Here is a 188,120-nt window from a genome sequence, read left to right as displayed (position 1 = left end):
AGAGTTTGCACAAGCGCCGAAAATGCATCGACTGAAACACCGTCTTCGCGAGCAAGCTCGCTCCCACAAGGTCATCAGTGCCGCAGGGCATTCGCATGGATCGAGACACAGCCGACCTGTGTGAGTAATCCACATAGCTCGAAAAAACCCCGGCCCTGTGTGAGTAATCCACATGGCTCGAAAACATCCCGGCCCTGTGTGAGTGTTTCACATCGCCCGAAAACACCCCGTACCTGTGGGAGCGAGCTTGCTCGCGAAAGAGTTTGCACAAACGCCGAAAATGCATCGACTGAAACACCGACTTCGCGAGCAAGCTCGCTCCCACAAGGTCATAAGTGCCGCATGGCATTCGCATGGCTCGAAACACAGCCGACCTGTGATTATCGTGCCGATGCTCCGCGTCGGCATGCCTTTCGTGACGCTCTGCGTCACAAATCTTCAGCTTGGCGAGACGGTAGGCCTAACCAACTCTGGCGAAACGGCCTACGCTCACTTTAAAGTGTTCGGACACTGGCATCGCTTGCAGTCCCACAGTCATGAAGCAGTTGCCGGAAGGGGCTTTCGATGGGTAGAAAACTCGATGCGTGCCTGAGCGCGATCAATGAGGTGGTGCTGGGCAAGGAGGCGCAGGTACGGTTGGCGATGACGTGTCTGGTCGGCGGCGGGCATTTGCTGATCGAGGACTTGCCGGGGATGGGCAAGACCACGCTCAGTCATGCGCTGGCGAAAATTCTCGGTCTGAGTTATCAGCGCATTCAGTTCACTTCTGACCTGCTGCCAGGTGACATCCTGGGGACTTCGGTATTTGATCGGGACAGTGGGCAGTTCACCTTTCATCCGGGGCCGATTTTCGCCGAGCTGGTGCTCGCCGACGAGATCAACCGCGCCACGCCCAAGAGCCAGAGCGCGTTGCTGGAAGCCATGGAAGAAGGGCAGGTGTCGATCGAGGGCGCGACGCGTTTGTTACCCGATCCATTCTTTGTGATCGCGACCCAGAACCCGTTCAGTTCCGGCGGTACTTTTGCCTTGCCCGAGTCGCAACTGGACAGGTTCATGATGCGCATTTCCATGGGCTACCCAGCCAGAGCCGCAGAGAAAGCCCTGCTGCTGGGCGAGTCGCGCCGCGAGCTGTTGCCGCGTCTGCAACCGATTCTGGATCACGCCTTGCTTGGTCAGCTCCAGGCTCAGGCGCGGCAGGTGCGCGCCAGTGATGCCTTGGTTGATTATGTCTTGCGACTGGTCGAGGCGACGCGCAGTCAGCCGCAGTTCGCTTACGGACTTTCACCCAGGGCGAGCCTGGCGGTTCTGGCCGCTGCACGGGCCTGGGCGATGTTGCTGGGGCGTGATTACGTGATTCCCGAGGATGTGCAGGCGGTGCTGCCGTCGGTGATCGGCCACCGCTTGCGTGAACGCAGCGATCCGACCGGGCATGGCGGCGGTGCGCTGGTGCAATGGCTGTTGCGCGAGGTGCCCGTGCTTTGATCGAACCGCTCAAACCGCTCTGGCAACGCTGGCTGTCGAGGCGAATTCCTCCAGCGTCACGCATTACTCTCGACCACCGACGCATTTTCATCATGCCGACACGCACCGGCATGATTTACGCGTTAGTGCTGGTGCTCATGCTGCTGGTGGCGATCAATTACCAGAACAGCCTGGCCTACGGGTTGACCTTTCTGTTGCTGTCGATAGGCGTGCTGGCCATCCTGCACACCTACCGCAACGTCAGCGGTCTGGTTCTGAGTGCGGGCGTTGCGCGTTCGGTATTTGTCGGCGAGCCGGTGCAATTGCGCCTGCGCCTGGAAAGTGCCGGTCAGGCTCACCATGCATTGGGGTTGGGCTGGAGCGCGACAGCGTTGCAGTCAGGCGACGTGCTGCCTCGCGGCTTGACCGACCTGGAGCTGACACTGCCCGCCGAAAAGCGCGGTTGGCTGCGTGCGCCAAGGCTGCGCATCGAGAGTGTGTTTCCGCTGGGCATCTTTCGCGCCTGGAGCTGGCTCGATCTGGAGCAGAGCGCCTTGATCTATCCTCGACCTTTGTCCGGGACCATGCCGCTGCTCAAGGGCGTGCAGCCGCATGCCGAGGACGATGGCCATGCCACCCAGGGGGCCGGTGTAGATGATTATCAAGGCCTGCGCAGCTACCAGCCGGGTGACAATCGCAGTCGTCTGCACTGGAAAGCGTATTCCCGGGGGCAGGGGCTGCTGATCAAGGATTTCACCGACCTCAGCGGCCATGACCTGTGCCTGGACTTCATGGCGCTGGGCGGGGATATCGAAGAGCGCCTGTCGCGCCTGTGTTACTGGGTGCTGGAGCTGTCGCAACGGCAGCAGCCGTTTGCCCTGCGGTTACCGGGCTTTTTGTCGGCAGTGGACAGCGGTGATGCACACCGCGAAGTCTGCCTGCGCGCCCTTGCGCTGTACGGCCATCGATCATGAACGACAAGGTCAAGGCCGTTCCCGCCGCGCCCATTCCGCGTGTCAGCCTGACCTGGCTGCTGGTGGCGCAGGCACTGGTGGTGCTGCCGTTCGCGCTGCATGTCCCGGTGTCGATCATGATCCTCTGGCTGGGCTGCACGGTGTGGCGCGTTCAAGCGTTCCGCATGCGCGTGCGCTTGCCTGGCACCTGGGTCAAGTCCGGGCTGCTGGTGGGCACCGCAGGTGGTGTTTATCTGGCGCGCGGCAGCCTGGTCGGGCTGGATGCCGGGGCTGCGTTACTGGTGGCGGCATTCGTTCTGAAAATGCTGGAAATGAACAATCGCCGTGACGCGCGCGTGCTGATTTTTCTCGGTTTCTTCTGCGTGGCGGTTGGCTATCTGTTCGAAGACAACCTGCTGTGGGCGCTCTTCAGTCTGCTGCCGGTCAGCGCGCTGCTGGCTGCGTTGATCGGCCTGCAACACTCGGACCTGGCCGGCAGGTCGGCCGACACGCTCAAGCTGGCATTCAAGCTGATGGCGCAGGCGCTGCCGTTGATGCTCCTGCTGTTTCTGTTCTTTCCGCGTCTGGACCCGCTCTGGTCGCTGCCGCAGCCGAGCAACAAAGGCGTCACCGGCCTGTCGGACAACATGGCACCCGGCGACATGGCGGAACTGAGCAAATCACCTGCGCTGGTGTTCCGCGCCAGTTTCGAAGGGCCGATCCCGGCGCGCAGCCAGCTGTACTGGCGTGGTCTGACCCTTGAGCAGTTCGATGGACGTCGCTGGTCGCAGTCGGCCCGCGCCCAGACCGTACAGATAGCGCAGTGGCAGAAACGCGGTGAGCCGCTGGCCTACAGCGTTGTCATGGAAGCCAGCGGCCGGCCCTGGCTGCCGAGCCTCGACGTGGCAGAAACCACGTTGCCGGACGCGCGGCAGATGAGCGACTTCCGCTTGCAGCGCAGACGCCCCGTCGAGCAGTCGCTGCTGTACGCCGTCAACTCATGGCCGCAAAGCGTCCGGGATCCGCTGTCCAGCGAGCAGATCCAGCGTCAGGACCTGCAATTGCCTGCCAAGGGCAATGATCAGGCGCGGCAATGGGCCGATGACCTGCGTCGCCGCTACACCACGCCAGACGCCATGGTCGCGGCGATGCTCGGCTACTTCAGCGATCAGCCATTTCACTACACCCTCAAGCCGGTGCCACTGGGCAATGACAGCATCGATGAGTTCCTGTTTGCCAGTCGTCAGGGGTTTTGCGCCCACTATGCCGGTGCCATGACCTTTGTCCTGCGCGCGGCGGGCATTCCGGCGCGGGTGGTGGCCGGGTATCAGGGCGGTGAGCTGAACCCCGACGGGCAGTACCTGACTGTTCGTCAGTTCGACGCGCATGCCTGGGTGGAATACTGGCAGCCGGGCGTTGGCTGGCGCAGCGTCGACCCGACTGCAGCCGTGGCGCCGCAACGTATCGAGCAAGGCCTGGAGCAGGCGCTGGCGGCGGACGAAGCGTTTCTGCAGGACTCGCCCTATTCAGCGTTGCGCTATCGTAACGTGGCTTGGGTCAACGCCCTGCGCCTCAGTTGGGATAACCTCAATTACGGCTGGCAGCGTTGGGTGCTGGGCTATCAGGGACAACAGCAGTTACAAATTCTCGGTCGCTGGTTTTCAGGCTTCCAGGCGCCGGTTTTTGTCTTGGGAAGCCTGTTTTCACTGGGCCTGGTGGCATTATGGCTGTTCAAACCCTGGCAACGCGAAAGCGACTCGCAACTGCGCGTGTTCAACGCATTTGAACGCTTGCTCGCCCGCCATGGTCTGCGTCGTATGCCGGGTGAAGGCGCTGACGCATTCCGCCGCAGGGCGGTGCTCTACTTTCCGCAGCATGCCGAGGCCATTGAAGGTTTCATCCGCGAATTTCAAGCGCAGCGCTACGCTGGGCGGCTGGCTTCGGCAAGCCGCTTGAGGCAGGCACTGAGCACGTTGCGCCGTGGTTTGCCATGGAGGTTGTCAGCCGTCAGGGACAGGCACTCATGAATCAGTTTGTCGAAGGGGAATTGCATGTCTTCAATGGTGGATCATCTGGTCGCCGAAGTGCTGGCGCTGGATGTCAAATTGCTCGCGTGTCAGGCACGTCTTGCCGTTTCGACTGACAGCGAAGCGCTGCACGATTTACGTACCACGGTGCGCCGTCTGCGCAGCGTACTTCGGCCCCTGAGGGAAAACCCGAGTGCGGCAGAGCTGGAAGACGCGGCCAAGGCGGTCGGCCAACTGACCACGCCGCTGCGTGATATGCAGGTGCTCGCCGGGTTTCTTGAAGAGCAGGGTTTGAACGAGGCCGCATTCACACGCAACCGCTACCTGGAAAGCGCCTGCCCAAAGGTCGCCGGCTCGCCCGAGTTGACCGGTCTGCTCAAGCTGATTGACCGGTTCCCGGAAATGCTGCGCCTGCAACAGCGCCAGGGCATGTTGCGTGGGCTGCGCAAGACCATTGAAAAACGCATGGACAAGCAATGGCACAAGTTGCGTGTGGCCATCGCCGAGCCGGGGCACGATCGGCATGACCTGCGTTTGCTGATCAAGCGCGTGCGTTACGCTGCCGAAGCCTATCCGCAACTCAGCCATCAGCCGAAAAACATGCGGGCCCGGCTCAAATCCGCACAAGGCGAACTGGGCGACTGGCATGATCATCTGCAATGGCTGGCGCAGGCTGCGGAACAACCTGATCTGGCTCCCTGCGTGCCGGGCTGGCAAATCGGCATAGTAGGTGCCGAACGCAAGGCCGAAGCGTCGCTCAAACGCTTGGCCAAGGCTTGTTTCTGATCCAGTGATTTGTCATGAGGCAGGTCATTCAGGCCGCAAAAATGGCCATTATGCGGCCTGTCGTTAACTAAGAGGATGGTTATCATCCATCCACTTGTGTGTTGACGTGTGGAGTGAGCATGACCTTTTCTGAACTGATCGATGCGCTGAGTCGTGATCCGCACTCTGTCACGATCCCTGCCGAATGGTCGCAGGGGCGTGCCTGCTTTGGCGGGCTGATGGCTGCGCTGACCTACGAAGCGATGCGTGCACAGGTGCCGGAAGGGCGGCCGGTTCGTTCGCTGGCGATTACCTTTGTCGGGCCGGCCGCGCCCGGTGTACCGATTGCTTTCGAGGTCGACGTCCTGCGCCATGGCAAGGCAGTCAGTCAGGTGATGGGACGCGCCATGCAGAACGGTCAGGTCATGACCCTCATACAAGGCAGCTTCGGTGCCCCTCGGGAATCAATGATCACCTTTGCTGCAGAGGCCGCGCCGCTCCTCAAACCGGTCGATCAATGCCGGGAGTTGCCGTTCGCCAGCGGTGTAATGCCTGATTACCTGCGTTTCATGGACATCCGCTGGGCGTTGGGCGGCATGCCGTTCAGCAATACCCCGTCGCCTGCGATAGGCGGCTACGTGCGCTTTCGCGGTGAGCCGCACGCCACGCCCATGAGCGAAGCGCACATTCTGGCGCTGGTGGACACCTGGCCGCCTGCCATATTGCCGCATCTGGACAAGCCGGCCCCCGGCAGTTCATTGACCTGGACCATTGAGTTCGTCCAGCCGCAGCCATCGCTCGATACCCTGCAGTGGTGCAGCTATCGCGCAGTCATCGAGCATGCCCGCGATGGCTACGGTCATACCGCCGCGGCATTGTGGAGCCCCGACGGCGAGCTGATCGCAATCAGTCGCCAGACGGTCACCGTGTTTGGCTGACCGGCAACCGGATCAAGGTTTGCGAGCGGCCCGGGCGGCGTCCTGGCGCTGAAAACCCAGCGCCGCCACCAGGCCGATCACGCCGATGGCAACCGATGAAAGGCTTTCGGAAAACAGACCGTTGAGGATCAGCAGGGCCGCCAGAATGAACAGCGGTACGGCGATCAGGTACAGGGCCAGACTGGTCGAGTGCTCCTGATTGTCGTTGCTGTCACGCCATTGATTCAACTGCAGATCGGAAAGTGGCTTGTTCATGATGCGGTCCTCTTCAGGTAACGCGTAAAGCGTCGTTCAATGCCTGAAGGATAGGCCCGCGCGCCGATGGCTGACGAGTCAAGCCTGTCTATCGTGGCGATAGCCTGTTACAGCTTGAGCTGGCCAATGGCGGCATTCAGTTCGCCTGCCAGCGTGGCCAGTTCGTCACTGGTGCTGGCCGAGTCAACCGTCTGGATCACCGTGCGTTCGGTGACATCGCGGATACTCACCACCGCACGGTTCATCTCCTCGGCGACCTGACTTTGTTGCTGAGCCGCGACGGCGATCTGCGTGTTGCTTTCGCGCATCTGCGCCACGGCACCGGCAATCGCCGCCAGTGCATCGCCGGCTTCCCGCGCCTGCTGCACGCATTCGTCGGCCTTGTACGAGCTCTCCTGCATGAAATCCACGGCATCGCGGGTGCCGTTTTGCAGGGTCGAGACCATCGTGGTGATTTCATCGGTGGAGGTCTGCACCCGCTTCGCCAGATTGCGGACCTCATCGGCGACCACGGCAAAACCCCGACCCATTTCCCCGGCGCGCGCGGCCTCGATGGCTGCGTTGAGGGCGAGCAGGTTGGTCTGCTCGGCAATGCTGTGGATCACGTTGACCACGCCGTTGATCTTCTGGCTGTCTTCGGCCATGCGCTGGATCATTTCCGCCGTTTGCTGCACGCCGCTGGAAAGCCCGGCGATGGACACCTGCACACGGTCGACCACTACTTTGCCGCTGCCCGCCAGTGCGTCAGCCGTCTGCGACTGATCGCGGGTGGCTGTAGCGTGCTGGGCAATGTGGTGGACCGTGGCAGTCATTTCGTTGATGGCCGTGGCCACCTGATCGGTTTCGCTTTGCTGACCGAGCATGCCCTGGCGCACCTCCTTCATGCCCGCCGCCAGATGCGCGGCGCCCTTATCGAGACGGCCAGCGGTTTGCGAAGCGGTGTTGACCACTCGCTGATAACCGGCCTGCATAGCATTGAAGGCCTTGGCCATCTGCCCGACTTCATCTTCGTTGCGGTTGGGAACACGGGCCGCCAGGTCGCCGCTTTTTTCGACGTGCAGCATCACATCCTTGAGCGCGTTGAGCTGGCTGAGCAGAAAGCGGATCAGCAGTTGCGAGGCACAGAGCATCAATAACATCAGCACGAACACCGCAATCGCGTAGTGCGTGAAGCGATCCAGCAGGATTTGCATGAAGGTCGGGGTGAACGCCAGTAGCGCAATCCGTTGCTCGGCGCCTCGGGTGATGATCTGCGCACCGCTCAGCCATTGATCGCCAGCGGGCTTGTCCAGCGTCACCCAGTCGCGCGCGTCAGCCAGTTCCGGCAGCGCAAGGCCATCGACAACCGGTGTCTGACCCTGGCGGTACGTCAGCAATGTATCGCTGGAGGGCAGGGCTGCGTCGACGGGCCAGGCGGCCAGCAGGCGCGCCTGCGCTTGTGCTGCCTGACGCGACGCATCCGTGCGCGCCTGTTGTTCAGTTTGCATGGCGTACAGCACCAGCAACAGGGTGGTGACAAAAGCGACCGCGTTGACGGCCCAGAACTTATATTTCAGTGACAGGTTGCCAAGCCATGAGCCCATGAGTGGTCTTCTTCGGTGATCGGTTGAGATAGCAGCAAGATGCCATCACTGTGCCTCAGCCAACGAAGAGACTCTTGATGCGGGTCAAGAAAGCTGCAGATTTTCATCCTCCGGGTTTGTTTTCAGCACTGGCAAGGCAAAAAACTGCCGTGCGCAATCTGTGCTGTGGCGTGCGAGGTCTTCCTGCGTTTCGCCCCGGTGCAAGGCTACTTCGCGCAAGACTTCCGGCAGGTAAGCCGGCTCGTTGCGACCGTTTTTCGGCTTGGGACGCAGGCTGCGTGGCAGCAGGTAGGGCGCATCGCTTTCCAGCATCAATCGGCCGCGAGGGATGTTGCTCACCAGCGCGTGCAGGTGGGTGCCGCGTCGTTCGTCGCAGATCCAGCCGGTGATGCCGATATGCAGATCAAGGTCCAGGTAACTGAACAGCGCGGCGCGCTCGCCTGTAAAGCAGTGAACGACTGCCGCGGGCAGGCGGTCGCGGTAGTCGCGCAGAATTTCCAGCAGCCGCTGGTTGGCATCGCGCTCGTGGAGGAACACCGGTAATTGCAGTTCCACGGCCATGGCCAGGTGCGCCTCCAGGACCTTTTCCTGTTGGGGGCGAGGCGAGAAATCGCGATTGTAATCCAGGCCGCATTCACCTATGGCGCGAACGCGATTTTCCCTGAGCAGGGCATGCAACTGTTTTTCGGTGTCGCCGGTCCAATCGCTGGCTGAATGCGGGTGGATTCCCGCCGTGCAGAACAGGCGTTGCGCGCTTTCATCCAGCTCGTGACACAGCTGCAGGGCGTGTTCGCTGCCCTCGACACTGGTGCCGGTCACCACCAGTTGTTCGACGCCTGCGGCATAGGCACGGTCGAGTACCGCCTGTCGCTGCGAGGCGAAGCTTGCGTTGGTCAGATTGACGCCGATGTCGATGAGTTGCATGGTGCTACCTCCAGCTGAAGGCTGCCGAGCATACCAGAGCTCTGGCCACAACAAGAAAACGCTGGGTATTCAAGCGATTGAACCTGAGGGTTCAACGATTTCCTTCGCTGTTCGACGCTGCTGCGTGACCTCAAGATTTCCTTTTTCCTGTTTCTTTCCGGCATTGCCCTGGGGAAGTGAATGATCCGATCCGCGCTTGTGTCTTTGATGTGCCTGTTACCGCTGCTGCCCTTGCAGGTTTCTGCTCGTCAGACCGGTCCCGAGGTCGTGCAGCACACTGTGCAGGTGCGCGATTTGCCGGCGATTCGCAGCAGCAAGGTGCTACGCGTACTGGTCAATCAGAGCCGTAACAGCTCCGGCGACGTCAAGGGTCAGGAAATCGGCGTCGAATACCATCGCCTGCAAGCCTTCGAGCAGTACCTCAACAGCCATTCCCGTACCGGGCAGAAGATCACGATCAAGGTTATCCCCAAGGCCAAGAACCAGCTGCTGACGGCTTTGCAGCGCGGAGAAGGCGACATGATCGCGCCCGGCGAGCTGCTCGATGTCAGCGACGCCAAGGGCATTCAGGCCAGCGCACCGATCGTGCACGACGTGCCTCTGGTGCTGGTTGGCGTTCGTGGTCAGCGCAGTGTGCGCCGTGTGGATCAATTGTCCGGAAAGACCCTGAGCCTGCCCACCGGCAGTGCTGCCGACGAAGCCTTGCATCAGGTCAATCGGCAACTGGAACTGCGCAAGCTGCCCCTGGCAAAAATCGAATGGGTCGACCCCAGTCTGGCTGTCGAGGATGTGCTGGAAATGGTCCAGGCCGGGATTTACCCGATGACGCTGGTCGAGCAGCCGATTGCCGAGCGCTGGGCGAAGATCATGCCCAAACTGCGCATCGAACGCGGCCTGACCTTGCAGACCCACGGGGATATCAGCTGGTTCGTTCGTGACAACGCCACCCAGCTGCGGGCCAGTGTCGACGATTTCCTCAAAGACTATAAGCCGTCGGCCCAGCAGGATCAGGTGTTCGCCAACGCGTACAAGAACACCTACAAGGTCAACAACCCGTTGGTGCGCAACAACCTGCAGCGTCTGGAACAACTGCGTCCGATGCTGCAGCGCCATGCCGATGCGCAGGGCATGGACTGGCTTGACCTGGCTGCCCTCGCGTTCAAGGAATCCAAACTCGACCCGTCTGCCAAGGGCAGTGGCGGCGCGACAGGCTTGTTGCAGATCACGCCTTCGGCAGCGAAAAGCGTTGGCGTGCCGAGCATCCAGAGCGCTGACGACAACATCCGAGCCGGTTCGCGCTACATGGCGCTGATCCAGCGCAAGTATTTCTCCAGTAAACGGGTCAACGAACGCGAGCGCATGGCATTCGTGATGGCCGCCTATAACCTGGGACCTGAGCGCGTGCAGGGCATGCGCGAGGAAGCGCGGCGTCGCGGGCTGAACCCGAACCAGTGGTTCTTCCAGACCGAGCGCGTGGCGATGGAGCAGGGCGGTGCCAATGTCGTGGCGTTCGTGAACAGCGTGAACAAGTACTACCTGGCCTTTGACCGCGAGCGCGACTCGCTGGAAAAGAGCGGTCCCAAACCAGCGGTAAAACGCTAAAGATCGATTTATTCGATTTCTATACGCCGTTATTTGCGGTTTTTACATGAGTGAATTTGATTATCATGGCGCCACTCGCTGTTAATCACCCATCACTTACGGAAAGTCCTCCATGAACACATTGATCAAGTCGGTCCTCACCACTCGTGCCGGTTACGGCCTGACTGTCCTGCGCGTCATCGTCGGTATCGCGTTCATCGCGCACGGCAGCCAGAAACTGTTCGGCGCCTTCGGTGGTTATGGCCTGGAAGGCACTGCGCAGTACATGGAAAGCCTGGGCCTGACGCCGGGTTACCTGATGGCGCTGATGTCGGGCAGTGCCGAATTCTTTGGCGGCCTGGGCCTGCTGCTGGGGCTGCTGGCTCGTCCCGCTGCGGTCGTGGTGATCCTGCTTTTGCTGGTGGCGATCTTCACCGTGCACATCCACAACGGCTTCTTCATGGCCAACAACGGCTACGAGTACGCGCTGGCACTGCTCGGCGGGGCCGTAGCGGTACTCATCGAAGGTGCAGGCAAGTTTTCGCTGGACCGTATCATCGCCCGATAACCGGCTACGCTTGCTGTGCAAGGCCCGCTCTTGTGGCGGGCCTTGTGCGTTTGCGGGCTCCTGCCATGAATGGCAATTGACAATGAATGGGACGTTTCTCTAGGATGCGTGCTCAAGCGCCGATTTAACAACTACTTGCGGGGCGCCTGGCAAGGCTGAAGTCTTGTCGAAATACCGCTAAAACGTTGGTTCGGTGTTGCCTCTCACCGCTGCCCAGCGGATCTTGCGAGGCAGAGAAACCACCATGAACAACCTGCGCCCCCTCATTCGTCTTTCCCCGATCAGCACGGTCTTGTCCCGCAAGAACCCGAAAATTCTCCTCAGCGGTTCCCATCAGCCCACGTTGTTGCGCTATCTCGACGGCTGGCCGCGTCGGCGTGGCGGCTCCTGTGCGTTTCTGATTCAGTTCGCCGAGACCCATCAGTCGCTGAGTCATTTTGCCGACGATCAATTCGACCTCGCCGTGGTGCAATCGCCGCAGGCAGATGATGTCGGGCAGGTGATTCATGACCTGACCCGCATCGCCCGGCAGGGTCTGATTACGCTGGGTTGAATCGCCAGATTCAGCCAATGGGCATAGAAGGCATATTGCTGGCCCCCGACGCGTGAACGGACAGGCAAAATCGCCGCCTTATCAAAGGATTAGGTGGTTTTCGCATGCGTTTGGTCTATTGTGCTCTGGCGTGCCTGATGCTTTCCGGGCTGGCTTTTTCCGTTCAGGCCAGAAACGCCACGGAAAACGAGCGTTATCTGTGTCGTTGGGGCTCGGCCATTGCGGGCGGTGCGCAGGCCTCCAAGTTGTCAGGCGTTACTCGCTATGGCGCGCGGCAGAAGCTGCAGGCGCGCAAGTTTGCCAAACAATGGATGCGGCCCATGGCATTGCGTATCACGGAACAGACCTACGACAGCGAGTCGCGGCTCAAGCCTGATGCGGTGACCAAGGTCTATTACGACGGCTGCATCCAGCATGAGGTGGCGCGACGTTGAGTCTTTGTCGCCTGTCGAACTGATTTTTGCCGGGCCGGAGAAACTTCTTGAGTACAAAGATCATCACCCGTGACGGGCATCAAGCCCTGAAGAAAGAACTCGACTACCTGTGGCGAGAGCACCGGCCTGACATTACGCAAAAAGTCGCCTGGGCGGCATCGCTCGGGGATCGCAGCGAGAACGCCGATTACCAGTACAACAAGAAGCTGCTGCGCGAGATCGACCGACGCGTGCGTTACCTGCGCAAGCGCCTCGAAGACATGCGTGTCGTGCAGTATTCCCCGGAGCAGGAAGGACGGGTGTTCTTCGGTGCCTGGGTCGAGATCGAAAACGAAGCGGGCGATATCAAGAAATTCCGCATTGTCGGTTATGACGAAATCTATGGGCGCAACGACTACATCTCCATCGACTCGCCCATGGCCCGCGCCTTGCTGAAGAAGGAAGTGGGCGACGAGGTGCTGGTCAATACGCCCGAAGGCGAGAAGCTGTGGTTCGTGAACTCGATTGATTACGAGAAGTGAAGCCGGACGCAGAGCGTCCGGCATTGCATTCTCACGCGGAGCGCTGATCGCTATACACAACTAGCTCGCTCCCACGAGATTTGTGAGTAGCCTCAACCCTCGCGCAGCACGGTCAGCGGGCTGACGTTCAGTGCGCGGCGGGTGCCGAATACACCCGCACTACCGACCAGCAAGGCACCGATCACCGGCAGCAACAGTAGCCACGGATGCGGTTGCCATTCCAGCGAAAAGGCGTAGCGGTACAGCACGAAGCTCACCAGCTCACAGCCCAACGCCGCCAGTACGCCACTGGCAGCTCCCAGCAAACCGAATTCGATGCGTCGCGACTTGATCAGCAGCGCTCGCTCTGCGCCCAGCGCACGCAGCAGTGCGCCTTGCCGGATGCGCTCGTCCAGCGTGGCCTGCAATCCGGAAAACAGCACGGCGATACCTGCAGCCAGCACGAACAGCAGGACGAACTGCACGGCCAGGGTCACCTGATCGAGGATGCTGCGTACCTGCGCCAGCAGAGCCTCTACACCCAGAATGCTGATGGAAGGGTAGGCGCGCGACAGCTCGACGATCTGCTTGTCCTGGCCGGGTGGCAGGTAAAAGCTGGTCAGGTAAGTGGTCGGCAAGTCGGCGAGGGTGCCGGGCTGGAAAATCATGAAGAAGTTGGGCTGGAAGGTATCCCAGTTCACGTTCCTGAGGCTGGTAACCACGGCTTCGCGGGTCAGTCCGCCGACGATGAAGCTCAAGCGATCGCCCAGTTTGATTTTCAGGCTGTCGGCCAGTTTAGCCTCGATCGAGACACCGGGCGTTGCGTCGCTTTGCCCGGAGTCAGGCAGCGCCTTCCACCAACTGCCGGCAGTCAGGGTATTGCCCTCGGGCAGCTCGGCGGCCCAGGTCAGGCTCAGGTCGCGACGCGTGGCATTTTCACCGCGCGAATCCTTGGTCACGAAGTTACTGACCGGTTCACCGTTGATGCTGGTCAGGCGTCCTGGCACCACCGGGTAAAGGGGCGCCGCGTGAGTGGACAGCTTGCTCAGGGTCTGGGCGAAGTTTTCTTTATCGGCCGGCAGTACATTGAGCACGAAATAGTTCGGTGCATCCTTGGGCAGCTGATTTTGCCAAGTGTCGAGCAGCTCACCGCGCAGCAGCGCGATCAAGCCCATCGACAGCAAAATCAGGCCGAAAGCCAGTGATTGTCCGGCAGCGGCCAGCGGGTAACGCAGCAGTTGCCCCAAACCCAGTCGCCAGGGCAGCGAGGCGCCGGACAGCAGACGGCGCAGGCTGTTGAGCGCCAGTAACAGCAGACTGCCGAGCAGCAGCGCGGCGACGATGCCGCCGCCCAGCAGGGCGAAGGTCAGCACCAGATCCAGGCTCAGACGCCACATGATCAGGCCCAGCGCGAGCAACGCTGCGCCATACACGAACCAGGAGCTGGCGGGGATTGGCAGCATGTCGCGGCGCAGGACGCGCAGCGGCGGCACGCGACCCAGTGCAGCCAGCGGCGGCAGGGCGAAACCGGCCAGGGCTACCAGCCCGGTGCCCATGCCGGCCAGCGCAGGCAGCACGCCGCCGGGCGGAACGGTTGCCGGAAGCAGATTTTGCAGCAGCGCGAACAGCCCGAGCTGTGCCAGCCAGCCCAGCAAGGCACCACTCAGGCTGGCCAGCAAGCCGATGATCGCCAGTTGCAGACTGAACAGGGTCATCGCCTCACCGCGCGACAGTCCCAGGCAGCGCAGCAGGGCGCTGGCATCGAAGCGCCGTGCAGCGAATCGGGATGCCGACAGCGCCACGGCAACGCCCGCCAGCAACACGGCGACCAGACTGGCCATATTCAAATAACGTTCGGCCTTGCCCAGTGCGCCGCCAATCTGCTGGCTGCCATCGCGGGCGTCCTTGATTTCCTGATGCGGCTCAAGACCCGGCTCGATGGCTTTGCGATAGGCCGCCAGTGCTTGCGGCGGGCCGCTCCACATCTCCCGATAGGTGACCCGGCTGCCCGGCTGTACCACACCGGTGGCAGCGAGGTCCTGCAGGTTGATCATCACGCGCGGGGTCAGGCTGTAGAAGTTGCCTGCCCGGTCTGGCTCGTAAGTCAGTATGCGGGTCAGTTTCAAGGTTTTGGAGCCGACGTCTAGGTCGTCTCCCACCTTCAGGTCGACCGCAGGAAGCAAGCGTGCCTCGACCCAGGCTTCACCCGGTTGCGGACCGCTGCCAGCCTGTTCTGGCTGGTACAGGTCTGCGGCGCTTTTCAGTTCGCCGCGCAATGGGTAAGCGTCGTCCACCGCCTTGATGCTCGACAGCTGGATACCTGCGTCGGTCGCGATCACGCTGGAAAACACCACGATCTGCGCATGCTTGAGTTGCAGGCGTTTGCCTTCTTCGACCTGCTCGGCACGCGCCGGGCTCGAGCCTTCGAGGATCAGATCGGCACCCAGAAACTCGGTCGCCCGCAGCAGCATCGCGCCGTTCAGACGGGCGCCAAAATAACCGATGGCGGTGCTCGCCGCCACGGCGACCAGAAGGGCAAAAAACAATACCCGCAATTCTCCGGCGCGGGCATCGCGCATCAGTTGGCGGACAGCGAGGCTCAGCAGGCGGGCAAAAGGCAAACGTGCCATCAAGGCTCCAGCGGGGCGACCAGTCGGCCCCCTTCAAGACGGATCAGGCGACGGCAGCGATGCGCCAGACGCTCATCGTGAGTGACCAGCACCAGCGTGGTGTTGCGCTCCTTGTTCAGTTCGAAGAGCAGGTCGCTGATACGTTCGCCGGTGTGACTGTCGAGGTTGCCGGTGGGTTCGTCGGCGAACAGCACGTCGGGGTCGGCTGCGAAGGCGCGGGCAATGGCGACCCGTTGCTGTTCGCCACCGGACAGCTGACGCGGCGTGTGGGTCAGGCGCTGGCCAAGGCCCACCCGTTCCAGCAGGTCGCGGGCTTTTTCACGGGCGTCTTTGCGGCCTTCGAGCTCCATCGGCAGCATGACGTTTTCCAGCGCGTTCAGGCTGTCGAGCAACTGGAACGACTGAAACACAAACCCGACGTGCTCGGCCCGCACTCTGGCGCGCTGGTCTTCATCCAGCTCGCTGAGATTGCGTCCCGAAAGGATGACCGAACCTGCGCTCGGCAGGTCCAGCCCGGCCAGTAAGCCGAGCAGGGTGGATTTGCCCGAACCGGAGGCACCGACGATGGCCAGCGTATCGCCCTTGTTTAGTTCCAGGGAGAGTTCGTGCAGGATGGTCAGGTCACCTTCGGTGCTGGGGACTACTTTGCTGAGGCTTTGGGCACTGAGAATACTTTCACTCATGGAGAATCCGATGCGTGCGTTGTTTTTAAGTGCTGGCCTGGGGTTACTGCTGCTGTCACAGGGCGCGTTGGCGGGCACGGTGTTGATCGTTGGGGATAGTATCAGTGCGGCTTTCGGGCTGGATACCCGCGTGGGGTGGGTCAGTCTGCTGGAACAGCGTCTGAGCAAGGAGGGATTCGACGACAAGGTAGTCAATGCTTCTATCAGTGGCGACACCAGCGCAGGCGGCCAGGCGCGTTTGCCTGCGCTGCTTGCAGAGCATAAGCCGGAACTGGTTATTCTGGAGTTGGGCGGCAACGATGGCCTGCGCGGCCAGCAGCCTGCTCAATTGCAACAAAACCTTTCATCGATGATCGACCGTTCGCAGGCGGCAGGTGCCAAAGTGCTGTTATTGGGCATGCGCATCCCGCCCAACTACGGGCCACGCTACACCAAGGCCTTTGAAGAGGTTTACAGCAATCTGGCCAAGGAGAAAAAGGTCCCCTTCGTGCCATTCTTTCTCGAAGGTGTAGGCGGGGTGCCCGAACTGATGCAGGCCGATGGCCTGCATCCGGCGGCCGGCGCTCAGGGCAAGTTGCTGGAAAATGTCTGGCCGAGCCTGAAACCGCTGCTTTGAGGCTTTCCCGGGCGGGGGCTTTCGGCTAATGTGGCGCCCCCGATCTGGAGCCCCCCATGCCGCGTCCCGCCTGGTCCCTGTATGCCTATCAAATGCTTGAACCCGATGAGCAGCTGGATCTGTTCGCCTGTCAGGAAGTGCGCGTCCATCTGATCGCTCGCCAATTGGAGCTGGGCGGCTCGATCGACCGTACATTGTGTGGCACGTTGTTGCCGGCCCAGCCGCAAATGCGCGCCGTCGAACTGCAGGCCATGCGTGATGAGCGTCTGTGTCCCTTGTGCAAGGCCATCATGGATGCGCAACGCAGGGGGATGAATCCTATCTGGCCTGAACTCTAGCTGTCATGACTGCCTGAACGCCGGCCGCAGATATCCCCGATCCGGCAAGGGCCGGTGTACACTTCAGTTGCTGTTTCACTTTCTATAGTCGTTACCCGAAGGATCTTCCCGGATGTTGTCGCGCATTCCAGCCGTTACCCGCTGTCTGTCGCTTGCTGCTCTGTGCGCGGCGAGCTCTGTCCATGCACTGGAGTTTCCGTTGCCGCCGCCCGGCGAAGACATCGTGGGGCAGGTGCAGGTCATCAAGGCCAAATACGAAGACACCTTCGCCGATCTGGGCACCCAATATGATCTGGGCTACCTGGAAATGATCGCTGCCAACCCTGGCGTCGATCCCTGGTTGCCGGGTGCAGGCAAGGACATCGTGCTGCCGACCCGTTTCATTCTGCCGCCGGGTCCGCGCGAAGGGATTGTCATCAACCTTGCCGAATACCGCATGTATTACTACCCCAAGGGGCAGAATGTCGTGCACACCTATCCGCTGGGTGTCGGTCGTGAAGGCTGGGGATCGCCGATTGGCGTGACCAAGGTGACGGCCAAGACGCCGAACCCGACCTGGACGCCGCCGGCCTCGATCAAGGCCGAGCATGCGGCCGATGGCGATCCGCTGCCAGACGTGGTGCCGGCTGGTCCGGACAACCCGCTGGGGCCGTTCAAATTCGGCCTGGGGCTTTCCGGCTACCTGATCCACGGCTCGAACAAGAAGTTCGGCATCGGCATGCGCACCAGTCACGGCTGTTTCCGCATGTACAACAATAACGTGCTGGAACTGGCCGACATGGCTCCGGTCGGCACGACCGTGCGCATCATCAGCGAGCCCTACAAGTTCGGCATCAGTGGCGGCAAGGTTTACCTGGAAGCGCACACGCCGGTTGATGACCTGGGCAACCCGTCGGTGGTCGACAAGCACACTGCGGTGATCAATGCGCTGCTCAAGCGTGACGACCTGGCCAACAACCTGCGCATGAACTGGGACGTGGTACGTGATGTGGTTGCGGCCGAAGACGGCATGCCGGTGGAGATCGCAGAACCGGGCAAAGCGCCTGCGAGTGCTGAAGAGCCGGTGATTTTTCAGTAAATCGTCGCCAGCAATCGCTCTCGTTCCAATGCGGAGCTTTGGCAAAAATTAGTTATCTTCCTGATACAGCAGAACAGTCATTCAGGCTTGCGCAGGCAATCACCCAGCCAGAAAACAGGCAAAAAAAAGCCGACCCGTTACCGGGTCGGCTTTCAATAATCCCGGGGGATTATTACTTGCGGCTGGCTTTGTCCAACATGCGCAGAGCGCGCTCGTTGGCTTCGTCAGCAGTTTGCTGAGCTTTTTGAGCAGCAGCCATAGCTTCGTCAGCCTTGCGGTAGGCTTCGTCGGCACGTGCTTGCGAACGAGCTGCTGCGTCTTCGGTAGCTGTCAGACGAGCTTCGGTTTCTTTGGATACGCTGCTGCAACCGGTAGCCAGAACTGCGGCCAGAGCCAGAGCAGAGAATTTCAGAACGTTGTTCATCGTGTTCACCTTCAAGGAATTTTTTTTCAAATTAGTCATCTCTCGAAAATGAGAAAACGACCGGCGTACATAGTACCCATTGTTTGTAGTAAGTAAACGGACCCGGCGCAAGAAGCTGCTAAAATTCCTCGCTTTGAAAGCGCTCCGCGTTACTTCTCAAGCATTCTGTACAAAAACTATCCACTTTAACGGGACCCATGCCGTGCTGAAGCGTTACCGACAGTTCGCATCAGCCCTTGCCTGATCGACTGCTGGTCGGCACGTGAGCATTTCCAAGTGTTTTTACATCGACCGAGCTTGAGCATAGTCGCTAATGGCGCCTACTATCTCAATGTGATGTCCGTCGAGATCGGCAGTGCTCTACCGGTGTCGAAAACAGACACTGGGTGGCGTAGATGTTCCTTCGCCTGAAAAAGACCGGTAAGGTAGGGGTCAAATTCCAAGACCCGCGAGGAGTAGCGATGAGCGAGGCGTTGTCCATCCACCATGACGAAGTCGGCCACCATTTCGAAATCATTATCGACGGCCACCGTGCCTATCTGACCTATATGGATCTCGGCAAGCAGACCCTGGACTTCTATCGGACCTTCGTACCGGACGCCTTGCGGGGTCGCGGAATTGCTGCGGCGCTGACCAAGGAGGCGCTCGATTATGCCGACAGCATGGGCTATTCCGTCATACCGTCCTGCTCTTATGTCGAGCGTTACATGGAGCTGCATGATCTGCAGTCGCAGGCGGCCAAGCTCTGACGACCTGTAGCGACCGACAGTCAGCATAAGAAAACGCCGAGCATTTGCTCGGCGTTTTCGTTATTGCAGTGCAGTCGGTCAGGCAATTACTTGCGCTTGCGAGCTGGCAGCACATCCTTGAGTTTCGCGTGCATGCTGCGCAAGGTCTTTTCAGTGCTTTCCCAATCGATGCAGGCATCGGTAATCGACACGCCGTACTGCAATTCCGACAGGTCCTTGGGAATCGCCTGGCAGCCCCAGTTCAAATGGCTCTCGACCATCAGGCCGATGATCGATTCGTTGCCTTCCAGGATCTGGTTGGCGACGTTTTCCATCACCAGCGGTTGCAGCGCCGGGTCCTTGTTGGAGTTGGCATGGCTGCAGTCGACCATGATGTTCGGGCGAATGCCGGACTTGTTAAGCGCCTGCTCGCAGAGCGCAACGCTGACCGAGTCATAGTTGGGCTTGCCGTTGCCGCCGCGCAGCACCACATGACCGTAGGCATTGCCTTTGGTGGTCACGATCGACACGCCGCCTTCCTGGTTGATACCCAGGAAACGATGCGGGCTCGACACCGATTGCAAGGCGTTGATGGCAACCGTCAGGCCGCCGTCGGTGCCGTTCTTGAAACCGACTGCCGAGGACAGGCCCGACGCCATCTCGCGGTGAGTCTGGGATTCTGTGGTGCGCGCGCCGATGGCCGACCAGCTGATCAGGTCCTGCAGATACTGCGGGGAGATAGGGTCCAAGGCTTCGGTGGCGGTGGGCAGCCCCATTTCGGCCAGATCCAGCAGCAGCTGGCGACCGATGTGCAGGCCATCCTGGATCTTGAACGAGTCATCCAGGTACGGGTCGTTGATCAGGCCTTTCCAGCCTACCGTGGTGCGTGGCTTCTCGAAATAGACGCGCATCACCAGATACAGCGTGTCAGACACTTCCGCGGCCAGCGCCTTGAGACGCTCGGCGTACTCCTTGGCTGCCTTCAGGTCGTGGATCGAGCACGGGCCGATCACGATGAACAGGCGGTGATCATGGCCATCGAGAATGTTGCGAATCACTTCGCGGCCCTGGCTGACGGTCTGCAGGGCAGCATCGGTCAGGGGGATGTCGCGCTTGAGCTGATCCGGAGTGATCAGAGTCTCGTTGGAGGCAACGTTGAGGTCGTCAATCGGTAAATCAGCCATCGTGTTACTCATCAGGTCGCGGGTACTGGCCGCCAACGGTCCCCCGTGCGGCGGTGCCCAGCAGGTTTGAGCGCAGCGGGGAGCCGAACCTTAGCGCGTTATCGCGTCGTTCGACAATAAGTAAACGAGGTATCGGCCAGGTCTTTGGCCGAGATGCGCTGCCTTATTGCAAGACAATCCGCTGCGACGGATAGTGTACGGCCGCAAATACCGAGACAGTCAAGGGAGAGGTCATGAGTGTTGATTCCCGTCGTCCGCGCGTCGGCATCATAGGTACGGGTGCCATCGGGGGCTTTTACGGATTGATGCTGGCGCGTGCCGGATACGATGTGCATTTTCTGCTGCGCAGCGAGTTTGACACGGTGGCGCGCGAAGGTTTGCAGGTCAAAAGCGCCGTGCATGGCGAGCTGTCCCTCAAGCCTGTTCAGGCGTATCGCTCGGCGGCTGAAATGCCACCTTGTGACTGGCTGCTGGTCGGCACCAAGAGCACCGGCAATGCCGCGCTCGGTCCGATCATTCGCCAGGCGGCTGCGCCAAACGCCAGCGTGCTGCTGTTGCAGAACGGTCTGGCTGTCGAAGACCAGCTGCGTAATGTCCTGCCCGACAGCCTGCACATACTCGGCGGGCTGTGCTTCGTCTGCGTCAACCGGCTTGCGCCCGGCGTCGTCGCCCATGAAGCCTTCGGCGCGGTCAGTATCGGCTATCACAGCGGCCCGGCGGACGATGAGGCGAGCCGCATGGCGGTTGTCGAAGCCTGCGCGGCCCTGTTCAGGACAGCCGGCATCGACGCGCCGGTCATGGCCAATCTGCAACAGGCCCGCTGGCAGAAACTGGTCTGGAATGTGCCCTACAACGGGCTGTCTGCCTTGTTGCAGACCAGTACTGGCCGATTGATGGCCGACCCTGACAGCCAGGCCTTGATCCGTGCGCTGATGGACGAGGTCGTGCAGGGCGCCGAGGCCTGTGGCCATGCCTTGCCGCCGGGGTTTGCGCAGCATCTGTTTACAGTGACCGAAAGCATGCCGGATTACAGGCCCAGCATGTACCACGACCTGGCCGAAAGACGCCCGCTGGAGCTGGACGCCATTTATGCCCGACCCCTGGCAGCAGCGCTTGCCGCCGGGTTTGACATGCCTCGCGTGCGGGCGCTTTATCAGGCACTGGCGTTCATCGATCGGGGCAACCACCCGGCAAGCAAAGGAGTGATTCATGACAGAAGCTGAAGACCACAAGCTGGTACTGGCGATTTCATCGCGTGCGCTGTTCGATCTGCGCGACAGTCATGAGGTGTACATGGCCGATGGGGTCGAGGCCTACCGCAAGTATCAGATCGAGCATGAGGATGAAATCCTCGCGCAGGGCGATGCGTTCCCGCTGGTCGAAAAACTGCTGAGCCTCAATGCCAGCCTGCAAAAGGCGCGCGTCGAAGTGGTACTGGTGTCGCGCAACAGTGCCGATACCGGGCTGCGGGTCTTCAACTCGATTCAGCATTATGGCCTCGACATCAGCCGCGCCGCCTTTGCCGGTGGGCGCAGTCCCTACCCTTATCTCGCAGCGTTTGGCTGCCACCTGTTTCTCTCCACGCATGCCGAGGATGTACGCAGCGCCCTGGACGCCGGGTTCGCCGCCGCGACGATCCTTTCGGGTGGCGCACGGCGTGCAGCCAGCGCCGAGCTGCGGATTGCCTTCGATGGCGACGCCGTGTTGTTTTCCGACGAATCAGAGCGGGTGTACCAGAGCGGCGGGCTGGCGGCCTTTCAGGCCAGCGAACGTGAGTGGGCTCGCGAGCCGTTGCGCGGCGGGCCTTTCAAGCCGTTTCTTGCCGCACTCAATCAATTGCAGCGCGAGTTTCCCGACGCAAGCTGCCCGATTCGCACCGCGCTGGTCACGGCTCGCTCGGCACCTGCCCATGAGCGCGTGATCCGCACCTTGCGCGAATGGGACATTCGTCTGGACGAGTCGCTGTTTCTCGGTGGATTGCAAAAGTCGGCCTTTCTTGAAGCGTTCGCCGCCGATGTGTTTTTCGACGATCAGCCCGGCCACTGCGAGAAGGCGCGTGATGTGGTGGCGACGGGTCACGTTCCGCACGGCATAAGCAACGAAATAGTGCCACTTGCCGACGGGGGCTGAGAAGTCCGCCGTCGCAGCCGATGATGCGCTGCTACGCTGAGTCAATCTCCGCCATTCCGGTTGTACGGGAGGTTGTATGGTCCGTTCGATGCTGTATGCCGCAGACCTCGGTCTGTACGCGCCTTATGTAACGCAGCACGCGCTGGCGCTGGCTCGAACGTTCAACGCCGAGCTGTACGTCATCCATGTCGTCGAGCCTCTGGGCCTGTTCGCCGAGTCGGTGCTGCAGAGTTACCTGGGCGAGGAAGCGCTGAAAGAGCTTCGCGGCAAAGGTGTGAATGCGTTTCTGAGTGGAATAGAGCAACGAATGCTCGACGGGTTTCGTGAAGAATTGGGGGAAGGGCACTCGGACCTGTCCCTGATTCGTACGGTGCGCGTCGTTCAGGGCGAGCCAGCCAGCGTGATTCTCGAGCAGGCGCACAGGCTGAATGTGGATTTGCTGGTGGTCGGCAGTCACAGCCGCAGGATGGAAGAGGGCACCTCGGTAGGCCGCACGGCTGCCAGGGTCCTGCAGTTTTCCGATGTGCCGGTCTACATGGTTCCGATGATGTTGAAAAAGGGGCGGGGGTAGAGGAAAGGTCCAATTGGTGGTTTTAATGAAATCGAGCGTGCGATCACCTTACAAAGGTGATAAAAAGTTCTAGAATTATTCGTCTCACCATTAATCCAGTTATATACCGTCGCCGATACCCATAGGGTTTATCTGCTTTGAGGGATACATATGAAGCTCCAACAACTGCGCTACATTTGGGAAGTGGCGCACCACGACCTCAACGTTTCCGCGACGGCCCAGAGCCTTTACACCTCCCAGCCCGGCATCAGCAAGCAGATCCGTCTGCTTGAAGACGAACTGGGCGTCGAGGTTTTCGCCCGCAGTGGCAAGCACCTGACGCGTGTGACGCCGGCAGGCGAGCGCATCATCACGACAGCGGGCGAGATCCTGCGCAAGGTCGAGAGCATCAAGCAGATTGCCCAGGAGTTCTCCAACGAGAAGAAGGGCACGCTGTCGATCGCCACCACTCACACCCAGGCGCGCTATGCCTTGCCGCCGGTGATCAGCAACTTCATCAAGCAATACCCGGATGTCGCGCTGCACATGCACCAGGGCTCACCGATGCAGATCGCCGAAATGGCCGCTGACGGGACGGTTGACTTCGCCATCGCCACCGAGGCGCTCGAGCAGTTCAGCGATCTGGTGATGATGCCGTGCTATCGCTGGAACCGTTGCATTGTCGTGCCGCAGGGTCACCCGTTGACCAAGGCGCCGAAGCTGACGCTGGAACTGCTGGCTGAATACCCGATCGTGACTTACGTCTTCGGCTTCACCGGTCGTTCCAAGCTGGACGAAGCGTTCAGCCATCGCGGGCTGGTGCCCAAGGTCGTGTTCACGGCGGCGGATGCCGACGTGATCAAGACCTACGTCAGGCTGAACCTGGGGGTGGGTATCGTGGCAAGAATGGCGATAGACGAGGCAGTGGACAGCGACCTGGTGGTGCTCGATGCCAGTGATCTGTTCGAGTCCAGCGTGACAAAAATCGCTTTCCGTCGCGGCACCTTCCTGCGTGGCTTCATGTGCGATTTCATCGAGAAATTCGCGCCGCACCTGACCCGCGAAGTCATGGCCAAGGCGATTCAGTGCCATAACAAGCAGGAAATGGAAGAGCTGTTTGCCAATGTCGAATTGCCGGTGCATTAGAGGCAGTTTTGAGCTACAAGCTGCAAGCTGCAAGTAAAAGCGCGCAGGCTGTAGCTTGTAGCTTGTAGCTTGTAGCTTGTAGCTTGTAGCTTGTAGCTTGTAGCTTGTAGCTTGTAGCTTGTAGCTTGTAGCTTGTAGCTCGCGACGTCAGTCGCGCACTATCAGATTGCCCGCATGCAGCCCGCATTCCTTCTGCGTGGCTTCTTCCCACCACCAGCGACCCTCGCGCTCGTGCTGGTTCGGCAATACCGGGCGGGTGCAGGGTTCGCAGCCGATGCTGATGAAGCCGCGCTCGTGCAGGCTGTTGTAGGGCAGCTCCAGCATGCGGATGTAGCCCCAGATTTCCTCGCTGCTCATTTGTGCCAACGGGTTGAATTTGTACAGCGTGCGCTCGGCTGTCGAAAAAGCGCTGTCGATTTCCACCGCAGCAACGGCGCTGCGGGTGCCGGGGCTCTGATCACGGCGCTGGCCGGTTGCCCAGGCGCTGACGCCAGACAGTTTGCGACGCAGCGGCTCGATCTTGCGGATGCCGCAGCATTCGCCATGGCCGTCCCGGTAAAAGCTGAACAGGCCCTTTTCCTTGACGAAAGGTTCAAGCTTGCTGTGATCGGGCGAAACGATCTCGATCTCGATCTTGTAGTGCTCGCGGACCTGTTCGATGAAGCGATAGGTTTCCGCATGCAGGCGCCCTGTATCGAGGCTGAAGACCTTGACCTTCTTGTTCAGCTTCCAGGCCATGTCGACCAGAACCACGTCCTCGGCACCGCTGAAAGAGATCCACAGTTCGTCGCCGAAGTGCTCGAAGGCCAGTTTCAGAATGTCTTGTGCAGACTTGTTCGCATAGGTCGTCGCCAGTTCAGCGACGTCGAAAGGTTGGCTCATCAGGCGGCTTCCTAAAATGCAAGAGTGGCGCTTAAGCGCTCGTGATGGCGGCAATGGTAACAAAATCCGCTGTTCAGTGGCCGCTGCCAGCGGCTAGAGTGCCACTTCCGTCGAGAGCGAATAGTCTGAGGAGTGAGCTGTGGAAATTGCCTGTCTGGACCTTGAGGGTGTTCTGGTCCCGGAAATCTGGATCGCCTTTGCCGAGAAAACCGGCATCGAATCGCTGCGTGCCACCACGCGGGACATTCCCGATTACGACGTGCTGATGAAGCAGCGCCTGCGCATCCTCGATGAACATGGTCTGAAACTGGCGGATATTCAGGAAGTGATCGGCACCCTCGAGCCACTGGAGGGCGCCGTGGAGTTCGTCAACTGGCTGCGCGAGCGGTTTCAGGTGGTGATTCTCTCGGACACGTTCTACGAGTTTTCTCAGCCGTTGATGCGGCAACTGGGTTTTCCGACCCTGCTGTGTCATCGCCTGATCACTGACGAGACCGACCGGGTGGTCAGTTACCAGTTGCGCCAGAAAGACCCCAAGCGTCAGTCGGTGCTGGCCTTCAAGAGCCTGTATTACCGGATCATCGCTGCCGGTGATTCGTACAACGACACGACCATGCTGGGCGAGGCCGACGCCGGTATCCTGTTCCACGCTCCTGACAACGTGATCCGCGAATTCCCGCAGTTTCCGGCGGTGCACACGTTCGATGACCTGAAAAAGGAATTCATCAAGGCCTCGAATCGGGATTTGATGCTTTGAGGGCGAAGCCTCGGTTGCGCGCGACTGGAGACAGGTGACGCAGAGCGTCACGAAATGATCTGGCTATCGTGCCGACGCTCTGCGTCGGTATGCCGTTCTGGACGCTCTGCGTCCTCTTTGCGACGCAGAGCGGTTCAGAGTGCTTCAAGCGTCTCCAGCAGCACACGAACCTTGGTGAAGGTTTCCTGATACTCGGCGTCGCAGTCGGAGTCGGCGACGATGCCGCCACCGCCCCAGCAGGAAATCTGTCCGTCCTTGACCAACAGGCTGCGGATGGCGATCGAGCTGTCCATTTCGCCGCGCACGTCCAGGTGCATCAACGAACCGCAATACAGGCTGCGGCGGGTCGGCTCCAGTTCGTCGATGATCTGCATGGCGCGGATCTTCGGTGCGCCGGTGATCGAGCCGCCCGGAAAACTGCCCGCGATCAGGTCCAGTGCATCGTTGCCAGCGGCCAGCTCCCCGGTCACGCTGCTCACCAGATGGTGCACGTTGGGGTAGCTTTCCAGGCTGAACAGCTCGGGGACTTTCACCGAGCCGATGCGGCAACTGCGGCCCAGGTCGTTGCGCAGTAAATCGACGATCATCAGGTTCTCTGCGCGGTCCTTCTCGCTGGCCAGCAGTTCGGCGGCGAAGGCAGCATCCTGCGCCGGGTCCGCGCTGCGTGGCCGCGTGCCTTTGATCGGGCGGGTTTCGACCTGCCGAGCGCTGACCCGCACGAAGCGCTCGGGAGAAAGACTCAGAATCGCATCGGCCCCCGGCAGGCTGAGGTAGCCGGCGAACGGCGTCGGGCAAGCTGCTCGCAGCGCACGATAGGCGGCCCATGGGTCACCGACGCACTGCGCCTGAAAGCGTTGTGCGAAGTTGACCTGATAGCAGTCACCGGCCTGAATGTAGGCCTGAACTCGTTGGAAAGCCTGGCGATAATTATCCGCGCTGATGCTGGCCTGAAACGGTTGGCTGAGGCGGAACTCCGTGTGCGGCTCAGGGATATCGACAGAGAACAGCTCAATCAGCCGTTTGCGCTCGCTTGCGACAAGGGACGGGTGAAAAATCAGCTGGCTGGTCTGCTCCTGATGATCACTGATCAGCGCCCAGGCGTAGAGCCCCAGACGGGCCTCGGGCAGTTGCAGGTCGTCAATGGCCTGATCCGGCAACGGCTCCAGACATCGACCAAATTCATAACTCAGATAACCTATCAGGCCGCCAGCGAAGGGCAGCTCGCATCCGTCAGGCAGCTGCGCTGCGCCGAGCGCCTTGAGACTGTCGCGCAAGCGCTGGAGGTAGGCGGCGCCGTCTTCATCATCGGCAACGCTCAGTTCCTGCAGCGGCCATGCACTGAGCAGGTCATGTCGGCCCCGCACGGCTGTCGGCCTGCCGCTGTCGAGCAGCACCGCACCCGGCGCTTCGCGGATTCGCGCAAAGAACGCGATCGGGTCGGCGCTGTAGGGCAGGGGGTGTATCGAACAGATCGGCATCGTCGAATATCGGTCTTGGAAACGCGGCTGGCGATTGTAGCCTTGCCGATGCGGCAGTCCTAGCGGTATGTCGGTTCAGACGCCGGGCACATGACCGAACAGGTCCTGAACAAAGTTGACTCGCTCCTGCGCCGATTCCTGACGTCCTTCGAGAGCCAGTTGCTCCAGACGCGCCTCGACGGCCTGAGTGCGATGGGTCAGGCCGCTGTCGTTGGCGATCTGAATGTTCAGGCCAGGACGGGCGTTGAGCTCCAGAATCAGCGGGCCTTTGTCCTGGTCCAGCACCATGTCGACGCCGATATAGCCCAGGCCGCACAACTCGTAGCACTCGGCGGCAAGCTTCATGAAGCCGTCCCAGTTGGGCAATTGCACGCCATCCACCGAGTGGGTGGTGTCCGGGTGCTTGCTGATGATGTTGTTCAGCCAGGTGCCTTGCAGGGTGACGCCGGTGGCCAGGTCCACACCCACGCCAATGGCGCCCTGGTGAAGGTTGGCCTTGCCGCCTGATTGGCGGGTAGGCAAGCGCAGCATGGCCATCACCGGATAACCCATCAGCACGATGATGCGGATGTCCGGTACACCTTCGTAGCTGATGCTTTTGAAGATCGGGTCCGGCACGACCCGGTATTCGATCAGCGCGCGGTCGCGGTGACCGCCCAGGGAATAAAGGCCAGTGAGAATGCTGGACACCTGATGCTCGATTTCCGAGTGGCTGATGATACGTCCCGAGACGGTGCGAAAGCGCTCCTCGAAACGGTCGGCGATCACCAGAATGCCATCGCCGCCTGCGCCCTGTGCGGGTTTGATCACGAAGTCGCTGTGCCCACCGATGATCTCGTCGAGCCTGTCGATTTCCTTTTCCGTGGAAATCACGCCGTACATCTCCGGCACATGTATGCCTGCGGCGATGGCCCGCTCCTTGGTGATGATCTTGTCATCGACGATCGGATAGAGGCTGCGCTTGTTGTACTTGAGCACGTAGTCGGCGTTACGTCGATTGATGCCCATGATGCCGCGGGCTTCGAGCGCCTTCCAGGTTTTCCACCAGCCGATCACTTGGCCTTTTCCTCTTTCAGGAATGCCTTGAAACGCACCAGTTCGGTCAGCCGGTAGCCACGGTATCTGCCCATCGCCAGCATGAAGCCGACCAGCACCAGCAGCACTGCCGGGAAGGTGAAGACAAAATAGGTCAGTTCCGGCACGCTCATGATCAGATGCGCCAGCGACGCGGCGAACAGCGTACCGATGGCAACCTTCATGGCATGGCTGCCGCCACGCTCTTCCCAGGTGATCGACAGGCGTTCGATAGTCATGGTCAGAATCACCATCGGGAACAGCGCAACCGACAGGCCGCGTTCCAGCCCGAGCTTGTGGCTGAACAGGCTGATGGCGGCGATCAGCACCACGACGAAGGTCAGTACCACCGACAGGCGCGGCAGCATTTGCAGTTTCAGGTGCTCCAGATACGAGCGCAGTGACAGGCCCAGCGCGGTGATCACGGTAAACAGGGCGATGCCGAAGCCCAGCTGCGTCTCCCGGAACGCCAGTGCAATCAGCACGGGGGTGAAGGTGCCCAGTGTCTGCAGGCCGATCAGGTTGCGCAGAATCAGGATGACCAGCACGCCAATCGGGATCATGACCATGATCATGAAGGTCTGCTGGGTCTGCAACGGCAAGCCGTACAGCGAATAGGCCAGGAAGTCCGAGTCGGTGCTGGCGTCGGTCAGTTTGGCGAGACGCATCGCGTTCATTTCACTGTTGTTGAGGCTGAACGTGACTTGCACCTTCTTGCCGCCTTCGACGCTGACCAGGCCTTCCTCGCCGGTCCACCAGAGCAGCCGATCGTCCGGCAGGCCGGCTTCGCCGGTGTCGGGATTAAAGTACAGCCATTCCTTGCCGTTGAAGCTGCGCAGCCAGAGTTCCGGTGTCTGCTGCTCGGCATCCAGGCGAATGGTGTGGGCTTTTTCCAGCGGTACGTGGGCGATCGACAGCAGCAGCTCGGTGACCCGAGCCTTGTTGGACGCCGAGTTATCACCGGCCAGCAGCAGTTTGACGTTATCGTCATTCAGGTTGTTGACGCGCTTGATGGCCTCGGTGATGAAGGTCTCAACGTCCGCCGAATGCTGGCGAATGGGCGCCAGCAGCGCTTCGGCAGCGATCTTTTCCGGGCCTTCGACGGTCATACTGTCGCGAAAGATAGGCCCTTTGACCTTGGGCTTTTCACCGCTGTAACGCTTGGTCAACACCAGTCGGTAGTAGAGGGTCTGGTTGCCGGTGGCGCGACGGGCCGACCAGGTGACCTTGCGGTTGCCGTCAGCGCGGTTGACGCTGACGCCGTAATTATTCGAGATGAAGCTTTCATTGAGGCTGATGTAGTCGTGGGCCAGCGGCGGCACGAACATTTGCACCTTCACCGAATCCTTGGGATTGGCGACGAACTCGACTTTGGCGTCGATATTCCACAGGTCATCGGTTTCGTCTTCGCTGACGGGTATGCCCAGCGCCAGAATCTGATAGGCCGTGATCGCGATGCCGAGGGTCACAAGGGCAGTGATCAGGATCTTCAGATGGAGTGTAAGAGAGCGCATGGATTTACTCTGCGTTTTGAGCGACGGAAGCGCAGCCGGGCTTCCCTGCCGCATATTTAAGACTTGGATCGACCAGCGCATCAAAGCGTTTCAAGGCTTCGGAGCCGATCAAAAGCGGGTATTGGAAAGCACTTCGGTCAGTCAAGTTCACTTCTATAGTGCGTAAAGATTCACCCATGCAGATATCGAGGCTGATTACCGGACGTGACGAATACCGATTGTCGTCATCCGGGTCGAGGTCGTCGGCACGCCGCTTGATCTTGCTGACCCGCGCCAGGGGGCGTTCGATGGGGTGTACATGCTTGCTGTCGCTGGCCAGATAGAAGCGCACCCAGCTTTCGCCATCGCGCTTGAAATGTTTGATGTCGCGGGCGCTCAGCGAGGCGGTCTTGGCGCCCGTGTCGAGCTTGGCGGCGATCTCGATATCGATTTCGCTCAGCCTGGCGTATTCGTTGAGGCCATAGACTGTCTTGTTGGCGGCCAGGGTCAGGCCGGGTAAAAACAGAAGGCTGAGCAGTGTGGGGAGGGTAGTCAGTCTCATAAATCCTGGCGCGATGAGCGAACAACTTCAGGGTCAGGGCGCAAATGGAATTGACCTGATGATGATAGGGCAGGCGGTTCGCAGTCGCTGGCTCCGCTGCGGAGCGCGCTGTACGGACGCGACGCATTCTAGCATGAAGCCCTGCAGCTGCCAGTGATCAACCTGTGTGGCTGTTCAGGTTGCTGTGTCGAGCAGCGCTTGCTCGTTTTGGCTGATTGTCGACAATGCAGGGTTTGGCTTTGACGGATTGAGCAAATATGGCTAGATTTGAGCGCATATAGCCATGGGGTGTCGACAATGCTGAAGGTGGTCGAAGAAGCAATGACGGTTGCCGACGACTCGGAAACCCTCTCCGAGAACGTTTTTCGACGCATTCAATCGGCCATCGTGAAAGGCGAGATTGCCCCCGGCAGCAAGATTTCCGAGCCGGAACTGGCTCGCACCTATGGCATCAGTCGCGGGCCGCTGCGCGAAGCGATTCACCGGCTCGAAGGGCAGCGCCTGGTGGTTCGTGTGCCGCATGTGGGCGCCCGGGTGGTGTCGCTCAGTCATGCCGAACTGATCGAACTCTATGAAATCCGCGAGTCACTGGAGGGTATGGCCTGTCGTCTGGCCGCCGAACGCATGACCCAGGCCGAAATCGACGAGTTGCGCGGCGTTCTGGATACCCACGAACGCGACGCCGCGTTTCAGGCTGGGATCGGCTATTACCAGCAAGAGGGTGATTTCGACTTTCATTACCGCATCATTCAGGGCAGCGGCAATCGCACCCTCAGCCAGATGCTCTGCGGCGAGCTCTACCAATTGGTGCGCATGTACCGCATTCAGTATTCCACCACGCCCAACCGGCCTCGTCAGGCCTTTGCCGAACACCACCGCATTCTCGACGCCATCGCCGACCGCGACGGTGAGCTGGCCGAATTGTTGATGCGCCGCCATATCGGCGCGTCCAGACGCAACATCGAGCGCCATTATCAGGCCGCTTCCCAGACGACTTCCGACCGAGGTAAACAATGAGTCATAACAACAGCACTCCCGGCCAGCGTTTCCGCGATGCAGTCGCCAGCGAACAGCCGCTGCAAGTGGTCGGCGCGATCAATGCCAACCACGCACTGCTCGCCAAGCGTGCCGGGTTCAAGGCCATTTATCTGTCGGGTGGCGGAGTCGCTGCAGGATCACTGGGCATTCCGGACCTGGGGATCACCGGTCTTGAGGACGTGCTGATCGATGTGCGGCGCATCACCGACGTCTGCGATCTGCCGTTGCTGGTGGACGTCGACACCGGTTTCGGTTCTTCGGCTTTCAACGTAGCGCGGACCGTGCGCTCGATGATCAAGGCCGGGGCGGCGGCGATTCACATCGAGGATCAGGTGGGCGCCAAGCGTTGCGGGCACCGTCCCAACAAGGAAATCGTTTCTCAGCAGGAAATGGTCGACCGGATCAAGGCTGCCGTGGATGCCCGGACTGACGACAGCTTCGTGATCATGGCGCGTACCGATGCGCTGGCGGTTGAAGGGCTGGAGTCGGCGCTGGAACGTGCCGCTGCCTGTATTGAAGCCGGCGCCGACATGGTGTTTCCCGAGGCCATCACCGAACTGGCGATGTACAAGCAATTCGCCAACCGCGCAGGCGTGCCGATCCTCGCCAACATCACCGAGTTCGGCGCCACGCCGTTGTTTACGGTCGATGAGCTGCGCGAGGCGGATGTCTCGCTGGTGCTGTATCCGCTTTCCGCATTCCGTGCGATGAACAAGGCTGCGGAAAATGTCTACGGCGCAATCCGCCGTGACGGCAGCCAGAAAAACGTGATCGACAGCATGCAGACGCGCATGGAGCTGTATGACGCGATCGATTACCACACATTCGAGCAGAAGCTGGATGCGCTGTTTGCGCAGAAGAAGGGGTGATGCCTGTGAAATACCGGGCTTCTGGCCGCAGGCCGTAGGAGCGAACCGGGCGACGCTTCGCTTGTTCGCGAAAGGGCCGGTATATTCTCCGAAGATGTACCGTCTGAACCACAGTCTTCGCGCCCCATCACACAAAAACAAAATTGGAGAACACCATGGCTGAAGCAAAAGTATTGAGTGGTGCCGGGCTGCGCGGGCAGGTGGCCGGGCAGACGGCTTTGTCTACAGTGGGCATGGCCGGTGCCGGGCTGACCTATCGCGGCTATGACGTGCGCGATCTGGCTGCCGAGGCGCGTTTTGAAGAAGTGGCCTACCTGCTGCTGTACGGCGAACTGCCCAATCAGGCCGAATTGTCTGCCTATATGGACAAGCTCAGGCGCCTGCGCGATCTGCCGCAGGCCCTGAAAGAAGTGCTGGAGCGCATACCCGCCGACACGCATCCGATGGATGTGATGCGCACCGGTGCCTCCATGCTCGGCACCCTGGAGCCGGAGCGCAGCTTCGATCAGCAGCGCGACTCGACCGACCGTCTGCTCGCAGCGTTCCCGGCGATCATGTGCTACTGGTATCGCTTCAGTCACGACGGCAAGCGTATCGACTGCACCTCTGCGGAAGACTCCATCGGCGGGCATTTTCTGCACCTGCTGCTGGACAGGGCGCCCAGCGAACTGCACCGCAAGGTCATGGACGTCTCGCTGATTCTGTACGCCGAACACGAATTCAATGCCTCGACCTTCACTGCGCGCGTCTGCGCGTCGACCCTGTCGGACCTGTATTCCTGCGTCACGGCAGCCATCGGCACCTTGCGCGGCCCGCTGCATGGCGGTGCCAACGAGGCTGCAATGGAAATGATTCAGCGCTTCGCCTCGGCTGAAGAGGCCACCAAAGGCACGCTGGGCATGCTGGAGCGCAAGGAAAAGATCATGGGCTTTGGCCATGCGATCTACAAGGAGTCCGACCCGCGCAACGAGGTGATCAAGGGCTGGTCGAAGAAGCTCGCCGAGGAAGTGGGCGATACGGTGCTGTTCCCGGTCTCCGAGGCCATCGACAAGGTCATGTGGGAGCAGAAGAAACTGTTCCCCAACGCCGACTTCTACCATGCGTCGGCGTATCACTTCATGGGTATCCCGACCAAGCTGTTTACGCCGATCTTCGTCTGCTCACGCCTGACCGGCTGGGCCGCTCACGTTTTCGAGCAGCGCGCCAACAACCGCATCATTCGCCCGAGCGCCGAGTACATCGGCGTCGAACAGCGCGCGTTCGTACCCCTGGAACAGCGCTAGGCTCTGTACGAAAAGTCGGCGAGCGAAGGTCAGGCGAGGCAAAAACAGGCGAGGAAGCGGAGTCTACGTGTTGTAAATGAGCATTCCGAGCCTGTTTTTAACGAAGCATCACCGAGCGCAGCCACTTTTCGTACAGAGCCTAAAAGGGGGCAGGGGAGCCGCAGACGAGCTCCCCACCCGTATTCCGAACACTCCGTGATCGAGTCCCGCAATGAACAGTGAATTTCGCAAACCGCTCCCTGGCACCCGACTGGATTATTTCGACGCTCGGGCGGCCGTCGAGGCGCTCAAGCCCGGTGCCTATGCCACGCTGCCCTACACCTCGCGGGTGCTGGCCGAGAACCTGGTGCGCCGTTGTGATCCGGCGACCTTGAATGCCTCGTTGACCCAGCTCATCGAGCGCAAGCGTGATCTGGATTTTCCCTGGTTCCCGGCACGCGTGGTCTGCCACGACATTCTGGGTCAGACCGCGCTGGTCGACCTTGCCGGGCTGCGCGACGCGATCGCTTCGCAGGGCGGCGATCCTGCGCTGGTCAACCCGGTGGTTCCGGTGCAACTGATCGTCGATCACTCGCTGGCAGTGGAGTCCGACGGTAATGACCCGCAGGCGTTCGCCAAGAACCGCGCCATTGAAGACCGTCGCAACGAAGATCGTTTTCATTTCATTGACTGGACCAAGCAGGCGTTCAAGAACGTCGAAGTGATCCCGCCGGGCAACGGCATCATGCACCAGATCAATCTGGAGAAAATGTCGCCGGTGGTGCAGGTGCTCGATGGCGTGGCCTTCCCCGACACACTGGTGGGCACGGACAGCCACACGCCGCACGTCGACGCCCTGGGCGTGATTGCCATCGGCGTCGGCGGGCTCGAGGCCGAGAACGTCATGCTCGGGCGCGCCTCGTGGATGCGTCTGCCGGACATCATCGGCGTCGAACTGACCGGGCGCCATCAGCCAGGCATCACCGCCACCGACCTGGTGCTCGCGCTGACCGAATACCTGCGTCAGCAGAAAGTGGTCGGTGCCTACCTGGAGTTTTACGGCGCAGGCGCGTCGAGTCTGACCCTGGGCGACCGGGCAACAATCTCCAACATGGCACCTGAATACGGCGCGACGGCGGCGATGTTTTCGATTGATTCGCAAACCATCGACTACCTGCGTTTGACAGGTCGCGAGGACGAGCAGGTCAAGCTGGTCGAGCTGTATGCCCGGCACACCGGTCTTTGGTCGGACAGCCTGAGCGAGGTGCAGTACGAGCGGGTGCTGAGTTTCGATCTGTCCAGTGTGGTGCGCAACATGGCTGGACCCTCCAATCCTCATGCGCGGGTCGCCACCGCCGATCTGGCGGCCAGAGGGATTGCCGGGCAATGGGACGAGGTGCCGGGGCGGATGCCCGACGGCGCGGTGATCATCGCTGCGATCACCAGTTGCACCAACACCAGCAACCCGCGCAACGTCATTGCCGCCGGTCTGCTGGCACGCAACGCCAACCGCCTGGGGCTGCTGCGCAAACCCTGGGTCAAGTCATCGCTGGCCCCCGGCTCGAAAACCGTAGCGCTGTACCTGGATGCCGCCGGGCTGACGTCCGAGCTGGAGCAACTGGGTTTCGGCGTCGTGGCCTTTGCCTGCACCACCTGCAACGGCATGTCCGGCGCGCTCGATCCGCTGATCCAGCAGGAAATCATCGACCGCGACCTTTACGCCACGGCGGTTTTGTCCGGTAACCGTAATTTCGACGGGCGTATTCACCCCTATGCCAAGCAGGCCTTTCTGGCCTCGCCGCCCCTGGTGGTGGCGTACGCCATTGCCGGGACCATCCGTTTCGATATTGAAAACGACGTGCTGGGCGTCGCCGAGGGCCGGGAAATCCGTCTAAAGGACATCTGGCCGAGCGATGAAGAGATCGATGCCGTCGTGCAGGCGTCGGTCAAGCCGGAGCAGTTCCGCCAGGTCTATATCCCGATGTTTGCCATCGAAGAGCACAGCGGGCCGAAGGTCGAGCCGCTTTACGACTGGCGTCCGATGAGCACCTACATCCGTCGCCCACCCTACTGGGAAGGCGCGCTGGCCGGAGAGCGCACGCTCAAGGGCATGCGGGCGCTGGCCGTACTGCCGGACAACATCACCACCGATCACCTGTCGCCGTCCAACGCGATCATGCTCGACAGTGCGGCGGGCGAGTACCTGGCGAAAATGGGCCTGCCGGAGGAAGACTTCAACTCCTACGCGACCCATCGGGGCGACCACCTGACCGCCCAGCGCGCGACCTTTGCCAACCCGCAACTGGTCAACGAGATGGCAGTGGTCGACGGCAAGGTCAAAAAAGGCTCGCTGACCCGTATCGAACCCGAAGGTGTGGTCACACGCATGTGGGAAGCCATCGAAACCTACATGGCGCGCAAGCAGCCGTTGATCATTATTGCCGGTGCCGACTATGGGCAGGGCTCGTCCCGTGACTGGGCGGCCAAAGGCGTCAGGCTGGCGGGCGTCGAGGCGATTGCTGCAGAAGGGTTCGAGCGTATTCACCGCACCAATCTGGTGGGCATGGGTGTGCTGCCGATGGAGTTCAAGCCCGGCACCAGCCGTCTGACCCTGGGCATCGACGGCAGTGAAACCTTCGATGTGATCGGCCAGCGCACACCCCGTGCGACGTTGACGCTGGTGATTCAGCGCCGTAACGGCGAGCGCGTCGAGGTGCCGGTGACCTGTCGTCTGGACACCGCCGAAGAGCTCTCTATTTATGAGGCGGGCGGCGTATTACAGCGTTTTGCTCAGGACTTTCTGGAGGCTACTGCATCGTAGCTACGCTGGAGCGTGAGGAACGCCAAGCGTGCGCAAGAGCACTATCGTGCCCATGCTCCGCGTGGGCATGCAGTTCTGGACGCTCTGCGTCCGATTTTGAGCGCGCAGCGCGCTCTTTGAACAGGACAACGAATTCATGGCTCATTCACCCCAGATCCGCATCCCCGCCACCTACATGCGCGGTGGCACCAGCAAGGGTGTGTTTTTCAGGCTGACTGATCTGCCCGAAGCTGCACAGGTTCCGAGCGCGGCGCGGGATGCGCTGCTGTTGCGGGTCATCGGCAGTCCTGACCCCTATGAAAAGCAGATCGACGGCATGGGCGGGGCGACGTCGAGTACCAGCAAGAGCGTGATTGTTTCGCGCAGCAGCATGCCCGACCACGATGTCGATTACCTGTTCGGCCAAGTGTCCATCGACAAGCCGTTTGTCGACTGGAGCGGCAATTGCGGCAACCTGTCAGCGGCCGTGGGGCCGTTCGCGATTACCAGTGGCCTGGTCGACCAGGGCCGTGTTCCGCAGGACGGCGTCGCGGTGGTGCGTATCTGGCAGGCCAACATCGGCAAGACCATCATCGCCCATGTGCCGATCAGCAACGGCGCGGTGCAGGAGACCGGTGATTTCGAGCTGGATGGCGTGACCTTCCCGGCAGCGGAAGTGCCACTGGAGTTTCTTGATCCGGCGGCGGACGAAGAGGGCGCGGGCGGCTCGATGTTCCCCACCGGCAATCTGGTGGACGAGCTGGAGGTGCCCGGCATCGGCATTCTGAAGGCGACCATGATCAATGCCGGCATCCCGACGATTTTCGTCAACGCTGCCGACATCGGCTATACCGGCACTGAGCTGCAGGGCGATATCAACAGTGATCCGCAGGCGCTGGCCCGTCTGGAAGCCATTCGCGCCTACGGTGCTGTACGCATGGGCCTGATCGGCAACATCGATGAAGCTGTCGCACGCCAGCACACGCCCAAGGTTGCATTTGTCGCTGCGCCCGCCGATTACGTGGCGTCGAGTGGCAAGCCTGTCGCTGCGCAGGATATCGAGCTGCTGGTCCGCGCCGTGTCGATGGGCAAGCTGCACCACGCGATGATGGGCACGGCTGCGGTGGCCATCGGCACAGCGGCGGCCATTCCAGGCACGCTGGTGAATCTGGCCGCTGGCGGTCAGGCGCGCAGTGTCGTCAACTTTGGCCATCCCTCCGGCACATTGCGGGTCGGCGCCAAGGCCGTTCAGGAGGGCGGTGACTGGAAAGTCACCAAGGCCCTGATGAGCCGCAGCGCCCGCGTGCTGATGGAAGGCTGGGTGCGGGTGCCGCAGCCAGGCGCCTGAAGTCGTCAGCTTGCAAAAGGGGGCTCGCAGCGTCTACTTGAAACGTCGCTCCACGCCTTTTTCGACCAACACCTTGGCGGAGATTTCTTCCACCGAAAAATGCGTGGAATTGATGTGCGCGATGTTCTCGCGGCGGAACAGGCTTTCCACCTCTCGCACCTCGAATTCGCACTGCGCGTAGCTGGAGTAGCGGCTGTTGGGCTTGCGCTCATGGCGGATCGCGGTGAGACGGTCCGGGTCGATGGTCAGGCCAAACAGTTTTTCGCGATGCTGTTTGAGCGCTGCAGGCAGTTGCAGCCTCTCCATGTCATCTTCGGTCAGCGGATAGTTGGCGGCCCGGATACCGAACTGCATGGCCATGTACAGACAGGTCGGGGTTTTTCCGCAGCGCGAGACGCCGACGAGGATGATATCGGCCTTATCGTAATAATGCGTCCGTGCGCCGTCATCGTTGTCCAGCGCAAAGTTGACCGCCTCGATGCGCTCCATGTAATTGGAGTTATGCCCGATGGAATGCGATTTACCCACGGAGTAGGACGAGTGTGAACTAAGCTCCTGCTCCAGCGGGGCGAGGAAGGTCGAAAAGATATCGATCATGAAGCCATTGGACGTCGCCAGAATCTCGCGAATGTCCTGATTGACGATGGTGTCGAAGATGATCGGCCGCACATCGTCCTTGTCGGCGGCATTATTGATTTGTTGTACCATCGCCCGCGCCTTCTCGACGCTGTCGATATAGGGCCTGGTGAACTTGTTGAACGTAATGTTTTCAAATTGTGCCAACAGGCTCTGGCCCAGGGTTTCGGCGGTGATACCCGTGCCGTCCGAGATGAAGAAAGCGGATCGTTTCATTTTTGCCCCAGGCCTTAAGCAGTTGACGAATTCTGGCTATCATAGGCGTGCTGGCCTGCCATGAGAGCCCGCAGGTGCAGCTTTTTTGCACGCATGGTTTTGAACACTCGGTTTTGAACGCCCGATCTGTACGTCCGGGCAGACACGCCTGAAGCCACACCGCATGTGGCGCAGGTGAATGAGCTTTTCCCAACAACAAACACAGTTAGTGGAGAGATCACCTTGGTAGAGTACGTAGTTTCCCTCGATAAGCTCGGCGTCCATGATGTAGAGCACGTGGGGGGCAAAAACTCGTCCCTCGGCGAGATGATCAGCAACCTCGCAGGTGCTGGTGTTTCGGTGCCCGGCGGCTTTGCGACTACCGCCCAGGCTTACCGTGACTTTCTCGAGCTCAGCGGCCTCAACGAGCAGATCCATGCGGCGCTGGACGCCCTTGACGTCGATGATGTCAACGCGTTGGCCCGCACCGGTGCGCAGATTCGTCAGTGGATCATGGAGGCCGAGTTCCCCGAGCAACTCAACGCCCAGATCCGTACTGCGTTTGCCGAGCTCTCTGCGGGTAATCCGAACCTGGCCGTGGCCGTGCGTTCCTCCGCAACGGCCGAAGACTTGCCGGATGCCTCGTTCGCCGGCCAGCAGGAGACCTTCCTGAACATCCGCGGCGTCGAGAACGTGATCCGTGCCGCCAAGGAAGTCTTCGCTTCACTGTTCAACGACCGTGCGATTTCCTACCGCGTACACCAGGGCTTCGACCACAAGCTGGTCGCGCTGTCTGCGGGCGTGCAGCGCATGGTGCGTTCCGAAACCGGTACGGCCGGTGTGATGTTCACCCTCGACACCGAGTCCGGCTTCCGCGACGTGGTGTTCATCACCGGCGCTTACGGCCTGGGCGAGACGGTCGTGCAGGGCGCCGTCAACCCGGACGAATTCTACGTGCACAAGGACACGCTGGCGGCTGGCCGCCCGGCGATCCTGCGTCGCAACCTGGGCAGCAAGGCGATCAAGATGATTTACGGCGAAGAAGCCAAGGCCGGTCGTTCGGTCAAGGTGATCGACGTCGAGCCTGCCGATCGCGCGCGTTTCTGCCTGAGCGATGCCGAAGTGTCCGAGCTGGCCAAACAGGCGATGATCATCGAGAAGCACTACAAGTGCCCGATGGACATCGAGTGGGCCAAGGACGGTGACGACGGCAAGCTGTACATCGTTCAGGCTCGCCCCGAAACGGTGAAGAGCCGTGCTTCGGCCAACGTCATGGAACGCTATCTGCTCAAGGAGACCGGCAAGGTGCTGGTCGAAGGCCGTGCCATCGGTCAGCGCATCGGCGCGGGCAAGGTGCGCATCATCAAGGACGTGTCCGAGATGGACAAGGTCCAGCCCGGCGACGTGCTGGTGTCGGACATGACCGACCCGGACTGGGAGCCGGTCATGAAGCGCGCCAGCGCAATCGTCACCAACCGTGGCGGTCGTACCTGCCACGCGGCGATCATCGCCCGTGAGCTGGGCATCCCGGCAGTGGTCGGCTGCGGCAACGCCACGCACACCCTTCAGGATGGCCAGGGTGTTACGGTCTCCTGCGCCGAGGGCGACACCGGTTATATCTTCGAAGGCGAGCTGGGCTTCGACATCAAGACCAATTCGGTCGACGCGATGCCTGATCTGCCGTTCAAGATCATGATGAACGTCGGCAACCCGGACCGTGCCTTCGATTTCGCCCAGTTGCCCAATGCCGGTGTCGGTCTGGCGCGTCTGGAGTTCATCATCAATCGCATGATTGGCGTGCACCCCAAGGCGCTGCTCAACTATTCGGTGCTGCCACCGGAAATCAAGGAAAGCGTCGACAAGCGCATCGCCGGTTACGACGATCCGGTCGGTTTCTATGTCGAAAAGCTGGTCGAGGGCATCAGTACTCTGGCTGCCGCGTTCACGCCGAAGAAGGTCATCGTGCGCCTCTCGGACTTCAAGTCCAACGAGTACGCCAACCTGATCGGCGGCAAGCTCTACGAGCCTGAAGAAGAAAACCCGATGCTGGGCTTCCGCGGTGCGTCGCGCTATATCAGCGAGAACTTCCGTGACTGCTTCGAGCTGGAGTGCCGTGCGCTCAAGCGCGTGCGCGAAGAGATGGGCCTGACCAACGTCGAGATCATGGTGCCGTTCGTCCGCACCCTGGGCGAGGCGAGCCAGGTGATCGATCTGCTGGCCGCCAATGGCCTGAAGCGTGGCGAAAACGGCCTGCGCATCATCATGATGTGCGAACTGCCGTCCAACGCGATTCTGGCGGAAGAGTTTCTGGAGTACTTCGACGGCTTCTCCATCGGCTCCAACGACCTGACCCAGCTGACGCTCGGTCTCGACCGTGACTCCGGCGTGATCGCCCACCTGTTCGATGAGCGTAACCCGGCGGTCAAAAAGCTGCTGTCCAATGCTATTCAGGCGTGCAACAAGGCTGGCAAGTACATCGGCATCTGCGGGCAGGGGCCTTCCGATCACCCGGATCTGGCGCGCTGGCTGATGGATCAGGGCATCGAGAGTGTGTCGCTGAACCCCGATTCGGTACTGGAGACCTGGTTCTTCCTCGCCGAGGCTCAGGCGCCTGTCTGACAGGCGGCGGCTTACCTGAGGCACGTCCCTTACAAGACCGGGCGGCCGTGTGACGCGAACGCGGCCTGAGCCGTCATGTGGTTCAGGTGTTTGAATGAGGCGGTTTCTTCGGAAGCCGCCTTTTTTATGGCGCACCGCGAGACCCCGGAACGCGTGGTTTCATCCCGTCTGTCAAACCAGATAAAGAGTGATATGCAGAGCAGCAGCCAGCTTTTTCCCGTGGCCTTGATCAGCGCCGAGCGTCGTGGCGATCTGGTCGAGGACGTCTACCGTCTCAAACCTGCCAACAGCCCCGACGCCAGTGTCGAACTGGCGGTAACCCGGCTGGGGCGCGTCGATCAGCCGGATGTGCGTGGCACTCCGGTCATACTGCTGCATGGCAGTTTTTCCAACCGGCGGTTCTGGTATTCGCCCAAGGGCATAGGTCTGGGCGCGTATCTGGCGCGGGCCGGCTATGACGTGTGGATTCCTGAAATGCGCGGCCATGGCTTGTCGGCTCGCAACCTGAGTTATCGCAGCAATTGCGTGGCGGACTACGCGCGTTTCGATTTGCCAGCCATTGCCGCGTTCGTCGTCGAGCAAAGTGGCCAGATACCGCACTGGATCGGCCACTCGCTGGGCGGCACGAGCCTGGCGGCAGCCTTGGGCGGTCAGTATCTTGGGGCTGATACTGCGGCGTCCGTGGCGCTGTTCGCCAGCCAGGTCAGCCGCACCTACTGGCCGCTGAAAGTCCCGCCACTGCAGTGGTCTGCGAAGTTGCTGTTGAGGTCCTTCGAGCATATCTCCGGACCGCGTTTCAAGCGCGGGCCGGAAGACGAGCCGATCGGTCTGGTTCTGGAAAGCATGCGCTGGCACGGGCTGTTCGGACGTTTCGGTGAGCGTGACAACAACTGGTGGGCAGGGTTGAGCGCGGTTCAGGTGCCGGTTCTGGCTGTCGCTGCGGCCGGCGACCATCAGGACCCGGTGTGGGCATGCCGTGAACTGTTCGAGCAGATCGGCAGCGAACACAGGCAATTCCTCTGCCTGGGCCGCGAACACGGCTTCAGCGAGGATTTCGACCATGTGCAGATGCTGGTCAGCAAGGCCGCGCAGCAGCAGGTCTGGCCGCGCGTGATCGAGTGGCTGGGTGAGCGTTCCGTTCCTGAACAGGTTGCAGAGTTTCAGGTCGCGGTAGGCAGTTAGCCGGTAAAGTCGCTATGGTTAGGCTCATCCGGTCGTGTCTGTTTCAGTAAACCGTCTGTATCAATCGCGACCCCATAGCCGATGACAGGAGTTGACCCATGCACTACCTCACCCCCGATCTGTGTGACGCCTATCCGGACCTGATTCAGGTCGTGGAGCCGATGTTCAGCAATTTTGGCGGCCGCGATTCATTTGGTGGCCAGATCGTCACGCTGAAATGTTTCGAGGACAACTCCAAGGTCAGGGAGCAGGTCGAGCTCGACGGCAAGGGCAAGGTACTGGTCGTCGACGGCGGTGGCTCACTGCGTTGTGCGCTGCTGGGTGACATGCTGGCTGACAAGGCTGCAAAGAACGGCTGGGAAGGCATGTTGATCTACGGCTGCGTCCGCGATGTGGATGTCATCGCCCAGACCGACCTGGGTGTCCAGGCGCTCGCCAGCCATCCGAAGAAAACCGAGAAGCGCGGCATAGGCGAACTGAATGTGCCGGTGACCTTTGGCGGCGTGACGTTCCGCCCCGGTGAGTACCTGTACGCCGATAACAACGGCGTCGTCATTTCCCCATCACCTCTGACCATGCCGGAATAAGCGAAGTATCCATGTTCGATGAAGCAAACGCGCAGTGGGGGCTGGTTCATGCCCTCGTTTTGGACGGTAAGGGTGGGGCGCGTTTCATCGCTCGAACCGAGTTGCAGGACCTTGCATTGCAGCCAGAAGAAAGCCTCTGGCTGCATTGGGATCGTAGCCACCCGCAGACGCATGCCTGGCTGCGCACCGGTAGCGGTCTGAGCGAGTTTGCCTGCGACCTGTTGCTGGAAGAGAACACCCGGCCGCGTTTGCTGCCGTTGCCGGAGCAGGAGCTGCTGCTGTTTCTGCGCGGTGTGAATCTGAATCCCGGTGCGGAACCCGAAGACATGGTCTCGGTGCGTATCTTCGCTGCCGCGCAGCGGGTGATCTCGCTGCGCCTGCGTCCGTTGCGCGCCACCGAGGAACTGATTGAGCTGCTGGGGCAAGGCAAAGGCCCGAAGAGCGCCTCGGAGCTGATTCTGCACCTCGCGCAGCACCTCACTGACAAGGTTCAGGACCTGGTGGGTGAACTGACCGAGTCGGTCGATGAAGAGGAAGAAAAGAACGACGCCGACGAACGGTACAATCCCGAACATGGCAAGCTGCTGCACATCCGTCGACGCGCTGCCGGCCTGCGCCGGTTCCTTGGGCCGCAGCGAGATATTTATGGTCAGCTTTCACGCATCAAGCTGTCCTGGTTTGCCCATGACGACGCTGATTACTGGAATGAGCTGAACAACAGCCTGACCCGTTATCTGGAAGAGCTCGAGCTGACCCGCGAGCGGGTGGGGCTGCTGCTGGAGTCCGAGGACCGGCGCCTGCGCGAGCACATGAACCGCACCATGTACCGCTTCGGGATCATTACCTGTATCTTTCTGCCGATGAGTTTTCTCACCGGTCTGCTGGGTATCAACGTTGGCGGCATTCCGGGTTCGGCCAGTTCGTACGGCTTTCTGGTGGCCTGTCTGCTGATCGTCGCACTGGGCGCAGGGCAGTGGTGGTTGTTCCGCCGTTTGCGTTGGGTATAGGGCGGGCCTGTGATGGTTATTTGGCGAGCCTGTGTGACTTGTTGTTTTCGCGTCGCGTCTTTGAATGACATTACGTGAGGTGCCTGATGCACGATCCGTTTGAAGAATCTTTACGCGACATGCTCAATTCTTCATCCTCCAGCCGGGATGATGACGCATGTCTGGGACGCGTCCTGAAGACCGCCAATCGCCAGGTCGGCGCCGGTGTGTTGTTCGGGTTGCTGGGCCGCTGGTCGCAGGCGCTGATGATCGCCGTGAACAACGGCTCGGCCCACGTCTCTCCCGTTTCTCGTCGCACCTCGAGTGGTGCGCGTTCTATCGATAAGGCTGATTGAGCATGGAACTGAATCTCTGGACCCAGAGCCTTCTTGCTGCAATGACTGCATTGTGGACCAAAGTCGCAAACTTCATCCCCAACCTGTTCGGCGCCCTGGTTGTGGTGTTGCTCGGTTTTGTCGTCGCCAAGCTGCTCGACGCACTGCTTTCCAAATTACTGGCCAAACTGGGCCTTGATCGTCTGGTCGGCGGTACCGGCCTGACCAAGATCATCGGCCGCGCTGGCGTCAAGGTGCCGGTCTCCACGCTGATCGGCAAGGTCGTCTACTGGTTCGTTCTGCTTATCTTTCTCGTATCGGCCGCTGAATCTTTGGGCCTGCAGCGGGTCTCAGCGACGCTGGACATGCTGGCGCTGTATTTGCCCAAGGTATTTGGTGCCGCGCTGGTGCTGCTGGTCGGTGTGCTACTGGCGCAACTGGTCAATGGCCTGGTACGCGGTGCTGCCGAAGGCGTAGGGATCGACTACTCTGCAGGCTTGGGGCGAATTGCCCAGGGGCTGGTCATTATCATCAGTATTTCGGTCGCGATCAGCCAGCTCGAGGTCAAGACCGACCTGCTGAACCACGTTATTGTGATTGCGCTGATTACCGTTGGTCTGACAGTGGCGCTTGCCCTGGGCCTCGGCAGTCGCGAAATTGCCGGTCAAATCATTGCCGGAATTTACGTCCGCGAGCTGTTTCAGGTCGGGCAACAGGTACAGATAGGCGATACGGAAGGGCAGATTGAGGAAATCGGTACGCTCAAGACAACACTACTGACAGACGAGGGGGAGCTGGTGTCGTTTTCCAACCGCATCCTGCTCGAGCAGAGAGTAAGCAGCCGTTAAGCGGTTAACCTGCTAATGTATGCCGCCAGGTTGCCGATACAGGCCATGGCGGACATTGACCTGACTGTCGGCAAGATTTGTTTTGAATAAACCTCAACCGTTTTCGACGCGCTACGATCCACGCGAGCTCTCAGATGAGGAGCTGGTTGCGCGCGCCCACGTTGAGCTGTTCAATGTGACGCGGGCCTACGAAGAATTGATGCGCCGTTACCAGAGGACACTTTTTAACGTCTGTGCACGTTATCTGGGGAACGATCGCGACGCTGACGATGTCTGTCAGGAGGTGATGCTTAAAGTGTTGTATGGGTTGAAAAATTTTGAAGGTAAATCTAAATTTAAAACCTGGCTGTACAGCATCACCTACAATGAATGCATCACGCAGTACAGGAAGGAACGGCGTAAGCGTCGCTTGATGGACGCGCTGAGTCTGGATCCACTTGAGGAAGCGTCGGAAGAAAAGGCGCCCAAACCTGAAGAACGGGGCGGACTTGATCGCTGGCTTGTGTATGTGAACCCGATCGATCGGGAGATTCTGGTCCTGCGTTTTGTTGCAGAACTTGAATTCCAGGAGATCGCTGACATCATGCACATGGGCTTGAGCGCAACGAAAATGCGTTACAAGCGGGCTTTAGATAAATTACGAGAGAAATTTGCGGGAATCGCCGAAACTTAATACGGTGCAAATATCTCTAACAAACTGGCAAGGTCTGGTAGACTTGCCGCTGAGTTGTCCCCCTGTGTGGGACTGCTTAATAATCATCAGATGGGGATTTAACGGATGAAACTGAAAAACACCTTGGGCTTGGCCATTGGTACTATTGTTGCCGCAACTTCGTTCGGCGCTCTGGCTCAAGGCCAAGGCGCGGTCGAAATCGAAGGCTTCGCCAAGAAAGAGTACTACGACAGCGATCGTAACTTCAAAAACGACGGCAACCTGTTCGGCGGCTCCGTTGGCTACTTCCTGACTGACGATGTTGAGCTGCGTCTGGGCTACGACGAAGTCCACAACGTCCGTAGCGACAGCGGCAAGAACATCAAGGGCGCAGACACTGCTCTGGACGCTCTGTACCACTTCAACAACCCAGGCGACATGCTGCGTCCATACGTATCTGCCGGTTTCTCTGACCAGAGCATCGGTCAAGACGCTCGCCGTGGCCGTGACGGTTCCACCTTCGCCAACATCGGCGGCGGCGCCAAGCTGTACTTCACTGACAACTTCTATGCCCGTGCAGGCGTTGAAGCTCAGTACAACATCGACCAAGGCAACACCGAGTGGGCGCCTAGCGTCGGTATCGGTGTAAACTTCGGCGGCGGCAGCAAGAAAGTTGAAGCAGCTCCAGCTCCAGTAGCTGAAGTGTGCTCCGACAGCGACAACGACGGCGTGTGCGACAACGTCGACAAGTGCCCGGACACCCCAGCCAACGTTACCGTTGATGCTGATGGCTGCCCAGCAGTTGCCGAAGTGGTTCGTGTTGAGCTGGACGTGAAGTTCGATTTCGACAAATCCGTAGTCAAGCCTAACAGCTACGGCGACATCAAGAACCTCGCTGACTTCATGCAGCAGTACCCACAGACCACCACCACTGTTGAAGGTCACACTGACTCCGTCGGTCCTGACGCTTACAACCAGAAACTGTCCGAGCGTCGTGCAAACGCCGTTAAACAGGTTCTGGTTAACCAGTACGGTGTTGGCGCTAGCCGCGTAAACTCGGTTGGTTACGGCGAATCCCGTCCAGTTGCTGACAACGCAACTGAAGCTGGCCGCGCAGTTAACCGTCGCGTAGAAGCAGAAGTAGAAGCTCAAGCTAAGTAATTAGCCGCTTGTACTGAAAAGCCCGGCTTAGGCCGGGCTTTTCTTTGCCTGCGATTTGGCATTGCGTCTGTGCAGGCGGCCTTGAGGTCAGCCGGCATTCAGCTGCGCGTGGTCTGTCAGGGTTTGATTGAGCAGCTCATTGCTGTACGCGGCAACCGCGCCGATCACCAGAATGGCGGGGCTCTTCAGCTGGAAAGCGACTGCGTCCTGTTGCATGGCACTCAGGGTGCTGCGGCATTCACGCTGCCACGGCAGCGAAGCGTTCTCGATCATCGCCACCGGCATCTTGCCACCCATCCCGCCTGCCAGAAGACTCTCGCGAATTTCCGCCAGTTTCGCCACTCCCATGTAAACCACCAGGGTGGTTCCGCCTTGCGCGAGTGCCTGCCAGTTGAGGGTGCTGTCGTCCTGAGTGTGGGCGGTGACCAGCGTCACGCCACGGCTTATACCGCGCAGGGTCAGCGAAATGCCGCACTGTGTTGCCCCCGCAAGACCTGCCGTAATGCCGTTGACCAGCTCCACGGCGACACCGTGCTCCTGCAGCCATTGAGCCTCTTCACCGCCACGTCCGAAGATGCACGGATCGCCGCCTTTGAGGCGAACGACACATTTGCCCTGACGTACATAGCGCAGCATCAGGCGATGGATAAACGCTTGTGGCGTCGAACGACAACCGCCGCGCTTGCCGACCGCGATGACTCGCGCTCCCGGACAATGTTCCAGCACTGCGGGGTTGACCAGATCGTCGATCAGCACCACGTCGGCTTCATGCAAGGCACGTACTGCCTTGAGGGTCAGCAATTCCGGGTCGCCTGGGCCCGCGCCCACCAGCCATACTTTTGCGCTCATGCCGCATTCCTCATTCTGTAACCGCCACGGTATGGATCAGTCTTCTTATTTCCGGCACGCAGGAGCCGCACTGGGTGCCGCAGCCCAACTGTGTCTTGAGTTCATTCAGGTTCAGGCCACGCTCGATAGCGCTCATTACTGCGTTCTGGCTGACATTCATGCAGTTGCACAAGGTCTTGTCGCGAGTCTGTGTCGAGTCTTTGCCCGGTTCGCTGCTCAACGGTGCCAACAGCCAGCGCCGCAATGAAGCATTGACGCGTTCTTCCAGCCACAACGTCTGCAGCCAATGCCGGGCAAGTGTTTCGCCGGCCAGGCGAATCGCGGTAATACGATCATCGTCAATCCGTACCCGCTTACCGATCGAGCGCTTTGGGTCGTCATACGCCATGACCGGTCCTTCATCCAGGCCCAGTACACGATCAATCTGCTGCAGCAGCCCGGAATCCGGTGCTTCTGCGCTGGCGGCACGTATCACCAGCGCCGGCCGCTCGCGTCCGGCAAGGCTCATGCTCAGGTAAGTGAAGGTGTCGCACAAGGGGCGCAGCTTTTCCATTCGTTGCTGCACGTTGCCCTCGACCAGCGCAAAGAACTGCCAGGGCAGGTGGGCTTTTTCGATCCTCACGCCGGCGTGCTTGAGTTCCGGTTGCTTCGAGATCGGGTCGAAGGCTGGCTGGGTGAGAACGTTGACACCGCCCTTGAGGAACCTGTCGCCCCAATGCATCGGCACAAAGGCCTGGCCGACTGCAACGCTGTCCTCACTGCTGACCGGCAACAGCAGCTCGCCGCGCCGACTGATCAGTTTGACCAGGTCGCCGGGTTGCAGGTCATGGCTGAGCATGTCCTGCGGATTGAGGCTCAGCACTGCTTCGCTGGCATGCCCGAACAAGCGCGCAGCGGTGCCGGTGCGGCTCATGCCGTGCCACTGATCGCGCAGCCTGCCGGTGTTGAGTGTCAGCGGGTAGTTGGCATCGCGCAACTCCCTGGCGGCAATGTAAGGCTCGGACAGGAACTGCGCCCGGCCTGAATCGGTGGGGAAGATGCCATCGTTGTACAGGCGCGGCGTGCCGCTGCTGGCGCCACGCGGGAAGGGCCATTGTTGCGGGCCATGCTGGTCGATGAGCTCGCGGTCGATTCCGGACATGTCCAGATCGCGCCCGACCGTCAGGTCCTTGAACTCATCGAACAAGGCTTTGGGTGTCGCGAAATCGAACAGCGCGGGTGCGTCGGGTTGCAGGCGTTTTTGCAGGCGCTGGGCGAAATCTACCGTGATTGCCCAGTCCGAGCGCGCTTCGCCGGGCGCCTGGATGGCTTTGCGCACGTTGGAGATGCGCCGTTCGGAGTTGGTCACCGTGCCTTCTTTCTCGCCCCAGCTGGCAGCAGGCAGCAACAGATCGGCATAACGCGCAGTTTCGGTGGTCTTGAAGGCTTCCTGGAGTACCACGAACGGGCAGGTTTCCAGCGCTTGCCTGATGCGGTTCTGGTCGGGCAGTGATTGTGCCGGGTTGGTGCAGGCAATCCACAGGGCCTTGATCGTTCCGTTCTGCAATTGCTCGAACAGTTCGATGGCTGAAAGGCCGGGATTGGCAGGCAGGCTGTCGACGCCCCAGTAGTCTGCAACCTCCTGACGATGCTGAGGATTTGCCGCGTCGCGATGGCCAGGCAACAGGTTGGACAGGCTGCCGGTTTCACGTCCGCCCATGGCGTTGGGCTGGCCGGTGAGCGAGAAGGGGCCTGCGCCGGGTTTGCCAATCTGCCCGGTCGCCAGGTGCAGGTTGATCAGCGCGCTGTTTTTCGCGCTGCCGGCCGTGGACTGATTCAGCCCCATGCACCACAGCGACAGAAAAGCCGGCGCTTCGCCCACCCAGCGGGCGCAGATGTGCAGCTGTTCCAGAGTAATGCCGCAGAGGGAGGTCACGTGCTCAGGCGGGTAATCACGGGCCAGCGTGGCCAGTTCCTCATAGCCCTGCGTGTGCGCGGCAATGAACGCCGGGTCGATCAGCCGTTCGTTCATCAGTATATGAAGGATGCCGTGAAACAGCGCGACGTCCGTGCCGGGCTGAATCGCCAGGTGCAGGTCGGCCAGTTCGCAGGTGTCGGTGCGCCGTGGGTCGATGACGATAAGTTTCATCTGCGGACGACGGCTTTTTGCCTCTTCCAGACGACGAAACAGAATCGGGTGCGCGTACGCCATGTTGCTGCCGACGATCATCACGCAGTCGCTCAGTTCGATATCTTCGTAGCTGCAGGGCGGTGCATCGGCACCCAGGCTGCGCTTGTAGCCAGCTACGGCCGAGGACATGCACAGCCGTGAGTTGCTGTCGATATTGTTGGTGCCAATCAGCGCGCGCGCCAGCTTGTTGAACGCGTAGTAGTCTTCGGTCAACAACTGGCCGGAAATGTAGAAGGCGACGCTGTCGGGGCCGTGTTCGCGAATGGTCTCGGCGAACATGTTGGCCGCATGCTCCAGCGCGGTATCCCAATCGGTGACGCTGCGCGCCAGGCTTTTGCTCAGGCGCAGTTCCGGGTACAGCGCGCGCGCCTCGATGTCGCCGGTCAGGTGCAGGCTCGAGCCCTTGCTGCATAGTTTGCCGAAGTTGGCCGGGTGCTTCGGGTCGCCGCTGACACCGAGAATATGCTCGCCGTCATGTTCGATCAGCACGCCGCAGCCCACGCCGCAATAGCAGCAGGTAGACGCCGTGACTCGAGGGGTGTGGAGGGCAAGACTGTTCATGCGCAGGCAGCCTCTGGAGCAACGGGTTTGCCGAACATCAGGTGGTCGCGTATGGCGTCGATACCCTGGCCATCACGGATCTGCTGCAGGTACCAGTTGCCGTCGGCCGTGTCGCCGTACAGGCAGGCGCCGACCAGTATATCGTTCTTTATTACCAGCTTCTTGTAGATGCCGCCGATGGGGTCGGAAAGGGTGATGCTTTCAGTGCCTTCACCACCCAGAAAATCCCCGGCGGAAAACAGGTCGATGCCGGTGACTTTCAGCTTGGTCGAGGTGACCGAGCCCGGATAACGGGCAAAGCCCAGTTGCGCAAGGTGATTGGCGCAGACCCGCGCCTGCTCGAACAGCGGCGCCACCAGCCCATAGGCGATGCCACGGTGGCTGACACATTCGCCAATCGCGTAGATGCGCGGGTCGTAGGTCTGCAAGGTGTCATTGACCAGGATGCCGCGGTTACAGGGCAGGCCGGCTTGCTCGGCCAATTCGGTATTGGGCCGTATGCCGGCGGCCATGACCACCAGATCGGCGTCGATCCTGTCGCCGTTGTTGAATTGCACTGCGGTTACACGGCCCTGATCATCGCCGAGCAGAGCGTTGGTCTGTTCGTCGAGGCGAAAGCTCAGGCCGCGCCTTTCCAGCGCCGCTTGCAACATCCGCCCGCTGGTCTTGTCCAGCTGGCGCTCCAGCAGCGTCCGGCCGTTATGCACTACCGTGACGTGCATGCCGCGCAGACTCAGGCCGTTGGCCGCTTCCAGGCCGAGCAGTCCGCCGCCGATGACGACTGCGCGTTTGCGCGTGACGGCGGCGTTGATCATCTGCCGCGTGTGGCCGATGTCGCGATAACCGATGACGCCGTTCAGCGTGTTGCCGGGGATCGGCAGTATGAACGGTCGCGAACCGGTGGCAATCAGCAGCCGATCGTAATGGGCCTGGGTGCCGTCATCGGCGATCACCAGACGTTTGATGCGGTCGATCTTCACCACGCGACGGTTGAGCAACAACTGGATACCGTTGCGTTCGTACCAGTCGAGGTCGTTGAGCACGATGTCTTCGAAATTCTGTTCGCCGGCCAGTACCGGCGACAGCAGGATGCGATTGTAATTGGGGTGTGGCTCGGCGCCGAAGACCGTGATGTGGTAAAGGTCTTCGCTCAGTTTCAGCAACTCTTCGAGTGTGCGCACGCCGGCCATGCCGTTGCCGATCATCACCAGTTTGAGTTTGGTCATCTTGCCTCCGAGTCACTGCAGCGCGTGCTCGACACATTTCGCGCAAACAAAAAAAGGCGTCCCGTCAGTGGCCTGACGAGGACGCCTTTGTCCGGTCCCGTTCTCTCGGGAGACGCAGCCTTCAGCGTTGAGGGCGGCGTGTTATGAATTATCTGCAAGAGACTATGCAGCGCTTGTGCCAACTCGGATTTGCCAGCCTGCGCGGGGTGTAGTCGATAACGCTGGCCCTTTCTGCACTGCGTTGAGGCGCGTTGCACAGAAGCGGGGCGCAAGGGCTCAGTGACGACTCATCAACCAGATCACCAGCACCAGATTGAACAGCAGGGAGAGCAACGCCAGTGTTCGCCAGACTTTCAGTGGCTCGCGTTCCAGCAGCGGACGCGTTTTTGCCGCCAGTGGGCGGTGCTCGGCCTGCTCCAGTTCCAGCAGCCACTGTTCGGCGGTTTCGTAACGCTGGCTCGGGTCGGCGTGCAGTGCCTTGTCCAGACTGTGGCTCAGCCACTGCGGCAGATCCGGCCGATAACGGCTGGCAGGTATCGGTGTGCCGAAGCGACGGTGCTGAAAGGCTTCGATCTCGCCGTAAGGGTATTGCCCTGTCAGCAGGTAATACAAGGTGACGCCTGCCGCGTAGAGGTCCTGCTGCGGATGCGGTTCGGCACCGTTGAAGGCCTCCGGTGCTATATAGCTTGGTGTGCCGGGCAGGTCTTCGGTGTTGGCCGCCGAAAGGCCCGGGCAAAACGCCAGGCCAAAATCCAGCAGGCGCAACTCGCCGTCGTCGGCCAGCAGCAGGTTTTCCGGTTTGATATCGCGATGGATGATATTGCGTCGATGCAGCAGGCCCGTGGCCCGCAGCAGCCGAGTGGCCAGGTCCTGCCACTGGGCCAGCGGCAACGGCCCTTTGCCAGTGAAAAGCTCGGCCAGAGTGTACCCGCGATACTCGCGCATCACGTAATACAGATGCTGCCGGTCTGGCAGCGGGTGTATCTCGGGAAAGAAGCGCCCGGCGACCCGACGCAGAAACCACTCTTCCAGCAGCAGCCCCTGACCGGCGCCGGTTTCGTCATGGCGACTGGCCGGCAGGGTTTTCAGCAGCCAGGGTTGCTCATGGATATCGGTGACGCGATAAACGATGGACTGGCGTGATTGCGCCACGATGCTGCCGACTTTCCAGCCCTCGAATGCCTGATCGGCCTTGAGCGCGGGTGGCAGCGGCCATTGTTGCAGTTGCAGCAGCGCATCCCCCAGATCGTCCTCGCCGAGCGTGTCGACCTGGATCAGCAGGGCGCTGGCATTGTCCTGACTGCCGGCCAGGTGTGCCGCGCTGACCAGGGTTTTCACCGCGGCGTCGAGGTCGTGCTGTTCGCCCAGAATCGAGCGAATGCTCGCATCGCCCAGCGTCGCCCAGACCCCGTCGCTGACCAGCAGCAGGCGCTCGCCCTCACACAGCTCGCCGTCCAGGTAATCCATGACCACGTATTGGTCCAGACCCAGCGCACGCTTGAGCACATGCTGCATGTCGGCCTGTTCCCAGACGTGATCTTCACTGATGCGTTTGAGCGTCCCGGACTGCCAGCGATAAGCCCGGCAGTCGCCGACATGGGCGAGAGTGAAACGCCGTCCGCGCAGCACCAGCGCGCTGAGGGTGGTCAACAGGCCGTTGGCCAGCAGCCAGCGATTCTGCGCCAGCAGCAGGCGATCAAGGGACTGCGCCACGCCCCAGGTTTCCGGTGTGGCGTAATAGTCGAGGGCCAGCGCCTGCAGGGTCGACTGCGCGGCCAGTGCGCCGTCGGCACACTGGCTGACGCCGTCGGCAAGGGCGAACAGATAGCCCTTGCTGGCCGCCAGCGCCGGGACTGGCGTGACCAGGCGCACGGCGTCCTGATTCTCCGCTCGCGGTCCGCTGGCGCTGAATTGCGCGAACTGCAGTCGCAGGGTCATCGGCGCTTCAGACCCGAGCCGCCGTGACTGCGGCCGAACCCCAGGTGGTTCTCCAGCGACGCTTGACGTTCAGCAGGCCGAACCAGGCCAGTACCGCCAGGCCGGCGAACAGCCACAGGCCCAACTGGTAGTCGCCGGTGTTCTGTTTGATGGTGCCCAGGCCTGCCGCCAGCAGGAAGCCACCGATGCCACCCGCCATGCCGATCAAGCCGGTCATGACGCCGATTTCCTTGCGGAAGCGCTGCGGTACCAACTGAAATACCGCGCCGTTGCCAGCACCCAGACCCAGCATGGCAGCCACGAACAGCGCCAGCGCTGCCCACGAACTCGGCAGGTTGAAGCCCACGGCGGCAATGCCGATGGCGGCAACCGCATACATGACGGTCAGCGTGCGAATCCCGCCGAAACGGTCGGCCAGCGCACCACCCAACGGACGCATCAGGCTGCCACCGAACACACAGGCAGCGGTGTAGTAACCGGCAGTGATCGGGCTCAAGCCATATTGGTCGTTGAAATAGCCGGGCAGGGCGCTGGCCAGGCCAATGAAGCCACCGAACGTCACACTGTAGAAAAACATGAACCACCAACTGTCACGGTCACCCAGCGCCTTGAGGTAGTCCGCCATGGATTTGGGTTTGCTGCGTTGCGGGGCGTTGCGGGCCATCAGGGTGAAGGCGATCAGGGTCAGAACCAGCGGGATCAGCGCCAGGCCGAAGACGTTGCCCCAGCCGAAACTGGCGGCCAGCACCGGCGCGATCAGCGCGGCCAGTACAGTGCCGGAGTTGCCCGCACCGGCGATGCCCATGGCCTTGCCCTGGTGCTGCGCCGGATACCATTGCGACGCCAGGGGCAGCGCGACGGCGAACGAAGCACCGGCCATGCCGAGGAACACGCCCAGTACCAGCACCTGGCCGTAGGTGTGAATGCCCAATTGCCAGGCACCCAGCAGCGCGCCGATGACGATCACCTGGCCGATGATTCCGGCGGTTTTGGGCGACAGCTGGTCGGCCAGCAGGCCCATGAAAAAGCGCAGCACCGCGCCCGCCAGAATCGGCGTGGCGACCATCAGGCCACGTTGCTGAGTGGTCAGGTGCAGGTCAGTGGCAATCTGTACCGCCAGTGGGCCCAGCAGGTACCAGACCATGAAACTCAGGTCGAAATAGAGAAAGGCCGCGAACAGGGTCGGTTTGTGGCCTGCCTTCCAGAAGCTTGTATCCATGTGCACACCTCATCATCTGCTAGTTAGTCAGTCGGGCCATGACCGCGACACGGGGTATTCAGACGCTGTGGTGGAGTGTTCCGAATGACGGCGACTCCACCGGCCCCTTCGCCGGGGCCAAAACGCAAAAAACGTCGCCTCTCTGTCCACGGGGGCGGAAAGAGATGAGCGACGTCTTTGTCGTAAAAGGTGATAGCCGCCGTTGGCTACCGGTGCGATTGCTTTAGCAATAGACGGGCCAAGGGCCGTGCAGGCGCGTCAGCCATAGGTTGCAGGCAGATTGTATGGCTTTCAGGGTCAGCGAGCAGATGATGTATGACCTCGAACCGGGCGTGGGTCGGCAGGTACGCTGCAAAAAAGGGCGTGGCGGCGAAAAGCCAGATAACGGCTTGCACAGTCCGTATCAGTCAACAGAAACAGGCAGTTAACAGGATTCAAGAATATTTTATTAAAGTTCAAACTATTTAGTATTATTTAATGTGCCATCAGTTTTGCGTGTAAGTACTGTCATTGTGATGCTGTTTCGATACGCAGCTATGATGACCTTAATGTATATAAGTTAGTGCGCGGCTCGCACAGGTGTACGATAACAATGCTGCAAATATTTAATTTACTTTGCGTGGTATGTCTGAGAGCATCGCTTCTGTCGCAACGTGTGACGCTTATTCAGCAGAAAGTGATTTCACTTTTCAATCCGGTAATCTGTAGTTGCAGTTTGCCAGCCAATTTCGATAAATGCTTACTTTGAAAGAAGTAATCGGCTACTCGCTCTTTTATCGGCTTCCGGTCGTCCTCGACACCTGAATGCCCGACACACTCTGCACTTCGGCATTGCACCCATGCCTGCCGTGTGCCTTCCTATCCGCGCTGCTTGTACAGGCGCCTGCAAAGGACATCATCATCATGAGTAATATCAATTACGCACCTACCATCTGGTCCCGTGCCGATGCGTTGAAGGTCAATGAAAATGACCCGACCACCACGCAACCGTTGGTAAAAGCGGACTTCCCGGTCATGAGTGATAAGGTCTTCATCTGGGACACCATGCCGTTGCGCGAGCTTGACGGCACGGTGGTCTCGGTCAACGGCTGGTCGGTCATTGTCACGCTGACAGCTGATCGCCACCCCGACGACCCGCAGTATCTCGGCGCCAACGGCCGCTACGACATCAAGCGCGACTGGGAAGATCGTCACGGGCGGGCGCGCATGTGCTACTGGTATTCGCGGACCGGCAAGAACTGGATCTTCGGTGGCCGGGTCATGGCCGAAGGCGTGTCGCCTACCACCCGTGAGTGGGCGGGCACACCGGTACTGTTGAATGACAAGGGTGATATCGATCTTTACTACACCTGCGTGACACCGGGGGCGACGATTGCCAAAGTACGCGGCCGTATTGTGACATCCGATCAGGGCGTGGAGTTGAAAGACTTTACCCAGGTCAAAAAACTGTTCGAGGCCGACGGCACTTATTATCAAACCGAAGCGCAGAACTCGACATGGAACTTCCGCGACCCGAGTCCGTTTATTGATCCCAATGATGGCAAGTTGTATATGGTCTTTGAAGGTAATGTCGCCGGCGAGCGCGGTACGCATTCAGTGGGTGCTGCGGAACTTGGCCCGGTGCCACCCGGCCATGAAGAAGTTGGGGGTGCGCGTTTTCAAGTGGGCTGTATCGGGCTGGCGGTTGCTAAGGATCTCAGCGGTGAAGAGTGGGAAATATTACCGCCACTGGTCACTGCGGTGGGTGTCAATGATCAGACCGAACGTCCGCATTATGTCTTTCAGGACGGCAAGTATTATTTGTTCACCATTAGTCACAAGTTTACGTATGCCGACGGTGTGACCGGGCCGGATGGCGTTTACGGTTTTGTGGGCGAGCATTTGTTCGGGCCTTACCGGCCGATGAACGCATCCGGACTGGTGCTGGGCAATCCGCCTGCACAGCCTTTCCAGACGTACTCCCACTGCGTGATGCCGAACGGCCTGGTGACTTCGTTCATTGACAGCGTGCCCACCACCGGCGATGACTACCGTATTGGCGGCACCGAGGCGCCGACGGTCAGAATCCTGTTGAAGGGCGACCGCTCGTTCGTGCAGGAAGAGTATGACTACGGCTACGTACCGGCGATGAAGGATGTGCAGCTGAGCTGACAGGCTGTGCTCCTGTAACCCGTGAAGAACGCCTATGCGGGCAGGCGTTCTTCATGGCTTCAGCCCAGCAGTTCGCTCATCGCGATAATCTGCTCGGCCACCTGAATCAGCTTCTGCTGGCGACTCATTGCCTGACGTCGCATCAGCGTATAAGCCTCTTCTTCGTTGCAATCCTTCATCTTCATCAGCAGCCCCTTGGCCAGTTCGATGCGCTTGCGCTCGGCCAGTTGCTGGTCGCGGGCATGCAATTGCGCGCGCAGCGCCTGATCGCTTTCAAAGCGGGCCATTGCTACATCCAGAATCGGTTGCAACCGTTGCGCCTGGATACCCTCGACGATATAAGCGCTGACCCCGGACTTGATCGCCTGGCGCATCACGCCTGGATCGTGCTCGTCGGTGAACATCACGATGGGACGTGGCTGGTCGCGGCTGACCAGCACCACTTGCTCCATCACGTCGCGACCTGGCGATTCAGTGTCGATGAGGATGACGTCCGGGCGCACGGCTTCAACGCGTGCGGGCAGGTCGATGATCAGGCCGGATTCGTCGATCACTTCGAAACCGGCTTCTATCAAGGCTGACCTGAGGCGACCGACCTTTTTGGCGGTGTCATTGATAAGCAGGATACGCAGCATGGTTACGTTCTCCTTCAACGACTGGCCACAGCGGGCGCGTCGTCGGCCAGCGAGTGGAGCTTGAAGCTACGCGCGTAGCCCGCCGGATCGCTGCCGTCCCAGACCCTGCCGTCGATCAGCTGGCTGCTGCGCAAGGTTGCGGCGGGTACGTCGACGCCCAGCGCACTGGCGGCCTGACGGTACAGGTCGAGTTGCTGCACGCGGCTGGCCACCGCCAGGTAATCCGGGTCTTCGCGCAACAGGCCCCAGCGTCGGAACTGGGTCATGAACCACATGCCGTCAGACAGCCAGGGGTAGTTGACCTGTCCCTGGGCATGGAAGCTGACCGCGTGAGGGTCTTGCCAGTGATTGCCGAGACCGTCGCTGTACTGGCCGAGCAAACGCGGTTCGATGCAGTCCACTGAGGTGTCCAGGTAATCGGCACCGCTGAGCAGTTGTGCGGTGCTGCGCCGGTTATGATCGTTTTCCTCGATGAAGCGGCTGGCTTCCAGCACGGCCATGATCAGCGCTCTGGCGGTGTTGGGGTTCTGCTCGACAAACTCACGGGTACAGCCCAGCACCTTGCCCGGGTGATCCGGCCAGATCGACTGGCTGGTCGCCATGGTGAAGCCCAGTTGCTGCTGTACGGCGCTGGCGCCCCAGGGTTCGCCGACGCAGAAACCGTCGATGCGCCCGGCCTGCAGGTGTTGCGCCATTTGCGTGGGCGGCACTACGACACTGGTCACATCATCGAGCGGATGAATGCCCTGGCTGGCCAGCCAGTAGTAGAGCCACATGGCATGGTTGCCGGTGGGGAAGGTCTGCGCGAAGGTCAGCTTTGAGCCGCTTTGGTGCGCGCGTTTGTCCAGTGCTTCAGGAGTGATCACGCCGGCCTGCTGTAATTCGCGGGAAAGGTTGATGCACTGGCCGTTCTGGTTGAGCCCCATGAGGATGGCCATGTCGGTCGCCGGGCCACCGCTGATGCCCAGTTCCACCGCATAGATCAGGCCGTACAGGCTGTGTGCCGCCTGCAGCTGTCCGCTGACCAGTCTGTCGCGCAGCCCGGCCCAGGAGGTCTGACGCTCGAGGTTCAGGCTCAGGCCGTAAGGCTGGGCGAAACCCTGCGTGGCCGCGACCACCAGCGGGGCACAGTCGGTCAATGCCATGAAGCCCACGTCCAGGCTGTTCATTTCCGGCGCGTCGCTACCGGCCACCCAGTCCAGCGCATTACCGGTTCGTTCGTTCATCGCGCGTGCTTCATCAAAGGTCCGTCCAGAAAAAAGGCGTCGTCCGACCCGATGCCGAGCCGTTCTTCGTTATATACAAGTCTGTTTTTGATTCTGGCCGGAGGCGGTAGGAGCGAACTTGTTCGCGAAAGGGCCGGTACAATCGCTGAAAATCTATCGTCTGAAACACGGTCTTCGCGAACAAGTTCGCTCCTACGCCCTTCTGGCAGAAGCGTGAAAAACCCTGTAATTCGGGCTTTCCAGGGCTGTATATAACGCTGAGTGCCAGTGCAAGGGGCTGAAGCGACGCCGTTGTCCATGCACCGCTCCGCCGTTGGAGTGAGTGCCGATAGCGGTTTCAAGCAAGGCATATGCCATCGCCGGGGGAGGGCGAGCAACAAGTTTGTCGCGCGCCTCGCCTGACAGGCCCGCACACGTCTATAATCGCCACCCTGAATTCAGCTGCTCACGAGCCCATCCCGCCATGTATAACCTGGCCCGCCAGTTACTGTTCAAACTTTCCCCGGAAACCTCTCATGACCTGTCGCTGGACCTGATCGGTGCAGGCGGACGGCTGGGCCTCAATGGCCTGCTGAGCAAGTCCCCGGCGAAGTTGCCGGTCAGTGTGATGGGCCTTGAGTTTCCCAACCCCGTGGGGCTGGCAGCCGGCCTGGACAAGAATGGTGCGGCCATCGATGGCTTCGCGCAACTGGGCTTCGGTTTCGTCGAGATCGGCACAGTGACGCCACGTCCGCAGCCGGGCAATCCCAAGCCGCGTATTTTCCGCCTGCCCAACGCCGAGGCGATCATCAACCGCATGGGCTTCAACAATCTGGGCGTCGACAACCTGGTGTCCCGTGTCGAAGCAGCAAAGTATCGCGGTGTTCTGGGCATCAATATCGGCAAGAACTTCGACACGCCGGTCGAGCGCGCGGTCGACGATTACCTGATCTGTCTGGACAAGGTCTATGCCCATGCCAGCTACGTCACGGTCAACGTCAGTTCGCCCAATACGCCGGGGCTGCGCAGCCTGCAGTTCGGCGACTCGCTCAAGCAACTGCTTCAGGCCCTGAGCCTGCGCCAGCAGGAACTGACGCAACGGCATGGCAGGCGTGTGCCACTGGCGATCAAGATTGCCCCGGACATGACCGACGAAGAAACCGTGCTGGTGGCCGCAGCCCTGATCGAGTCCGGTATGGACGCAGTCATTGCCACCAACACCACGCTGAGCCGCCAAGGCGTCGAAGGCCTTCCGCATGCAGATCAGGCGGGCGGTTTGTCGGGCGCGCCGGTTCGGGAAAAAAGCACGCACATCGTCAAGGTTCTGGCCGGTGAGCTCGCGGGTCGTCTGCCGATCATCGCCGCCGGGGGGATCACCGAAGGCCGGCATGCCGCCGAGAAGATCGCTGCGGGTGCCAGTCTGGTGCAGATCTATTCGGGGTTCATCTACAAGGGCCCTGCGCTGATTCGCGAGTCGGTGGATGCCATTGCGGCAATGCCTCGCGCCGCACGCTGAACCCGGGGTAAAAAAAGGGGCTCTGCAAGAGAGCCCCTGGGCGTTGGCCCGCCGCCCGGGTCGGGCGTGCATGGTGCAGGTGTGAATCAGTCAGTCATGTATGGCCCGACAGAGGCCTGAAAGTCTTTGATGTGAATCGCCTCATCCGACCGCGTGAAGTTCGTTGAGTCTGTGGATGCCCGCAGTGCCGGTCATACCGTCCCAGTTGTCGCCGCGTCCTTCGCGCCAGCCATTGATCCATGCCTGGCGTACTGACGGTAGAGTAAAAGGGCAAAGCTCACGGGATTTACCATGAACGCCGTATTGATAACCGCGTAAAAATGCTCTTTCCAACGGATCACGCTTAAGTCTTCTCATAGGGTAATGCCCTCGTCTGTTGACTGTAATATCCCTGAGACCCCGTGTTGAGGTCGGGCAGAATCTTCTGCCGTTGGGGCCCGCTGCCGGCGTCGCGGGCCTTGATGCCATCACCATTGCGGCGATGACCTGAGACGATTTCTAACCAAAGCGCAGGGCGGTGTGAATGATCGTTTTGTCATAAGCACGTCATATTCAGGTCTGTCGAGCAATAAGCGCTGACCTGCTTCAACCACGATTTTTTCTGCAGCCCCGTGAACATGGGGGTTTGCGAGCCCATTGAGATCGCTTATCAGGCTCATATACTGGCTCAATGCCTTGGCTGCTTAAGCGACGAAGGGTCACAGCAAGGCTGCAAAAATGTGACTTTTCAAAAAAAGACTTTTGACTGCGCGCCTTCATTGCCGATATCGCCTTGCCTGATATCTGTTCTAATACGCGCCAAAACTGCCGCAATGACATGACAGGATCATGCGGTGGACCGGCACACATCACGTGCCACGCAGGCGTTCTCCATGAAAGACGCCTGTTCAAATCTGGCAGGGCAATGCGTTGCCCGCCGCAGACGGCTCAGGCCCTGGAATACACATGTCGGATCGCTACGAACTTTTCCTCACTTGCCCCAAGGGCCTTGAAGGCCTGCTTGCCGAGGAAGCCACTGCGCTGGGTCTGCAAGAGACCCGCGAGCACACTTCAGCCATTCGCGGCTCGGCCGACATGGAGACCGCTTACCGGCTGTGTCTCTGGTCGCGCCTGGCCAACCGCGTGTTGCTGGTGCTCAAGCGCTTCCCGATGAAGGATGCCGAAGACCTTTACCACGGCGTACTGGATGTCGAGTGGCAGGACCATCTCGAATCCGACGGCACCATTGCCGTGGAATTCAGTGGCCATGGTTCGGGCATCGACAACACCCATTTCGGTGCACTGAAGGTCAAGGATGCGATCGTCGACAAGCTGCGCACCCCGGATGGCGAGCGCCCTTCGGTCGACAAGATCAACCCCGATCTGCGCGTGCACCTGCGTCTGGATCGCGGTGAGGCCATTCTGTCCCTCGACCTGTCCGGGCACAGCCTGCACCAGCGCGGTTACCGTCTGCAGCAGGGCGCGGCACCGCTAAAGGAAAACCTCGCCGCCGCCATCCTGATCCGCGCCGGCTGGCCGCGCATCGCTGCCGAGGGCGGCGCGCTGGCTGACCCGATGTGCGGTGTCGGTACGTTCCTGGTCGAGGCCGGCATGATCGCCACCGACATCGCCCCGAACATCAAGCGTGAACGCTGGGGCTTCTCGGCCTGGCTGGGCCACGTCCCGGCGCTGTGGCGCAAGCTGCACGACGAGGCGCTGGCCCGCGCCGAAGCCGGTTTGGCCAAAACACCTTCGTGGATTCGCGGTTACGAAGCCGATCCGCGGCTGATCCAGCCGGGACGCAACAACATCGAACGTGCCGGCCTGAGTGACTGGATCAAGGTCTATCAGGGCGAAGTCGCGACCTTCGAACCGCGTCCCGACCAGAACCAGAAAGGCCTGGTGATCTGCAACCCTCCTTATGGCGAGCGTCTGGGAGATGAAGCCAGCCTGCTGTATCTCTACCAGAACCTCGGTGAGCGCCTGCGTCAGGCCTGCCTCAACTGGGAGGCTGCGGTGTTCACCGGCGCGCCGGACCTGGGCAAGCGCATGGGCATTCGCAGTCACAAACAGTATTCGTTCTGGAACGGCGCCTTGCCGTGCAAACTGCTACTGATCAAGGTCACGCCTGACCAGTTCGTGACCGGCGAGCGACGCACCCCCGAGCAGCGTCAGATCGAACGCGAAAACCCTGTCGAGGTTGAAGTCGTTGAGCGCAAACTCAACAAGAACGGCAACCCGATCAAGCCGGAACCTGTGGTGGTCGAGCAGGCGCGCCTGAGCGAAGGCGGACAGATGTTTGCCAATCGCCTGCAAAAGAACCTCAAGCTGATGGGCAAGTGGGTGCGTCGCGAAGGGATCGATTGCTACCGCGTGTATGACGCCGACATGCCTGAATACTCGCTGGCGATCGATCTGTATCACGACTGGGTGCATGTTCAGGAATACGCAGCACCCAAGTCCATCGATCCGGAAAAGGCCTCAGCGCGACTGTTCGATGCGCTGGCGGCCATTCCGCAAGCACTGAACATCGACAAGAACCGCGTGGTGATCAAGCGTCGCGAGCGTCAGAGCGGCACCAAGCAGTACGAGCGTCAAAGTGCCCAGGGTCAGTTTCTGGAAGTCAGCGAAGGCGGCGTCAAGTTGCTGGTCAATCTGACCGACTACCTGGACACCGGGCTGTTTCTCGACCACCGCCCGATGCGCATGCGTATCCAGCGCGAGGCGGCCGGCAAGCGTTTCCTGAACCTGTTTGCCTACACGGCGACGGCCAGTGTGCATGCTGCCAAGGGCGGTGCGCGCAGCACCACCAGCGTCGACCTGTCGCGGACCTATCTGGACTGGGCGCGTCGCAACCTGTCGTTGAACGGTTTCTCCGACAAGAATCGTCTGGAGCAGGGCGACGTGATGGCCTGGCTGCAGGCCAACCGCGACGAGTACGACCTGATCTTCATCGACCCGCCGACGTTCTCCAACTCCAAGCGCATGGAAGGCATTTTTGATGTCCAGCGTGATCAGGTCGAGCTGATCGATCTGGCCATGGCTCGTCTGGCACCGGGTGGCGTGTTGTACTTCTCCAACAACTTCCGCAAGTTTGTGCTCGATGAAAACCTGAGTCAGCGTTATGCGGTCGAAGATATTACCGCGCACACCATCGATCAGGACTTCGCCCGTAACGGCAAGATCCACCGCGCCTGGAAAATCATGGCGCGTAGCTGATCCGGTGCGCGATGAACGGATCGGTAACGGTCCGTTCATCGCACCTCGCGATATCTACTGCACTCGTTTGTATGTCCTTGCGGACAGACAACGGATTATCCCGAAACAGTCATAAGCCTATGAAAATTACTGGCGAATAGCTATAACAGAAGTTATAGCCAGCCTGACGCTTCCGTATGTTGGCGTCTTGAGTTTGTGTGTATGACAGTCAAGCGGTTCAAGCTCAGAATTCTGAGTTTCATCAATGGTCAGCTTTCAGCGTGGCTTATCGCAGTCCTGGCATTGCTGGTCGGCGCGGCACTTACGATCATGCTGGCGCTGGCCGACAACGAGTTGTATCAGCGCCAGTTGCGTCAGCGTTTCGACATGGTTGCCGCGGAGCGCTTCAGTCGCCTGCAGGAACGTCTGGACAGGCAGGTTACCCGGCTCGACACCCTGGCTCGTTTCTTTATCTACTCCCATCAGGTTGAACTGTCCGAATTCGACGGGTTTGTCGCGCCGTTGCTGATCGGCACCCAGGCGTATGCCTGGAACCCGAGGGTGCTGCAAGCCGAACGGGCAGCTTTTGAAAGGCAGTCGCGTGAGGAAGGCTCGCCTGGATATGCCATACGCGAGATGGATGAAAACGGCGCCTTGAAAATCGCTGCGGCACGAAATGAGTATTTCCCGGTTCGATACATCCAGACGCTCAGCAACATTCCGACGCCAGCGGGGTTCGATATCGCCTCGGAGCCGGTGCGCCGTGCCGCGCTGGAACGTGCGCGGTTGCTTAAACGAACCGTCGCAACGCCTCGTATTCACCTGTTGTCCCTGGAGCCTTCCGACACGTATGGCATTTTGCTGGTCGCGCCGGTGTTCTCGATTGGCCAACCGGTTGCACAATTGCGGGGCTACGTCACCGCAGTGATCAGCCTGACGCAATTGATGAACATCGGCACGGCAGAGCAGGACAACCTTGCCGTGACCATGCTCGATCTCAGTTCGCCGGAAACGCCCGAGCAGGTCTACCAGTCGCCGCTCCCTGCGATACGCAGTCCGCTGTACGCCAGCAGCCTGCTGAGCCTGGGCGACAGGGATTATCTGGTCGAGGTTCGCCCCACGCAGATTTTCAGCCTGAACAACCAGATCATGATGCCTGGCCGGGTGCTGTGGCTTGGAGGGCTTTTGAGCCTGATGCTCAGTGCCTTGCTCTACAGCCTGATCAGCCAGCGTCAGCGTGCCCTGCAACGGGTTGCGCAGCGCACCCGCGAGCTGCGCCAGCGCGAGCAGCAATTGAGGGCCGCGCACGGGCAGTTGCGCAGTGTGCTCGATGCGGCGACCGAAGTGGCGATCATCGCGACCGATCTGGACGGGCTGATCAAGACGTTCAACGTCGGTGCACAGAAGATGCTCGGCTATGCGCAGGAGGATGTGCTGGGCAGGTTCCGGCTCATGGACTTTTACCAGTCAGCCGATCTGGAGGCCCGCGCGAGCCGCTTGAGCAAAAGCCGCGGGCAACCGATCAGCGCCTCGCAACTGATGTTTCTCGATGCCGTGCAGGACGGTAACCACCCTTCGCAGGAGTGGACCCTGCAGCGCAGCGATGGCAGCACGCTGGTGGTGAACATGCTGGTCACTGCGGTGCGTGACGATCAGGGGCTGTGGACCGGGTACCTGGCGGTGTGCATCGACGTCACTGAGCATAAACGCGTCAACCAGGCGCTTGCCGAGAAGGGGCAGTTGCTGAAAAAGCTCGGCTCGCAAGTGCCAGGCGGCATTTACCAGTACCACCTGGCCGTCGATGGCAGCGCACGTTTCAGGTACGCCAGCGCCGGCATGTGCGAACTATTCGAGGTGGGCGAAGAGCAACTGCTGAGCGATTCCGAAACTATCCTGCGACGCATACAGGCGGTGGACCTGATGCGGGTCAGAAGCTCCATCCTGATCAGTGCCGAACACCTGACACCGTGGAGCGAAGAGTACCGCGTCGAGCTGCCACGCAAGGGGCTGCGCTGGTTACGTTCGGCGTCGACGCCTGAGCGCCTGGCCGATGGCAGCGTGCTGTGGCATGGCTTTGTGTCCGATATCACCGACCTCAAGCGCGTCGAGCAGGAGCTGCGTGCGCTGTCGGTTACCGACGTGCTGACCGGTGCCTACAATCGGCGCTACTTTCAGGACCGGATGCAGGCTGAGTTGAAAAGAATCGACCGGCACGGCGGTAACCTGTCGATCATCATGCTCGATATCGACCACTTCAAGCGGATCAATGACCGCTTCGGGCATGCCGCAGGCGATCAGGTGCTCAAGGCTATCTCGGAAAAGATCAGCCAGAGGCTGCGCAGCGACGATGTGTTCTGCCGTCTGGGTGGTGAAGAGTTCATGGTGATCTGCCCCGGAACGCGCGGTGCCCAGGCCTATCAACTGGCACTGAGCCTGCGCGAAGAGCTGCGCAAGCAGGTTATCGAAGGCGTCGATCAGGTGGTCACAGGCAGCTTCGGGATCGCCAGCTGGCGCGAGGGTGAGGGGATCGACGCGATGTTGCTGCGCGCCGACTCCGGAGTCTACGCCGCCAAACAGGCCGGTCGCGATCGGGTCGAGCCCGAGCAGGACTGATGCAGACAGACCCGCTGCGCAAGCGGGCCTGCCGATTGTCGGTATCGATTGGTTATTGCTGGATCGAGACCGTGGTGTTGGTCAACTTGGGCTGCCGGTACAGATCGACCAGTACCTCGTCGAGTATCGACGATGCACCGAACGGACGCGGGTCGTTGAGGATCGCCACGACGGCCCAGGTGTTGCCGTTGCTGTCGCGGCTGAAGCCGGCAATCGCACGCACAGTATTCAGGGTGCCGGTCTTGATGTGTGCCTCGCCGAGCAGCGGGGTGCGCTTGAGTCGCTTGCGCATGGTGCCGTCGAGGCCGGCCAGCGGCATGGAGCTCATGAACTCGGCAGCATAGGGACTGCGCCAGGCCGCTTGCAGGATCACCGCCATTTCACGCGCGCTGACACGCTCGGCCCGCGACAGCCCGGAGCCGTTCTCCATGACCAGATGCGGCGCGGTGATGCCTTTCTTCGCCAGCCACTGACGGATGACACGCTGTGCGGCCTTGCCGTCGTCACCGTCGGCTTCGTTGCGGAACTCTTCGCCCAGGCTCAGGAACAGTTGCTGGGCCATGGTGTTGTTGCTGAACTTGTTGATGTCACGAATGACTTCCACCAGATCCGGGGAAAAGGCCTTGGCCAGCAGCTTGGCATTGCCGGGCAGCACGCCAACGCGGTCCTTGCCCTGAATGGTGCCGCCCAGTTCCTGCCAGATGGCCCGCACTGCGCCAGCCGCATAGGTGGGGTGGTCCAGCAGTGACAGGTAGGTCTGTGAGTTGCAGCCATTGCCCAGTTGGCCGGTGACCGTCACGTTGACGCTGCCATCGGCCTGGGTGACCGGGTTGTAGCGCACATCCCCGGTGCATTGCTTCGAGGCGCTTGCCTTGACCTGATTATCAATGCGGATGCTGGCAATCGGCGGCTCGACCGAGACCAGAATCCTGCCGTCGTCATTGCGGGTCACGAAGCGCAGCGCCTTGAGGTTGACCATCAGCGCGTCGGGTTTGACCAGAAACGGCTTGTTGTCGTCATTGCCGTCATCGTTGAACACCGGCAATTGCGGTTGCACGAAATGACTGCGGTCCAGTACCAGGTCGCCGGTCACCTGCTGCACGCCATTGGCGCGCAGGTCACGCATCAGCAGCCAGAGCTTTTCCATATTCAGCTTGGGATCGCCGCCGCCCTTGAGGTACAGGTTGCCGCGCAGCACGCCATTGCTCAGGGTGCCATCGGTGAAGAATTCGGTTTTCCACTGGTGGGTCGGGCCGAGCATTTCCAGGGCCGCGTAGGTGGTGATCAGCTTCATGGTGGAAGCCGGATTGACCGAAACGTCGGCGTTGAACACGGTGGGCGTGCCGGGGCCATTGAGCGGCAACATCACCAGCGACAGTGCGTCATCGCCGAGTTTGCTGGCTTTCATGGCCTGTTGAACCTTGGGGGGCAGCGTGGTGTTGATGACGGCGGCGTAGGAGGGCAGAGCCAGGGGCAAAAGGAGTGACGCGAGCAACAATGGACGTAGCGACTTGATCATTGACTAAAACCCTACTGCAAAGAGGGAAACGAAAAAGAGGGCATGGATGAATTCCCTCGGTAACTATTGCAAATGTCGATTCGATTTCGATAACTATAGTAGTGAATGCGCGGCGGGCTTTTTTTGTAACACACAATGCCACGCATGAAACGAGCCGCATTATGCCCCAAGCGGGGCAGGCTTGTGACCGGGGGGCAAGCCGGTAAATGCTATTTTTTATTGATTCGGCGTTCATGGCCGTCGCAACGCCGGATATCCACCACACGCCGCAATTGTCGGGCTTTTAAATCGCCAAGCTGGTAAAGTGCCGCCCGATATTTATTGATGAGGATTGTCCCATGGCCACTAACCGCTCCCGCCGTCTGCGCAAAAAACTGTGTGTGGACGAGTTCCAGGAATTGGGTTTTGAACTGAACCTGGACTTCAAGCAAGAGCTGGACGACAAGGCAATCGATGCTTTCCTTGACGCTTTCCTGAAAGAAGCAATGGAAGCCAACGGTCTTGGCTATGTGGGCGGCGACGACTTCGGTCTGGTTTGCCTGAGCAAGCGTGGCTCGGTCAGCGAAGAGCAGCGTGCTGCTGTCGAAGCCTGGCTCAAGGGCCGTAGCGAACTGACAGAAGTCACTGTCAGCCCGCTGATCGACGTCTGGTACCCGGAAAAGGAAATCAATCCGGCCGCCTGATGTAACGGGAAGCAGGCCAGCGCCTGCTTCCCTTGCTTGTTCCCCGCACGTCTCCCGCCTACTCCCCCCTTCGTTGTATCGTCTCTGCACTCGCTCAGTCAGGCTTTGCCTGTTGCAGCATCAGTGCGTCCTCAAGCTCGATCATGGCCAGTTCGACTGCCTGCTGGCAGGTGTAGAACTGTTCATCGGGTGTGTCCGGTTCGCAGGCCAGTTCGAGCGCATCACAGGCATCGACCACCCGTGAAGCCGTGATGATCCGTGCCGCGCCCTTGATCCTGTGCGCCAGGTCACGGGTTTTCTGACGATTGTTTTCCGGTATCAGTCTGGCCAGCAACAACCGGTCTTCGTGGTTACTGTGCAGCAGTTGCGCGAGCAGACGCTCAACCATTTCAGGACGGTCACCGGTCAGGTTGCTGATGCTCTCGAGGCTGAAGGGCAGGGCCCGGCTGGGCGCCAGCGGGGCAATGGCTGCCAGTCGTTCGCTGAGCATCGAGAGGCTGATGGGTTTGAACAGGCAGTCGTCCATGCCCGCCGTCCGGCAGCGCTCGATCTCGTCAGGCTGCGCGTTGGCCGTGAAGCCCCAGACAGGGCAGCGTTGGCGTTCGCAGGCGCGCTCCTGTTCGCGGATCGCAGCGGTCATGTCGTAGCCGTTCATGATCGGCATGTTGCAATCGGCGACGACCAGATCGAAGGCATCTGTTTTCCAGCGATCAAGCCCTTGCGCGCCGTTTTCGGCCATTTCGCAGTGATGGCCGAGAAAACCGAGCTGCTGGTAAAGCAGCAGTCGATTGGCAGGATGATCGTCGACGATCAGGATCCTGAGGGTCTGATGAACGACGGCTGCCGGTTGCGCAACGACGGGCTGACCGGTCAGCGGTTCAAGTGTGGTCAGCACCAGATTCATGCTGATCCGGGTGCCGTGCCCCGGCGTGCTGTCGAGCGAAAGGTTGCCGCCCATCATCATGCACAGGTTGCGGCAGATCACCAGCCCTAGCCCGGCGCCGGTACGCGCCATTTGTCCGGTGTTGTCGGCCTGGGCGAACGGTTCGAACAGGCGTTGCTGGTCTTCGACACTGATGCCGATGCCGCTGTCCTGAACGGTGATGTGCAGATGCAGCAGTTGCGGGTCCGGACTTTCGGCTGCCTGCAGTACGACCTTGATCCGCCCCATCGGGGTGAACTTGATGGCGTTGCTGACCAGGTTGGACAGGATCTGTTTGAAGCGCAACGGGTCGATCAGCACGTCGGCGTTGATCCTGCTGTCCAGTTCCAGCACCAGTTCGAGGTCCTTCTGCCGCGCCAGACCGTCGAAGACCCTGAGCACCGACTCCACCAGCCGGCGCAGATTCGCCCGCTCGGGGTTGAGTGACAGCCGCCCGGATTCGATGCGGGCGATGTCGAGGATATCGCCGATCAGGTCGAGCAAGTCGTTGGCCGAGCTGTAGGCAACTTCGATGGCGGACCGATCCAGTTCGCCGTGATCGGCACGTTTGAGCGCCAGTTCCAGCATGCCGATCACCGCATTCATGGGCGTGCGGATTTCATGGCTCATGGTGGCAAGGAAGGTGCTCTTGGCCCGGCTGGCGGCGTCGGCCTGTTCCTTGGCAGCCTGCAGGTCTTCGATGAGCTGGCGACGCTCGCTGATGTCGATCCAGCCACCGATGATGCCCTGTACTTCGCCCAGAGAGTCACGAAACGGCAGGATCCAGTGGTAGATGGTCAACTGTCGATCGCCAATGCGCAGAGGGCGGTCGAGGATCAATGCGGTATTGCTGGCCATGACCCGCTGATAGTCGGCAGCGTATTCCCGGGCTTCGAAGGCGTTGCCCAGCACCCCTTCGGTGGCGCTCTTGCCGATGATGTCTTCCCGTTGCGCGGAGAACACCCTGAGGTAGCTGTCATTGCACATGCGCAACATACCTTCGCGATCCCGTACGTAGATGGGATGCGGCGTACCCTCGACCAGGGCGCGCATGAATTCGAACTGATCGCCCAGCGCCCGCTCCGCAGCCTCACGCTGACGTATCTGCCGGCGCATCCAGGCATTCCAGGCCAGCAGGCCCAGCAGCAACAGGCCTGCACCCACCACAATCTGATAGATCAGCCGTTCATAGTCATGCCAGTTGGCGCGTGAGGGTGTGTAGACGCGCCAGCGGTTGTTGATCGCTGCCATGTCCTGCGGAGCGATGCTTGCCAGGGCCTTGTCGAGAATCGAGCTCAGCTCGATGGCATTGCGTGAGGTCGCCATGGAAATCAGCGCCGGGTCCTCGCCGACGGTAGCGGTCATCTGCAAACGCTCCTCGAAGATCCCGGAAGACAGGAAATAGTCTGCGCTGAGCAGCGAGATGACCGCACCTTCCGCCCGGCCCAGTGACAACATGTCCAGCGCCTGGAACGGGTTGTCGATTTCCAGCGGCACGACCCTGGGGTATTTGCGGCCTAGCCAGTCGAGCACCGGGCTGCCCTGAGTGATCGCCAGACGCTTGCCGTCCATTTGCTCCAGATAGCTGGGGGCACCCTGGTCCTTGCGGGTGACCAGCACGAACGAATTGTCGATGTAGGGGCGGGTGAAGCTGAATCGGTCCTCACGCGCATCACTGGACACCAGCGCGCCGATCATGTCTGCCTGACCTTCGCCGACCTGATTGAGCATGTCGGTCAGGCTGGGCGAGCGTTTGACGTCGAACCTGAGCCCGGTCCGCAGGCGCACCAGTTCGAGCAAGTCTGCGGTGATGCCGCGAAAGTTACCCTTGGCATCGAAGAATGTCAGCGGTGCATACGCTTCGTTGACGACCACGCGCACGGTCGGGTGCTGAGCGATCCAGCGCTCCTCGCGTTGCGTCAGTTGCAGCTTCTGGTCGGTGAGCATCAGGTCGCTGCCCGTGCTCCAGCGTCTGGAAATATTGATCCGTTCATCGACGGGGATGGCTTTCAGCGTCTGATTGATGATGCCCAGCAGTTGCGTGTTTTCGTTGCTGACCGCGAAGCTGAAACCGTTGGGCTCGTGCTTGCCGAAATTCGACATCTGCACGTTGTTCAGATAACCCTTGTTGATGATGTACTGGGTGGAAATCGTATCGCCCAGGAACACGTCCGCCTGATTGAAGGCGACTGCGTTGATGGCGTTCTGAAAAGAGGGATAGGTCTTCAGCGTTGCGCCGGGATAGGACGCTTCGACCTCGGCAGGCGGCAGGTAGTGATAGACCATGCTCAGCCGCATGCCTTTCAGGCCATCGTTCAGGGGGCGGGTGTCTCCGACCCGGGTGACCAGGACGGGCTGGTCCACCGAGTAGGGCTGTGAAAGCCTGATGTTGCGATCGACGGCTTCAAAACCGTTGGCGGTGCCCAGCAGGTCGATCTGGCCTGCGGCAAGGGCCTTGATCGCCGCATCACGGGTTTCGAAACGCTGAACCCTGACGGGCAGGTCCAGCGCATCCGAAATGATCCCTGCGTAGTCGGCAGTGATGCCTTCGTAATCGTTACCTGAAATCGTGATATCGAAGGGCGGGTAATCGGGGCTCGAGGTGCCGAGAATCAGTTCGCGTTGACCGCGCACCCACTGCCACTGGTGACTGTCCAGCTTCACGTCCATGTGCGCCGGGCTCGAGCGACCGAGCAGGGTATAGTGATCGGCCGCATGAAGACCGGCTTCAGCACCCCAGCCTATGCACAGGCTTGTGGCCAGTATTAATAATTGTCTGAAGCGCTTGGGCATCCGTTTTCTCACACTAGCGCGTTGCGTTTTGCCATCTCGATAAGTTCTACCAAGGTTCTGGTTTTCAGTTTTTGCATAAGCCGCGTTTTGTAAGTGCTGACGGTTTTGTTACTGAGAAACATGCCCTTGGCTATTTCCTTGTTGGAACGGCCCTGGGCAAATAACTGCAATACCATCAGTTCGCGGTCATTGACCAACTTGAACAGCTCCAGCTCGTTGGTCTGACCCTCTTCACGAACTGCGCACGTCAACGCCTGACTGGGAAAGTAATTGTAGCCGGATAATACCGCTTTCACCGAACTGAGCAGTTCGCTAAGGTCTTCCTGCTTGCACACATAACCCGAGGCACCCGATTGCATGCAGCGAATGGCAAACAGGTTGGGGGTCTGCGACGTCAGCACCAGAATCTTGGAGGGCAGCCCCATCGTATTGAAGCGCGCCAGCACCTCGAGGCCGTCAAGCTTGGGAATGCTGATGTCGAGGATGATCAGGTCAGGCATGCATTCACGCACCATCTGCATGGCGTCGACACCGTTATCGGTTTCGCCGACCACCTCATAATTTTCGTTCTCCAGAAGCATTCTGACCGCCATCCGGATGACCGGATGATCGTCGATGATAAAAACTGAGTTCATATTCCATTCCATAACAAGCAGTGAAGAAAGCGCGCACCTTAGCTCAGATGTTCGGGCAGGCACATAAAGAGACTTGCTCGGCAGGCATATATAGGAAAAGTCCTACAAAAATTAGCGTATCGGAGTACGTAAAAGCCTACGTAGAACATAACTGTGTTTAAACGTTAACGCTTATTTCAATGTGTGTTTGGCAAATGATGCGTCGGGTGTTTATTACTTTCTGGAATCATCATTCATGTTGACTGATGATTTCCTACGCATCTGAACGTCGAATTTAATCGTTCCAGTTTGCCGGTGTCTGGCATGTATCTGTTTTTGCCCGGTATATCTCAAGCCGGATAAAGCCGGCTGGCCGACGTCAGTCAACGAGGTGCCCCAGCAGGCGACTGAGGTCGGGCCCGTGCAGGGGCTTGCTCAGGCAGCCGAGCAGGGGCAGATCGCGCTGCAGGGCGAGTTGCTGCAGGTTTTCAAGCTGTGTGTCCGGCAAGCCGCTGAGCAGAATGGCCTGGCGCAGCCAGCCGTGTCGGGCTGCCTCGTCGATCAGGTCGAGGCCTGACATGTCCGGCAGGCACTGATCGCACAGCACAAGCCCGTAGGGTTCGGCACTGCGTTGCATGGCGGCCATGGCCTCGGCAGCCGTCAGCACGGGCGTCAGCAGGAAGTAGCCATGGTTGTTGAGCAGCACCTCAGTGGCAATCAGTTGAAACGGGTGATCTTCCACCAGAAGGATGCGCAGGCTATGTGTGGACATGAGCGTTCCGGAAAAGCCCTGGCGAGGCGTTCAGGCATCGGCAGGCGGCGTGCGGACCCGTGAGTATCGCAGGCGGATGGATAACGTGCCGGATGGCAGTTGAAGTGGCTGGAATTATTGAGGGATGCAAGAAAAGCTGCGATAGGACTCGTCTGACATGCATGTAGGGCCTGTCTGAGTTTTGCGAGGCAATCAGTCTGACCAGCCTTTTGCCTGCATCCGTTCAGGCAGCGGGCGGGTCGATGGAGGCTATATCTGTCCGGAGCGGCCGGTCATTTCCCGGGCCATTTCGCTGGCGTAGCTGTCGGTCATGCCCGCGATGAAATCGATCATGCGCAGGAACGAGGCATGCAGCGGTGCCTTGGGATCGGGCGCACTGTTACCCAGCAAGTCGAGGATGCGTCGATGCTTGAACGACGGCGTCCTGCCGCCAAACTGTTCGACGGCCGCGCCGCAGAATGCGTTGAGGAGGATCTCCAGCGTGGTGTAGGCACCGATTTCATGCAGTGTCTTGCGCTTGTCCTGAAAGATTTTCTTGCGCGCCATGTCCTTGGCGTTGAGCACGCAGCGTTTGGCCGGGCCGTGCATGTGCTCGACCAGATCGCCAGGCAGGGTGCCGGCCAGCAAGGCGTCCTGCTGCTCGACGAAGGCTCTGGCGGCTGCGTTGGTCAAGTGTTCGATGGCCTTGCCACGCAGGATTGCCAGTTTGCGCCGTCGTGAGTCGCCCGGACCCAGTTGCCGGTAGGTTTCCGGAAGATCATCGCCGACCAGCCCGAGCAAAAGCGATTCCACTTCCGCGTAATTGAGCAGGTCCATCTCCAGGCCGTCTTCCAGATCGATCAGGGCGTAACAGATGTCGTCGGCGGCTTCCATCAGATACACCAGCGGATGACGCGCCCAACGCTGGTCTTCAAGCTGCGGCAAACCCAGCTTGCCGGCGATCTGCTCAAGGATCGGCAGTTCGCTCTGATAGCAGCCGAACTTGTGCTTTTTGTAGCCCAGCGAGTCCGCGTGGCGGGCGGTCCACGGGTATTTGAGGTAAGTGCCCAGTGTGGCGTAGGTCAGGCGGGTGCCGCCGTCGAACTGGTGGTATTCCAGCTGCGTCAGCACCCTGAATCCCTGGGCATTGCCTTCGAAATTGAGAAAGTCATTGCGCTCGGTCTCGCTCATCGCGTCGAGCCAGCCACGCCCGGCCGCCTGATTGAACCAGTTGCGAATTGCATCTTCGCCCGAGTGACCGAACGGCGGATTGCCGATGTCGTGTGCCAGACAGGCCGATTGCACGACCATGCCCAGATCGCTGGGGTCGCACCATTCAGGCAGGGCAGAGCGCAGCGTTTCGCCGACGCGCATCCCCAGCGAACGGCCGACACAACTGACTTCCAGCGAATGGGTCAGGCGCGTATGGATATGGTCGTTGCTGGACACCGGATGCACCTGGGTCTTGCGTCCCAGGCGACGGAAGGCCCCGGAAAAGATGATCCGGTCATGGTCCTTGTGAAACGGACTGCGCCCCAGTTCCTCGGGGCTGTGCAGGGTCTTGCCCAGTCGTTCGCGGTTAAGCAGCGTTTGCCAATCCAATGCGTTCACTCCGTCAGTAATTGGGGCGTAGCTTCCCGGTTCGACACGCCTGCCGCAAGGGCCGCATCGATGAAAACAGGCCCCATGGAAAAACAAATGCCTGCTCCGGAAAACCTGAGCAGGCATTTGTATTAAGGCCAGTACCGTCAGGCCAGGATCATGCTAGACGCGTGGCGCAATCAGACTTTGCGATTGCGATTCTGCAGGGCGCGCGCTTGCATGGCGACCTTGACCACCGGCGTCAGCGTGATGCCCAGCTTCAACAGGCGTCCCAGCAGGCTGGTACGTCCGGTCTTGGCACGTTTGCCGCTCAGGAAGCCCAGCAGGGCAACCGAGCCCACACCCCAGAGCGGCGCGTGGCGAAAGCCCAGCGCGCTTTTCCAGTCATGGCGGATACCGCGAAAGCGTTGCAACGGCTGCATCAGTTGTGTCGATTCGTGGCGAATTTCCTGGCGGTGCATTTCCATGCGCAGGCGAATCAATGCCTTGCGCAGTTCTCGACGAGTATTGCTCTGGTGCGACTTGGGTTCACTCATGGCATCAATCGCTCACGGTCATTGGCCAGTTCTTCGAGGGTCGCATGGAAGGGCGAAGACTCGTCGAAGATCGCTGCCTTGAGGCGCAATCCACAAAAGATCGCGGCCAGCAGGTAAAACGTACACAGGCCGACGATGCCCGCCAGGCGATAACTGTCCCACAGAACGATCAGCAGCAAGGCCGAGAGCCCGGTGAGCAGCAGCAGGCCGAAAACCAGTGCCAGACCGGCGAACAGCAGCAGGCTGACGGTTCGCGCTTTCTGTTCCTGCAATTCAATGCCGAACAGCTCGACGTGAGTGTGCAACAGGCCAAGGAAGGCAGCGCCCAGGCGCCGCGGTGAAGAGCCCGGAGTTCCCTCGGGCGGTGCTGATTCCGTTCCCAGAGTCATGATGTTAGCGCCTTGTAGCCAGCAGACCGATCAGAAAGCCGACACCTGCGGCGATACCGACGGACTGCCAGGGGTTGTTCTGAACGTAATCTTCGGTGGCGACCACTGCCGCTTCACCGCGCTCGCGCAACGAATCTTCGGTGGTCTTCAGGGTTTCCTTGGCACGCAGCAGGCTTTCGCGGATCTGGGCGCGCAATTCATCGGCCTGATCACCCGCGAGAGAGGCGGTATGCGCCAGCAATTTCTCAGTGTCGGCAACCAGTACCTGGAAGTCGGCTCTCAGGATTTCCTGAGCATTCTGTGCAGTTTCGCGGGCCATGATGTTCTCCGTTTGGTGGGCGTATGAATGTTTCGAGTACAGGTGATTCCTGAAGGTTCACTTCGATTGGCGTATCGTGTTCGATCAGGCTTTACACTGCCGCTGCACCTTACTCCAAAAGTATCTGCCAGGAAAAACCGCAACCACTGGAAGATTGGGGTTCCGTATTTCTGGCCATTGGCTATGCTCCACACGCGTGACCACGGGATGGCCTGGCGCGCGCGACATCCGTTGAATGGAGAGTGGCATGGAGCGGCTGTATTCCCTGCAGGGGCTCAGGGGCGTAGCGGTCCTTGGCGTTGTGTTGTTTCACATGATGTCGGTAGAGAGCAAGTTTTCCGGTGGCGATATCCTTCTGCCGCCCTGGCTCGATTTTTTTCAGTTAGGCGTCGATTTGTTCTTCGTCATCAGCGGATTCGTCATGGTGATTGTCAGCCGTGGCCGTTTTCAGAGCGCAATCGAAGCCCAGCGCTTTCTGTTCAATCGGGTATCGCGGATCTATCCCACCTACTGGTTGTACTTTTTCATCACCCTGGCGGTTTATCTGGTGCAGCCGGGCATGGTCAACAGCGGGCATGGCTCGTCCAATCTGATCATGTCGTTTCTGCTGTTGCCCAACGACAAGGTGCTGCTGGTGATGGTGGCCTGGTCGCTGCTGTTCGAACTGTGGTTCTACGTGGTGTTCTCCGGTTTCCTGCTGTTTCGCGAGCGCAGTCTGCCGTTTCTACTTGGCGGCTGGTGTCTGATCATCGTGGCGTTCAACACGCTGGCAAACTGGCAGGACTATTCCCCGGCAGTGAAGATCATCCTGCATCCCTATGCCCTCGAGTTCATGCTGGGCGCCGCGCTGGCCTTGTTCTTTTACGGTCGCCACAGTGCCCGCGTGCCGACTGCTGCGGTCTGGTTACTGCTCGGTGTCGCGCTGTTGGCGGCGGTGCCCCTGATCGGCTATTACCGGCTGTATGAGAGTCAGGGGCTGCTGCGCATGCTCATGGTCGGCGGCACGTTCGGCATGCTGGTGGTGACGCTGGCCTTGCTTGAACGGCGTCGACACCTGCGGGTGCCCGGGTTTCTGGTTGCCGTGGGCGATATGTCCTACACGGTCTACCTGTCTCATCTGCTGGTGCTGGGGGTGATCGGCAGGGTCTGGAGCCTGGTGGGAGCCTGGCCCGAAAGCTACCTGGACAACCTGTTTTTCGCGCTGCTGATGATGGCTGCGGCGGTGTGCTATGGCTGGGTCGGTTATCGTTGTTTCGAGAAACCGGTACTGGATCGCGCCAATGCGTTCAGCAAGGCGCATTTCCGGGTGTCGACGTGATCCCGGTGCGCGCCTAGAATAATTTCCGCTTGCCGAGGATTCGCCGAGGATCGACTCATGCCCCCCGAATGTCAGCTGTTCAGCACCCTGGGATGCCCGCTGTGCGAGGTTGCCGAAGCGGTTTTACTGCCGTTCGCCATCGAACACGGCCTGCTGGTTGAGCTGGTCGACATCTGCGAGGATGAGCAACTGCTTGAACGCTACGAGTTGCGCGTTCCTGTGTTGCGTCGGGTCGACACCGGTGACGAGCTGGACTGGCCATTTGACGCGCCTCAAGTGGCGTCGTTTCTGAGTCGCTGAGCTGCCTTGTCGTTGAGCTGCATTCCCTTTCATTTACCGGACACGACGCGCAGTGAATATCGATACACGCATCAAATTTCGCCATCTGGTCTGCTTTCTCGAAGTGGCCCGGCAGGGCAGTCTGGCGCGTGCTTCCGACGTTCTGGCGATCAGTCAGCCGGCGCTGTCGAAAAGTCTCAAAGAGCTGGAAACCCTGCTCGACACTACGTTATTCGTGCGCAGCAAGAGCGGCGCGGCACTCACCGAAGCGGGCGTGGCGTTCATGCGCTTTGCCGGGCCCAGCGTGCAGGCCCTGCGCGAGGGCGTCAGCAGCCTGCGCTCGGGCGAGCACGACACGGTCACTGCACGACTGGGCGTACTGTCGACGGCCGAAAGCCTGTTGGTGCCCGAGGTGGTTCATCGCCTGCACCAGCGGCACCCGGCGCTGATCGTCAGCGTGATGACCGGGCCCAGTGCCTATCTGCTGTCGCAATTGAGGGTAGGGGAGCTGGATCTGGTGGTCGGGCGCATGACGGACAGTCCGCAGATTCAGGGCCTGACGTTCGAGCACCTGTACAACGAGTCGATGACGCTGGTGGTGCGCAGCGATCACCCGTTGCTGGCCGCGCCGCTCAAGCCCGAAAGTCTGGAGCAGTTCCCGCTGGTGTTGCCGCTGGCAGGCACGACCATCCGCAAGTTTGCCGACAGCCTGTTCGTGCAGTGCGGTATCCGCATGCCGCGTCAACGCCTTGAAACCCTCTCGCTCACCCTCAGCCGCCGCTATGTGCAGTGCAGCGATGCGGTGTGGATCGCGCCACTGGATGCCGTGTCGCTGGAGTTGAAAGGCGGCACGCTGGTCGAGCTGGACATGGGTATTCGTGAGCCGGGCGGTTCGGTCGGTTTGTGCAGCAACCCGGCCTTGCCACTCACGCGCGCAGCGCAGTGGTGCGTGGACGAGCTGCGGAGTCTTGGAGAGGCCTATCGCAACGTCTAGCATCCATAACCAAATGGTTATGGATCATGGGGTTTATTTCAGTTCTCTATAAGCATGGATCGCGCGACACTTCGCCGCAGCCTGTAGCGCATGTGATCGACGCCTGCGCGCCCCATAAGAAAAACGAGGAGAACGCCATGTCTGCCGCGGACAACAGCCGCTTCGTCATTCGTGACCGAAACTGGCATCCAAAAGCTCTCACCCCTGATTACAAGACCTCGATCCTGCGCTCGCCGCGCCAGGCGCTGGTCAGTATCCCGCAGTCCATTTCCGAAACCACCGGCCCGGATTTCTCGCATTTGAAATTCGGCCAGCACGATAACGACCTGCTGCTCAATTTCAACAACGGTGGGCTGCCCATCGGCGAGCGTATCCTGCTGGCCGGGCGGGTCTGCGATCAGTACGGAAAGCCGATCCCGCACACACTGGTGGAGATCTGGCAGGCCAACGCCGGCGGGCGTTATCGCCACAAGCGCGATGCTTATCTGGCGCCCATCGATCCCAATTTCGGCGGCGTCGGACGTGCACTGACCGACAGCGAAGGCAATTACAGCTTCCGTACCGTCAAGCCAGGGCCTTACCCATGGCGCAACGGTCCCAACGACTGGCGCCCGGCGCACATTCATGTGTCGATCAGCGGCCCGTCGATTGCCACACGGCTGATCACCCAGTTGTATTTCGAAGGCGATCCGCTGATTCCGATCTGCCCGATCGTCAAGGCCATCGCCAACCCGGACGCCGTGCAGAGCCTGATTGCCAGGCTCGACCTGGGCCTGGGCAATCCGATGGATTGCCTGGCGTACCGCTTTGATATCGTGTTGCGCGGCCAGCGCAAGACTCACTTCGAAAACTGCTGAGGAGGCCCGACATGCCCGTTCAATTGCTGCAGGAAACCCCTTCGCAGACCGCTGGCCCGTACGTCCACATCGGTCTTGCACCACAGGTGGCCGGCAATCCGACCCGCGAACTGGAAATCTGGAGCGAGATGGCCAGGCCCGAGGCGCCCGGCGAGCACATCGTATTGCTGGGCAACGTCTTCGACGGCAACGGTCACCTGATCCGCGATGCCTATCTAGAGTTCTGGCAGGCGGATCATCAGGGTGCGTATCACAGCGAATTCGACCCGGACAGGCCGTTCAACGGCTTTGGTCGCACGGCTACCACGGACGATGGCCAATGGATCCTCAAGACCATCAAGCCAGGCTCGGCGCGCAATGCGGCGGGCGTGCCGATGGCGGCGCACATCAATGTTTCGCTGTTTGCGCGGGGCATCAATATTCATCTGCAGACGCGGTTGTATTTCGACGACGAAGCCCAGGCGAACGCGCAGGACCCGGTGCTCAATCTGATCGAGCAGCCCCCGCGCCGCGAAACCCTGGTGGCACGTCGTTGCACGCACGAGGGGCAGACGGCCTATCGTTTTGATATCCGCGTACAGGGTGAGGGCGAGACAGTGTTTTTCGATTTCTGAATCGCTTGTCGATTCAGCAATCAATGTGCGTGCGTTTCAAGGCGCCTGCATCGGCAGGCGACCCTATAAAAATAAAAGGACATCTCCATGACGCTTTCCGCCGGCAGCCCCGCGCCGAGTACGCTCGACGTTCAGGCCTTCATCAATGCGCAACCGCTGTCCAGGTATCAGTGGCGAGTGGTTGCGCTGTGTTTTCTGATCGTGTTTCTCGACGGCCTCGATACTGCCGCGATGGGCTTCATTGCTCCCGCGCTCAGTCAGGATTGGGGGATCGATCGGGCCAGTCTGGGGCCGGTGATGAGTGCCGCGCTGATCGGCATGGTGTTCGGCGCGCTGGGTTCCGGCCCGCTGGCTGACCGCTTCGGGCGCAAGGTGGTGCTGGTGGTCGCGGTGTTGCTGTTCGGTCTTTTCAGCCTGGCCTCAGCCTACAGCAGCAACATTGATCAATTGCTGTTACTGCGCCTGTTGACCGGGCTGGGGCTTGGCGCGGCGATGCCCAACGCCACCACCTTGCTGTCGGAATACACCCCCGAGCGGCTCAAGTCGTTGTTGGTGACGAGCATGTTCTGCGGTTTCAATCTGGGCATGGCGTGCGGCGGTTTTGTATCAGCCAAACTGATCCCCAGCATGGGCTGGCATAGCCTGCTGATGCTGGGCGGCATTCTGCCCCTCCTGCTGGGGTTGGTGCTGATGGTCTGGCTGCCGGAGTCGGCGCGGTTTCTGGTGGTACGCAATCGCGGTGCAGAGAGGATCCGCAAGGTGCTGGCACCGATTGCGCCAAAGGCGCTGGTCGGCATTACTGATTTCAGCGTTCCCGAGCAGAAAACCGTCAGCAGCCGTAATGTGCTGAAAGTGATTTTCTCCGGCAACTACAGTGCCGGCACGCTGTTGCTGTGGCTGACGTATTTCATGGGTCTGGTCATCGTCTACCTGCTGACCAGCTGGCTGCCGACGCTGATGCGCGACAGCGGCGCGAGCATGGAGCAGTCGGCCTTCATCGGCGCGCTGTTTCAGTTCGGCGGGGTGTTGAGTGCTGTGGGCGTGGGCTGGGCGATGGATCGTTACAACCCGCACAAGGTCATTGGTTGTGCCTACGCGCTGGCGGGGGTATTCGCCTGGCTGGTCGGGCAGAGTCTGGGTAACGTCGCGCTGTTGGCGACACTGGTGCTGTTGGCCGGTATGTGCATCAACGGCGCGCAGTCGGCAATGCCGTCGCTGGCGGCGCGTTTTTACCCCACTCAGGGGCGTGCCACGGGCGTGTCGTGGATGCTCGGGATCGGCCGCTTCGGCGCCATTCTTGGCGCCTGGGCCGGTGCCACGCTGCTGGGCCTGGGCTGGACGTTCGAGCAGGTGCTGACCGCGCTGGTAGTCCCGGCAGCGCTGGCCGCGATAGCGGTGCTGATCAAGGGCTGGGTCAGTCATTCGGACGCTACCTGAAACCTTTCAAACTGGAGTGGTGATGTGAACAGAGCGAGCAATCAACTTTTCGATGCCTACTTCATGCAACCCGAAATGCGCGAGATCTTTTCCGATGAAGGCCGGGTGCAGGGCATGCTCGATTTCGAGGCTGCGCTGGCCCGGGCACAGGCACGCATCGGCCTGATCCCGCCCGAGGTGGTCGCCGACATCGAGCTGAGCTGCGACGCACGGCTGTTCGATTTCGACGCGCTGGCAATTGCCATCGGCAGTGCCGGCAATTCGGCGATTCCGCTGGTCAAGGCGCTGGGCAAACAGATTGCCGCACGCAGCGCTGAAGCCGAGCGCTACGTGCACATGGGCGCGACCAGTCAGGATGTGATGGACAGCGGGCTGGTCCTGCAACTGCGTCGAGCCATCGTGCTGCTTGAGCGTGACCTCACCCGACTGGCCGATGCGATGGCTGAGCAGGCACAGCGTCATGCCGGCACGCCGCTGGCCGGACGCACCTGGCTGCAGCAGGCCACGCCGGTCACGTTGGGGATGAAAATCGCTGGCTGGCTGGGCGCAGTCACTCGCCATCGGCAGCGCTTGAACGAGATCAAACCGCGTCTGCTGTGCCTGCAGTTCGGTGGTGCTTCCGGCAGCCTCGCGGCGCTGGGCGATCAGGCCTTTTCGGTGGCCGAAGCGCTGGCCGGTGAATTGCAGCTGGCGTTGCCCGAGCAGCCCTGGCACACCCAGCGCGACCGACTGGTGGAGTTTGCCGGTCTGTTGGGCCTGATCGCCGGCAGTCTCGGCAAGCTGGGGCGCGATGTGAGCCTGCTGATGCAGACCGAAGTGGGCGAGGTTTTCGAGCCTTCGGCACCGGGCAAGGGCGGATCTTCGACCATGCCGCACAAGCGCAACCCGGTCGGCGCTGCGGTCATGATCAGCACCGCGACTCGCGCACCGGGGCTGGTGGCCACGATGCTGGCGGCCATGCCGCAGGAGCACGAACGCAGTCTGGGCCTGTGGCATGCCGAGTGGGAGACCTTGCCGGAACTGTGCTGTCTGGTCTCCGGTTCGCTGCAGCAGGCGTTGCAGGTGATACCCGGTCTGCAGGTCGATGCCGAGCGCATGGCGATCAATCTGCAATCCACCAAAGGCCTGGTTCTCGCCGAGGCAGTGAGCATTGCGCTGGCTCAGCGCATCGGGCGCGATGCTGCCCACCATCTTGTAGAGCAGTGCTGCCGGCGTGCGGTGGAGCAGGGCGCGCATTTGCGTCGGGTGCTCGGCGAAACCCCGAAGGTCAGCGAGCAGTTTTCTTCTGACGAGCTGGATCGTCTGCTCGATCCGGCTCATTACCTTGGCCAGGCTCGCCATTGGGTCGAGCGCGCCGTGGCCGAACACACAAGGATTTCCCGATGACCGAAGATGAACGTTACGAAGCCGGCATGCAGGTGCGCCGCGCGGTGCTGGGCGATGCGCATGTCGATAACAGCCTGAGCAAACTGACGCCGTTCAATGAAGAGTTCCAGGAGATGATCACTCGTCACGCCTGGGGTGATATCTGGACGCGTCCGGGGTTGCCGCGCCATACCCGCAGCCTGATCACCATCGCGATGCTGATCGGCATGAATCGCGAAGGCGAATTGCGCCTGCACCTCAAGGCCGCGAAAAACAATGGCGTGACCCGTGAGGAAATCAAGGAAGTGCTGATGCAGAGCGCGATCTACTGCGGCATTCCGGCGGCCAATGCGACGTTCCACTTGGCTGAAGCGGTGTGGGATGAAATGGGTGTGGAGTCATTGCAGGACAATTGAGAGTGGTGATCGAGAACGCCGCCGCAGCGCCCTCGGCCACGGCGGCGTCCTGTTTGGATCAGAGCAGCGACAGCGGGTAGCTGACGATCAGGCGGTTTTCGTCGAACTGGTTGGTGTTGTAGTCGCGGCGCATGGTGGAGTTGCGCCATTTGACTGACAGGCTTTTGAACGCGCCGCTCTGGAACACATAGGCCAGCTCTGTTTCCCGTGCCCACTCTTCGCCGTCGGTGATGGTGCCGGTGTGTACGTTTTCGCCGCTGATGTAGCGGTTCATCAGGGTCAGGCCGGGTACGCCCAGGGCTGCGAAGTCATAGTCGTGGCGCAACTGCCAGGACTTCTCCCTGGCGTTGTCGAAGCTGGAGTTGTAACTGTCGTTGGCCAAGGTCCCGCCACTGGTACCGTTGACGCGCATCCAGGCGCTGTCGCCGCTGACTTTCTGCAGGCCCACATAAAAGGTGTTGCCACCGTGCCGTGCCGAAAGCAGCGCTGACCAGGTCTTGTTGTCCAGATCGCCGGCCAGCGACTGGCCGTCGTCCTTGCCCTGGAAGTAGCCAAGGTTGGCCCCCAGCGTCCAGCTGCCCAGCGGCTGGCTGTGCAGCAGGTTGAAATATTGCTGGTGGTAGATGTCTTCAAGCTCGGCGTACCACACGCCGACCTGGGTGCGCTTGTCGTTGAACACGTACTCGCCGCCGCCAAAGTTGAAACGGTCGGAAGTGAACGCGGTGCGGCCATTCAACGACATGTCTTCCATGCTCGCGTCGTTGCGCGGGCTGTTGCCACGGAACTGACCACCGTAGAGGGTCAGGCCGTCGATCTCCTTGGAGGTGATCTGCCCGCCCTGAAAGGTTTGTGGCAGCGAGCGGCCGTCATCCGAGCGCAGGATCGGCAGCACCGGCATCCACTCGCCGACCTTCAATTCGGTCTTCGAGAAGCGCGCCTTGCCGGCCACGGCCAGTCGCCCGAAGTCGTCGGCCGGGCGCCCATCGCTATGGATGGGCAGCAATTGCGTACCGCCGGTACCCTTGCCGCCGTCGAGCTTGAGCGAGTAGAGGCCCAGCGCGTCGACACCAAAGCCGACGGTGCCTTGGGTGAAGCCGGAGCGGGCGTCGAGGATGAAGTTTTGCGTCCACTCCTCGGCGTAGTTCTGCGCGTTGGCCGGGTCGACGAAGTTGCGGTTGATGTAGAAGTTGCGTAGGTTCAGATTGACCTTGGCGTCTTCGACGAATCCGGCACTCTGGCCGCTGATGGGCGTCAGGCTTGCAGCGACGGCCGCTGACAGACCGCAAAGGAGTTTGCAGGGGGAATTCACGCGCATGGAACAGACCTTTTTTGTAGTTATTGAGTCGTGTAGCTGGCTGTGATAGTGAAATGCCGGAACGCGCCACGCAATTGTGGAACAGTTGTTTCGGGCGATTATCGAACGTTAATGAACCGGTTCGAACATTTTCTGCGAGAAGCCGCAAACGTGTGTGCGATGCTCACGGTTTTGTAGACATGGGTAGCAGGCGCGGGCGCTTTCGGCCACGGCGTCGGGCTGCTGAAACTTGAACAAGGAAGCGCAATGAGCACTGCCAGCACGCCGTTGTCCGGCGTCAATCAACCTCTCAAAGGTATTGGCTTCATTCTTCTGGCGACCTTTCTGTTTGCCAGTCACGACACCCTGTCCAAATACCTGTCCGGCTTCTATCCGATCATTCTGGTGGTGTGGGCGCGTTATGTGGTGCACACACTGCTGATGGCCTGCATCTTCATGCCGTCATCGGGCTTGCGGGTGTTGCGCACCAAGCGTCCCGGCCTGCAGGTCTTGCGTGCGCTGGCGTTGCTGGGTACCAGTCTGCTGTTTACCAGCAGCCTGATGTTCATCCCGCAGGCAGAAGCGACGGCGGTCAACTTTCTTGCGCCGTTGCTGGTTACCGCGTTATCGGTGCCACTGCTGCACGAGCGTGTGACGCGTGGGCAGTGGATTGCGGTGGTGGTGGGGTTTGTCGGGGTGATGATCATCATTCATCCGGGCGGCGAGCTGTTTACCCCGGCGATTCTGTTGCCGCTGTCGTCGGCCTTGTGTTTTGCGCTGTATCAACTCCTGACGCGGTTGGTCAGTCCGTTCGACAGCCCGACCACCAGCAATTTTTTCGCGGGGCTGTTCAATACCCTGTTGATGAGTGCGTTGGTGCCGTTCTTCTGGGAAGTGCCTGCGCTCAAGCACTTGCCGTTTCTGCTGGCGCTCGGTGCTTGCGGGATGTCTGCGCATTTGCTGCTGACCCAGGCCTTCCGCTTCGCCGCCCCGGCCATGCTTGCGCCGTTCAGTTATTGCCAGATCGTGTTCGCCGGACTGCTGGGCTACCTGGTCTTCGACCACACCCCGTCCCCGACCGCGCAGGCCGGCATCGCCATCATCTGCCTCAGTGGTCTGGCGGCGGCGTGGCAACAGCGACGTAAGGGTGGGTAACTACCGGGGCTGAAGATCCGATTGACGCCTATGCCGATGTTCAGTTGGCATGTTTTTCCTGACGCCCTGCGTCGCAGCACAATGTCATGCTGCGTCTGCAGGAGGCCGCCATACGTGCTTTTCGATCACGGTGGCACTGACGACGCAGAGTGCGACGTTAGTGACGGCTGAGTCCTGGCGCTGATCCGGGGGTAGCCTGGCAGGACGCCAGGCTAGCCGCACCGCGCCATGGATGGCCCGTTGCGGCGACCCCCGGATCAGTGACAGGGCGAAGGAACCCGACGGAGTCGGGCCGGAAACAGGAGCGGGGACTTTGCTCACTTTGGTCCCTCAAAGTGAGTCGCCGAGGGGCGAAAAGGTGACCTGAGCCGAACGCCAATCCACCTGACAAAGAAAACCCGCTGTGTGACGCAGAGCGTCACGAACTGCATCCCCACGCGGAGCGTGGGGACGATAGCCATTCTGGGTTTTCGGGCTGCGTCAGACGATTACTCGCTGAGCGTCGGAACCTTGCGAGGGGCCATGAAGTACATCCAGATCAGGGCAATGAAATACATCGCCGGGATCATGGTGAACAACACGTTGTAGTTGTTATTGGTGGCGGTCAGCACCGCACCCACGATCTGCGTCATGAACATACCGCCGATGGCCGCACACATGCCGCCGAAGCCGAACACGGTACTCATCATGTGCTTGGGGGTGTAGTCCATCACCAGGCTCCAGATATTCGCCGTCCAGGCCTGATGCGCACCCACGGCAAGCGAAATGGCCAGTACCGCCACCCACAACCCACTGGCATTGGCCGCGAACACCACGCTGCAGATCGTGATGGCAAAGATCAGCATCGACAACAGCCGCGCAGTCGTCGCACGCATGCCACGACCAATCAGCCAGGACGACAGAATGCCGCCACCGACACTGCCGAAGTCCGCCGTCAGCCAGATCAGAATCAGCGGGATACCCATCTGCGTCACGCTGATCCCCAGGTTGTATTGCTGATTGAGGAACGGCGGCAGCCAGTACAGGTAGAACCAGAACACCGGAGCAGTAATCGCATACGCCAGCGCGAACGCCCATGTGCCACGCATCTTCAGAATGCCGGTGAACGGCACCTTGACCGGCGCCGGTTCGACTTCCTGATTGATGTAATCCAGCTCGGTCTTGCTGACGGTCGGATGCTCTTCGGGGTTGTAGTACTTCAGGCGCCAGGTGATGGCCCAGAGCAGCCCCAGCGAACCCATCGCCACGAAGGCGGCTTGCCAGCCCCAGACCGTGAGGATCACCGGCAGCAAGGCCGGGGTCAGCATGGCACCGACGTTGGTGCCGGCGTTGAAGATACCGGTGGCCACCGCGCGCTCACCGGCAGGGAACCACAGGCGTGTGGTCTTCACGCAGGCCGGGTAGTTGGCGGCTTCGGTCAGGCCCAGAATGAAGCGGCAGACCATGAAACCGACAGCGGAAGTGGCAAGGCCGTGCGCGCCAGTCGCCAGGCTCCACAGCAGCACCGCAAGGAAGAACGCGCGCTTCACGCCGACCTTGTCGATGAAGCGGCCCTGCAGCACGAAGCCGACCGCATAACCGACCTGAAACCAGAAGTTGATGTTGGCGTAGTCCATCGCCGTCCAGCTCATTTCCTTGGCGAGGATAGGCTGCATGACGCCGAGCGCGGCCCGGTCGATGTAGTTCAGCGTAGTGGCGAAGAACACCAGGGCGAGCATGCCCCAGCGAGTCTTGCCCACGGCGAGTGCGCCGCGGATCTTTTCGCCCATCCCGGCACGGGCGGCCTGGGCGACAGGGTTGGTCTGGGTGTTAAGCATGATGTTCTAACCATCCGTTCCAGGACTGTGCTGCTGGCAACAGTCGGACTGAGAAGTCCACTCGATGCAGGCGTTGTGCAGGTAAAGTGAAGTCGTAGAACCGTGATTCGACTGGCCTGTAGACTCAGGCTGTCCTCGAAACGATCCGTCGGGCCGACAATTTACAGGTTGGGCCGCGTAAGTGTGTTGGAATGTTTCAGGCGACGTGTACCCAGGCCGGGCTTTTGGCCGGGCGGGTTCGTCGAACAGGACGTCTGGTAAGACGGATGGGCGAGCGGGCGAGCAAAGCGAGAAGGGTGCACATGAGCAATGTTCCTGTTTTTTGAATTGTTATGGGTTGCTGCTGATGAAGCGAAGATCAAAAATGTCGGACTGCGGGTCTATCCTGCAATGTGATGCTGATGTTGAGCATTGCGAGATACAGCGTCAATTGAGTAAAACGGCTTTTGTTCGATAATCGAACGTAAAACTAACCGGTTCGTACACTTTATGTTGCTGTAGTATTTTCACAGGCAAATACTTTACTCGCACCTCTGAATAAGGCCGGGAAAGGCCAGGAATGCGGTGCTGTCCAGTCGCGACCCAAGCAGGTCGCGTTCATCCAGGAGCTGAAAAGCATGCAGCGTTCAATTGCTACCGTATCCTTGAGCGGTACTCTGCCCGAAAAGCTCGAAGCCATCGCCGCAGCCGGCTTTGACGGCGTCGAGATTTTCGAAAACGACTTGTTGTATTACGACGGTAGCCCACGCAACATCAGGCAAATGTGTGCCGACCTGGGCATCGCCATCACCCTGTTTCAGCCGTTCCGCGATTTCGAAGGCTGCCGCCGTGATCGTTTGCAGCGCAATATCGACCGTGCCGAACGCAAATTCGATCTGATGCAGGAGCTGGGCACCGATCTGGTGCTGGTCTGCAGCAATGCGTCTGCCGATTCGGTGGGCGACGAAAACATTCTGCTCGATGACCTGGGCTTGCTCGCCGAGCGCGCGGGTGCCCGTAACCTGCGCGTCGGTTATGAAGCGCTGGCTTGGGGCAAGCACGTGAACACCTGGCAACAGGTCTGGAACCTGGTGCGTCAGGTTGACCACCCGGCGCTTGGCGTGTTGCTCGACAGTTTCCATACCCTGTCGCTGAAAGGCGATCCGAGCGCTATCGCGCAGATCCCGGGCGACAAGATCTTCTTCGTGCAGATGGCCGACGCACCGCTTCTGGCGATGGATGTACTGGAGTGGAGCCGCCATTTCCGCTGCTTCCCGGGTCAGGGTGAATTCGATCTGGCCGGCTTCCTCGCGCCGATCCTGCGCAGTGGCTACACCGGTCCGTTGTCGCTGGAGGTGTTCAACGATGGCTTCCGTGCAGCGCCGACACGCGCCAATGCCGCGGACGGCCTGCGCTCGCTGCTCTATCTGGAAGAGAAAACCCGCCAGCTGATGGCGCGTGACGAGCCGGCCGCGGCTCCTGAAATTCTCTTCAACCCACCCGCGGCCAGCACCTACAATGGCGTCGAGTTCCTTGAGTTTGCCGTTGACGAGAGCCACGGCGCTCGCCTGTCGGGCTGGCTGCAACGGTTGGGCTTTGCCAAGCTGGGTCAGCACCGTTCCAAGGCTGTCAGTCTGCTGGGGCAGGGCGATATCAGGATTGTGCTCAATGCCGAACCCTATTCCTTCGCTCACAGTTTTTTCGAGGCGCACGGCCCGTCGCTGTGCGCCACTGCCTTGCGCGTCGACGACGGCCATCAGTCGCTGGAACGTGCGCGTGCCTTCAAGGGCCAGCCCTATCGTGGCCTGGTCGGCCCCAACGAACGGGAGATTCCGTCGGTCCGCGCGCCTGACGGCAGCCTGATCTATCTGGTGGATAACGCCGCGCCGGGGGAATCGATTTACGACAGCGATTTTGTCGTCGATCCGCAAGCCGTCGCCAAGGGCGGGTTGCAGCGTATCGACCACATGGCCATGGCGCTGCCGGCCGACAGCCTGGACAGTTGGGTGTTGTTCTACAAAAGCATTCTGGATTTCGAGGCTGACGACGAAGTGGTCTTGCCCGACCCCTACGGTCTGGTCAAGAGCCGTGCGCTGCGTAGCCGTTGCAGCACCGTGCGCTTGCCGCTGAATATTTCCGAGAATCGCAATACGGCCATCTCCCATGCGCTGTCGAGCTATCGCGGCTCGGGCGTGCACCACATTGCATTTTCCTGCGAAGACATCTTCGCCGAAGTGAGCCGCGCCAAGGAAGCGGGCGTGCCGTTGCTGGACATCCCGCTCAATTACTACGATGACCTGGCGGCACGCTTCGATTTCGACGAGGAGTTTCTCAGCGAACTGGCGTATTACAACGTGCTCTATGACCGCGATGCGCAGGGTGGCGAGTTGTTCCACGTCTACACCGATGCGTTCGACGGGCGCTTCTTTTTCGAAATCCTGCAGCGCAAGAACGGCTACGTAGGGTATGGCGCTGCCAACGTCCCGGTGCGTCTGGCGGCGATGGCCAAGGCGCGCAATGTGGCAGCACGTCAGGCGCGTCTGTAAGGCGAATCCGATTGCAGGGCTGCTGCGAGGGTTCGACGCCCTCGCGGCTTCCCTCGGTTGCCGGTCGGCTTCATACTCCGCGCATTACTCGTGGTCATGAGCCAACAATGAAAACAACTGACGACTCCGTTGCCGTTGCGTCGAAAGGGCGCAAGAACAATCCGGAAAAGACCCGCGAAGACATTCTGCAGGCTGCCGTTGCCGAGTTTGTCGCCCATGGCCTGTCGGGTGCGCGTGTCGATGCCATTGCCGAACGCACCAAAACCTCGAAACGGATGATCTATTACTACTTCGGCAGCAAGGAGCAGCTGTACGTCGAAGTGCTGGAAAAACTCTACGGCGCGATTCGCAACACCGAGAGCCAGCTCAATCTGTCCGAACTCGAGCCGGTGGAAGCGATTCATCGCGTGGTCGAGTTCACCTTCGACCACCACGACAGCAATGTCGATTTCGTGCGCATCGTGTGCATCGAAAACATCCATAACGGCGAGAACGTCAAACAGTCCGAATCGATTCAGGCCAAGAGCCAGAACATCATCAGGGCGCTCGACGGCATTCTGCGTCGTGGCGAAGCCAGCGGCCTGTTTCGTGACGGTGTTCACCCGGTGGACCTGCACCTGATGATCAGCTCGTTCTGCTTCTACCGGATCTCCAATCGCCATACCTTCAGCGAAATCTTTCAGATCGAGCTGTGGAGCGAGGAGGTCAAACAGCGTCACAAGGCAATGATCTGCGACGCTGTGTTGCGTTATCTCAAGCGCTGATGTTTACAACGTGTGGAAGTGCGCCATCATCCGCTCTGCATCGGCGGACTGGCCACTGAACAGTTCAAAGGCCTTGACCGCCTGAAACACCGCCATGGTGCTGCCATCCAGTGTTCGGCAGCCCAGTGCGCGGGCATGCTTGAGCAATTCGGTTTCCAGCGGAAAGTAAATGATTTCCGCCACCCACAGTTCAGGCCGCAGCAACTCGACCGGCAACGGCGTGCCTGGCAGTTTGGTCATGCCGACCGGCGTGGTATTGACCAGTCCGTCGGCTTCGGCCATCGCCGCAGGCAGGTCGATGCCCACCTGAGCGCGCCCTGCACCGAAGTGCTGGTTGAGGTTGTCCACCAGCCCCTGGGCGCGTTGCGGCTCGACCTCGAACACGCTGAGGCGCTCGACGCCTGCGCTCAGCAGCGCATGAGCCACGGCAGCGCCCGCGCCACCTGCACCCATCTGCACCACCTGTTGGCGTGGGGCCTTGTCCAGGCCGCGCTGAAAACCTTCGGCAAAGCCCAGGCAGTCGGTGTTATGGCCGATGCGCTTGCCGTCCTTGAACACCACCGTATTCACCGCGCCGATACCGCGTGCTTCATCGGACAGCTCATCGAGTAACGGGATGATCGCCTGCTTGCACGGGAAGGTGATATTCAGGCCGGTGAAGCCGCACTGTCGGGCGCCTTCCAGAAGCTGGGGCAGGGCTTGGATGTCCACTTGCAGGGCGTCGATGTCGATCAGCCGATACAGATAGCGCATGCCTTGCGCATCACCTTCATGCTCGTGCATGGCGGGCGTGCGCGAGGCCTGGATGCCCGAGCCGATCAGGCCGGCGAGGATGGAGGGTTTTTCAGCATGAGTCATAAAATACGTCTCTTGTTTTTGTGTCACTGCCCGGTTGGCGGCAGGTGTTAAACGGAATGTACCAGATGGTTAATAGTGCCGCAGGCAGGAGTCGATTACCACGCAGCGATGTTGTGCGGTGATCGCACTAATCAGTGATAATCCACGGCCAGCCGCTTCAGGCTTACACGAGTTCGAGTCCCCGCATGTCCGAGTCCGTTTTCAGCGCCGCACAGCAGCAAGCCAGTACGTTGTATCTGCCTCCGGGCTCGTGGGCCACGGTGCTCGATTGCCTGTGCGCGAAATTTCCGGCCATCAGCCGCGACCAGTGGCTGGATCGGTTTGCTCGCGGCCGGGTGCTGGACGAAAACGGCAAGGCCATCGCGCCTGATCTGGCGTACCGGGAGGGGCTGCGGTTTCACTACTTTCGTGAGGTTGCCAACGAAAGGCCGATCCCCGTGGTTGAGACGATCCTCTACGCCGACGAGCATCTGGTGGTGGCTGACAAGCCGCACTTTCTCCCGGTGACGCCTGCAGGCGAGTACGTCGAGCAAACCTTGCTGCGCCGCCTGATCCATCGTCTGGACAATCCTGATCTGGTGCCGCTGCACCGCATCGACCGGCACACCGCGGGGCTGGTGCTGTTTTCCGCCAACCGGCAGACGCGCTCGGCTTATCAGGCATTGTTCCCTACCCGGCGCATCGACAAGTTTTATCAGGCCATTGCGCCAGCGCTGCCGGAGCTGACGTTTCCGCGTCTGCACGAGAGTCGTCTGGTCGAGGGTGAACCGTTCTTTCGCATGCAGGAAGGCGCCGGCCCAAGTAACACCCGCACGCAGATCGAGGTGCTCGAGCGGCAGGATAAATTGTGGCGTTACGGGCTTTATCCGGTGACCGGCAAAAAGCATCAGTTGCGTGTACACATGGCTGCACTGGGCGCTGCCATCTGCAACGATCCGTTCTACCCGGACGTAGTGAAAGACCCGGTGGACGACTATCAAAATCCGTTGAAGCTGCTGGCCAGCAGCTTGCGCTTCGTCGATCCGCTCAATGGCGAGCAGCGCCACTTCGAGAGCCTGTTAGCGCTCGACTGGTAGTACAGGGACAGTGAAATGACAGACAAAAAAAACCCGCACTCGGCGGGTTTTTTCAAATCAGTAACGCGACGCCCGGATCACAGATCCTTGACGGTACGTACCTGATCCTTGTTGATGCGGGTCTGCTTGCCGTCGAGTTGCTTGAACTCGTAGAAGCCAGAGTCTTCATCGTACTTCGGCGTGTCGACAGCCTGGATTTCACGACCATCGTTCAAGGTGATCACAGTGGGCGATGCGCAGCCGGCGAGGGAGGCAATGCTCAGTGCAAGCAGGAAGGCAGCGGGAAGGGTCCGTTGTTTCATTACTGTGTCTCCAGATGGATTCTTGATTTACTGAACTCTCAGACGGATACACCGTCAGCAAGTTCCGTATACACCCGCAGCAACTTCAATGACCAGTCACTTGTTGCGGTTTTCACTGATCCCGGTCAACAGACAGGGAGTGTTCAGGTTGGCCAGGCGTGGATCGCCGGCTTCCAGTTGCAGAGCGACTGGTTGCAGCGGTTCCAGAGCCCGTCTCGGGCTGCGTTCGCCGGCCTGCCATGCGGCTTCCAGCGTTGCGGCGTGAGCGACAGGGATCATACCTAAAAGCGGCTGCCAGTGCTGACCTTCACGCACCATTATCGGTCGCTCCGGGTATTCAACGGCTTTTTCACGCAGTGCGTGCAGCAACGCTGCATCGACCAAAGGTGCGTCGCAGGGCAGGATCAGCAACCATCGATGCCGCGCCAGGGGCAGTGCGGCGCGAATCCCGGCCAGAGGACCGTTGAAATCGCTATCGTCGTCCTGCACCAGTCGATCGGCGTAACGCGCATAGCGATCGATATTGCGATTGCAGGAAATGATCAGGTCGTCGGTCAGCGGTCGGGTCAGTCGATGCAGATGTTCGATCAGCGGAGTGCCCTGCCATTCGATCAGGCCCTTGTCACGCCCGCCCATGCGCTGTCCCCGGCCTCCGGCCAGCAGCAGAATAGAGCAGGGCGGCAGTGTGGCAGGAACATTCATCGAACACTCGTCGGGCAGTCAAAAGGAGGGCTGTGATATAACACCCGCCTGTTTTCTTAACAACTGGATTAGGCCATGAAAGCCAAGGCTGACACACCTTTCGTACCCCTTAATATCGCCGTACTGACCGTCAGCGACACCCGTACTCGTGAAACCGATACCTCGGGTCAGATGTTCGTCGATCGCCTGATCGACGCAGGCCACGGCCTGATCGAGCGCGTGCTGCTCAAGGATGACCTGTACAAGATCCGCGCTCAGGTAGCGACCTGGATTGCCGACGATCAGGTGCAGGTCGTGCTGATCACCGGTGGCACCGGTTTTACCGGCCGCGACAGTACACCTGAAGCCGTGGCGTGCCTGCTGGACAAGCAGGTCGATGGTTTCGGTGAGCTGTTCCGGCAGATATCGGTGCCGGACATCGGCACCTCGACCATTCAGTCCCGCGCCTTGGCCGGCCTGTCCAATGGCACGCTGGTGTGCTGCCTGCCCGGGTCCACCAATGCGGTGCGCACGGCATGGGATGGCATTCTTGCCCAGCAACTGGATTCGCGCTTCCGGCCTTGCAACTTTGTACCTCACCTCAAGCAGGCCGAGCCCTGTGCGACCCGTGGTTGAGTGCTCATGAGCAACCAGCCGAAAACCTTGCTGCCTGTTGAAGACGCCATTGCGCGTCTGTTGAAGATGGCTGAGGCCACGCCGATCACCGAGCGTCAACGCGTCTCGCTGGCCGATGCCGAAGGCCGGGTGCTGGCGGTGGATCTGGTCTCCACGCTGGATCTGCCGCCCTGGCCGAACAGCGCCATGGACGGTTATGCCTTGCGCGTGGTGGACTGGCAAGGCGAGCCGTTGACCGTCAGTCAGCGTATCTTCGCCGGTCAGGCCCCCGAGCCTCTGGCCCCTGGCACCTGTGCGCGTATTTTCACTGGCGCGCCGATGCCGGAAGGCGCTGACTGCGTCGAGATGCAGGAAAACGCCGAGGTGCTGGCGGATCAGCGTGTGCGCTTCAACGAACCACTGGGTGTTGGGCAGAATATTCGTCCGCAAGGCCAGGAAACCCGCGTTGGCGATACCGTGCTGGCCGCCGGCACGCGGCTGGGTCCGATCGAACTCGGTCTGGCGGCCTCGCTGGGCCTCGCCGAGCTGGAGGTGATTCGTCGCGTACGGGTCGCGGTGCTGTCCACGGGCGACGAGTTGATTGAGCCCGGTCAGCCGTTGGGGCCGGGGCAGATCTACAACAGCAACCGGGTGTTGCTGTGCAGCTGGCTGAAGCGGCTCGAATGCGAGGTCGTGGATGCAGGCATCCTGCCGGACGATCTGGAAAAGACTCGCGCTGCACTGGCGAACCTGCAGGGCGTCGATCTGATTCTCTCCACGGGCGGAGTGTCCGTGGGCGAAGCGGATTTCCTCGGCCACGCATTGCGTGAAGAGGGCGAGCTGACACTCTGGAAGCTGGCCATCAAGCCTGGCAAACCGCTGACCTTCGGGCATTTTCGGGGTGTGCCGGTGATCGGTCTGCCGGGTAATCCGGCCTCTACGCTGGTCACTTTTGCCTTGCTGGCCAGGGCTTACCTGCTGCGTCGCCAGGGCGTGATCGACGTCGCACCTTTGCAGTTCCCGGTGCCCGCCGGGTTTGTCTGGACGCGTCCTGGTAATCGTCGCGAGTACCTGCGCGGCCGTCTGGAGCAGGGCCGGGCCGTGGCGTATCGCAATCAGAGTTCCGGCGTACTGCGCAGCGCTGCGTGGGCCGATGGTCTGATTGAGGTGCGCGAAGGCTCGACCGTTGCCGAAGGTGACTGGGTCAACTTCATCCCGCTGAGTGAAGTGCTCGGCTGAGTGCATTCGAATGGTGGGGCGGGTACGCATGAGCTACGCTCAACAACGCTGACACAGTGGGCAACCGGACTTCGCCCTGGAGTATTGTTATGGCGCCATTGAGAGTGGCTTGTGTGATCCCGACCTACAACGGACGCAAGGATCTGGTACGTCTGCTGGATTCACTGGCTGCGCAGACTGCCAGCTTCGATACGCTGATCGTGGACTCCAGTTCCTCGGATGGCACGCTGGAGCTGGCGCAAGCCCGATGTGCCAATGTGCTGCGCATCGACAGCAAGGATTTCAACCACGGCGGCACCCGGCAGATGATGGTCGATCTGCATCCCGACTATGACGTGTATGTCTTCATGACCCAGGATGCGTATGTTGAAGACATCAATGCCATCGCCAACCTTCTGCTGCCCTTCGCCGACCCGAAGGTCGGTGCGGTATGCGGGCGGCAGTTGCCGCACAAGGACGCCAACCTGCTGGCCCAGCATGCACGGCTGTTCAATTACCCGCCGACCTCGCAGATCAAGACCCTCGCCGATGCCGGCAAGCTGGGCATCAAGACGCCATTCATGTCCAACTCGTTTGCGGCCTATCGAGGCGAAGCGTTGCGAGCCATTGGCGGTTTCCCGCGGCATGTGATCCTTTCGGAAGACATGTACGTCACCGCGAAAATGCTTATCGATGGCTGGAAAGCGGCGTACGAAGGCTCGGCTGTATGCCGTCATTCGCACAATTACAGCTTGCGCGAAGAGTTTCGCCGTTACTTTGATATCGGCGTGTTCCAGGCCCGCGAAGCGTGGATCTACGAAACCTTTGGTGGCATTGGCGGCGAGGGCATGCGTTACGTCAAGTCCGAGCTGAAATTCCTCGGTCCCCGGCGAATCCTCTGGTGGCCTGTATCGTTCGTGCGTAATGCGCTGAAGCTGCTGGCCTACAAGCTGAGCCGGCAGGAAAAGCGCCTGCCGCGCGGCGTGAAGAAGAAGCTCGGCATGTACGCGCGCTACTGGGACAGCCCTTACGCCTGAGTCACGCCGCTGACCAGGCCTGCGGCGCATGAGTAGGTCAGCTTTTCGCGGCTTCTTCGTCCAGACGGTCTGCCTCGAACAGCTGCGCCAGGTCGGCCCTGGCTTCGCGGGCGGTCTGCAGGACTTTGGCGTCGTCGTCATACACCTCATGCTGAGCGGCCAGCACCTGTTCGTCGTGCCGCTTGAAGCGACTGATGCGCGCATCGGCCTGGGTTTCGCTGAGGCCCAGGCCCATGAGGGTCTGGCGACTCATTTCCAGGCTTGAGTAGAACGTTTCGCGAACCGCGTGAGCGCCCAGGTCCATCAACCGATGAACATGCTGGCGGTTACGTGCGCGGGCAATGATCTTCATGTGCGGATACAGCTTGCGGATCAGCTCGGCAGTCTTGATGTTGGTGTCGGGATCATCGGTTGCGATGACAAAGAATTCAGCCTCATCGACTTTGGCGGCACGCAGTATTTCCGGGCGCAGCGGGTCGCCATAGAAGACCGGGACATTGCCGAAGCTGCGGGAGAACTCGATGGACGCGACGGCGGTGTCCAGGGCGATGAAAGGAATCTTCTGCGCGCGCAGGATACGCGCGACGATCTGCCCCATACGGCCCATGCCGGCAATCACCACCCGTGGTTTGTCGGTCTGGATATCGCGGTACTCTTCCGGCACCTCGACAGGTTTGACCTTGGGTTTGATCCAGCGCGCCAGAGCAATGAACAGCAACGGCGTGATCGCCATCGACAAGGTGATGGTCAACACCAGCATGTCGTACAGCCCGGCCTCGAACAGCCCCTGAGCGCTGCCGATCTTGAACACCACAAAGGCAAATTCGCCGCCTGCGGCCAGTACCAGGCCCAACTGCAACGCGCTGCGGTTGTTGAGTTCGCCAAGGGTGCGACCGATCAGGAACAGCATCGGCAGCTTGATCGCGATCAGCAACAGCGTCAGGCCCAGCACGATCAGCGGCGAGCTGAGCAACAGGCCGACGTTGGCGCCCATGCCGACGCTGATGAAGAACAGCCCCAGCAATAATCCCTTGAACGGTTCGATCTGTGCTTCCAGTTCGTGACGGTACTCGGAGTCGGCCAGCAGCAGACCAGCGAGAAACGCGCCCAGCGCCATGGACACCCCGACCAGTTCCATCAGCCACGCCGTGCCTATCACCACCAGCAATGCCGTGGCGGTCGAGACTTCCTGGATTTTGGTCTTGGCGACGATACGGAACACCGGGCGCAGCAAATAGCGTCCGCCAATCACCACAATGGCAATGCTGCCCAGCACGCGCAGGCCGTGGTTGATGCTTTCGCCGGTGTCCATCGCGTGGTCAGCCCCGGCCAGAAACGGCACCATGGCAATCAGCGGGATCGCCGCAATGTCCTGAAACAGCAGAATCGCGAACGCCATCCTGCCGTGCGGGCTGTTCAGCTGCTTGCGTTCCGCCAGGCTCTGCAGGCCGAAGGCCGTGGACGACAGGGCAAGGCCCAGGCCCAGAATGACCGCCGTGTTCAGCGGCTGGCCGAAGGCAGCGAAGGCGACCCCGCCGATGATCAGGCCGGTCAAGAGCACCTGCGCCATGCCGACGCCAAACACGGATTTGCGCATGACCCATAAACGCTTTGGCGAAAGCTCGAGGCCAATGATGAACAGCAGCAGTACCACGCCAAGTTCGGAAATATGGCTGACGCTCTCGGTATCGCCGATCAGGCCCAGTACCGAAGGGCCGATGATCACGCCGGCGAACAAATAACCGATCACCGCGCCCAGCTTCAGCCGCTTGGCCAGCGGCACCGTCAGCACGGCGGCGAGCAGAAAAACCACTGCGACCTGCAGCAGGCTGCCTTCATGGGGCATGTAAAACTCCTTGGTAATAATTGAACACACTGTTGAAGCAGGGGCGGTATTAAAGCATGGGAGTTTTACACGGCAACGCGCATCGCGGCATGACGATAATCAACGTCGTTGATAGAACGTGCAGGAAAGGGTGCGCAGGAGAGTGAGAGGGAGGGTGACGATGCCATCCGTTGCGCATCGGCGTAAGATATGCCCGTAAACAGGCAGCGTCAGTTGCCGGCTCATGAGCATTCAGGAAACCGTTATGACCAACAAGCAGCGTTTGATTTACTCGATTCTGATCGCCCTCGGCGTTCTGGCGATCATGCTGGGCTTGTCGCATCTGCAAAACAGCGGTGCCATCACCGAAAAGACCTTTCAGTACATCGCCATCAGCGTGGCGGTGCTGGTGGTGATCCTCAACGGCATCATGCGTCGCAAGGTCAAGCGCTAAGCGCTGGTGACCGGTGCGACGAGGAGGCGGGGTTTACCGGGCGCTGTCCTTGCCGACTTCCCCCAGCCATTCCCGGGCGCGGGGATGCAGGCTGTAGGTCTTGTCGTCGTTGAGGTCGATCACGCCCTCGTCGCACAGTCGCTTGAGGACCTCGCGCACGCTCAGAAACGATAGCGGCACATCGAGCCTGAGCAACTGGCTGTGTACGCCGCGCACTCCCAGAGGGTGGCCTTCTTCGCTCGAGACCAGTAGCGCGTCGAGCACCTTGAGTCTGACCAGGCTGGTGCGCAGGCCAAAGCTTTTCAGAAGCATCCGGATGTGCTCGTTTCCGGGCCGCTCGGTCTCCAGAGCGGGCGACCGTGCCTGCGCAGCCACTGCGGTTTGCCGCAGCAGGGTGCGAGTCGTGATTCCTTGGCGATTGAACATCCGCAAACTCCTTTTCAGGCTTTTTAAACACTCTCAATTACTAAGACGAACGAGCTCGGCAAAACCTCAGTGATCGACGGAAAAAAATACGCGACCCAGTCTGTACAGGCTCGCTGCAGCATGGTGCGCTTGAGGTTAGATGAAGAATCGTCGGGAGTGAGAGGGGATTGTTCCGACGATGGGCGCAGCCGAATGGGCTACGCATCTGCAAGACCGCGAGTGCGATCAGCCTTTCGGTGTGTCGGCGGTGCGGCGGTTGAGTACCGGGTTGCCGTTCTGATTCTGCGTCACATACACCGGCAACACCTTGGGCAGAGAGCCTAGCAGGCTCGACAGATCGTGGGTGTTGTAACTTCCGCCCAGGCGCATGGCACCGGTGGCGCTGTCCGCCAGCAGAATGGGTGTTTGCAGGTAGCGATTGATCAGCGGCAGTGCCTGGCTGAGCGGCAGATCATTGAAGATCAGTTTGCCATTGCGCCACGCCAGGCTGGTATCGCGTGCTTCGGTCTGGCTGATCAGTGGAGCGTCGTCGCCCGCCTTGTAACTGGCCTGCATGCCGGAGGCGAGGGGGTGGCTCGAAGAAGGATGCGCACGATCAGCGTTGATCTGAACCGAACCCTCGACCAGCGTCACGCGTACCTGATCCTGATACATCCATACATTGAAGCGCGTGCCGGTGACCCTGATGCTGCCTGCGCCGGCATCGACCACAAAGGGGTGCGTGCTGTCGTGGCTGACCTCAAAGAACGCCTCGCCCTTTTTCAGCGTGACGCTGCGTCGATCCCGATAATTGGCATAGGTCAGCTCGGTACCCAGGTTCAGCTCGGCACGGCTGCCGTCCTCGAGCATGACCAGACGTGTGGCGGTATCGGCGTTGTAAGTCTCGTAGGCGTCAGGCAGCCAGCCTTGATGCCAGCCGACGTACCCGGCAATCGGCAGCGCCATGGCAACCACCGCTGCGGCTGCGGCCAGTTTCGCCCAGCGGCCACCGCGACGAGGTCGAACCTGATCAGGTCGGGCAGCCTGGGCTTGGCGCACAGGTGCCGGATTGAGCGGTTCGATTCGTCCGGTGATATCCCAGACCTCGAGCATGGCGTTGTATTCGACCGCATGCTGGGGGTGGGCCTTCAGCCATTGCTCGAATGCTTTTCGTTCGGCGGCGGTACAGTCTTCTGCATGCAGGCGCATGCACCAATGCGCAGCGGCATCGGTGATCGTGTCGTGTTCTGCATTGCTGAAAAGAGGGTCGCTCATCGGCGCTCCGGCCTATACCTTTGGCGCATTCTACCCTTTGATTTCAGGCAGAGAGAACATTTGCAGGCCGTTGCCCATCAAGGCGCTGCGTATTTTCTGGTGAATGCAAGCTGCTCTCATTGAAAACTCCCCGTCGCAGTCTGCCCGCTGCGATCAGGTTATTACCCTTGGGAGTGTCTTTGCACAACCCGCAGCGCTACTCTCGGGGCCTGCCTTCGCCTTGTAATTCTCGCTAGCGTTCTCGATCTACCGCCATGAACAGGAGTTTCAGATGCGCGCCAATTCTGCCGATCAGTCGACCCGGACCGTTTCCTTTGAGCAACTGACAGATCTGTTGCGCCGAATCTTCCTCGCCCATGGCACCAGCGCAGAGGTTGCCGAGGTGCTTGCCGAGAACTGCGCCAGCGCCCAGCGTGACGGCTCGCATAGCCATGGCATCTTTCGCATCCCCGGCTATCTGTCATCGCTGGCCAGCGGCTGGGTGAATGGCAAGGCTGTGCCGGTGGTCGAGGATGTCGGCGCTGCGTTTGTCCGGGTCGATGCCGGAGGCGGTTTTGCCCAGCCCGCACTGGCGGCGGCCAGAGCCCTGTTGATCGACAAGGCGCGCAGTGCCGGCATTGCGGTTCTGGCCATTCGCAACTCTCATCACTTCGCTGCGTTATGGCCGGATGTCGAGCCTTTCGCCGAACAGGGGCTGGTGGCCCTGAGCATGGTCAACAGCATGACCTGCGTTGTGCCACATGGTGCGCGTCAGCCCCTGTTTGGCACCAACCCGATTGCTTTCGCCGCGCCCCGTGCAGGCGGCGAACCCATTGTTTTCGACCTGGCGACCAGCGCCATCGCCCACGGTGATGTACAGATCGCCGCACGTGAAGGTCGACTGCTGCCGGCAGGCATGGGCGTCGATCGCGACGGCCAGCCCACTGAAGACCCGCGCGCCATTCTCGAGGGCGGCGCGTTATTGCCGTTCGGCGGGCACAAGGGCTCAGCACTGTCGATGATGGTCGAGCTGCTGGCCGCAGGGCTGACAGGGGGCAATTTCTCATTCGAATTCGACTGGTCTAAGCATCCCGGGGCACAGACACCCTGGACCGGTCAGTTGCTGATCGTCATCGATCCTGACAAGGGCAGTGGTCAGTCGTTTGCACAGCGCAGCGAGGAGCTTGTGCGGCAACTGCATGGAGCAGGGCAGGAGCGTCTGCCGGGGGATCGGCGTTATAGCGAGCGCGCGCAATCGATGGTGCACGGTATCAGCATCGTCGAGGCTGATCTGGAGCGTCTGCAGGCCTTGGCGGGTCATTGACCATTTACAAAATCACTGACCATTCGTCGCAACTGGTCTTGTATCAGCGCGCGGTTCAAAATACTGTATGCATGAACAGTAAAGAACGAATGAGGTCTGTCATGTCCCTTAAGTCAGCGCAAAGCCCGATTGCTCAACAACACCGTACGCTCTCTTCAGTCAACGAAATGCAGCGCGAGGATTTTCTCCGGCTGGCGGCCGGACTGCGCCAGTTCAATGCCTACGAGCCGGAGGTGTCGATCGTCATCGCGGCCGCCCGCGCGGGCGGCGAATACCGCCAGGCCAGCGCGATGGAATAACGTGGCTGATTGCAGCCACGGCGCGTCTCGGGTTGATTGTGAGTATACGTAACGTATATGCTTCATATATTCAACTTGAGGTGAATCATGGGCCTGGTAAAAATTTCCGAAAACATGCACGCCAATCTGCGCTCTGCCAGCGTTGCGCTCAGCCGCTCCATCAATGCGCAGGCCGAGCACTGGATGCGTGTCGGTATGCTCGCTGAACTGCACCCGGCGCTGGATTACAGCGAGATCTGCCAGATGCTGATCCGTCTCGAAAATGCCGGTGAGACCGTGCTGACCGCTTCGAACTTCAACGTCTCGGAGCCTTCAGCTTCCAGCCTGTCCAAGGCGGCCTCATGAGCAGCGCTATCGGCATCAAGACCGAACAGGATCTCGTGCAGTTGCGCATAGCCGGCAGACTGGCCGCCGATGTGCTTGCGATGATCACGCCTTACGTCAAGGCTGGTGTCAGCACCGAAGCGCTCGACGACATCTGCAATGAATACATCGTCAAAGAGCTGAAAGTGATTCCCGCGAACGTCGGCTATCACGGTTTTACCAAGACCACCTGCATCTCTCCGAATGCCGTGGTGTGTCATGGCATACCTTCTGCCACCGATATCCTCAAGGAAGGCGACATCGTCAACATTGATGTCGCGGTCATCAAGGATGGCTGGTACGGCGATACCAGCCGGATGTACCTGGTGGGTGAGGTCAGCCCTCTGGCCAGGCGTCTGGTCGAGACGACTTATGAGGCAACCCGCGCCGGTATCCATGCCGTGCGCCCTGGGGCAACCCTGGGTGATATCGGTTATGCCATCCAGAGCGTCGCTCATCGCGAAGGCTTCAGCGTGGTGCGCGAATATTGCGGACACGGCATCGGGCGCAAATACCATGAAGAGCCGCAGGTTCTGCACTACGGTGCGCAGGGCAAAGGCCTCAGGCTGAAACCCGGCATGGTGTTCACCATCGAGCCGATGATCAACGCAGGCAGGGCGGGCACCCGGACATTGCCGGATGGCTGGACGGTTCTGACCAGCGACCTCTCACTGTCTGCGCAGTGGGAGCATATGGTTGCCGTCACCTCGACCGGTTTCGAGCTGCTCACGCCGTGGCCTGATGGCACAGGCAACTACCCCGCCATCTGATCCAGGAGGGTCTGGCGATACATACGAACAATGGCCTTCTCGAAGGCCATTATTTTGTTGAAGAGGACGATGCTTCAGGCTTGTAGCGAAGACCTTCTCCAATGCACCTGCGTCACGCCAAAGCGCTTGGCCTGCAAGGTTGCGACGCTCATCGGGCCTGCGGATATATTACCGCTGACGGTCCCTACACCTGCATGCAGAGTCGCACAATGCAATGCGTCGCTCTGGCACAGTTGCTTTGCATGATGCAGAAAGCAGTAAGGTTGGCCATTGAACTGATAGTGAATTTCAAATTCCGTTTGATGATTCATCTTCCCTGCCTGCGAATGTGATGATCAGCCTGGCTGTTTTTGGCGTATGCGTGATAAGCAGCTTCCCGGTTACGCCCATGATTCTTGAGAGTAGACCGAGAATCTTAGCGTTCATGGCTTGAGTTAACAGTTGTCCGATGAGTGGTTTTGGATTCACTCAAGTGCATCAGTCAATGGCCGAGCAATCCATCCGTTTGAGGGCTCGGCCTTTGATCAAGCTTGGTTATTTACAAGACTTCAGGTCTACCGGGCCTACAAAATCATTACCACGTCCCATGACACAAGCGACCTGCTGGTTACGCTGGCGCTCCCATGCCTGGGGCGGATAGGTTTTGTCCCAGGCCTGATAGAGCTGTTGGTCCTGGCGCGAGAGACGCAAGTTGTACTGTTTGCTCATGTAGAAGTAGGTGCGCGCGATCATGCCGCGTATCGAGGGGCGAGGCATGACCTTTTTGGCTTTGAAATCCACCTGGGTCAGGCATGAACCGTACTGGCCCTTTTGCTCGGGTATCCAGCCAAAACTGAAGTTGCTGCGGTCACCGTTGACCTCGCCGATACTGGGCACCAGATTGTGCAGGTCTGCTTCGGCGCGTTTGTAGACAGCGTCAGTTCTTGTGCAGTTTTTGCGCCCGCCGTTCTGCCAGCATTGGCGCAGGTGGCCAATCTGCCAGGCAGGCACGATGTGTTCCCATTCAATACGACTGGCGCGTTTGGCGCTCTTGCGCGGCACATAGCCGCAGCCAGCGAGGTCGACCCGATTACCCGTGTATTTACAGCCGCAGTAAAACTCGGTCGACTGCGGCGCATACAGGCCCCAGGCAACTTTCTTGGCTTCGCTGAAGGTGCGCGGGGCTTGTGCCTGGGCGGCGAATGAGGCGGTGATGAGCAGGGTAGTGCAAAGCAGTGAGGAAAATCGAAACGTCATGCCGTCAGTCTTCCTTCGGCAACGTCCAGAAGATTTGCACGCCACCGTCGTCGCGCCAGGCGAGAGTGACATTATCGTTCTCGGCTATTTCTTCAAGCAGTTGCGCCCAGTCGTCTTCTGCCTCGTCCGGCTGACGAAAGAGCAGGGCAGCCCTGGATTTCTGCGCGGTGGGCGAGTTGATGATCTTCTGTACCCGCATGCCCATGCGCTCGTAAGGGCCGGGAGTGGAGGGGGTCGCTGCGCTTTGTTTTGCCACGGAAAAAGGTCCCTGAATATTGCTGTACGGGCATACAGTATTTGAGTGTCGGATCTTTCGCAACATCTATGTAAGATAAAGCGCTCGAAGTGGCACACTATTGCCTTGAAAAAAACCTGACGTTTCCGGAGTCACGCATGAATATCAAGTCACTGGCATTTCCGTTACTGGCCTCGGCAGTTGTGCTGCTGGCAGGCTGTTCCACGCCCTCGGTCGTCACGCTGCAAAACGGCACTCAGTATGTGACCAAAGACATGCCCAAGACCAAGACGCGCGACGGTTTCTACGAGTTCGAGGATATCTCCGGCAAGACAATCCGGATCAAGGCCGATGATGTGGCGACGGTCAAACCTGAAGAGTGAAACCCGACTGATCGTAACGCTCGTTCCCTGCGCTGGCGGGGACGGGCAGCTCGGGAAGATTTAATTTCCGGTGGATTGACAAAGGCTGCAGCTTTTTCCATAGTTCGCTCCTCGCAAACGTTTGCGCGGCGATGCCCGGCATCGATTCTGCGCCGTTCGCCCGAACAATAATCACAAGATCGGAGATGAACCCATGAAGCTGCCATTCGCTGGACGCCTTCTCGCTGTCGCCATGTTTGCTGCCGTCACGGCAGTCATGCCCCTCTCTACCGTCTATGCCCAGACGCCAGAAAAACCCAAGGTCGCACTGGTCATGAAGTCGTTGGCCAACGAGTTCTTCCTGACCATGGAAGACGGTGCCAAGGCCTACCAGAAAGAACACGCCACCGAATTCGACCTGATCTCCAACGGGATCAAGGACGAGTCCGACACGTCGGCGCAAATCCGCATCGTCGAACAGATGATCGCCTCCAACGTGAATGCGCTGGTGATCGCGCCCGCCGACTCCAAGGCGCTGGTACCGGTGCTCAAGAAAGCCACGGATGCCGGAATCAAGGTCGTCAACATCGACAACCAGCTCGATGTCGACGTGCTCAAAAGCAAGAACCTGCAAATCCCCTTCGTAGGGCCTGACAACCGCAAGGGGGCCAAGCTGGTGGGCGACTATCTGGCCAAGAAACTGACCGCTGGCGACGAGGTGGGCATTATCGAAGGTGTGTCGACCACCAATAACGCTCAGCAACGCACCGCCGGTTTCAAGGACGCCATGGACGAAGCGAAAATGAAAGTGGTGTCCACGCAGTCCGGTAACTGGGAAATCGACAAGGGCAACGCTGTGGCCTCGGCGATGCTCAACGAATACCCGAACCTGAAAGCCTTGCTGGCCGGCAATGACAGCATGGCACTGGGCGCCGTCTCTGCAGTGCGTGCGGCAGGCAAGGCTGGCAAGGTCATGGTCGTGGGCTACGACAACATCAATGCGATCAAGCCGATGCTCAAGGATGGCCGGGTTCTGGCCACGGCCGATCAGTACGCAGCCAAGCAGGCGGTCTTCGGCATCGAAGCTGCCCTCAAGCTGGTCAAAGGCGAGAAGGTCGATACCAACAACAAGGGCGTGATCGAAACGCCAGTTGAGCTCGTCACACAACCTTGATCCACGCCGTGTAAAGGTGCCCGTCCGCAGAGGACGGGCGCTGGGAGAAATGTATGTCAGCGTCTGCTCAGACAGCTGTTCTTTCGGTCAGTGGCATCGGCAAAACCTACGCACAGCCCGTACTCGGTGACGTCGACCTGACGTTGATGCGTGGCGAAGTGCTGGCCCTGACCGGGGAAAACGGTGCCGGTAAAAGCACCTTGTCGAAAATCATCGGCGGGCTGGTAACGCCTACCACCGGAAACATGGAATTCCAGGGCCAGCCTTATCAGCCGGCAAGTCGTACCCAGGCCGAAAAACTCGGCATTCGCATGGTCATGCAGGAACTCAACCTGCTGCCGACCCTGACCGTGGCCGAAAATCTGTTTCTTCACGACCTGCCACGCAGGGCCGGTTGGATCGACCGCAAGCGCTTGCGCGAAAACGCGACCGAGGCCATGGCTCAAGTGGGGCTGGACGCCATTGATCCCGACACGCTGGTCGGCGAATTGGGGATCGGCCACCAACAGATGGTCGAGATCGCCCGCAACCTGATCGGCGACTGTCACGTACTGATTCTCGACGAACCCACTGCCATGCTCACCTCGCGCGAAGTGGAAATGCTCTTCGAGCAGATCACCCGACTGCAGGCACGTGGCGTCTCGATCATCTACATATCCCATCGGCTTGAAGAGCTTGCCAGGGTGTCCCAGCGCATCGCCGTGCTGCGCGACGGCAAGCTGGTGTGTGTCGAGCCGATTGCCCGATACAACAGTGAGCAACTGGTGACCCTGATGGTCGGCCGTGAGCTCGGCGAGCATATCGACATGGGCGCCCGGCAGATTGGCGAGGTGGCGCTGTCGGTCAAAGGGCTAAGTCGCGCCGGCAAGGTTCAGGATGTGTCCTTCGACGTGCGTCGAGGTGAAATCTTCGGTATTTCCGGGCTGATCGGTGCCGGGCGTACCGAGTTGTTGCGCCTGATCTACGGTGCAGACGTCGCCGACAGTGGTCACATTGAAGTCGGAAGGCCGCTGCAGAAGGTCAGCATTCGCTCGCCATCCGACGCAGTGGAGCAGGGTATCGCGCTGATCACGGAAGACCGGAAGAGCGAAGGCCTGCTGATGTCGCAATCGATCAGCGCCAACATTGCGCTGGGCAACATGCATTCGATCTCCAGCGCGGGCTTGGTCAACAGCGACGATGAGCTGAAACTGGCGCAGCGCCAGGTGGCGGCCATGCGCATTCGCAGTTCCAGTCCGGGCCAATTGGTCTCCGAGCTGTCGGGTGGCAATCAGCAGAAAGTGGTGATCGGTCGCTGGCTGGAGCGTGACTGCACGGTGATGCTGTTCGACGAGCCGACACGGGGCATCGACATCGGTGCCAAGTTCGATATCTACGCGCTGCTGGCCGAACTGACCCGTCAGGGCAGGGCGCTGGTGGTGGTTTCCAGTGATCTGCGCGAGCTGATGCTGATCTGTGATCGTATCGGCGTGCTGTCTGCCGGTCGCCTGATCGACACGTTCGAGCGCGACAGCTGGACCCAGGACCAATTGCTGGCCGCTGCCTTCGCCGGTTATCAGAAACGTGACGCGCTGCTCAATGATGCGGCGCCCAGGAACGACTCATGAAAAATACTCCTTCTCCGACGCTGACCGCGCCGGTCCGTCGCGGCGGCAACTACCTTGGCCTCGGTACCTACATCGGGCTGGCCGGCGCGTTGCTGGTGATGATCGTGCTGTTCTCGCTGCTCAGCGATCACTTCCTGTCCTACCAGACCTTCAGCATGCTGGCTAACCAGATCCCGGACCTGATGGTGCTGTCGGTCGGCATGACGCTGATCCTCATCATCGGCGGCATCGACCTGTCGGTCGGCTCGGTGCTGGCCCTGGCGGCTTCGGCGGTCAGTGTGGCAATCCTCGGCTGGGGCTGGAGCGTGTTTCCGGCGGCGTTGCTGGGCATTGCCTGTGCGACGCTGGCGGGTACGATCACCGGTTCGATTACGGTCGCCTGGCGCATCCCTTCGTTCATCGTGTCTCTGGGCGTGCTGGAAATGGCCCGTGGCGCGGCCTATCAGATGACCAATTCGCGTACCGCCTACATCGGTGATTCGTTCGCCTGGCTGTCCGATCCGATTGCCTTTGGCATTGCGCCGTCCTTCATCATCGCGTTGCTGATCATCTTCGTCGCTCAGGCGGTACTGACCCGCACCGTTTTCGGTCGCTACCTGATCGGCATCGGCACCAACGAAGAGGCCGTGCGTCTGGCGGGTATCAATCCCAAACCTTACAAGATTCTGGTGTTTTCGCTGATGGGGCTGCTGGCCGGTGTTGCGGCACTGTTCCAGATATCCAGGCTGGAAGCGGCCGACCCTAATGCCGGTGCCGGGCTTGAACTGCAGGTCATTGCGGCCGTGGTGATTGGCGGCACCAGCCTGATGGGCGGACGCGGTTCGATCATCAGCACCTTTTTCGGTGTGCTGATCATTTCCGTGCTGGCAGCAGGCCTGGCGCAGATCGGTGCGACCGAGCCGACCAAGCGGATCATCACCGGTGCGGTGATCGTGATCGCTGTGGTGCTGGACACCTATCGCAGCCATCGGGCTCGGCGCCAGGGCTGATATGGCAACCATCAAGGATGTCGCGGCCCTGGCGGGGATCTCGTACACCACGGTTTCCCACGTGTTGAACAAGACCCGGCCGGTGAGCGAGCCGGTCAGGCTCAAGGTTGAAGCCGCCATTGCACAGCTCGATTATGTGCCCAGTGCAGTGGCGCGTTCGCTGAAGGCCAAGACCACCTCGACCATTGGCTTGTTGATTCCCAACGGCATGAACCCGTATTTTGCAGAGCTGGCGCGGGGCATCGAGGATTACTGCGAGCGCAATGGTTTTTGCGTGATCCTCTGCAACTCCGATGACAATCCGGAGAAACAGCGTGGCTATCTGCGCGTGCTGCTGGAAAAGCGCGTGGACGGTCTGATTGTTTCTTCAGTGGGTAGCGACGCCGGTATTGCAGGTGGTCTTGCCGAGGTCCGTACGCCGCTGGTGATCGTTGACCGGGAACTGGACGGTATCGATGCCGACATGATCCGCATCGACCATGAGCAGGGCGCTTATCTGGCGACTCGGCACTTGCTGGACCTGGGGCATCGCGCCATTGCCTGTATCGGCGGGCCAGTTCACAGCACAGTGGCCGAGATGCGTCTGGCGGGTTATCGGCGCGCCCTGCAGCAGGCGTCCGTTCAGGTCCGGGCCGACTGGGCGCTGCACAGTGAGTTCACCAGTTCTGCCGGTCATGAGGCCGCGTGCCAGCTGCTGGCAGAACGCCTGCCGACGGCGATTTTTGCCGGCAACGACGTGATTGCCATCGGCGTGCTGCGCGCCGCCGCCGAGCGCTTGATTCGCGTGCCTCAGGACCTGTCGGTGATTGGTTTCGATGATATCCAGATGAGTCGCTACGTTTATCCGGCGCTCACCACCGTGGGGCAGTCGATCATGCAACTGGGCGAAACCGCTGCAGAAATGCTGCTGAGCAGAATCGCCACACCCCATGGGCTTCCTGCCGAAAAAAGACTCGTGACGCCCAGCGTCGTGGTGCGCGAGTCCACGGCAGCGCCAAACATTTTGTCCAACGAATGACGCGCACGTACAGCAACGGATTAATGAGCCATGCAAGCAAAAATAGTGATAGTGGGCAGTCTGAACATGGATCTGGTCATCCGCGCCCAGCGTTTGCCGCGTCCCGGCGAGACCTTGAGTGGGGAAACATTCGACACCGTGCCGGGCGGCAAGGGCGCGAATCAGGCGGTCGCTGCGGCACGTCTGGGCGCCAGCGTGGCGATGATCGGTTGTGTCGGGGCCGATGCCTACGGCGAGCAACTTCGCGCAGCGCTACTGGCCGAGCAGATTGATTGCCAGGCGGTGACCGTCGTTGAGGGCGTGTCCACCGGTATCGCCTCGATCGTGGTCGACGCCAACAGTCAGAACGCCATTGTCATCGTGGCCGGTGGCAATGGTCGGCTCAGTCCAGCATTGATCGAGCGCTTCGACACGCTGCTGGCGGATTCACAAATCGTCATCTGCCAGCTCGAAGTGCCGACCGAGACCGTTTTCCATACCTTGGCCCGCGCCCGTGAGTTGGGCAAGATCGTCATTCTCAATCCTGCGCCGGCCAGCGAGCCCTTGCCGGCAAACTGGTATGCCCTGATCGACTACCTGATACCCAACGAAAGCGAAGCGCAGACCCTGACCGGTGTGAACGTTGACTCACCGGCGGCCGCTGAAAACGCGGCTTCTGCGATGCTGACGGCCGGCGCGCGCAATGTGATCATTACCCTCGGCGAGCGCGGAACCCTGTTCGCCAATGCGTCTGGGATGGAGCATATTCCAGCGCGTCGTGTGCAGGCCGTGGACACCACCGCTGCAGGTGATACCTTTGTCGGCGGTTTTGCGGCGGCGCTGTCCGCAGGCCATGACCAATTGCAGGCAATTCGTTTCGGTCAGGCTGCGGCGGCCATCTCCGTCACCCGAGCGGGTGCCCAGCCGTCCATCCCGACGTTTGAGGAAGTACAGGAATTCAATTCGCTATGAAAAAGACCCCGCTACTCAATATTGCCCTGTCCCGCGTGATTGCATCGCTGGGTCACGGTGACATCCTGATGATCGTCGACGCCGGCATGCCAGTACCGGCAGGCGTCGAACTGATCGACCTCGCGCTGACCCGCGGTGTGCCGGATTTCATCAGTGTGCTGGATGTCGTGCTGAGTGAAATGCAGGTTGAAAGCCATGTGCTGGCCAGCGAAATGGCCGAGGTCAAGCCACCTGCGCTGCAGGTGATCGAAAGCCTGAATCTCGACGACCAGTTGGGGCAACAACGCTGGATAAGCCATGAAGACCTCAAGGTCTTGAGTCGCAAAGCCAAGGCAATCATCCGTACCGGAGAATGTCAGCCGTACAGTAATGTGGCGCTGGTGTCCGGAGTCGTCTTCTAGGCTATGTGCAAAAAGTGGCTGCGCTCGGTGATACTGCGTTAAAAACAGGCTCGTGCGCGAGTCCGATCAGAATGCTCATTTACAACACGTAGAGTCGAGCGCGACCCCGGCCGGTCCTCGCCTGTTTTTGCCTTGCCTGACCTTCGCTCGCCGACTTTTCGCAAAAAGCCTAGTTATTCAAGAAAGGGAGTTTCATATGACATTGATACAGTTTTCCAGACAGTTCATTCGTGGAGCGTTGCTCTTGTCCATTCTCGGTACTGCTGCTGTACAGGCGGCTGAAAAGCGCGATCTGATCATCGATACCGATCCAGGTGCGGACGACGTCGTTGCGTTGTTGCTGGCGTTGGCGTCACCTGAAGAGCTCAACGTGATGGCTATCACCACGGTGGCCGGCAATGTGCGGCTCGACAAGACCTCGCGCAACGCCAGGCTGGCGCGGGAGTGGGCCGGGCGCGAAGAGGTGCCTGTGTATGCCGGTGCGCCCAAGCCGCTGGTGCGTACACCGATCTATGCCGAGAACGTTCACGGTCAGGAAGGTTTGCCGGGTGTGCCCGTGCATGAACCCGCCAAGGGGCTGGCCGAAGGCAATGCCGTCGATTACCTCATTCGCACCCTGAGCAAGGCCAAGCCGCACAGCATCACCATCGCCATGCTCGGCCCGCAGACCAACCTGGCGCTGGCGCTGGTGCAGGCTCCGGAAATCACCCAGGGCATCAAGGAAGTGGTGGTCATGGGCGGCGCGCATTTCAACGGCGGTAATATCACTCCGGTTGCCGAATTCAATCTGTTCGCCGACCCGCACGCCGCGCAGATCGTTCTGGCCAGTGGTGTGAAGCTGACGTACGTGCCGCTGGATGTGACCCACAAGATTCTCACCAGCGAACAGCGCCTCAAGCAGATCGCCGCATTGGGCAACAATGCTGGCAAGCTGGTGGACGGCATTCTCAATGAATACGTCAAGCTGGACATGGAGCATTACGGTTTGCCCGGCGGACCGGTACACGATGCCAGCGTGATTGCCTGGCTGCTCAAGCCCGAGTTGTTTTCCGGAAGGCAGATCAACGTGGCGGTAGACACTCGTGAAGGGATCGGTTTCGGTCAGACAGTGGCCGACTGGTACGGCACACTCAAGCAGCCGCAGAACGTATTCTGGGTCGAGAACGGCGACGCTCAGGGGTTCTTCGATCTGCTGACCGAGCGTCTGGCGCGTCTCAAGTAATCCCGCATCCTGAAGCCGCGTGTCAGGCGGGCAGTCCCGCTGCGGCATAGCGGCTCAGCACCTGGCTGATGAAGGCACGGGCACCCTCGGTGCCCAGTTCCTTGATCAGCAGGTCGACTGCGATGATCATCAGTTCTTCCGGGTTCCCCGGGCTGTGCGAGCAGTGGCCCTGAGGCCATCTGGCCTTGATGTCCGCGTCTAGGGTTATGGCTGTCATGTCTGTCTGATCTCCAGTGAAGGGTCACGCACACGTTGCTCGCTTCCCGGCGCTTGTGTCTCTGGCAGTAAACCATCCCGCGCGTATTTTGACACTTCTACTTACATATGATCCTGATAGCCCGGTTCAATGAACTCCGGCGATAAACGTTTTGTGACGATTTCCTCGCGCGTCCTGTGTCATGCCAAGGCAGACTCCCGTTCCAGACAGATCAACAGGTTACGCAATGCATCTCGGTCGGATCGTGCAACCAACGCGTCCAGGCGCGGTCGGACAGGTCTGGAAATGTTCATTGGCAGAGGAGGGTGTATGCCCCGGAAATTCGCAACATTGGGTTTTATGGTCGTGGCTTCATTGATGGCAGGCTGCAGCAGTACGGCTTCTGATAGCAGTGCCAGTGCTGAAGCGCCCGTCAAGGCCGACGCGCCAGCCAGCAACGCGATACCTGGCCGCTGTGATGCAGGACTTGCCCAGTTCGCCATTGGCAAGCAGGCGTCCATAGACCTCCTTTCTCAAGTCCGCGCCCGTTCCGGCTCGCAGGATGCGCGCATTCTCGGTCCTGACGACATGGTCACGCTGGAATACCGATCCGAGCGGGTAAACGTCAATACCGATGCTTCGGGTAAGGTCACCCGGATCAATTGCGGCTGAGTCGGTACTTTCTTTTACGCATAAAAAAACCCCGTCAGTGACGGGGTTTTTTTGTGTCAGGTGAATCAGGCCACCTGAACTTCTTCTGCCTGCATGCCTTTCTGGCCTTTAGCAGCAACAAAAGTAACGGTCTGGCCTTCTTTCAGGCTTTTGAAACCGTCGCTCTGGATTGCTTTGAAGTGTACGAACAGGTCGTCACCGCCACCTTGTGGAGTGATAAAGCCGAAGCCTTTTTCATCGTTGAACCATTTTACGGTGCCGGTTTGGCGATTAGACATGGTGTATCTCCAGAAACATAATTTTCAGTAACGTGCTGCTCAGGCCAACTGGGCACACCGGGCTATCATAGTCGAAATGGGCAAAAAAACAGCTATTAAGGTGGGCGCTTTGCGTAAAGGTCCCGTATATGCAGTTCACCATACTCTGCAAACCGCCCTCCGAGGTGCCAGACCCAGTACAGAACAGGCTTTACCAATGGCGCTTAAAGCCATGATTTCAATGGCTTTCAGAAGAGCCGGGGCCAACTGCTATCAGTGCTTGGCACGTGCGTTTTACCCCGGCTGAAAAAAATGATTATTTTGTCGCTGTGCAGTTCTCTGCGACCAGTTTTTGCAGTTTTGCCGTCAATGCAGCGGGAGGTGCTGCCTTGGTGTCCTTGAGCGAGGCTATTTCCTTGTCGGTGAAATGACTGTCCACCTGTTTTGCACCGCATTCGCAGTGAGTCGCGGCGGTCTTGTCATTCAGCCCCTGTTTCTTGGCCGCAGCCACGCATTCCTGAGTGAAGGTAGTGCGTGTCGCTCCGTCCATCGCGGCGTGAGCACCCAGCGGGATGAGGGCGGCGCTGCAGACGAGAAGGCTGGTCAGGCGTGAAAACTTCATGGTGTTCTCCTTAATTGCTGGAAAAAACGTTCGGGGTCTCGATGGTTTCTGACGCCCATGAAGCCTGCCAGTTCAGGCGGCATGCTAATTCCATTTCATTTGCGTGGATGTGCATCCCGGTCGGCCTGGCTGTGGTAGGATGCGCGTCCTGTTATTTTCAAGCGCCCCATGGCCAGTGGCTTTTGGTGCTGCGCAGGCAGGTTTTTTCGTACATTCCAGTCATCTGGTTCGGTTCAAGGTTGGCCCCAAGGCTCCTGCCACTGTGAGGCAGGCATACCACCGGATCACGTACTGGCTCATCCCAACCCACGTGACCTTTGGTAGGGGTCACCACTAGGAGAGGAGGCGCCATGCCAACTATTACTCTTCCCGACGGCAGTCAACGTTCATTCGATCATGCGGTTTCCGTAGCCGATGTCGCGCTCTCAATCGGTGCCGGTCTGGCCAAGGCCACCGTCGCCGGCAAGGTCGACGGCAAGCTCGTCGACGCCTGCGACCTGATCGAAAACGATGCCAGCCTGCAGATCATCACCCCCAAGGATCAGGAAGGACTGGAAATCATCCGTCACTCTTGCGCTCACCTGGTAGGGCACGCGGTCAAGCAGTTGTATCCGACTGCAAAAATGGTCATCGGCCCGGTGATCGACGACGGTTTCTATTACGATATCGCCTACGAGCGCCCGTTCACGCCTGACGATATGGCGGCGATCGAGCAGCGCATGCAGCAGTTGATCGAAAAAGATTACGACGTCATCAAGAAAGTCACCCCGCGCGCTGAAGTGATCGAGGTGTTCACCGCCCGTCACGAAGATTACAAGCTGCGCCTGGTCGAAGAGATGCCGAACGAGCAGGCCATGGGCCTGTATTACCACGAAGAATACGTCGACATGTGCCGCGGTCCGCACGTGCCGAACACGCGTTTCCTGAAGTCATTCAAGCTGACCAAGCTGTCTGGCGCCTACTGGCGTGGCGATGCCAAAAACGAGCAGCTGCAGCGTGTCTACGGCACCGCCTGGGCTGACAAGAAGCAGCTGGCTGCCTACGTTCTGCGCATCGAAGAAGCCGAAAAACGTGACCATCGCAAGATCGGCAAGCGTCTTGGCCTGTTCCATACCCAGGAAGAAGCGCCGGGCATGGTCTTCTGGCACCCGCAGGGCTGGACCCTGTACCAGGTGCTCGAGCAGTACATGCGCAAAGTGCAGCGTGAAAACGGCTACCTCGAGATCAAGACTCCGCAAGTAGTTGATCGCTCGCTCTGGGAAAAATCCGGGCACTGGGCCAACTACGCCGACAACATGTTCACCACCGAGTCCGAAAGCCGCGACTACGCGATCAAGCCGATGAACTGCCCTTGCCACGTGCAGGTGTTCAATCAGGGCCTGAAGAGCTACCGCGAGCTGCCGATGCGTCTGGCCGAGTTCGGTGCCTGTCACCGTAACGAGCCGTCGGGCGCCTTGCACGGCATCATGCGTGTGCGCGGCTTCACCCAGGACGATGCGCACATCTTCTGTACCGAAGACCAGATGCAGGCCGAGTCCGCCGCGTTCATCAAGCTGACGCTGGATGTCTACGCCGATTTCGGTTTCAAGGATATCGAACTCAAATTGTCCACTCGCCCTGAAAAGCGTGTAGGCTCCGACGAGCTTTGGGATCGCGCCGAATCGGCGCTGGCTTCCGCACTCGACAGCGCAGGTCTGCCTTATGACCTGCAGCCGGGCGAAGGCGCGTTCTACGGTCCGAAAATCGAGTTCTCCCTCAAGGATTGTCTCGGTCGGGTATGGCAGTGCGGCACCTTGCAGCTGGACTTCAATCTGCCGATCCGCCTGAGTGCCGAGTACGTGTCGGAAGACAACAGTCGCAAGAATCCGGTCATGTTGCACCGCGCGATTCTTGGATCCTTCGAGCGTTTCATCGGCATTCTGATCGAGCATTACGAAGGCGCATTCCCGGCCTGGCTGGCGCCTACCCAGGCAGTGATCATGAATATCACTGACAAACAGGCCGATTTTGCCCTCGAAGTGGAAAAAACTCTGGCCGAAAGCGGGTTTCGTGCCAAGTCCGACTTGAGAAATGAAAAGATCGGCTTTAAAATCCGTGAGCATACTTTGCTCAAGGTTCCTTATCTCCTCGTGATTGGAGATCGGGAGGTTGAAATGCAAACTGTCGCTGTGCGTACACGTGAAGGCGCTGACCTTGGCTCGATGCCGGTCGCCCAATTCGCTGAATTCCTCGCACAAGCGGTTTCCCGGCGTGGTCGCCAAGATACGGAGTAATTATTATTAAGCGTGAAATGAGACAAGATAAACGAGCTGCACCCAAGGCCCCGATCAATGAAAATATCTCGGCCCGCGAGGTTCGTTTAATTGGCGCTGACGGCGAGCAGATTGGCATCGTCTCGATTGATGAAGCGCTTCGTATTGCCGAAGAGGCGAAGCTGGATCTGGTAGAGATTTCTGCCGACGCAGTCCCTCCGGTCTGCCGTGTGATGGATTACGGCAAATCGATCTTCGAGAAGAAGAAGCAGGTTGCTGCAGCGAAGAAGAACCAGAAGCAGATCCAGGTTAAAGAAATCAAGTTTCGTCCAGGGACGGAGGAAGGGGATTACCAGGTAAAACTACGCAACCTGGTACGTTTCCTGAGTGACGGGGACAGGGCCAAGGTATCGTTGAGATTCCGCGGTCGTGAGATGGCCCACCAGGAGCTGGGTATGGAGCTGTTGAAGCGGGTTGAAGGTGACCTGCTCGAATACGGTTCCGTCGAACAGCATCCTAAGATGGAAGGACGCCAGCTGATCATGGTCATCGCCCCGAAAAAGAAGAAATAACCACCAGGGCACGGCAGGCCTTGCGGTTATATTTATCAACTGAATGCGGAGTATCCGAACATGCCAAAGATGAAGACTAAAAGTGGTGCAGCTAAGCGGTTTTTGAAAACCGCCAACGGCATCAAGCACAAGCACGCTTTCAAGAGCCACATCCTGACCAAAATGTCGACAAAGCGTAAGCGTCAATTGCGCGGTAGCAGCTTGCTGCATCCGTCTGACGTGGCAAAAGTCGAGCGCATGCTGCGCCTTCGTTAATTTTGATCAAGATATAGAGGAAGTAACTCATGGCTCGTGTAAAGCGTGGCGTCATTGCCCGTAAGCGTCACAAAAAAATTCTGAAACTTGCAAAAGGCTACTACGGCGCGCGTTCACGCGTATTCCGTGTTGCCAAGCAAGCGGTAATCAAGGCAGGCCAATACGCCTACCGTGACCGTCGTCAGAAAAAACGTCAGTTCCGCGCTCTGTGGATCGCTCGTATCAACGCTGGTGCTCGTGTTAACGGTCTGTCCTACAGCCGTTTCATTGCCGGCCTGAAAAAAGCGTCCATCGAGATCGACCGTAAGGTTCTGGCTGATCTGGCAGTGAACGAAAAAGCGGCGTTTGCTGCGATTGTCGAGAAAGCTAAAGCCACCTTGGCCTAAGTCCCCGACAATCACTTGCCCCGGTTCTCCGGGGTCGGTGTTAAACGTCATAAATAGGGGAAGAGCCTTCAGCTCTTCCCCTATTTTGTATCTGGAGTCTGTACATGGAAAACCTGGACGCGCTGGTCTCTCAAGCTCTTGAGGCTGTGCAAAGCGCCGAAGATATCAATGCCCTGGAGCAAATCCGGGTTCACTACCTCGGCAAGAAAGGCGAGTTGACTCAGGTGATGAAGACCCTGGGGAACCTGCCAGCTGAAGAGCGTCCGCAAGTCGGTGCGCTGATCAACGTTGCCAAGGAACGTGTCACAGAGGTTCTCAATGCACGCAAGGCATCGTTTGAGCAGGCAGAACTGACTGCCAGGCTCGCGGCCGAATGCATCGATGTGACCCTGCCGGGCCGCGGTCAGACCTCAGGTGGTCTGCACCCGATTACCCGTACTCTGGAACGTATCGAACAGTTCTTCACGCACATCGGCTACGGCATCGCCGAAGGCCCTGAAGTGGAAGACGATTACCATAACTTCGAGGCGCTCAACATCCCAGGCCACCACCCGGCCCGGTCGATGCACGACACCTTCTATTTCAACGCGAACATGCTGCTGCGCACCCACACCTCGCCGGTACAGGTACGCACCATGGAATCGCAGCAGCCGCCGATCCGCATCGTCTGCCCAGGCCGTGTGTACCGTAGCGACTCGGATATCACCCACTCGCCGATGTTCCACCAGATCGAAGGTCTGCTGGTCGATCGCGACATCAATTTTGCCGATCTGAAAGGCACCATCGAAGAGTTCCTGCGTGTGTTCTTCGAGAAAGAGCTGGCCGTGCGCTTCCGTCCTTCGTATTTCCCGTTCACCGAGCCCTCGGCGGAAGTGGATATGGAATGCGTCATGTGCAGTGGCAAGGGCTGCCGCGTCTGCAAGCAGACCGGCTGGCTTGAAGTCATGGGTTGCGGCATGGTCCACCCGAACGTGCTGCGCATGTCCGGCATCGATCCTGAAGAGTTTCAGGGCTTTGCGTTCGGCATGGGCGTAGAGCGTCTGGCCATGCTGCGTTACGGCGTCAATGATTTGCGCCTGTTCTTCGACAACGATTTGCGGTTCCTCGCGCAATTTCGCTAAGTCGTACGAACCTTTCAGGAGAGCAGGATGAAATTCAGTGAACAATGGCTGCGCGGCTGGGTAAGCCCGCAGGTTTCCCGCGACGAGCTGGTTGCTCGTCTGTCGATGGCCGGTCTTGAGGTTGACAGCGTGACGCTGGCCGCCGGCGTTTTCAGCGGCGTGGTGGTGGGTGAGGTGCTGAGCACCGAGCAACACCCCGATGCCGACAAGCTGCGCGTGTGTCAGGTCAGCAATGGCAGCGAGACCTTTCAGGTTGTCTGTGGTGCGCCAAATGTGCGTCCGGGCCTGAAAATTCCATTCGCCATGATCGGCGCCGAGCTTCCCGGCGATTTCAAGATCAAGAAAGCCAAGCTGCGCGGCGTCGAGTCCAACGGCATGTTGTGTTCGGCTGCCGAGTTGCAGGCCGGCGAGGGCAATGATGGCCTGATGGAACTGGCTGCTGATGCGCCGGTTGGCCAGGACATTCGTGTCTATCTGAGCCTGGACGATGCCAGCATCGAGGTCGACCTGACCCCGAACCGTGGCGACTGCCTGTCGGTGGCCGGTCTGGCGCGTGAAGTCGGTGCGCTGTACGCCGCTGAAGTCACCCGTCCGCAGGTCGCTGCTGTCAGCGCTGTGCACGATGAAGTGCGTCCGGTGGAAGTATTGGCTCCGGCTGCATGCCCGCGCTACCTGGGCCGTGTGATCCGCAATGTCGACCTGTCGCGTCCGACCCCGCTGTGGATGGTCGAGCGTCTGCGTCGTTCCGACGTGCGCAGCATCGATGCCGCTGTCGACATCACCAACTACGTGATGCTGGAGCTGGGTCAGCCTCTGCATGCGTTTGATCTGGCCGAAATCAACGGCGGGATTCGTGTGCGCATGGCCGAGGAGGGCGAGAAGCTCGTTTTGCTCGATGGTCAGGAAGTCAGCCTGCGTGCCGACACGCTGGTCATTGCCGATCACCAGCGCGCGCTGGCAATCGCCGGTGTCATGGGTGGCGAGCACAGCGGTGTGACTGCCGGTACCCGCGATATTTTCCTGGAAAGCGCGTTCTTCGACACCATTTCGGTGGCCGGCAAGGCGCGTTCCTATGGTTTGCATACCGACGCTTCGCACCGCTACGAGCGTGGTGTGGACTGGCAACTGGCCCGAGAAGCCATGGAGCGGGCCACTGGCCTGCTGCTGGAAATCACTGGTGGCGAAGCCGGCCCCGTGATCGAAGTGGTCAGCGAGCAGCATTTGCCGTCGATCGCCCCGGTTACGCTGCGCGCCAGCCGCGTCGAGCAGATGCTCGGTCTGGTGATCGAGAACGCCGAAATCGAACGCCTGCTGAAAGGTCTCGGTCTGGCTGTGACTGCCGAAGCTGAAGGGCAATGGCGTGTCGAAGTGCCAAGTCATCGTTTCGACATCAGCCTTGAAGTCGACCTGATCGAAGAGCTGGCGCGTCTTTACGGCTACAACCGTCTGCCGGTTCGCTACCCGCAAGCCCGTCTGGCTCCCCAGGCCAAGGCTGAAGCCAAGGGCGATCTGCCTGAGCTGCGCCGCCTGCTGGTTGCCCGCGGTTATCAGGAGGCGATCACCTACAGCTTCATCGACCCGAAATGGTTCGAGCTTTTCTCGCCGGGCGCCAAGCCGTTGCTGCTGGCCAACCCGATCTCCAATGACATGGCGGCCATGCGCGCCTCGTTGTGGCCGGGTCTGGTCAAAGCCCTGCAGCACAACCTCAACCGCCAGCAGGATCGCGTACGCATGTTCGAAAGCGGCCTGCGCTTCGTCGGTCAGCTCGACGGCTTGAAGCAAGAGCCGATGCTCGCTGGCGTGGTCTGCGGCAGCCGCTTGCCGGAAGGCTGGGCGCAAGGTCGCGACGTGGTCGATTTCTTCGACGTCAAGGCTGATGTCGAAGCGGTTCTGGGCTTTGCCGGTGCGTTGGGCGAGTTCATCTTCGCGCCGGGTCAGCATCCTGCCTTGCACCCAGGCCAGACGGCTCGCATCGAGCGTGATGGCCGTGAAGTCGGTTTCCTGGGCGCCATTCATCCGGAACTGTCGAAAACCCTCGGCCTGGATCGCCCGGTGTTTGTTTTCGAGCTGGTTCTGGCGGAAGTGGCGACCGGCCGTCTGCCGAAATTCCACGAGCTGTCGCGCTTCCCTGAAGTGCGCCGCGACCTGGCGCTGCTGGCCGATCAGGATGTTTCGGCCAGTGCGGTTCTGGACGTTATTCGTGAAAATGCAGGCGAGTGGCTCACAGACCTCAGGTTATTTGATGTTTACCAGGGTAAAGGCATTGATCCGCATAGAAAAAGCCTTGCAGTCGGCTTGACCTGGCAGCATCCATCACGCACTCTTAATGACGATGAGGTAAACGCAACGACACTTGCTATCCTCACCTCGCTTGAGGAGAGGTTAAACGCCACGTTAAGGAAGTAGCGTATGGGGGCTCTGACGAAAGCTGAGATGGCCGAACGTCTGTACGAAGAGCTGGGCCTGAATAAACGGGAAGCCAAGGAACTGGTCGAACTGTTTTTTGAAGAAATCAGGCACGCTCTGGAAGATAACGAGCAGGTGAAGTTGTCAGGTTTCGGCAACTTCGACCTTCGAGACAAGCGCCAGCGGCCTGGGAGAAATCCCAAGACCGGTGAAGAGATTCCGATTACGGCGCGCCGTGTGGTCACCTTTCGTCCAGGGCAGAAGCTGAAGGCCCGAGTTGAGGCATATGCTGGAACCAAGTCATAACGACGAGCTGCCGCCGATCCCCGGCAAACGCTACTTCACCATTGGTGAGGTCAGCGAGCTCTGCGCGGTAAAACCGCACGTTCTGCGTTATTGGGAGCAGGAGTTTCCTCAACTCAACCCCGTGAAACGACGCGGAAACCGTCGGTATTATCAGCGCCAGGACGTGCTGATGATCCGCCAGATCCGCGGCCTGCTGTACGATCAGGGCTTCACCATCGGTGGCGCCCGACTTCGTCTCACCAGCGGTGAACCGAAGGATGACACCCAGCAGTACAAGCAGATGATCCGCGAGATGATTGCGGAGCTGGAAGACGTACTCGTCATGCTCAAGGCGTAATTGAGCAGTCAGGATACTTCCAAAATTCAAATGCTTAGGGTATATTCCTCAACGTTTTCGCAGGTTGCAAAACAGATACACGCCTAGTCGGGGCGTAGCGCAGTCCGGTAGCGCACTAGCATGGGGTGCTAGGGGTCGAGTGTTCGAATCACTCCGTCCCGACCATATAATTCAATGACTTAGCCCAATCTGAGAAGATTGGGCTTTTTCATGTTCGTGAGTTTTGAGTGACTCGTTGGTTTTTCATGCCTGCCTCCTTTTCAAAAATGTCAGACCCGGCCCACGCGAGTCAATTGCTGACACCATGTTTGCAGCATCCATCAGATATCCAGTATCCGAGCTTGGTCCCGTTCGAAAACCATTTCATGGAACGATTAAGCGGTGCTGTCAGGCCCAGTCAATCACATTCCCCTGCTGATCTGACGCTCCCACTTTTCACGCATTGGCATGACGTCACTCCGCCGCTGAGACTCAGTTTGAGAAGGGTATTGGAGCTTCGCGATTCGGTTCAGCTACTATCGCGCAGATCGATTTATGTATGGATGCACTGATGCTCAATGATTCCGATACCTTGGGAAGTGCTTTCAAGCGTGCCTTTTACCGGGTCGACGGTATAACCATGTATGCGTGTTGGGCGATATGGGTGGGGGTGCTGATTTGGGACCTGCTTGGTTCGGAAGGCTCGGGGATCCACACGGTTGTCCTGATTCTGATAGGCCTTTTAAATCCTTTCCTGTTTCTGCTGCTTGGCCTTTGGCGTTTACCCGGTCTGCTGACGGCGTTGATTGTCATCGGCATCAATATCAAGTTTTTATTCGCTTGGCTTTGAACCTTACGACCTATGTAAAACGCGGTATTGAGGGCTGAAACCTTCTCGCGCTGCTTGCTTGCACATAAAAGGCCTGTCGCTTTTTATAACAGGCACAGCCCCGTGCCAGCGTCGTCATCCAGCCACTCGGAATAGCCAATAGCTGTTACCTAAAAGCCGTGGCGACGTTCCCCTGCACCAACGCTTTGCGCGTGTGCCTGCGACGCGAGCTCCGACTAAGGTGCCCACCACCCCTAAAAAAACAATTTGACATATGTTATTTGTGATCACATATTTGCTCTATAAGAAAGCCAATATGAGTCACTCCCCATGACAGACCGTCCCATCCTCCTGCCGCCCATGCGCCAGGTTTCTCGCGATACCCTCCAGGACCAGGTCTACCGGCAGATCCGTGAAGCACTTATGAGCGGGCGCTTTCAGCCGGGTCAGAAGCTGACGATTCGTGGTCTTGCCGAGGCGCTAGGCTCCAGTCCGATGCCGGTGCGCGAGGACTTGAATCGTCTTAGCGCCGAGAACGCCTTCGAAGTCACCGAAACCGCCCGGCTGCGCGTGCCCATGATGACTCCGGAGCGGCTGCGCGAGATTCGCGATGCGCGGGTTGCGCTGGAAGGTCTGTTGGCCGAGAAAGCGGTGGTTCTGATCAACGACGCCGATCTTGCCGACATCAGCCAGCTCTGCGGGCAGATGCAGAAGGCTGCCGACAGCGTTGATGTAGCCCTTTATCTGTGGACCAACTTTGCCTTTCATCGACGCATTTATGCGGTGGCCAAGGCTGAGCTGATCGTTGCAGCAGTGGAGAATTTCTGGCTGCACATCGGCCCGTGTTTCGCGCTGGTTGCGCCTGACCGGGCGCATCTTCAGCGTTCGATGGAGGCGCACAACCGTATCGTCGAGGCGTTGGCGGCGCGTGATGGGGCGGCGGCTCGTGCAGCTGTCACCGACGACATCATGCAGGCTGCCGACTCTCTGACGCGCCTGATCGCAAAGAGCGACCGCTCCAGGTCGCGTGTCTCGGGAGTGAAAAAAGCATGAGTGTTCTCAATCGGCTGGTTCCCTATGCAGGGCTGCGTGTCCTGATTTCCGGCGGTGCAGCCGGGATCGGTGAGGTATTGGCGGCGGCCTATCTGGAAGCGGGGGCAAAGGTACACGTTTGCGATGTCAGCGCGGCGGCCATCGCGGCATTCCTCGATCGCCATCCAGGCAGCGTCGCCACCCTCGCAGACGTCGCTGATCCGGCGCAGATCGAGGCGGTGTTCAGGGTGCAGCGCGCACGCTTCGATGGTCTCGATGTGCTGATCAACAACGCCGGGATCGCCGGGCCGACGGCGGGCATCGATGCAATCAGCGAAGAAGAGTGGCAGCGCACCATCGACATCAATCTCACCGGGCAGTACCGCTTCGCTCATCACGCGGTGCCGTTGCTCAAGGCCTCGCCCAACGCTCACCTGATCCATATCGCCTCGGTCGCCGGTCGCCTGGGCTATGCCTGGCGCACTCCGTATGCCGCGACCAAATGGGCGATTGTCGGGCTGATGAAGTCGCTGGCTTCCGAGTTGGGTGAAAGTGATATCCGCGTCAATGCCTTGCTGCCGGGTATCGTCGAAGGTCCGCGCATGGACGGAGTGATTCGGGCCCGTGCGCAACAGATGAACGTGCCGGAGGAGGCGATGCGCGAGGAGTATCTGAAAAAGATCTCGCTCAAGCGCATGGTCACGGCCGAGGACGTTGCGGCGATGGCACTCTTTTTATGCTCGCCCGCCGCCCGCAACGTCACGGGGCAGGCCATCAGTGTGGATGGCAACGTCGAATACCTTTAAGGATTCGGCCCGATAGCAACGATGACCGGACGTCGTCCGCGTCATGTTCCACATCAGACTTCTCGCCAACAACAAGAATGGAGAATGCTCATGCCCAAAAAACGTCCGGTCATCATTACCTGCGCCGTCACGGGTGCAATTCACACGCCGTCGATGTCGCCTCATTTGCCGATCACGCCGCAGGAAATCGCCGATGCAGCCATCGGTGCCGCCGAGGCCGGGGCCTCGATCGTTCATTTGCACGCCCGCGACCCACATGACGGAAGGCCCAGTCAGGATGTCGATCTGTTTCGGCAATTCCTGCCGCAGATCAAGGCCAAGAGCGACGTGGTGATCAATATCACCACCGGTGGCGCGCCGACCATGGGCGTGGAAGAGCGCTTGCAACCGGTCGCGCAGCTCAAGCCGGAACTCGCCTCGTTGAACATGGGGTCAATGAACTTCGGGCTTTACGAAATGCTGGATCGCTACAGTGAATTCAAGCACGACTGGGAGCGTCCCTATCTGGCCGACAGCGACGACCGGATCTTCCGCAACACCTTCCGCGACATCGCGCACATCCTCAATACCTGTGCCGAGAACCGCACGCGCTTTGAAATTGAATGCTACGACATCGGTCATCTGTATACCGCAGCACACTTCCTGCAGCGTGGGTTGCTCAAGGCGCCGATCTTCATCCAGTCTGTATTCGGTTTGCGCGGCGGTATCGGCGGGCATCCTGAAGACCTGGCGCACATGCGCCGTACGGCTGACCGCCTGTTTGGCGATGCCTATCAGTGGTCGATCCTGGGGGCCGGTCGCAATCAGATTCCGCTGGGCACCATGGGCCTGTCGATGGGCAGTCATGTGCGGGTCGGTCTGGAGGATTCGCTGTGGGACGGACCGGGCAAGCTGGCGGCGTCCAATGCCGATCAGGTCAAGCGTATTCGCACGGTGATCGAAGCGCTGGGCGGGCAGGTGGCAACGCCTGACCAAGCCCGTGAAATGCTCGATCTGAAGGGGCAGGACAAGGTTAATTTCTAGTCGCCGCAAAATGTGTCATCTCAATAACAACAAGACAGAGGTGAAAAATGCGTATCGAAATCGTTGTCGACGTAAAGACCACGCTGGGCGAAGGCCCGGTCTGGGATGTCGAGCAACAGCGCCTGTACTGGATCGACAGCTTCGACGGCCGCGTCCTGCGCTGCACGGACGACGGGCGTGAACTGCGCGCCTGGGATGTCGGTCAGAAAATCGGTTCCATGGCCCTGCGCAAGCATGGCGACGCGGCGCTTGTCGCGTTGCAGACCGGTATCTACAACCTTGACCTGCCGAGCGGCGATCTCGAGCTGATCGTCGACCCTGAGCCCGGTTTGCCGAACAATCGCCTCAATGATGGCAAGGTCGATCGGCAGGGCCGGTTCATCGTGGGCTCGATGGACACGCAGGAGGATCAGGCCAGCGCGAAGCTGTATCGCCTCGATGCGGACCTGAGCCTGCACACCCTGGATGAAGGCATCATCGTGTCCAACGGCCCTTGCTGGAGTCCGGGCGGGGAAACCTTTTATTTCGCCGACACCTGGTCGGGGGAAATCTGGGCCTACGATTACGACAATGCCAGCGGCGCAGTCGCCAACAGGCGTACGTTTGCCAAGGTCGACACCTCAGGCGGAGGCGCGGCGGATGGCTGCACCGTGGACGCCGAAGGCTGTCTGTGGCAAGCGCTGGTGTATGCCGGAAAGCTGGTGCGTTACACCCCTGACGGGCAGGTGGATCGCATCATCGACATGCCGGTGAAAAAAGTGACCAGTCTGACCTTCGGCGGCTCGAATCTGGACACACTGTTTGTCACCTCCATGGCCAAGCCGCCGTTGCCGCGCTTTCCGGAAGATGGCCAGCAGCGCGGTGCCCTGTTCGCCATCACCGGGCTGAGTGTGAAAGGCATCGCCGAGCGGCGCTTTGCCAGTTAACCCGCCGACAGACCGAACCTGAACGTTAAGGACGACTGGACCCTTTCTCGCTGGGGCGTGTGCAGCACGCCTGGAGATTTCCCATGCCAAATAACAAGAACGCATCGCTGGGCAAGATTCATCGTTTTTCGTGGGTGTCATTGCTGGTCTGCTGGATGATCTGGATTTTGAACGCTTACGATCGCGAGATCGTCTTGCGCCTGGGTCCGACGATTTCCAAGCATTTCGACCTGTCTGCGGACCAGTGGGGGACGGTGGCGACGGTGGTCATGCTGGCGCTGGCCGTTCTCGATATTCCCGGCTCCATCTGGAGCGATCGCTACGGCGGAGGGTGGAAGCGGGCGCGCTTTCAGGTGCCGTTGGTACTGGGTTACACCGCGCTGTCGTTTCTGTCGGGATTCAAGGCATTGAGTGGCAGCCTCGCCAGTTTCATCGCTTTGCGGGTCGGGGTGAATCTGGGCGCTGGCTGGGGCGAGCCTGTCGGTGTCAGTAATACTGCCGAGTGGTGGCCAGTAGAACGTCGCGGTTTTGCCTTGGGCGCGCACCATACCGGTTACCCCATCGGCGCGATGCTCAGCGGCATCGTCGCCAGTTTCGTGATCAGCACCTACGGTGAGGAAAACTGGCGTTATGTGTTCTTCTTCGCCTTCGTGGTAGCACTGCCATTGATGATCTTCTGGGCACGCTACTCGACGGCCGAGCGCATCACCCAGCTGTACGTGGACATCGCTGCCAAAGGCATGACCCCACCGGACAGCACGCCGTCAACCAATGTAAAAGGCCAGGTCTGGAAGTCGGTGAAGGCGACGCTGAGTAACCGCAATATCGCCCTGACTGCCGGTAACACCCTGCTCACGCAAGTGGTGTACATGGGCGTCAACATTGTCCTGCCAGCCTATCTGTACAACATCCTTAACCTGTCGCTGGCCGAGTCGGCGGGAATGAGCGTGGTGTTCACCCTGACCGGTATCCTCGGGCAACTGATCTGGCCTTCGCTGTCGGACATCATCGGCCGGCGCATCACCTTGATCATTTGTGGCATATGGATGGCGGTCAGTGTCGGGGCCTTTTACTTCGCCAACACCATCCTGATCGTCATCGTCGTGCAGTTGCTTTTCGGCCTGGTGGCCAATGCCGTCTGGCCCATCTACTACGCAGTCGCTTCCGACTCGGCACAGCCTTCGGCGACCTCCACAGCCAACGGGATCATCACCACGGCGATGTTCATCGGCGGCGGTATTGCCCCGGTGCTGATGGGAACGCTGATTTCCATGGGCGGCGGCTGGACCAGCCTCAGCGGTTATACCGTGTGCTTTTTCGTCATGGCCGGTTGCGCGTTGGGCGGGGCGTTTTTGCAACTGTTTTCTCACCGCCCGGAGCTGCTGACGGTGCAGCGTAGCGTGTGAGGGGGGGGCGAGGGAGGGCGCCCAGGTTCTGAACTTCCTGAACGGGAAGTAACGATGTAATGACGCTTGGTATCTGGACTGATGCGTCAGCCTGCGGGGACCGGAAAGACAGCGCAAGCGCTTCAATTCTGTCCCCGTATCAACCAGAAAATGTCCCTCTCAAGAGTGGCAGAAAGCGCTTTTCGGGTGGTTAAGCCGATTCAACAAGAAAGAATAAAGTATTACTTTTTCCCTAAATCACTTGTTTTTCAGCGACATCTAACCTGTCTCAATCAGGCAATATCTTACTAGCGCGGTTAAAAATTTTGACGTCAGAAATCCTCAGGCGTCAATTTTCTATGCTGTGCGGGAGGATGAAATGCCAAGTGTAATAAAAATTTTTTATCCTTAAATATCATAAGCTTAATGTCAATTAGAGCCTTTATTCAGGTTCGGAAGACTTGCAGCCTCTAAAGTTACCGAGCTGGCGGGCGACATGAGTAGTATCTCAATGACATCAATCATAAAAGTTGGTTCATCCCATTTTTTACGAGTGATAGCGCCCATCATGCAAGCCATGGAACGGCTATGTTCAGGATCGACATCATGTTCAGCAAACTCAGTATCTCGCAAAAGCTTTACTTCAGCTTTGCCGCGATCATCGTATTTATCGCCGTTCTGGTCGCGAGTGCTTACAGGGGCTTTGAGCAGGTCGAAGAGGCCACCAACAGCAATGTGCATACCTATCAGGTGCTGAGTGAAGCGCAACTTGCTCTTGAACAGCTGATCAATATCGAAACCGGGATGCGCGGCTTTGTCATCGCCTCTAAGGATGCCTTCCTTGAGCCATTGGTGGCGGGGCAGAAGCGCTTCACCGAAGAGCTCGATTCGCTCAAGCGTCTGACAGCTGACAATGCGGAACAGCAGCGCCGCCTGGCTGCTCTGGGTGACACCCAGAAGCGCTGGCTTGACGAAGATGTCAATCCGATCATCGCCCTGCGCCGCGATCTGACTGCACGCAATATGCCTGATGATGAACTGGATGCACGCATCACCTCGGGTGCCGACAAGGCCAAGATGGACAGCATGCGCGCTTTACTTGCCGAGATCAGCGGTGCCGAGCAGAAGTTGCTGGTTCAGCGTAGCCAGGACATGACGGACGCCAAGCATTTGGCGATCCTGATCCTGATGTGCGGCGGCCTGGCCGCGGCTGTTCTCGCGATGATCCTTGCCGCTGTATTGGGGCGCAGTACCACGGCGCGTTTGCAGCTGGCCATTGATGCCGCAACGGCAATTGCCAATGGCAAGCTGGACACTGTGATCGATACCAGCAGCCACGACGAACTGCCGAAAGCCTTTGATCGTATGCAGAATCGCCTGCGCGAGATGATTCAACAGATCAGCCAGGCCGCCAATCAACTGGTCGTCGCCGTGCAACAGATTTCCGGTGCCTCCGAGCAACTGTCCGGTGCGATCCAGGAACAGTCGACGTCCGCCTCGGCGATGGCGGCTACTATCGAAGAACTGACCGTCAGCATCCATCACGTTTCCGAAAACGCCGATGAGGCGCATGAACTCGCCAGTCGCTCTGGGCAACAGTCGAAGGATGGTGCGCAGGTCATCGAAAACACCTTGTCCAGCATGAATGGCATCGCCCGGACCGTGCAGCTTTCCTCTACTCAGGTCGCAGGCCTGGGTCAGCACTCCGAGCACATTTCATCGATCGTCAGCGTGATTCAGGGCATTGCCGACCAGACCAACCTGCTGGCCCTCAACGCTGCCATCGAGGCTGCTCGTGCCGGTGAACAGGGGCGTGGCTTCGCAGTGGTTGCAGACGAAGTACGCCTGTTGGCGCAGAACACCGGCAAGTCCACCAAGGAAATCGCCGGGATGATCGAGAAAATTCAGGCGGGCGTGCGGGAAACCGTCGAGAGCATGCGCAGCGGCGTTCAGGAAGTGAACGAAGGCGTGGAAATGGCGGGCACTGCCGGTCAGGCGATCATCGAGATTCGCGACAGTTCGGGCAAGGTTCTGCAGGTGGTCGACCAGATATCCTTCGCGCTGCGTGAGCAAACCGCAGCCAGCCAGGATGTCGCACGTAACGTCGAGCGCTCCGCGCAAATGGCTGAACAGAACAACATGTCGGTTCAGGAACTGCTCAAGACCAGCGGCGGCCTGAAGACCCTCGCCATCAGCCTGCAGACGGAAGTGGGCAAGTTTCGGCTTTAAGGTCTGAAAGCGCATCAGCAGCAGGGTCACCCTGCTGAAAAAACCGGTATTAGTCGAAGCGCTAATGCCGGTTTTTTTTGCATATTAAAAAAATGCGCCTAACCTTTGGTGCCTCGATGATGATCCCGAGCAGCGCATCGAAATTCATGCAATGAAATGGCAGCGCAGGCTGTCTCAGGACTGATGCCTTTTTATGTCAATGCTGAGCCAGAATACTGTCCAGCAGACCCGGGAAACGGCTCTCAAGCACCTGTTTGCGTAGCGAGTTCATGTGCGTGGTGCCCACGTTGCGCGTCTGTACAAGCCCCGCGTCGCGTAGCACGCGGAAGTGATGGGACATGCTGGATTTGGGGCGTCCGCCGTCCAGTTCGCCGCAGGTGGCCTCTGCAACGCCGGCCAGGCAGCGCACGATTCCCATGCGAACGGGATCACTCAAGGCATAGAGTAAGCGTTCGAGGGTGAGGTCTTCAGGATCGGGGTGTTGGAAGGTTCGCATGCCGGGGATGATATCAAGGCTTTCGTTTATTGCCATAGTTCGATTACCATCGAACAACTGAAACCAAAAGTCATCTGGCCTACGGGAGCTTTCCAATGTCTGCATTGTTCGAACCCTTCAAACTGAAAGACGTTACGCTGCGCAATCGAATCGCCATTCCTCCGATGTGCCAGTATTCGGCAACCGAAGGTGTTATCAACGACTGGCACCAGGTGCATCTGGCCAGCATGGCACGCGGTGGCGCGGGTCTGTTGGTGGTTGAAGCTACCGCCGTTGCGCCGGAAGGGCGTATTACCCCAGGTTGCACCGGTATCTGGAACGACGAGCAGGCGCAGGTATTCGTGCCTGTCGTCAAAGCCATCAAGGCCGCAGGGTGCGTACCGGGTATTCAGATTGCCCATGCCGGTCGCAAGGCCAGCGCCAATCGCCCATGGGAAGGTGATGACCATATCGCAGCGTCCGATTCGCGCGGCTGGGACACCATCGCCCCGTCCGCCATCGCGTTCGGTGCCAATCTGCCGAAAGTCCCGCGCGCCATGACCCTGGAAGACATCGCTCGTGTTCGCCAGAACTTCGTCGATGCTGCCCGTCGCGCCCGCGATGCCGGCTTTGAATGGATCGAGCTGCATTTTGCCCACGGTTATCTGGGGCAGAGCTTCTTCTCCGAGCATTCCAACCAGCGCACCGATGAGTACGGCGGCAGCTTCGATAACCGTAGCCGTTTCCTGCTGGAAACCCTGGCTGCAGTGCGTGAAGTCTGGCCTGAGAACCTTCCGCTCACCGCACGTTTTGGCGTGATCGAATACGACGGTCGCGACGAGCAGACTCTGGCAGAGTCGATCGAACTGGCGCGCCGCTTCAAGGCTGGCGGGCTGGATCTGTTGAGCGTCAGCGTCGGTTTCAGCACCCCGGACGCCAACATTCCGTGGGGGCCTGCGTTCATGGGGCCGGTTGCCGAGCGTGTGCGCCGTGAAGCGGATATTCCCGTGACCAGCGCCTGGGGTTTTGGCGAGCCGAAGCTGGCTGAAGAGGCGGTCAAGTCAGGCCAGCTCGATCTGGTCTCGATTGGTCGTGCACATCTGGCCGACCCTCATTGGGCCTACTTCGCAGCGAAAGAACTGGGCGTTGAAAAATCGGCCTGGACCTTGCCTGCGCCTTACGCTCACTGGCTTGAACGTTATCGCTGAGTACGCATGATCTGAAAGGATGCATTCGCTGGTGGCACCTACAGCGTCTGCACCTTATCTTCTGCTGAAGTGGTGGTAGGCGTTTGCCAACCACCACCCAACGCTTTGAAGACGGCGACCGCCGCCTGCGCGGATTCGACTTGTGCCTGCGCCTTGGCGTCAGCGACCTGCAGCATTTTCTCGTCGGCGCGCAGAACCTCGATCAAACTGGCAGCACCTTTGCTGTAGCTTGCGAATGAGGATTGCCGGGCTGACGCAAGTGCAGTTTCTCCTTTTCCCAGCATTGCAGCTTGAGTTTCGCGGCTGGCCAACGAAGAAAAAGCATTTTCAACGTCCTCAGTGGCGCGCAAAACTGACTGTCGATAAGCCGCCAGAGCTTCTGCCTCTTGTCCCTTGGCTTGACTGATCCGGGCGTTCACCCGGCCGAAATCAAAAAGCCTCCAGCGAAGCCCCAAAATACCTGCTGACTGACTGGCACCGCCGGTAAACAGATTGCCGCTCGACACGGCTGTGGCGCTGCCCAGCAATGCGCTGAGTGAGAGTTTGGGGTAATACTCGCTGATCGCCACGCCGATACGCGCGTTTGAAGCTGCTAGGCGCCGCTCGGCCACGATCAGATCAGGTCTGCGACGCAGGAGATCGGCTGGCGTTCCTGTCGATGTGAGCGCGGGTGCGTGTGGGATTCGACCTGTTTCCGCCAGAGAGCCCCGATGAGTGCCAGGCGCTACGCCCAGCATCACGTCAAGCGCGTTCATTGCAGCGTCGAGACCTGTTTGCAGAATCGGCACTGTTGCCTGCACCTGTAAAAGCTCGGCTTCGATCTGACGAACTTCATAGTCAGGGGACAGACCACGCTCATGAAGGAGCTGGACTTTTTCCAGCAGGTCTTGCCGGGTTTTAACCTGTCGGTTCGTGATCGCCAGCCTGGCTTGCAGACCACGGATGGTGATGTAGGTATCGGCGGTCCGGGCTGCCACAGCGAGCCTCGCAGCCGCAACACTTGCCTGCGAAGCCTGGTATTCAGCCAGTGCAGCCTGTCGGCTGCGTCTCAAACCGCCAAAAACATCCAGCTCCCAGCTTGCGGTCAGATTGGCTTCATAGGCATTGCCATAACGATCGTAGCCAGGTGCCGAGTTCAGCACCTGGCCGAGTGGCGTCTCTACCGATTGATGAGCCCGCGCCGTCTGTGCATCGATGTTGCCCGACGGGAGCAGGGCGGCGGTTGCCGCATCTGCTCCGGCGCGTGCCTGAGCCAGTTGCGCGCTGGCTTGAGCGAGATCGAGGTTCTGCGCCAGTGCGCGTGACACGAAGCTGCTCAGTAACGGATCATCAAAACCGTCCCACCACGCGGCACTGACAAGCGGATGCGCGGTAATATTCGCAGCGCCACGTGGTTGAGTCAGATAGCGGTCAGGCAGGGGCGCATCCGGGCGCTGGTAATCCGGACCCACGGCGCAGCCCGACAGCAGGCCGGTGCTCATGACCAGTACATAAGTACAAAGCGTGCGCATGGAAATTCCTTGAGATGATCAGGTTGTGACTATATTACGATCCGGTCACTTGTTGTCAATGAGTGTTCACATAGCTAAGCTGGAAACATGACTAATCAAATCAAGACATCGCCAACACGTGGTCCCTCCGACCACAGCGTTCGCGATCAGGTTGTCGAAGCGGCAACACAGCATTTCGGCCACTACGGCTATGAGAAAACCACGGTTTCCGATCTGGCCAAGGCCATCGGTTTTTCCAAGGCCTACATCTACAAGTTCTTCGACTCCAAGCAAGCCATCGGCGAAGTGATCTGCTCGAACCGGCTGGCGATGATCATGGCGCTGGTGAACTCGGCCATCAGCGACGCGCCAACGGCCTCCGAGAGGCTGCGCCGCCTGTTCCGCTCGCTTGTGGAGGCCGGTAGCGACCTGTTTTTTCACGACCGGAAGCTGTATGACATAGCCGCTGTCGCAGGCCGCGATCAGTGGCCTTCTGCTGCCGCGCACGACGAGCGTATTCGCCAGCTCATCCAGCAAATCGTTCTTGAAGGCAGGGAGTCGGGAGAGTTCGAACGCAAGACACCTCTGGACGAGGCCGTTCAGGCCATTCACCTGGTCATGCGTCCGTACATCAACCCGGTGCAATTGCAATACAACCTCGACATCGTGTCGACAGCTCCGGTCCATCTGTCGGCGCTGATACTGCGAAGTCTGGCACCTTGAAATTGTGACCATTGACTAATTTGGTCACTTTACGGAGAATCGTTTCCCTGCTCACTTGATTTCAAGTAGGGATCCCATGCTCCTGTTCAGACCCAAAGCCACTGCGTTGTTGTTATTGCCTCTCTTCCTGACTGCGTGCAGCGAGTCGTCCGGGGGGCGCGATCCACGTACCCAGCCGCCTCTGGTAAGGGCGGCCACTGTTGCAAATACTGATCAAGCCTCCCGTTCATTCACCGGGGTTGTGGTCGCTCGGGTTCAGAGCGACCTGGGGTTTCGGGTTTCCGGGAAGGTGCTTGAGCGCCTGGTTGATACCGGCCAGACCGTCAAGCGCGGTGAGCCACTGATGCGCCTGGACCCCGTTGACCTTGGGCTTCAGGCTCAGGCCCAACAGCAGGCGGTTGCCGCCGCTGTGGCACGAGCCAGGCAGACCGCCGATGACGAAGCGCGTAACCGCGATCTGGTTGTTGCTGGTGCGATATCCGCGTCCGCCTACGACAGGATCAAATCCCTGGCCGACACCGCCAAGGCAGAGTTGAGTGCTGCACAAGCGCAGGCCAGCGTGGCGCGTAACGCAACCGGATACGCCGTTTTACTGGCGGACGCCGACGGCGTGGTGGTCGATACCCTGGTCGAGCCTGGACAGGTCGTCAGCGCAGGCCAGCCCGTGGTCAGGCTGGCAAAGGCCGGGCCACGCGAAGCCATTGTCCATCTGCCTGAAACCTTGCGGCCGACTATGGGGGATCGGGCTGAGGCCAGACTGTATGGAAACAGTGCGAGCGTCATACCGGCAAGGCTGAGGCTGCTCTCTGACGCCGCAGACCCGCTGACGCGTACGTTTGAAGCCAGGTATGTGCTTGAAGGCTCAAACATCAGTGCACCTCTGGGTTCAACGGTGTCCCTCGATATCGCTGTCGGCAAGGCTGCCCGGCAGTCGCTGGCGATACCCATTGCCGCTCTGCATGACCCGGGTCGAGGCCCGGGTGTCTGGGTCATTGCGGGTACGCCTGCAAAAGTCACCTGGCGCGCCGTGCAACTGCTGGGTGTGAGTGACGATTCGGCAAATGTGAGTGGCGGTCTCGAGGCCGGTGAGCAGGTCGTGGCACTGGGCACGCATTTGCTTCACGACGGTGAGGAAGTGCTCGTGCAGCAAGGTGGTATCACCGCCGAGGCACGACCATGAGTCCGGGACGTTTCAACCTTTCTGCACTGGCCGTTCGCGAACGCGCCATCACGCTGTTTCTGATTATTTTGATCGGCGTGGCCGGTACGCTTTCATTTTTCAAACTGGGGCGTGCGGAAGATCCGCCTTTCACCGTCAAGCAAATGACCGTTATTTCTGCATGGCCTGGCGCAACCGCTCAGGAGATGCAGGATCAGGTCGCCGAGCCGCTTGAAAAACGCATGCAGGAATTGAAGTGGTACGACCGTAGCGAGACCTACACCCGGCCAGGTCTGGCATTCACTATGGTTTCATTTCAGGACAAGACGCCACCTTCTCAGGTGCAGGAAGAGTTTTATCAGGCGCGCAAGAAACTCAGTGATGCCGCGAAGTCATTGCCTGCGGGGGTCATTGGTCCGATGGTCAATGATGAATTCTCGGACGTGACCTTTGCGCTGTTTGCGTTGAAAGCCAAAGGTGAGCCGCAGCGGCTGCTGGTACGCGATGCCGAGTCGCTGCGCCAGCGTCTGCTGCATGTGCCGGGCGTGAAGAAGATCAATATCATCGGCGAACAGGCCGAACGAATTTTCGTGTCGTTCTCCCACGAGCGGCTGGCAACATTGGGTATCGCTCCTCAGGATATTTTTTCGGCGCTCAACGACCAGAACGTCCTGACGCCTGCCGGTTCGATTGAGACCAGCGGGCCACAGGTTTTTCTGCGCCTGGACGGTGCCTTCGACACCCTTGAGAAAATCCGCAATACGCCGATTGTGGCGCGGGGTAAAACGCTGAAGCTCCAGGACGTGGCGACAGTGGAGCGCGGTTACGAAGACCCCGCGACCTTTATGGTCCGCAATCAGGGTGAGCCTGCGCTGTTGCTGGGCATCGTGATGCGCGACGGCTGGAACGGGCTGGACCTGGGTAAGGCGCTGGATGCAGAAACGGCCAGCATCAACCAAGGCATGCCCTTGGGAATGACGCTTTCAAAAGTCACTGACCAGTCGGTGAACATCGGTTCGGCCGTTGACGAGTTCATGATCAAATTCTTCGTCGCCCTGCTTGTGGTGATGCTGGTGTGCTTCCTCAGCATGGGCTGGCGAGTCGGTGTGGTCGTCGCTGCAGCGGTACCGCTGACGCTGGCCATAGTCTTCGTCGTGATGGAAGCGACGGGCAAGAACTTTGATCGTATTACCCTGGGATCACTGATCCTGGCGCTGGGCCTGTTGGTGGACGACGCCATCATTGCCATCGAAATGATGGTGGTGAAAATGGAGGAGGGCTACGACCGGATCAAGGCCTCAGCCTATGCCTGGAGCCACACAGCGGCGCCCATGCTTGCCGGTACCCTGGTGACTGCGGTCGGCTTCATGCCGAACGGCTTTGCGCAGTCGACTGCCGGCGAGTACACCAGCAACATGTTCTGGATTGTCGGCATCGCCCTGATTGCTTCCTGGATAGTTGCAGTGGTCTTCACACCTTATCTGGGGGTGAAGATGCTGCCGGAAATCAAGCCGGTTGAAGGCGGACACGCCGCCATCTACGATACGGCGCATTACAATCGTTTCAGGCGGATTCTGGCCCGCGTCATTGCCAGGAAGTGGTGGGTGGCGGGTGCGGTTATCGCTGCATTTGTGGTGGCGATTCTCGGGATGGGGGCGGTCAAGAAACAATTCTTCCCGACTTCCGATCGTCCGGAAGTACTGATCGAAGTGCAGATGCCCTATGGCACATCCATCGAGCAGACCAGCGCTACCACCGCCAAAGTAGAGGCATGGCTGAAAAAGCAGGATGCCGCGAAGATCGTTACGTCCTATATCGGCCAGGGCTCGCCCCGCTTTTATCTGGCAATGGCGCCGGAGCTGCCCGACCCGTCGTTTGCAAAGATCGTTGTACTGACTGAAAGCCAGGAAGCACGTGAGGCGCTCAAGCTGCGGATTCGCGAGGCGGTTGCTGACGGACTTGCACCTGAAGCCCGGGTCAGGGTCACACAGCTCGTGTTCGGTCCTTATTCACCGTTTCCCGTGGCGTATCGCGTGAGCGGGCCGGACCCTGACACATTGCGCGAGATCGCCGCGCGGGTCGAAACCGTGATGGCGGCGAGTCCGATGATGCGTACTGTCAACAGCGATTGGGGAACACGAGTGCCCACGCTGCACTTCTCTCTGGATCAGGATCGTTTGCAGGCCGTCGGGCTGACCTCGAGCGCAGTTGCCCGGCAATTGCAGTTCCTGCTTTCAGGTGTCCCTGTCACGTCTGTCCGCGAAGATATCCGGTCAGTGGACGTGATGGGCAGGGCGGCGGGTGACATCCGCCTGGACCCTGCGAAGATCGAGGGTTTCACGCTGGTGGGGGCTGCCGGTCAGCGTATTCCTCTGTCGCAGACCGGAGTGGTCGAAGTGCGCATGGAAGACCCGATTCTGCGCCGAAGAGATCGTGTGCCGACTATCACCGTGCGCGGTGATATTGCGGAAGACCTGCAACCGCCGGATGTCTCCGCCGGGATCATGAAAGCACTGCAGCCGATCATCGACAGCCTGCCGCAGGGCTATCGGATCGAGCAGGCCGGATCAATAGAGGAGTCGGCAAAGGCCACTGTGGCATTGGCTCCGCTGTTTCCGATCATGATTGCCGTTACCTTGCTGATCATCATCCTTCAGGTGCGTTCGATGTCGGCGATGATGATGGTGTTTTTCACCGCGCCGCTCGGGTTGATCGGCGTTGTGCCGACATTGCTTCTGTTCAATCAGCCGTTCGGTATCAATGCCCTGGTCGGGCTGATCGCGCTGTCCGGCATTCTGATGCGCAATACCTTGATCCTGATCGGGCAAATCGACCACAACGAAAAGCAAGGGCTCGACCCGTTTCATGCGGTGGTCGAAGCCACCGTACAGCGGGCACGCCCGGTGCTGCTCACGGCTCTGGCGGCGATCCTGGCGTTCATTCCCCTGACCCATTCGGTGTTCTGGGGCACGCTTGCCTACACGCTGATCGGAGGCACCCTCGGCGGGACAGTCATGACGCTGGTGTTCCTGCCAGCCATGTATTCGATCTGGTTCAAAATCCGTCCGGATAGAGGAACGTAGCCCCGAAACTCCAGCAGTCACGCCTCAACTGGCACAGAGATGAAGGGGATTTGATCATGAGTCGTTACGCTTAAAGGCTGAGTGCGGCTTTGCGATCAGTTCTACAAAATCGACTGCCGCACATTCGTTCGGTGCTGGCGTTGCAAGATCCGCTCGTCCTGCTGATAGTAATCTCGCCTTACCGGATTCGGCGGGGTCAATGCCAGCGTTCTCTTTCGGCGCTGGGAAGGCAAGCTGTAAGTCGTTTGGTCCTGGAAAGTGCTCTGCAACGGCCTGGCTGCTCACTTGCGCCGCACCCGCGGCGCAAGTCCTGTCAATTGCTGCCGAACGCATGCCCAGGCCAGGTGCAGGGCATTACGCAACGCCACTGCATCGGCGCTCATCACGCGTACCGACACGCCGCAATCGTTCGGCAATGCGCTGATGCCCTGGTAGCTATCGGCAACGTCGTGTAACGCCTCGCGTAACGTCCGTTTCAAATCCTCTACCGGTAAACCCTGACCCACCAGCATGAACGTTGCCAAGGCTTGCCGTTGTCCGCTTACGCCGGGCAGTCGGCGTTGCAGGTCTGCGCCGGTCATTGCCAGTCGGTCACCGGCCAACAGTTTTCCGGCCGGGCTGTAGACCTGCAGATCGGCGCGGTAAAAGTCAGGCAGTCCTTCGCTGCCTTGAGGTGTATGCAGGCAGAATGCATCACACAGCAGCACCCGTGCGCCGGGGTGCAATGTCACGTCCACCCGGCTGTGCAGTCGTGTCTGTGGAAACAGAATGGTGGCCATCGGCAGGTACTCCAGCAGCGCATCGGCTTCGGCGACCAGTGTCACGGTCTGCCGCGCCGATTGTTCTAGCATGCTGTGCGCAACCGTCGCAGCGCCGGTGCTGACGTGCACTTGTGTACCTGGCCCCGCGTGCAGATGCAAGTGCAGTTGTTCCCCGGCGAACAGGCCTCCCGAGCACGATTGCAGGTAGACCGCCGCCATGCCGGGCGGGTCCTGCGGCAGGGTCAGGGTACGGCCCAGATGGAAGGGGTAGCCGACCTCCTGACGAGACACATAACTGGCCCCGGAAGGCGCTTTGCTGAAGGCAATGTGCGCCGTGCGTTTCGTCTGTGCGGGCAGTGACGATTGATGGGCGTTCATGTGCGGTCGAACAACACGGCACGGCTTATCGCTTCCACCACCGCGTCGACGCCTTCGCCGGTGTTGCAGTTGGTAAACAGCACCGGCTGGCCGTTGCGCGCCTGCGCCGACTCGCGCCGCATGCGCGGCAGGTCGACACCCACATAGGGTGCCAGGTCGTATTTATTGACCACCAGCAGGTCGCAGCTCAGCACGCCGGGGCCGCGTTTGCGCGGGATATCGTCGCCGCCTGCCACATCGATGACGAAAATCCAGTAGTCCACCAGATCCAGCGAAAAGGTCGAGGCCAGGTTGTCGCCGCCGGATTCGATCAGCACCAGATCAAGATTACCGAAGCGCGCTTCCAGCTCATCGGCCATTTGCAGGTTGAGGGTCGGGTCTTCACGAATGGCCGTGTGCGGGCAGGCACCGGTTTCCACCGCGCGAACCCGCTGCGGGTCGATCAGTCCGCTGCGCTGCACACGCTCGGCATCCTCACGGGTGGCAAGGTCATTGGTGATGATCGCCAGCTCGGTGCCTCGTGCGATGAAGCGCGGGATCAGTTGTTCCAGCAGACGTGTCTTGCCCGAGCCGACCGGCCCGCCGATGCCGACACGCGCTGCGCCGGGATGCGGGTGGGCAGCGGCATGTTCGGAAGATGGAGCGGGAGCATTCGTGGTTTGGTTCATTGGCGGGTTTCCTGTGCGGATAGGGTTTCAACGCAGCATGTAGCGCTGCGCGAGTGGCACTTCGCTGACCGGCTCGCAGTGCAGGCGCTCGCCGTCGGCGTACACATCGAAGGTCTGCGGATCGACGCGGATGTCCGGGCAGGCATCGTTGTGCAGCATGTCGGACTTGCGCAGGGTGCGAGTGCCGAACGCGGGCAGCAGTTGCTTCTTGAGCCCCAGTCGCGCGGCGGTGTCGGCCTCGACGGCAAGACGATTGACGAAGTTGACCGACAGCGCCTGTTTCGCCTCGCCAAACGCGCCCCATTGCGGGCGCATCACCAAGGGTTCGCAGGTGTACAGCGAGGCGGCGGAATCACCCATCACGGCGTGCACGATGAAGCCGCCCTTGACCACCAGCTCCGGCTTGATGCCAAAGAAGGCCGGCCGCCAAAGCACCAGATCGGCCAGCTTGCCGGGCTCCAGAGAGCCGATGTAGCTGTCGATGCCGAATACCCGCGCGGCGTTGATGGTGTATTTGGCGATGTAACGCTTGATCCGTTCGTTATCGCCCAGTGCCGTGGTTTCTTCCGGCAGGCGACCGCGCTGGTCTTTCATTTTCGACGCCAGTTGCCAGGTCCGGCAGATCACCTCGTTGATACGGCCCATGCCCTGGCTGTCGGAGCCCAGGATCGAAATGGCGCCGGTGTCGTGCAGGATGTCCTCGGCGGCGATGGTCTGCGGGCGCACTCGAGATTCGGCGAACGCCACGTCTTCCGGCACATCCGGATTGAGGTGGTGGCAGACCATGATCATGTCCAGGTGCTCGTCGAACGTGTTCACGGTGTAGGGGTTGGTCGGGTTGGTCGAGGAGGGGATGCAGTTGCTTTTTCCGGCGACGCTGATGATGTCCGGCGCATGCCCGCCGCCTGCACCTTCGGTGTGGTACATGTGGATGGTGCGGTCGCCAATGGCCGCCAGCGTGTCTTCGAGAAACCCGGATTCATTGAGCGTGTCGGTGTGCAACTGCACCTGAAAGTCGTATTCGTCGGCGACTTTCAGGCAGGTGTCGATCACTGCCGGCATGGCGCCCCAGTCCTCGTGAATCTTCAGCCCCAGGCAACCGCCACGCAGTTGCCCGAGCAGCGATTCGGGCTTGCTGGAATTGCCGCGTCCCAGAAAACCGAAGTTGATCGGCCAGGCTTCGGCAGCCTGCAGCATCTTGCCGACGTTCCACTCCCCGCCACAGTCGATGCCGACCGTGATCGGCCCCAGCGAACCGCCGATCAGTGTGGTCAGGCCTGCCGCCAGCGCGTGATCGCAGAGTTGCGCGGAGTCGAAATGCACATGCACGTCAATACCGCCGGGGGTGACGATCAAGCCCTCGGCATCGCGTACGGTCGTGGCGACGCCGCAAATCAGTTGCGGGTGCACGCCGTCCATGATCTGCGGGTTGCCGGCCTTGCCAATGGCGACGATCTTGCCGTCCTTGATACCGATGTCGCCTTTGACGATGCCGATCACCGGGTCGATGATCAGCGCGTTGCAGATCAGCATGTCCAGGGCGCCGTCAGCGCTGTCATGCCCGGGCATCAGGCCCATGCCGTCACGCAGCGTCTTGCCACCGCCGTGCAGGCATTCATCGCCGGGCACCGAGTGGTCGAACTCGACTTCGGCCAGCAACGAGGTGTCGCCCAGGCGCACGGCATCGCCAGTTGTAGGGCCGTACATGGCGGCGTATTCCTTGCGCGTCATCGTCGCCATCGCTCAGGCTCCCTTGAAATGTTGCGCGCGGGCACGCTCCAGCGCTGCGAGCTTGCAGGCCGGATCGTGCAGGTTGCCATTGGTCAGGCCACTGAAGCCGTGGATGTCGCCAGTTCCGCCAAACTGCACCAGTTGCACTTCGCGCAGCTCGCCGGGTTCGAAGCGCACCGCCGTGCCTGCGGGAATATCCAGGTGCATGCCGAAGGCACTTTCACGCGGGAAATCCAGCGCCTTGTTGACCTCGAAAAAGTGATAGTGACTGCCGATCTGCACCGGTCGGTCGCCGGTATTGATCGCGCGCAGGGTGGCGGTCGGGCGGTCGCCGTTCAGGTGGATATCGCCGTCAGGTGAAAGGATTTCCCCTGGTGTGGGCATGACCGCCAGCGGCAGTCGGCCCGGCCGGATCGGTTGATGCACAGTGACCAGTTTGGTGCCATCCGGAAACGTGCCCTCGACCTGCAGCACCGGCAGCAGGTCGGCGACCCCTGGCATCACGTCATCGGTGTTGAGGATCGTCGAGCCGAAACCGATCAGCTCGGCGACGCTGCGACCCTCACGCGCGCCTTCGAGGATTTCGTCGGCGATCAGTGCCGAGGCCTCCGGGAAGTTCAGGCGCAGGCCCTTGCTGCGGCGTTTGCGTGACAGCTCGGCAGCGGTGTACAGCGTGAGTCGTTCAAGTTCGGTAGGGGTCAGCAACATGAGGGGGCTCCAGAGCTGTCAGTAGAAGGCCGGTCAATTGGCAAACAGGCGCAGGTCCTGGGTTTCGTGGCGCATCACGGCGATTTCGCCCATGGGGGTAAAGCCGCATGCGTCGTCCGGCGACGGCGGCTCCTGCGCCAGCAGTTCGGTGATCAGCGGTTGAATATCGGTCAGCACCCGTTGCGCATCGATGTGGCCCATGACCCCGAGCCGCACGGCGGCGCTGACCAGCCCGGTACACAAAGCGTGCGCGGCAGCCAGTTGGCAGTGATCGCGGTGCATGCCCAGGTGATTCCAGAGCAGGCCCTGCACCACGGGCAGATGGCCCGGTGTGTCGCCTGCCAGAACCTGCTGCTGATAGGACGCTGCACCCGATGTGCCCAGCGCGACATGCACGCCCAGCAATGCCTGGCCGACACGTCGTGAGCCCTGACGCAGTTCCTCGGCCAGGGTCAACGCTTCGATCTGGGCGTCCATAGCCATCAACGCCGGCGGGTCATCAGCCGCGTGCCAGGCGGCGAGCAGAAACACTCGATCAAAACTGTTCCAGCGATGGCGCAACTGGCCCTCGACGAAGCCATGCACTTCGGCACTGCGGCTATGGCGAACCGTTCGTTGCCGGCGTCGTGGCGCGACGATTTCGCCGTGGCCGAGGTGCCCGTCAGCGACCAGCGTTTCCAGCCCCCATGACCACGCTACTGCGCCGCCGGGAAAGAAACTGTCGGCCTGCTGCAGGGCCAGCAACAGGCTGCTCGAGGCATTCATGCGCGCTGCACCCTGCCGTCCGCGAGCATGGGCGCCAGACGCTCGAGGTAGTCAGCTTCCGGGCCGCTGAGCGGGATCTGCAAGGTGTCTCCGGCAAAGCGCACCGCCCAGTGCATGTTGCCGGCGAAATAACCCAGTTCCAGCGCTGCGGCTGCGTCGCGTGGCTGCAAGTTGAGGTATTCCTGATCCTGCATTTGCACGACGATGGCGCGTTGACTGTCGAGCATCAGCACCGAGCCGTTGCGCAGCTGTTGGTGACGTTCCAGGCGGATTGCGCAGTCGGTGCCCCGGTCGCTGGCCAGACGCAGGCGATGGCGCTGAATGTCACTGCCCGACAGGCTCAGGGTTTCGACCTGACCGGCGTGGCTCAGGTCATGCAGGCGGTCGGCGAGGGCAGGGTCGCTGGCCTGGCCCAGAATGCGGTCGAGTATCAGCATGGCGATGGCTCCCGTACGTTGTTCAGATTGTCAGGTAGCGCAGGATGCGCTCGCGGTCGACGGTTTCGCGGACTTCGCTGTGCACGAATTCGCCTTTTTCGATGATCAGGTAGCGGTCTGCCACCGCCATGGCGAACGACAGCACCTGCTCGGAAACAATCAGCGAAAACCCGCGTTCCTTTTTCAGCAGGTTGAGGGCTTTGGCGATGTCTTTGATGATCGACGGCTGGATGCCTTCGGTGGGCTCATCGAGGATCAACACCTTGGGGTTGGAGACCAGCGCCCGCGCGATGGCCAACTGTTGCTGCTGACCGCCGGACAGGTTGCCGCCCTTGCGTCGGCGCATTTCGAACAGCACCGGGAAGTACTCGAAGATGTAGTCGGGAATCGGCGCGGCAGGCGCACCCTGCATGCCGGTGAGGATGTTTTCCTCGACACTCAGGTAGGGGAAGATCATCCGCTCCTGAGGCACGAAACCGACCCCGGCGGCGACCCGCTCGTAGCTCTTGCTGCCGGTCAGTTCCTGCCCGGCGAGGGTGATGCTGCCGCTGCGCGTCGGTAACATGCCGACCAGGCTTCTGAGCAGCGTGGTCTTGCCCATGCCGTTGCGGCCCATGACCGCGAGTGACTCGCCTGCCGCCAGCTCCAGGCTGAGGTCACGCAACACGTGACTGTCGCCGTAATACACATTGAGGTGAGAGACATTCAGCATGTTCAGTGCCCCAGGTAGACGTCGATGACGCGAGGATCGTTTTGCACCTGATCCATCGAGCCGTAGGCCAGGGTCTTGCCCTGATGCAGGACGGTGACCTTGTCGGCCACCGATTTCACGAACTCCATATCGTGCTCGATGATCACCATCGCGCGACCCTTGGCGATGAGCTTGAGCAGGCCAGCGGTTTTCTCCCGCTCGCCTGCGCTCATGCCGGCGACGGGCTCGTCGAGCAGTAGCAGCTCAGGGCGCTGCATCAACAGCATGCCGATCTCCAGCCACTGTTTCTGGCCGTGGGACAACAGCCCTGCCTTGCGTCCCAACTGGTCCTTGAGAAAGATCATTTCGGCGGTCTGATCGATTTCGGCATTCAGCGCCGCATTCTTTCCGGCGAACAGGCAGTTGAAGATGCCGCGCTTGTCCGGCGAGGAAATGTCGAGGTTTTCGCGCACGGTGAGGTCTTCGTAGACCGACGGGTTCTGAAACTTGCGGCCCACGCCAGCGCGGGTGATCTGGTACTCGATCATGTTCGCCAGTTGCAGGTCCTTGAAGCGGATGCTGCCGGCACTCGGGCGGGTCTTGCCGCAAATCATGTCGAGCAGGGTGGTCTTGCCCGCGCCATTGGGCCCGATCACCACATGCACCTGGTTTTCCTCGACATAGAAATTGAGGTTGTCGACCGCCTTGAAACCGTCGAATGACACGGTCAGGTCTTCGACGCTCAGTAACATCGCGCTCATGACTGCGTCTCCTTGTTGTTCAGGCGCTGCAGCAGCCCGGCCAGCCCGGTGGGCAGGAACAGCACCACGGCCATGAACAGGAAACCGATGAAGTACTGCCAGAAACTGACGAAGTTTTCCGACAGCCAGGTTTTTGCCGTACCGATCAGCAGCGTGCCGTACACCGCACCCACCAGCGAGAGGCGCCCACCCAGTGCGGCGTAGATGACGATCTCGGTGGACGGAATGATGCCCACCAGCGAGGGCGACGCCAGTCCGACCTGCAAAGTGAACATCACCCCGCCCAGCGCGGAAATCAGTGCGGCCACGGCAAAAATAAAGGCCTTGAACAGCGCGGTGTTGTAGCCCGAGAAACGCACCCGGTCTTCGCGATCACGGATTGCCACGATCACCTTGCCCAGGCGGCTGCGCAGGATGAACCCGCACATCGCGACGCTGGCCAGCAGCAACAGTGTGGTGATCAGGTAGAGAATCCAGGGCGTCTGGGGTGTCTGCAGGCTCAGGCCGAAGGCCGTCTTGAAATCGGTCAGGCCATTGACGCCGCCGGTGTAGCCCTGTTGGCCGATGATCATGATCGACATGATCGAGGCCAGTGACAGGGTAATGATCGAGAAGTACACGCCGCCCACGCGCTTTTTGAAGTAGGCATAACTGAACAGAAACGCCAGCAGTGCAGGCAGGATCAGGATCGCTGCCAGGGTAAAGGTCGCCGACTCGAACGGCTTCCACCACCAGGGCAGGGCTTCGACGCTGTTCCAGATCATGAAGTCCGGCAGTGCCGAGCCGTAGAACGCGGCGAGGGCGCTGGCCGCTTCGTCCGTGGCAGTGGCTTCGAGTTTGAGGTACATCGCCATCATGTAGCTGCCCAGGCCGAAGAAAATCCCCTGACCGAGGCTGAGGATGCCGCCGTAGCCCCAGATCATTACCATGCCCACTGCGCAGAACGCCAGGCTCAGGTATTTCCCGGCCAGACCGAGGCGAAAATCACCCAGTATCAGGGGTAACGCCACCAGCAACAGCAGCGACAGCCAGATCAGGCTGTAGCGCTCGATCAGCGTCAACCAGCCACCCGCTGGCTTGCCTGCGCCCGGCACTGTGGCCTGCGGCCGGAGCATCGGCTTTTCAGTCATGTCATTCATCTCAACGTCTCACTTTCGTGGCGAACAGGCCGTTGGGGCGGAAAAACAGCAGCACGATGACCACCAGCAGGGTGATCGCCTTGGCCATGGAGCCGGTGGTCAGGTATTCCAGCGAAACCTGGGTCTGGCCGATGGCGAACGCCGACAGGAAGGTGCCCAGCAGGCTTTCCACGCCGCCGAACACGACGACGATAAAGGTGTCCACCAGGTACTGCTGACCGCTGACCGGGCCAGTGGACGCAAGCATGGTGAACGAACTGCCGGCAATGCCCGCAAGGCCACAGCCCAGCGCGAAGGTCACCGAGTCGACCCGCGCGGTATTGATCCCGGCTGCACCGGCCATGGCGCGGTTCTGGGTCACGGCGCGAATGCGCAGGCCCCAGCGACTGCGGTAGAGAAACAGGAACACCGCGGCGGCAATCACGAAGGTCAGACCGATGATGAAAATCCGGTTGAGGGGCAGCTCCAGCCCATCGCTGATTTTCCATGCGCCCTGCAACCATTGCACGGTGGGCACGCTGACTTCCTTGGGGCCGAAGACCTGGCGGAACAGCTGCTGCAGGACCAGAGACAGCCCCCAGGTCGCCAGCAGGGTGTCGAGCGGTCGGTTGTACATGAAGCGGATGAAGCAGCGTTCCAGCAGGAGGCCGAAAGCAAAGGTCACCACAAAGGCCATCCCGATGGCGATGATGAAATACCAGCCCATGAGCTCGGGAAAGTAGCGCTGAAACACCACGGAGGTGACGTAGGTCATGTATGAGCCCATCGCCATCAGTTCGCCGTGCGCCATGTTGATCACGCCCATCAGGCCGAACACGATGGTCAGCCCGAGTGCCATCAGCACCAGCACGGAAAACAGCGAGAACCCGCTGAAGACTTGCATTACCAGCGTATCGAGAGTCATGCCGTCGCTACCTGTTGCTGCACATTGACGAAAGCGGGCGCGAAGCGGATCGCGCCCGGGCCGGAATCAGAGTTTCGGAAAGGGGTTGGGCTCGATGGGTGCCGACTCATAGATCACGTCGACCTGGCCCTGTGCATTGAGGGTGCCGATGCGCGCACGCTTCCACAGGTGGTGGTTGTCCTTGTGCACCTTGATCTCGCCTTCGGGCGCATCGAGGGTCAGTTCCGAGGATGCGGCGATCACTTTCGGCACGTCGAAACTGCCTGCTTTTTCGACGGCCTTTTTCCACAGGTACACCGCGGTGTACGCCGCTGCCATCGGATCACCGACGACGCGCTGCTGCCCATAGCGCGTTTTGAACGCCTGGACGAATTTCTCGTTGACCGGGTTTTTCAGGCTCTGGAAATAGCTCATGCAGGTCAGGAAGCCGACGAGGTTTTCCGCACCGATGCCGGTGACTTCCTCTTCGGTGATCGCCAGCCCCATCAGCGTCTGGTTACTGCTGTCGATACCCGCGGCCTTGAGCTGTTTGTAGAACGCTACGTTGGAGCCGCCGACGATGGTCGACAGCACGATGTCCGGCTTGGCCGCCTTGATCTTGTTGATCACCGAAGAAAACTCGATGGCGCCCAGCGGCAGATAGTCTTCGCCGACGATGGAGCCGCCCTGTTTGGTCACCGACGCCCGTGCCAGCTTGTTGGTGGTGCGTGGCCAGATGTAGTCGGAACCGACCAGATAGACGCTCTTGCCCTTGTTGGCCATCAGCCAGGTAACGGCCGCCAGGGTCTGCTGCGACGCTTCGGCACCGGTGTAGATAATGGCCGGGGATTTCTCCAGCCCTTCATAGAAGGTCGGGTAGTAGAGCAGGCCCTTGTTGCGCTCGAAGACTGGCAGTACCGCTTTGCGCGAGGCCGAGGTGAACGCGCCAAAGGTGACCGCAACGTGGTCGTTTTCCAGCAGCTTGCGTGCCTTCTCGGCGAAGGTCGGCCAGTCGCTGGCACCGTCCTCGACGATCGGTTCGATGGTTTTGCCCATCACGCCGCCATTGGCGTTGATCTCTTCGATGGCCAGTTTTTCTGCGTCGACCACCGAGGCTTCACTGATGGCCATGGTGCCGGTCAGCGAGTGGATGATGCCGACTTTCACAGTCTCGTCCGCCTGCGCCTGACCGATCAGGGAAAACGGCAGCAGGCTGATCGCACCCAGCAACAGAGCATGCTTGATCAAACGGCGTTTGTCGTTGTGCATTCACTTATCTCCCAGGAATGAAAAAAGCCCGACGTCCCGGCCAAATCAATGGGCGGGAGGTCAGGCTTTTGTGCCGAATCTGGCGGGACAACTGCGTCCGATCCAGTCGTACGCGAGGTGTCTCCCTACTTGCCGATAGGGGCGTAGGGCAAACAGCTGGCGCGATGTCTCAGGAGGAACTTAGCAAGGGCAATGCCAACTGGCGAAACGGCTGTTGGCGCGCGTTTCGAAACCCTGAGGCAGAGCATCCCTGCATTAATTGCACGCAAAAACCGACATGCGCCGCTTTGGCGCGAGCAGCGCTTCTACGCACCAAAAGCGTGATGAAAAAGTCCCTTTTCCTCGCGATATGTACTGATGCATACACTGAGATATTGTGCTTTTGCAGGAGCGAACTTGTTCGCGAAGGCAATGTTCGAGGCGACATAAACCCCAAGAATGCATGGCCGTCTTCGCCAACGAATTCGCTTCCCCCTGATGCGCCTCGTCACGCATGGCCCGCTCCCTGCATGAGCCTGCCCGACACCCTCGCAGGGTCTCTTGCCACACGCCCATTCTCGGCAGGTGTGGAAGGCCCCTCGCACGACTGGTCCTGACACTGCCGTCACGCCAGCCCCAGGCACAACCGCCTGAGAGCCACCGTTGAATCCACGGTTATTCGCTCAGTCTTCTTTTCAGGCTCCCGGCCACCTGCGGGCGTCTCATCTCACGTGAAAGGTTTATAGGCATGACTGACCCGTCGATCCGCATAGGAGGTCTGTTTTCCAATACCGGCGTCACCGCTGCCGGTGAGTGTTCAACAATGCGCGGCGCACAGTTTGCAATTCATCAGATCAATGCCGCCGGGGGCGTGAATGGGCGTCCTCTGGAACTGATCACCCGCAATCCGGATTCCACGCCTGCGCTGTTTGCCATGCATGTCGAATCGCTGATTCGCGAAGAGAACCTGCGGTTTTTCTTCGGTTGCTACACCTCGGCGGCACGCAAGGCCGTACTGCCTGTCGTCGAACGCTACAACGCATTGCTGCTTTATCCGGTGTACTACGAGGGCTTCGAGTATTCGCGCAACATCATCTACACCGGCGCCACGCCGAACCACAACGCGGTGCCACTGGGCAGCTACATGTTCGATCACTTCGGCAGTCGCGTGCTGATGATCGGCTCGGAGTACGTCTACCCGTACGAAACCAACCGGTTGATGAGCGACCTGCTTTACGAGCGGGGCGGCAGCAAGCTGGGCGAATACTACTTGCCACTGAAAAACGCCAGGGCAGAGGACTTCGCCAGGCTCATGGTCAAGGCCAGAGAGCTGAAACCCTCGTTCATCTTTTCGACAGTGGTCGGCGACACCATGGCGCACCTGTATCAGGCCTACGCCGATGCCGGTTTCGACCCAGCGGTCATGCCGATTGCCAGTGTCACCACCAGCGAAACCGATATTCAGCAGATGGGCGTCCATCTGGGCACCGGGCACATTTCGGCAGCGACTTATTTCCAGTCGATCGACACGCCGCTCAATCGCCAGTGCATCGCCCAGTACCGGGAAATGTTTGGCCATCATCAGGTGACCGACCGCTGCTGGGAGGCCGCTTACTTTCAGGTCCATCTGCTGGCCAAGGCGATCGCCCGTGCAGGCAGTACCGACGTGGAGAGTGTGTTGCAGACCATGCGCGGTCTGGAATACGACGCGCCTCAGGGACGGGTGCGTATCGATGAACACAACCACCATACCTACCTGTACTCGCGGATCGGCCGTGCCAATGCCGACGGGCAGTTCGACATCCTTTACGAAAGTCAGAAAGCGCTGAAGCCCGACCCTTATGCAGTGGCGCCTGACTTCAATGGCTGGTCCAGCCTGACCGGGAGGCGTCCATGACCCTGCGTGCCGCCAAGAAACGTTTGCGCAACGACAGCGCAGGCGGCATCAAGGACCTGCGCGATATCAGCGTGCTGGTGATGCATCCCGATGACGAAGACGGTCGCAACCTGATCGCTCAGTTGCAGCGCATCGGTTGTCAGGTGCGGGTGCAGTGGCCGATCCCCGAGCGTCTGCACAGCGAGGCTGACGTGATCGTGCTGGCGGTATCGCCGGAGAGTCTGTCGACCAACACGCCCTGGCTGCTGCACCACTCGACGCCACCGATCATTCCGGTAATCGCCTATGAAAACCCGATCATTGTAGAGGCGCTGGTGCAGCTCAACGCCTGTTCGGTGATTCCGTCGCCGGTCCGCTCGTTCGGCCTGCTGACCGCTCTGGCCATCACCCTCAGCCAGGCCCGCAAGACGCGGGAACGGGAGAAACACGTCAAGCGCCTGGAAGGGCGCATGGCGGTCATGCGCACCGTGCAGCAGGCCAAGATCATCCTGATGGAAACCAAGGGCCTGTCTGAAACGGACGCCTACAACGCGCTGCGTGATCAGGCGATGGCCAAGCGCGAGCCGGTGGAAAAAATCGCCGAGGCGCTGGTCAAGGCCCATGAACTGTTTCAACAAGCCTGTTCCTGACAGGTTGCAGAAAAGCTTCGAGTGTCGGGCGCCACGCCTGATCCTCTTCTGCGCGGAAGGTTGCCATACGCCCTGACCCGGCAGGTATGGAACACCGCGTGGCGACCGGCGTGGACAACGACGTCCTCCGGATCGAGCCCAGGCCTGTGCGCCCCTGCGCAGGCGGCTCCAGTCAATGACGGCCTGAACCCGGGCTGTCCTTACCGTTATCTGGAGAACACCATGTCCGTAAAACGTCCCAGCAAAGCCGACTTTCTGATTGCCGCCCAGGACCATGGCTACGACCTGTCAGACAGTCAGATGGAGTCGTTCCTGAGTCTCGCAGACGAAACTCTGGGTTCCTACGAAGCCATCGATGCCCTGTACGCTGCGCATGTTGCCCAGCCGGCGCCGTTGCGCGAACACAGCAAACCGGCTGCGGCCGAGAACCCGTACGGGGCCTGGTACGTCAAGACCCACATTGCCGGTGCTGCCAGTGGCCCGCTGGCAGGCAGAACGGTGGTTATCAAGGACAACGTATCGGTGGCCGGTGTGCCCATGGCCAATGGCTCGCTGAGCCTTGATGGTTACGTGCCGTCCGAAGACGCCACGGTGGTCAAGCGCCTGCTGGCTGCGGGTGCGACGGTGATTGGCAAGTCGGTGTGCGAAGACCTGTGCTTCTCTGGAGCCAGTTTTACCTCGGCCACCGGCGCGGTGAAAAACCCCTGGGACCTGACCCGCAACGCAGGTGGTTCATCCAGCGGCAGCGCCGTGCTGGTCGCGCTGCAGGAAGTAGACATGGCCATCGGTGGCGATCAGGGTGGGTCGATCCGCATGCCGTCGGCCTGGAGCGGCATCGTCGGACACAAACCCACCTACAGCCTGGTGCCTTACACCGGCGCCTTCCCGATTGAACGGACCATCGACCATGTCGGCCCGATGGCCAACAACGTGCGCGACTGCGCGATCATGCTCGATGTGATCGCCGGCGCCGACGGGCTCGATTCAAGACAGAAAAACCCGCCAGCCGTCAGCTGCGTCGCGACCCTCGATCAAGGCGTTGCAGGCCTGAAAATAGGCCTGCTGCGTGAAGGCTTCGCGATTCCCGGCATGTCCGAGCCGCAGGTTGACGCACTGGTTCGCGCCGCCGTGGCGCAACTGGAAAGTCTCGGTGCGACGGTTGGTGACGCCAGTGCGCCGTGGCACCGCGGGGTGGCGCTGGACATGTGGAATGTCATCGCCACCGATGGCGCGGCCTACCAGATGCTGCAAGGCAACGGTTATGGCATGAATGTCGACGGCTACTACGATCCCGAGATCATGAGTTACTTCGGCGCCAAGCGTCGCGAACACGCCAATGCGTTATCCAGCAGCGTGCGTGCTGTGGCGCTGACCGGGCATTACAGCCTGAAGAACCTGCACGGTGCGTACTACGCCAAGGCGCGGATGCTGGTGCCGGAGCTCACCCGTCAATACGATGAAGCCTTCCAGCAGTTCGATGTGCTGGTAATGCCGACCATGCCGTTCGTGGCGACCACACTGACCACCTCCGACGCGCCGATTGAAGAGTACGTGCACAGCGCGTTGAACATGCTGGCCAACACCGCACCGTTCGACCTGACCGGCCACCCGGCCACATCAGTCCCGGCCGGTCTGGCAGACGGACTGCCGGTCGCCATGATGATCGTCGCGCCGCGCTTCAAGGATGCCCTGGCGTTGCGTGTCGCGCAGGCTTATGAAACCGCCCGCGGAGCGTTTCCCACGCCGCCGGGTGTTTGAGTCCAGCGACTGATTGAGGGGCATACTCGCTCCATGCGAGCGGGTGTGCCTCCTGAAGAGTCAGTGACGCCGCTCTCGGGGTAAACCAACATTCAGGTGTTGGCCGCACCTTCGACCGGCATTATCGCCAATTCGCTTTCCAGCTCTTCATCTTCCCCGATGGCAGACGCTGGAAGACGCTTTGACACCGTAACACCCAGGTTCACGAACTTGTCGACGGTCTTTGTCAGACTGCCGTGATCACCTTTAAGCGTCGTGATGCTTTCGTTGTAGCTTTTCTGAACCGTGGCAATCTGGTTTCCAAGTTTGTCCATTTTCTCCACAAAAACGCGCAACTTGTCATAGACCTTGGTCGCCATGCTTGCGAGCTGCAGAGTGCTGCTGTTTTGGCGCTGGATACTCCACAGGTTTGAAACAACGCGGAGCACCGGCAGCAAAGTCGTTGCCGTGATGATTGCGATACGCTTCTCATAGGCAGCCTGAAAAACGCCTGGGCTGTGTTCGGCGGCTACCAGGTAGGCAGGTTCGACCGGCATGAACAAAAATACGAAGTCCGGCGAATTGATACCGTTCAGATCGGTGTACTTCTTGTCAGACAGCCCGTTGATATGATTTTTCAAAGCCAGAACGTGTGCAGATAACGCCTTGGTACGGTCCTCGTCAGTTTCGGCAGAGACATAATCTGTGTAGGCGACCAACGACATTTTGCTGTCGATGATGATGTGCTTGCCCTCGGGAAGATTGACGACGAAGTCAGGACGATTGTTTCCTGCCTCGTCATCCTTGAAGTTGGCTTCACGGTGATACTCAAAGCCCTTACGCAAACCTGCCTGCTCAAGCAGCATCTCTACCTTTTGCTCGCCCCAAGTGCCCTGCAGCTTTTTATCGCCTTTGAGTGCCTTGGTAAGATTTGACGCTTCAGTGGTGATCTGGGCGTTCAATTCCATCAGTTTGACCAGCTCGTTTTTCATCGAGCTTTGTCCTTGAACGGTATCGGAGTGAACCTGATCCACCCGTTGGCGAAATGAGTCGAGTTGGTCCTTGAACGGTTTAAGCAGGGTGTCCAACCCTTGACGGCTCTGCTCGGAAAAGCTTTGCTGCTTGCTGTCAAAGATCTGATTGGCAAGATTTTGAAACTCTTGCTTCAATTGAACCTTGTTGTCTTCCAGCAACTGCAGTTTCTCGGCAGCGGAGTGCTGATCCCGCTGGTGGCGCATGTTGACTTCGGCAAGGCTCTGTTTGGCAATACTTAGCTCATCTCGCGTGATATTCAGTTCCTTTTCACGCTGTGCCAATGTGGCGCGTAGTCCGTCCAGTTGCTCTTTCTGCTCAGCAGCGTGGCCCAGTTGTTCTCGCTGTTTTCTGAATTCTTCTTCGGCTTTATCGATGCGCGCCTGTGAGAGGGTATAAGCGCTCTTCAGTTCCAGTAACTGATTTGCCTGCTCCTGACCTTGGCCGACCTCCATCTTGAGTTCGCCAAGCTGCATTCTTAATTTATTCGATTCAATACTGCGATTTTCAGCAAGCGTCGTCGCCTCGGAGAGTTGTTGAATCTTATCGGACATCCTCTGTTTTTCTGCTTCCAGTGAAGTCTTGAGCTCACCCAACTGAACACTCAGTTGTTTCTCGATGTCCCGATGACGGGCAATGTCATCATGGGCCAGTTTCAACTCGTGCTGTTGCTCATCCTGCTCACGGAGCATCTGATTCTCTCGCTGCCGTGCCAAAGACGCATCGTTAAGCAGTTGTTGATGCTCTGCCTGGTGAGCCGCTTGCAGTTCGGAAACGTGTTGCGCCAGCTTGCTGGATGCAATGCGGCTACTGATCCAGAAGCCTATTGCCAGGAACAGCAAACTGAAAAGCCCGATCAGGGCTGGGGCCAAATATTGCTGTGCCATCGATAAATCCATTTTCGTTGGGTTAGGATCCAAAATGATGGCACGTTGTTCGTCTACTGAATACTGCCCAAAATAGTTTTCAATCACTGTTTCCCGGCTTTTGGGATGACCGCGTCAGTCGAATCTGCATTGCGGCTTCCATACCTCCGCTTTGGTATAGGGTAATTACTAATAAAATAAGTATGCATAAATTTGATTTTATCCGCTGATTCGGGCGTTAGACTCATGGGTTGGCAGCCCGGTCGCCTAGCAGCGGCAGTTTCATCAGCATGTTCTTCAACGCCAGAGCATCCCATGGCAGGTGTTCGGCGATGCCAAGTCCGACCACGTCCACGACACTGGCGACGTCTGTCAGTAAGCGGACGACCTGCTCGATAGTCATCTTGCCCTGAGCAACGCCTTCAAAGTCACTGGCCGGGACACGGGGTTGAGCAAACAGCAGAGAACGAAACAGTGTCGGGTCCAGTACGTCCAGGTCCAGATGGATCGCCAGGTGCCTTGCCCCTATTTCCTCAAGCCACTGCAGCACCGGCTCGCTGGAGTGGACCAGCGCCTGTGTACCGGCACTGCGCAGCCGGAGACGTTTGATGAATGCGGTTTCTACCTCGAGGGTTTCCTGCAGGCCCGCATACATCACATTGGCTGGCTTGATCGGGCGTTTCACTGCTTCTACGAAATCCTTGTCACCTTCGCCCAGCAGATTGCCCATGGCCATCGCATGCGCATGCTGGAAGTCTCTGGGTGTCATGACGTCCGGGTGAGCGTCGACCCACAGCACCGCAAGGTCACCGTCGTAACGTTCATTCAGGTAGGCGAATGGCGCGAGGTCGACCAGGCAGTCGCCACCCAACACCACAAGCCGATCCGGTTGATGCCGGTCTATCAGTTGCCGTGCAAGGTCAAGCTGCGCGAGCAACGCATGGCGGGCGATAATGCCGTTTTCCGGTTCAAGTGGTTGATCATCGGGTTCGGTTACGGACACGTGCTCGACAGGCCCTGATGTGTCCGGTGCCAGCCACGCCAGCAGTTGTGCGCCAAAATGATAAGGTGCGTTGTTGCCGCCCTGCCACTGGGGAAAGATCAGGCGCAGGGTTTTATCGGGGTGCGTAGTCATCGAGATTTTCCTTCATCACCGTTCATTGGCACGGCGCGCAGAAAGCGCCGTCAGCATGGCGGTGATACTGATCGATGCGGATGCGGCGCGCTTTGCCTTGACGGTCGATCGCTGTGCTGAAGACGCCAATCGTCTTATCGTTGCTTCAGCAACTGCTGAGGGGGGATGCCATAAGCGTTTTTGAAGGCTCGACTGAAATGCGAGAGGTTGGTGAAGCCGAAATTCAGCGCAGCGTCGCTGACCCGGCGAACGTGGCGTTTGAGCAGCACGTCATGACACGCCGAAAGCCTTTGCTGCCAGAGCCAGCGAATGGCCGTAGTGCCTTCCTGTGCGAACAGTCGATTGAGCGTGCGTGGGGAGACATGAGTCGCCAAGGCAATGTTTTCGGCCGTCAGCCCTGTGTCGGGCAGATTATTCAGCAGGAACTGCTTGATGCGCTGCAGTTGTTGCATTTGACGAGACTGACGTCGGATATCGGTGTCGCCAAACACCGAGTCGAAGGCGGTAGACAGTACGTCCAGCAGTGATGCATTGAGTCGTTCGCTCAGCGGATCCGATAAACCTTCTGCGTTCCAGGCTTCGGTCAACACGACGGCGGCAACACGACCCAACGCCGAGCGGCCATCCAGCGTCCGGCACACCAGTCGTTCGGCACTGGGGATGTGTTGCAGCAACAGCTTGCGGGGCACCGTCAGGACAATCTGATCGTCACCGTCGGGGTAACTGCATGCGTAAGGCTGTGCGCTATCGTAAAGGACGATATCGCCAGCGCCTTGCCGGGACTCCCTGTCGTTCTGCACGACGAGCGCGTCGGGACACAAAGAGAGCGTGAGGAGGAAGTGATCGCTTTCCCTGTCTTGCTGCAAGCGCCGGTAATGCAGGGGGGATGACTGGATCCGGGTGAAAGTAACGCTACCCTGACCCCTGACGTTGAGTCTGCCGTCAAAGGGCGCTTCGTTCAGGGGCTGGCTGGCGACCAGGCCATACGTCGAACTCACAACCTCCTGCCAGGCGTCGAAACGATCCTCGGGTCGTAGTGGTTCGGCTGGGAAAATCATGGCCATGTCTGCCTCTGCGAAGAGCGTTTTTCACGAAGTGATCGGCTTCAAGGTTATCAGACGTTGATCCAGAGCAAGACCTCTGCGTCTACAGTGCTCCAGTGTGACGAAAATAATTGATATGTCGGTGATCCGGCCGATACAGGCCTACGTATGCAGCCCTCAGCCTACCCAAGCCTTCTAGAACAGGAGTTCCATGGATCCGCGTCTTGCTGGACTTTCCTTCTTGCTGACCCTGGGCTGGACTGGCGCTGTCATTCTTGTCATCTGGTTTTATGCCTGATGAACAAGAGGTGTTCGACGTCGATAAAGGCGTGGTGTTCGAAGCGCTCTTCGCTGACGAACGGCAGTCTTTCCGTGTGATAGCGAAATAGCTGCCCTAAAGCTGTTCCGTTTGATGCCGATGTTAATGCTACAGCTACCTGCCAAGTGGAGTCGGTCATTCCATCCGGCGCTGATGAACTGCAGTTTGCGCTATGGACGGCATTGAGAAAGACGATTAACCGGCTTGATCGGCAGCCTCCATAGTCCACACATCGCTGTGTCTGACAGGGCTCGCGGAAACCGGCGCTTCATAACAATACTTCCATAGATGCTTACTCGTAGAGTATTTCCACATGTCGACCACAATTGAAAGCACCCCCAGGGACAAGGCCAGGTTGGAACTTGATCTTCACTCGCTGATGACGGCCATTGACCGTTCCCAAGCGATGATCGAGTTCGATCTTGAAGGCAATATCCTGCGGGCCAATACCAATTTTCTGGATTGCGTCGGCTATCGGCTGGATGAGGTCCAGGGTCGGCATCACCGTATGTTCTGCACGCCGGAACATGCGTCCAGCGTCGAATATGCAACGTTTTGGGAAAAACTGGGCAAGGGCGCTTTCGACGAAGGTCAGTACAAGCGCCTGGGCAAGAACGGGCGCGAGATCTGGTTGCAGGCGACTTATAACCCGGTGTTCGACGAGCAGGGCAATCCGTTCAAGGTCGTGAAGTTCGCCACGGACGTGACTGCGCAACGCAAGTCCAATGCCGAGTACGAAGGCAAGGTTGCGGCCATTGATCGTTCGCAGGGCATTATCGAATTCGACCTGAACGGTCGCGTGCTCAACGCCAACGAAAACTTTCTCAAGGTCCTGGGCTATCGTCTGGACGAGATTCAGGGTCAGCACCATCGCATGTTCTGCGAAGACGACTACCTGAACAGTCCGGCCTATCGGGCCTTCTGGGCCAAGCTCGAACGTGGCGAGTATGACTCCGGCGAATACAAGCGCATCGGCAAGAACGGTCGCGAGCTGTGGATCAGCGCCACGTACAACCCGATCTTCGACCCGGATGGTCGTCCTTACAAGGTCGTGAAGTTCGCCAACGATGTGACCGAGAGCCGCATTCGTCAGGCTGAGTCTGCGGGCAAGGTGACGGCCATCGAGCGCTCCCAGGCGGTGATCGAATTCGATCTGACGGGCAAGGTGCTGCACGCCAACCGCAATTTTCTGGCGGTATTTGGCTACGATCTCGACGAAATCGTCGGTGAACACCACCGTATGTTCTGCTCCGAGGAATTTGTCAGCAGCCTGCAGTATCGTGAGCTCTGGGAAAAGCTGGGGCGCGGCGAGTACGACGCCAACGAATACAAGCGCAAGCGCAAGGACGGTAAGGAGATCTGGATTCAGGCGACCTACAACCCGATTTTCGATGCGCAGGGCAAACCCTACAAGATCGTCAAATTCGCGCTCGACGTGACTGTGGCCAAGGAAACCAGCGTCGAGGACCAGGGCAAGGTGAATGCCATCGACCGCGCCCAGGCCGTCATCGAATTCGACATGGCCGGCAACATCATCACCGCCAACGCCAACTTCCTCAAAGCGCTGGGTTATGGCCTGCTGGAAATCAAAGGCAAGCATCACCGTATCTTCTGTGAGGAAGAATACGTGCGCGGCACCGAGTACCGTGAATTCTGGCACGGGCTGGGGCAGGGCGAGTTCTATTCCGGGCGCTTCATGCGCGTCAGCAAATACGGGCAGAAAATCTGGATTCAGGCGACGTACAGCCCTATTTTCGACCACGATGGCTTGCCGTTCAAAGTAGTGAAATTCGCCACTGACATTACCCGTCAGGTAGAGATGGAACAGGCGATAGAGGCCAAGACCCGCGCCATGGGTGATTCGGTGAAAGCACTGATGAACGCCATTTCCTATGTGGCGCAAAGTACCGAGACGGCCACCGATCTGGCCAGAATGACGCGTGAGCAGGCCAGTTCCGGTTCGCAGACGCTGGTCAAGGCGTCCGACGCAATGGGCATGATTGCCAAGTCCGCCGAGGGCATTCAGGACATCATTCAGGTGATCAGCGAGATCGCCAGCCAGACCAACATGCTGGCCTTCAACGCGGCCATCGAAGCGGCCAGGGCCGGTGAACATGGCCTGGGCTTTTCGGTAGTCGCCGACGAGGTGCGCAAGCTGGCCGAGAAGTCCTCGCGTGCGACCAAGGAAATCAACAAGCTGATTCTGGAAACGGTCAGCCGGATCGAGTCGGGCAACGAGATTTCGCGCAGTGCCGGCGAAGCCTTCGAACACATCGTGGAAGGCGTGATGCAGACCACTCAGGCGATCGACGGGATCAACACGGCGACAGAGAAGCAACGCCTGTCGGCGCAGGAAGTCGAGACCCTGATCGTCGAGCTGCATAAAGCCAACCTGACCGGCTACACCGAAACTCTGAACAATGTATCCATCGGACAACCTGCATGAGCAGCCTGAATGCCTATGGCGTCGTGCAAATCAATGGTGTGTATCTGGCGGTGGTTGCCGATGCATTGATGGAGGCCGTGCACTGGCCCGCTGATCTGCATCCCCATCCATTGACCCGGGGGGCGTTGCGTGGGGTGTTTACCCTGCGCGGCAAACCGGTGCCATTGGTCGACCTGCGGGCTCAACTGGCGGAGGGTGGCGATATGTCTTCGCCGACGCCACTGGTCGCGATTCTCAAGTACGGCGGTGGCTACCTCGGGCTGGCGATTGACGCTGTGTGCGACATTCTCAAGGCCCGCGATTCTCAGTTCAGCCCGCTGGGGCCCGCGGGCAGCGCTGTCGGGCTGCTGCCCTCTCTGCTGCTCGGCGCCGAAGAGTCGCGGATGATCTACAAGCTCGATCTTGCCTTCATGAGTGGTTTGCCAGGCGTACTGTTCGCTGCCGACCCCAACGCGCAAGTGCTCAAGGATGAGGCGCTGGCCGCCAAGAGTCGCTTGCTGCATTACCTGGTATTCGAGTGCGATGGCCGCAACTTCTGTATCGATGCCAGCGTTGTGACCGAGTTGGTGGACGGTCCCGAGATCACGGCCTCGGACTTTGCTAGTGACTGCTGCTTCGGCGTCACCTCGGTGCGTGGCACCAAGGTCCCGGCGCTCAATCTGTCCGAAGTGCTTGGCCTGGACCATCAGCGTCAGACGTCCAAGCCGCAGTTGCTGCTGTTGACTGCGCCGGACGGGCGGGTGTGCGGGTTTGGCTATGACCGCATGGTCGCCATTCAGCGTCAGGATCCGGACAGTCTGTTGGCGGCGCCGGGTTACGGCCTGCCGCATCCAGAGCTGCTGGCCGGAGTGATGAACCTGGAGGAGGGGCAGCAGGCCTTGTTGCTTGATCATCCGATGCTGCTGCAGCGCCCGGAAGTCAAAAGCTACACCCAGGTTTATCAGCACGACGTCAAACCTGCCCAGGCCTCGCACGATGTGACCAAGGCCATGCTTCGCCACGCCTGCCTGCTGTTCGATGCGCCGACCCGCTTCGTCGCACCGTTGAGCCAGATCGTGGAAATCATGAGCATGCCGCAGCAACTGATCGGCTTGTCGCAGCCGGAAACGCATTTGCTGGGGCAGTTCAATTTGCGCGGCGAGCAGGTACCGCTGATCTGCCTGAGCAGCCTGTTGGGCGAAGGCGCACAGGTCCAAGGCGAAGCGTCGCGTGTATTGATCGTGCGTGGCGAGCGGCTGTGCTTCGGTTTTGCAGTGAACCGCGTCGATGCGATCGACGCGTTCAATCAGTTCGATCCGGCCATGCTGGAACAGGGCTGGCAAGCCAGTACCGGCAAGGGCATCTCGGTCAATGACCGGGTCCGTTCGCTGGTCAGCGTCGGCAGTCAGGAGCGCAGTTGGCGTGCGACCCTGCTCGATCTGCAGGGCCTGGCCAGACAACTGGAATGCAACGTCGATCAGCGCCGCACTGTGCAATCAGTCTGAACCGAATGCTCCGCGCGTGGCCTTATTTGAGTGTCCACCAGCGGAGTCAACGACCATGACTGACAAGAAAGACGAGAAAAAACCGGAACCGCAAAGCGATGTGCCCGCGCACTCGACGCCCGAAGAAAAGGAACGCCTGAAAGACTTCAACAAGGACGGCATCCCGCCTGGGGTTTGTTGATCAGCTTGCGGGAGTGTTCACGTGACGCCCGGTCTATTCAGGCCGGGCGTTGTCGTTTCTGAAAGCCTGACTGGGCTTTGTCTCGACTCACGCGTCGCGCAGCAGGTCGTTGGCGTTGAGCAACTGATAGGCGATCTGTGGACGTGCTTCCAGGGCGCGGCGGATGGCGGCAGGTATCGATTGGCGCGTCTTGCGACACAGCCCGACCTTTTCCTCGACGACAATGTTGATGCCGCGCATGGTGCGCACTTCATTGAAGCCCGGCGCGACGTCGACACGCACGCCCAGTTGCTGGAAAATCTTGCGCTGCATGTGCTCCAGATCTTCCAGACTGTCGATACGCTCCAGGCGATCCAGCAGGGTTTTTTCTGCGTCGCGGGACAGCAGCAGAATCCGCAGATCTGCATCTTCCGCGTCCAGCAGCTCGCGCTTGCAGTCGCAAGCGCCGGGCGGGCAGGGGTTACGGATTTTCAGAGGGGCGTTCATGGGCGCAGCATAGCGACTGATATGGGCGTCTGACCATAGCTGAGTGCATGTGCGCCGCGCAGGTAAAAGCCTGGCCCCTGCTGATATTCGCAGCGCTCCGCCGGGGCCTTACAGGTGCCGGATCAATTTGGCCACTTCATCTCGCCCTTGATGACTTTTGCGCTCATCTCCAGCGAAGCCGGTTCGGCCAGTTGCGGCCAGGCTTTGTGCATGGCGTCGATCAGGGCGGCGGAATCCTTGGCCTTGGCGGCCTGTTCTTCGAAGGACTTCAGGTAGTCGGCGGTGAACGTCACAGCCTGGGTGCCTGACGGAATCTTGCCCAGGTAATGACCCGGAATCACGGTGGCCGGTTTCAGCGCCTCGATGCCTTTGAGTGTCGCGAGCCAGTCCTGACGTGATTTCGTGCTTTGCGTGTCAGCGACCCAGACATGAATACCGCTGGAGACCACCACACCGCCAACCACTGCCTTGATGGAGGGAATCCATACGTAGCTGCGCTCGGGCGCCGGGCCATTAAGGCCTTTGATCTGCAACGGTTGGCCTTCAAGCGTCAGGTGGTCGCCCTTGAGCACTTCCGGCACAACCAGGCTGGCTGGCGCATTGTCCTTGAGAATCGGCCCCCAGTAGGCGAGTTTGCCCTGCATCGACGCCTTGATCGCCTTCACGGTAGGTGCGCTGGCGACGATCTTCGCCTCGGGGAACGCGGCTTTGATGACGTCCAGACCGAAGTAGTAGTCCGGGTCACTGTGGCTGATGTAGACGGTGGTAAGTTGCTTGCCGCTGGCCTTGATCTTTTGCACCAAGGCCTCGGCGTCGTTGCGCTGGAACTGCGCATCGATAAGCACCGCGTCATGCTTGCCCGTGATCAGTTCGGATGACACCGGGAAGACGGCTTTTTCAGCCGGGTTATACACCTCGATTGCCAGGGGGGCTGCGGCCTGGGCTGCGAGAGGGAACAGAGCAGCGAAGGACAGGGCAAGCAGGGATTTACGCAACATGGGGTACGACCTTCGTTCGGGCAGGACTGAGGTCGTTATCTTATGTTGCCTCAGATGAAACAAAAGCCTCAGTATTGGCAACTATTGATTGCTTATATCGGACGAACCGTGGATCGGATCATAGCGGCACGGGTATTCATCGCTATCAACGAAAGGGGCAGCCTCATAGCCGCCGCCGAGGCGCTGGACATGTCTCGGGCAATGGTCACACGTTATCTGGCGCAGATGGAGAGCTGGGCCGGAGCGCGACTGCTGCACCGGACCACGCGCAAGCTCGGCTTGACCGCCCCTGGCCAAGTGACCTTGTTGCGTTGCCAGCAGTTGATCGAGCTGGCCGACGCGGTGCCGCTGGCGGCCGATACGCAAATCGAGGAGCCACGCGGCATACTGCGCATCGCCTGTTCGCAGTCACTGGCGCTGGCCGTTCTGGCACCCGCGGTGACGGCTTACCTGCGCCGTTATCCCGGCACCTCGGCAGACCTGCTTATCGGCAACGAGGCCGTGGATCTGGTCAGCGAGCGAATCGATCTGGCGATCCGCATCACCAATCAGCTGGACCCCAATGTCATTGCCCGTCCGCTGGGGCAATGCGATTCGGTGGTGTGTGCTTCTCCAGCCTATCTCGCCATACACGGCACGCCGTCCAGGCCGCAGGAACTGCCTGCCCACAACTGCCTGACCTATTCGTACTTCGGCAAAAGCCTTTGGGAGTTCACCCGCCAGCAACTGCCGCTCAGTGTGCCGGTCGGCGGCAACCTGAGTGCCAACGATTCAGTGGTGCTGCTGGAGGCCGCAGTGGCGGGCGCCGGTATCAGTCTGCAGCCTGTGCATTCGGCGGCTCCGTTGATTGCAAGCGGCAAGCTGATCGCCCTGATGCCGGAGTACCAGCCACGGGCTCTGGGGATACACGCGATCTACACCTCAAGGCACCATCAGTCAGCAACGCTGCGCACTTTTCTGGATTTTCTGACTGAATGGTTTGAGAGGGACGGAGATTAGATCTCCTGCTGTGGACAGGGCTCAGAGCGTCCAGAACACGCGGAGCATGGGCACGATAGGGGACGCACAGACGCCCATCGTTCCCACGCTCCGTGTGTGCATTATCAGGTCTTGAACTTGCGCACCAGGCCGTCCAGTTCGCTGGACAGCATCTCCAGGCTTCTGGAATCCGCGCGGGCCGAGTCCGAGAGTTCGGCGATCAACTGCGCATCACCATGGATCTGGCTGATGTGCCGGTTGATGTCTTCGGCCACCTGATGCTGTTCCTCGGCGGCGGTTGCGATCTGGGTATTCATGTCGCGAATCACATCCACTGACTCGCGGATCTGCCCGAAGCTGCTGCGTGCCTGTCCGATCTTGGTCACCGATTGCTGCGACACGTCGAGGCTGGCATGCATCTGTTGCGCCACCGAAGCAGTGCGTTTGGCCAAGTTGCCCAGCAGGCTGTCGATTTCTGCAGTCGAGTCCGACGTGCGTTTGGCCAGTGCGCGGACTTCGTCGGCTACCACGGCAAAGCCGCGACCCTGTTCGCCTGCACGTGCCGCCTCGATGGCCGCGTTGAGCGCCAGCAGGTTGGTCTGCTCGGCAATCGAGCGGATGGTGTTGAGGATCGACTGAATGCCTGCGCTGTCCTTTTCCAGTTGCGTCATGTCCTTGGCCGAGCGGGTGAGTTCTTCACTGAGCTGGTCGACGCTGCGCACCGCCTCATCGATCTGCCGCTGACCTTCACGCGCCTGTTGCTGACCGTTGTCGGCCGAGTCGGCGGCCTGGCTGCAGGAGCGGGCGACTTCATTGGAGGTGGCGACCATTTCATGAAACGCCGTGGAGACCATGTCCACTGCTTCGCGCTGCCGGCCGGCAGCCTCGGCCATGTCGTTGGAGACACGTGTCGAACTGTGTGAGGCTTCGAGAATCTTCCCGGCCGCCTGGCCGATGTGCTGGATCAGACTGCGGATCGCGGTCAGGAACTTGTTGAACCAGCCCGCCAGCTGCGCGGTTTCGTCCTTGCCGCGCACGGCGAGGTTCTGGGTCAGGTCGCCTTCACCGCCCGCGATGCCTTCCAGACCACTGGAAACACTGTGGATCGGACGCACGATAACGCGGGCGAAACTGGCACCGACAATTGCAAAGACTACCGCCAGCACCGCCGCGATGATACCGATCAACCAGGTCAGGCGGGTGGCCGAGGCCATCACTTCGTCCTGCTTGATCAGGCCGATGAAGTTCCAGCCCAGTTGCTCGGACGGGTACACATTGGCCATGTAACGCTCGCCGTTGAGTGTCACCTCGACCAGCCCACTGGCGGTTTTCGCCAGCTCGCTGAAGCCGTCGCCCAGTTCGCCCAGTTTCTTGAAGTTATGCTCGGGCTGTTTCGGATCGACCAGCACGGTGCCGTTCTTTTCCATCAGCATCAGATAGCCGCTGTCGCCCAGTTTGATCTGCTTGACGATGTTGGTCAGTTGCTTGAGCGATACGTCGATATTGACCACGCCGCCAGGGTTGCCCAGCTTGTTGGGTATCGCCCGGATGGTGCTGACCAGTACCGCGTCGTCGTTGGCCCAGTAATAGGCGTCGCTGCGCACAGTCTTGCCGGCATTGGCCATCGCCGTCTTGTACCACGGCCGCACACGCGGGTCGTAGTTACTCATTTTCGGGTCTTCCGGCGTCATGATGTAGCTGCCGTTGATCAGGCCATAAGAGACGTAGGAGTAGGCCGGGTGGGCCTTGGCGATATTGGCGAACAGCTCGGTTGCCTGCCTGTCATTCTCGGACTGCGCGGTAGGCGTTGCGCCCATGTAGCTGCGAAAATCGTCGCTCGCCCCGGCGATCAGCGGGTGCGCTGCGATGTAATTGACGTTCTGCGTAATTCCGTCGAAAAACAGCTGCATGGCATTGTCGACCTGGCGAATCTCGCGTGCGCTGCCGTCCACGAAATCACTGGTCGCCTTGTCGCGCAGGTTCACCACCACGATGGCGGCGACGACTAATATGGGCAAGCACGCAATGACTGCGAACGCCCACGTCAATTTCTGTTTGATATTCATTTGAGCTCCGGGGTGTCCGTTACTGCCGCAAGTGTTGGGCGCTGCATGGATGCAGTCTGCGACCCGGGGCGATGAGCTGAGGGTCGCTCTTATGGTCTACCAAGAGGTCAACGACTTTTGGCCAGCATTCTTTAGGCGGCTTGGCGGTAACAGACACTTGTTGTCGTTCATGAGCACGAAACGGCCTTTATTCACCGGAGCAATAACCCGTTGTTCATAAGTAGCGCCCTCCAAACTCCGTCATGGCATCCAGCATTGCGTCCTTGAAGTAAGCCAGCGAAGCCCGATCAAAGAGGATCTGGAAACAGGGTTCGGCCTGCGCGCCGAGGTTGATGACGATCACATTGATGCGCGCTGCCGAAGTCTGCGCCACCGAACCTGGCGCAAACGCTTCGGGGCGCAGATCCACGCCACACAGTTTGGCCATCACCTGGGCGATGCACGCGCCACTCAGTTGCAGCCAGGCATGGCTGTCTTCGCGAGGCAGCAGGTAGTTGGCGCTGTGGTCCAGCTCCCAGCGAGCTTCTTCATCGGCGATGCGCTGCCCGTCATCGAGCGGGCTGCCCAGCAGCAGGTATTCGGTCTGCGAAAGGCGCGCGACATGGCTGCCGTCTGCCTGTGTGACGGCGCGGTTCGGTGCCTCGGGCAGTCTGAAACCGCGTGCCGTGAGGTAGTCAGCGCTTTGCGTGCCGCGAAATCCCACGCGTGGTCGATCGGTCAGGTCTTGCAGCGTGCACAAGGCGCGCGGGTTGGCGCCGACAGGACTGTTCTGGATAAGGCTGGTCATGGGTCAGAGCTCCTGGCGCTGGTTTTCAGGGTCGAAGAACGGCAGTTTCACGACGGTTGCGTGAACCACCACGCCATCTTCGACGCGGATCGGAATCTGCTGGCCGGGTGTGCTCTGGTCGAACGCGGCATAGGCCATGCCGATGATCATGCCCAGGGTCGAGGAGTACTCGCAGGACGTCACGTTGCCACTGATGTCCGGGCCTCTGAGCACCAGATGCCCCTCAAGCGGCAGCGGGCTGGCCTTGGGCAGGGTGAAGCCAACCAGCTTGCGCTTCTGCGGCTGGGCTTCGAGGATGTCCACCGAGCGGCGGCCGACGAAGAAAGGCTTGCTGCGGCTGACGGCCCAACCCATGTCGATCTCGGCCGGATGCGTCATACCATCGGTGTCCTGGCTGATGATGACGTGGCCTTTTTCCAGACGTAACAGGCGTTGCGTCTCGACGCCGAACGGACGCATGTCAAAGGCCTTGCCAGCCTCGACAAGTGCATCCCAGAGCCTGAGCGCGTGACGAGCGGGGACGTGGATCTCGTAGCCCAGTTCGCCGACGAAGCCGACCCGCAACAGCCGCGCCTTGATGCCGGCAACCGTGCCCAGGCGCACGCCAAGATAAGGGAAACCTGCGGCAGACAGATCAAGATCGGTACAGACCTGCTCCAGCACCTTGCGCGAATCCGGACCCGCCACGTTGACCGCAGCGATGGCCGCCGTGACGTTGGTGATGTCCACGTTCAGACGCCACTGGGCATTCCACTTGAGCATCTGCTGATAAATGCGATCCACGCCGCTGGTGGTGGCGGTGACGTAGAAATGCTGTTCGGCAAAGCGCGCGCAAACGCCGTCGTCGATGACCACGCCTTGCTCGTTGGTCATCAGCGCGTAACGCGAACGCCCCACCGGCTGTTTGAGAAAGGCGAAGGTGTACAGGCGGTTGAGCAGTTCGGCGGCGTCGGGGCCGCGCACATCCAGGCCGCCGAGTGTCGACACGTCGATGATGCCGACCTTGTTGCGCACGTGCAGCGCTTCCTGCTGCATGCAGGCATCGCGTTGCGAGGGGTTGCCGTAGAACGCGGGACGCTGCCAGATCCCGGCCGGCATCATTTTCGCGCCTGCCTGCACATGACGCTGGTGCATGGGCGTCTGCCGATACGGATCGAAGGCACGGCCTGCAACGTGTGCCAGTTTCTCGGCCTCGAAGGGCGGTCGGGCCGTGGTCACGCCGGTTTCACTGATACTGCGCTGGGTTGAAGCGGCCACCAGTCTTGCAGTCGGCAGTGCCGAGTGACGACCTTGCGACGGGCCCATGCCCACCGTGGAATAGCGTTTTACCAACTGGATGTCGCGATAGCCGATGCGCGTGGCATTGACGATATCGCGTACCTGAAGGTCTTCGTCGAAGTCGACAAAATCCTTGCCGTCAGGGTGCGGGAAGATCGGCCAGGCGAAGTTGACCTGCGCTTCACTGCGCAGCGGGGCAGGGCTTTCAGCCGACGTCAGGCCCAGTGCCGTGACCACGCTGGCGGCGGCATGCGCGGCATCGGCCAGTACATTGTCCAGCGCGTGGTAACCGTTGACCGAGCCCGCGATGCTCAGGTTCTGTGGCAGGCTGCTGATGGCGAATTCGGCCTGTTGATCGTCATAGGCCAGCTTGCCGCCGGCCTGACACAACAACTGGTAGACCGGCATGTAGCCGCCGGACATGCACAGCAGGTCGCAGTCGACACGCGAGCCGCTGTTCGCCACCTGACCCTGGCCGGTGATCTTGCGCAGCTCGGCGCCGCTGACATGGCGCATGCCTTTCTCATGCAGCGCTTCATAGACCGTTGTGTTCACGTGGCAGACGATGCCGCGCTTTTCCAGCGCAAGCCGCAGCGTCCGGTCCGACGGGCTGCTGCGCATGTCGGCCACTGCGACCACGTCGACGCCCTGATCGTGCAAATCCAGTGCGGCGAGGTAACCGTCATCATTGCCGGTCAGCACCACCGCGCGTTTGCCGGGCTTGACGGCGTACAACTTGATCAGGCGCTGTACGGCGCTGGTCAGCATCACGCCAGGGAGGTCGTTGTTACGGAAAATCACCGGCTGATCGAACGAGCCGCTGCACACCAGACAGTGCGTGGCCCGTACCTTGTACAAACGCTTGCCCTGAATCACCGGCAGGTAGTTGTCGGTGAACCAGGCATTGCAGGTCGCTTGCTTGAGCACCTGGATATTGTCATGTGCTTCTACCGCAGCGACCAGTTCACGCCGCAGCTGTTCGGCACGCAGGCCTTCGACATCAAAGCGGGCATACGCCAGCGAACCGCCGAGGATCGGCTGCTGTTCGATCAGCAACACCTTGGCGCCGGCCTTGGCAGCACTCAGTGCTGCCTGCAAGCCGGCAGGTCCCGCGCCGATCACCGCCAGATCCGTGAACAGGTAGGCCTTGTCGTAGTACTCGGGCTGGAAGGTCAGGTCCAGCACGCCAAGGCCGGCCTTCTTGCGAATGATCGGCTCCCAGACTTTCCACATGCCCTTGGGCTTGTAAAACGAGCGGTAGTAGAACCCCACCGGCATGAACTTCGAGAACTTGCCCAGGTACGCGTCCCGGTCGTTGTCCAGTGAGCCGCTGAAGTTCTGGCCGGTGGCCTGCAAGCCTTCCTGCAGCGCAACGGTGTCGGCCATTACGTTGGGCTCGTGAGGCAACTGGATCAGGCTGTTGGCGTCCTGTCCGGCCATGGTCAGCGGACCGCGCGGGCGGTGGTACTTGAACGACCGCGAAAGCAGGAAGCGACCGTTGGCCAGCAGGGCACTGGCGATGCTGTCGCCCTGCAGGCCCTGATAGGTTTTGCCATCGAAGCTGAACGTGAGCGGCTGAGTGCGATCGATCAGCAGGCCCATGGGCGCGGGCAGGCGGGCGGGGGTGGTCATCCTGCGATCTCCTTGGAGGCGAGAGGGGCGAAGTCGATACGTGCGGTAAATAGTTCGCGTGGATCGAAGGTGCGGATGATCTCGTCGCTGCCGGTGTGGCGCTCGGCCAGGAACCAGTAGCTGGAGGGATTGTGCATCCACCACTCGCGCACCACGCCCAGCGTGTCCTCACTGTTGAACACGTAATCGGCCCACTCGGCATCGCTGCAGGTTTGCGGGTCGGGCATGTGTTTGAATTCCCCGCCGTAGGTGAACTCGCTGATGTTGCGCGGCCCGTTGAGCGGGCAGGTCATGATTTTCATGTGTCGCTCTCCGTCAGTGGCTGGCCGCTGTTGCGCCCATTTCGTTGACTTGCTGAAAGGTCGAGAAGCGTTCGAGCGCGAACGGCCTGATCAACTCGGGCACCTTGCCGCCGCTGGCCACCAGTTCTGCCATGGTCTTGCCGCAGATCGGCGTGGCCTTGAAGCCCCAGGTGCCCCAGCCTGCATCCAGGTAGTAATTCCTGACCGGGGAGAGGCCCATGATCGGGCTGTAGTCCGGGGTCATGTCGGTGATCCCGGCCCATTGGCGCATCAGTTTGGCGTTGGCCAGAAACGGAAACATCTCGATGGCGTGGGCCAGCAGGCTTTCCTTGAGGTCCAGCGTCGAGCGGCTGTTGAACAACGGGTAGGGATCAGAGCCACCGCCAAACACCACTTCGCCACGGCTGGTCTGCTGCACATAGCAGTGCAGGGCGGACGAGCTCACCAGCGGGTCGAGGAAGGGTTTGAAAGGTTGAGTGACCATCGCTTGCAGCGGGAAGGTCTGGATCGGCGAGCGGATCCCGGCCTTCTTCATCATCTGCGAACTCATACCTGCCACCGCCTGCACGGCGCAACCGCACTGGATGGTGCCGCGATTGGTCTTCACCGCAGTGAGGGTGCCGTTCTCGATCACCAGTTCCTGCACTTCGGTCAGTTGATGAATCTCCACACCACGCTTGGCCGCCTGCTTGGCGTAGCCCCAGGCGACCGCGTCATGCCGGGCGGTGCCGCCGTCGATGTGCCACAGGCCGGCGAGTACCGGCAGATGGCCGGGGTCCAGATTGAGGCTCGGCACCAGTTCGCGGATCTGCTGGCGGTCGATCATCTCGGTGCGGCCGCCGAAATGCTTGTTGACCTCGGCGCGCTGGCGGAACGACCGGACCGTGGCGTCGGTGTGCGCAAGGGTCAGTTGGCCGCGCTCGGAGTACATGATGTTGAAGTCGAACTCGTTGGACAGGCCCTGAAACATTTTCACCGACTCGGCATAGAACTTCACGCCTTCGCTGGTCAGGTAATTGGAGCGGATCACCGCCGTGTTGCGCGCTGTATTGCCGCCGCCCAGGTAACCTTTTTCCAGCACGGCAATATTGGTGATGCCGTGGTATTTCGACAGGTAGTAGGCGGTGGCCAGACCATGCCCGCCGCCGCCGATGATCACCACGTCGTAGGAGGACTTCAGTTCTTTGGGCGCAGGCAGATCTACCTCGACCGGGTACTCCGAGCTGAGCCCGTATTTCAACAGGTTGAAAGGCATACGGCCTCCGATTGGCTGCGTTGCGCGTGGGCCTGCTGCCTTGCAGCAGTCACGGTGTTTTTCATCAGAAAAGCGATGGTCATCGGCCCGACCCCGCCGGGAACGGGCGTGACGGCAGAAGCGACTTCGATGGCGCTGTCGAAATCCACATCGCCCACCAGTCGATTACGGCCGTGGTCCTCGATGCGGTTGATGCCGACGTCGATCACCACCGCGCCACGCTTGAGCCAGCTGGCATCGATCAGGCGCGGACGGCCAACCGCTGCCACGACGATGTCGGCCAACTGGCACAAGGCCCTGGCGTCGTGACTGCGCGAATGCACCACCGTCACCGAGCAATGCGCTTGCAGCAGCAGGGCGGCCATGGGTTTGCCTACGATGTTGGAACGACCGATCACCACCGCATGCTTGCCGCTTAGATCGCCGCAGGTTTCTTCGAGCAAGTGCAGGCAGCCGCTGGGCGTGCAGGGCGTCAGTACGTTACGTCCCTGGCTAAGGCCACCGACGTTTTCACTGTGAAAGCCGTCTACGTCCTTGCCCGGACCGATAGCCTGCAGGACGCGATTTTCTTCTATATGAGCGGGCAAGGGCAGTTGCAGGAGAATGCCGTTTACCGTGTTGTCGGCGTTCAGTTCGGCAATCAGCGCCAGTAAACGGGCCTGGCTGCTGTCGACCGGCAGGCGGTGTTCCAGCGAGCGAATGCCGGCTTCCTCGGCGCGCAGGATCTTGTTGCGTACGTAGACCTCACTCGCCGCGTCGTTACCGACCAGGATGACCGCCAGCGCCGGTTCGATACCTTCGGCCTTCAAGATTTCTACATCGTGTCTGACCTGTTGCAGAACGCGAGCGGAGGCGGCCTTGCCGTCGATGATGTGTGCGCTCATCGGAACACCACCGTTCGATCCGTGTTGAGAAACACGCGGTGCTCCAGGTGGTATTTGACTGCCCGCGACAGCGCGATGGTTTCGTTATTGCGTCCCGCCGCGACCAGGTCGGCAGGCAGGTAGACGTGATCGACGCGCTGCACTTCCTGCTCGATGATCGGACCTTCATCCAGGTCGCTGGTGACGTAGTGCGCGGTGGCGCCGATCAGCTTCACGCCGCGCTCGTAAGCCTGATGGTAGGGCTTGGCGCCCTTGAAACCCGGCAGAAACGAGTGATGGATATTGATCGCCCGACCCGCCAGTTGCTGGCACAGGTCGTCGGAGAGAATCTGCATGTAGCGCGCCAGCACCACCAGCTCGGTGCCGGTTTCGTCGACCACCTTCATCAGTGCTGCTTCCTGCGCAGCCTTGGTTTCCCTGGTCACGGGCAGGTAAATGAAACGAATGCCCTCGCGTTCGGCCATCGGTCGCAGGTCCAGGTGATTGGAGACGATGGCGGTGATGGTCATGTCCATTTCGCCCTTGTGGTAGCGGTACAGCAGGTCGGTCAGGCAGTGATCGAACTTGCTGACCATCAGCAGCACACGCATCGGCCGGCGCGTGTCATGCAGCTCCCATTGCATGGCAAAGTCGTTGGCCACGGCGTCGAAGCCGGCTTTCAACTGCTGGATGTCGCCCTCATGACCATCGTTGAAGCGAAACACTGCGCGCATGAAAAAAGTGCCGCTGTACTCATCGTCGAACTGGGCCATTTCACCGATGTAGCAGCTGTTGCCAGCCAGGTAGGAAGTCACCGCCGCGACAATGCCGGAGGTCGCCGGGCAGCTGATCTTCAGGATGAAATGGTTCTTCTCGTGTTGCATGGCGTGTCCTCTGAAGGGTGGCGGCAGTTCGGCGCAGGGCGAAAAAGGTCAGATGCAGAGGGTTTCGTCAGTGAATAAAATTCTCTACAGGAATTTAATATTCTTGAAGGCTGTTTTATAGGCGAAAGGAAATCCAGCGTCCAGAGGTTTCTGGAAACTTTGTTTACTAAAGGGAATATTGCGGGTCGAGACGTCTGGAGGAGGGCAGCTCAGATTCACGCACTTATAGACAGAAAACGCCTGCGGCAGGCGTTTTCCGGAAGCAGGAAGGGGTTTACTCGTGATGCGCTTCACCAACAAACGTCAGCGAGGTAAACAAGCCGCGTTCGGCGATGTCGGCGTTGTCCTTGACCGGCAGCGTGACCTCGGCCGCGATGATATTCAGCCCCTCATTACGCACGATGACGCTGGCCAGGCCTTGTGCATCGGTTTCGGCGCTGACGACGTCCGGTGCACTGCGGTAATCGCCGATCAGCTTGATACCGGCGGCGGGTTTGCCGTCGATCAGTACGCGAACCGGCAGTGCTTTGCCTGCGCCGACTTTCAAAGGGTCGGTCTGCGGCACGATCACGAAATTCAACTTGTTGAACGCTGGCAGGTGCGCGCCTTCGGCGTAAATGGCCACGCTGTATTTGAAGGTGTGGATGGAGTCGGTGCCATTGGGCACTTTGCTGCGTCCCTCATTGATCCATTTCTTTTCGGCGTCGCGCGTCCACATGCCGTTATCCAGCGCAACGCTCATGACCGCAGGCGGCTTGAGCGGCACCAGACGAGCGTGGTCTTCAAGACGTTGTACCGTCACCGGGATCATTTTGCCCTGCAGGTCGTAGGCCCACGCACCGCTGACTTTCTGTGCCTTGAAGGCATTGTCTTCCGCGCCATGACCGTAGACCACTTCGATATTGCCGCGACGCTGTTCGGTCCACAGACCGTGCGCATTGACGTGACTGGCGAACAGAGCGCCGAGCAGGCCCAGGGCCAGGAAAGGTTTGCTTGAAAGCATGATGCGTCCTTGTTGTTGTGAACGGAGTGTATTGATCCGGGTTGTCATAGGCGTCAGAGGCTGAGGGTCAGGCTGACCGTAACGTTGCGCGGTTCGCCAGGCGCGACCCAGTAATTGCTGTAGGAGCGCTCGTAGTATTTTTCATCGAAAATGTTGTTCAGGTTCAGACCTACTGTGACGTTCTCACTGGCTTTGTAATGCGCCAGCAGGTCTACGGTCTGGTAGGCCGGCAACTCGAAGTCAGAGCCTGACTGCCCCGAGCGGTCGCCGACGTAGGTGTACGCCGCGCCGACGTCCGAGCCGCGCAACGCGCCTTCCTGGAACTCATAGACGCCCAGCAGGCTGCCGCTGTGTTTGGCGACACCGAGGATGCGACTGCCTGTGGGAATGGTCTGGTCGCCCTTGGTCACTTCGGCGTCAATGTAGGCGAACGCACCGATGACCCGAATGGCTTCGCTGACCTGCCCGGTAAATTGCAGATCCAAGCCCTGGCTGCGAGCTTTGCCCACCGCGCGATTGGTGTCGGTGCCCGGATCCAGCGCGAGCACGTTTTCCTTCTCGATATGAAAGGCGGCGAGGGTAGTGCTCAGGCGATCGTCGAACAGTTCGCTCTTGATCCCGACTTCGTAGCCGACGCCTTGTTCCGGGTCGAAGGTTTTGCCGGCGGCATCCAGGCCATTGTTGGGCTTGAACGAGGTGGAGGCGTTGGCGAACAGGCCGACCTGCGGTGTGAGTTGATAAAGCAACCCGGCGCGCTGAGTGAAAGCGTCCTGGCGCTGCCCGGAGGTGGCGTTGGTGGTGAAGTCATCGACCTGCTGATCGAAGTGCTCGTAGCGTGCGCCAATCATGCCGCGCAGCTTGTCGGTAAAGACAATCTGGTCCTGCAGGTTCAGCGCGCGGCTTTCGACATGCTCGTAAAAATCAGTACCGGAGCGTGCGCCGGCGGGCTTCGGCTGGCCGTAGACCGGGTTGTAGATGTCGATGGCGTAGGGGCTGCCGGCGATGGTCGTGACGCGTTCGTTCTTGCGATAGTTCTCGTACTCGGTGCCGATCAGCACTTCGTGCTCGACCCCCATGCCGTCGAAACGACCGCGTAACTCCAACTGGGTGATGCTGTCATGCCAGTTGTTGTCGCGCTCACGATAACGGCGATTGACAGTGTGCCCGTCGGCGTTCAGCGGGCGCGCCTCGCTGGCAAAACCCGACATCTCGCCCTGTTTGTAGTGGCTGGCCAGACGCAGCGACCAGACATCGTTGAGCTGATGGTCCAGGGCGAACTGGACCATGTTGTTGTCGTTATCGATGTCATCGTCCGGCTCGCCGAGGAAGGTCGAGCGCGACACGCCACTCCACTTGTTGTTGGGGGCGACCACGCCTCGGTCGAACGTCGATGTGTGGCGCACGAACTCGGTTTCCACCAGCAGACGGGTGTCAGGGTTCAATTGCCAGCTGAAGGACGGGGCGACAAACACCCGTTTGCTCTCTACATGGTCACGAAAGCTGTTGTTGTCTTCTACGGCCAGATTGACCCGCGAAAGCAGATTGTCTTCTTCATCCAGCGGCGTGTTGACGTCCAGCGCGGTACGATAGCGATCCCAACTGCCTGCGCTGGTCTGCAAGGTGGTAAAGGCGTCACGCTGGGGTTTCTTGGTGACGATGTTGACCGTGCCGCCCGGATCGCCACGCCCATACAGGCTGGCGGCGGGGCCTTTCAGCACTTCGATGCGCTCGATATTTGCGGCATCCGGCGTGGCTGGGTAACCGCGGTTGGCGCTGAAGCCGTCCTTGTAGAACTCGGAAGTGGTAAAGCCGCGGATGCTGTACTCGTAAAGCGTCAGCCCGCCGAAGTTGTTCTGCTTCGACACGCCGCCGGCAAAATCCAGCGCGCGCTCGACATTGTTGCTGCCAAGGTCCTTGAGCACTGAAGCAGGTACTACGCTGATTGACTGCGGGATATCCGCGATGGCGGTGTCTGTCTTGGTGGCCGTGGCCGAGCGGGTGGCGCGATAGCCCTGAACCGTGCTGGTGGCGGTCTCGTACTGATAGTCGGAAGTGACATTGACGCTTTCCAGTTCAATGGTCTGCGGCTGTTCCTGCCCATAGCTGTTGCTGCCCAATACCCCGATTGCCAAGCCTGCCAGAGACGCGATTCTACGAGACGACATGTGAGACTTCCTGATAGTAATAGATACAATATAACATCTCCGTTGAGAATTATTGTTGTTTGTTGACGAGAGATGTAACCGTTGCGTCTATCAGCAGGCGTTCCGGCGTTGAGGCTCAGGATTCAGGTGGGATCGGGGAGCACGCGCGAGGTCCATTTCCGTTGAGGAAATGGACCTTACTCACTTACGCCAGCAACTCTGTCCCGAGTTGAAACGCCACCCACAACGCCAGTCCGGTGGCGAAGGTCAGCGCGATGTTTTCGAACCAGTTGTTGCGGTATTCCTTGCTCAGCAGTGACTTCTGATTGGACATGATCAGCAGCCCCAGCGAGATGACGGGCAACCCGATGATATTCAGCGCGTTGACGCCCAGCGTCAGGGTCACGAAGTCCGGCATGCCGGGCAGCGACCAGATCAGCGGGGTGACCAGAATGAACAGCATGAACCAGCGGTGCATCGGATCGTTGTGGAACACTTTGCCGTAGCGTTCGCGGCGCTTGGGCTGGATGTGCTGGAAGGCATCGGTGATCAGCATCGGAAAGGCTGTGGTCTTGCCGGAAATACTGGCGAACAGCGTGGCGAACACGCCGATGAAGAAGATGTACCAGCCCAGCGGGCCGAAGAAGATCTCCAGCGCCTTGCCCAGGTCCGCCAAAGTGTTGACCTGAATACCGTTGGGCCGCAGGATTTCGACGCCCACCACCCAGATGGCCAGGTTGATGATGATGCCGACGATCACCGCGAACAGCAGATCGTTGCGCTGGATGCGCTTGTGCTCTGGGCCGGTCCAGCCTTTTTCACGCATCACGTAAGGGTGGACGAAGTTGGCGATCGACCCGGCCACGGCGCCGATCACCGAGACCGCCACCAGCAGCGCGCCGTGTACGCCTTCATCAGGCGGAATACTGAAGCCGATGGTGCCCTTGATGATGCCGGTGACATCGGGCCCGGACATGATCGCCAGGGTCATAAACGCCAGGGTCATGATGGCCAGCAGCACCTTCATCACGCCTTCGATCATTGCGTAGATATTGCGGCCCACCAACAGCCACACGGCAATTACCACTGCGACGGAGCAGAGCAGTGGCTGGTCGATGTGCAGCAGCATGGCAAGCGCCTCGCCAGCGCCCTTGATCATGTAGGCGTTGATCAAATGCCCCATGAGCAATGCGTAGCCAAGCATGAACCAGGCGAACAGCGGGTGCAGTTGCGCGTAACCCTGGAGGATGGTCATGCCCTGGTTATTGCAGAGCTGGAAGCGGGCGATGATGTTGACGATCAGGAACCTGAGCAACAGCGAAATCGCCAGTACCCACATCATGGCGTAGCCATAACTGGCGCCTGCAACCGATGAGGTGATCAGATCGCCCGCGCCCAGCCAGGACAGCACGGCAATGATGCCGGGCCCCAATAATTTTGCAAATTTCTTGAGACGAGGTTCGGCTACTGGCGTGGCCGTTTCTTTGAGAGACGGGGTTTGCGGCATGCGGTGAATCTCCGTTTTTTATTGTAATGAGATGTCAGTCACTGCCAGACAAGATAGGACGTCATACAACATGGGTCGTTGGTAAAAATGTAACTATGTGTGAACCAGATGCGGCGCGGGCTAAGCTTGCGTCTGCCAATCTCGTTTTCCCTGGAGAGCCAATGATGTTTCCAATACTCGCCGCTGCCCAATTCTGCTCTGCGCGGGGAGATATCGAACACAATCTCTCCGGGCATTCGGCGTTCATGCAACAGGCATCTGAGTTGGGCGCCAGTTACTTGCTGTTTCCCGAGTTGTCATTGACAGGCTACGAACCGGATCTGGCTCGCGAGCTGGCCTTGCTTGCAGACGATGCACGTTTGGCGCCGCTCGCGGCACTGGCTGTGAAATTGCAATTGACGACCACCGTTGGCGTGCCACTCAGGGGGGCGAGCGACAGCGTCCTGATCGGCGCATTGACCTTCACCGCCGCGGGCGATGTCATCGCCTATGCCAAGCAACACCTGCACCCCGGCGAAGACGTCGTGTTCAGTGCCGGCAGCGAGGACTGCTATCTGCCAGTTGATCAGCAGCGAATCGGTCTGTGCGTGTGTGCAGACTTCGCCCACGCCGAGCACGCGCAACGCATGGCGCAAGGCGGATCCTGGGTGTACGCAGCCAGTGTGCTGATCTCGCCGGGAGGCTATGAATACGATGCCGGACTGCTTTCGGGGCATGCCCGCCGCCACTCGCTGCCGGTGTTGATGGCCAATCATGGTGGGCCGACTGGCGGATGGCAGTCGGCGGGGCGCAGTGGTCTGTGGGACGAGGCAGGGCGTTGGGTTGGCGGGATGGAGGGTGAAGGAGGTGGTCTGGTAGTCGCGACTCGCCAGCGCGAGGGCTGGCGGGTCAGAGCAGTTACAGTGGGCTAAGACGTTTCACGCGCCTACGGCATTGTCCGGTTTGAGCCCGGTTTCGTTATGCGAGCGCGAAAGGGTCTCCGGTACAGCCAGCCACAACAGACAGAACGCTACCGCTGCTACACCGGCGAGGGTCAGAAATGCCGCGCTGTAACCTGCTGCATGCACCACAAAACCCGCCAGGCTGTTGCTCAGCGCTGCACCCAGCCCGAACAGCGTGGACAGCGCACCCAGACTCACGTTGAAACGCCCGCTGCCTTGAGTGAGGTCCTTGACCATCAATGGGAACAAGGCACCGAACAGGCCAGCGCCGATGCCGTCGAGCATCTGCACCGCCACCAGCCAATAGGGATCATCGGAGAGGGTGTACAGCACACCGCGAATCGGCAAGAACAGAAAGCCGGCCAGCAGCAGCGGCTTGCGCCCCCAGACATCCGCTTTCATGCCGACCAGCAGCGCGGCAGGCACCATCACCAATTGGGCCGCGACGATGCATGCCGAAGTCAGCGGTGTGGCCATCTGCATGTTGATCTGTGACAGCTTCTGACTCACCAGCGGCAGCATCGCCGCGTTGGCCAGATGGAACAGCGCGCAGCAGATACCGAACATCAGCAGCGGCTTGTTGCTCAACAGCGCAGAAAGGCCTGACGGTTGATGACCACTGACGTCGTGGCTGGCGTCGAAACCCCGAGCCACGTCGTGATCGATCGCGTCTGCGGAAACGAAGCTGACCGCGACAATACTCGCCAGCGCCATGGCGGCCATCAGGTAAAACACCGCGATAGGGCCGAATAGATAGGCGAAGCCGCCAGCCAGAAGGGCTGCGCAGGCATTACCTGCGTGATTGAACGTTTCGTTGCGCCCGGTACGACGGGTAAACGCTTTGGGCCCGGTGATACCCAGCGAAATGGCCGCGATGGCCGGTGCAAATACCGAGGCCGCAATGCTGCTCAACGCCTGGGTCAGGGCGACCACGGAAAAAGACGAAGTAAAGGGCAGAATCAGGCAGCTCAGGGTCACCAACAAGGCCGCCACACCAATCATGGCGCGCTTGTAGAGCGTTCGGTCGATCAGCGCCCCGGCAGGTGTCTGGGTCAGCAGCCCGGCAATGCCGGCAATGGTCATCACCACGCCAATGCTGGCCGGGTCCCATTTGTGCACTGCCAGCAGATAGATCGCCAGATACGGTCCCAGGCCATCACGCACATCGGCAAGGAAGAAATTCAGACTGTCCAGTGAAAGGGTGTTGCGGCGATCTGCATGACTGACCAAGAGTGAGGTTCCTGTAATTCGTCCGACTCCAGGCAACCGAGTCACGGGTAATACTGACCCGGGCCTTTTTAAAGAAGTTTCCGCACCCAAGATGAAATTTAGGCTTCAAATGCTCTTTTTCTGCAGGCTTTTCAGCCTCTGGGTTGCGCGTTGCACGGCTGCCATCTTTTCAGGCCGTTTCATGCGCTTCCACTTGCGAATATCGTCCTTGGTGCGCCCGCAGCTCACGCACAGATCGCCGCTGAGCTGGCACACGGAAATGCACGGGTTTTCGATGTCCTTGGCCATGCTCAACCTCGTCTGGCGTATTTACGTTTGATGCGCTGCTGCCAGTCGCCTGCGTTTTCGCGCAGGCACTGCTCTTCGCAGTCGACATGCACATGCGCCGCTGCATTCGACAGGCTGACCTGAGCATCGTCAAGTGCCTCTACCGTGAGACCGATCATGCGCTTGTCCAACCCGCGCTGCAGCGCAGCGTTCTTGTCAGCCAGCGTATCAAACACCCACACCACCTGCAGGCTGGCCGGGAATGCTGCGTAATCGACTTCATGAGTCAGCCAGCAGAAACCGGGCATCTCGGCCTTGGCGGTCTCGCAGGCGTGCGTCAGTGCGCTCACCAGACGCCGATCTGTGTGGGCCTGTTCGCGTTTGCTGGATGGCATGGGGGGCCTTGAAGTGTAGAGGGAAAGATGGTCACGATACCTGATTGCCGGTTTTGCTTACAGGCTGAGCCAATCAAGAATGTGGAAGCTGGGTTCCGAGTTGGCCTCAGATTAAGTACATAACTGTGAGGTCTTGTTTATTTTTAAACGTTTCGGTGTGACGTGTCCTTCATTATCTTCAGATAAGGACGATAGCGCTAACATGTGTTGTTCGGACATCCTTGTGTGCATTGAATTATTGCTTGTCGAGCTGGCGACGTTTTAATCGGCTAAGGAGTGTTCAGTGAATGTGTCTCATATAGGTGTGTTTGGCACTTTATTTGTAGATTATAGGTCTTTTGTTAACTGTACGCAGGGGGTAGTGCTATGGCGTTTGATACTTACATGCAGATCGAGGGTATTCCTGGTGAATCCCTTGACGCTGTATTTAAAGATTGGATAGAGCTTTCGGATTTTGATGTGGGGGCAAGCCAGTCAGCGTCGGCGACGACGACAAGCGCTGGCGGGGCAAGCAGCGGGCGAGCCAGTATGAGCGATTTCTTTTTCCGTAAAGCTGTTGATAAATCTACCCCCAAGCTCCATGAGGCTTGCTGCAGTGGTAAGCATTTCAAAGAGGTCACTATCGCTGTAAATCGTGCAGGGACGGAAAAAATAAAATATCTAGAGATAAAGCTTGAAGAGGTAATAATTTCTTCGGTGTCTCTGAATGGCAATGGCTCGATTGAAAGTGGTTTTCCAACTGAAACAGTGCGCCTTAATTATGGGCGCATAAAAATGCTCTATACCCAGCAGAAGCGATCCGATGGTCAAGGCGGCGGACAAATAGCGGGTGGTTGGGATGGTATAAAAAATAAAGTCTACGCCTGACTTTTGCCAAGGAAGGGTGTTACATGTCGGAAACTACCAACAATCCTAATGTTGCATATTGCAGCTTTTCATTAAACAGTGAATCCGTGAGCACCTTACGTTGTGGTCAAGCTAGCTATGAAGCGTTCTCGGGTATGGGGGCTCCATTTGTTAATAATCCTCAATATCAGTCTGTTCAGGGGAAAGGTGCAATTCCTACTGGGCGATATTTTATTGTTGATCGGCAAAGTGGGGGCAGGTTCGGTTGGGTTAGAGAGCCGTTACAAGACTTTTTGGCTGGCACAGACAGAGGAGAGTGGTTTGGTCTCTATAGGGATGACGGGGAAGTTGATGATCAGACAACTGTTGATACTATATGGCGTGGCGCGTTTAGGCTCCACCCCGTCGGGCCGCGTGGTCTAAGCGAAGGCTGCATTACTCTTAATTCTCAGATTGGTTTCGATGAGCTTAAGAAGTATCTTCGCAGCCAGAGGGGGGAGGTTATTGGTGGAACGAATCTCAAGTATTATGGGGTAATAGATGTGGTCGGTGCTGGCGATAAAAATTCCAAATGAAGAAAATAATAAAACTCATCGTGATGGGCGTTTTGGTTTTGGTACTGGCTGCGCTGCTCACTAAGTGGGTTGTCGCTTTAGGCTTTATTGGCTGGCTTCTTGGAACTGAAGCAGGCCTCGATCTGTATGTTTCGGCTACAAATACCCTGGGCATAATCGGTGGCGAGGATGGAGAGTTCATGCTTCTTGCCTTGATGGTATTCGTCATGCTGGTTCCATCGGCGTTTCTTGTGGGCGCTGCAGCTAAAAGGCTTCATACATTCAGAGCAGAACGGCAGTCAGCAGCTAATAAGAGAGCTGGCAGATAATACGCAGTGCTGCCTGATCTCACACGGCCATCATTCAAGCCATGCAGCGTTATCTTGTAGGATGACGTTCGGCCGCAAGGCCGGCGCCATTCCAAAAATAACAAGGAGACGCATGATGGATTTCTCAACCTCAAGCCCCGCTCTGGAGCCAAGCCGTCGGAGCTTTCTGAAAAAATCGCTGGCCGTTTCAGCAACCGTTGCCGCCATCGGCGCATTGCCGCGTCTTTCCAGCGCTCAGCCGCTGACCCAACGCTACCCCGACCCGTTGGTCCGTGTGCTGGATGACAGCTTTACCGACATACGAATATTCAATGCCAGCGTCGAGAAGCTGGCCAGCGGCATGCGCTGGGCCGAAGGGCCGGTGTGGATCGGTGACGGGCGCTACTTGCTGGTCAGCGATATCGCCAATAATCGCATCATGCGCTGGGACGAAGTGACGGGTGAGCTGTCGGTGTACCGCGAGCACTCGAACTTTTCCAATGGCATGTGTCGCGACCGTCAGGGCAGGCTGCTGGTTTGTGAGGGCTCCAGCACGACCAATGAGGGGCGGCGGGTAACGCGTACCGAGTACAACGGGCGCATCACCGTGCTGGCCGACAGCTTCGAGGGCAAACCTTTCAATTCGCCCAACGATATCGCCTGCAAACGGGATGGGTCTATCTGGTTCACCGATCCCACCTTCCAGGCCGAAAGCAACTACGAAGGTCAAAAGGTCAAGCAGGAGCAACCTTTCGGCGTCTATCGCATAGACCCCTCGAACGGCAAGGTCTCCAGAGTGATCGATGATCTGGCAGGTCCGAACGGCCTGTGCTTTTCGCCGGACGAGAAAACCTTGTATGTGGTCGAAGGGCGGGCCAAACCCAATGGCCTTATCTGGGCGATAGCGGTCAAGGAAGATGGCACGCTGGGCGAGCGGCGCAAGCTTGTCGAAGGCCTGGACTACGCGGCGATAGACGGCATAAAGTGCGACGAGAGCGGCAATCTGTGGTGCGGCTGGGGCGGTAACGGTGATCCCAAGGCGGATATGGAGAAACTCGACGGCGTGCGAGTGTTCAACCCTCAAGGCAAGGCCATCGGCCACATCAGCCTGCCCGAACGCTGCGCCAACATCTGCTTCGGCGGGCGAGAGGGCAATAGGCTGTTCATGGCCAGCAGCCATTCGCTTTATTCGGTGTTCGTGAACGCGCGCGGTGCTACGTTTGCCTGACGGCGCGTGACCCGATGACGGCGCATGACACGACGCGTCGTCAATCGGGTCGAACCCCTCGGGCCGTGCCCGGTCTGTTCCTGTAATTACTTTCAGGGATAGTTATTTATGTCGGCGCAACGCGGCCTTGTTCTACTTGCACGAGGCGGTTATGCCGCCCGTGGTGTTGTTTATCTGATTATCGGTCTGTTCGCGGTACTGGCGGCGCAGGGCTCCTCGCAGCCGGCCGACAGCCACAGCAGTCTTGAAGCGCTGTTGAGCCAGCCTTTCGGCGGTGTTCTGGTCGGGGTGGTGATCGTCGGCCTGCTGGCGTTCGCGGCATGGCGTGTCTTGCAGGCCACCCGGGACGTTGACCACCATGGCCGCGAATTCAAGGGGTTGGTGATTCGCGGCGGTCTGTTGGTGGGCGGCTTTACGTACGGCGCACTGGCGTTCTTTGCCCTGGGCCTGCTGGTCAGTGGGCTGAAGAGCTCCGGCGGCTCATCGGACGGTGGTCAGGCCAAGGACCTGCTGGCGGCCATTCTGTCCTGGGATCACTCCAATCTGCTGGTCTATGTGGTCGCTCTGGTGCCCCTGGGCTTGGGCATCGTGCACATCATCAAGGGCTACAAGGCTTCCTTCGAGAAGTATTTCGAGGCCGACGAGGACGTCATGAAGTATGTGCGTCCGGTATCGCGCTTCGGCCTGATCGCCCGCGGCGTAGCGTTCATTGAAATTGCCGTGTTACTGGCGGTAAGCGGCTCCAGTTATCAGGCCATGCACCCGCCTGGCATGAAAGATGCGCTCAACGGCTTGCAGGATTTGCCCGCAGGCGGCCTGGTATTGCTGATCGTGGCACTTGGGCTGATCGCGTTTTCGGTGTACAGCTTCGCTCAGGCGGCCTGGCGCCGGATCAATATGGACGTGCCTGATGCGCCGGAGGCTGTGGCGCGTCATTTCCGCTGATCGCCCGTATTCTGGCAGAGGACTGCGTGACGTCTCAGGTCAGGCAGTCCTTTAGTGGCGCCTGCCAGTAAAAATAATGTGATCTACGTCTCAAGTCGCCTTTGGCGCGGCCGACATTCTCTTTAGCGTTGCGATCATTTTCCGGACTGACGTTCTCCACGCGGGCCCGGATCAGATTCAGCGCAATAAAAATAAAAGAGGATAGCCATGACCATTCTTCAGCGAGTGATCGGTGGATTTGCTGTGCTGGTGGTACTGCTGCTCGCCATGGCAGGTATCAGCTATCAGAGCACCCATTCCATAAGTGATCGGATCAGCGTCATTACAGGGCAGTCCGCACCGTTGAGCAGGGCGGCGAGCGAGCTTTACGTGCATGTGCTGCGCGCCAACCAGGCATTGCTCGGGATTCTGGTCAGCACTGATCCCAAACAGATCGACGATGGCAAACAGCCCTTCAACGACAGCATGATCCGGTTCAATCAGCTGCTGGACAGCACGCCTGCCTATATTGGCGATCGTGCCGAACTGCGCGACAACCTGAACCAGCAACGCCAACTGAGTGCTGCTTATGCCGAGCAGGCGCAGACGCTGATTGCCAGCCATCGACAGCACGTTCTGCAGGCACTTCAGAGCCGAGTGTTGCAGGGCTACAGCAGCAGTCAGGGCGCGCAACTGACCGGTTATCTTCGTGACTATATTGCCCGCGAGCGCAACGCCGGCTCCGCCGAGACGGTGGCAGCGGGGGAAAAGCTGTTACTGGATGTCGGCAAATCCTACGAAGGTCTGGCTGCCCATGCCGCCACACCGAATATTCAGACCTTGCAGCGCGTGCTCAACCTGCAGGATGAGGTGATCAGCACCCGCACACGGGAGCTCATCGCAGCGGACCCGCGTGCTGGCCGGATTGCCGGCGTGATGGTCAACCGCCTGCTTAACGATCTGACCGGCAGCGACGGCGTTTATCAGGCCTACAGGCAGGAAGCGGCACTCGCCGAGCAGGTCGACAAACAGCGCCAGGCAGCGGAAACCCGTCTTCAGGCAACGCTGGGCAAGATTGGCGAGTTCGGCAATCAGTCACTGGCGGTGGCCAACGAGGCCAAGGCCGGGGCGGATTCGACCATTGCCACCAGCCTCAGCCTGTTGCTGATCGCCTGCCTGCTGGCCGTCATGGCGGCAGCGATCATCGGCACATGGGTCGCCTTCAGCCTGCGTCGCCCTCTGGCTGCGTTTCGCGAGGTTTTGAAGACGCTCACCAGTGGCGACATGCGGGTACGTTTCGACGTCAGCCGCCGCGATGAGTTTGGTGAGCTGGGTGGTTATCTCAATGAATTCACCCAGTCGTTGCAACAGACGTTTCGCCAGCTGATCGGGTCGGCCGATGCCCTGGCGCTGACCGCCAGCCAGAACGCGCAGATCAGTGAGCAGACGACCCGCGTAGTGGACGAGCAGAAGGATCGTCTCAACTCTGCCGCGTCAGCCATGAATGAAATGGAAAGCACGGTCGAGGAAGTCGCCCGTCGGGCTCAGGACACACGCGGCGCGGTGGACAGCACCAGTGAGCTGACCGGGAAAGTGCAAAAGCGCGTGGCTGAAACCATCGTCAACATTCGCCAGCAGGCTGAACAGGTCAACAAGGCGTCTGCGGTGACCGACGAGTTACAGAAATACGGGCAGAACATCGACGGCATCGTCGACGCCATTCGCACCATTGCCGAACAGACCAACCTGCTGGCGCTCAACGCCGCCATCGAAGCGGCGCGGGCTGGCGAGCAGGGCAGGGGCTTTGCGGTGGTGGCCGATGAGGTGCGCTCGCTGGCCAGTCGCACTCAGACCTCCACCAGCGAAATCCAGGAAATGATCGGCCAGATGCAGAGCAAGATCCATTCGGCGGTAGAGGTGATGAACGAAAGCCAGATCCAGTCCGACCATTGCGTGACGCTGGCCTCCGGCGCTGATCAATTGCTGGTGGAAATGGGCGAGGCGGTGGATGTGATTCGCGACATGAACATTCAGATCGCTGCGGCCACCGAACAGCAAAGCGCGACCGTGCAGGAGACCAGTCGCATGGTCACGCACATCAACGATTCCGCCCAGCAGGCCGCCGACGGTGCCGAGCAATCGGCAATCAGCAGTCAGGACCTGTCGAAAATGGCCAGGGATCAGCGCGAGCTGCTCCATCATTTCAGCGTTTAACGCCCCGGGAGTCAGAACATGAAACAGTGGTTATCGATTTCCCTGAGTGCGAGCCTGCTGTTCGCTGGCCTGGTGCAGGCTGCCACGCCGCTGATCGGTGTAGGCATGGCCAAATACAACGACAACTTCCAGACCATCCTGCGCCACGGCGTGGAAAAACAGGTAGCGCTGCTGGACGCCGACATTTTCATGGAAAACGGCCAGGACGACGTGGAGCTGCAGATGCGGCAGTTTCGCAATCTGGTGAACTCGAAAGTCGATGCCATCGTTGTCGCCATGGTGAGTGGCAAAAGTGCGCCGGAAATGATGCGTCTGGCCAACGAGGCCAAGGTTCCGCTGGTATTCGTCAACCGCAATCCGGAGCCTGCCAAGTGGCCTGCGCTGACGGCGTTCGTCGGCTCTGACGAACTGGAGTCCGGCACATTGCAGATGGAAGAGCTGGCCCGCCGCGCCAATTACAAGGGCAATGTGGTGATTCTGGTCGGCGACCCGAGCAACAAATCATCGGTCATGCGCACCGAGGACGTGGAGAAGGTGGTCGCCAAGTACCCGGACATGAAGGTTGTGCAGAAGAAAATCGGCAACTGGGAGCGCAGTCAGGCTGCGACCATCGTGATTGAATGGGTCAAGCAGGGCGTGGACTTCTCCATCATCGCTGCCAACAATGACGAAATGGCCATTGGGGCAATCATGGGGCTGGAAAAAACCGGCAAAAAGGCGGGTGATTATCTGGTGGGCGGGATCGATGGCACCCCGGATGGTTTGAAGCTGATGGCCGAAGGCAAGATGGCGGTGAGCGTGTTCCAGGATGCGCTCGGGCAGGCCAACGGCGCAGTGGATGCCGCGATGCGCATGGCGCGCGGCGAAACCCTGGCGTCGCCGGTCATCTGGGTGCCGTTCAAGCTCATTACTCCGGAAAACCGTCAGCAGTTCGAGTAGTGCTCAGGTTACAAACGTGTGGCGCTGGGCGTCACACGTTTGTGTCCTTGCTGCACGCTCGGGATCGAACCTGGAGTAGGCCGCGCTGACCGGCAGGTCAGACCCGAATATCCTGCGGTCCGCGGATCTGGGCTTCGATGCGTGTGCCAGTCAGGCGCTCTTCGTTGGAGAACCCGTCGTAGCTGGACAGGTCGCCAAAGCGGATGCCGGTGAGTTGCTCGATCTGCGCGACGCTGCGTTGCCAGGTTTTGAGCGGGCCGAACATGATGTCCAGCTTACCCAGCTCGCGGGTCTGGTCGATCATGTAGGCGCTGGCCGAAGGCTTGCCGTCATCACCGAGAAACGCCACGACCTTCCAGAATGCTGAAGGGATTTTGACATTGCGGTAGCTGCGGTCGTCGTCGCGCAGCACCGGGCCGGTGAACACCGTTACCCGTGATTTCCAGCGTCGTGTGTTGTCGAGAATGTAGTCCTCGAGTTCCAGCCAGGTCTTCTGGTTGAACGCACCCATCTGCGGCGAGCAGTTGGTGAAGTGGAAGGTGTCACTGTTGGCGACTTCGGCTTCCTTGCCCCAGTTAGGGTCCTGACGCCGAACCAGATGGCCGCGATCCAGCAGATTGTCGGCGTACACGCTTTCGCCAATCTGCGCTTCGGCGGGCAGGCGGCCGTCAAATGCCCAGGAATCCTTGCTGCGTTTGACCTCTACGCTAT

175 protein-coding genes, 1 tRNA gene and 4 pseudogenes (1 of these 180 running past the window's edge) are annotated in these 188,120 nt (G+C 59.8%); 103 read left to right on the top strand and 77 right to left on the bottom strand.

Going from position 1 to position 188,120, the window contains the following annotated elements; genetic code table 11:
- Nucleotides 1–564: 564 nt before the first annotated feature.
- From LIX91_RS09370 to LIX91_RS09350, 5 genes are all read left to right on the top strand, one after another.
- On the top strand, nucleotides 565–1,482 hold the full coding sequence (locus LIX91_RS09370; RefSeq protein WP_004410418.1) for an AAA family ATPase: 918 nt from the start codon (nucleotides 565–567) through the stop codon (nucleotides 1,480–1,482).
- Entirely contained in the window at nucleotides 1,452–2,435 is a 984-nt protein-coding gene (locus tag LIX91_RS09365) for a DUF58 domain-containing protein (protein ID WP_024661956.1), read from the top strand. Before LIX91_RS09370 ends, LIX91_RS09365 begins: the two co-directional genes overlap by 31 nt.
- Nucleotides 2,432–4,441, top strand: a complete 2,010-nt coding sequence (locus tag LIX91_RS09360) for a DUF3488 and DUF4129 domain-containing transglutaminase family protein (RefSeq protein WP_226488393.1) — start codon at nucleotides 2,432–2,434, stop codon at nucleotides 4,439–4,441. Before LIX91_RS09365 ends, LIX91_RS09360 begins: the two co-directional genes overlap by 4 nt.
- Nucleotides 4,442–4,474: 33 nt before the next feature.
- Nucleotides 4,475–5,227 (top strand): CHAD domain-containing protein, encoded by a 753-nt coding sequence (locus LIX91_RS09355; protein WP_226488394.1) that lies wholly within the window; start codon nucleotides 4,475–4,477, stop codon nucleotides 5,225–5,227.
- Nucleotides 5,228–5,346: 119 nt separating this feature from the next.
- Nucleotides 5,347–6,144 (top strand): acyl-CoA thioesterase, encoded by a 798-nt coding sequence (locus LIX91_RS09350; RefSeq protein WP_226488392.1) that lies wholly within the window; start codon nucleotides 5,347–5,349, stop codon nucleotides 6,142–6,144.
- A 12-nt stretch (nucleotides 6,145–6,156) separates the two neighbouring features.
- Here LIX91_RS09350 and LIX91_RS09345 read toward each other — a convergent pair whose 3' ends face one another.
- From LIX91_RS09345 to LIX91_RS09335, 3 genes are all read right to left on the bottom strand, one after another.
- A complete protein-coding gene (locus tag LIX91_RS09345) occupies nucleotides 6,157–6,399 on the bottom strand; it encodes a hypothetical protein (RefSeq protein WP_226488391.1) in 243 nt (80 codons plus the stop codon).
- Between the two features lie 107 nt (nucleotides 6,400–6,506).
- Entirely contained in the window at nucleotides 6,507–7,982 is a 1,476-nt protein-coding gene (locus tag LIX91_RS09340) for a methyl-accepting chemotaxis protein (RefSeq protein ID WP_226488390.1), read from the bottom strand.
- A gap of 84 nt (nucleotides 7,983–8,066) precedes the next feature.
- Nucleotides 8,067–8,906 carry a TatD family hydrolase gene (locus LIX91_RS09335; RefSeq protein WP_226488389.1) on the bottom strand — a complete coding sequence of 280 codons (840 nt, stop codon included), beginning with the start codon at nucleotides 8,904–8,906 and terminating at the stop codon, nucleotides 8,067–8,069.
- A 180-nt stretch (nucleotides 8,907–9,086) separates the two neighbouring features.
- Here LIX91_RS09335 and LIX91_RS09330 point away from each other — a divergent pair, with 180 nt between their 5' ends.
- The 5 genes from LIX91_RS09330 to greB all read left to right on the top strand — a co-directional run bounded on the left by LIX91_RS09330 (nucleotide 9,087) and on the right by greB (nucleotide 12,563).
- Nucleotides 9,087–10,508, top strand: coding sequence for a transglycosylase SLT domain-containing protein (locus tag LIX91_RS09330; protein WP_226488388.1), 1,422 nt, complete (start codon nucleotides 9,087–9,089; stop codon nucleotides 10,506–10,508).
- Nucleotides 10,509–10,620: 112 nt separating this feature from the next.
- The gene (locus LIX91_RS09325) at nucleotides 10,621–11,055 is read left to right on the top strand and encodes a DoxX family protein (RefSeq protein WP_100073679.1); all 435 of its coding nucleotides are present in this window, start codon (nucleotides 10,621–10,623) and stop codon (nucleotides 11,053–11,055) included.
- Between the two features lie 244 nt (nucleotides 11,056–11,299).
- Nucleotides 11,300–11,608: a hypothetical protein gene (locus LIX91_RS09320; RefSeq protein WP_003316620.1), complete on the top strand. Its 309-nt coding sequence runs from the start codon at nucleotides 11,300–11,302 to the stop codon at nucleotides 11,606–11,608.
- 104 nt (nucleotides 11,609–11,712) lie between these two features.
- Nucleotides 11,713–12,042, top strand: a complete 330-nt coding sequence (locus tag LIX91_RS09315; RefSeq protein WP_017277884.1) for a hypothetical protein — start codon at nucleotides 11,713–11,715, stop codon at nucleotides 12,040–12,042.
- A gap of 47 nt (nucleotides 12,043–12,089) precedes the next feature.
- Nucleotides 12,090–12,563, top strand: a complete 474-nt coding sequence (greB, locus tag LIX91_RS09310) for a transcription elongation factor GreB (RefSeq protein ID WP_003416106.1) — start codon at nucleotides 12,090–12,092, stop codon at nucleotides 12,561–12,563.
- Nucleotides 12,564–12,655: 92 nt separating this feature from the next.
- Here the strand turns inward: greB and LIX91_RS09305 are convergent, their stop codons facing one another.
- Together LIX91_RS09305 and LIX91_RS09300 are read right to left on the bottom strand one after the other, a co-directional pair.
- Entirely contained in the window at nucleotides 12,656–15,172 is a 2,517-nt protein-coding gene (locus LIX91_RS09305; protein ID WP_226488387.1) for an ABC transporter permease, read from the bottom strand.
- Nucleotides 15,172–15,855, bottom strand: coding sequence for an ABC transporter ATP-binding protein (locus tag LIX91_RS09300; protein ID WP_003406778.1), 684 nt, complete (start codon nucleotides 15,853–15,855; stop codon nucleotides 15,172–15,174). Before LIX91_RS09300 ends, LIX91_RS09305 begins: the two co-directional genes overlap by 1 nt.
- Before the next feature lie 10 nt (nucleotides 15,856–15,865).
- On the opposite strand from LIX91_RS09300, the gene LIX91_RS09295 reads away from it, so the two are divergent.
- From LIX91_RS09295 to LIX91_RS09285, 3 genes are all read left to right on the top strand, one after another.
- Nucleotides 15,866–16,471: an arylesterase gene (locus tag LIX91_RS09295; RefSeq protein WP_003315715.1), complete on the top strand. Its 606-nt coding sequence runs from the start codon at nucleotides 15,866–15,868 to the stop codon at nucleotides 16,469–16,471.
- 56 nt (nucleotides 16,472–16,527) lie between these two features.
- Complete coding sequence (locus LIX91_RS09290; protein WP_003315714.1) at nucleotides 16,528–16,809, top strand: hypothetical protein; 282 nt, start codon at nucleotides 16,528–16,530, stop codon at nucleotides 16,807–16,809.
- A 112-nt stretch (nucleotides 16,810–16,921) separates the two neighbouring features.
- Nucleotides 16,922–17,887: a L,D-transpeptidase family protein gene (locus tag LIX91_RS09285; RefSeq protein WP_044323451.1), complete on the top strand. Its 966-nt coding sequence runs from the start codon at nucleotides 16,922–16,924 to the stop codon at nucleotides 17,885–17,887.
- A gap of 172 nt (nucleotides 17,888–18,059) precedes the next feature.
- Here LIX91_RS09285 and LIX91_RS09280 read toward each other — a convergent pair whose 3' ends face one another.
- Nucleotides 18,060–18,311: an Lpp/OprI family alanine-zipper lipoprotein gene (locus LIX91_RS09280; RefSeq protein WP_003347084.1), complete on the bottom strand. Its 252-nt coding sequence runs from the start codon at nucleotides 18,309–18,311 to the stop codon at nucleotides 18,060–18,062.
- A 461-nt stretch (nucleotides 18,312–18,772) separates the two neighbouring features.
- Here LIX91_RS09280 and LIX91_RS09275 point away from each other — a divergent pair, with 461 nt between their 5' ends.
- Nucleotides 18,773–19,060, top strand: coding sequence for a GNAT family N-acetyltransferase (locus LIX91_RS09275; RefSeq protein ID WP_003315710.1), 288 nt, complete (start codon nucleotides 18,773–18,775; stop codon nucleotides 19,058–19,060).
- A gap of 86 nt (nucleotides 19,061–19,146) precedes the next feature.
- On the opposite strand, the gene LIX91_RS09270 is transcribed toward LIX91_RS09275, so the two are convergent.
- Complete coding sequence (locus LIX91_RS09270; RefSeq protein ID WP_003315709.1) at nucleotides 19,147–20,223, bottom strand: 3-deoxy-7-phosphoheptulonate synthase; 1,077 nt, start codon at nucleotides 20,221–20,223, stop codon at nucleotides 19,147–19,149.
- A gap of 233 nt (nucleotides 20,224–20,456) precedes the next feature.
- Between LIX91_RS09270 and LIX91_RS09265 the strand changes: the two genes are divergently transcribed.
- The 4 genes from LIX91_RS09265 (at nucleotide 20,457) to cysB (ending at nucleotide 24,049) form a co-directional block, all read left to right on the top strand.
- Nucleotides 20,457–21,446 carry a putative 2-dehydropantoate 2-reductase gene (locus LIX91_RS09265; protein ID WP_226488386.1) on the top strand — a complete coding sequence of 330 codons (990 nt, stop codon included), beginning with the start codon at nucleotides 20,457–20,459 and terminating at the stop codon, nucleotides 21,444–21,446.
- Nucleotides 21,433–22,353 carry a 5'-nucleotidase gene (locus tag LIX91_RS09260; protein ID WP_003347087.1) on the top strand — a complete coding sequence of 307 codons (921 nt, stop codon included), beginning with the start codon at nucleotides 21,433–21,435 and terminating at the stop codon, nucleotides 22,351–22,353. The genes LIX91_RS09265 and LIX91_RS09260 overlap by 14 nt, the downstream gene beginning before the upstream one ends.
- A gap of 76 nt (nucleotides 22,354–22,429) precedes the next feature.
- Nucleotides 22,430–22,924 carry a universal stress protein gene (locus LIX91_RS09255; RefSeq protein WP_003315706.1) on the top strand — a complete coding sequence of 165 codons (495 nt, stop codon included), beginning with the start codon at nucleotides 22,430–22,432 and terminating at the stop codon, nucleotides 22,922–22,924.
- Nucleotides 22,925–23,074: 150 nt separating this feature from the next.
- Complete coding sequence (gene cysB, locus LIX91_RS09250) at nucleotides 23,075–24,049, top strand: HTH-type transcriptional regulator CysB (RefSeq protein WP_003315705.1); 975 nt, start codon at nucleotides 23,075–23,077, stop codon at nucleotides 24,047–24,049.
- A 147-nt stretch (nucleotides 24,050–24,196) separates the two neighbouring features.
- Here cysB and LIX91_RS09245 read toward each other — a convergent pair whose 3' ends face one another.
- Nucleotides 24,197–24,931: a phosphoadenylyl-sulfate reductase gene (locus tag LIX91_RS09245; protein ID WP_226488385.1), complete on the bottom strand. Its 735-nt coding sequence runs from the start codon at nucleotides 24,929–24,931 to the stop codon at nucleotides 24,197–24,199.
- A gap of 139 nt (nucleotides 24,932–25,070) precedes the next feature.
- Between LIX91_RS09245 and thrH the strand changes: the two genes are divergently transcribed.
- On the top strand, nucleotides 25,071–25,688 hold the full coding sequence (gene thrH / locus LIX91_RS09240) for a bifunctional phosphoserine phosphatase/homoserine phosphotransferase ThrH (RefSeq protein ID WP_046237753.1): 618 nt from the start codon (nucleotides 25,071–25,073) through the stop codon (nucleotides 25,686–25,688).
- Nucleotides 25,689–25,822: 134 nt separating this feature from the next.
- Here the strand turns inward: thrH and pabB are convergent, their stop codons facing one another.
- The 4 genes from pabB to LIX91_RS09220 form a co-directional block, all read right to left on the bottom strand.
- Nucleotides 25,823–27,166, bottom strand: coding sequence for an aminodeoxychorismate synthase component I (gene pabB / locus LIX91_RS09235; RefSeq protein WP_226488384.1), 1,344 nt, complete (start codon nucleotides 27,164–27,166; stop codon nucleotides 25,823–25,825).
- 75 nt (nucleotides 27,167–27,241) lie between these two features.
- Entirely contained in the window at nucleotides 27,242–28,219 is a 978-nt protein-coding gene (locus LIX91_RS09230) for an alpha-L-glutamate ligase-like protein (protein ID WP_161420648.1), read from the bottom strand.
- On the bottom strand, nucleotides 28,219–29,754 hold the full coding sequence (locus LIX91_RS09225; protein WP_003416135.1) for an inactive transglutaminase family protein: 1,536 nt from the start codon (nucleotides 29,752–29,754) through the stop codon (nucleotides 28,219–28,221). The genes LIX91_RS09230 and LIX91_RS09225 overlap by 1 nt, the downstream gene beginning before the upstream one ends.
- Before the next feature lie 4 nt (nucleotides 29,755–29,758).
- Nucleotides 29,759–30,295 (bottom strand): ATP-dependent zinc protease, encoded by a 537-nt coding sequence (locus LIX91_RS09220; protein ID WP_003347099.1) that lies wholly within the window; start codon nucleotides 30,293–30,295, stop codon nucleotides 29,759–29,761.
- A gap of 297 nt (nucleotides 30,296–30,592) precedes the next feature.
- Here LIX91_RS09220 and LIX91_RS09215 point away from each other — a divergent pair, with 297 nt between their 5' ends.
- The 5 genes from LIX91_RS09215 to prpF all read left to right on the top strand — a co-directional run bounded on the left by LIX91_RS09215 (nucleotide 30,593) and on the right by prpF (nucleotide 37,612).
- Nucleotides 30,593–31,312 (top strand): GntR family transcriptional regulator, encoded by a 720-nt coding sequence (locus tag LIX91_RS09215; protein ID WP_003416136.1) that lies wholly within the window; start codon nucleotides 30,593–30,595, stop codon nucleotides 31,310–31,312.
- On the top strand, nucleotides 31,309–32,202 hold the full coding sequence (gene prpB / locus LIX91_RS09210) for a methylisocitrate lyase (protein ID WP_003433051.1): 894 nt from the start codon (nucleotides 31,309–31,311) through the stop codon (nucleotides 32,200–32,202). The genes LIX91_RS09215 and prpB overlap by 4 nt, the downstream gene beginning before the upstream one ends.
- 155 nt (nucleotides 32,203–32,357) lie before the next feature.
- A complete protein-coding gene (gene prpC / locus LIX91_RS09205) occupies nucleotides 32,358–33,485 on the top strand; it encodes a 2-methylcitrate synthase (RefSeq protein ID WP_046237749.1) in 1,128 nt (375 codons plus the stop codon).
- A gap of 211 nt (nucleotides 33,486–33,696) precedes the next feature.
- Nucleotides 33,697–36,285: a Fe/S-dependent 2-methylisocitrate dehydratase AcnD gene (acnD, locus tag LIX91_RS09200; RefSeq protein WP_226488383.1), complete on the top strand. Its 2,589-nt coding sequence runs from the start codon at nucleotides 33,697–33,699 to the stop codon at nucleotides 36,283–36,285.
- 136 nt (nucleotides 36,286–36,421) lie between these two features.
- The gene (gene prpF, locus LIX91_RS09195) at nucleotides 36,422–37,612 is read left to right on the top strand and encodes a 2-methylaconitate cis-trans isomerase PrpF (protein WP_226488382.1); all 1,191 of its coding nucleotides are present in this window, start codon (nucleotides 36,422–36,424) and stop codon (nucleotides 37,610–37,612) included.
- Nucleotides 37,613–37,645: 33 nt separating this feature from the next.
- Here the strand turns inward: prpF and LIX91_RS09190 are convergent, their stop codons facing one another.
- Both LIX91_RS09190 and LIX91_RS25775 read right to left on the bottom strand, forming a co-directional pair.
- Nucleotides 37,646–38,464, bottom strand: a complete 819-nt coding sequence (locus LIX91_RS09190) for a pyruvate, water dikinase regulatory protein (RefSeq protein WP_003347114.1) — start codon at nucleotides 38,462–38,464, stop codon at nucleotides 37,646–37,648.
- 39 nt (nucleotides 38,465–38,503) lie between these two features.
- Entirely contained in the window at nucleotides 38,504–38,740 is a 237-nt protein-coding gene (locus LIX91_RS25775; RefSeq protein ID WP_370683431.1) for a hypothetical protein, read from the bottom strand.
- On the opposite strand from LIX91_RS25775, the gene ppsA reads away from it, so the two are divergent.
- From ppsA to LIX91_RS09150, 8 genes are all read left to right on the top strand, one after another.
- Nucleotides 38,687–41,062: a phosphoenolpyruvate synthase gene (ppsA, locus tag LIX91_RS09185; protein WP_004418234.1), complete on the top strand. Its 2,376-nt coding sequence runs from the start codon at nucleotides 38,687–38,689 to the stop codon at nucleotides 41,060–41,062. The genes LIX91_RS25775 and ppsA overlap by 54 nt on opposite strands.
- Before the next feature lie 192 nt (nucleotides 41,063–41,254).
- Nucleotides 41,255–42,244, top strand: a complete 990-nt coding sequence (locus LIX91_RS09180) for an alpha/beta fold hydrolase (protein ID WP_032702816.1) — start codon at nucleotides 41,255–41,257, stop codon at nucleotides 42,242–42,244.
- Between the two features lie 98 nt (nucleotides 42,245–42,342).
- A complete protein-coding gene (rraA, locus tag LIX91_RS09175) occupies nucleotides 42,343–42,831 on the top strand; it encodes a ribonuclease E activity regulator RraA (RefSeq protein ID WP_100073671.1) in 489 nt (162 codons plus the stop codon).
- An 11-nt stretch (nucleotides 42,832–42,842) separates the two neighbouring features.
- Nucleotides 42,843–43,838, top strand: a complete 996-nt coding sequence (locus tag LIX91_RS09170) for a zinc transporter ZntB (RefSeq protein WP_003315689.1) — start codon at nucleotides 42,843–42,845, stop codon at nucleotides 43,836–43,838.
- Nucleotides 43,839–43,924: 86 nt separating this feature from the next.
- On the top strand, nucleotides 43,925–44,173 hold the full coding sequence (locus LIX91_RS09165) for a hypothetical protein (protein ID WP_003347124.1): 249 nt from the start codon (nucleotides 43,925–43,927) through the stop codon (nucleotides 44,171–44,173).
- 2 nt (nucleotides 44,174–44,175) lie between these two features.
- Nucleotides 44,176–45,000 carry a mechanosensitive ion channel family protein gene (locus LIX91_RS09160; protein WP_226488381.1) on the top strand — a complete coding sequence of 275 codons (825 nt, stop codon included), beginning with the start codon at nucleotides 44,176–44,178 and terminating at the stop codon, nucleotides 44,998–45,000.
- An 82-nt stretch (nucleotides 45,001–45,082) separates the two neighbouring features.
- Nucleotides 45,083–45,673 (top strand): RNA polymerase sigma factor SigX, encoded by a 591-nt coding sequence (gene sigX / locus LIX91_RS09155; protein WP_003315686.1) that lies wholly within the window; start codon nucleotides 45,083–45,085, stop codon nucleotides 45,671–45,673.
- 105 nt (nucleotides 45,674–45,778) lie between these two features.
- Nucleotides 45,779–46,813, top strand: a complete 1,035-nt coding sequence (locus tag LIX91_RS09150) for an OmpA family protein (protein WP_003416159.1) — start codon at nucleotides 45,779–45,781, stop codon at nucleotides 46,811–46,813.
- An 87-nt stretch (nucleotides 46,814–46,900) separates the two neighbouring features.
- On the opposite strand, the gene cobA is transcribed toward LIX91_RS09150, so the two are convergent.
- The 5 genes and pseudogenes from cobA to LIX91_RS09125 form a co-directional block, all read right to left on the bottom strand.
- On the bottom strand, nucleotides 46,901–47,662 hold the full coding sequence (gene cobA / locus LIX91_RS09145) for a uroporphyrinogen-III C-methyltransferase (protein ID WP_226488380.1): 762 nt from the start codon (nucleotides 47,660–47,662) through the stop codon (nucleotides 46,901–46,903).
- 10 nt (nucleotides 47,663–47,672) lie between these two features.
- Nucleotides 47,673–50,393, bottom strand: coding sequence for a nitrate reductase (locus LIX91_RS09140; protein ID WP_226488379.1), 2,721 nt, complete (start codon nucleotides 50,391–50,393; stop codon nucleotides 47,673–47,675).
- Nucleotides 50,394–50,419: 26 nt separating this feature from the next.
- A pseudogene (locus LIX91_RS09135) lies at nucleotides 50,420–51,619 on the bottom strand (NAD(P)/FAD-dependent oxidoreductase); the annotation flags it as partial.
- 276 nt (nucleotides 51,620–51,895) lie between these two features.
- Nucleotides 51,896–53,557, bottom strand: coding sequence for a bifunctional protein-serine/threonine kinase/phosphatase (locus LIX91_RS09130; RefSeq protein WP_226488378.1), 1,662 nt, complete (start codon nucleotides 53,555–53,557; stop codon nucleotides 51,896–51,898).
- Nucleotides 53,558–53,564: 7 nt separating this feature from the next.
- Entirely contained in the window at nucleotides 53,565–54,776 is a 1,212-nt protein-coding gene (locus LIX91_RS09125; protein ID WP_226488377.1) for a nitrate/nitrite transporter, read from the bottom strand.
- 903 nt (nucleotides 54,777–55,679) lie between these two features.
- Between LIX91_RS09125 and LIX91_RS09120 the strand changes: the two genes are divergently transcribed.
- Nucleotides 55,680–56,927: a glycoside hydrolase family 68 protein gene (locus LIX91_RS09120; RefSeq protein ID WP_024649054.1), complete on the top strand. Its 1,248-nt coding sequence runs from the start codon at nucleotides 55,680–55,682 to the stop codon at nucleotides 56,925–56,927.
- Nucleotides 56,928–56,986: 59 nt separating this feature from the next.
- Here the strand turns inward: LIX91_RS09120 and LIX91_RS09115 are convergent, their stop codons facing one another.
- Nucleotides 56,987–57,562: an ANTAR domain-containing response regulator gene (locus LIX91_RS09115; RefSeq protein WP_046237392.1), complete on the bottom strand. Its 576-nt coding sequence runs from the start codon at nucleotides 57,560–57,562 to the stop codon at nucleotides 56,987–56,989.
- Nucleotides 57,563–57,576: 14 nt separating this feature from the next.
- Complete coding sequence (locus tag LIX91_RS09110; protein ID WP_100073666.1) at nucleotides 57,577–58,788, bottom strand: CmpA/NrtA family ABC transporter substrate-binding protein; 1,212 nt, start codon at nucleotides 58,786–58,788, stop codon at nucleotides 57,577–57,579.
- A 463-nt stretch (nucleotides 58,789–59,251) separates the two neighbouring features.
- Here LIX91_RS09110 and LIX91_RS09105 point away from each other — a divergent pair, with 463 nt between their 5' ends.
- Nucleotides 59,252–60,283, top strand: a complete 1,032-nt coding sequence (locus tag LIX91_RS09105) for a quinone-dependent dihydroorotate dehydrogenase (RefSeq protein ID WP_003346110.1) — start codon at nucleotides 59,252–59,254, stop codon at nucleotides 60,281–60,283.
- A gap of 141 nt (nucleotides 60,284–60,424) precedes the next feature.
- Here the strand turns inward: LIX91_RS09105 and rmf are convergent, their stop codons facing one another.
- The gene (gene rmf / locus LIX91_RS09100) at nucleotides 60,425–60,640 is read right to left on the bottom strand and encodes a ribosome modulation factor (RefSeq protein ID WP_002553055.1); all 216 of its coding nucleotides are present in this window, start codon (nucleotides 60,638–60,640) and stop codon (nucleotides 60,425–60,427) included.
- A 588-nt stretch (nucleotides 60,641–61,228) separates the two neighbouring features.
- On the opposite strand from rmf, the gene rlmKL reads away from it, so the two are divergent.
- Complete coding sequence (rlmKL, locus tag LIX91_RS09095) at nucleotides 61,229–63,481, top strand: bifunctional 23S rRNA (guanine(2069)-N(7))-methyltransferase RlmK/23S rRNA (guanine(2445)-N(2))-methyltransferase RlmL (RefSeq protein ID WP_226488376.1); 2,253 nt, start codon at nucleotides 61,229–61,231, stop codon at nucleotides 63,479–63,481.
- Between the two features lie 201 nt (nucleotides 63,482–63,682).
- The gene (locus tag LIX91_RS09090) at nucleotides 63,683–66,073 is read left to right on the top strand and encodes a diguanylate cyclase (RefSeq protein WP_003416176.1); all 2,391 of its coding nucleotides are present in this window, start codon (nucleotides 63,683–63,685) and stop codon (nucleotides 66,071–66,073) included.
- A gap of 52 nt (nucleotides 66,074–66,125) precedes the next feature.
- Here LIX91_RS09090 and dacB read toward each other — a convergent pair whose 3' ends face one another.
- The gene (dacB, locus tag LIX91_RS09085; protein ID WP_003346102.1) at nucleotides 66,126–67,592 is read right to left on the bottom strand and encodes a D-alanyl-D-alanine carboxypeptidase/D-alanyl-D-alanine-endopeptidase; all 1,467 of its coding nucleotides are present in this window, start codon (nucleotides 67,590–67,592) and stop codon (nucleotides 66,126–66,128) included.
- 338 nt (nucleotides 67,593–67,930) lie between these two features.
- Between dacB and LIX91_RS09080 the strand changes: the two genes are divergently transcribed.
- The gene (locus tag LIX91_RS09080; protein WP_003346101.1) at nucleotides 67,931–68,275 is read left to right on the top strand and encodes a YggL family protein; all 345 of its coding nucleotides are present in this window, start codon (nucleotides 67,931–67,933) and stop codon (nucleotides 68,273–68,275) included.
- Between the two features lie 94 nt (nucleotides 68,276–68,369).
- Here the strand turns inward: LIX91_RS09080 and LIX91_RS09075 are convergent, their stop codons facing one another.
- The 7 genes from LIX91_RS09075 to LIX91_RS09045 all read right to left on the bottom strand — a co-directional run bounded on the left by LIX91_RS09075 (nucleotide 68,370) and on the right by LIX91_RS09045 (nucleotide 76,201).
- Nucleotides 68,370–71,990, bottom strand: coding sequence for a transporter substrate-binding domain-containing protein (locus LIX91_RS09075; protein ID WP_226488375.1), 3,621 nt, complete (start codon nucleotides 71,988–71,990; stop codon nucleotides 68,370–68,372).
- A gap of 8 nt (nucleotides 71,991–71,998) precedes the next feature.
- Nucleotides 71,999–72,625, bottom strand: coding sequence for a response regulator transcription factor (locus tag LIX91_RS09070; RefSeq protein ID WP_003346094.1), 627 nt, complete (start codon nucleotides 72,623–72,625; stop codon nucleotides 71,999–72,001).
- A gap of 358 nt (nucleotides 72,626–72,983) precedes the next feature.
- Entirely contained in the window at nucleotides 72,984–73,376 is a 393-nt protein-coding gene (locus tag LIX91_RS09065) for a response regulator (protein WP_003346092.1), read from the bottom strand.
- 249 nt (nucleotides 73,377–73,625) lie between these two features.
- Nucleotides 73,626–74,957, bottom strand: coding sequence for a deoxyguanosinetriphosphate triphosphohydrolase (locus LIX91_RS09060; protein ID WP_003416181.1), 1,332 nt, complete (start codon nucleotides 74,955–74,957; stop codon nucleotides 73,626–73,628).
- 179 nt (nucleotides 74,958–75,136) lie between these two features.
- Nucleotides 75,137–75,493, bottom strand: coding sequence for a hypothetical protein (locus LIX91_RS09055; RefSeq protein ID WP_003346087.1), 357 nt, complete (start codon nucleotides 75,491–75,493; stop codon nucleotides 75,137–75,139).
- On the bottom strand, nucleotides 75,490–75,882 hold the full coding sequence (locus LIX91_RS09050; protein ID WP_002553117.1) for a phage holin family protein: 393 nt from the start codon (nucleotides 75,880–75,882) through the stop codon (nucleotides 75,490–75,492). The genes LIX91_RS09055 and LIX91_RS09050 overlap by 4 nt, the downstream gene beginning before the upstream one ends.
- Nucleotides 75,883–75,886: 4 nt before the next feature.
- Complete coding sequence (locus tag LIX91_RS09045) at nucleotides 75,887–76,201, bottom strand: YqjD family protein (protein ID WP_003315618.1); 315 nt, start codon at nucleotides 76,199–76,201, stop codon at nucleotides 75,887–75,889.
- 247 nt (nucleotides 76,202–76,448) lie between these two features.
- Here LIX91_RS09045 and LIX91_RS09040 point away from each other — a divergent pair, with 247 nt between their 5' ends.
- The 8 genes from LIX91_RS09040 (at nucleotide 76,449) to pcaC (ending at nucleotide 83,481) form a co-directional block, all read left to right on the top strand.
- Complete coding sequence (locus LIX91_RS09040) at nucleotides 76,449–77,519, top strand: acyltransferase family protein (protein ID WP_226488374.1); 1,071 nt, start codon at nucleotides 76,449–76,451, stop codon at nucleotides 77,517–77,519.
- A 57-nt stretch (nucleotides 77,520–77,576) separates the two neighbouring features.
- Nucleotides 77,577–77,819 (top strand): glutaredoxin family protein, encoded by a 243-nt coding sequence (locus LIX91_RS09035; protein ID WP_003315616.1) that lies wholly within the window; start codon nucleotides 77,577–77,579, stop codon nucleotides 77,817–77,819.
- A 52-nt stretch (nucleotides 77,820–77,871) separates the two neighbouring features.
- Nucleotides 77,872–78,792: a pca operon transcription factor PcaQ gene (gene pcaQ, locus LIX91_RS09030; protein ID WP_003366937.1), complete on the top strand. Its 921-nt coding sequence runs from the start codon at nucleotides 77,872–77,874 to the stop codon at nucleotides 78,790–78,792.
- A 137-nt stretch (nucleotides 78,793–78,929) separates the two neighbouring features.
- Nucleotides 78,930–79,649 carry a protocatechuate 3,4-dioxygenase subunit beta gene (gene pcaH, locus LIX91_RS09025; RefSeq protein WP_003416184.1) on the top strand — a complete coding sequence of 240 codons (720 nt, stop codon included), beginning with the start codon at nucleotides 78,930–78,932 and terminating at the stop codon, nucleotides 79,647–79,649.
- Between the two features lie 11 nt (nucleotides 79,650–79,660).
- Nucleotides 79,661–80,263 carry a protocatechuate 3,4-dioxygenase subunit alpha gene (pcaG, locus tag LIX91_RS09020; RefSeq protein ID WP_226488373.1) on the top strand — a complete coding sequence of 201 codons (603 nt, stop codon included), beginning with the start codon at nucleotides 79,661–79,663 and terminating at the stop codon, nucleotides 80,261–80,263.
- An 87-nt stretch (nucleotides 80,264–80,350) separates the two neighbouring features.
- The gene (locus LIX91_RS09015) at nucleotides 80,351–81,700 is read left to right on the top strand and encodes an MFS transporter (protein ID WP_226488372.1); all 1,350 of its coding nucleotides are present in this window, start codon (nucleotides 80,351–80,353) and stop codon (nucleotides 81,698–81,700) included.
- Between the two features lie 24 nt (nucleotides 81,701–81,724).
- Nucleotides 81,725–83,086: a 3-carboxy-cis,cis-muconate cycloisomerase gene (locus tag LIX91_RS09010; RefSeq protein WP_226488371.1), complete on the top strand. Its 1,362-nt coding sequence runs from the start codon at nucleotides 81,725–81,727 to the stop codon at nucleotides 83,084–83,086.
- The gene (gene pcaC / locus LIX91_RS09005; RefSeq protein ID WP_003315610.1) at nucleotides 83,083–83,481 is read left to right on the top strand and encodes a 4-carboxymuconolactone decarboxylase; all 399 of its coding nucleotides are present in this window, start codon (nucleotides 83,083–83,085) and stop codon (nucleotides 83,479–83,481) included. Before LIX91_RS09010 ends, pcaC begins: the two co-directional genes overlap by 4 nt.
- Nucleotides 83,482–83,539: 58 nt before the next feature.
- Here pcaC and LIX91_RS09000 read toward each other — a convergent pair whose 3' ends face one another.
- Nucleotides 83,540–84,796, bottom strand: coding sequence for an OprD family porin (locus LIX91_RS09000; RefSeq protein ID WP_226488370.1), 1,257 nt, complete (start codon nucleotides 84,794–84,796; stop codon nucleotides 83,540–83,542).
- Between the two features lie 246 nt (nucleotides 84,797–85,042).
- Here LIX91_RS09000 and LIX91_RS08995 point away from each other — a divergent pair, with 246 nt between their 5' ends.
- A complete protein-coding gene (locus LIX91_RS08995; RefSeq protein WP_003416203.1) occupies nucleotides 85,043–85,930 on the top strand; it encodes a DMT family transporter in 888 nt (295 codons plus the stop codon).
- Between the two features lie 488 nt (nucleotides 85,931–86,418).
- On the opposite strand, the gene LIX91_RS08990 is transcribed toward LIX91_RS08995, so the two are convergent.
- Entirely contained in the window at nucleotides 86,419–87,747 is a 1,329-nt protein-coding gene (locus LIX91_RS08990) for an MFS transporter (protein ID WP_003393004.1), read from the bottom strand.
- A 617-nt stretch (nucleotides 87,748–88,364) separates the two neighbouring features.
- Between LIX91_RS08990 and quiC the strand changes: the two genes are divergently transcribed.
- Nucleotides 88,365–90,272, top strand: a complete 1,908-nt coding sequence (gene quiC, locus LIX91_RS08985) for a 3-dehydroshikimate dehydratase QuiC (protein ID WP_003433018.1) — start codon at nucleotides 88,365–88,367, stop codon at nucleotides 90,270–90,272.
- Nucleotides 90,273–90,379: 107 nt separating this feature from the next.
- On the top strand, nucleotides 90,380–91,036 hold the full coding sequence (locus tag LIX91_RS08980; protein WP_003416207.1) for a TetR/AcrR family transcriptional regulator: 657 nt from the start codon (nucleotides 90,380–90,382) through the stop codon (nucleotides 91,034–91,036).
- A gap of 3 nt (nucleotides 91,037–91,039) precedes the next feature.
- On the opposite strand, the gene LIX91_RS08975 is transcribed toward LIX91_RS08980, so the two are convergent.
- Nucleotides 91,040–91,894: a shikimate dehydrogenase gene (locus LIX91_RS08975; protein WP_100073657.1), complete on the bottom strand. Its 855-nt coding sequence runs from the start codon at nucleotides 91,892–91,894 to the stop codon at nucleotides 91,040–91,042.
- A gap of 185 nt (nucleotides 91,895–92,079) precedes the next feature.
- On the opposite strand from LIX91_RS08975, the gene LIX91_RS08970 reads away from it, so the two are divergent.
- Nucleotides 92,080–92,970, top strand: a complete 891-nt coding sequence (locus LIX91_RS08970; protein WP_226488369.1) for a pseudouridine synthase — start codon at nucleotides 92,080–92,082, stop codon at nucleotides 92,968–92,970.
- 77 nt (nucleotides 92,971–93,047) lie between these two features.
- Here the strand turns inward: LIX91_RS08970 and LIX91_RS08965 are convergent, their stop codons facing one another.
- Nucleotides 93,048–93,272 carry a YgdI/YgdR family lipoprotein gene (locus LIX91_RS08965; RefSeq protein WP_003315600.1) on the bottom strand — a complete coding sequence of 75 codons (225 nt, stop codon included), beginning with the start codon at nucleotides 93,270–93,272 and terminating at the stop codon, nucleotides 93,048–93,050.
- 96 nt (nucleotides 93,273–93,368) lie between these two features.
- Nucleotides 93,369–93,974: a molybdenum cofactor guanylyltransferase MobA gene (gene mobA / locus LIX91_RS08960; RefSeq protein WP_226488368.1), complete on the bottom strand. Its 606-nt coding sequence runs from the start codon at nucleotides 93,972–93,974 to the stop codon at nucleotides 93,369–93,371.
- 75 nt (nucleotides 93,975–94,049) lie between these two features.
- On the opposite strand from mobA, the gene moaB reads away from it, so the two are divergent.
- From moaB to LIX91_RS08945, 3 genes are all read left to right on the top strand, one after another.
- The gene (gene moaB / locus LIX91_RS08955; protein WP_226488367.1) at nucleotides 94,050–94,589 is read left to right on the top strand and encodes a molybdenum cofactor biosynthesis protein B; all 540 of its coding nucleotides are present in this window, start codon (nucleotides 94,050–94,052) and stop codon (nucleotides 94,587–94,589) included.
- 6 nt (nucleotides 94,590–94,595) lie between these two features.
- Complete coding sequence (glp, locus tag LIX91_RS08950; RefSeq protein WP_003416211.1) at nucleotides 94,596–95,807, top strand: gephyrin-like molybdotransferase Glp; 1,212 nt, start codon at nucleotides 94,596–94,598, stop codon at nucleotides 95,805–95,807.
- An 89-nt stretch (nucleotides 95,808–95,896) separates the two neighbouring features.
- On the top strand, nucleotides 95,897–96,823 hold the full coding sequence (locus LIX91_RS08945; RefSeq protein WP_103695382.1) for a glycosyltransferase: 927 nt from the start codon (nucleotides 95,897–95,899) through the stop codon (nucleotides 96,821–96,823).
- Between the two features lie 37 nt (nucleotides 96,824–96,860).
- On the opposite strand, the gene LIX91_RS08940 is transcribed toward LIX91_RS08945, so the two are convergent.
- A complete protein-coding gene (locus LIX91_RS08940) occupies nucleotides 96,861–98,669 on the bottom strand; it encodes a monovalent cation:proton antiporter-2 (CPA2) family protein (protein ID WP_226488366.1) in 1,809 nt (602 codons plus the stop codon).
- Nucleotides 98,670–98,913: 244 nt separating this feature from the next.
- Between LIX91_RS08940 and LIX91_RS08935 the strand changes: the two genes are divergently transcribed.
- Nucleotides 98,914–99,102, top strand: a complete 189-nt coding sequence (locus LIX91_RS08935; protein WP_003393013.1) for a hypothetical protein — start codon at nucleotides 98,914–98,916, stop codon at nucleotides 99,100–99,102.
- A 33-nt stretch (nucleotides 99,103–99,135) separates the two neighbouring features.
- Here the strand turns inward: LIX91_RS08935 and LIX91_RS08930 are convergent, their stop codons facing one another.
- On the bottom strand, nucleotides 99,136–99,528 hold the full coding sequence (locus LIX91_RS08930) for a Fe2+/Zn2+ uptake regulation protein (protein WP_226488365.1): 393 nt from the start codon (nucleotides 99,526–99,528) through the stop codon (nucleotides 99,136–99,138).
- Nucleotides 99,529–99,753: 225 nt separating this feature from the next.
- On the bottom strand, nucleotides 99,754–100,782 hold the full coding sequence (locus tag LIX91_RS08925) for a FecR family protein (RefSeq protein ID WP_003416215.1): 1,029 nt from the start codon (nucleotides 100,780–100,782) through the stop codon (nucleotides 99,754–99,756).
- A 271-nt stretch (nucleotides 100,783–101,053) separates the two neighbouring features.
- Between LIX91_RS08925 and LIX91_RS08920 the strand changes: the two genes are divergently transcribed.
- From LIX91_RS08920 to map, 4 genes are all read left to right on the top strand, one after another.
- Nucleotides 101,054–102,085 (top strand): Ldh family oxidoreductase, encoded by a 1,032-nt coding sequence (locus LIX91_RS08920; RefSeq protein ID WP_226488364.1) that lies wholly within the window; start codon nucleotides 101,054–101,056, stop codon nucleotides 102,083–102,085.
- Nucleotides 102,086–102,186: 101 nt separating this feature from the next.
- Nucleotides 102,187–102,384 (top strand): hypothetical protein, encoded by a 198-nt coding sequence (locus LIX91_RS08915; protein WP_003416217.1) that lies wholly within the window; start codon nucleotides 102,187–102,189, stop codon nucleotides 102,382–102,384.
- An 87-nt stretch (nucleotides 102,385–102,471) separates the two neighbouring features.
- Entirely contained in the window at nucleotides 102,472–102,729 is a 258-nt protein-coding gene (locus tag LIX91_RS08910; protein ID WP_003346037.1) for a ParD-like family protein, read from the top strand.
- Nucleotides 102,726–103,517 carry a type I methionyl aminopeptidase gene (gene map / locus LIX91_RS08905; RefSeq protein ID WP_003416218.1) on the top strand — a complete coding sequence of 264 codons (792 nt, stop codon included), beginning with the start codon at nucleotides 102,726–102,728 and terminating at the stop codon, nucleotides 103,515–103,517. Before LIX91_RS08910 ends, map begins: the two co-directional genes overlap by 4 nt.
- A 74-nt stretch (nucleotides 103,518–103,591) precedes the next feature.
- Here the strand turns inward: map and LIX91_RS08900 are convergent, their stop codons facing one another.
- From LIX91_RS08900 to LIX91_RS08890, 3 genes are all read right to left on the bottom strand, one after another.
- Nucleotides 103,592–103,828: a DUF6555 family protein gene (locus LIX91_RS08900; protein WP_032698234.1), complete on the bottom strand. Its 237-nt coding sequence runs from the start codon at nucleotides 103,826–103,828 to the stop codon at nucleotides 103,592–103,594.
- A 223-nt stretch (nucleotides 103,829–104,051) separates the two neighbouring features.
- Complete coding sequence (locus LIX91_RS08895) at nucleotides 104,052–104,753, bottom strand: endonuclease (protein ID WP_003416219.1); 702 nt, start codon at nucleotides 104,751–104,753, stop codon at nucleotides 104,052–104,054.
- Between the two features lie 4 nt (nucleotides 104,754–104,757).
- Nucleotides 104,758–105,009 (bottom strand): DUF1654 domain-containing protein, encoded by a 252-nt coding sequence (locus tag LIX91_RS08890; RefSeq protein ID WP_003416220.1) that lies wholly within the window; start codon nucleotides 105,007–105,009, stop codon nucleotides 104,758–104,760.
- Nucleotides 105,010–105,146: 137 nt separating this feature from the next.
- Here LIX91_RS08890 and LIX91_RS08885 point away from each other — a divergent pair, with 137 nt between their 5' ends.
- From LIX91_RS08885 to LIX91_RS08850, 8 genes are all read left to right on the top strand, one after another.
- The gene (locus LIX91_RS08885) at nucleotides 105,147–105,371 is read left to right on the top strand and encodes a YgdI/YgdR family lipoprotein (protein ID WP_003315580.1); all 225 of its coding nucleotides are present in this window, start codon (nucleotides 105,147–105,149) and stop codon (nucleotides 105,369–105,371) included.
- 193 nt (nucleotides 105,372–105,564) lie between these two features.
- Complete coding sequence (locus LIX91_RS08880) at nucleotides 105,565–106,524, top strand: sugar ABC transporter substrate-binding protein (protein WP_003416221.1); 960 nt, start codon at nucleotides 105,565–105,567, stop codon at nucleotides 106,522–106,524.
- A gap of 53 nt (nucleotides 106,525–106,577) precedes the next feature.
- Entirely contained in the window at nucleotides 106,578–108,131 is a 1,554-nt protein-coding gene (locus tag LIX91_RS08875; RefSeq protein ID WP_226488363.1) for a sugar ABC transporter ATP-binding protein, read from the top strand.
- On the top strand, nucleotides 108,128–109,120 hold the full coding sequence (locus LIX91_RS08870) for an ABC transporter permease (protein ID WP_003416223.1): 993 nt from the start codon (nucleotides 108,128–108,130) through the stop codon (nucleotides 109,118–109,120). The genes LIX91_RS08875 and LIX91_RS08870 overlap by 4 nt, the downstream gene beginning before the upstream one ends.
- Nucleotide 109,121: 1 nt before the next feature.
- On the top strand, nucleotides 109,122–110,138 hold the full coding sequence (locus LIX91_RS08865) for a LacI family DNA-binding transcriptional regulator (protein ID WP_004410165.1): 1,017 nt from the start codon (nucleotides 109,122–109,124) through the stop codon (nucleotides 110,136–110,138).
- A gap of 30 nt (nucleotides 110,139–110,168) precedes the next feature.
- Nucleotides 110,169–111,089, top strand: a complete 921-nt coding sequence (gene rbsK, locus LIX91_RS08860; protein WP_103751059.1) for a ribokinase — start codon at nucleotides 110,169–110,171, stop codon at nucleotides 111,087–111,089.
- Complete coding sequence (gene rbsD, locus LIX91_RS08855; RefSeq protein ID WP_003320864.1) at nucleotides 111,086–111,490, top strand: D-ribose pyranase; 405 nt, start codon at nucleotides 111,086–111,088, stop codon at nucleotides 111,488–111,490. The genes rbsK and rbsD overlap by 4 nt, the downstream gene beginning before the upstream one ends.
- A gap of 196 nt (nucleotides 111,491–111,686) precedes the next feature.
- Nucleotides 111,687–112,712 (top strand): nucleoside hydrolase, encoded by a 1,026-nt coding sequence (locus LIX91_RS08850; protein ID WP_003319093.1) that lies wholly within the window; start codon nucleotides 111,687–111,689, stop codon nucleotides 112,710–112,712.
- Between the two features lie 22 nt (nucleotides 112,713–112,734).
- On the opposite strand, the gene LIX91_RS08845 is transcribed toward LIX91_RS08850, so the two are convergent.
- The gene (locus tag LIX91_RS08845; protein ID WP_011267467.1) at nucleotides 112,735–112,929 is read right to left on the bottom strand and encodes a hypothetical protein; all 195 of its coding nucleotides are present in this window, start codon (nucleotides 112,927–112,929) and stop codon (nucleotides 112,735–112,737) included.
- A 309-nt stretch (nucleotides 112,930–113,238) separates the two neighbouring features.
- Here LIX91_RS08845 and LIX91_RS08840 point away from each other — a divergent pair, with 309 nt between their 5' ends.
- Nucleotides 113,239–113,580, top strand: coding sequence for a lipoprotein (locus LIX91_RS08840; RefSeq protein ID WP_011267468.1), 342 nt, complete (start codon nucleotides 113,239–113,241; stop codon nucleotides 113,578–113,580).
- Nucleotides 113,581–113,645: 65 nt separating this feature from the next.
- On the opposite strand, the gene LIX91_RS08835 is transcribed toward LIX91_RS08840, so the two are convergent.
- Nucleotides 113,646–113,858 (bottom strand): cold-shock protein, encoded by a 213-nt coding sequence (locus LIX91_RS08835; protein ID WP_003315566.1) that lies wholly within the window; start codon nucleotides 113,856–113,858, stop codon nucleotides 113,646–113,648.
- 295 nt (nucleotides 113,859–114,153) lie between these two features.
- A complete protein-coding gene (locus LIX91_RS08830; protein ID WP_003416229.1) occupies nucleotides 114,154–114,459 on the bottom strand; it encodes a hypothetical protein in 306 nt (101 codons plus the stop codon).
- Nucleotides 114,460–114,809: 350 nt separating this feature from the next.
- Between LIX91_RS08830 and thrS the strand changes: the two genes are divergently transcribed.
- The 16 genes from thrS to LIX91_RS08750 all read left to right on the top strand — a co-directional run bounded on the left by thrS (nucleotide 114,810) and on the right by LIX91_RS08750 (nucleotide 130,303).
- Nucleotides 114,810–116,732, top strand: a complete 1,923-nt coding sequence (thrS, locus tag LIX91_RS08825; protein ID WP_100072082.1) for a threonine--tRNA ligase — start codon at nucleotides 114,810–114,812, stop codon at nucleotides 116,730–116,732.
- Nucleotides 116,732–117,283: a translation initiation factor IF-3 gene (gene infC / locus LIX91_RS08820; RefSeq protein WP_170846037.1), complete on the top strand. Its 552-nt coding sequence runs from the start codon at nucleotides 116,732–116,734 to the stop codon at nucleotides 117,281–117,283. Before thrS ends, infC begins: the two co-directional genes overlap by 1 nt.
- A 60-nt stretch (nucleotides 117,284–117,343) precedes the next feature.
- Nucleotides 117,344–117,538, top strand: coding sequence for a 50S ribosomal protein L35 (rpmI, locus tag LIX91_RS08815; protein WP_002553160.1), 195 nt, complete (start codon nucleotides 117,344–117,346; stop codon nucleotides 117,536–117,538).
- Between the two features lie 29 nt (nucleotides 117,539–117,567).
- On the top strand, nucleotides 117,568–117,924 hold the full coding sequence (gene rplT, locus LIX91_RS08810; RefSeq protein ID WP_002553161.1) for a 50S ribosomal protein L20: 357 nt from the start codon (nucleotides 117,568–117,570) through the stop codon (nucleotides 117,922–117,924).
- Between the two features lie 104 nt (nucleotides 117,925–118,028).
- Nucleotides 118,029–119,045 carry a phenylalanine--tRNA ligase subunit alpha gene (pheS, locus tag LIX91_RS08805; RefSeq protein ID WP_003367019.1) on the top strand — a complete coding sequence of 339 codons (1,017 nt, stop codon included), beginning with the start codon at nucleotides 118,029–118,031 and terminating at the stop codon, nucleotides 119,043–119,045.
- 27 nt (nucleotides 119,046–119,072) lie between these two features.
- On the top strand, nucleotides 119,073–121,451 hold the full coding sequence (gene pheT / locus LIX91_RS08800; RefSeq protein WP_226488362.1) for a phenylalanine--tRNA ligase subunit beta: 2,379 nt from the start codon (nucleotides 119,073–119,075) through the stop codon (nucleotides 121,449–121,451).
- Nucleotides 121,452–121,454: 3 nt separating this feature from the next.
- On the top strand, nucleotides 121,455–121,757 hold the full coding sequence (gene ihfA / locus LIX91_RS08795; protein WP_002553164.1) for an integration host factor subunit alpha: 303 nt from the start codon (nucleotides 121,455–121,457) through the stop codon (nucleotides 121,755–121,757).
- Nucleotides 121,738–122,094 (top strand): MerR family transcriptional regulator, encoded by a 357-nt coding sequence (locus LIX91_RS08790; RefSeq protein ID WP_003315559.1) that lies wholly within the window; start codon nucleotides 121,738–121,740, stop codon nucleotides 122,092–122,094. The genes ihfA and LIX91_RS08790 overlap by 20 nt, the downstream gene beginning before the upstream one ends.
- 88 nt (nucleotides 122,095–122,182) lie before the next feature.
- Nucleotides 122,183–122,259: transfer RNA gene (locus LIX91_RS08785), tRNA-Pro, on the top strand.
- Nucleotides 122,260–122,644: 385 nt separating this feature from the next.
- The gene (locus LIX91_RS08780; protein WP_017277853.1) at nucleotides 122,645–122,923 is read left to right on the top strand and encodes a hypothetical protein; all 279 of its coding nucleotides are present in this window, start codon (nucleotides 122,645–122,647) and stop codon (nucleotides 122,921–122,923) included.
- A gap of 309 nt (nucleotides 122,924–123,232) precedes the next feature.
- The gene (locus LIX91_RS08775; protein WP_226488361.1) at nucleotides 123,233–123,955 is read left to right on the top strand and encodes a GntR family transcriptional regulator; all 723 of its coding nucleotides are present in this window, start codon (nucleotides 123,233–123,235) and stop codon (nucleotides 123,953–123,955) included.
- Nucleotides 123,952–124,740, top strand: coding sequence for an SDR family oxidoreductase (locus LIX91_RS08770; RefSeq protein ID WP_103695407.1), 789 nt, complete (start codon nucleotides 123,952–123,954; stop codon nucleotides 124,738–124,740). The genes LIX91_RS08775 and LIX91_RS08770 overlap by 4 nt, the downstream gene beginning before the upstream one ends.
- A gap of 90 nt (nucleotides 124,741–124,830) precedes the next feature.
- Nucleotides 124,831–125,763 carry a 3-keto-5-aminohexanoate cleavage protein gene (locus tag LIX91_RS08765; RefSeq protein ID WP_003432995.1) on the top strand — a complete coding sequence of 311 codons (933 nt, stop codon included), beginning with the start codon at nucleotides 124,831–124,833 and terminating at the stop codon, nucleotides 125,761–125,763.
- Nucleotides 125,764–125,810: 47 nt separating this feature from the next.
- Nucleotides 125,811–126,689: an SMP-30/gluconolactonase/LRE family protein gene (locus LIX91_RS08760; protein WP_226488360.1), complete on the top strand. Its 879-nt coding sequence runs from the start codon at nucleotides 125,811–125,813 to the stop codon at nucleotides 126,687–126,689.
- Nucleotides 126,690–126,772: 83 nt separating this feature from the next.
- A complete protein-coding gene (locus LIX91_RS08755) occupies nucleotides 126,773–128,095 on the top strand; it encodes an MFS transporter (RefSeq protein WP_226488359.1) in 1,323 nt (440 codons plus the stop codon).
- A 585-nt stretch (nucleotides 128,096–128,680) separates the two neighbouring features.
- Nucleotides 128,681–130,303, top strand: a complete 1,623-nt coding sequence (locus LIX91_RS08750; protein ID WP_226488358.1) for a methyl-accepting chemotaxis protein — start codon at nucleotides 128,681–128,683, stop codon at nucleotides 130,301–130,303.
- Nucleotides 130,304–130,499: 196 nt separating this feature from the next.
- Here LIX91_RS08750 and LIX91_RS08745 read toward each other — a convergent pair whose 3' ends face one another.
- Nucleotides 130,500–130,835, bottom strand: coding sequence for an ArsR/SmtB family transcription factor (locus LIX91_RS08745; protein WP_024647875.1), 336 nt, complete (start codon nucleotides 130,833–130,835; stop codon nucleotides 130,500–130,502).
- A 59-nt stretch (nucleotides 130,836–130,894) separates the two neighbouring features.
- On the opposite strand from LIX91_RS08745, the gene LIX91_RS08740 reads away from it, so the two are divergent.
- A complete protein-coding gene (locus LIX91_RS08740; RefSeq protein ID WP_226488357.1) occupies nucleotides 130,895–131,986 on the top strand; it encodes an NADH:flavin oxidoreductase/NADH oxidase in 1,092 nt (363 codons plus the stop codon).
- Nucleotides 131,987–132,024: 38 nt separating this feature from the next.
- Here LIX91_RS08740 and LIX91_RS08735 read toward each other — a convergent pair whose 3' ends face one another.
- Nucleotides 132,025–133,497: an efflux transporter outer membrane subunit gene (locus LIX91_RS08735; protein WP_226488356.1), complete on the bottom strand. Its 1,473-nt coding sequence runs from the start codon at nucleotides 133,495–133,497 to the stop codon at nucleotides 132,025–132,027.
- An 87-nt stretch (nucleotides 133,498–133,584) separates the two neighbouring features.
- Here LIX91_RS08735 and LIX91_RS08730 point away from each other — a divergent pair, with 87 nt between their 5' ends.
- The 3 genes from LIX91_RS08730 to LIX91_RS08720 all read left to right on the top strand — a co-directional run bounded on the left by LIX91_RS08730 (nucleotide 133,585) and on the right by LIX91_RS08720 (nucleotide 138,441).
- Nucleotides 133,585–134,199 (top strand): TetR/AcrR family transcriptional regulator, encoded by a 615-nt coding sequence (locus tag LIX91_RS08730; RefSeq protein WP_003396139.1) that lies wholly within the window; start codon nucleotides 133,585–133,587, stop codon nucleotides 134,197–134,199.
- A gap of 76 nt (nucleotides 134,200–134,275) precedes the next feature.
- Nucleotides 134,276–135,379, top strand: a complete 1,104-nt coding sequence (locus LIX91_RS08725) for an efflux RND transporter periplasmic adaptor subunit (protein ID WP_226488355.1) — start codon at nucleotides 134,276–134,278, stop codon at nucleotides 135,377–135,379.
- Nucleotides 135,376–138,441, top strand: a complete 3,066-nt coding sequence (locus LIX91_RS08720) for an efflux RND transporter permease subunit (protein WP_226488354.1) — start codon at nucleotides 135,376–135,378, stop codon at nucleotides 138,439–138,441. The genes LIX91_RS08725 and LIX91_RS08720 overlap by 4 nt, the downstream gene beginning before the upstream one ends.
- A 281-nt stretch (nucleotides 138,442–138,722) precedes the next feature.
- Here LIX91_RS08720 and LIX91_RS08715 read toward each other — a convergent pair whose 3' ends face one another.
- The 11 genes from LIX91_RS08715 to urtA form a co-directional block, all read right to left on the bottom strand.
- Nucleotides 138,723–139,580 carry an urease accessory protein UreD gene (locus LIX91_RS08715; protein ID WP_004410665.1) on the bottom strand — a complete coding sequence of 286 codons (858 nt, stop codon included), beginning with the start codon at nucleotides 139,578–139,580 and terminating at the stop codon, nucleotides 138,723–138,725.
- The gene (gene ureG, locus LIX91_RS08710) at nucleotides 139,577–140,248 is read right to left on the bottom strand and encodes an urease accessory protein UreG (RefSeq protein WP_004410666.1); all 672 of its coding nucleotides are present in this window, start codon (nucleotides 140,246–140,248) and stop codon (nucleotides 139,577–139,579) included. Before ureG ends, LIX91_RS08715 begins: the two co-directional genes overlap by 4 nt.
- Before the next feature lie 27 nt (nucleotides 140,249–140,275).
- Nucleotides 140,276–141,988 carry an urease subunit alpha gene (gene ureC / locus LIX91_RS08705; protein WP_004412520.1) on the bottom strand — a complete coding sequence of 571 codons (1,713 nt, stop codon included), beginning with the start codon at nucleotides 141,986–141,988 and terminating at the stop codon, nucleotides 140,276–140,278.
- 3 nt (nucleotides 141,989–141,991) lie between these two features.
- Nucleotides 141,992–142,687 carry an urease subunit beta gene (locus LIX91_RS08700; protein WP_004410670.1) on the bottom strand — a complete coding sequence of 232 codons (696 nt, stop codon included), beginning with the start codon at nucleotides 142,685–142,687 and terminating at the stop codon, nucleotides 141,992–141,994.
- 33 nt (nucleotides 142,688–142,720) lie between these two features.
- Nucleotides 142,721–143,452 (bottom strand): urease accessory protein UreF, encoded by a 732-nt coding sequence (locus LIX91_RS08695; RefSeq protein ID WP_226488353.1) that lies wholly within the window; start codon nucleotides 143,450–143,452, stop codon nucleotides 142,721–142,723.
- Nucleotides 143,449–143,889, bottom strand: coding sequence for an urease accessory protein UreE (gene ureE / locus LIX91_RS08690; protein ID WP_226488352.1), 441 nt, complete (start codon nucleotides 143,887–143,889; stop codon nucleotides 143,449–143,451). Before ureE ends, LIX91_RS08695 begins: the two co-directional genes overlap by 4 nt.
- A gap of 22 nt (nucleotides 143,890–143,911) precedes the next feature.
- Nucleotides 143,912–144,601 carry an urea ABC transporter ATP-binding subunit UrtE gene (urtE, locus tag LIX91_RS08685; protein ID WP_226488351.1) on the bottom strand — a complete coding sequence of 230 codons (690 nt, stop codon included), beginning with the start codon at nucleotides 144,599–144,601 and terminating at the stop codon, nucleotides 143,912–143,914.
- 2 nt (nucleotides 144,602–144,603) lie between these two features.
- On the bottom strand, nucleotides 144,604–145,341 hold the full coding sequence (urtD, locus tag LIX91_RS08680; protein ID WP_003367067.1) for an urea ABC transporter ATP-binding protein UrtD: 738 nt from the start codon (nucleotides 145,339–145,341) through the stop codon (nucleotides 144,604–144,606).
- Nucleotides 145,338–146,480, bottom strand: coding sequence for an urea ABC transporter permease subunit UrtC (urtC, locus tag LIX91_RS08675; RefSeq protein WP_046235903.1), 1,143 nt, complete (start codon nucleotides 146,478–146,480; stop codon nucleotides 145,338–145,340). Before urtC ends, urtD begins: the two co-directional genes overlap by 4 nt.
- Before the next feature lies 1 nt (nucleotide 146,481).
- Nucleotides 146,482–147,384: an urea ABC transporter permease subunit UrtB gene (gene urtB / locus LIX91_RS08670; RefSeq protein ID WP_003407314.1), complete on the bottom strand. Its 903-nt coding sequence runs from the start codon at nucleotides 147,382–147,384 to the stop codon at nucleotides 146,482–146,484.
- A 66-nt stretch (nucleotides 147,385–147,450) separates the two neighbouring features.
- Nucleotides 147,451–148,632, bottom strand: a complete 1,182-nt coding sequence (gene urtA / locus LIX91_RS08665; RefSeq protein ID WP_004410686.1) for an urea ABC transporter substrate-binding protein — start codon at nucleotides 148,630–148,632, stop codon at nucleotides 147,451–147,453.
- A 727-nt stretch (nucleotides 148,633–149,359) separates the two neighbouring features.
- On the opposite strand from urtA, the gene LIX91_RS08660 reads away from it, so the two are divergent.
- The 3 genes from LIX91_RS08660 to LIX91_RS08650 all read left to right on the top strand — a co-directional run bounded on the left by LIX91_RS08660 (nucleotide 149,360) and on the right by LIX91_RS08650 (nucleotide 152,895).
- Entirely contained in the window at nucleotides 149,360–150,508 is a 1,149-nt protein-coding gene (locus LIX91_RS08660) for a transporter substrate-binding domain-containing protein (RefSeq protein ID WP_226488350.1), read from the top strand.
- The gene (locus LIX91_RS08655; RefSeq protein ID WP_003407311.1) at nucleotides 150,505–151,137 is read left to right on the top strand and encodes an ANTAR domain-containing response regulator; all 633 of its coding nucleotides are present in this window, start codon (nucleotides 150,505–150,507) and stop codon (nucleotides 151,135–151,137) included. Before LIX91_RS08660 ends, LIX91_RS08655 begins: the two co-directional genes overlap by 4 nt.
- Nucleotides 151,138–151,359: 222 nt before the next feature.
- Entirely contained in the window at nucleotides 151,360–152,895 is a 1,536-nt protein-coding gene (locus LIX91_RS08650) for an amidase (RefSeq protein WP_103695414.1), read from the top strand.
- Nucleotides 152,896–152,987: 92 nt separating this feature from the next.
- On the opposite strand, the gene rmuC is transcribed toward LIX91_RS08650, so the two are convergent.
- The 3 genes from rmuC to LIX91_RS08635 form a co-directional block, all read right to left on the bottom strand.
- Nucleotides 152,988–154,880, bottom strand: a complete 1,893-nt coding sequence (gene rmuC, locus LIX91_RS08645; protein WP_226488349.1) for a DNA recombination protein RmuC — start codon at nucleotides 154,878–154,880, stop codon at nucleotides 152,988–152,990.
- A 136-nt stretch (nucleotides 154,881–155,016) separates the two neighbouring features.
- Nucleotides 155,017–155,907, bottom strand: a complete 891-nt coding sequence (locus tag LIX91_RS08640) for an arginase family protein (RefSeq protein ID WP_226488348.1) — start codon at nucleotides 155,905–155,907, stop codon at nucleotides 155,017–155,019.
- A 134-nt stretch (nucleotides 155,908–156,041) separates the two neighbouring features.
- Nucleotides 156,042–156,971 carry a helix-turn-helix domain-containing protein gene (locus tag LIX91_RS08635; protein WP_103695416.1) on the bottom strand — a complete coding sequence of 310 codons (930 nt, stop codon included), beginning with the start codon at nucleotides 156,969–156,971 and terminating at the stop codon, nucleotides 156,042–156,044.
- A gap of 611 nt (nucleotides 156,972–157,582) precedes the next feature.
- On the opposite strand from LIX91_RS08635, the pseudogene LIX91_RS08630 reads away from it, so the two are divergent.
- The 4 genes and pseudogenes from LIX91_RS08630 to LIX91_RS25580 form a co-directional block, all read left to right on the top strand.
- Nucleotides 157,583–159,040: pseudogene (locus LIX91_RS08630) on the top strand (PAS domain S-box protein); the annotation flags it as partial.
- A 48-nt stretch (nucleotides 159,041–159,088) separates the two neighbouring features.
- Complete coding sequence (locus tag LIX91_RS25770) at nucleotides 159,089–159,715, top strand: methyl-accepting chemotaxis protein (RefSeq protein ID WP_410524750.1); 627 nt, start codon at nucleotides 159,089–159,091, stop codon at nucleotides 159,713–159,715.
- Complete coding sequence (locus LIX91_RS08625) at nucleotides 159,712–161,199, top strand: chemotaxis protein CheW (protein ID WP_226488346.1); 1,488 nt, start codon at nucleotides 159,712–159,714, stop codon at nucleotides 161,197–161,199. Before LIX91_RS25770 ends, LIX91_RS08625 begins: the two co-directional genes overlap by 4 nt.
- 55 nt (nucleotides 161,200–161,254) lie before the next feature.
- Entirely contained in the window at nucleotides 161,255–161,380 is a 126-nt protein-coding gene (locus tag LIX91_RS25580) for a hypothetical protein (RefSeq protein WP_003315538.1), read from the top strand.
- Nucleotides 161,381–161,467: 87 nt separating this feature from the next.
- Here LIX91_RS25580 and LIX91_RS08620 read toward each other — a convergent pair whose 3' ends face one another.
- Nucleotides 161,468–161,866, bottom strand: a complete 399-nt coding sequence (locus LIX91_RS08620) for a hypothetical protein (RefSeq protein ID WP_004412548.1) — start codon at nucleotides 161,864–161,866, stop codon at nucleotides 161,468–161,470.
- Between the two features lie 122 nt (nucleotides 161,867–161,988).
- Entirely contained in the window at nucleotides 161,989–162,864 is an 876-nt protein-coding gene (locus LIX91_RS08615; RefSeq protein WP_226488345.1) for an MBL fold metallo-hydrolase, read from the bottom strand.
- 108 nt (nucleotides 162,865–162,972) lie between these two features.
- On the opposite strand from LIX91_RS08615, the gene LIX91_RS08610 reads away from it, so the two are divergent.
- Nucleotides 162,973–163,863 carry a LysR family transcriptional regulator gene (locus LIX91_RS08610; protein WP_257217059.1) on the top strand — a complete coding sequence of 297 codons (891 nt, stop codon included), beginning with the start codon at nucleotides 162,973–162,975 and terminating at the stop codon, nucleotides 163,861–163,863.
- Between the two features lie 104 nt (nucleotides 163,864–163,967).
- Here LIX91_RS08610 and LIX91_RS25765 read toward each other — a convergent pair whose 3' ends face one another.
- The 11 genes and pseudogenes from LIX91_RS25765 to LIX91_RS08560 all read right to left on the bottom strand — a co-directional run bounded on the left by LIX91_RS25765 (nucleotide 163,968) and on the right by LIX91_RS08560 (nucleotide 177,563).
- Nucleotides 163,968–164,696: a methyl-accepting chemotaxis protein gene (locus tag LIX91_RS25765; RefSeq protein ID WP_371675504.1), complete on the bottom strand. Its 729-nt coding sequence runs from the start codon at nucleotides 164,694–164,696 to the stop codon at nucleotides 163,968–163,970.
- A gap of 129 nt (nucleotides 164,697–164,825) precedes the next feature.
- Nucleotides 164,826–165,659, bottom strand: a pseudogene (locus tag LIX91_RS25760) (cache domain-containing protein); the annotation flags it as partial.
- A 463-nt stretch (nucleotides 165,660–166,122) separates the two neighbouring features.
- Nucleotides 166,123–166,695, bottom strand: coding sequence for a sarcosine oxidase subunit gamma (locus tag LIX91_RS08600; RefSeq protein WP_226488344.1), 573 nt, complete (start codon nucleotides 166,693–166,695; stop codon nucleotides 166,123–166,125).
- A 3-nt stretch (nucleotides 166,696–166,698) separates the two neighbouring features.
- Entirely contained in the window at nucleotides 166,699–169,605 is a 2,907-nt protein-coding gene (locus LIX91_RS08595; protein WP_226488343.1) for a 2Fe-2S iron-sulfur cluster-binding protein, read from the bottom strand.
- Complete coding sequence (locus LIX91_RS08590; RefSeq protein WP_003396121.1) at nucleotides 169,602–169,907, bottom strand: sarcosine oxidase subunit delta; 306 nt, start codon at nucleotides 169,905–169,907, stop codon at nucleotides 169,602–169,604. The genes LIX91_RS08595 and LIX91_RS08590 overlap by 4 nt, the downstream gene beginning before the upstream one ends.
- 13 nt (nucleotides 169,908–169,920) lie before the next feature.
- Nucleotides 169,921–171,162: an FAD-dependent oxidoreductase gene (locus LIX91_RS08585; protein WP_004412561.1), complete on the bottom strand. Its 1,242-nt coding sequence runs from the start codon at nucleotides 171,160–171,162 to the stop codon at nucleotides 169,921–169,923.
- Nucleotides 171,144–172,046 (bottom strand): bifunctional methylenetetrahydrofolate dehydrogenase/methenyltetrahydrofolate cyclohydrolase FolD, encoded by a 903-nt coding sequence (folD, locus tag LIX91_RS08580; RefSeq protein ID WP_226488342.1) that lies wholly within the window; start codon nucleotides 172,044–172,046, stop codon nucleotides 171,144–171,146. Before folD ends, LIX91_RS08585 begins: the two co-directional genes overlap by 19 nt.
- Nucleotides 172,043–172,909 carry a formyltetrahydrofolate deformylase gene (purU, locus tag LIX91_RS08575; RefSeq protein ID WP_003346974.1) on the bottom strand — a complete coding sequence of 289 codons (867 nt, stop codon included), beginning with the start codon at nucleotides 172,907–172,909 and terminating at the stop codon, nucleotides 172,043–172,045. Before purU ends, folD begins: the two co-directional genes overlap by 4 nt.
- 274 nt (nucleotides 172,910–173,183) lie before the next feature.
- Nucleotides 173,184–173,912: a DUF4198 domain-containing protein gene (locus tag LIX91_RS08570; protein WP_100072006.1), complete on the bottom strand. Its 729-nt coding sequence runs from the start codon at nucleotides 173,910–173,912 to the stop codon at nucleotides 173,184–173,186.
- Between the two features lie 53 nt (nucleotides 173,913–173,965).
- Nucleotides 173,966–176,077: a TonB-dependent siderophore receptor gene (locus LIX91_RS08565; protein WP_226488341.1), complete on the bottom strand. Its 2,112-nt coding sequence runs from the start codon at nucleotides 176,075–176,077 to the stop codon at nucleotides 173,966–173,968.
- Between the two features lie 184 nt (nucleotides 176,078–176,261).
- Nucleotides 176,262–177,563 (bottom strand): Nramp family divalent metal transporter, encoded by a 1,302-nt coding sequence (locus LIX91_RS08560; protein ID WP_004410722.1) that lies wholly within the window; start codon nucleotides 177,561–177,563, stop codon nucleotides 176,262–176,264.
- A 161-nt stretch (nucleotides 177,564–177,724) separates the two neighbouring features.
- On the opposite strand from LIX91_RS08560, the gene LIX91_RS08555 reads away from it, so the two are divergent.
- Nucleotides 177,725–178,474, top strand: coding sequence for a carbon-nitrogen hydrolase family protein (locus LIX91_RS08555; RefSeq protein WP_103695423.1), 750 nt, complete (start codon nucleotides 177,725–177,727; stop codon nucleotides 178,472–178,474).
- Nucleotides 178,475–178,480: 6 nt separating this feature from the next.
- Here LIX91_RS08555 and LIX91_RS08550 read toward each other — a convergent pair whose 3' ends face one another.
- The 3 genes from LIX91_RS08550 to LIX91_RS08540 form a co-directional block, all read right to left on the bottom strand.
- Nucleotides 178,481–179,734: an MFS transporter gene (locus LIX91_RS08550; protein ID WP_004412572.1), complete on the bottom strand. Its 1,254-nt coding sequence runs from the start codon at nucleotides 179,732–179,734 to the stop codon at nucleotides 178,481–178,483.
- 105 nt (nucleotides 179,735–179,839) lie between these two features.
- The gene (locus LIX91_RS08545) at nucleotides 179,840–180,022 is read right to left on the bottom strand and encodes a DUF1289 domain-containing protein (RefSeq protein WP_003315517.1); all 183 of its coding nucleotides are present in this window, start codon (nucleotides 180,020–180,022) and stop codon (nucleotides 179,840–179,842) included.
- 2 nt (nucleotides 180,023–180,024) lie between these two features.
- A complete protein-coding gene (locus tag LIX91_RS08540; RefSeq protein ID WP_100072002.1) occupies nucleotides 180,025–180,396 on the bottom strand; it encodes a hypothetical protein in 372 nt (123 codons plus the stop codon).
- Between the two features lie 366 nt (nucleotides 180,397–180,762).
- On the opposite strand from LIX91_RS08540, the gene LIX91_RS08535 reads away from it, so the two are divergent.
- The 8 genes and pseudogenes from LIX91_RS08535 to LIX91_RS08505 all read left to right on the top strand — a co-directional run bounded on the left by LIX91_RS08535 (nucleotide 180,763) and on the right by LIX91_RS08505 (nucleotide 187,409).
- Nucleotides 180,763–181,263 carry an Hcp family type VI secretion system effector gene (locus LIX91_RS08535; RefSeq protein ID WP_103695425.1) on the top strand — a complete coding sequence of 167 codons (501 nt, stop codon included), beginning with the start codon at nucleotides 180,763–180,765 and terminating at the stop codon, nucleotides 181,261–181,263.
- Nucleotides 181,264–181,286: 23 nt separating this feature from the next.
- On the top strand, nucleotides 181,287–181,817 hold the full coding sequence (locus LIX91_RS08530; RefSeq protein WP_226488340.1) for a DUF2778 domain-containing protein: 531 nt from the start codon (nucleotides 181,287–181,289) through the stop codon (nucleotides 181,815–181,817).
- Nucleotides 181,814–182,125 (top strand): hypothetical protein, encoded by a 312-nt coding sequence (locus LIX91_RS08525; protein WP_103695427.1) that lies wholly within the window; start codon nucleotides 181,814–181,816, stop codon nucleotides 182,123–182,125. Before LIX91_RS08530 ends, LIX91_RS08525 begins: the two co-directional genes overlap by 4 nt.
- Before the next feature lie 115 nt (nucleotides 182,126–182,240).
- Complete coding sequence (locus tag LIX91_RS08520; RefSeq protein WP_103695428.1) at nucleotides 182,241–183,332, top strand: SMP-30/gluconolactonase/LRE family protein; 1,092 nt, start codon at nucleotides 182,241–182,243, stop codon at nucleotides 183,330–183,332.
- A gap of 108 nt (nucleotides 183,333–183,440) precedes the next feature.
- The gene (locus LIX91_RS08515) at nucleotides 183,441–184,277 is read left to right on the top strand and encodes a DUF1206 domain-containing protein (RefSeq protein ID WP_003423890.1); all 837 of its coding nucleotides are present in this window, start codon (nucleotides 183,441–183,443) and stop codon (nucleotides 184,275–184,277) included.
- Between the two features lie 207 nt (nucleotides 184,278–184,484).
- A pseudogene (locus LIX91_RS25755) lies at nucleotides 184,485–185,615 on the top strand (HAMP domain-containing protein); the annotation flags it as partial.
- Nucleotides 185,616–185,756: 141 nt separating this feature from the next.
- Nucleotides 185,757–186,470: a methyl-accepting chemotaxis protein gene (locus LIX91_RS25750; RefSeq protein WP_370737595.1), complete on the top strand. Its 714-nt coding sequence runs from the start codon at nucleotides 185,757–185,759 to the stop codon at nucleotides 186,468–186,470.
- Nucleotides 186,471–186,488: 18 nt separating this feature from the next.
- Nucleotides 186,489–187,409: a substrate-binding domain-containing protein gene (locus tag LIX91_RS08505; RefSeq protein ID WP_226488338.1), complete on the top strand. Its 921-nt coding sequence runs from the start codon at nucleotides 186,489–186,491 to the stop codon at nucleotides 187,407–187,409.
- Nucleotides 187,410–187,506: 97 nt separating this feature from the next.
- Here LIX91_RS08505 and LIX91_RS08500 read toward each other — a convergent pair whose 3' ends face one another.
- Nucleotides 187,507–188,120: the 3' portion of a DNA/RNA non-specific endonuclease gene (locus LIX91_RS08500; RefSeq protein ID WP_004412588.1), read on the bottom strand. It continues 331 nt past the right edge of the window; the window shows 614 of its 945 coding nt (coding positions 332–945); its start codon lies off the right edge, out of view; the stop codon is at nucleotides 187,507–187,509.

It is taken from the genome of Pseudomonas sp. B20, from assembly GCF_020515755.1.
Taxonomy (GTDB): domain Bacteria; phylum Pseudomonadota; class Gammaproteobacteria; order Pseudomonadales; family Pseudomonadaceae; genus Aquipseudomonas; species Aquipseudomonas syringae.
The sequence above is the reverse complement of the archived record's forward strand: the minus strand, read 5'-3'. Positions and strand labels throughout refer to the sequence as shown.

Excerpts from the sequence above, each read along its gene's own strand:
- LIX91_RS09370 (WP_004410418.1), top strand. The coding sequence starts at position 565 with ATGGGTAGAAAACTCGATGCGTGCCTGAGCGCGATCAATGAGGTGGTG.
- LIX91_RS09365 (WP_024661956.1), top strand. The coding sequence starts at position 1,452 with ATGGCTGTTGCGCGAGGTGCCCGTGCTTTGATCGAACCGCTCAAACCG.
- LIX91_RS09360 (WP_226488393.1), top strand. The coding sequence starts at position 2,432 with ATGAACGACAAGGTCAAGGCCGTTCCCGCCGCGCCCATTCCGCGTGTC.
- LIX91_RS09355 (WP_226488394.1), top strand. The coding sequence starts at position 4,475 with ATGGTGGATCATCTGGTCGCCGAAGTGCTGGCGCTGGATGTCAAATTG.
- LIX91_RS09350 (WP_226488392.1), top strand. The coding sequence starts at position 5,347 with ATGACCTTTTCTGAACTGATCGATGCGCTGAGTCGTGATCCGCACTCT.
- LIX91_RS09345 (WP_226488391.1), bottom strand. The coding sequence starts at position 6,399 with ATGAACAAGCCACTTTCCGATCTGCAGTTGAATCAATGGCGTGACAGC.
- LIX91_RS09340 (WP_226488390.1), bottom strand. The coding sequence starts at position 7,982 with ATGGGCTCATGGCTTGGCAACCTGTCACTGAAATATAAGTTCTGGGCC.
- LIX91_RS09335 (WP_226488389.1), bottom strand. The coding sequence starts at position 8,906 with ATGCAACTCATCGACATCGGCGTCAATCTGACCAACGCAAGCTTCGCC.
- LIX91_RS09330 (WP_226488388.1), top strand. The coding sequence starts at position 9,087 with ATGATCCGATCCGCGCTTGTGTCTTTGATGTGCCTGTTACCGCTGCTG.
- LIX91_RS09325 (WP_100073679.1), top strand. The coding sequence starts at position 10,621 with ATGAACACATTGATCAAGTCGGTCCTCACCACTCGTGCCGGTTACGGC.
- LIX91_RS09320 (WP_003316620.1), top strand. The coding sequence starts at position 11,300 with ATGAACAACCTGCGCCCCCTCATTCGTCTTTCCCCGATCAGCACGGTC.
- LIX91_RS09315 (WP_017277884.1), top strand. The coding sequence starts at position 11,713 with ATGCGTTTGGTCTATTGTGCTCTGGCGTGCCTGATGCTTTCCGGGCTG.
- LIX91_RS09305 (WP_226488387.1), bottom strand. The coding sequence starts at position 15,172 with ATGGCACGTTTGCCTTTTGCCCGCCTGCTGAGCCTCGCTGTCCGCCAA.
- LIX91_RS09300 (WP_003406778.1), bottom strand. The coding sequence starts at position 15,855 with ATGAGTGAAAGTATTCTCAGTGCCCAAAGCCTCAGCAAAGTAGTCCCC.
- LIX91_RS09295 (WP_003315715.1), top strand. The coding sequence starts at position 15,866 with ATGCGTGCGTTGTTTTTAAGTGCTGGCCTGGGGTTACTGCTGCTGTCA.
- LIX91_RS09290 (WP_003315714.1), top strand. The coding sequence starts at position 16,528 with ATGCCGCGTCCCGCCTGGTCCCTGTATGCCTATCAAATGCTTGAACCC.
- LIX91_RS09285 (WP_044323451.1), top strand. The coding sequence starts at position 16,922 with ATGTTGTCGCGCATTCCAGCCGTTACCCGCTGTCTGTCGCTTGCTGCT.
- LIX91_RS09280 (WP_003347084.1), bottom strand. The coding sequence starts at position 18,311 with ATGAACAACGTTCTGAAATTCTCTGCTCTGGCTCTGGCCGCAGTTCTG.
- LIX91_RS09275 (WP_003315710.1), top strand. The coding sequence starts at position 18,773 with ATGAGCGAGGCGTTGTCCATCCACCATGACGAAGTCGGCCACCATTTC.
- LIX91_RS09270 (WP_003315709.1), bottom strand. The coding sequence starts at position 20,223 with ATGGCTGATTTACCGATTGACGACCTCAACGTTGCCTCCAACGAGACT.
- LIX91_RS09265 (WP_226488386.1), top strand. The coding sequence starts at position 20,457 with ATGAGTGTTGATTCCCGTCGTCCGCGCGTCGGCATCATAGGTACGGGT.
- LIX91_RS09260 (WP_003347087.1), top strand. The coding sequence starts at position 21,433 with ATGACAGAAGCTGAAGACCACAAGCTGGTACTGGCGATTTCATCGCGT.
- LIX91_RS09255 (WP_003315706.1), top strand. The coding sequence starts at position 22,430 with ATGGTCCGTTCGATGCTGTATGCCGCAGACCTCGGTCTGTACGCGCCT.
- cysB (WP_003315705.1), top strand. The coding sequence starts at position 23,075 with ATGAAGCTCCAACAACTGCGCTACATTTGGGAAGTGGCGCACCACGAC.
- LIX91_RS09245 (WP_226488385.1), bottom strand. The coding sequence starts at position 24,931 with ATGAGCCAACCTTTCGACGTCGCTGAACTGGCGACGACCTATGCGAAC.
- pabB (WP_226488384.1), bottom strand. The coding sequence starts at position 27,166 with ATGCCGATCTGTTCGATACACCCCCTGCCCTACAGCGCCGACCCGATC.
- LIX91_RS09225 (WP_003416135.1), bottom strand. The coding sequence starts at position 29,754 with ATGCGCTCTCTTACACTCCATCTGAAGATCCTGATCACTGCCCTTGTG.
- LIX91_RS09220 (WP_003347099.1), bottom strand. The coding sequence starts at position 30,295 with ATGAGACTGACTACCCTCCCCACACTGCTCAGCCTTCTGTTTTTACCC.
- LIX91_RS09215 (WP_003416136.1), top strand. The coding sequence starts at position 30,593 with ATGCTGAAGGTGGTCGAAGAAGCAATGACGGTTGCCGACGACTCGGAA.
- prpB (WP_003433051.1), top strand. The coding sequence starts at position 31,309 with ATGAGTCATAACAACAGCACTCCCGGCCAGCGTTTCCGCGATGCAGTC.
- prpC (WP_046237749.1), top strand. The coding sequence starts at position 32,358 with ATGGCTGAAGCAAAAGTATTGAGTGGTGCCGGGCTGCGCGGGCAGGTG.
- acnD (WP_226488383.1), top strand. The coding sequence starts at position 33,697 with ATGAACAGTGAATTTCGCAAACCGCTCCCTGGCACCCGACTGGATTAT.
- prpF (WP_226488382.1), top strand. The coding sequence starts at position 36,422 with ATGGCTCATTCACCCCAGATCCGCATCCCCGCCACCTACATGCGCGGT.
- LIX91_RS09190 (WP_003347114.1), bottom strand. The coding sequence starts at position 38,464 with ATGAAACGATCCGCTTTCTTCATCTCGGACGGCACGGGTATCACCGCC.
- LIX91_RS09180 (WP_032702816.1), top strand. The coding sequence starts at position 41,255 with ATGCAGAGCAGCAGCCAGCTTTTTCCCGTGGCCTTGATCAGCGCCGAG.
- rraA (WP_100073671.1), top strand. The coding sequence starts at position 42,343 with ATGCACTACCTCACCCCCGATCTGTGTGACGCCTATCCGGACCTGATT.
- LIX91_RS09170 (WP_003315689.1), top strand. The coding sequence starts at position 42,843 with ATGTTCGATGAAGCAAACGCGCAGTGGGGGCTGGTTCATGCCCTCGTT.
- LIX91_RS09165 (WP_003347124.1), top strand. The coding sequence starts at position 43,925 with ATGCACGATCCGTTTGAAGAATCTTTACGCGACATGCTCAATTCTTCA.
- LIX91_RS09160 (WP_226488381.1), top strand. The coding sequence starts at position 44,176 with ATGGAACTGAATCTCTGGACCCAGAGCCTTCTTGCTGCAATGACTGCA.
- LIX91_RS09150 (WP_003416159.1), top strand. The coding sequence starts at position 45,779 with ATGAAACTGAAAAACACCTTGGGCTTGGCCATTGGTACTATTGTTGCC.
- cobA (WP_226488380.1), bottom strand. The coding sequence starts at position 47,662 with ATGAGCGCAAAAGTATGGCTGGTGGGCGCGGGCCCAGGCGACCCGGAA.
- LIX91_RS09140 (WP_226488379.1), bottom strand. The coding sequence starts at position 50,393 with ATGAACAGTCTTGCCCTCCACACCCCTCGAGTCACGGCGTCTACCTGC.
- LIX91_RS09130 (WP_226488378.1), bottom strand. The coding sequence starts at position 53,557 with ATGACCCTGCGACTGCAGTTCGCGCAATTCAGCGCCAGCGGACCGCGA.
- LIX91_RS09125 (WP_226488377.1), bottom strand. The coding sequence starts at position 54,776 with ATGGATACAAGCTTCTGGAAGGCAGGCCACAAACCGACCCTGTTCGCG.
- LIX91_RS09120 (WP_024649054.1), top strand. The coding sequence starts at position 55,680 with ATGAGTAATATCAATTACGCACCTACCATCTGGTCCCGTGCCGATGCG.
- LIX91_RS09115 (WP_046237392.1), bottom strand. The coding sequence starts at position 57,562 with ATGCTGCGTATCCTGCTTATCAATGACACCGCCAAAAAGGTCGGTCGC.
- LIX91_RS09110 (WP_100073666.1), bottom strand. The coding sequence starts at position 58,788 with ATGAACGAACGAACCGGTAATGCGCTGGACTGGGTGGCCGGTAGCGAC.
- LIX91_RS09105 (WP_003346110.1), top strand. The coding sequence starts at position 59,252 with ATGTATAACCTGGCCCGCCAGTTACTGTTCAAACTTTCCCCGGAAACC.
- rmf (WP_002553055.1), bottom strand. The coding sequence starts at position 60,640 with ATGAGAAGACTTAAGCGTGATCCGTTGGAAAGAGCATTTTTACGCGGT.
- rlmKL (WP_226488376.1), top strand. The coding sequence starts at position 61,229 with ATGTCGGATCGCTACGAACTTTTCCTCACTTGCCCCAAGGGCCTTGAA.
- LIX91_RS09090 (WP_003416176.1), top strand. The coding sequence starts at position 63,683 with ATGACAGTCAAGCGGTTCAAGCTCAGAATTCTGAGTTTCATCAATGGT.
- dacB (WP_003346102.1), bottom strand. The coding sequence starts at position 67,592 with ATGATCAAGTCGCTACGTCCATTGTTGCTCGCGTCACTCCTTTTGCCC.
- LIX91_RS09080 (WP_003346101.1), top strand. The coding sequence starts at position 67,931 with ATGGCCACTAACCGCTCCCGCCGTCTGCGCAAAAAACTGTGTGTGGAC.
- LIX91_RS09075 (WP_226488375.1), bottom strand. The coding sequence starts at position 71,990 with ATGCCCAAGCGCTTCAGACAATTATTAATACTGGCCACAAGCCTGTGC.
- LIX91_RS09070 (WP_003346094.1), bottom strand. The coding sequence starts at position 72,625 with ATGAACTCAGTTTTTATCATCGACGATCATCCGGTCATCCGGATGGCG.
- LIX91_RS09065 (WP_003346092.1), bottom strand. The coding sequence starts at position 73,376 with ATGTCCACACATAGCCTGCGCATCCTTCTGGTGGAAGATCACCCGTTT.
- LIX91_RS09055 (WP_003346087.1), bottom strand. The coding sequence starts at position 75,493 with ATGAGTGAACCCAAGTCGCACCAGAGCAATACTCGTCGAGAACTGCGC.
- LIX91_RS09050 (WP_002553117.1), bottom strand. The coding sequence starts at position 75,882 with ATGACTCTGGGAACGGAATCAGCACCGCCCGAGGGAACTCCGGGCTCT.
- LIX91_RS09045 (WP_003315618.1), bottom strand. The coding sequence starts at position 76,201 with ATGGCCCGCGAAACTGCACAGAATGCTCAGGAAATCCTGAGAGCCGAC.
- LIX91_RS09040 (WP_226488374.1), top strand. The coding sequence starts at position 76,449 with ATGGAGCGGCTGTATTCCCTGCAGGGGCTCAGGGGCGTAGCGGTCCTT.
- LIX91_RS09035 (WP_003315616.1), top strand. The coding sequence starts at position 77,577 with ATGCCCCCCGAATGTCAGCTGTTCAGCACCCTGGGATGCCCGCTGTGC.
- pcaH (WP_003416184.1), top strand. The coding sequence starts at position 78,930 with ATGTCTGCCGCGGACAACAGCCGCTTCGTCATTCGTGACCGAAACTGG.
- pcaG (WP_226488373.1), top strand. The coding sequence starts at position 79,661 with ATGCCCGTTCAATTGCTGCAGGAAACCCCTTCGCAGACCGCTGGCCCG.
- LIX91_RS09015 (WP_226488372.1), top strand. The coding sequence starts at position 80,351 with ATGACGCTTTCCGCCGGCAGCCCCGCGCCGAGTACGCTCGACGTTCAG.
- pcaC (WP_003315610.1), top strand. The coding sequence starts at position 83,083 with ATGACCGAAGATGAACGTTACGAAGCCGGCATGCAGGTGCGCCGCGCG.
- LIX91_RS09000 (WP_226488370.1), bottom strand. The coding sequence starts at position 84,796 with ATGCGCGTGAATTCCCCCTGCAAACTCCTTTGCGGTCTGTCAGCGGCC.
- LIX91_RS08995 (WP_003416203.1), top strand. The coding sequence starts at position 85,043 with ATGAGCACTGCCAGCACGCCGTTGTCCGGCGTCAATCAACCTCTCAAA.
- LIX91_RS08990 (WP_003393004.1), bottom strand. The coding sequence starts at position 87,747 with ATGCTTAACACCCAGACCAACCCTGTCGCCCAGGCCGCCCGTGCCGGG.
- quiC (WP_003433018.1), top strand. The coding sequence starts at position 88,365 with ATGCAGCGTTCAATTGCTACCGTATCCTTGAGCGGTACTCTGCCCGAA.
- LIX91_RS08980 (WP_003416207.1), top strand. The coding sequence starts at position 90,380 with ATGAAAACAACTGACGACTCCGTTGCCGTTGCGTCGAAAGGGCGCAAG.
- LIX91_RS08975 (WP_100073657.1), bottom strand. The coding sequence starts at position 91,894 with ATGACTCATGCTGAAAAACCCTCCATCCTCGCCGGCCTGATCGGCTCG.
- LIX91_RS08970 (WP_226488369.1), top strand. The coding sequence starts at position 92,080 with ATGTCCGAGTCCGTTTTCAGCGCCGCACAGCAGCAAGCCAGTACGTTG.
- LIX91_RS08965 (WP_003315600.1), bottom strand. The coding sequence starts at position 93,272 with ATGAAACAACGGACCCTTCCCGCTGCCTTCCTGCTTGCACTGAGCATT.
- mobA (WP_226488368.1), bottom strand. The coding sequence starts at position 93,974 with ATGAATGTTCCTGCCACACTGCCGCCCTGCTCTATTCTGCTGCTGGCC.
- moaB (WP_226488367.1), top strand. The coding sequence starts at position 94,050 with ATGAAAGCCAAGGCTGACACACCTTTCGTACCCCTTAATATCGCCGTA.
- glp (WP_003416211.1), top strand. The coding sequence starts at position 94,596 with ATGAGCAACCAGCCGAAAACCTTGCTGCCTGTTGAAGACGCCATTGCG.
- LIX91_RS08945 (WP_103695382.1), top strand. The coding sequence starts at position 95,897 with ATGGCGCCATTGAGAGTGGCTTGTGTGATCCCGACCTACAACGGACGC.
- LIX91_RS08940 (WP_226488366.1), bottom strand. The coding sequence starts at position 98,669 with ATGCCCCATGAAGGCAGCCTGCTGCAGGTCGCAGTGGTTTTTCTGCTC.
- LIX91_RS08935 (WP_003393013.1), top strand. The coding sequence starts at position 98,914 with ATGACCAACAAGCAGCGTTTGATTTACTCGATTCTGATCGCCCTCGGC.
- LIX91_RS08930 (WP_226488365.1), bottom strand. The coding sequence starts at position 99,528 with ATGTTCAATCGCCAAGGAATCACGACTCGCACCCTGCTGCGGCAAACC.
- LIX91_RS08925 (WP_003416215.1), bottom strand. The coding sequence starts at position 100,782 with ATGAGCGACCCTCTTTTCAGCAATGCAGAACACGACACGATCACCGAT.
- LIX91_RS08920 (WP_226488364.1), top strand. The coding sequence starts at position 101,054 with ATGCGCGCCAATTCTGCCGATCAGTCGACCCGGACCGTTTCCTTTGAG.
- LIX91_RS08915 (WP_003416217.1), top strand. The coding sequence starts at position 102,187 with ATGTCCCTTAAGTCAGCGCAAAGCCCGATTGCTCAACAACACCGTACG.
- LIX91_RS08910 (WP_003346037.1), top strand. The coding sequence starts at position 102,472 with ATGGGCCTGGTAAAAATTTCCGAAAACATGCACGCCAATCTGCGCTCT.
- map (WP_003416218.1), top strand. The coding sequence starts at position 102,726 with ATGAGCAGCGCTATCGGCATCAAGACCGAACAGGATCTCGTGCAGTTG.
- LIX91_RS08900 (WP_032698234.1), bottom strand. The coding sequence starts at position 103,828 with ATGAATCATCAAACGGAATTTGAAATTCACTATCAGTTCAATGGCCAA.
- LIX91_RS08895 (WP_003416219.1), bottom strand. The coding sequence starts at position 104,753 with ATGACGTTTCGATTTTCCTCACTGCTTTGCACTACCCTGCTCATCACC.
- LIX91_RS08885 (WP_003315580.1), top strand. The coding sequence starts at position 105,147 with ATGAATATCAAGTCACTGGCATTTCCGTTACTGGCCTCGGCAGTTGTG.
- LIX91_RS08880 (WP_003416221.1), top strand. The coding sequence starts at position 105,565 with ATGAAGCTGCCATTCGCTGGACGCCTTCTCGCTGTCGCCATGTTTGCT.
- LIX91_RS08875 (WP_226488363.1), top strand. The coding sequence starts at position 106,578 with ATGTCAGCGTCTGCTCAGACAGCTGTTCTTTCGGTCAGTGGCATCGGC.
- LIX91_RS08870 (WP_003416223.1), top strand. The coding sequence starts at position 108,128 with ATGAAAAATACTCCTTCTCCGACGCTGACCGCGCCGGTCCGTCGCGGC.
- LIX91_RS08865 (WP_004410165.1), top strand. The coding sequence starts at position 109,122 with ATGGCAACCATCAAGGATGTCGCGGCCCTGGCGGGGATCTCGTACACC.
- rbsK (WP_103751059.1), top strand. The coding sequence starts at position 110,169 with ATGCAAGCAAAAATAGTGATAGTGGGCAGTCTGAACATGGATCTGGTC.
- rbsD (WP_003320864.1), top strand. The coding sequence starts at position 111,086 with ATGAAAAAGACCCCGCTACTCAATATTGCCCTGTCCCGCGTGATTGCA.
- LIX91_RS08850 (WP_003319093.1), top strand. The coding sequence starts at position 111,687 with ATGACATTGATACAGTTTTCCAGACAGTTCATTCGTGGAGCGTTGCTC.
- LIX91_RS08845 (WP_011267467.1), bottom strand. The coding sequence starts at position 112,929 with ATGACAGCCATAACCCTAGACGCGGACATCAAGGCCAGATGGCCTCAG.
- LIX91_RS08840 (WP_011267468.1), top strand. The coding sequence starts at position 113,239 with ATGCCCCGGAAATTCGCAACATTGGGTTTTATGGTCGTGGCTTCATTG.
- LIX91_RS08835 (WP_003315566.1), bottom strand. The coding sequence starts at position 113,858 with ATGTCTAATCGCCAAACCGGCACCGTAAAATGGTTCAACGATGAAAAA.
- LIX91_RS08830 (WP_003416229.1), bottom strand. The coding sequence starts at position 114,459 with ATGAAGTTTTCACGCCTGACCAGCCTTCTCGTCTGCAGCGCCGCCCTC.
- thrS (WP_100072082.1), top strand. The coding sequence starts at position 114,810 with ATGCCAACTATTACTCTTCCCGACGGCAGTCAACGTTCATTCGATCAT.
- rpmI (WP_002553160.1), top strand. The coding sequence starts at position 117,344 with ATGCCAAAGATGAAGACTAAAAGTGGTGCAGCTAAGCGGTTTTTGAAA.
- rplT (WP_002553161.1), top strand. The coding sequence starts at position 117,568 with ATGGCTCGTGTAAAGCGTGGCGTCATTGCCCGTAAGCGTCACAAAAAA.
- pheS (WP_003367019.1), top strand. The coding sequence starts at position 118,029 with ATGGAAAACCTGGACGCGCTGGTCTCTCAAGCTCTTGAGGCTGTGCAA.
- pheT (WP_226488362.1), top strand. The coding sequence starts at position 119,073 with ATGAAATTCAGTGAACAATGGCTGCGCGGCTGGGTAAGCCCGCAGGTT.
- ihfA (WP_002553164.1), top strand. The coding sequence starts at position 121,455 with ATGGGGGCTCTGACGAAAGCTGAGATGGCCGAACGTCTGTACGAAGAG.
- LIX91_RS08790 (WP_003315559.1), top strand. The coding sequence starts at position 121,738 with ATGCTGGAACCAAGTCATAACGACGAGCTGCCGCCGATCCCCGGCAAA.
- LIX91_RS08780 (WP_017277853.1), top strand. The coding sequence starts at position 122,645 with ATGCTCAATGATTCCGATACCTTGGGAAGTGCTTTCAAGCGTGCCTTT.
- LIX91_RS08775 (WP_226488361.1), top strand. The coding sequence starts at position 123,233 with ATGACAGACCGTCCCATCCTCCTGCCGCCCATGCGCCAGGTTTCTCGC.
- LIX91_RS08770 (WP_103695407.1), top strand. The coding sequence starts at position 123,952 with ATGAGTGTTCTCAATCGGCTGGTTCCCTATGCAGGGCTGCGTGTCCTG.
- LIX91_RS08765 (WP_003432995.1), top strand. The coding sequence starts at position 124,831 with ATGCCCAAAAAACGTCCGGTCATCATTACCTGCGCCGTCACGGGTGCA.
- LIX91_RS08760 (WP_226488360.1), top strand. The coding sequence starts at position 125,811 with ATGCGTATCGAAATCGTTGTCGACGTAAAGACCACGCTGGGCGAAGGC.
- LIX91_RS08755 (WP_226488359.1), top strand. The coding sequence starts at position 126,773 with ATGCCAAATAACAAGAACGCATCGCTGGGCAAGATTCATCGTTTTTCG.
- LIX91_RS08750 (WP_226488358.1), top strand. The coding sequence starts at position 128,681 with ATGTTCAGCAAACTCAGTATCTCGCAAAAGCTTTACTTCAGCTTTGCC.
- LIX91_RS08745 (WP_024647875.1), bottom strand. The coding sequence starts at position 130,835 with ATGGCAATAAACGAAAGCCTTGATATCATCCCCGGCATGCGAACCTTC.
- LIX91_RS08740 (WP_226488357.1), top strand. The coding sequence starts at position 130,895 with ATGTCTGCATTGTTCGAACCCTTCAAACTGAAAGACGTTACGCTGCGC.
- LIX91_RS08735 (WP_226488356.1), bottom strand. The coding sequence starts at position 133,497 with ATGCGCACGCTTTGTACTTATGTACTGGTCATGAGCACCGGCCTGCTG.
- LIX91_RS08730 (WP_003396139.1), top strand. The coding sequence starts at position 133,585 with ATGACTAATCAAATCAAGACATCGCCAACACGTGGTCCCTCCGACCAC.
- LIX91_RS08725 (WP_226488355.1), top strand. The coding sequence starts at position 134,276 with ATGCTCCTGTTCAGACCCAAAGCCACTGCGTTGTTGTTATTGCCTCTC.
- LIX91_RS08720 (WP_226488354.1), top strand. The coding sequence starts at position 135,376 with ATGAGTCCGGGACGTTTCAACCTTTCTGCACTGGCCGTTCGCGAACGC.
- LIX91_RS08715 (WP_004410665.1), bottom strand. The coding sequence starts at position 139,580 with ATGAACGCCCATCAATCGTCACTGCCCGCACAGACGAAACGCACGGCG.
- ureG (WP_004410666.1), bottom strand. The coding sequence starts at position 140,248 with ATGAACCAAACCACGAATGCTCCCGCTCCATCTTCCGAACATGCCGCT.
- ureC (WP_004412520.1), bottom strand. The coding sequence starts at position 141,988 with ATGGCGACGATGACGCGCAAGGAATACGCCGCCATGTACGGCCCTACA.
- LIX91_RS08700 (WP_004410670.1), bottom strand. The coding sequence starts at position 142,687 with ATGTTGCTGACCCCTACCGAACTTGAACGACTCACGCTGTACACCGCT.
- LIX91_RS08695 (WP_226488353.1), bottom strand. The coding sequence starts at position 143,452 with ATGAATGCCTCGAGCAGCCTGTTGCTGGCCCTGCAGCAGGCCGACAGT.
- ureE (WP_226488352.1), bottom strand. The coding sequence starts at position 143,889 with ATGCTGATACTCGACCGCATTCTGGGCCAGGCCAGCGACCCTGCCCTC.
- urtE (WP_226488351.1), bottom strand. The coding sequence starts at position 144,601 with ATGCTGAATGTCTCTCACCTCAATGTGTATTACGGCGACAGTCACGTG.
- urtD (WP_003367067.1), bottom strand. The coding sequence starts at position 145,341 with ATGAGCGCGATGTTACTGAGCGTCGAAGACCTGACCGTGTCATTCGAC.
- urtC (WP_046235903.1), bottom strand. The coding sequence starts at position 146,480 with ATGAATGACATGACTGAAAAGCCGATGCTCCGGCCGCAGGCCACAGTG.
- urtB (WP_003407314.1), bottom strand. The coding sequence starts at position 147,384 with ATGACTCTCGATACGCTGGTAATGCAAGTCTTCAGCGGGTTCTCGCTG.
- urtA (WP_004410686.1), bottom strand. The coding sequence starts at position 148,632 with ATGCACAACGACAAACGCCGTTTGATCAAGCATGCTCTGTTGCTGGGT.
- LIX91_RS08660 (WP_226488350.1), top strand. The coding sequence starts at position 149,360 with ATGACTGACCCGTCGATCCGCATAGGAGGTCTGTTTTCCAATACCGGC.
- LIX91_RS08655 (WP_003407311.1), top strand. The coding sequence starts at position 150,505 with ATGACCCTGCGTGCCGCCAAGAAACGTTTGCGCAACGACAGCGCAGGC.
- LIX91_RS08650 (WP_103695414.1), top strand. The coding sequence starts at position 151,360 with ATGTCCGTAAAACGTCCCAGCAAAGCCGACTTTCTGATTGCCGCCCAG.
- LIX91_RS08640 (WP_226488348.1), bottom strand. The coding sequence starts at position 155,907 with ATGACTACGCACCCCGATAAAACCCTGCGCCTGATCTTTCCCCAGTGG.
- LIX91_RS08635 (WP_103695416.1), bottom strand. The coding sequence starts at position 156,971 with ATGGCCATGATTTTCCCAGCCGAACCACTACGACCCGAGGATCGTTTC.
- LIX91_RS25770 (WP_410524750.1), top strand. The coding sequence starts at position 159,089 with ATGGAACAGGCGATAGAGGCCAAGACCCGCGCCATGGGTGATTCGGTG.
- LIX91_RS08625 (WP_226488346.1), top strand. The coding sequence starts at position 159,712 with ATGAGCAGCCTGAATGCCTATGGCGTCGTGCAAATCAATGGTGTGTAT.
- LIX91_RS25580 (WP_003315538.1), top strand. The coding sequence starts at position 161,255 with ATGACTGACAAGAAAGACGAGAAAAAACCGGAACCGCAAAGCGATGTG.
- LIX91_RS08620 (WP_004412548.1), bottom strand. The coding sequence starts at position 161,866 with ATGAACGCCCCTCTGAAAATCCGTAACCCCTGCCCGCCCGGCGCTTGC.
- LIX91_RS08615 (WP_226488345.1), bottom strand. The coding sequence starts at position 162,864 with ATGTTGCGTAAATCCCTGCTTGCCCTGTCCTTCGCTGCTCTGTTCCCT.
- LIX91_RS25765 (WP_371675504.1), bottom strand. The coding sequence starts at position 164,696 with ATGGTCTCCACGGCGTTTCATGAAATGGTCGCCACCTCCAATGAAGTC.
- LIX91_RS08600 (WP_226488344.1), bottom strand. The coding sequence starts at position 166,695 with ATGACCAGCCTTATCCAGAACAGTCCTGTCGGCGCCAACCCGCGCGCC.
- LIX91_RS08595 (WP_226488343.1), bottom strand. The coding sequence starts at position 169,605 with ATGACCACCCCCGCCCGCCTGCCCGCGCCCATGGGCCTGCTGATCGAT.
- LIX91_RS08590 (WP_003396121.1), bottom strand. The coding sequence starts at position 169,907 with ATGAAAATCATGACCTGCCCGCTCAACGGGCCGCGCAACATCAGCGAG.
- LIX91_RS08585 (WP_004412561.1), bottom strand. The coding sequence starts at position 171,162 with ATGCCTTTCAACCTGTTGAAATACGGGCTCAGCTCGGAGTACCCGGTC.
- folD (WP_226488342.1), bottom strand. The coding sequence starts at position 172,046 with ATGAGCGCACACATCATCGACGGCAAGGCCGCCTCCGCTCGCGTTCTG.
- purU (WP_003346974.1), bottom strand. The coding sequence starts at position 172,909 with ATGCAACACGAGAAGAACCATTTCATCCTGAAGATCAGCTGCCCGGCG.
- LIX91_RS08570 (WP_100072006.1), bottom strand. The coding sequence starts at position 173,912 with ATGCTTTCAAGCAAACCTTTCCTGGCCCTGGGCCTGCTCGGCGCTCTG.
- LIX91_RS08565 (WP_226488341.1), bottom strand. The coding sequence starts at position 176,077 with ATGTCGTCTCGTAGAATCGCGTCTCTGGCAGGCTTGGCAATCGGGGTA.
- LIX91_RS08560 (WP_004410722.1), bottom strand. The coding sequence starts at position 177,563 with ATGCCGCAAACCCCGTCTCTCAAAGAAACGGCCACGCCAGTAGCCGAA.
- LIX91_RS08555 (WP_103695423.1), top strand. The coding sequence starts at position 177,725 with ATGATGTTTCCAATACTCGCCGCTGCCCAATTCTGCTCTGCGCGGGGA.
- LIX91_RS08545 (WP_003315517.1), bottom strand. The coding sequence starts at position 180,022 with ATGGCCAAGGACATCGAAAACCCGTGCATTTCCGTGTGCCAGCTCAGC.
- LIX91_RS08540 (WP_100072002.1), bottom strand. The coding sequence starts at position 180,396 with ATGCCATCCAGCAAACGCGAACAGGCCCACACAGATCGGCGTCTGGTG.
- LIX91_RS08535 (WP_103695425.1), top strand. The coding sequence starts at position 180,763 with ATGGCGTTTGATACTTACATGCAGATCGAGGGTATTCCTGGTGAATCC.
- LIX91_RS08530 (WP_226488340.1), top strand. The coding sequence starts at position 181,287 with ATGTCGGAAACTACCAACAATCCTAATGTTGCATATTGCAGCTTTTCA.
- LIX91_RS08525 (WP_103695427.1), top strand. The coding sequence starts at position 181,814 with ATGAAGAAAATAATAAAACTCATCGTGATGGGCGTTTTGGTTTTGGTA.
- LIX91_RS08520 (WP_103695428.1), top strand. The coding sequence starts at position 182,241 with ATGGATTTCTCAACCTCAAGCCCCGCTCTGGAGCCAAGCCGTCGGAGC.
- LIX91_RS08515 (WP_003423890.1), top strand. The coding sequence starts at position 183,441 with ATGTCGGCGCAACGCGGCCTTGTTCTACTTGCACGAGGCGGTTATGCC.
- LIX91_RS25750 (WP_370737595.1), top strand. The coding sequence starts at position 185,757 with ATGAATGAAATGGAAAGCACGGTCGAGGAAGTCGCCCGTCGGGCTCAG.
- LIX91_RS08505 (WP_226488338.1), top strand. The coding sequence starts at position 186,489 with ATGAAACAGTGGTTATCGATTTCCCTGAGTGCGAGCCTGCTGTTCGCT.